The sequence below is a fragment of the Candidatus Poriferisodalis sp. genome, from assembly GCF_965208925.1.
Lineage (GTDB): Bacteria > Actinomycetota > Acidimicrobiia > Acidimicrobiales > Poriferisodalaceae > Poriferisodalis.
In genome coordinates this window covers 1,951,922-2,182,607 of record NZ_OZ242364.1, presented here as the reverse complement: position 1 = coordinate 2,182,607, position 230,686 = coordinate 1,951,922, and the positions used below count along the sequence as shown (strand labels likewise).

General features: G+C 67.2%; 208 protein-coding genes and 1 pseudogene (2 of these 209 cut by a window edge). 77 read left to right on the top strand and 132 right to left on the bottom strand.

What is annotated here, in order from left to right:
* The 4 genes from ACOGI5_RS09665 to ACOGI5_RS09650 form a co-directional block, all read right to left on the bottom strand.
* A protein-coding gene (locus ACOGI5_RS09665; protein WP_419864209.1) for a choice-of-anchor R domain-containing protein crosses the window boundary here: on the bottom strand, positions 1–10,881 show its 5' portion. The gene continues 8,826 nt to the left of window position 1, outside the view; 10,881 of the gene's 19,707 nt are visible here — the first part of the coding sequence; its start codon is at positions 10,879–10,881; its stop codon lies off the left edge, out of view.
* Positions 10,882–11,200: 319 nt separating this feature from the next.
* Positions 11,201–13,489: a Calx-beta domain-containing protein gene (locus ACOGI5_RS09660; RefSeq protein WP_419864208.1), complete on the bottom strand. Its 2,289-nt coding sequence runs from the start codon at positions 13,487–13,489 to the stop codon at positions 11,201–11,203.
* A 13-nt stretch (positions 13,490–13,502) separates the two neighbouring features.
* Positions 13,503–14,492 carry a hypothetical protein gene (locus tag ACOGI5_RS09655; protein ID WP_419864207.1) on the bottom strand — a complete coding sequence of 330 codons (990 nt, stop codon included), beginning with the start codon at positions 14,490–14,492 and terminating at the stop codon, positions 13,503–13,505.
* Positions 14,493–14,518: 26 nt separating this feature from the next.
* Positions 14,519–15,742, bottom strand: a complete 1,224-nt coding sequence (locus tag ACOGI5_RS09650) for a sugar ABC transporter substrate-binding protein (RefSeq protein WP_419864206.1) — start codon at positions 15,740–15,742, stop codon at positions 14,519–14,521.
* 13 nt (positions 15,743–15,755) lie between these two features.
* Here ACOGI5_RS09650 and ACOGI5_RS09645 point away from each other — a divergent pair, with 13 nt between their 5' ends.
* Complete coding sequence (locus tag ACOGI5_RS09645) at positions 15,756–16,385, top strand: hypothetical protein (RefSeq protein ID WP_419864205.1); 630 nt, start codon at positions 15,756–15,758, stop codon at positions 16,383–16,385.
* Positions 16,386–16,413: 28 nt separating this feature from the next.
* Here the strand turns inward: ACOGI5_RS09645 and ACOGI5_RS09640 are convergent, their stop codons facing one another.
* From ACOGI5_RS09640 to ACOGI5_RS09610, 7 genes are read right to left on the bottom strand one after another with little or no spacing between them, the layout of a single operon-like run.
* Complete coding sequence (locus tag ACOGI5_RS09640; RefSeq protein ID WP_419864204.1) at positions 16,414–16,911, bottom strand: hypothetical protein; 498 nt, start codon at positions 16,909–16,911, stop codon at positions 16,414–16,416.
* Between the two features lies 1 nt (position 16,912).
* Positions 16,913–17,731, bottom strand: coding sequence for a hypothetical protein (locus ACOGI5_RS09635; RefSeq protein ID WP_419864203.1), 819 nt, complete (start codon positions 17,729–17,731; stop codon positions 16,913–16,915).
* Entirely contained in the window at positions 17,728–18,684 is a 957-nt protein-coding gene (locus tag ACOGI5_RS09630) for a type II secretion system F family protein (protein ID WP_419864202.1), read from the bottom strand. Before ACOGI5_RS09630 ends, ACOGI5_RS09635 begins: the two co-directional genes overlap by 4 nt.
* 1 nt (position 18,685) lies before the next feature.
* Positions 18,686–19,981 (bottom strand): CpaF family protein, encoded by a 1,296-nt coding sequence (locus tag ACOGI5_RS09625; protein ID WP_419864201.1) that lies wholly within the window; start codon positions 19,979–19,981, stop codon positions 18,686–18,688.
* Positions 19,968–20,804, bottom strand: a complete 837-nt coding sequence (locus ACOGI5_RS09620; RefSeq protein ID WP_419864200.1) for a hypothetical protein — start codon at positions 20,802–20,804, stop codon at positions 19,968–19,970. The genes ACOGI5_RS09625 and ACOGI5_RS09620 overlap by 14 nt, the downstream gene beginning before the upstream one ends.
* A 1-nt stretch (position 20,805) precedes the next feature.
* Positions 20,806–22,215 carry an SAF domain-containing protein gene (locus ACOGI5_RS09615; protein WP_419864199.1) on the bottom strand — a complete coding sequence of 470 codons (1,410 nt, stop codon included), beginning with the start codon at positions 22,213–22,215 and terminating at the stop codon, positions 20,806–20,808.
* A gap of 45 nt (positions 22,216–22,260) precedes the next feature.
* Positions 22,261–22,728, bottom strand: a complete 468-nt coding sequence (locus tag ACOGI5_RS09610; protein WP_419864198.1) for a hypothetical protein — start codon at positions 22,726–22,728, stop codon at positions 22,261–22,263.
* A gap of 130 nt (positions 22,729–22,858) precedes the next feature.
* Here ACOGI5_RS09610 and ACOGI5_RS09605 point away from each other — a divergent pair, with 130 nt between their 5' ends.
* Entirely contained in the window at positions 22,859–23,344 is a 486-nt protein-coding gene (locus tag ACOGI5_RS09605) for a prepilin peptidase (RefSeq protein WP_419864197.1), read from the top strand.
* A gap of 25 nt (positions 23,345–23,369) precedes the next feature.
* On the opposite strand, the gene ACOGI5_RS09600 is transcribed toward ACOGI5_RS09605, so the two are convergent.
* Both ACOGI5_RS09600 and pgsA read right to left on the bottom strand, forming a co-directional pair.
* On the bottom strand, positions 23,370–24,863 hold the full coding sequence (locus tag ACOGI5_RS09600) for a molybdopterin-binding protein (RefSeq protein ID WP_419864196.1): 1,494 nt from the start codon (positions 24,861–24,863) through the stop codon (positions 23,370–23,372).
* A 110-nt stretch (positions 24,864–24,973) separates the two neighbouring features.
* Positions 24,974–25,573 (bottom strand): CDP-diacylglycerol--glycerol-3-phosphate 3-phosphatidyltransferase, encoded by a 600-nt coding sequence (gene pgsA, locus ACOGI5_RS09595; RefSeq protein ID WP_419864195.1) that lies wholly within the window; start codon positions 25,571–25,573, stop codon positions 24,974–24,976.
* A gap of 122 nt (positions 25,574–25,695) precedes the next feature.
* Between pgsA and ACOGI5_RS09590 the strand changes: the two genes are divergently transcribed.
* Complete coding sequence (locus tag ACOGI5_RS09590; RefSeq protein ID WP_419864194.1) at positions 25,696–26,793, top strand: aminotransferase class IV; 1,098 nt, start codon at positions 25,696–25,698, stop codon at positions 26,791–26,793.
* Between the two features lie 55 nt (positions 26,794–26,848).
* On the opposite strand, the gene ACOGI5_RS09585 is transcribed toward ACOGI5_RS09590, so the two are convergent.
* Positions 26,849–27,160, bottom strand: a complete 312-nt coding sequence (locus ACOGI5_RS09585) for a HigA family addiction module antitoxin (protein WP_419864193.1) — start codon at positions 27,158–27,160, stop codon at positions 26,849–26,851.
* Between the two features lie 10 nt (positions 27,161–27,170).
* Positions 27,171–27,449, bottom strand: coding sequence for a type II toxin-antitoxin system RelE/ParE family toxin (locus tag ACOGI5_RS09580; protein WP_419864192.1), 279 nt, complete (start codon positions 27,447–27,449; stop codon positions 27,171–27,173).
* A gap of 200 nt (positions 27,450–27,649) precedes the next feature.
* On the opposite strand from ACOGI5_RS09580, the gene ACOGI5_RS09575 reads away from it, so the two are divergent.
* A complete protein-coding gene (locus ACOGI5_RS09575) occupies positions 27,650–30,196 on the top strand; it encodes a DNA polymerase (RefSeq protein ID WP_419864191.1) in 2,547 nt (848 codons plus the stop codon).
* Positions 30,197–30,249: 53 nt separating this feature from the next.
* Here the strand turns inward: ACOGI5_RS09575 and ACOGI5_RS09570 are convergent, their stop codons facing one another.
* Complete coding sequence (locus tag ACOGI5_RS09570) at positions 30,250–31,602, bottom strand: MFS transporter (protein ID WP_419864190.1); 1,353 nt, start codon at positions 31,600–31,602, stop codon at positions 30,250–30,252.
* 191 nt (positions 31,603–31,793) lie between these two features.
* Here ACOGI5_RS09570 and ACOGI5_RS09565 point away from each other — a divergent pair, with 191 nt between their 5' ends.
* Entirely contained in the window at positions 31,794–32,573 is a 780-nt protein-coding gene (locus ACOGI5_RS09565; protein WP_419864189.1) for an SDR family NAD(P)-dependent oxidoreductase, read from the top strand.
* Positions 32,574–32,603: 30 nt separating this feature from the next.
* Here ACOGI5_RS09565 and ACOGI5_RS09560 read toward each other — a convergent pair whose 3' ends face one another.
* The 3 genes from ACOGI5_RS09560 to ACOGI5_RS09550 form a co-directional block, all read right to left on the bottom strand.
* On the bottom strand, positions 32,604–33,383 hold the full coding sequence (locus ACOGI5_RS09560) for an alpha/beta fold hydrolase (RefSeq protein WP_419864188.1): 780 nt from the start codon (positions 33,381–33,383) through the stop codon (positions 32,604–32,606).
* Positions 33,384–33,433: 50 nt separating this feature from the next.
* Positions 33,434–34,273 carry an SMP-30/gluconolactonase/LRE family protein gene (locus tag ACOGI5_RS09555; RefSeq protein ID WP_419864187.1) on the bottom strand — a complete coding sequence of 280 codons (840 nt, stop codon included), beginning with the start codon at positions 34,271–34,273 and terminating at the stop codon, positions 33,434–33,436.
* Positions 34,274–34,391: 118 nt separating this feature from the next.
* Entirely contained in the window at positions 34,392–34,988 is a 597-nt protein-coding gene (locus ACOGI5_RS09550) for an NUDIX hydrolase (protein WP_419864186.1), read from the bottom strand.
* A 113-nt stretch (positions 34,989–35,101) separates the two neighbouring features.
* On the opposite strand from ACOGI5_RS09550, the gene ACOGI5_RS09545 reads away from it, so the two are divergent.
* On the top strand, positions 35,102–36,310 hold the full coding sequence (locus ACOGI5_RS09545) for an acyl-CoA dehydrogenase family protein (RefSeq protein WP_419864185.1): 1,209 nt from the start codon (positions 35,102–35,104) through the stop codon (positions 36,308–36,310).
* A gap of 41 nt (positions 36,311–36,351) precedes the next feature.
* On the opposite strand, the gene ACOGI5_RS09540 is transcribed toward ACOGI5_RS09545, so the two are convergent.
* Positions 36,352–37,548, bottom strand: a complete 1,197-nt coding sequence (locus tag ACOGI5_RS09540) for a CaiB/BaiF CoA transferase family protein (RefSeq protein ID WP_419864184.1) — start codon at positions 37,546–37,548, stop codon at positions 36,352–36,354.
* Positions 37,549–37,636: 88 nt separating this feature from the next.
* Between ACOGI5_RS09540 and ACOGI5_RS09535 the strand changes: the two genes are divergently transcribed.
* From ACOGI5_RS09535 to ACOGI5_RS09520, 4 genes are all read left to right on the top strand, one after another.
* Positions 37,637–38,860 (top strand): aspartate aminotransferase family protein, encoded by a 1,224-nt coding sequence (locus ACOGI5_RS09535; protein WP_419864183.1) that lies wholly within the window; start codon positions 37,637–37,639, stop codon positions 38,858–38,860.
* A gap of 411 nt (positions 38,861–39,271) precedes the next feature.
* On the top strand, positions 39,272–40,252 hold the full coding sequence (locus tag ACOGI5_RS09530; protein WP_419864182.1) for a hypothetical protein: 981 nt from the start codon (positions 39,272–39,274) through the stop codon (positions 40,250–40,252).
* 37 nt (positions 40,253–40,289) lie between these two features.
* Positions 40,290–41,444 (top strand): DNA methyltransferase, encoded by a 1,155-nt coding sequence (locus tag ACOGI5_RS09525; protein ID WP_419864181.1) that lies wholly within the window; start codon positions 40,290–40,292, stop codon positions 41,442–41,444.
* Between the two features lie 52 nt (positions 41,445–41,496).
* Positions 41,497–42,333 carry an LLM class F420-dependent oxidoreductase gene (locus ACOGI5_RS09520; RefSeq protein ID WP_419864180.1) on the top strand — a complete coding sequence of 279 codons (837 nt, stop codon included), beginning with the start codon at positions 41,497–41,499 and terminating at the stop codon, positions 42,331–42,333.
* Between the two features lie 66 nt (positions 42,334–42,399).
* Here ACOGI5_RS09520 and ACOGI5_RS09515 read toward each other — a convergent pair whose 3' ends face one another.
* Together ACOGI5_RS09515 and ACOGI5_RS09510 are read right to left on the bottom strand one after the other, a co-directional pair.
* Entirely contained in the window at positions 42,400–43,230 is an 831-nt protein-coding gene (locus ACOGI5_RS09515) for a DUF6159 family protein (protein ID WP_419864179.1), read from the bottom strand.
* Positions 43,231–43,332: 102 nt separating this feature from the next.
* On the bottom strand, positions 43,333–44,436 hold the full coding sequence (locus tag ACOGI5_RS09510; protein WP_419864178.1) for a DMT family transporter: 1,104 nt from the start codon (positions 44,434–44,436) through the stop codon (positions 43,333–43,335).
* A gap of 78 nt (positions 44,437–44,514) precedes the next feature.
* Between ACOGI5_RS09510 and ACOGI5_RS09505 the strand changes: the two genes are divergently transcribed.
* The 5 genes from ACOGI5_RS09505 to ACOGI5_RS09485 all read left to right on the top strand — a co-directional run bounded on the left by ACOGI5_RS09505 (position 44,515) and on the right by ACOGI5_RS09485 (position 49,322).
* A complete protein-coding gene (locus tag ACOGI5_RS09505) occupies positions 44,515–45,312 on the top strand; it encodes an SDR family NAD(P)-dependent oxidoreductase (protein ID WP_419864177.1) in 798 nt (265 codons plus the stop codon).
* Between the two features lie 4 nt (positions 45,313–45,316).
* The gene (locus ACOGI5_RS09500) at positions 45,317–46,300 is read left to right on the top strand and encodes a hypothetical protein (protein ID WP_419864176.1); all 984 of its coding nucleotides are present in this window, start codon (positions 45,317–45,319) and stop codon (positions 46,298–46,300) included.
* Positions 46,301–46,614: 314 nt separating this feature from the next.
* Positions 46,615–47,190 carry a type IV toxin-antitoxin system AbiEi family antitoxin domain-containing protein gene (locus ACOGI5_RS09495; RefSeq protein ID WP_419864175.1) on the top strand — a complete coding sequence of 192 codons (576 nt, stop codon included), beginning with the start codon at positions 46,615–46,617 and terminating at the stop codon, positions 47,188–47,190.
* Positions 47,187–48,371 (top strand): nucleotidyl transferase AbiEii/AbiGii toxin family protein, encoded by a 1,185-nt coding sequence (locus tag ACOGI5_RS09490; RefSeq protein WP_419864174.1) that lies wholly within the window; start codon positions 47,187–47,189, stop codon positions 48,369–48,371. Before ACOGI5_RS09495 ends, ACOGI5_RS09490 begins: the two co-directional genes overlap by 4 nt.
* Positions 48,372–48,398: 27 nt before the next feature.
* Positions 48,399–49,322 (top strand): SMP-30/gluconolactonase/LRE family protein, encoded by a 924-nt coding sequence (locus tag ACOGI5_RS09485; protein ID WP_419864173.1) that lies wholly within the window; start codon positions 48,399–48,401, stop codon positions 49,320–49,322.
* Here ACOGI5_RS09485 and ACOGI5_RS09480 read toward each other — a convergent pair.
* A complete protein-coding gene (locus ACOGI5_RS09480) occupies positions 49,319–50,263 on the bottom strand; it encodes an MBL fold metallo-hydrolase (protein ID WP_419864172.1) in 945 nt (314 codons plus the stop codon). The two genes, ACOGI5_RS09485 and ACOGI5_RS09480, sit on opposite strands and share 4 nt — an antisense overlap.
* Positions 50,264–50,396: 133 nt before the next feature.
* Here ACOGI5_RS09480 and ACOGI5_RS09475 point away from each other — a divergent pair, with 133 nt between their 5' ends.
* Positions 50,397–51,635 (top strand): cytochrome P450, encoded by a 1,239-nt coding sequence (locus ACOGI5_RS09475; protein WP_419864171.1) that lies wholly within the window; start codon positions 50,397–50,399, stop codon positions 51,633–51,635.
* Positions 51,636–51,659: 24 nt separating this feature from the next.
* Here the strand turns inward: ACOGI5_RS09475 and ACOGI5_RS09470 are convergent, their stop codons facing one another.
* The gene (locus ACOGI5_RS09470) at positions 51,660–54,026 is read right to left on the bottom strand and encodes a DNA translocase FtsK 4TM domain-containing protein (protein WP_419864170.1); all 2,367 of its coding nucleotides are present in this window, start codon (positions 54,024–54,026) and stop codon (positions 51,660–51,662) included.
* 24 nt (positions 54,027–54,050) lie between these two features.
* Complete coding sequence (locus ACOGI5_RS09465; RefSeq protein ID WP_419864169.1) at positions 54,051–54,755, bottom strand: hypothetical protein; 705 nt, start codon at positions 54,753–54,755, stop codon at positions 54,051–54,053.
* Positions 54,756–54,855: 100 nt separating this feature from the next.
* Here ACOGI5_RS09465 and ACOGI5_RS09460 point away from each other — a divergent pair, with 100 nt between their 5' ends.
* From ACOGI5_RS09460 to ACOGI5_RS09445, 4 genes are all read left to right on the top strand, one after another.
* Complete coding sequence (locus ACOGI5_RS09460; RefSeq protein ID WP_419864168.1) at positions 54,856–56,481, top strand: long-chain fatty acid--CoA ligase; 1,626 nt, start codon at positions 54,856–54,858, stop codon at positions 56,479–56,481.
* Between the two features lie 7 nt (positions 56,482–56,488).
* The gene (locus ACOGI5_RS09455; protein ID WP_419864167.1) at positions 56,489–57,166 is read left to right on the top strand and encodes a transcriptional regulator; all 678 of its coding nucleotides are present in this window, start codon (positions 56,489–56,491) and stop codon (positions 57,164–57,166) included.
* A 71-nt stretch (positions 57,167–57,237) separates the two neighbouring features.
* Complete coding sequence (gene dapA / locus ACOGI5_RS09450) at positions 57,238–58,122, top strand: 4-hydroxy-tetrahydrodipicolinate synthase (RefSeq protein WP_419864166.1); 885 nt, start codon at positions 57,238–57,240, stop codon at positions 58,120–58,122.
* The gene (locus tag ACOGI5_RS09445) at positions 58,119–59,870 is read left to right on the top strand and encodes a ribonuclease J (protein WP_419864165.1); all 1,752 of its coding nucleotides are present in this window, start codon (positions 58,119–58,121) and stop codon (positions 59,868–59,870) included. The genes dapA and ACOGI5_RS09445 overlap by 4 nt, the downstream gene beginning before the upstream one ends.
* Positions 59,871–59,907: 37 nt before the next feature.
* On the opposite strand, the gene ACOGI5_RS09440 is transcribed toward ACOGI5_RS09445, so the two are convergent.
* The 8 genes from ACOGI5_RS09440 to infB all read right to left on the bottom strand — a co-directional run bounded on the left by ACOGI5_RS09440 (position 59,908) and on the right by infB (position 69,153).
* A complete protein-coding gene (locus ACOGI5_RS09440; protein WP_419864164.1) occupies positions 59,908–61,140 on the bottom strand; it encodes a sulfite oxidase in 1,233 nt (410 codons plus the stop codon).
* A gap of 3 nt (positions 61,141–61,143) precedes the next feature.
* Positions 61,144–61,911, bottom strand: coding sequence for a 4-hydroxy-tetrahydrodipicolinate reductase (dapB, locus tag ACOGI5_RS09435; protein WP_419864163.1), 768 nt, complete (start codon positions 61,909–61,911; stop codon positions 61,144–61,146).
* A 132-nt stretch (positions 61,912–62,043) separates the two neighbouring features.
* On the bottom strand, positions 62,044–64,572 hold the full coding sequence (locus ACOGI5_RS09430) for a polyribonucleotide nucleotidyltransferase (RefSeq protein WP_419864162.1): 2,529 nt from the start codon (positions 64,570–64,572) through the stop codon (positions 62,044–62,046).
* 33 nt (positions 64,573–64,605) lie between these two features.
* Entirely contained in the window at positions 64,606–64,878 is a 273-nt protein-coding gene (gene rpsO, locus ACOGI5_RS09425) for a 30S ribosomal protein S15 (protein WP_419864161.1), read from the bottom strand.
* A gap of 185 nt (positions 64,879–65,063) precedes the next feature.
* Positions 65,064–66,008: a bifunctional riboflavin kinase/FAD synthetase gene (locus ACOGI5_RS09420; protein WP_419864160.1), complete on the bottom strand. Its 945-nt coding sequence runs from the start codon at positions 66,006–66,008 to the stop codon at positions 65,064–65,066.
* A gap of 10 nt (positions 66,009–66,018) precedes the next feature.
* The gene (gene truB, locus ACOGI5_RS09415) at positions 66,019–66,909 is read right to left on the bottom strand and encodes a tRNA pseudouridine(55) synthase TruB (RefSeq protein WP_419864159.1); all 891 of its coding nucleotides are present in this window, start codon (positions 66,907–66,909) and stop codon (positions 66,019–66,021) included.
* Positions 66,910–66,914: 5 nt separating this feature from the next.
* Entirely contained in the window at positions 66,915–67,310 is a 396-nt protein-coding gene (locus ACOGI5_RS09410; RefSeq protein WP_419864158.1) for a ribosome-binding factor A, read from the bottom strand.
* Positions 67,311–67,323: 13 nt separating this feature from the next.
* Positions 67,324–69,153, bottom strand: coding sequence for a translation initiation factor IF-2 (gene infB, locus ACOGI5_RS09405; protein ID WP_419865467.1), 1,830 nt, complete (start codon positions 69,151–69,153; stop codon positions 67,324–67,326).
* 247 nt (positions 69,154–69,400) lie between these two features.
* Here infB and ACOGI5_RS09400 point away from each other — a divergent pair, with 247 nt between their 5' ends.
* On the top strand, positions 69,401–69,799 hold the full coding sequence (locus ACOGI5_RS09400; RefSeq protein ID WP_419865507.1) for a hypothetical protein: 399 nt from the start codon (positions 69,401–69,403) through the stop codon (positions 69,797–69,799).
* A gap of 281 nt (positions 69,800–70,080) precedes the next feature.
* Here ACOGI5_RS09400 and ACOGI5_RS09395 read toward each other — a convergent pair.
* The 15 genes and pseudogenes from ACOGI5_RS09395 to ACOGI5_RS09325 all read right to left on the bottom strand — a co-directional run.
* Positions 70,081–70,218, bottom strand: a pseudogene (locus ACOGI5_RS09395) (translation initiation factor IF-2 N-terminal domain-containing protein); the annotation flags it as partial.
* 99 nt (positions 70,219–70,317) lie between these two features.
* Positions 70,318–71,613 (bottom strand): transcription termination factor NusA, encoded by a 1,296-nt coding sequence (gene nusA / locus ACOGI5_RS09390; RefSeq protein ID WP_419864157.1) that lies wholly within the window; start codon positions 71,611–71,613, stop codon positions 70,318–70,320.
* The gene (gene rimP, locus ACOGI5_RS09385) at positions 71,610–72,353 is read right to left on the bottom strand and encodes a ribosome maturation factor RimP (protein ID WP_419864156.1); all 744 of its coding nucleotides are present in this window, start codon (positions 72,351–72,353) and stop codon (positions 71,610–71,612) included. The genes nusA and rimP overlap by 4 nt, the downstream gene beginning before the upstream one ends.
* A gap of 208 nt (positions 72,354–72,561) precedes the next feature.
* Positions 72,562–73,773: a flavodoxin-dependent (E)-4-hydroxy-3-methylbut-2-enyl-diphosphate synthase gene (gene ispG, locus ACOGI5_RS09380; RefSeq protein WP_419864155.1), complete on the bottom strand. Its 1,212-nt coding sequence runs from the start codon at positions 73,771–73,773 to the stop codon at positions 72,562–72,564.
* 13 nt (positions 73,774–73,786) lie between these two features.
* Complete coding sequence (locus ACOGI5_RS09375; RefSeq protein WP_419864154.1) at positions 73,787–75,028, bottom strand: M50 family metallopeptidase; 1,242 nt, start codon at positions 75,026–75,028, stop codon at positions 73,787–73,789.
* Positions 75,025–76,179 (bottom strand): 1-deoxy-D-xylulose-5-phosphate reductoisomerase, encoded by a 1,155-nt coding sequence (gene dxr / locus ACOGI5_RS09370; RefSeq protein WP_419864153.1) that lies wholly within the window; start codon positions 76,177–76,179, stop codon positions 75,025–75,027. The genes ACOGI5_RS09375 and dxr overlap by 4 nt, the downstream gene beginning before the upstream one ends.
* Positions 76,180–76,183: 4 nt before the next feature.
* Positions 76,184–77,623, bottom strand: a complete 1,440-nt coding sequence (locus ACOGI5_RS09365) for a phosphatidate cytidylyltransferase (RefSeq protein WP_419864152.1) — start codon at positions 77,621–77,623, stop codon at positions 76,184–76,186.
* 20 nt (positions 77,624–77,643) lie between these two features.
* Complete coding sequence (gene frr, locus ACOGI5_RS09360) at positions 77,644–78,210, bottom strand: ribosome recycling factor (protein WP_419864151.1); 567 nt, start codon at positions 78,208–78,210, stop codon at positions 77,644–77,646.
* A gap of 43 nt (positions 78,211–78,253) precedes the next feature.
* The gene (pyrH, locus tag ACOGI5_RS09355; RefSeq protein ID WP_419864150.1) at positions 78,254–79,024 is read right to left on the bottom strand and encodes a UMP kinase; all 771 of its coding nucleotides are present in this window, start codon (positions 79,022–79,024) and stop codon (positions 78,254–78,256) included.
* Between the two features lie 8 nt (positions 79,025–79,032).
* Positions 79,033–79,839: a translation elongation factor Ts gene (tsf, locus tag ACOGI5_RS09350; protein ID WP_419864149.1), complete on the bottom strand. Its 807-nt coding sequence runs from the start codon at positions 79,837–79,839 to the stop codon at positions 79,033–79,035.
* Between the two features lies 1 nt (position 79,840).
* Positions 79,841–80,884: a 30S ribosomal protein S2 gene (rpsB, locus tag ACOGI5_RS09345; protein ID WP_419864148.1), complete on the bottom strand. Its 1,044-nt coding sequence runs from the start codon at positions 80,882–80,884 to the stop codon at positions 79,841–79,843.
* Between the two features lie 190 nt (positions 80,885–81,074).
* On the bottom strand, positions 81,075–81,569 hold the full coding sequence (locus ACOGI5_RS09340) for a murein hydrolase activator EnvC family protein (RefSeq protein WP_419864147.1): 495 nt from the start codon (positions 81,567–81,569) through the stop codon (positions 81,075–81,077).
* Positions 81,570–81,667: 98 nt separating this feature from the next.
* Positions 81,668–82,585 (bottom strand): tyrosine recombinase XerC, encoded by a 918-nt coding sequence (locus ACOGI5_RS09335; protein WP_419864146.1) that lies wholly within the window; start codon positions 82,583–82,585, stop codon positions 81,668–81,670.
* A 63-nt stretch (positions 82,586–82,648) separates the two neighbouring features.
* Positions 82,649–83,836, bottom strand: a complete 1,188-nt coding sequence (gene dprA, locus ACOGI5_RS09330) for a DNA-processing protein DprA (protein ID WP_419864145.1) — start codon at positions 83,834–83,836, stop codon at positions 82,649–82,651.
* Positions 83,833–85,359 (bottom strand): YifB family Mg chelatase-like AAA ATPase, encoded by a 1,527-nt coding sequence (locus ACOGI5_RS09325; protein ID WP_419864144.1) that lies wholly within the window; start codon positions 85,357–85,359, stop codon positions 83,833–83,835. The genes dprA and ACOGI5_RS09325 overlap by 4 nt, the downstream gene beginning before the upstream one ends.
* Before the next feature lie 354 nt (positions 85,360–85,713).
* Here ACOGI5_RS09325 and ACOGI5_RS09320 point away from each other — a divergent pair, with 354 nt between their 5' ends.
* On the top strand, positions 85,714–85,932 hold the full coding sequence (locus tag ACOGI5_RS09320; protein ID WP_419864143.1) for a hypothetical protein: 219 nt from the start codon (positions 85,714–85,716) through the stop codon (positions 85,930–85,932).
* Between the two features lie 13 nt (positions 85,933–85,945).
* On the opposite strand, the gene ACOGI5_RS09315 is transcribed toward ACOGI5_RS09320, so the two are convergent.
* The 18 genes from ACOGI5_RS09315 to ACOGI5_RS09230 form a co-directional block, all read right to left on the bottom strand.
* Complete coding sequence (locus tag ACOGI5_RS09315; protein WP_419864142.1) at positions 85,946–86,290, bottom strand: YraN family protein; 345 nt, start codon at positions 86,288–86,290, stop codon at positions 85,946–85,948.
* 38 nt (positions 86,291–86,328) lie between these two features.
* Complete coding sequence (rplS, locus tag ACOGI5_RS09310; protein WP_419553838.1) at positions 86,329–86,673, bottom strand: 50S ribosomal protein L19; 345 nt, start codon at positions 86,671–86,673, stop codon at positions 86,329–86,331.
* Positions 86,674–86,724: 51 nt separating this feature from the next.
* Positions 86,725–87,468, bottom strand: a complete 744-nt coding sequence (trmD, locus tag ACOGI5_RS09305; protein WP_419865466.1) for a tRNA (guanosine(37)-N1)-methyltransferase TrmD — start codon at positions 87,466–87,468, stop codon at positions 86,725–86,727.
* A gap of 16 nt (positions 87,469–87,484) precedes the next feature.
* Positions 87,485–87,943, bottom strand: a complete 459-nt coding sequence (rimM, locus tag ACOGI5_RS09300; protein WP_419864141.1) for a ribosome maturation factor RimM — start codon at positions 87,941–87,943, stop codon at positions 87,485–87,487.
* A gap of 87 nt (positions 87,944–88,030) precedes the next feature.
* Entirely contained in the window at positions 88,031–88,303 is a 273-nt protein-coding gene (locus tag ACOGI5_RS09295) for a KH domain-containing protein (RefSeq protein ID WP_419864140.1), read from the bottom strand.
* Positions 88,300–88,770: a 30S ribosomal protein S16 gene (rpsP, locus tag ACOGI5_RS09290; protein WP_419864139.1), complete on the bottom strand. Its 471-nt coding sequence runs from the start codon at positions 88,768–88,770 to the stop codon at positions 88,300–88,302. Before rpsP ends, ACOGI5_RS09295 begins: the two co-directional genes overlap by 4 nt.
* A gap of 69 nt (positions 88,771–88,839) precedes the next feature.
* The gene (gene ffh, locus ACOGI5_RS09285) at positions 88,840–90,339 is read right to left on the bottom strand and encodes a signal recognition particle protein (protein ID WP_419864138.1); all 1,500 of its coding nucleotides are present in this window, start codon (positions 90,337–90,339) and stop codon (positions 88,840–88,842) included.
* A gap of 51 nt (positions 90,340–90,390) precedes the next feature.
* Positions 90,391–91,503, bottom strand: a complete 1,113-nt coding sequence (ftsY, locus tag ACOGI5_RS09280) for a signal recognition particle-docking protein FtsY (protein ID WP_419864137.1) — start codon at positions 91,501–91,503, stop codon at positions 90,391–90,393.
* 11 nt (positions 91,504–91,514) lie between these two features.
* Positions 91,515–94,670, bottom strand: a complete 3,156-nt coding sequence (locus ACOGI5_RS09275) for a chromosome segregation SMC family protein (RefSeq protein WP_419864136.1) — start codon at positions 94,668–94,670, stop codon at positions 91,515–91,517.
* Positions 94,671–94,697: 27 nt separating this feature from the next.
* Positions 94,698–95,531: a DNA-formamidopyrimidine glycosylase family protein gene (locus ACOGI5_RS09270; protein ID WP_419864135.1), complete on the bottom strand. Its 834-nt coding sequence runs from the start codon at positions 95,529–95,531 to the stop codon at positions 94,698–94,700.
* Positions 95,524–96,366, bottom strand: coding sequence for a ribonuclease III (gene rnc, locus ACOGI5_RS09265; protein WP_419864134.1), 843 nt, complete (start codon positions 96,364–96,366; stop codon positions 95,524–95,526). Before rnc ends, ACOGI5_RS09270 begins: the two co-directional genes overlap by 8 nt.
* A 1-nt stretch (position 96,367) precedes the next feature.
* Positions 96,368–96,658: an acyl carrier protein gene (locus tag ACOGI5_RS09260; RefSeq protein ID WP_419864133.1), complete on the bottom strand. Its 291-nt coding sequence runs from the start codon at positions 96,656–96,658 to the stop codon at positions 96,368–96,370.
* A 13-nt stretch (positions 96,659–96,671) separates the two neighbouring features.
* Positions 96,672–97,664 (bottom strand): phosphate acyltransferase PlsX, encoded by a 993-nt coding sequence (gene plsX / locus ACOGI5_RS09255; RefSeq protein WP_419864132.1) that lies wholly within the window; start codon positions 97,662–97,664, stop codon positions 96,672–96,674.
* Between the two features lie 49 nt (positions 97,665–97,713).
* Positions 97,714–97,893 carry a 50S ribosomal protein L32 gene (gene rpmF / locus ACOGI5_RS09250; protein ID WP_323672704.1) on the bottom strand — a complete coding sequence of 60 codons (180 nt, stop codon included), beginning with the start codon at positions 97,891–97,893 and terminating at the stop codon, positions 97,714–97,716.
* 103 nt (positions 97,894–97,996) lie between these two features.
* Positions 97,997–98,557 carry a YceD family protein gene (locus ACOGI5_RS09245; protein ID WP_419864131.1) on the bottom strand — a complete coding sequence of 187 codons (561 nt, stop codon included), beginning with the start codon at positions 98,555–98,557 and terminating at the stop codon, positions 97,997–97,999.
* Positions 98,554–99,324 (bottom strand): hypothetical protein, encoded by a 771-nt coding sequence (locus tag ACOGI5_RS09240; protein ID WP_419864130.1) that lies wholly within the window; start codon positions 99,322–99,324, stop codon positions 98,554–98,556. Before ACOGI5_RS09240 ends, ACOGI5_RS09245 begins: the two co-directional genes overlap by 4 nt.
* Positions 99,321–99,806, bottom strand: a complete 486-nt coding sequence (coaD, locus tag ACOGI5_RS09235; protein ID WP_419864129.1) for a pantetheine-phosphate adenylyltransferase — start codon at positions 99,804–99,806, stop codon at positions 99,321–99,323. The genes ACOGI5_RS09240 and coaD overlap by 4 nt, the downstream gene beginning before the upstream one ends.
* A 118-nt stretch (positions 99,807–99,924) precedes the next feature.
* On the bottom strand, positions 99,925–100,104 hold the full coding sequence (locus ACOGI5_RS09230) for a hypothetical protein (RefSeq protein ID WP_419864128.1): 180 nt from the start codon (positions 100,102–100,104) through the stop codon (positions 99,925–99,927).
* Positions 100,105–100,245: 141 nt separating this feature from the next.
* Here ACOGI5_RS09230 and rsmD point away from each other — a divergent pair, with 141 nt between their 5' ends.
* Positions 100,246–100,800 (top strand): 16S rRNA (guanine(966)-N(2))-methyltransferase RsmD, encoded by a 555-nt coding sequence (gene rsmD / locus ACOGI5_RS09225; RefSeq protein WP_419864127.1) that lies wholly within the window; start codon positions 100,246–100,248, stop codon positions 100,798–100,800.
* On the opposite strand, the gene recG is transcribed toward rsmD, so the two are convergent.
* Positions 100,797–103,001, bottom strand: a complete 2,205-nt coding sequence (gene recG / locus ACOGI5_RS09220; protein ID WP_419864126.1) for an ATP-dependent DNA helicase RecG — start codon at positions 102,999–103,001, stop codon at positions 100,797–100,799. The two genes, rsmD and recG, sit on opposite strands and share 4 nt — an antisense overlap.
* Positions 102,998–104,857 carry a DAK2 domain-containing protein gene (locus ACOGI5_RS09215; protein ID WP_419864125.1) on the bottom strand — a complete coding sequence of 620 codons (1,860 nt, stop codon included), beginning with the start codon at positions 104,855–104,857 and terminating at the stop codon, positions 102,998–103,000. The genes recG and ACOGI5_RS09215 overlap by 4 nt, the downstream gene beginning before the upstream one ends.
* 153 nt (positions 104,858–105,010) lie before the next feature.
* Between ACOGI5_RS09215 and ACOGI5_RS09210 the strand changes: the two genes are divergently transcribed.
* Both ACOGI5_RS09210 and ACOGI5_RS09205 read left to right on the top strand, forming a co-directional pair.
* Positions 105,011–105,208, top strand: a complete 198-nt coding sequence (locus ACOGI5_RS09210) for a hypothetical protein (RefSeq protein WP_419864124.1) — start codon at positions 105,011–105,013, stop codon at positions 105,206–105,208.
* Positions 105,209–105,277: 69 nt separating this feature from the next.
* Positions 105,278–107,110: a phosphoenolpyruvate carboxykinase (GTP) gene (locus ACOGI5_RS09205; protein ID WP_419865465.1), complete on the top strand. Its 1,833-nt coding sequence runs from the start codon at positions 105,278–105,280 to the stop codon at positions 107,108–107,110.
* Between the two features lie 45 nt (positions 107,111–107,155).
* Here ACOGI5_RS09205 and ACOGI5_RS09200 read toward each other — a convergent pair whose 3' ends face one another.
* From ACOGI5_RS09200 to ACOGI5_RS09185, 4 genes are all read right to left on the bottom strand, one after another.
* Positions 107,156–107,527 (bottom strand): hypothetical protein, encoded by a 372-nt coding sequence (locus ACOGI5_RS09200; RefSeq protein WP_419864123.1) that lies wholly within the window; start codon positions 107,525–107,527, stop codon positions 107,156–107,158.
* Entirely contained in the window at positions 107,524–107,946 is a 423-nt protein-coding gene (locus ACOGI5_RS09195) for a hypothetical protein (RefSeq protein ID WP_419864122.1), read from the bottom strand. The genes ACOGI5_RS09200 and ACOGI5_RS09195 overlap by 4 nt, the downstream gene beginning before the upstream one ends.
* Positions 107,933–109,084, bottom strand: a complete 1,152-nt coding sequence (locus ACOGI5_RS09190) for a CaiB/BaiF CoA transferase family protein (RefSeq protein WP_419864121.1) — start codon at positions 109,082–109,084, stop codon at positions 107,933–107,935. Before ACOGI5_RS09190 ends, ACOGI5_RS09195 begins: the two co-directional genes overlap by 14 nt.
* Positions 109,085–109,186: 102 nt before the next feature.
* Complete coding sequence (locus ACOGI5_RS09185; RefSeq protein WP_419864120.1) at positions 109,187–109,900, bottom strand: helical backbone metal receptor; 714 nt, start codon at positions 109,898–109,900, stop codon at positions 109,187–109,189.
* 54 nt (positions 109,901–109,954) lie between these two features.
* Between ACOGI5_RS09185 and ACOGI5_RS09180 the strand changes: the two genes are divergently transcribed.
* Complete coding sequence (locus ACOGI5_RS09180) at positions 109,955–111,913, top strand: ATP-dependent helicase (RefSeq protein ID WP_419864119.1); 1,959 nt, start codon at positions 109,955–109,957, stop codon at positions 111,911–111,913.
* Between the two features lie 5 nt (positions 111,914–111,918).
* Here ACOGI5_RS09180 and ACOGI5_RS09175 read toward each other — a convergent pair whose 3' ends face one another.
* The 3 genes from ACOGI5_RS09175 to ACOGI5_RS09165 form a co-directional block, all read right to left on the bottom strand.
* Positions 111,919–112,692, bottom strand: a complete 774-nt coding sequence (locus ACOGI5_RS09175) for an exodeoxyribonuclease III (RefSeq protein WP_323672717.1) — start codon at positions 112,690–112,692, stop codon at positions 111,919–111,921.
* Positions 112,693–112,786: 94 nt separating this feature from the next.
* Positions 112,787–114,511 carry an energy-dependent translational throttle protein EttA gene (gene ettA, locus ACOGI5_RS09170; protein ID WP_419864118.1) on the bottom strand — a complete coding sequence of 575 codons (1,725 nt, stop codon included), beginning with the start codon at positions 114,509–114,511 and terminating at the stop codon, positions 112,787–112,789.
* Positions 114,512–114,560: 49 nt separating this feature from the next.
* Complete coding sequence (locus ACOGI5_RS09165) at positions 114,561–115,199, bottom strand: HAD-IA family hydrolase (RefSeq protein ID WP_419865464.1); 639 nt, start codon at positions 115,197–115,199, stop codon at positions 114,561–114,563.
* Positions 115,200–115,426: 227 nt separating this feature from the next.
* Between ACOGI5_RS09165 and ACOGI5_RS09160 the strand changes: the two genes are divergently transcribed.
* A complete protein-coding gene (locus tag ACOGI5_RS09160) occupies positions 115,427–115,705 on the top strand; it encodes a hypothetical protein (RefSeq protein ID WP_419864117.1) in 279 nt (92 codons plus the stop codon).
* A gap of 38 nt (positions 115,706–115,743) precedes the next feature.
* Here the strand turns inward: ACOGI5_RS09160 and ACOGI5_RS09155 are convergent, their stop codons facing one another.
* From ACOGI5_RS09155 to ACOGI5_RS09140, 4 genes are all read right to left on the bottom strand, one after another.
* Entirely contained in the window at positions 115,744–116,466 is a 723-nt protein-coding gene (locus tag ACOGI5_RS09155) for an amino acid ABC transporter ATP-binding protein (protein WP_416246674.1), read from the bottom strand.
* A gap of 111 nt (positions 116,467–116,577) precedes the next feature.
* Positions 116,578–118,587, bottom strand: coding sequence for an ABC transporter permease subunit (locus ACOGI5_RS09150; RefSeq protein ID WP_419864116.1), 2,010 nt, complete (start codon positions 118,585–118,587; stop codon positions 116,578–116,580).
* A 1-nt stretch (position 118,588) separates the two neighbouring features.
* Positions 118,589–120,133 (bottom strand): amino acid ABC transporter permease, encoded by a 1,545-nt coding sequence (locus ACOGI5_RS09145; protein ID WP_419864115.1) that lies wholly within the window; start codon positions 120,131–120,133, stop codon positions 118,589–118,591.
* Between the two features lie 203 nt (positions 120,134–120,336).
* Positions 120,337–121,446, bottom strand: coding sequence for an amino acid ABC transporter substrate-binding protein (locus ACOGI5_RS09140; RefSeq protein WP_419864114.1), 1,110 nt, complete (start codon positions 121,444–121,446; stop codon positions 120,337–120,339).
* 279 nt (positions 121,447–121,725) lie between these two features.
* Here ACOGI5_RS09140 and ACOGI5_RS09135 point away from each other — a divergent pair, with 279 nt between their 5' ends.
* Together ACOGI5_RS09135 and ACOGI5_RS09130 are read left to right on the top strand one after the other, a co-directional pair.
* Entirely contained in the window at positions 121,726–122,493 is a 768-nt protein-coding gene (locus ACOGI5_RS09135; RefSeq protein ID WP_419864113.1) for a 3'(2'),5'-bisphosphate nucleotidase CysQ, read from the top strand.
* A gap of 95 nt (positions 122,494–122,588) precedes the next feature.
* Entirely contained in the window at positions 122,589–123,410 is an 822-nt protein-coding gene (locus ACOGI5_RS09130) for an enoyl-CoA hydratase-related protein (RefSeq protein WP_419864112.1), read from the top strand.
* Between the two features lie 33 nt (positions 123,411–123,443).
* Here the strand turns inward: ACOGI5_RS09130 and ACOGI5_RS09125 are convergent, their stop codons facing one another.
* On the bottom strand, positions 123,444–125,243 hold the full coding sequence (locus ACOGI5_RS09125) for a PEP-utilizing enzyme (protein ID WP_419864111.1): 1,800 nt from the start codon (positions 125,241–125,243) through the stop codon (positions 123,444–123,446).
* A 136-nt stretch (positions 125,244–125,379) separates the two neighbouring features.
* Between ACOGI5_RS09125 and ACOGI5_RS09120 the strand changes: the two genes are divergently transcribed.
* Positions 125,380–126,405: an MBL fold metallo-hydrolase gene (locus ACOGI5_RS09120; protein ID WP_419864110.1), complete on the top strand. Its 1,026-nt coding sequence runs from the start codon at positions 125,380–125,382 to the stop codon at positions 126,403–126,405.
* 4 nt (positions 126,406–126,409) lie between these two features.
* Positions 126,410–127,069 (top strand): endonuclease NucS, encoded by a 660-nt coding sequence (gene nucS / locus ACOGI5_RS09115; protein WP_419864109.1) that lies wholly within the window; start codon positions 126,410–126,412, stop codon positions 127,067–127,069.
* 31 nt (positions 127,070–127,100) lie between these two features.
* Here the strand turns inward: nucS and ACOGI5_RS09110 are convergent, their stop codons facing one another.
* Together ACOGI5_RS09110 and ACOGI5_RS09105 are read right to left on the bottom strand one after the other, a co-directional pair.
* Entirely contained in the window at positions 127,101–127,982 is an 882-nt protein-coding gene (locus ACOGI5_RS09110; RefSeq protein WP_419864108.1) for a MaoC/PaaZ C-terminal domain-containing protein, read from the bottom strand.
* 109 nt (positions 127,983–128,091) lie between these two features.
* Positions 128,092–129,009 (bottom strand): SDR family oxidoreductase, encoded by a 918-nt coding sequence (locus ACOGI5_RS09105; protein ID WP_419864107.1) that lies wholly within the window; start codon positions 129,007–129,009, stop codon positions 128,092–128,094.
* 110 nt (positions 129,010–129,119) lie between these two features.
* Between ACOGI5_RS09105 and ACOGI5_RS09100 the strand changes: the two genes are divergently transcribed.
* The 10 genes from ACOGI5_RS09100 to ACOGI5_RS09055 all read left to right on the top strand — a co-directional run bounded on the left by ACOGI5_RS09100 (position 129,120) and on the right by ACOGI5_RS09055 (position 138,678).
* Complete coding sequence (locus ACOGI5_RS09100) at positions 129,120–131,282, top strand: VanW family protein (RefSeq protein WP_419864106.1); 2,163 nt, start codon at positions 129,120–129,122, stop codon at positions 131,280–131,282.
* Positions 131,283–131,286: 4 nt separating this feature from the next.
* Positions 131,287–132,555 carry an NAD(P)/FAD-dependent oxidoreductase gene (locus ACOGI5_RS09095; protein WP_419864105.1) on the top strand — a complete coding sequence of 423 codons (1,269 nt, stop codon included), beginning with the start codon at positions 131,287–131,289 and terminating at the stop codon, positions 132,553–132,555.
* 19 nt (positions 132,556–132,574) lie between these two features.
* Positions 132,575–133,507 (top strand): type I pantothenate kinase, encoded by a 933-nt coding sequence (gene coaA, locus ACOGI5_RS09090; protein ID WP_419865463.1) that lies wholly within the window; start codon positions 132,575–132,577, stop codon positions 133,505–133,507.
* A 21-nt stretch (positions 133,508–133,528) separates the two neighbouring features.
* Positions 133,529–134,014 carry an HIT family protein gene (locus ACOGI5_RS09085; protein WP_419864104.1) on the top strand — a complete coding sequence of 162 codons (486 nt, stop codon included), beginning with the start codon at positions 133,529–133,531 and terminating at the stop codon, positions 134,012–134,014.
* A gap of 11 nt (positions 134,015–134,025) precedes the next feature.
* A complete protein-coding gene (locus tag ACOGI5_RS09080; RefSeq protein ID WP_419864103.1) occupies positions 134,026–134,823 on the top strand; it encodes an enoyl-CoA hydratase/isomerase family protein in 798 nt (265 codons plus the stop codon).
* A gap of 37 nt (positions 134,824–134,860) precedes the next feature.
* A complete protein-coding gene (locus ACOGI5_RS09075) occupies positions 134,861–136,135 on the top strand; it encodes a CaiB/BaiF CoA transferase family protein (protein WP_419864102.1) in 1,275 nt (424 codons plus the stop codon).
* 100 nt (positions 136,136–136,235) lie between these two features.
* On the top strand, positions 136,236–137,201 hold the full coding sequence (map, locus tag ACOGI5_RS09070; protein ID WP_419864101.1) for a type I methionyl aminopeptidase: 966 nt from the start codon (positions 136,236–136,238) through the stop codon (positions 137,199–137,201).
* 3 nt (positions 137,202–137,204) lie between these two features.
* Entirely contained in the window at positions 137,205–137,564 is a 360-nt protein-coding gene (locus ACOGI5_RS09065) for a LysM peptidoglycan-binding domain-containing protein (protein ID WP_419864100.1), read from the top strand.
* 47 nt (positions 137,565–137,611) lie between these two features.
* Positions 137,612–138,094, top strand: a complete 483-nt coding sequence (locus ACOGI5_RS09060) for a LysM peptidoglycan-binding domain-containing protein (protein ID WP_419864099.1) — start codon at positions 137,612–137,614, stop codon at positions 138,092–138,094.
* Positions 138,094–138,678: a phosphatase PAP2 family protein gene (locus ACOGI5_RS09055; RefSeq protein WP_419864098.1), complete on the top strand. Its 585-nt coding sequence runs from the start codon at positions 138,094–138,096 to the stop codon at positions 138,676–138,678. The genes ACOGI5_RS09060 and ACOGI5_RS09055 overlap by 1 nt, the downstream gene beginning before the upstream one ends.
* Before the next feature lie 32 nt (positions 138,679–138,710).
* Here the strand turns inward: ACOGI5_RS09055 and ACOGI5_RS09050 are convergent, their stop codons facing one another.
* On the bottom strand, positions 138,711–138,935 hold the full coding sequence (locus ACOGI5_RS09050) for a hypothetical protein (RefSeq protein ID WP_419864097.1): 225 nt from the start codon (positions 138,933–138,935) through the stop codon (positions 138,711–138,713).
* 188 nt (positions 138,936–139,123) lie between these two features.
* Here ACOGI5_RS09050 and ACOGI5_RS09045 point away from each other — a divergent pair, with 188 nt between their 5' ends.
* Positions 139,124–140,143 carry an LLM class F420-dependent oxidoreductase gene (locus tag ACOGI5_RS09045; protein ID WP_419864096.1) on the top strand — a complete coding sequence of 340 codons (1,020 nt, stop codon included), beginning with the start codon at positions 139,124–139,126 and terminating at the stop codon, positions 140,141–140,143.
* Between the two features lie 57 nt (positions 140,144–140,200).
* Here ACOGI5_RS09045 and msrA read toward each other — a convergent pair whose 3' ends face one another.
* Complete coding sequence (gene msrA / locus ACOGI5_RS09040) at positions 140,201–140,854, bottom strand: peptide-methionine (S)-S-oxide reductase MsrA (protein WP_419864095.1); 654 nt, start codon at positions 140,852–140,854, stop codon at positions 140,201–140,203.
* 109 nt (positions 140,855–140,963) lie between these two features.
* Between msrA and ACOGI5_RS09035 the strand changes: the two genes are divergently transcribed.
* The 5 genes from ACOGI5_RS09035 to ACOGI5_RS09015 all read left to right on the top strand — a co-directional run bounded on the left by ACOGI5_RS09035 (position 140,964) and on the right by ACOGI5_RS09015 (position 144,181).
* A complete protein-coding gene (locus tag ACOGI5_RS09035; protein ID WP_419864094.1) occupies positions 140,964–141,455 on the top strand; it encodes an FAS1-like dehydratase domain-containing protein in 492 nt (163 codons plus the stop codon).
* 10 nt (positions 141,456–141,465) lie between these two features.
* Entirely contained in the window at positions 141,466–141,909 is a 444-nt protein-coding gene (locus tag ACOGI5_RS09030) for a MaoC/PaaZ C-terminal domain-containing protein (RefSeq protein ID WP_419864093.1), read from the top strand.
* 19 nt (positions 141,910–141,928) lie between these two features.
* Positions 141,929–142,840 carry an LLM class F420-dependent oxidoreductase gene (locus tag ACOGI5_RS09025; protein ID WP_419864092.1) on the top strand — a complete coding sequence of 304 codons (912 nt, stop codon included), beginning with the start codon at positions 141,929–141,931 and terminating at the stop codon, positions 142,838–142,840.
* Positions 142,841–142,896: 56 nt separating this feature from the next.
* The gene (locus ACOGI5_RS09020; RefSeq protein WP_419864091.1) at positions 142,897–143,685 is read left to right on the top strand and encodes a maleylpyruvate isomerase family mycothiol-dependent enzyme; all 789 of its coding nucleotides are present in this window, start codon (positions 142,897–142,899) and stop codon (positions 143,683–143,685) included.
* Between the two features lie 73 nt (positions 143,686–143,758).
* On the top strand, positions 143,759–144,181 hold the full coding sequence (locus ACOGI5_RS09015; RefSeq protein ID WP_419864090.1) for a DUF3237 domain-containing protein: 423 nt from the start codon (positions 143,759–143,761) through the stop codon (positions 144,179–144,181).
* A gap of 37 nt (positions 144,182–144,218) precedes the next feature.
* Here the strand turns inward: ACOGI5_RS09015 and ACOGI5_RS09010 are convergent, their stop codons facing one another.
* Positions 144,219–145,766: an MFS transporter gene (locus tag ACOGI5_RS09010; RefSeq protein WP_419864089.1), complete on the bottom strand. Its 1,548-nt coding sequence runs from the start codon at positions 145,764–145,766 to the stop codon at positions 144,219–144,221.
* A complete protein-coding gene (locus ACOGI5_RS09005) occupies positions 145,759–147,009 on the bottom strand; it encodes a mandelate racemase/muconate lactonizing enzyme family protein (protein WP_419864088.1) in 1,251 nt (416 codons plus the stop codon). Before ACOGI5_RS09005 ends, ACOGI5_RS09010 begins: the two co-directional genes overlap by 8 nt.
* 79 nt (positions 147,010–147,088) lie before the next feature.
* On the opposite strand from ACOGI5_RS09005, the gene ACOGI5_RS09000 reads away from it, so the two are divergent.
* From ACOGI5_RS09000 to ACOGI5_RS08990, 3 genes are read left to right on the top strand one after another with little or no spacing between them, the layout of a single operon-like run.
* Positions 147,089–148,012 (top strand): TauD/TfdA dioxygenase family protein, encoded by a 924-nt coding sequence (locus tag ACOGI5_RS09000; protein ID WP_419864087.1) that lies wholly within the window; start codon positions 147,089–147,091, stop codon positions 148,010–148,012.
* A gap of 30 nt (positions 148,013–148,042) precedes the next feature.
* Positions 148,043–148,330 (top strand): DUF1330 domain-containing protein, encoded by a 288-nt coding sequence (locus tag ACOGI5_RS08995; protein WP_419864086.1) that lies wholly within the window; start codon positions 148,043–148,045, stop codon positions 148,328–148,330.
* 54 nt (positions 148,331–148,384) lie between these two features.
* Positions 148,385–148,771 carry a RidA family protein gene (locus tag ACOGI5_RS08990; protein WP_419864085.1) on the top strand — a complete coding sequence of 129 codons (387 nt, stop codon included), beginning with the start codon at positions 148,385–148,387 and terminating at the stop codon, positions 148,769–148,771.
* Positions 148,772–148,854: 83 nt separating this feature from the next.
* On the opposite strand, the gene ACOGI5_RS08985 is transcribed toward ACOGI5_RS08990, so the two are convergent.
* The 9 genes from ACOGI5_RS08985 to ACOGI5_RS08945 form a co-directional block, all read right to left on the bottom strand.
* On the bottom strand, positions 148,855–149,661 hold the full coding sequence (locus tag ACOGI5_RS08985) for a 2-keto-4-pentenoate hydratase (RefSeq protein WP_419864084.1): 807 nt from the start codon (positions 149,659–149,661) through the stop codon (positions 148,855–148,857).
* Between the two features lie 95 nt (positions 149,662–149,756).
* Positions 149,757–151,067, bottom strand: coding sequence for a hypothetical protein (locus tag ACOGI5_RS08980; protein WP_419864083.1), 1,311 nt, complete (start codon positions 151,065–151,067; stop codon positions 149,757–149,759).
* An 83-nt stretch (positions 151,068–151,150) separates the two neighbouring features.
* The gene (locus ACOGI5_RS08975) at positions 151,151–151,792 is read right to left on the bottom strand and encodes a nitroreductase family protein (RefSeq protein ID WP_419864082.1); all 642 of its coding nucleotides are present in this window, start codon (positions 151,790–151,792) and stop codon (positions 151,151–151,153) included.
* A gap of 96 nt (positions 151,793–151,888) precedes the next feature.
* Entirely contained in the window at positions 151,889–152,248 is a 360-nt protein-coding gene (locus ACOGI5_RS08970; protein WP_419864081.1) for a clan AA aspartic protease, read from the bottom strand.
* A gap of 242 nt (positions 152,249–152,490) precedes the next feature.
* Positions 152,491–154,755: a DUF262 domain-containing protein gene (locus tag ACOGI5_RS08965; RefSeq protein WP_419864080.1), complete on the bottom strand. Its 2,265-nt coding sequence runs from the start codon at positions 154,753–154,755 to the stop codon at positions 152,491–152,493.
* 90 nt (positions 154,756–154,845) lie between these two features.
* Positions 154,846–155,814 carry a hypothetical protein gene (locus tag ACOGI5_RS08960; protein ID WP_419864079.1) on the bottom strand — a complete coding sequence of 323 codons (969 nt, stop codon included), beginning with the start codon at positions 155,812–155,814 and terminating at the stop codon, positions 154,846–154,848.
* Complete coding sequence (locus tag ACOGI5_RS08955) at positions 155,811–156,365, bottom strand: hypothetical protein (protein WP_419864078.1); 555 nt, start codon at positions 156,363–156,365, stop codon at positions 155,811–155,813. Before ACOGI5_RS08955 ends, ACOGI5_RS08960 begins: the two co-directional genes overlap by 4 nt.
* Before the next feature lie 236 nt (positions 156,366–156,601).
* Complete coding sequence (locus tag ACOGI5_RS08950) at positions 156,602–158,650, bottom strand: hypothetical protein (RefSeq protein WP_419864077.1); 2,049 nt, start codon at positions 158,648–158,650, stop codon at positions 156,602–156,604.
* Between the two features lie 11 nt (positions 158,651–158,661).
* Positions 158,662–159,192: a hypothetical protein gene (locus ACOGI5_RS08945; protein ID WP_419864076.1), complete on the bottom strand. Its 531-nt coding sequence runs from the start codon at positions 159,190–159,192 to the stop codon at positions 158,662–158,664.
* Between the two features lie 1,290 nt (positions 159,193–160,482).
* Between ACOGI5_RS08945 and ACOGI5_RS08940 the strand changes: the two genes are divergently transcribed.
* Positions 160,483–161,400 carry a phosphorothioated DNA-binding restriction endonuclease gene (locus ACOGI5_RS08940; RefSeq protein WP_419864075.1) on the top strand — a complete coding sequence of 306 codons (918 nt, stop codon included), beginning with the start codon at positions 160,483–160,485 and terminating at the stop codon, positions 161,398–161,400.
* A 52-nt stretch (positions 161,401–161,452) separates the two neighbouring features.
* On the opposite strand, the gene ACOGI5_RS08935 is transcribed toward ACOGI5_RS08940, so the two are convergent.
* A complete protein-coding gene (locus ACOGI5_RS08935) occupies positions 161,453–162,397 on the bottom strand; it encodes a hypothetical protein (RefSeq protein WP_419864074.1) in 945 nt (314 codons plus the stop codon).
* 102 nt (positions 162,398–162,499) lie between these two features.
* Complete coding sequence (locus tag ACOGI5_RS08930; protein ID WP_419864073.1) at positions 162,500–162,937, bottom strand: nucleotidyltransferase domain-containing protein; 438 nt, start codon at positions 162,935–162,937, stop codon at positions 162,500–162,502.
* Between the two features lie 592 nt (positions 162,938–163,529).
* Here ACOGI5_RS08930 and ACOGI5_RS08925 point away from each other — a divergent pair.
* Together ACOGI5_RS08925 and ACOGI5_RS08920 are read left to right on the top strand one after the other, a co-directional pair.
* Positions 163,530–164,240, top strand: a complete 711-nt coding sequence (locus tag ACOGI5_RS08925; protein ID WP_419864072.1) for a DUF3800 domain-containing protein — start codon at positions 163,530–163,532, stop codon at positions 164,238–164,240.
* Between the two features lie 260 nt (positions 164,241–164,500).
* Positions 164,501–164,971, top strand: a complete 471-nt coding sequence (locus ACOGI5_RS08920; protein WP_419865462.1) for a phosphoribosyltransferase — start codon at positions 164,501–164,503, stop codon at positions 164,969–164,971.
* 156 nt (positions 164,972–165,127) lie between these two features.
* Here ACOGI5_RS08920 and ACOGI5_RS08915 read toward each other — a convergent pair whose 3' ends face one another.
* Both ACOGI5_RS08915 and ACOGI5_RS08910 read right to left on the bottom strand, forming a co-directional pair.
* Complete coding sequence (locus ACOGI5_RS08915; RefSeq protein WP_419864071.1) at positions 165,128–165,793, bottom strand: response regulator; 666 nt, start codon at positions 165,791–165,793, stop codon at positions 165,128–165,130.
* 58 nt (positions 165,794–165,851) lie between these two features.
* Positions 165,852–167,042 carry a PspC domain-containing protein gene (locus ACOGI5_RS08910; protein WP_419864070.1) on the bottom strand — a complete coding sequence of 397 codons (1,191 nt, stop codon included), beginning with the start codon at positions 167,040–167,042 and terminating at the stop codon, positions 165,852–165,854.
* Between the two features lie 128 nt (positions 167,043–167,170).
* On the opposite strand from ACOGI5_RS08910, the gene ACOGI5_RS08905 reads away from it, so the two are divergent.
* Both ACOGI5_RS08905 and ACOGI5_RS08900 read left to right on the top strand, forming a co-directional pair.
* A complete protein-coding gene (locus ACOGI5_RS08905) occupies positions 167,171–168,502 on the top strand; it encodes a PspC domain-containing protein (RefSeq protein ID WP_419864069.1) in 1,332 nt (443 codons plus the stop codon).
* Entirely contained in the window at positions 168,499–168,798 is a 300-nt protein-coding gene (locus tag ACOGI5_RS08900; protein ID WP_419864068.1) for a hypothetical protein, read from the top strand. Before ACOGI5_RS08905 ends, ACOGI5_RS08900 begins: the two co-directional genes overlap by 4 nt.
* Before the next feature lie 53 nt (positions 168,799–168,851).
* On the opposite strand, the gene ACOGI5_RS08895 is transcribed toward ACOGI5_RS08900, so the two are convergent.
* Positions 168,852–169,310 (bottom strand): Fur family transcriptional regulator, encoded by a 459-nt coding sequence (locus tag ACOGI5_RS08895; protein ID WP_419864067.1) that lies wholly within the window; start codon positions 169,308–169,310, stop codon positions 168,852–168,854.
* Positions 169,311–169,372: 62 nt separating this feature from the next.
* The gene (locus tag ACOGI5_RS08890; RefSeq protein ID WP_419864066.1) at positions 169,373–170,206 is read right to left on the bottom strand and encodes a metal ABC transporter ATP-binding protein; all 834 of its coding nucleotides are present in this window, start codon (positions 170,204–170,206) and stop codon (positions 169,373–169,375) included.
* A gap of 193 nt (positions 170,207–170,399) precedes the next feature.
* Between ACOGI5_RS08890 and ACOGI5_RS08885 the strand changes: the two genes are divergently transcribed.
* Positions 170,400–171,599: a metal ABC transporter substrate-binding protein gene (locus ACOGI5_RS08885; protein ID WP_419864065.1), complete on the top strand. Its 1,200-nt coding sequence runs from the start codon at positions 170,400–170,402 to the stop codon at positions 171,597–171,599.
* Between the two features lie 71 nt (positions 171,600–171,670).
* Positions 171,671–172,570: a metal ABC transporter permease gene (locus ACOGI5_RS08880; RefSeq protein ID WP_419864064.1), complete on the top strand. Its 900-nt coding sequence runs from the start codon at positions 171,671–171,673 to the stop codon at positions 172,568–172,570.
* A gap of 27 nt (positions 172,571–172,597) precedes the next feature.
* Here the strand turns inward: ACOGI5_RS08880 and ACOGI5_RS08875 are convergent, their stop codons facing one another.
* From ACOGI5_RS08875 to ACOGI5_RS08845, 7 genes are all read right to left on the bottom strand, one after another.
* Positions 172,598–173,482, bottom strand: coding sequence for an SDR family NAD(P)-dependent oxidoreductase (locus tag ACOGI5_RS08875; protein WP_419864063.1), 885 nt, complete (start codon positions 173,480–173,482; stop codon positions 172,598–172,600).
* Between the two features lie 40 nt (positions 173,483–173,522).
* Positions 173,523–174,659, bottom strand: coding sequence for a nitronate monooxygenase (locus tag ACOGI5_RS08870; protein WP_419864062.1), 1,137 nt, complete (start codon positions 174,657–174,659; stop codon positions 173,523–173,525).
* Between the two features lie 79 nt (positions 174,660–174,738).
* Entirely contained in the window at positions 174,739–175,065 is a 327-nt protein-coding gene (locus ACOGI5_RS08865) for a type II toxin-antitoxin system PemK/MazF family toxin (RefSeq protein ID WP_419864061.1), read from the bottom strand.
* The gene (locus ACOGI5_RS08860; RefSeq protein WP_419864060.1) at positions 175,062–175,283 is read right to left on the bottom strand and encodes an antitoxin MazE family protein; all 222 of its coding nucleotides are present in this window, start codon (positions 175,281–175,283) and stop codon (positions 175,062–175,064) included. The genes ACOGI5_RS08865 and ACOGI5_RS08860 overlap by 4 nt, the downstream gene beginning before the upstream one ends.
* Positions 175,284–175,339: 56 nt before the next feature.
* Complete coding sequence (locus ACOGI5_RS08855; RefSeq protein ID WP_419864059.1) at positions 175,340–177,007, bottom strand: hypothetical protein; 1,668 nt, start codon at positions 177,005–177,007, stop codon at positions 175,340–175,342.
* A gap of 276 nt (positions 177,008–177,283) precedes the next feature.
* Positions 177,284–177,496, bottom strand: a complete 213-nt coding sequence (locus ACOGI5_RS08850; protein ID WP_419864058.1) for a type II toxin-antitoxin system HicB family antitoxin — start codon at positions 177,494–177,496, stop codon at positions 177,284–177,286.
* Between the two features lie 163 nt (positions 177,497–177,659).
* Positions 177,660–179,354, bottom strand: a complete 1,695-nt coding sequence (locus tag ACOGI5_RS08845; RefSeq protein ID WP_419864057.1) for a hypothetical protein — start codon at positions 179,352–179,354, stop codon at positions 177,660–177,662.
* Positions 179,355–179,438: 84 nt separating this feature from the next.
* Between ACOGI5_RS08845 and ACOGI5_RS08840 the strand changes: the two genes are divergently transcribed.
* The 3 genes from ACOGI5_RS08840 to ACOGI5_RS08830 all read left to right on the top strand — a co-directional run bounded on the left by ACOGI5_RS08840 (position 179,439) and on the right by ACOGI5_RS08830 (position 182,041).
* Positions 179,439–180,356, top strand: a complete 918-nt coding sequence (locus ACOGI5_RS08840; RefSeq protein ID WP_419864056.1) for a DapH/DapD/GlmU-related protein — start codon at positions 179,439–179,441, stop codon at positions 180,354–180,356.
* A gap of 135 nt (positions 180,357–180,491) precedes the next feature.
* Positions 180,492–181,670, top strand: a complete 1,179-nt coding sequence (locus ACOGI5_RS08835; protein WP_419864055.1) for an amidohydrolase family protein — start codon at positions 180,492–180,494, stop codon at positions 181,668–181,670.
* A 35-nt stretch (positions 181,671–181,705) separates the two neighbouring features.
* Complete coding sequence (locus tag ACOGI5_RS08830) at positions 181,706–182,041, top strand: DUF7508 domain-containing protein (RefSeq protein WP_419864054.1); 336 nt, start codon at positions 181,706–181,708, stop codon at positions 182,039–182,041.
* 34 nt (positions 182,042–182,075) lie between these two features.
* Here ACOGI5_RS08830 and ACOGI5_RS08825 read toward each other — a convergent pair whose 3' ends face one another.
* From ACOGI5_RS08825 to ACOGI5_RS08800, 6 genes are all read right to left on the bottom strand, one after another.
* Positions 182,076–183,284, bottom strand: a complete 1,209-nt coding sequence (locus ACOGI5_RS08825) for a CaiB/BaiF CoA transferase family protein (protein ID WP_419864053.1) — start codon at positions 183,282–183,284, stop codon at positions 182,076–182,078.
* Complete coding sequence (locus ACOGI5_RS08820; RefSeq protein ID WP_419864052.1) at positions 183,281–184,447, bottom strand: acyl-CoA dehydrogenase family protein; 1,167 nt, start codon at positions 184,445–184,447, stop codon at positions 183,281–183,283. Before ACOGI5_RS08820 ends, ACOGI5_RS08825 begins: the two co-directional genes overlap by 4 nt.
* A 120-nt stretch (positions 184,448–184,567) precedes the next feature.
* Positions 184,568–185,593 (bottom strand): MaoC/PaaZ C-terminal domain-containing protein, encoded by a 1,026-nt coding sequence (locus tag ACOGI5_RS08815; RefSeq protein ID WP_419864051.1) that lies wholly within the window; start codon positions 185,591–185,593, stop codon positions 184,568–184,570.
* A gap of 80 nt (positions 185,594–185,673) precedes the next feature.
* Complete coding sequence (locus ACOGI5_RS08810) at positions 185,674–186,798, bottom strand: RidA family protein (protein WP_419864050.1); 1,125 nt, start codon at positions 186,796–186,798, stop codon at positions 185,674–185,676.
* Positions 186,799–186,959: 161 nt separating this feature from the next.
* Positions 186,960–187,748 (bottom strand): enoyl-CoA hydratase/isomerase family protein, encoded by a 789-nt coding sequence (locus tag ACOGI5_RS08805; protein ID WP_419864049.1) that lies wholly within the window; start codon positions 187,746–187,748, stop codon positions 186,960–186,962.
* A 75-nt stretch (positions 187,749–187,823) separates the two neighbouring features.
* Positions 187,824–188,810, bottom strand: a complete 987-nt coding sequence (locus ACOGI5_RS08800) for an LLM class F420-dependent oxidoreductase (RefSeq protein WP_419864048.1) — start codon at positions 188,808–188,810, stop codon at positions 187,824–187,826.
* A 95-nt stretch (positions 188,811–188,905) separates the two neighbouring features.
* Here ACOGI5_RS08800 and ACOGI5_RS08795 point away from each other — a divergent pair, with 95 nt between their 5' ends.
* The 4 genes from ACOGI5_RS08795 to ACOGI5_RS08780 all read left to right on the top strand — a co-directional run bounded on the left by ACOGI5_RS08795 (position 188,906) and on the right by ACOGI5_RS08780 (position 191,849).
* Positions 188,906–189,076 (top strand): hypothetical protein, encoded by a 171-nt coding sequence (locus ACOGI5_RS08795; protein WP_419864047.1) that lies wholly within the window; start codon positions 188,906–188,908, stop codon positions 189,074–189,076.
* A gap of 26 nt (positions 189,077–189,102) precedes the next feature.
* Positions 189,103–190,296 (top strand): steroid 3-ketoacyl-CoA thiolase, encoded by a 1,194-nt coding sequence (locus ACOGI5_RS08790; RefSeq protein WP_419864046.1) that lies wholly within the window; start codon positions 189,103–189,105, stop codon positions 190,294–190,296.
* Positions 190,297–190,565: 269 nt separating this feature from the next.
* The gene (locus tag ACOGI5_RS08785) at positions 190,566–190,994 is read left to right on the top strand and encodes a thermonuclease family protein (RefSeq protein ID WP_419864045.1); all 429 of its coding nucleotides are present in this window, start codon (positions 190,566–190,568) and stop codon (positions 190,992–190,994) included.
* A gap of 9 nt (positions 190,995–191,003) precedes the next feature.
* Positions 191,004–191,849 carry a ChbG/HpnK family deacetylase gene (locus tag ACOGI5_RS08780; protein WP_419864044.1) on the top strand — a complete coding sequence of 282 codons (846 nt, stop codon included), beginning with the start codon at positions 191,004–191,006 and terminating at the stop codon, positions 191,847–191,849.
* 46 nt (positions 191,850–191,895) lie between these two features.
* Here the strand turns inward: ACOGI5_RS08780 and ACOGI5_RS08775 are convergent, their stop codons facing one another.
* The 5 genes from ACOGI5_RS08775 to ACOGI5_RS08755 all read right to left on the bottom strand — a co-directional run bounded on the left by ACOGI5_RS08775 (position 191,896) and on the right by ACOGI5_RS08755 (position 196,447).
* Positions 191,896–192,249 (bottom strand): SCP2 sterol-binding domain-containing protein, encoded by a 354-nt coding sequence (locus tag ACOGI5_RS08775; protein WP_419864043.1) that lies wholly within the window; start codon positions 192,247–192,249, stop codon positions 191,896–191,898.
* Entirely contained in the window at positions 192,246–193,103 is an 858-nt protein-coding gene (locus ACOGI5_RS08770; protein WP_419864042.1) for a PIG-L family deacetylase, read from the bottom strand. Before ACOGI5_RS08770 ends, ACOGI5_RS08775 begins: the two co-directional genes overlap by 4 nt.
* Before the next feature lie 71 nt (positions 193,104–193,174).
* Positions 193,175–194,383 (bottom strand): potassium channel family protein, encoded by a 1,209-nt coding sequence (locus tag ACOGI5_RS08765; RefSeq protein WP_419864041.1) that lies wholly within the window; start codon positions 194,381–194,383, stop codon positions 193,175–193,177.
* A gap of 146 nt (positions 194,384–194,529) precedes the next feature.
* The gene (locus ACOGI5_RS08760; RefSeq protein ID WP_419864040.1) at positions 194,530–195,759 is read right to left on the bottom strand and encodes a magnesium transporter; all 1,230 of its coding nucleotides are present in this window, start codon (positions 195,757–195,759) and stop codon (positions 194,530–194,532) included.
* A 61-nt stretch (positions 195,760–195,820) separates the two neighbouring features.
* Positions 195,821–196,447 carry a TlpA family protein disulfide reductase gene (locus ACOGI5_RS08755; RefSeq protein ID WP_419864039.1) on the bottom strand — a complete coding sequence of 209 codons (627 nt, stop codon included), beginning with the start codon at positions 196,445–196,447 and terminating at the stop codon, positions 195,821–195,823.
* Between the two features lie 93 nt (positions 196,448–196,540).
* Between ACOGI5_RS08755 and ACOGI5_RS08750 the strand changes: the two genes are divergently transcribed.
* Entirely contained in the window at positions 196,541–197,578 is a 1,038-nt protein-coding gene (locus tag ACOGI5_RS08750) for a hypothetical protein (protein ID WP_419864038.1), read from the top strand.
* Positions 197,579–197,605: 27 nt separating this feature from the next.
* Here ACOGI5_RS08750 and ACOGI5_RS08745 read toward each other — a convergent pair whose 3' ends face one another.
* Positions 197,606–201,127: an error-prone DNA polymerase gene (locus ACOGI5_RS08745; protein ID WP_419864037.1), complete on the bottom strand. Its 3,522-nt coding sequence runs from the start codon at positions 201,125–201,127 to the stop codon at positions 197,606–197,608.
* Positions 201,128–201,265: 138 nt separating this feature from the next.
* On the opposite strand from ACOGI5_RS08745, the gene ACOGI5_RS08740 reads away from it, so the two are divergent.
* The 5 genes from ACOGI5_RS08740 (at position 201,266) to ACOGI5_RS08720 (ending at position 207,356) form a co-directional block, all read left to right on the top strand.
* Positions 201,266–202,750 carry an amidase gene (locus ACOGI5_RS08740; protein ID WP_419864036.1) on the top strand — a complete coding sequence of 495 codons (1,485 nt, stop codon included), beginning with the start codon at positions 201,266–201,268 and terminating at the stop codon, positions 202,748–202,750.
* A 40-nt stretch (positions 202,751–202,790) separates the two neighbouring features.
* Positions 202,791–204,317, top strand: a complete 1,527-nt coding sequence (locus ACOGI5_RS08735) for an amidase (RefSeq protein WP_419864035.1) — start codon at positions 202,791–202,793, stop codon at positions 204,315–204,317.
* 10 nt (positions 204,318–204,327) lie between these two features.
* The gene (locus ACOGI5_RS08730) at positions 204,328–204,837 is read left to right on the top strand and encodes a hypothetical protein (RefSeq protein ID WP_419864034.1); all 510 of its coding nucleotides are present in this window, start codon (positions 204,328–204,330) and stop codon (positions 204,835–204,837) included.
* 71 nt (positions 204,838–204,908) lie between these two features.
* Complete coding sequence (locus ACOGI5_RS08725) at positions 204,909–205,760, top strand: fumarylacetoacetate hydrolase family protein (RefSeq protein WP_419864033.1); 852 nt, start codon at positions 204,909–204,911, stop codon at positions 205,758–205,760.
* A 258-nt stretch (positions 205,761–206,018) separates the two neighbouring features.
* Entirely contained in the window at positions 206,019–207,356 is a 1,338-nt protein-coding gene (locus tag ACOGI5_RS08720; RefSeq protein ID WP_419864032.1) for a M15 family metallopeptidase, read from the top strand.
* 72 nt (positions 207,357–207,428) lie between these two features.
* On the opposite strand, the gene ACOGI5_RS08715 is transcribed toward ACOGI5_RS08720, so the two are convergent.
* The 4 genes from ACOGI5_RS08715 to ACOGI5_RS08700 form a co-directional block, all read right to left on the bottom strand.
* On the bottom strand, positions 207,429–209,045 hold the full coding sequence (locus ACOGI5_RS08715; protein ID WP_419864031.1) for a DNA polymerase Y family protein: 1,617 nt from the start codon (positions 209,043–209,045) through the stop codon (positions 207,429–207,431).
* Positions 209,005–209,829, bottom strand: a complete 825-nt coding sequence (locus tag ACOGI5_RS08710) for a hypothetical protein (RefSeq protein ID WP_419864030.1) — start codon at positions 209,827–209,829, stop codon at positions 209,005–209,007. Before ACOGI5_RS08710 ends, ACOGI5_RS08715 begins: the two co-directional genes overlap by 41 nt.
* 92 nt (positions 209,830–209,921) lie before the next feature.
* On the bottom strand, positions 209,922–210,197 hold the full coding sequence (locus ACOGI5_RS08705) for a cupin domain-containing protein (RefSeq protein ID WP_419864029.1): 276 nt from the start codon (positions 210,195–210,197) through the stop codon (positions 209,922–209,924).
* Positions 210,198–210,302: 105 nt separating this feature from the next.
* Positions 210,303–210,593: a hypothetical protein gene (locus tag ACOGI5_RS08700; RefSeq protein WP_323670980.1), complete on the bottom strand. Its 291-nt coding sequence runs from the start codon at positions 210,591–210,593 to the stop codon at positions 210,303–210,305.
* Between the two features lie 87 nt (positions 210,594–210,680).
* Between ACOGI5_RS08700 and ACOGI5_RS08695 the strand changes: the two genes are divergently transcribed.
* Entirely contained in the window at positions 210,681–211,964 is a 1,284-nt protein-coding gene (locus tag ACOGI5_RS08695; protein ID WP_419864028.1) for an acyl-CoA dehydrogenase family protein, read from the top strand.
* A 10-nt stretch (positions 211,965–211,974) separates the two neighbouring features.
* The gene (locus ACOGI5_RS08690) at positions 211,975–212,826 is read left to right on the top strand and encodes an LLM class F420-dependent oxidoreductase (protein ID WP_419864027.1); all 852 of its coding nucleotides are present in this window, start codon (positions 211,975–211,977) and stop codon (positions 212,824–212,826) included.
* A 21-nt stretch (positions 212,827–212,847) separates the two neighbouring features.
* On the opposite strand, the gene ACOGI5_RS08685 is transcribed toward ACOGI5_RS08690, so the two are convergent.
* From ACOGI5_RS08685 to ACOGI5_RS08670, 4 genes are all read right to left on the bottom strand, one after another.
* Complete coding sequence (locus ACOGI5_RS08685) at positions 212,848–213,972, bottom strand: DUF1214 domain-containing protein (protein WP_419864026.1); 1,125 nt, start codon at positions 213,970–213,972, stop codon at positions 212,848–212,850.
* 13 nt (positions 213,973–213,985) lie between these two features.
* Positions 213,986–215,209: a sulfotransferase family protein gene (locus tag ACOGI5_RS08680; protein ID WP_419864025.1), complete on the bottom strand. Its 1,224-nt coding sequence runs from the start codon at positions 215,207–215,209 to the stop codon at positions 213,986–213,988.
* A 281-nt stretch (positions 215,210–215,490) separates the two neighbouring features.
* On the bottom strand, positions 215,491–215,925 hold the full coding sequence (locus tag ACOGI5_RS08675; protein WP_419864024.1) for a type II toxin-antitoxin system VapC family toxin: 435 nt from the start codon (positions 215,923–215,925) through the stop codon (positions 215,491–215,493).
* Positions 215,922–216,158, bottom strand: a complete 237-nt coding sequence (locus ACOGI5_RS08670; RefSeq protein WP_419864023.1) for a type II toxin-antitoxin system Phd/YefM family antitoxin — start codon at positions 216,156–216,158, stop codon at positions 215,922–215,924. Before ACOGI5_RS08670 ends, ACOGI5_RS08675 begins: the two co-directional genes overlap by 4 nt.
* 75 nt (positions 216,159–216,233) lie before the next feature.
* On the opposite strand from ACOGI5_RS08670, the gene ACOGI5_RS08665 reads away from it, so the two are divergent.
* Together ACOGI5_RS08665 and ACOGI5_RS08660 are read left to right on the top strand one after the other, a co-directional pair.
* On the top strand, positions 216,234–216,479 hold the full coding sequence (locus ACOGI5_RS08665) for a ribbon-helix-helix protein, CopG family (protein WP_419864022.1): 246 nt from the start codon (positions 216,234–216,236) through the stop codon (positions 216,477–216,479).
* 226 nt (positions 216,480–216,705) lie between these two features.
* Positions 216,706–217,485: a DNA-processing protein DprA gene (locus tag ACOGI5_RS08660; protein WP_419864021.1), complete on the top strand. Its 780-nt coding sequence runs from the start codon at positions 216,706–216,708 to the stop codon at positions 217,483–217,485.
* A 72-nt stretch (positions 217,486–217,557) separates the two neighbouring features.
* Here the strand turns inward: ACOGI5_RS08660 and ACOGI5_RS08655 are convergent, their stop codons facing one another.
* Positions 217,558–218,997, bottom strand: coding sequence for a type I restriction-modification system subunit M (locus tag ACOGI5_RS08655; protein WP_419864020.1), 1,440 nt, complete (start codon positions 218,995–218,997; stop codon positions 217,558–217,560).
* A 181-nt stretch (positions 218,998–219,178) separates the two neighbouring features.
* On the opposite strand from ACOGI5_RS08655, the gene ACOGI5_RS08650 reads away from it, so the two are divergent.
* Entirely contained in the window at positions 219,179–221,221 is a 2,043-nt protein-coding gene (locus ACOGI5_RS08650) for an ATP-binding protein (RefSeq protein ID WP_419864019.1), read from the top strand.
* 1 nt (position 221,222) lies between these two features.
* Complete coding sequence (locus ACOGI5_RS08645) at positions 221,223–222,557, top strand: DNA cytosine methyltransferase (RefSeq protein ID WP_419864018.1); 1,335 nt, start codon at positions 221,223–221,225, stop codon at positions 222,555–222,557.
* A 63-nt stretch (positions 222,558–222,620) separates the two neighbouring features.
* Here ACOGI5_RS08645 and ACOGI5_RS08640 read toward each other — a convergent pair whose 3' ends face one another.
* Positions 222,621–226,211 (bottom strand): hypothetical protein, encoded by a 3,591-nt coding sequence (locus ACOGI5_RS08640; RefSeq protein WP_419864017.1) that lies wholly within the window; start codon positions 226,209–226,211, stop codon positions 222,621–222,623.
* A gap of 593 nt (positions 226,212–226,804) precedes the next feature.
* Here ACOGI5_RS08640 and ACOGI5_RS08635 point away from each other — a divergent pair.
* Positions 226,805–228,193 (top strand): hypothetical protein, encoded by a 1,389-nt coding sequence (locus ACOGI5_RS08635; RefSeq protein WP_419864016.1) that lies wholly within the window; start codon positions 226,805–226,807, stop codon positions 228,191–228,193.
* Positions 228,194–228,217: 24 nt separating this feature from the next.
* On the opposite strand, the gene ACOGI5_RS08630 is transcribed toward ACOGI5_RS08635, so the two are convergent.
* On the bottom strand, positions 228,218–229,648 hold the full coding sequence (locus ACOGI5_RS08630; RefSeq protein WP_419864015.1) for a restriction endonuclease subunit S: 1,431 nt from the start codon (positions 229,646–229,648) through the stop codon (positions 228,218–228,220).
* Positions 229,645–230,686, bottom strand: partial view of a DEAD/DEAH box helicase family protein gene (locus tag ACOGI5_RS08625; protein WP_419864014.1) — the 3' portion only. It continues 1,838 nt past the right edge of the window; the window shows 1,042 of its 2,880 coding nt (coding positions 1,839–2,880); its start codon lies off the right edge, out of view; its stop codon occupies positions 229,645–229,647. The genes ACOGI5_RS08630 and ACOGI5_RS08625 overlap by 4 nt, the downstream gene beginning before the upstream one ends.

The following is a 230,686-nucleotide window of genomic DNA, read 5'->3' as shown; positions in this document are numbered from 1 at the left end:
CGGGGTGATGGTGAAGGTGGTGGTCGCGCTGGCGCTGGCGCTCCCGGCGGGGATCGTGATCGACGTCGGCAGCGACCCGCCCAGCGTGTAGTCGTTGCCGGTGCCGGGCGTGGCGGTGCCGCCCAGCGCCGAGGCGAGGCTCACGGTGGTGGCCACGGTGCGGGTGGTGCCCACCAGCGCGGCGGTCACCGTCACCGTCACCGCGTCGGGGTCGGTGCCCGTGTCGTCGCCGTCGTTGTCCTCGTTGATGCTCGAAGGAGTGAAGCTGAGGTTGATCTTCGTGGGCGCGGCGTCGTCGTCGGTGATGGTGAGGTCCACCGGGTTCACCGTCAGCCCGCCCGAGTGGGTGCCGCCGAATTCGATGTCCTCGCCGTCGCCCTCGTCGATGACGTCCTGTTGGGGATCGATCGCGATGGTTGCGGTGCCCGAGGTCTGCCCCGCCGCGATGGTGATCACCGGCAGCGTCGCCGGCGCCGTGTAGTCGGTGCCGCTTGTCGCGCCCCCGCCCAGCAACACCGTCACGGTGGTGGCCGTTGCCAGCGCCGCCGCGTTGGTGGTCGCCGTCACCGTCACCGTCGTGCTGCCGGCCGATTCCGCCAGGCTGGCGGGCTCCACGCTCAGGTCGATCTCGGTCGACGGCGCGTCGTCGTCCGTCACCGTGATCGTCACCGGGGTCACGCCCCACCCCGCCGTCAGCGTCTTGGCCGATCCCGTGATGGCGAGACTCACCGAGAAGCCGGACGCGTTCCATGGGGTATCGCCGGAGGTCCTGATGCGGCGGCTGTCCCCGATCGTCCATCCCGGCGCGGCACCCGAATCCTCGGCGTCCGACGCCGTTGCGCGAACGAAACGCATGCTGTTCGTGGGGTTCGCGGTGCTGCCTGTGAACACCACGACGTAGGTCGTGCCGGCATCCAGATCGATGCCCGCTCCCGGCGCCGTGTACTCGTTGGAGCCACTCTCGAGCGAGGTCGGATTCGTCAGCGTGCCCAGGGTGGTGCCGGTCGGCTGGTTGCTCGAGTCCGCCGCAAAGATGGCCACGCTGTGGGTCGGAGTTGCCCCCGTTCCGAGGTAGTTAATGTTCAAGCTGACCCCGGTGAGCGTGTAGCCCGCGGCGTTGCTGCCTGTGGTGAACGGCTGGCTGAAATCGCTCTGGAAAGTAACGGCTCCGGAACTGTCGAGCGTCTGCCCAGTGTTCGAAACCTGCGTCGATGCGTCGGCCGCGGCCGCCGGCCCGAGCACGACGGTCTTGTCGCCGTCGTTCAGCGACTCCTCAGGATTGGTGATGGTGACATTGGCAGAAGCGCTGGCCTCGTTCTGGGCGATCGAGATGGTGGGCAGCGTCGCCGGGCTGATGGTGTAGTGGGTGCCGCTGGTGCCTGTGGACCCGCTCTGCACCGCGAGCTGCAAGCTCACCGCATCGGCGTTGTCCGACACCATCCGGGTGGCGGTGACCTCGAACGTGGCCGTCGCACCCTCCGCGACCTGGTTGTGCGGGGGACCCGCCGGATTCGTCCGCTGCACCGACAGCGTGATCACCGGCTGGTTGTTGGTCATGCCGGCCGCCGACGACGTCCACGCGCTGGTGCCCTCGCCGTTGCCGGCCCGCACCTGCACCCGGTAGGCGGAATTGGCATCGAGGCCGGTGATCGTCGTGGTGGTGCCCGCGCCCTGGTGGTCGTGGCCGCCGGTCTCGTCGGGCTCGATCCAGTCGTCGTCGTCGGTCGGGTCGGCGCTGCCCTTGAAGTAGCGCACGTCGTAGTCGTTCACCGCGGGACGGCTGGCGTCCGCGGCGGGCGCCGTCCAGCCCAGCGTCAAGGTGCTCGACGACTGCCCCGTGACCGACAACCCCGTCGGCGGCTCCGGCGGCTCGTTCTGATCGGCCACATTCACCGTCACCGCGACCGTGTCGTCGGCAAATATCTCGGTGGCGTCCACCCGCATCGATAGCGCAAGCGCGGCCGCACTCAAATCTGCCGGTGGGGACCATCCCGAGCTTGACGACTGTATGAAGTTGCGGATGCTCCAACCGCTCGCCGAGCCAGAATCCTCGGCATCGGAAAGCGTCCAATCAAGATATCCATTGTCGGCCGACACCACCACGAAGTACTGGGTGTCGGCGTGGAGGAGCACGCCTGCGGGTGCTGTGAAAACCGGGTCCCCATTATGGTCGTGGTTCACCCCGCTCGCGACCAACGCGACCCGGTTCGCGTTCGTCGGCGGCAGCTCCGAATGCACCGCCACGTTCCCATTCTGAAAGTTTCGTACGACACTGATCTGGACTGCTGTCAGCATCGTCGCCTTGGGGCCTGTGGTGAAGCCCTGCGCTACATCCTGACCCCCCAAGAAAACGCTAGAAGACTGCGGCCGGCCCAGGTTGGACACCGCCGGGGCCAGGGCTTTCTGCTCGTCGCCGAGGACGTCCTCTTTGTCGGTCACCTGGGCGGTGAAGGCGTAGCTGGACTTCGCCTCGTGGTTCAGCGTCACCCCCGGCTTCACCTTGATCTGGCCCGTGCTGCTGATCGTGAACGACCCCGCATCCGCGCCGGTCAGCGTGTACGTCAGCGTGTCGCCGTCGGGGTCGGTGGCCGCCACCGGCTCGCCCACCGACGCCCCGTCGGCGTTGTTTTCCGGGATCGTCAGCGTCTGGGAAGCTTCGCCGTCGAACGACGGCGCCCTCGCCAATGTCAGCGTCTTGGCGTCGTTGCCCGTGAAGGCCGCCGCGTTGTTCCCCGCGAGGTCGCGGATCGGGCGATGGGTGCTTTCGGTGCTGTCGTAGGAGTAGGTCAGCTTGGCCGTCCCGCTGGAGATTGGGCCGGCGACGACCTTCACCCACACCTGACGGCGGTTCCTGATCTCCACCGATATGTCTGCCTGTGCGGCACCGTCGATTGTGTATGCGAACTGGGCGACCACCGGCACCGAGCCCTCATCGAGGTCCTCGTCGAACAGCAGCACCGCGTACCACGAGCCGCCGTCGTTCACGATTCGCCCCTCCGCAGTGGGCGCCGTCGTGTCGATGCGATGGCCGCTGTCGTGGCCCACCCCGTCGTGGTCCAGCGCCGCGTCCACCGTCGCCGACCCCACCAGCTTGATCGTGCCGCCGTCTAGATCCAGCGTGTCCTCCAGCACGGCCACTCCGGCCGTCGAGGTGTTCGGGCTCGCCACCGGTCCGTAGCGGAACACCAGCGTCTTAGTGCCGCTGCCGCTGTGATACACAGCCGCCTGCTCCCCGAACATCGGGTCGAACTTGATATCCAACTGCGGCGTGCCCGACGCGGTGTCCACCGTCACCGCCGCGTCGAACGTCACCGACACGTCGATGAAGTCGCCCGGCCCGTACACGCCCGCCGGCCCCGGATCCGACGTGATCGCCACCCCCGTCACCTTCGGCTTCGTGATATTCGCCACTGTCAGTTCTGGCGCCGTCCGAACCCGGATCTTGAAGGGGTGGGAGCTGGTGGACCATGAGCCGGTCGAGGACGCGTTCCTATTGTGGCGGCCGTTCTGGATGCCCCAACCGGCCAAGTCGGCGGAGTCCTCATCAAAGTCCAGGGCAGTGACCACACGGCCCGTCGTGGCCTCCACCACCACGTAATACGTCGTATCGGCCGACAGCGTGGTGCCCGCAGGCGCGGCGAACGTATTGACCCCGCGGACCAGCGTCGCCGGGTTGGTCAATGTCGCAACAACGTTGGTGGCGCTCGGAAGACCGGTGGCCAGCTTGACGCTCACCCCCGTCGGGTCCACCGTACTTGCGAACTCGACGTCGACGCTGTCCAACGCATAGCCGTCGGAACGCGACCCTGTCGTGAACCCCACAGCGAAGTCCTGTGTGGCGAGATTCTGAAAGCTGCCCTCAGGCTTGCCAAGATTCGACACCGCCACGACAGGCCTGCCCAAAGTAAAGCTCTCCACCTCGTTGCCGCGCAGGTCCTGAAGCCTGCTGGGTTCGCCCGTCGGCTTGGCATAGGCGACGGTCACCCCATCGCCCGCCACTACAGCCGTCGCAAGAGTGATGCATGCCTGCCTGTCCTCGTCGTCGCCGACGCCAAGGATCGCAAAGAGCTGGAGTGCATGGAGAGCAACCTGTGAGCCGTTGACCTTCACCGTGAAGCCGGCGGCGTTGCCGAAATTTTTGTCGAGCTGTTCATCGAACACCACACACACGCTGGAGCCCAGCGCCGTAGCCGATGTCGGCTTGGGCGGCGACACATCGCGCGCAGCCCCGTTCACTCGCAGGCCGATGGCGCTTGATCCGACGCACGTCCACGTGGTGCCGGCGAGTGAGCAGGGGGTGTCGGCTACACTCCAGCCTGGCTTCGCTCCGGGGTCCTCGCTCCCGTCATTGGCCGCCGCGGTCTTCACCGACCCGCCGGTGCCGCTGACAATCACGATGTACGTGGTGCTGGGATCCAGCCGCTGGGCGGTGGGGGCGGTGAACTTGAGAACCCCCGTTCCCAGGCTTGGCGGATTGTCGAAGGTGACCAGCGTCGTTCCGCGGTCGGAGTCTTTTGCCAGCTTCACGACGGGATTCGCCGGTGCTGAGAGGAAGTCCAACTCCACCGAGCTCAGCACATAGCCGTCGGCATTGGGGCCTGTGCTGAACGGCACGCCTCTGGTGAAGGAGGAAATGTCCACGGGGTTTGCTGCGTTCACCTTGCCGATATTCGACACCTGCGCCTCGTCGCCGAACAGCAGGCCGAGGGTGAAGCTGTCGGCTTGGTTGCCCGACTGGTCGCGCAGCGAGTTCGCCAGCCGGGACGCGGCGGTGGGCTTGGTATAGGCGACCGTCACCCAGTCGCCTGTATCGATGCGGCTGGGCACCCTGATGTTCAGGCGGCGATTGGCCGCGGTCGCGGCCGTCGGGGCGTCGGCCGCGACCGCGGCGCCGTTGACTGTCACGGTCCAATCCGTCGCGGTGCCAAAGCCGGCAGCAAGCGGCTGGTCGAAGTCCAGCAGCAGGTTGAACCGGAAGACGCTGAATCTTGTTGCCGCAAGCGAGGTCGGCTTCGGCGGGGTCACATCGCGCTTGACGCCCTTGACGCGGATGCCCAGGGGGTGCGATCCCGAGCCCACGTCCGCGAATGTGCCTCCCGAGGCCGCCCGCTCCGCCCGCTGGTCGAACACCGCCCAGCGCGTCTCCGCGCCGGCGTCGTCGGCAGTGCCGGTGATCGTGCTCAGCTCGCCGCTGGTGCCCTCGACGACCACCCAGTACTGGGCGGCGTTGTTCAGCACCGTGCCGGGGGGTGCGGTGAACGTGAGAATGCCGCCTTGGGGCTCAGGGCTGACGGGGTTCACCAAGGTCACCCCGCCGGTGTCGGGGACGGCGCCCGCCGAGTACGCCTCGACCACCCTCACCGTCGCCCCCTCGAGGGCGCCGGCGGCGCGGATCTCGACGGTGCTCAGCGCGAAGCCGTCGGGGTTGTTGCCGGTGTTGAAGCTCTGCGCCACGTCCTTGCTGGCCAAGTCCACCTTGGTCGTGGCGTCGACGGCCTGGCCGATGTTGGACACCAGCATGGCGGCACCGGCCACCACACCGAGCGAGAAGCTGTCCACGCGGTTGCCGTGGGAGTCGCGCGGCGCGTTGGCCAGCTCCGACGCCGCCGTGGGCTTGGTGTAGGCGACGACCACGAGCTGGCCGGCCGTCACCGCTTCCGACAGGGTCAGGCTGAAGCGGCGCCGATTGCTCGCGCCGTCGTCGACCACGCTGGCCGCCGGCACGCTGGCCGCCGTTCCGTCCACCGTCACCGCAAAACTGCCGGTCAGCGACGAGATGTCACCCAGGAGATCGTCGTCGAAGTCCACCGTCACCGCGGTCCCCGACACTGCGATCGATGCAGGCCTGGGCGGCGTCGCGTCCCGCTCCAGGCCCGTGACGCGGATCCCGAACGGGTTGTCGTTCGGAGGAGCGGGCGTGACCCAATCGGCATTGGCGGCCTTCACATGCCGGTTGTCCCCCACCGACCAGCCGGGCTTTCCGCCACCATCCTCATCGGAACCATCCTTGACGTGCGCGATTCCGCTGTCGCCGGACACCCGCAAGCAATACGTAATGCCGGCGGTCAGCACCGTGTCGGGGGGCGCAGTGAAGAGCACACCGGTCCGCACAGTGAGATTCGCTGAGCTCACCAAGGCAATCTCGCCGCCGGCCGTGGTGATGTTCGGCGTCCGCAGCCATGCTCGTGCCCCTGTGGGCAGCCCGTCGAAATCCAAAGTCACCGAGCCGAGCTCGTAGCCGCCGGGGTTGTTCCCCGTCGTGAAGCACTGCCCGAGCTCCTGTTCACTGAGATTGGCGTTCGCTGTGAAACTGTTGTGCTGACCCTCGTTGGAGACCAGCACTTCGGCGCCGACCAGCAGCGCGAGAGCGAAGCTGTCCACGGGGTTGTCCGAGCCGTCGCGCGGCCCCGAGCTGAGAGGCAGCGACGTCGTGGGCTTGGTGTAGTTGACGCTCACGAGCTGGCCGGCCGTCGCCGCTTCCGACAGGGTCAGGCTGAAGCGCCGCCGCTTGCTCGCGCCGTCGTTGACCACGCTGGCCGCCGACACGCTGGCCGCCGTTCCGTCCACCGTCACCGCAAAACTGCCGGTCAGCGACGAGATGTCACCCACGAGATCGTCGTCGAAGTCCACCGTCACCGCGGTCCCCGACACCGCCATCGACGCGGGCCTGGGCGGCATGCGGTCAAGCTCGATCCCTTCCACGCCGATGCCAAATCGGGAGTTTGCGTGGCAAGTCCAGACGGCTAGCTCGCGACATCCCTGACTACCCACGCCCCAGAAATTCAGCCCGCCATCGTCAATTCCTGTGTCGCTGCTATTTACCCCACCCTCAGTGGCTGCGATGATCACGTGGTAAGTGGTATTGGCATCCAACACGGCGGCGGCGGTGGGCGTGAACGTGAGTATCCCTGCGGTCAGCGATGCCGGATTGTCGAACGTGACCACAGTCGCAGGATCGCTACTCTGGCCTGCGAGAGTGCCTTTGGCCAGCTTGACGCTGAGCCCCGCCGGTGCAGCGCTAAATCGGATCTTCACCGAGCCGAGTGTGTAACCGGAGTCAAGGGACCCGGTGGTGAATGACTGCGCCCGGCGGCTACCACCCAACGTCACGCCAGTGCTGATGGTCTTCCCGGTATTGGACACCGCGGTCGTGGCGGTGCCCTTCAGGCCGCCGATGGCGAAGCTGTCCGCTAGGTTGCCGGAGCCGTCTCTCAGCGCCGACGGCAGCGCCGCCTGGTCGGTCGGCTTGGTGTAGCTCACGCTGATCCAGTCGCCGGACCTCACCAGCGCCGACTCCAGCGTGAGCACGAGCCGCTGAGAGTCTGACTGAACTTCCGCTGACGCCAGGGTGACCGACTCGCCGTTCAGGGCCATGGTGTAGCCCGCGGCGGAGTCGCCATCCTTGACGATCACCTCGTCGAATTCGATTCGGACGGTACGGTTCGTCACGTCTTTCAGGCTCTGGGGCTTCGGACCGGTGACGTCGCGCACCACGCCTTTGATGCGGATGGCGAGGGGGTGCGTCTTGGCGGGCGTCCCCGCGGTCGGTTTGGCGAAGTTCCCCGTCCCACTCCGCTCCCATCGCTCGTTCCACACCGACCAGCGCTCGGTCGAGCCCGGGTCGTCTGTGCCGGAGGGCGTGTCGCTGGAGCCGATCGTGCTCAGGTTGCCGCTGGCGCCCTCGACGACCACCCAGTATTGGCTATCGGGGTTCAGCGTGGTGCCCGGCGGCGCAGTGAACGTCTCAGACCCCGCGCCGGAGCCGAAGCCGGCCGGGCCCACCAGGGTCACGACGTCGGCCGGGGGCGAATTCACGTCTCCCCCCTCGAACAGCTTCACCGCCATCCCGGCGACGGTGTCGGCGGTGTGCACCTCGATCGTGCTCAGCATGTAGCCGTCTGAGTGCTTGCCGGTGTTGAAGCTCTGCGCCGCCTCCAAGCTGGCCAGGTTGACGTGCACCGTGTCCGACTTGCCCTGGTCGATGTTGGACACCAGCGACACTGCGTTCGCCACCGGCGGCGTCACATTGTTCACGGCCACGTCATCAGACACGATCACCTGGACCTTCAGGGCCTGATTACTCTGGCTCCAATTGGTGTTTAGGCCCTTGAGATTGCCGTAGTGGATGTTGTCGATGCTCCACCCGGCCGCGGCACCTGAGTCCTCGTGATCGGAGTTGGTGTGGGCCAAGCTGACCGAGAAGGAGGACTCCACCACCACGTAGTAGGTCGTGTCGGCCGACAATATTGTGCCCGCGGGCGCGGTGAACGTATTGGACCCGGGGAACAGCCGATTCGGACTGGTCAAGGTCGCAACCTCGTTGGTGGCACTGGGGAGACCGGTGGCCAGTTTCACGCTCAACCCACTCGACCCCGTGGAACTGCTTAGGCCGAACACGAGATCAACGCCGCGCAGCGGGTAGCCGCCCGTTTTCGACCCGGTCGTGAACCCCTGACCGCGCTTGAAAACATTGAGCGAGGACGTCCCGTCTTGGGCTTGGAGCTTGTTCGACACCGCCGCGGATCGCCGCCCGCCACCGAAGCTCTCCACACGGTTCCCCGCCGCATCCCGCAATGCCACCGCCAGGCTTGCCCCGCTCGTCGGCTTGGTGTAGGCGATCGTCACCTTCTGGCCCGGCTGCACCTCGGGCCCGGTCAGCGACAGCACCTTGCCGGCGCTCGCAAGCGTCTGGCTCGTGAAGGCGCCGGTCAAAGCGGCGCCGTCGGCTTTGGCGGTGAACGCCCCCGCGGCGGCAAGCGCGTTGTAGTCGACGCCGGCCGCCAGATCCTCGCTGAACACCAGCGTGTAGGCCGTGCCGTTCACCCCCGCCGACACCAGCTTCGGCGAGGTCACGTCGCGCACCACGCCGTTGACGCGGATGGCCAGCGGATGCTCCGTCGACGTCGGTATGGCGAAGTTCCCCGTCCCCTTTGTGCGCGCCCGCCGCGAGTTCCCCACCGTCCAGCGCGTGGTCGAGCCCGCGTCCTCGGCGGTGATGGGCGTCGACATCGAGCCGAGAGTGCCGGTGGTGCTGAGGTTGCCGCTGGTGCCCTCCACCACCACCCAATAGCTGTCGTTCGCGTTCAGGAACGTGCCCTCCGGCGCGGTGAACGTCTCGGTGCCCGCGCCCGAGCCGAAGCTGGCCGGGCCCACCAGGGTCACCACCCTCGCCGACGACGAGTTCACATCGGTGCCCTCGACCAGCTTCACCGCCATCCCGGCGACGGTGTCGGCGGTGTGTACCTCGATGGTGCTCAGCGTGTAGCCATCGGCGTGGGTGCCGGTGTTGAAGCTCTGCGCCGCCTCCAAATTGGCCAGGTTGACATGCACCGTGTCCGATTTTTGCTGGCCGATGTTGGACACCAGCGACGCCGCACCCGCCACCGCCATCTGCGTGGCGGCCTGCACCGACGCTGTCCACACCGACACGTTGGTGCCGTCGGAGGCCCGCACAGCCACCCGGTAGCTCGTGTTCGCCGTGAGGCCGCGGATGACAACCGACGTGGCGGCGCCCGGGTCGGGCGCCGCGCCGGTCTCGCCTTCGGTGATCCAGTCGGCCTCGGCGGTCGGGTCGGCGGTGCCCTGGTAGTAGCGCACGTCGTAGTCGGTGATCGTGGCGCCGGCCGGCGCCGTCCACGACACGTTGAGGCTCACCGGCGAGGTGGGCGTCACCGTCAGCCCCGTCGGCGGCGCCTCGAGGGCGATATCGATCAGGTCGACATGCACGGTGATCGTGTCGTCGGTCGCCGGGGAGGCCTCGGGCTGGTCCGACGCGTCCTTGCCGTCGGTCACCTGCGCGGTGAACTCGTACGACGACTTCGTCTCGTAGTCGAGGGTGGCGCCAGAGGCCACCGTGATGTTGCCCGAGCTGTCGATCGCGAAGCTGGACGCGTCGGCGCCCGCCAGCGAGTAGGTGAGCGTGTCGCTGTCGGACTGCACCACCGCCAGCGTGCCCACCGACGTCCCGGCGGCACTGTTCTCCGCAACTCTGAAGCCCGTCTCGGGGCCCGCCGAGAACTGCGGCGCCGCCGTCGCCGCCGGCAGCGTGCGCACGTAGTACCAGCTCGTCACGTGGCCGTACCCCCTGGCCTGGAACCAGTGGTCGGTGTCGGCCGACAACCCCGTCACCGTGTTCGTTGCGCCAGCATCGCCGCTGAAGCTCCCCGCCGCTATCGCTTTCGTCGCGGCGTAGGTCGAGTCGCTGCCTTGCTTGCACCCCCAAACCTCGACATGTGAGTAGGGAGTGCTAAACACCGGCCAATTCGATGTCTGGGGGTTATTGTTCTTGAATACGACCGAATCTGCCGTCGGTGTCACAGACGCAAGGCCGCGGCCCAAATCGTTCGCTCGATTGTCTGTCCCGCAGCCGGCCGGCGCCGTCGGCGGGTACGGCCTGGTGCCCGCGTAGTGCCACACGTAGGCGGTTGCGGTGGAATAGCCGCCGATCCTGATCCAGTAGTCGGTTCCCGACTGCAGCAGTGGGCCACTGCTCTGGGCGCCGAACCTGCGGAGCGTGCCGGATGGGAAATCGGTATGAATTGCCTTGGAGGAACCAAGTGCGACGTTCTCTCCGGTGCCGTCGCTCTTGGTCCGGCACATCTCGAACCGGTTCCGCTCGCTTTCGCCAAAGAGGGACAGGTCGGTCACGTAGCTGATCGAGGTGGTAGTCGTCGTCACTTTCGAGAACGCGCTCTGCGTGACCCCCGTAGATGGGCTGCCGCAGCCGGCCGGCGCCGTCGGCGGGGTGCTCTGGGCGGCGGCGGGGGCGGAACCCAGCGGCGCCGGCAGGGCCAGCAGCGCCGCCGCCAGCGCCAACGCGACGCCGGCGGCCCCGAGACGCTTCACAGCCGGGGTGCGCCAGAGCGCGGGTGGCGCGTCCATGACCCCCCCCCCCCCCCCGAACGGTCGAAGGAGACCGCGCCGAGCACCGCGAACGGCCGTCATTGCCGCCGCCGCAGCGATGTCAAGGCGCCGTGCGCCGCGGTCGGAAGTTGTCATTGCCAGCCCCCAGTCACACTGTCGGGATCAAACGAGGCACCGTCGGACAGTGCAGATATGAGATATGACTGACGAATATATCTGGTTCTCTACATGCAATGAAAGCGTTTGCGCCCGCTGAGCCGGCCATTCCAGGCCATGATCCTCGCGGTGCCGCGGTGGTGTCTGTGCGAATACGCACATACACCCGGCTTGTGCGGGCTCAATCGTCGTCGACGATGACGCCCACCGCAGCGGCGTCGTCGAGGACGAGCCGGATCGGGCTGCTGAGCACCAGCAGGAACCCCTCATCGGCCTCGTCGCGGCCGTCGTCGCTGACGGCCACGGTCACGGTCGCTGTCACCTCGCCGGCGGCGATGTCGAGCGTGCCGGAGGCGGCGACGAAGTCCTCGCCTGCCGTCGCCGGCGCCACGCCGACCGGTGCCCAGGCGGCCGTCATCGGTGCCGTCGTGTAGCGAAGCCGGCCGTCGAAGGCGCCGGGCTCGTGCAGCTCGAGCGTGAACTCGATGCTGCGGCCGTCCTCGGAGACCCGGGCATCTGCGATCGACACGATGGGCACGCCGGCGGCCGGCCGGTCGACGGCGTCCGCCGCATCGTCCGGACCGCCGCCGGAGGCGTCGTCCGCCACGTCCTCGACCGCCTCGTCGACCTCGCGGACGTCGTCGTCGATGATGGTGCCGTCATCAACGTCGTCGTCGATGGCGTCCGTCGCATCGTCCAGACTGCCGCCGGAGGTGTCGCCCGGCACGTCCTCGACCGCCTCGTCGACCTCGCGGACGTCGTCGTCGATGATGGTGCCGGCTGCGCCGGCGCCGGGCGGCAGGTACACCTCGCCGCTGCGGCGGCTGACGCTCAGCCAGAACTGCTCGTCGGGCTCGGCCTGCGAGTCGGCGCAGGTGCCGACCGGCGGCAGCATCGCCGACCGGCTGCCCGCCGGGATGAGCAGCACGCCGCTGAGCGGCAGGTAGTCGTCACCGCCGGCGCACGCGGCCGTTGCAGCCCGCTGCGCCCGGTGGGCTGCCAGCAGGTAGTCGTGGAGCCGGTAGCCCAGCTCGATGTCAGAGGTCGGCGGCGGATCGAGATGCACCGCGAACGAGATCGGGCTGCCCTCGGCGGCCTGCGCCGGCCGGACCGTCACCACCGGCTCGTCGTCGATGATCTCGCACGACGCCTCCGCCGGACTGTGACCCAGCCTCGCACCACGAGCCCCCCACAGCCTCACCACGAACTGCTCGCTCTGCTCGCCCACCGGGTTCGACTCGTCGTCGCGGGTTTGCACCGTCACCGACTTGGAGTGCTCGCCGGGCTCGAAGGTCAGCGACTCATGCAGCGACGCGTAGTCGGACCCGGCGCTGGCGTTGCGGCTCGCGTCCGGCTGCCGGCCGTCGCCAGTGCTGACGTTCACCCTGACCGGTGCGGCGCTGGGGGCACCGCGGGCGTCACCCCGGTCTCTCAAGCGCACCGAGAACGTCGCCGAGCCGCCCTCGACGGTCTGGCACAGCCCGCCGACAGCGGAGACGAACAAGAACGGCTCGGGATCGTCGTCGACGATCTCGCCAGTGGCCTGGAGCAGGTCGCCGACGACGGGGCTGTCGGGATCGTCGGGCGGGAACCCGTCGCCCGTCTCGGGATCGACAAGAGCGACCAGGTACACCACGAGCGTCTCGGTGCCCTCGTGCACGCCGTCGTGGATCAGATCGATGCCGATCGCCGCCTTGCGCCGGCCGCGGCGAATGGTCACCGATCCCTCTTGGGAGACGGGGTCGTAGCCCCCGATCTCGGTGCTGTAGTCGTCGCCGGCGGTTGCTGTGCCGGCAGCCTCGTCGATGAAATAGCGCACCTCGACATCGCGGCTGACCGCCAGATCGGACGCCACGGTGAGCACAAGCCGGGCGGACCGCCCCGAAGAGCGCTCGGCGGCACGGAACCTGCTTGCCTCGAATCCGATGCCGGGCGGCCGGAGGTTGCGCAGCACCACCTCGGCGGCCTGGCCCTGGACGGCCACCGTGGACAGCAGCCCCCGCATCGGCGCCACCGCGCCGTCGGTCTCGCACTCGAAGCGCACGTCGAGCACCCCGACGCCCGCAGTGCGCCGGCCGGGCTCGAACTCGAGCCACTGCTCGTGCACGAACTGCCCCTCGCCGCCGGGGGCCGCAGCCGGTCGCACGCCGCCGATGCACAGGTGCTCGAGACCGGGGCGCGACTCGAGCACGTCGCGCACCACGGCCTCGCGGTCGAGAGCGCCCGCCTCTCCTTCCTCGCAGCACAGCGCAGCAGCGGTGGCGGCCTCGGAGGCGGCCAGGTCGGCAGTGAGCGCGACCCGTCCGCTGCGGCCCGCCCACAGCACGAACAGCGTCAGCAGCAACAGCACCGGCACCAGCAGCACCAGCTCGAGCGACACTGAGCCGGCCTCGTCGCCGGCCTCGTCGCCGAGCCCGTCTCCCGCCCCGTCCCGGCGTCTCGAGGCGGCAGCGTCAACAGCGGATTCCACGGACGGCTCCCCGTCACCCGGAGAACGGCGTGCGCCGCACGCTCTGGGACAGCTCGCGTGCGGTGGGTCGGGGAGGCGGCGGATCGCTGCGCGCCCACACCGGTCGGCCCACCTCGTCGAGCACCACCAGGCGATGCCCGCACGAAGCAGCAGGCGGGCTGGCGGGCGATCCCTCCGGCGGCGTCTCGACGCGCTGCGCGAGCCGGCCCACCGCCTCCGCGCCCATGGAGATGCCGTCGGGCCACACCTGCGTCGCGGCCCATCCGGCGTAGCGCCAGTCTGCCGCCAGCGCCACATGCACGGCGTCGCGCACGGCGACATCGGCCGCAGTCCGGCACGGCCGTGCCAGCCACTCCCCTCCTGCGGCCGTGCAGGAGGCGCGCGCCGTGTGGCCGGCGAGCAGCACGCCGTCGGCGCTGAAGCAGCCCTGCGAAGGCCAATCGCCCGACCCGGTGAGCGAGTCGCTGTAGAAGCCGCTCAGCGAGTCGAGGTCGATCCCGAGATTCCCGAGATCACGCACCAGCGCATCGGTCACGGCACGGCACGCAGCCTCCCAGCTCGCAACATGCCCTTCGGCGCCGTAGAGCCGGCCGAACTGGTACGCCAACTCGCGCTGGGAGTCGAGGGCGGCGGGCGGGGCGAGATTCAGGCGGCCCAGTGCCGCGCGGACGCCGCCGGCCAGACGGTCGAACTCCTCCTCGCCCGGGGCTGCTTCGTCGGGCAGCGCCCTGATGGCGTCGCCGAGCGCGTTGCGTTCGCTGCGCAGCTCATCGGTGAGCATCTCGCAGTCGCCGAAGAATGCCAGCAGCGGGCCGCCGGCAGTGCCCTGGCCGTCGCGCCAGGCCACCGCAAGCGCGGCGAGGTCGCCGGCCGCGTCCTGCACGCTGGACTCCGCGGCGAGGCGCTGGGGGCCGGCCATGGCCACCACCGCCGCGAAGGCCGACACCGGCACCATCAGCAGCACCCACAGGCTGACCGCCCCTCCCCGCTCGTCGCGCCGCACCGGCCGATCCTCCGAGCCCCGCAGCGCTACCGGTTCTCCGGCAGCGACCAGTCGATCGCGTCGACGCCGTCGCGGGTCACCGGCAGCGGCGTCACGGCTGGACGGCCCGTCTCCAGCACGCCGGCCAGCAGGAACTCGCTGCAGGCGGCGCCGGCCCGGCGGGCCTGCTCGGCGGAGCGCTCGGCCATCGAGATCGCCACCAGCAGGTCGCGGATGGCGCCCGCCATCGGGGGGCTCATGTGGAAGCCCACCGCGTACATGTCGCCGTACAGGGACTGCTCGGCCATCACCTGGGCCAGCGCCTCGACTCCCCCGTCGGTATGGAACACCATGTCCACGTCGAGGTTGTCGAGCACCCACGCCTCGGTGGCGGCGCGCACCTGCGGCGGCTCGAAGCCGAACGACGCGACGTCGGCGGGGCCGTTGACGAACTCTGCGCCCGGGTGGATGCCCGCCAGCCCGTCGACAAAGCCGCGCATCAGGTCGAAGCTGCGCTGGCTGCGGGCGTTGCCGGTGAGCACGGCGGCGCGGCGCACCAGGATCCCGCCCTCGGCGGCCCACTCGCCGGCGAGGCGTCCCGTCGAGCGGCCCGCGGCATACGCGTCGATGCCGAAGAAGGCGAAGCGCTGGGAGCCTGGGCTGTCGCCGGCCACTGCGAACACGGGGATGCCCGCGTCGACGGCCACCCCGATCGCGCGGTCGAGCAGGCGCGGGTTGGCGGCCTCGACGGCCAGGCAGTCGATGTCGCCGGAGGCGACGAGCGAGGTGATGGCGAGGGCCTGCGCGACGGCGTCGGCGCTGTGGGGGCCGATCACCTGGGCGTCGATGCCGATACCGTGCGCCTCGGCGGCCTCGGCGGCGGCCCCGCGCCACCCGTGCCCGAGCGATGCCGCGTGGTCGGCATCGCCGACAGCCGTGAGCGACATGACGAAGTTGAGGGCATCGCCTGCGGCGAGCTTGGCGGCGATGCGGTCGGCCAGCACGAAGTAGCCCCACGGCAGTCTCGCCCTGTGGGGAGCGGCAACCGGCACCATGGTGCCCGGCGTCCGCGCTCCGGCGCCTGAGCCGTCCGGCTCGGCCGCGTCGCCCGAGCCGGAGAGCCCGCTCGGAACGGCCGGGCCGGGTGCGGTCGTGCGGGCCGGGCCCGCGGCGGGCCTGCGGGGGTCGTCGCCAGCCGAGCACGCCACGGCTGCCAGGATCAGCGCCGCGGCCGTCAGGATCAGCGCTGCGCCCCGTGTGCATATCCTCATATGCCCCGCCGTCATGTCGTGTCCTGCCCGCTGCCTCGACCCTGCGCCCCTACGGCGCCGCGACGAGCGCGGCGAGACGCTGGCGCTGCTGGTGGTGTGGCCGGCGCTGATCACGGCGATCCTGCTGATGCTCGTCCACGCGTTCATCGTGACCAACGCCCAGGCTGAGGCCGAGCTGGCCGCCTCGGCGGGGCTGCGCTCGGCATGGCGCGCCGCGGCGGACGCCGACTTCAGGCACGTGCCGACCGAGGACCCGGCCAATCTCGCCATCCCCTACACCGACCCGGAACCGCACCCCGACGTGCTTGCCATGGCGTCGGCGGCCGAGGAAGCCGTGGCCGCCGCCGCCGCCGCCGGCAGCGGCTGGCGCTGGTGGACGCCGGACGCCGCCGAAGTCCACAGCGACTGGTGCTCGGACCAGCTCACCGACGCCGGCGCGCCGCAGGGTCGGCGGCGGCCCCAAGGCGGCGAGACCGGCTGGGTGCGCGTGGTGGTGTCGGGCGAGGTGTTCGGCCCGCTGGCGGCCCTGTGGCCGAACCGGTGGGACCGGGTGCATGCGATCGCACAGGGCCCGGCGATCCTGGCGCCCCCGGCGCGAGATGAGCGCAGCGGCGCCGTGCCGGCCGAGCTGCCGCTCTGCTGAGATCCTCCGGGTCGCGGCGGCCATCGGGTCAGCCGCCCAGACCCGGCCGCGGGACGACCGTGCACCGCGCCGGCGTGGCGAGCGTGGCCAGGCCCGGATCGCCAGGCTCCCCCGGCTGGTTCGGCGGCGCCGTCACGGGCGTGGTCCAGGCGGCTCCCGTCACGACATCGGCGAAGTCGGACGCGAGCCCGCGCTGGCAGCGCCGCCGGTACTCGCTGTCCTCGGTGCTGCCGTAGGAGGAGGCCAGCACCGCGGCATTGGCTTCGCCGGCGATGAACGCTGCCGCGATGTCGGCGTCAAGCACGCGCACCAGCGGGTCGCCCGGCGCATCGGCGGCAGTGTCCACCACCCGCTGCACGAGCAGTGCCGACGCCGCCGCCAGACCGGCAGCCGCGCCCACGATCAGCAGCCATTCCAGCGTGACCAGGCCGCGGTCGTCGCCGGGCCGGGGCGCGCCGGCACGCGGCCCGCCAGGCCCGGGCCGGGGATCCGCCGCCGGGGCGCTGGTGCCGGCCACGGTGCGCATGTCAGGGCAGGCTCGTGACGCCGCCGGTGAGCGCCGTGAACGGCGGGTAGGTCAGGATGCCGGCCAGCGCGAGGGCGACCCCGGTGGCAGGCAGCACGATGATCTGGGCGCGGCGGCCGGCTTTCTCGCGCTCGCGAGAGGTGGACTCGCGCCACAGCGAGTCTGCAGCAGCCAGCACGGCCTCGGCCAGGCGGGTGCCGCGCTCGGCGGCAAGGCCCAGCGCAGAGGTCACCGGCGCCAGCGAGCGGATGCCGTAGCGATCGACGATGTCGACGAGTCCCTCCCAGACAGGTCGGCGCTCCTGCTGAGCCGCCAGCAGGTACCGGTGCAGCAGATCCCAGCTCGTGCGCCGGCCCGCGCGGGACGCGGCGAGCATGGCCACCGGCGGATCGACGCCCGCCGCCACCTGCTGGGCCACCAGCGCGATCCACACCCGGATCACCTGATCGAGCTCGAGGCGGGCCTTGCGGGCGGTGTCGCGCACGCCCAGCATCGGCAGCAGCCATCCCGCCGCGCCCGCCGCGGCCAGCACCAGCACGGTGCCCCACAGGCCGCGGCCCCACACCACGCTGATCAGCCCGCCGACGGCCGACCCGCCCACGAGACCCCCGAAGCGCTGCAGCGCGTAAGACTCGGGCGTGAAGCCCGCCAGACGAAGGCTCTGCTCGTCTCCCTGGGAGACCGTGGGCAGCAGATCTCGCAGTGTCTCGCCGGGCGTCTGCGCTGCACGGCCTCTCGCCGGCGGCCCGACGATGCCGACGGCGACGAGCACGACCCCGACGAAGAACGCCGCGCCGGCAGCGAGCACCAGCGGGTTCACAGCGGATCCCTGGCCCGGTTGCGCCGGCGCGGCGGCACCAGCACCGAGTGCTCGTCGCGTACCACCGAGTGGTATACGAGGAACGACGTGGACAGCAGCAGCAGCGCCGCGATGGCAACGAACACGAGCTGGCCCGTGCCGGACTCGTAGGGGTCGAAGTAGGCGGGATTGTTGCGGTACATGAGCGCCACCACGCCGCCCTCCAGGCACAGCAGCGCGATCGTCTGGGTCCACAGCTGCACCACGGCCTCGGTCCTGGAGCGATGCAGGTCGACGACGTCCTCGATGCGGCTGCACAGGTCGAGCAGCGGGTCGGCCACCGAGCCGCCCGAGGTCGCCGCCATGCGCAGGCCGGCAGCCACCTCGGGCTCCCACACGGCTCCTGCTTCGGACAGCTCGTCCAGCGCGGCCTCGAGGCCATGCAGCTCGGCGGTGGCTGCGCACCTCGCCACGACGGCCGCTATCTCGGCGGGCGCGTGCTCGACGCTGCCGCGCAGCGCCTCGACCAGTCCCGAGCCGGCGCGGGCCAGCTCAGCGAGCTGGCGGCTCCACGTCGACCACGCCAGCGCCAGGCGGGTCTGCCGCCGCCGCCGGGCGGGCGCAGCCATGAACGGCGGCAGCAGCGCGCCCAGACCCCCCAGCAGCATCATCATGCCCAGCAGGCCCGTGGCCGCCCAACCTGCGAGCCCGCCGGCAGCCGCTGCCACGATCTGCACTGCCATGAGCGGGCTGATCCGCCTCAGCCCGCCACCGGCAGCCGCTGCGGCAGGTGCGGCCGGTGCGCCGGTGCGGGCCGTCCCGCCGGCCTGCTGGCGCCTGCGCTCGGCCGGCGGGACGGCTGCGCCGGAGGCACGGCCACGGCCGCGGCGCCGGAGACGGCTCAGCGGCCCCGAGAACAGCACCAGGCACAGACCGGCCGTGGCGAGGACGCCGAAGGCGATGGCCCGGGCCATCTCAGCCGCCCGCGTGCGAGTCTGCTGCGAGCCAGCCCGATACGTCGAGGCCGCCTTCGGCCACCCGCTCGACGACCTCGGGGTTGCGGGGCCGGCCGATCAGCTCGAGCGGCCCGCCGCGGCTGCGGCGGCCGAAGATCTCTCCCATCTCGAAGCGGTCGCCGTGGGATCCGAGCACCTCGGAGATCGAGCTCACGCCCCGGAAGCCGGTGCGGGGGTCGCCCCGCAGGTGCACCACCAGGTGGATGACCTCGGCGGCCTCCTGGATCAGCGCCGACTGGACCGGGGCGCCGACCGCGCCCAGGCAGTAGCGCACCAGCCTCGCGAGCGCCTGTCTGGGCGACGAAGCGTGGATGGTGGCCATCGACCCGTCCGAGCCGGTACCGCACGCGGACAGGAACGTGGCGGCTTCGGCACCGCGCAGCTCGCCCACGATCACCCGGTCGGCGCCCGAGCGCAGTGACCGCCGGGCCAGATCGTCCATGGTGATCTCGCCCGAACCGTCGCTGTTGGCCTCGCGGGTCTCCACGGCGAAGGTCAGCGGGTGGGACTGGTCCAAGAACAGCTCGAAGGTCTGCTCCAGGGTGCACACGATCTCGCTGGGGCCGATCTCGGCCAGCAGCGTGCGCAGCAGCGTGGTCTTGCCCGCGCCCAAGGCGCCGCACACGAGCAGGTTGGACGGTGCCGGCGGGCGCACCGCGGCCCGCAGGAAGTCCGCCGCCTGCTCGGAGAGGGACCCGCCCGCCACCAGGTCCTCCAGGCGGATGGCGCGGTGCCGGTGGCAGCGCACCGTCAGGAACGGCGTGCCGCACACCGCCATCGCGGCGAACACGCGCTCGCCGGTGCGCAGGCGCAGGTCCAGCAGCGGCGCCGACTGGTCGAAACGCCGACCGGTCTGGCCGTGCGTGGTGGCCAGATGGGCGATGTAGCGGATCATCTCGTCCTCGCCGGAGAAGACCGGCTCGCGTATGTGCTCCTGGCGACCGCCCGACAGGCCGAGCACCGCGAAATCGGGGCCGAAGACGTAGATGTTCTCGACATCGGGCCGGCGCAGGAACCGCTCCATGGGACCCGCGCCCAGCAGCGCTGCGAACTGTGCCCATATCCACTCCAGGTCGCCCTCGGACAGCGCCGTGCCGGTGTCGTCGAGCGCTTGGGCCTCGAGGCGGCGGATCGATGCCGACGCGATGTCGTGGCATGCCTGCTCGACTGCCTCGGCGGCACGGTCGGGGTTGGCGAGCCGGTAGTCCTGCACTTGGGGCTGCACCACGGTCCAGATCTCCTCACGCAGCGTCACCGCGGCTCCTCTCGGTGATCCCAGCCCTCACCAGCGGCTGCTGAGGGGGGCGGGCGGCGGGGACCGCCTGCTGCGCGGCGGCGACCTGGCGCGAGTACGACAGCAGGCGGGCCGCCATGTCGTCGATGCCTCTCAGGAACGCCCGCTCACGACGGCCGCCCCGCAGGCGCAACACCGTCTCGTCGTCGACGACCTGGAGCCGCCCCGCGACATGCAGGCCGGTCTCGGCGGCGAGCACCTCGTCGGTCAGGCCCGTGTGGCCCTCCACGATGAGCGCCCGGTGCGGGCAGCGCGGAGGCGTCAGGCCGAACTCTGCCAGCAACGCTCCCAGCGCATGTGCGTCGCGCAGCGCGGCGACCGGTGCCAGCACCACCAGCACGGCGTTCGACGGCACCAGCGGGGTCAGCCTCGCCGCCCCATGAGACAGCCACGACGACAGCACGATGCTGCGCTCGCGGTCAACCGCGGCCAAGTCGCCGGTGCGCTCGGCGAGCCACTGCGCGGCGAGGACGCCGCCGTCGGGGTGAGACGGCGCGAACAGCGCCCACAACGACCCCGCGGCCGTGTCGAGGCTGTAGCAGTGGTCGGCCAGCAGCCGCAGCGTCAGCGAGTCACGCGCTGCGATCAGCGACGGCAGCCCCCGGTCTGCCGGGGAGAAGTCGGCGAACGCGATGTCGCCGAACCGCTGCGCCAGCCGCGTGCCGGCGGTGTCGGCATCGACGAACAGCACGGGGGCGTCCGTGTCGGCCCACTTGCGGGCCAGCGCAAGGCCGACCGATCCCGCGTCGAGACGTGCGCTTGGCGCGGCGATCAGCACCAGCATCTCAGCCCCCGGTCGCCGATCCGGCCACCGACGCCCGCCAGGCGTCGTGCCACTGCGCGTTGAGCCGGGTCGAGACATCCTCGACATCGGTGCCCGCGGGCACGCCGAGCACCATGGGATCCGCGCCGAGCCGGTCGGGCAGCGCCCGCCAGTACAGCCATTCCTCGGGCGGGACGAACATCCGCATCCGGCCCTCGACCCAGTTCTCCAGCTCGAGGCTGCCGATGACTGTGCGCGGGCGGCCCGGGTCGTTGCCCAGCGGCTCGGCACCGGGGTCGACCACCAGCACCATGTCGCCGTCGGACAGGCCGCTGGGCGCCAGACTCGTGTCGAACGACACGATCACCTCCAGTTCGCCGGGCCCGCCCTGAAACGCCTCTCTCTCCTCTGCCTCAGCGGCGGCGATCTCGTCGACGGCGTCGGCCCACTGGGCCCGCCACACGGCGTCGAGGCGCGCCGCCAGCTCGACGGCATCGCCGCCGTCGCCCAGCGGCACCACCATCAGCGCGCCGCCCGCCTCCTCCAGCAGCGCCTCCCACTGCGCCCACTCCTCCGGCGGCACGTACAGTCTCATGCTCCCGCCGTCGAAGTTGGCGAGCGTGGAGGCGAGGGCCACCTGACGGGGCCTGCCGTCGTCTGCTTCAGCCGGCTCCTGGCCGGGGTCCACCAGCAGCACCATGTCGCCGTCGGCGACCTCCTGGGCCGCGAGGCTCAGGTCGAGCGGCACCACCACCTCCAGCTCGGAGCCCTCGGCGCCGCTGCCGGCGGCGCGGACCATCTCGAATCGCACCAGGCCGCCCGCGGGGATGGGCTGGGTCGCCACCATCCCTTCGTAGGAGAGCGGCGCGTCGTCGGTCCAGGGCTCATGGGGCACGGCGGTTCCGAGCACCAGGGAGGCCGAGGTGAGATCCGACACGCTGAGGGTGTCGCCGGCGGCGATGTCGCGGGCCGCCACCAGCACCGGAGCGCGCTCGTCGAATGCGTCGGCGGAGTACCAGAAGCCCGCCACGCTGGCCGCCGCGACCACCACGCCGCCGGCAACGAACAGGAGCCGCTTGAGATATCCGGGCAGCCTGCGGCGAGTGCCGGCGGCCCGTGTCGGCATTGCGCCGACGTCGATGCCGGCCGCTCCGACCCGCCCGGTCGGGTACCGGTCGCGCTTGGCCTGCTTGGCCTGCCTGCGAGCCTGCCGGCGGCTCGGCGCGACCCGGCGCGTGGCGCGCTTGGTCTGCTTGGCGTGCTTGCGAGCCTGCTTGCGAGCCTGCCGGCGGGACTTCGGGCCCGACGCCGGGCGCGCAGGGGCGCTGATCGGGCCGGCTGCTGCCGTGCCGAACGCATGGCCGGCAGCAGCGCCGCCGGCAGGAGCGCCGCCGGCAGGAGCGTCTCCGGCAGGAGCGTCTCCTGCCGACATCAATCGCTGCCGTTCCTGAGGGGGCAGACCAACGCCGGCTCCTGGCTAGTTCTTGTCGCCGATGGAGCATTCCGGCGCCTCGTTCGGACCGCTCAAGTCATTGTCGCTGTTGTTGTCCGCGCCGGGTTTCCAATTGGCCGACTGAGGCGGGTCGACGTCGGTGAAGGTGGAGGCATAGGTGATGTTCAGCCGCCGGCACCGGCTCCCGTACCGGTCGTTCATGGCCAAGATGTCGTCCGCTTTCGCAATGGTCGCGGCACGCGCGTCCTGCGTGATGGAGTCGGCCTGGATCTGCGCAGTCGTCAACCGGGCGGCGCTGCCCTCGATCTGCTCGGCTGTCTCGGTGACGACGTTCGTCACGATGACCACGGCGAGCGCGGCGAGACCGGCCACGGCGGCCACGATCAGCAGCCATTCGAGGGTGGTCAGCCCGCTGTCGTCACGGCGTACGCGCTGCAGCCGGCGGCGCGCCGGCGGCGCCGCGCCGGGGAGACTCACGGGAGCTTCAACCATGAGGAGAGGCAACCTTCCGTTCGCCGGGGCACGCAGCGCCACCGGGTCTGACTGCGAAAAACTATATCCATAGCTATTTCGTGAGGAACTTCACACGACAACACCGCCTTGCGGTGTCGAGGAGTCTGCGATGAGCACCCTGCTGGTGTGGGCCGCCGTGACGGCATGGGGCGCAATGGGCGTCTATGTGATGGTCGCCGACCTCCGCAGCGGCCGTATTCCGCGACGGGCCGTGTGGCCCGCCGGCGCAGCCGTTGCCGTGCTGCTGGGCGGCGCGGCAGCGCTGGCGGGCGATCCGGCCCGGTTCGGCTGGGCGGTGGGCGCCGCGACAGCCATCGCGCTCGCGCTGGAGCTCGCCTACCGGCGCTGGCCCGACCGGATGGGCTTCGGCGATGTCCGGCTCATCGTGGTGAACAGCCTGCTGGCGGGCTGGTGGGGCCCGGCGTGGGCGTTGTGGGCGCTCATGGCGGGAGCGCTCGCGCAGTGGCCCGCGGCGGTGGCGGCGCTGGTGCGGCACGGTCGCAGCGCGCGGGTGCGCTGGGCCCCCGGCCTTGTCACCGGCACCGCCGCAGTCGTGGCGTGGCGCCTGTGGGCCGACGGCGCGCTGCCGAGTTGACGGTGGCCCTTCACACGCAACGCTGCTAGCGACGGCCTTGGAGGATGAGGCGCAGCAGGTTGAGCGCCGAGATGGCGCTGTAGTCGGCGAGACGCTCGCGGTCGCCGGGCAGCCGGATCTCGTCGGCCTTGTCCCGGTGAGCGATTGCGGGGATGTGGCCGCGCGCTGGCTGCGCTGAGATCGACACGGCCAGGAACGCCGTGCCGAAGGGATGCTCAGGCGTGGCGGCGGCACGGTCTTCGATCGCTGTGACCGCAAGTCCCACGCTGGCACCCGTGCGCAAACGAGCTGCACGGGCGAGCGCTTCGGCGCCAGCCGCTGAGGCGAGCGCCGGTACAAGATCATCGCCCAGCGGCGAGACCTCTGAGGAGCCGGCATGCAGCAGGTAGCCGGCCAGGTGCTCGGAGCGAGCCACGATGCCGCCCGCGAACGTCCGTGGGCCGCCGCCCTCGGACGCTGTGCCGCCGGGTGCTGCGTCGTCGGGTGCAGCGTCGTCGGAACTGGAGGCAAGCCCGGGATCGCCCAGCTTGGCACCGCCCGGCGGTCTGCCGGCACGCATCGCGGCCTCCGCGGAGGACAGCCGGTTGGCCATGCGGCCGCCGGTGATGGTCTCCGCGACACCGAGCGTCAAGCCGAGCCGGCCCAGCTCGGCGAGCACGGCCGTCTCCATGTTGTCGTCGTCGTAGGCAAAGACCAGGTCGCCCAGCAGCGGTTCCAGCACCGCCTGCTCGGCATCGATGAGCTGCCATGCCTCGGCCGAGTCGGCACCCTTCGCAGTGATCCGCACCTTGATGCCCTCGATGCCGCTGGCCAGGAACGCCAGCGTCGGGTTGCCAGCCTCGTCCAGCTCGTCAATGCGGCCGGCCAGCATCTCGGCAAGCCCCGACTCGCTCTGCCCCCAGGTCCGCAGCACCCGGCTCTCGATGGTGGCCGTCACCCCGGCACGCCGCTGCAGGTCGACCAGCACCGTGCCGTTCATCATCTCGCGCATCTCATACGGCACACCGGGCACCACGTACACCACCCGATCGAGTACCTCTGCGCCTGCTGGCGGTTCAACGCCGAGGGCGATGGCGCCGACGCCCTGCACCCAGCGAATGGGCGCCACTAGGCCGGGCGCGGTGCCCGGCTGCTGCGGGATCGGCGACGCGCCGACGGGCACCATGGCCTGGCGCAGGTTGTTCTCAGGCATCGGGCGGCTGCGGCTGGCGAACATCGAACGGATCCGCTCGGCGATGCGCTCGTCGAGCACCAGCTCAACCCCCATCACCGACGCCAGCACCTCCCGGGTGATGTCGTCCTGCGTGGGCCCCAAGCCGCCGCACACGATCACCGCATCGCTGCGGTCGAGCGCCAGCCGGAAGGCATCCTCGATGCGATCCCAGTTGTCCCCCACCTTCGTCTGGTAGTGGCTGTCGATGCCTGCCAGAGCGAGCTGCTCGCCCATCCACGAGGAGTTCGTGTCGACGATCTGGCCCAGCAGCAACTCGGTGCCCACGGCGACGATCTCGGTCTTCACGAGGAGTGACCCTAGAGGCTGAGCCGAAGGCGAAACCGTGGCCCGAGCGGCCCGTGAGCCCAACCGCATGAGCATGGGGTACAAGAGCGGGAGACAACAGGCCCTGTAGATCAGCCGGACGCGTCGTCGTCGAGCTGCGCTGCCGCCACACCGCGTGCCGATCGCAGGTACGACCAGCCGGTCCAGACGGTCAGCACCACGGCCGTCCACAGCGTCAGCGTGGCGACCCAGTGCGCGTTCGTGGCCAGCGGCGGCATGACGGCGAATCCGATGGCCCAGAGCTGAACGAACGTCTTCCACTTGGCGAGCTTGGTGGCGGGCACCGTGATGCCTCGGCGACCGGCGCGCGACCGGTACGCGCTGATCAACAGCTCACGTGCCGCAATGACAATCACCGGGGCAGCGTGGAATTGGCCGTTCCACACGAGCGCAACCATCCCGCCGAGCACCAGCACCTTGTCGGCCAGCGGATCCAGGAAGGCGCCGGCGCGCGTCGTGCCGTGACGGCGAGCGAGCCAGCCGTCGAGGTAGTCGGTCATGGCGATGGCGAAGCCGACGGCGAACGTGGCCCATCGTGCCCCCCACGACACGATCATCACGATGAACACCGGAGAGGCTGCGATCCGGGCGACCGTGACCAGGTTGGCCGGCGTCGCCAGTGCCGTCGGCCCGAATACCGGGGGCGCGTCCTCCCCATCCGGATCGGCCATTGCCCTGCGAGGCTACGCGAGCGGAATGCTGGTCGGCCGCCGCTCTGCCATCTGCACGAGGCCGCCGTGAGATCAGCGGAGCCTCCCTGGGCCGACCGATGCCGTCCACGTAGTATCGGCACGTGGCGCTGCGGACGGTCCCTACCGCCGACGAGAACGCGGACGGCATCGCCGCACCGCTCAACCGGGCAGCCGATGGCCTGCGCCCCGCTCAGCAGGTCCTGAGTGCTGCCGAAGCCGTGGAGCGCATGGCCGCCCGACGCCACGGCAAGCGCGGCTGCCACGCCATGTTCAGCTCCTACCTCGGCGGCGTGGTCACCGATCCCACCGTCATGACCGTGCCCCTCGACGATCACATGGTGCACAGGGGCCACGGCATTTTCGATACCTGCTCGCTCGTGAACGGGCGCCTCTACCGGCTCGGCATCCACATCGACCGTCTGCTCGCCAGCGCAGAGGGCGCCCGCCTGGAGGTGCCGTGGTCCCGTGACGAGCTCATTCAGATGGTGGCGGACACGGCAGCCTCGTCGGGAGTCCGCGACGGCATCGTGCGGTACTGGCTGACGGCGGGCCCAGGCGGGTTCTCGTTCCAGCCCGCCGAGTGCGAGGAGCCGTGCTTCTACTGCGTCGTGCTCGACCCCATGGGCTTCGGCTCGGGCGGCTTCGATCCGATGGTGGACGGCTTCCGTGAGGCCACCGTGCGCAACACGCCGATGAAGCCGCCGCTGCTGGCGCAGATCAAGTCCAACAACTACCTGCTGAACGTGCTCACGCACCTCGAGGCCGCTGACGGCGGCGGCATGTTCGGCATCATTGTCGACGATGACGGCTTCATCGCCGAGGCCTGCGTGCTGAATGTGTGCAGCATCAGCCGCGACGGCGTCTTCGTCACTCCCCCGTTCCAAGGCATCCTGCACGGCACCACCATGCGACGCCTGCTGGATCTGGCGCGCGGACCGCTGCGCGACGAGGGCTTGCTGCGTGACGTGCAGCAGCGACCGCTGAGGGCCGACGAGGCTCGCGCCGGCGCCGAGCTCATCATGTCCGGCGGCGATACCCACGTCTTTCCCGTCGTGGAGTGGGACGGCGCTCCGATCGGCAACGGCACAGTGGGACCGGTGGCCAAGCGTCTGCACGAGCTCATCACCGCCGAGATCGAAGCCGGCGACGGCCCGCCCGAAGACTTCATCGACGTCCAGTACCCGGCGGCTGCGCCCTGAAGTGGCTCGGCCCTGTCTGAGTGGAGCCGCCCGGCCCCACCCGCCGGCCAAGCGATCACGCAGCGGGTGCTGCCAGCGCGGAAGCGTCCGAGAACCGCTCTACCTCGACTGACGCGAGCTGTTCACGTGCCTCCCAGAGGTCATAAGCCATCTGCACACGCAGCCATGTCTCTGGCGTCGAGCCGAATGCAGCAGACAGCCGGCAGGCCATTTCAGTGGACAGGCCACTGCGACCATTGACGAGACTCGACAGGGCCTGCCGTGTCACGCCCAGGCCTTGTGCAGCCCGCTTCACGGTGAGTCCCAACGGCTCCAAGCACTCCCACTTGACGATCTCGCCGGGATGAGGGGGGTTCTGCATCGGCATGACTGACTCCTCAGTGGTAGTCGACATAGTTCACATCGGTGGCATGACCGTCTTCGAAGCGGAACGTGACTCGCCAGTTGCCCGAAACGGTGACTGCGTAATGGCCCTTGAGATTGCCGGTCAGCGCGTGTACGCGGAATCCTGGGAGGTCCATGTCTCCTGCCCGAGTGCTGTGGTCAAGCACGGCGAGCACACGAGTCAGCTTCTGGATGTGATCGGGATTGACTCCTTTTGGGCTCCGCCCGTCATAGAGAGCCCGCAGTCCGCGGTGTCGGAACGAACGGATCACTGAGGAATCCTAGTTCGACAAGCGTCACTTGTCACGCGACAGATCGGGTGTGGGCCACTGCGAAGGGAACGTACCCCCAGGCACGCGCGCCCTCTGCCTCATTTTCTGGAACACGGCGGACCGTCGCTTGGCGCTTGAGAGCAACCGGCGCGGGCAGCCGCTGTCCGGTCGGCGTGACAGGGCAGTCCTAGGGTGCGCTCGTGGACGCCGCCACAGATGTTGCCCGCACCCCAGCGGACCTCCTGCGGCTCGACCCGCGTCCCGAGGCGTCGCGAGACCCAGCTCAGGTTCCCATCACGGTCGTGAGCCGCGACCAGCTCGGCGCCTTCGTCGACGCACTCTCTGCGTCCGCAGCCCGCGCGGTGGACACCGAGACGGATTTTGAGCCGCGTGACGCCGAGACGCGCGGCCTCGTGCCGAAGCTGCGGGTGATCTCCGCGGCAACACGCTCTCCCGATGGTGCCGAACGAGCGTGGGTCGTCGATGTCGGCAGGCACGACTTGGTAGAGCTGGCAACAGCGCTGCACGAGGGTCTCCGGGTGCCGGATCTGGCATCGGATGCCTGGAATGCGACGTTTGACGATCGGGTCATCGACACTCATCTGATGGAGCCGGCCGCAGCGACAGGCGCGGCCGTCGGGTCGTTGCGCTGGTGGGACGCGCAGCTGGCCGATGCTCTGCTGCATCAAGGCCTGACCGGGTTCAGCTTCTTTCACGGACTGGCTTGGGCCGCCGAGCGCTACCTCGGCCTGAGCGTCGAAGGCAAGGCCACGACGCAGTTCTCCTTCGGGGCCAATGGCCCGCTGAGTGATCGACAGATTGCCTACGCCGCAGCCGACGCCGTCGAGACCCTGTGGGTGTCGGGCGTGCTGCGTGAGGGGTTGCGAGATGCAGGGCTGGATGAGGTCTGCCGGCTGGAGCAGGCAGCCCGGCCCTTTCTCGACCGCATGGAGCGCGCCGGTCTGCCCTTCGACGTGCAGGGTTGGGAAGCCGAGCTGGCCGAGCTGGCGTCGCGGCGTGCCGAGGTGCTCACCCATTTGGCCGAGCTGACCGGCGGCGGTCAAGGCGATCTCTTCGGCGCCGGCCTCGAGCCCAGCTGGAACCCCGACAGCGAACAGCAGGCACGCGACGTGCTGAACCGTTTTGCGTCCGACGAGGTGGAGGCATGGACGGCCAAGACCGACGGCCGAGCTCGGCCGCTGGCGCCGACTGATTCGCTCGGAGCATCGGTGCTGGCAGGCATCGGCGGCGAACTCTGCCGCACGCTGCTGGCCTACCGCGATCTGTCCAAGACCTTGAGCACCTATGGGCACACGATGGCCGAGCACCTGTGGGATGACGGCCGCTTGCATCCGGAGTATCTGCAGGTGGTGGGCACCAATACCGGCCGGCTGGCCAGCCGCAACCCGAATGCGCAGAACTTCACACCGCGGCTCAAGCCCTACATGAAAGCGCCGCCGGGTCGTGTCTTCGTCTATTCAGACCTGAGCCAGGCCGAACTGCGCTTTGCCACCCAGCTCGCTGGCGATGAGGGTCTGCGGGCGGCGTTCGAACAGGGTCTCGACATCCACACCGCCACCGCCGAGCGGATGTTCGGTGTGCGCCTGGACGGACCGGCGGGGTTGGCAGCACTCGACCGGCCCCGCTACGAGGAGTTCCGCACGAAGGCCAAGCGCATCAACTTCGGGATCCTGTACGGGCAGCGAGGCGCCGGGCTGTCGCGCGGCCTCACCGACGCCGGCGTGCCGACCAGCCGAGGCGAGGCCGACGCCCTCATCGAGGCCTACCTGAGCGCGTATCCCGGCATCGCCCATTGGGTGGACGAGCGGGATCGCTTCATCGGGCACTTCGCCGCCACCTCGCTCGATGCCGATTGGCCGCTCACGCTGCGGCTGGGCGCGCTGTGGCCCCGCACCGACGATGCGCGCCGGACGCTGCGCAGCCAGCAGCGCCGGCATCACAGCGCCGAGGAGGTGCACGAGGCCCTGCTCGCATCCGAACGGGCGGGCGCAATCGACCCAGGCCGGTTTGCTGGCGGCCCGGCGATCGGCTTGAGCGAGATCGGGGTTGCAGAGGTGGCCTGGGCGCTGTCGTTCGCCGCACCGGTTGTGGTCCGTTCCGATGGCTCGCCGCTGTCGTTCAGCTCGCACACACCAGCGGGCCGCCGCCAGCAGTTCACGTTTTCCGTGGACTGGGTGCTGGGCGAAGCCGCTGCTGTGGTCGGCTGCTCGGCCAAGCCTCGCCCGGCCGAGGTGTGGCAACGGGTGCTGGCCCGCTTCGATCTTGCGCCGCCGTCAGGCGCGACGGGAGGTGCTCTGCGGCCGGCCGTGGACAAGGTGCTGGAACAACGGCATCTGCGGCGCGCCGTGATCGACGAGGTGGGTGTCGCAATGGGCGATGCCGACCAACAGTTCCTGCTGCGGCGCGCGTTGCACACCCGGGTCGGCCAGATGGCCAACGCCTATCGCAACGCTCCGATTCAGGGCGGCGTGGCCGACGTGATGCTGGACGCCTACGGCCGGCTCAGCGAGGTGTTGGCGCGCTACCCCACAGCCGACGCGGTGCAGACCGTCCACGACAGCGTGGTGATCGAGTGCGCCGAAGCCGATGCTCACGCCATCGCCGCTGATGTCAAAGCCGCGCTGGAATCTGCCATGTCGCGCTGGTGCCCTGATGTCCCCACCGTCGCCGATACCGACATCCGCACGAGCCTGTCGGAGACGTCGATCCTCGAACAGATCTGCTGACCGGCCGACGCAGGGCGCAGTGCCCGAATGCGTGCAGAGTCGGCCTGCTGCGCCTAGCGCGGGTTCGCCGGCTGGTGAGATCCGGCGCTGTTCGCGCTGGCCATCGAATAGACGATCATGCTGAGCGTCACGGCGATTCCCATGGTCAGGAACATGGTCCGGACGCCCGTCCACTCCGCCAGCACGCCGAGCGGTGCGGCGGCGATGGCGAATGCCGCGAACGGCAGCTGCACCAACGACTGGACACGGCCTTGGTACGCCTCATCGGTGGCACGCATGACAATCGCCTGGACAAGCGATATGAACCCGACCGATGCAGCGCCGATGACCGCTGTGACCACCATCGCTATCTCATAGTTCGGGGCCCAGGCGAGAGCGATGATCGAGGCACCGAACGCAAAGCCCATGCCGATCAGGATCGAGCCGGCGCTCGGCGAGTCGGCACGGGATGCGAGCATGATCGAGGCGATCACGGCCCCGATGGAGGACGCCCCGGCGATGAAGCCGACTTGCCGGTCGCCAAGACCGAAGACGCCCTCGACGAGCGCAGGCTGAAAGGCGACGTAGCTGAAGCCGAACATGATCACGATGATCGACGTCACGATCGGCCGGCGAAGCTCGGGCCGGCTCATGGCGTAGCGAATGCCCTCGCGGATCTCGACCAGCGGCCTGCTGCGAGCGTGGCGCACAGGCCGTGCGTCGGTGCTGGGACCGGCAGCCGAGTCTTTTGTCTCCGGCAACGGCAGCAACAGCACATAGCTCAGCGTCGCGATGGCCGCCGAGACGAAATATGCCCCGGCGAGGCCGAAGAGCGCCCAGCCTGCGAGCAGTCCGGCGCCGGTCGGTGCAATGACTCGGCTGCCGCTGAGCGACAGCGACGACAGCGTGATCGCATTGCCCAACCGCTCACGGCCGACCAGCTCGGTTGTCATCGAGATGCGAGCCGGTCCGATCAGGCCGAACATGAGGCCCTGCAGCGCGCTGGAGACCAGCAGCATCCAGAACGCGATGACACCGGTCGCCAGCGCCACGCCCATGCCGATCGAGCCGAGCAGCAGCACCATCTGTCCGAACAGCATCAGACGTCGCTTCGACAGTCGATCAGCCGCCACGCCGCCGAACAGCGTGGAGATCCCCAGGGCCGCACCGAAGGCGAACATCACGATGCCGAGCGCCTCTTCGCTCTCGGTGAGATCCCACGCGAGCAGCGAGCGCAGCAGGAACTGCATCTGGATGCTCATGAACGAGAACACGCCGCTGAGCCACAGCAGCCGGAACGCCGGCACCCCCAGCGCAGCGAATGTCGCGACCCGCTCATGGGACTCGGCTTGTGAGAACGTGCCGTTGCTGCCGTCGGCGGGCCGGGAATGCCCGTCGGGCGCCCTCGTCGCCCGTGATTCCCTCATACCCGTGTCCCCTTCGGACAAGCCGAATGCCGACGCTAGCGGCTTGCCTGCCCAGATGACCGGCGGATATATGGAAGTACGCACGGCCAGGCGCTCTCGCTGCTGGACCCGTGCAGGTAGCGTCATCGCTGGCCTGACCGGGAGCAGCACGTCGCTGATGACCGGTACCACCATTCGGGGAGGAGACCCAGATGCCGCGCCTTGATCTCAGTGGAGCATCAGCCATCGTCACGGGCGGAGCGTCGGGCATCGGCGAGGCCAGCGCCCGCCAGCTCGCCGACGCCGGCGCCCATGTGGTGATCGCCGACCTTCAGGAAGATCTCGGCAACAAGGTGGCGTCGTCGGTCGGCGGGCTGTTCGTGCGCTGCAACGTCACCGACATCGACGACGCCCGAGATGCGGTGGACGCGGCTTCCGAGATGGGTCCGCTGCGCGCGCTCGTCAACTCTGCCGGGCTCGGCCGTGCCGGTCGCACCATCGACCGCAACAACGTGCCGATGGATCTCGAGCAGTTCCGATTCGTGATCAACGTGAACCTGATCGGCTCGTTCAACATGCTCGCCCAGGCGGCGTCTGCGATGGCCAAGACCGAGCCCGTCGACGCGGACGGTTCCCGTGGGGCGGTAGTCAACATGGCCTCGGTCGCCGCCTTCGACGGCCAGATCGGTCAGGCGGCGTACTCGGCTTCCAAGGGCGGCGTCGTGGGCATGACGCTGCCGATTGCCCGGGATCTGTCCGCGACCGGCATCCGTGTCAACACGATCGCACCAGGCCTCATCGACACGCCGATCTACGGCGAGGGCGAGCAGTCAGATCAGTTCAAGGCGCATCTGGGCCAGAGCGTGCTGTTCCCGAAGCGGCTCGGCTCTGGCGAGGAGCTGGCGTTCATGGTGATGGAATGCATCACCAACCCGTACATGAACGGCGAGGTGATCCGGGTTGACGGCGGCATCCGGATGCCGCCCCGCTGATCGGCGCCAGAACAGGCGGCGAACGACGTTTCAGCTCGCCAGCGACTCCAGGAACTCGGCGACCACGTCATTGAAGGCCTCCGGCCGTTCCTGGTTGGCGAGGTGGCCGGCGCCGGCAATCTCCACGTAGCGAGCCCCAGAAATCCCCTCCACCAGCCGCTGCGAGGTGCGCGGCGGGGTGACCTCGTCATGCTCGCCTACTACGACCAACGTCGGCGCCGTGATGCGCTCCAATTGCGGGTAGTGGTTCGATTCGGCCATGGAGTCGCAGGCCCACTGGTAGCAGGGCATGCGAATGGACGGCACCATCATCTCGGCGACATGGGCACGCAACCCGTCGCTGGCCTCTGGACTGACGAGCCGTTGCGCGCGTGCAGCGGCGAAACCCTCGGGCCCCAGGTCGACGAAGTCGACTGCCCGGGCTCGCATGGCCGCAGCCTGTTCGGGCTTCGTGCCGGCTCCGGCGCTGGAATCGGCCAGTATCAGTGCCGACACCAAGTCGGGGCGGCGCAAGACCAACCGGGTTGCCGTCACGCCGCCCCACGAGACGCCCAGCACCGCCGCAGGCCCGTCCGACACCGACTCGATGAGCGCGGCCGCGGCGTCAGCCCAGCCGTCAATGCCTGGCGCCGCATCTGGGTCGGCCGAGTAGCGGTAGCCGGGGGCATCCCAGGCCACGAGCCGCATCCCCAGGCGCTCGGCCAGCGGGCGTTGATCCAAGAAGGCGTCGGCGCACGAACCGATGCCGTGCAGGCACGCCAGCACCGGCGCGTCAGGCGCGCCGTACGACCATCGAAACACGTTGCTCATCGGGTCGGGCTCACTGCTGGGCTCACTGGATCGGACTCCTCAGCTCGGATTCAGTTGCTCGGCCGCACCTGCGCCAAGGGGGTCGGCACGCCGGCGACCGGCGCACGAGTACGGAAGATGCAGCCGCCGTCGGAGGTGCCACCGCCCGTCACGATGTACAGGTCGCGCATATCGGCGCCGCCGAAGCAGACGCTCGTCACGAAGTGGTCCGGCACCGGCACGGCGACGTCCGACTCTCCGTCGGGTGTGTAGCGCTGCACCCGGCCGCCCTCGGCCAGCGCTACCCAAACGCCGCCGTCGACGTCCACAGCGAGACCGTCGGGCACCTTGCGTTCCTTCACAAACTCGCGACGATTCGACACCACGTCGCCGTCCACATCGGACACCCACACCCGGCCAGGGATGCTGTCGGAGTGGTACAGCCGGGTGCCGTCGGGCGAGAAACCGATGCCGTTGGTGAGCTGCACGTCGTCGTACACCTCCTCGGCCGAGCCGTCCAAGTTGATGCGGTACAGCTCGCCGGCTTCGTCGGGAGACGACTCGTCGAAGGGATTGCGTCGCAGCGAACCCACGTACACCCGCCCCAGCGAATCAGTGTGCATGTCGTTGAAACCCGCCACCTCGGGGGCGAACAGCACTGTGGAGCCGTCGGCGGTGACGTGCTGGATGTTGCGGCCGCTCACCACCACGCCGCCGTCGGCGTGCAGCACCATCCCGCCCACGCCCCGGCGCTTCGGGACAACCACTTCGATCTCGCCATCGGGTGTGCGGCGGCGCACGCCGCCGTTCGGCACATCGGAGAAATAGAAGTTGTCGTGCTCGTCGACTCGGGGACCCTCGATCAGCCCCCATCCCGAACTCAGCAGATCCAGCTCGAAGTCTGTGGTCATGTCTCTTCCCAGGAATCACGTGCTCGCACGCTGTCGTGCAGTGCGATGCGCGGACCCTAACGAACATGGCACGTGCGGGTGCAGCTAGGCGCCCGCTCCCAGCGCCTGCTGCCTGGGCTCAGCTCGAAGGACTGAACTGGATGGGCAGCGGGTGGCCGGCACGGGTGAACAGATCCTGCAGCATCCGCAGGGTCATGCCCCAGATCACACGTCCGTGTCCCACTTCGATGCCCGGGAAGCGCTCGTCGGGCCTCGGCGGGTAGTGGTAGTCGATGTGGCGCCCCGGATCAGCCAACTCCTGCACCGATACCCACAATGCGTCGGCAACCTCATAGTTGAGCGTCAAATCTGGGCGACTGCCCTCGAGCCAGCAGACGTGCGGTGTCACCCGCAGCGCTGCGCCGCGCCAGCGCGGGTTGCCTTCAAGGTCATTGAGCCGTCCGAGCCAGCGAACCCCCGAGTGCGCAGTGATGTCGAACCCGATCTCCTCGCGGCTCTCGCGCACTGCCGTGTCGAAGGTGTCGTCATCATCAGGTTCGGTCCGGCCGCCCGGAAACGCCATGTGGCCCGACCAGGGGTCCCCGTTGCGGATGGCGCGCTCGATGAACAGCATCTCGGGTCCACGTTCGCCCGGTCGCACCACGGCTGCTACGGCGGCAGTCGGACCCTGATGCGCCGTGTCCAAGTCCTGACTGAGCACCTCGGACAAGCGCATAGCTGTGAACGCTTTGGTGACAGCGTGCGGCCCGACCACAACGCCGCAGCGTAGGTGGCCGGACCATGCCGGCCCCCGGCTGGCTCCAAGTCACCGCTGCTACCGTCGCCGCGATGACTGCTGCAGGTGCTGATGCCTCGGGACGTGCCGACGATCCCGTCGCCGGTATGGAGGCTGCGGCGTTCGAAGCCTTCGTGGGCGAAGTTGCACAGTTCCGCGACACCGTCGTGGCTCCCAACGTGAACCGTTGGGAATCCGAGAAGCGCATGGCGCCCGAAGCCCTGCGTGAGGCATCCGAAATCGGCCTGCTGGCGATGGAGGTGCCCACTGCACTGGGCGGGTTGGGGATGAGCTTCGCCCAGAAGTGCCGAATCACCGAGGTGCTCAGCGCGGTCTCGATGCCGTTCGCGTTCAGCCTCGTCAATACCGGCAACGTTGCGGCGCGGGTGGCACAGCGCGGCACCGAGCGCCACCGTGAGCTCTTCCTGGCCGACTTGATGGCCGGTCGCCGTTTCGGCTCCACGGCGCTCACGGAGCCCGGCGCGGGCAGCGATTTCGCCAACATCGCCACTACGGCGACGCCCGTCGACGGCGGATGGCGGCTCGACGGCGCCAAAGCCTGGATCACCAACGCCGCGCACTCCGACGTCATCTTCTGCTACGCCCAGACCGAACCCGGCTCTCGGGGCCGTGGCATCGCGCTGTTCCTCATCGACGGCACCAGGCCCGGCTTCGAGCGGCTGCCGCCCTACGAATTGGCCGGCGGCCATCTCATCGGTACGGGCGGCTTCCGGCTGGACGGCTACGTCGCCGAGGCCGATGACCTCCTCAGTCCGCCCGGCGAGGCCTTCATCGCCGCCCTGTCCAGCGTGAACGGTGCCCGCACCTACGTCGCCGCCATGTGCTGCGCCATGGTGGAAGCCACCCTCGCGAGCGCAGTGCGCTACGGCGCTGCGCGTGAGGCATTCGGCAAGCCCGTCATCGCCCACCAGGGGCTTGCCTGGAAGCTGGCCGGCGTGCAGAACCGGCTCGAGGCCGCCCGACTGCTCACCGACCGGGCGATCGACGCCGTCACCGAATCGCTGCGCACCGGCGACGCGACCGGCGCCATCCTGCCCGCCGCGCACGCCAAGAAGTTCACGACCGAGACAGCCGAGGCCGACATCGCCACCTGCGTCCAGGCCATGGGCGCCGAGGGGCTGCGCACTGATCACCCCGGCGGCCACCACTTGGTCGGCGCTCGCATCGCCAACTACGTGGACGGCAGCACCGAGATCCAGACCGACCGGATAGCCCGGTCGTTGCAGCAGCTGTACGCCTGAGCCCGGTCGTTGCACAAGCTCTACGCGTAGAGGCTGAGCCGTCAGCCGAAGACGCCCTCGTCACGCAATGCGGTGATGTCGTCCCACGTGTAGCCGTGCTCCAGCAGGACCTCCTCGGTGTGCTGACCGAGCTCCGGCGCGACGGCACCGGGTTCGAGCGGCGTCTCTGACATGCGGATCGGGGTGCCGATCACCACGCGGTCGCCGTCGGGGTGCTCCACCCGCCGCAGGTAGCCGTTGTCGTACATCGCCTCGTCGGCGACGATCGCCTCGTAGTCACGCACCAGCCCATAACGGACGCCTGCCCCGGTGAGCACGGCCTCCCACTCGGCGAGCGTCCTGGTCGGGAACACCTCGTCGATGATGGCGACCAGCTCAGCCCTGTCCTCGGAGCTGAGCATGAGAGCCAGGAACCGTTCATCGCCGGCAAGATCGGGCCGATCGAGCAGCTCGGCGAAGATGGGCCACCCAGGCCCGGTACCGCTGAGCAGGTGGATCCAGCCGTCGGCCGCCTCGACGGTGTGCAGCAGGGTGGGAACGAACGCGTGGCCCGAGTCGACGCGCTCGGGATTTCGACCGGTCAGCAAGGTGTAGGTCATTTCCGACGCCTGGGCGTAGATCATGCCGCCCACGAGTGATACGTCGACTCGCTGCCCTCGCCCGGTCGTTTGGCGATGCAGCAACGCAGCCAGGATGCCGGTGACCATGTTCTGACAGCCGACATGGTCGGCAATGACGGCCCCGTTCATGACGGGAGGGCCGCCGTCGATCCGGGTGGCGAACATGAGCCCGCCCTCCGACTGGCCGGTCGAGTCAGCCCCCTCGCGGCCGGCTTTGTCGCCCACCGGCCCGAAGCTCGAACCGGTGGCGTACACGAGCCGTGGATTGATGGCCGACAGGTGCTCGTACGACAGGCCCCAGGCCTCCATGGTTCCCGGCACGAAGTTGTGGATCAGGACGTCGGTCTCCGCGACGAATCGCTCGACAGCGGTCTTGCCACCTGGGGTGCGCAGGTCGAGGGGTGACCATGTGACCGACCGCTTCCCCCGGTTGCACGCTTCGTAGTACGGGTTTCGCGGGTCGTCAGGCGACACGGGGATCACCCGTGCGAGGTCGCCCATGCCCGGCAGTTCGATCTTGATGACCGACGCTCCCATGTCGTGCAGCGTCGCAGCAGCCTGGGGGCCCTGCACCAGGATGGACAAGTCGAGGACGTTGTATCCGTCAAGCGCTCCCATCGCCGGATCGTAACCCCCGCAGATTCCTGCAGTCCCGTGGTGTGTCAGGATGCGAAACGCAAAGACCTTCTCGTCGGAGAGTGCCCCAATGAGCGAGCCGATGCCTACCCAGAAGTCCCAAGAGCTGTACGAACGAGCGAAGGCCGTCGTTCCCAAGGGGGTATACGGCCACTACGGCCCTGCCGTTGTCGAGGACGGCCCGGTCTTTTTCTCGTCGGCAGAAGGCGCCCGCTTCACCGATGTAGATGGCAACTCCTACATCGACTGGATGTGCGCCTATGGCCCGAACATCCTGGGCTACAACCATCCGGCAGTGGAAGAGGCGGCCGCCAAGCAGGCAGCCGACGGCAGCACGGTGAGCCTGGCCGCACCGGTCATGGTCGAGCTGGCCGAAGAGCTCGTCGACATGGTGGACGGGGCCGACTGGGCGCTGTTCGGCAAGAACGGTGCCGACGCGACCGGGTTGGCGGTGATGGTTGCCCGCGCCGCGACCGGCCGGCGATACATCCTGAAGATCGAGGGCGGCTACCACGGCTCGACGCCGTGGATGCAGGCACCGGGCAACAAAGGCACGATCGCCGAAGATCAGGCGTTCGTCATCGAGGTGCCCTGGAACGACGCCGATGCGGTGCAGTCGGCCATCGCTGCGCACCCGGGCGATATCGCCTGCTTCATCTCCTCGCCGTACCACCACCCGGTCTTCGCCGACAACGAGCTGCCGGCGGAGGGCTACTGGGCCGCAGTCGAGGCGGCCTGCCGCGACGCCGGAATCGTCGTGATCCTGGACGAAGTCCGCAGCGGGTTCCGGATCGACCTGGCGGGGGCGCATGTCGCATACGGCTTTACTCCCGATCTCATGTGCTTCGGCAAGGCGATCGGGAACGGGCATCCCCTCGCAGCGCTCGCCGGCAGTGACGCCCTGAAGGAAGCCGCCGCGGACACGTTCTTCACCGGCACCCAGTTCTTCAATGCTGCGCCGATGGCGGCCGGGCTCGCCACGCTGCGGGAACTGCGTGCGGCAGATGCCGCCAATGCGGCAACCGAGATCGGCATCCGTCTCGGTGACGCGTTGGGAGATGTCGCATCAGCTCACGGGCACGAGCTGCGGATGAGCGGCGTGCCGGCCATGCCGTACCTGCGTGTTGTCAGCGAGGGCGGCTCGAAGTTCCACGCCCGCTGGGTGGCCGAATGCATCCGGCGAGGCGCCTACCTGCTCAGTTACCACAACAACTTTGTTTGCGCGGCCCACACCGACGACGACATCAAGCGCACCTGCGACATCGCTGACGCCGCGTTCACCGCGCTGGCCTGAAGCCGAAATCGCGCTGTTCCTGGACAACCGGAACAGCGGCTGTAGCAGGCGGACGACACAGCTCACCGACCGCTCGCGGCCGGATGAGTGCTTTTGACCATTGCATGGTTGCGCGTATCTAATGGTTACGACTATCATGCGTATGCTGCAGCAAAATATGAGCCAATGTGACCATATGAGCAGCGTGAATCGGGGGGAGTTCCGATGTCGATACGCAGTTTGTTGGCGGTGGGTTTAGGGGTTGCCCGGCCCACCCGTTCGTTGGGGACAGGGGGGTCCCTGGCGGCATGGCCACGGCGGCTGGCCGCTTCGGCGGCTGTGGCGTCGGTGTTAGCCGCCGGCGTAGCACCAGTCGCGGCCAGCAGCGGCTCTGTTCCGGCAATCCCGCCGCGCCCGAGCGCGGTTGCGTCGGTGGTGGACGGAGCGTTCGAGGTGACCCTGTCGTGGTCTGATCCGGGCGATCCGTCGATCACCGGCTATCAGATCCTGCGCCGAGACCCGGGCGTGGATGCGGCCGGGCAGTTCCACGTCATCGAGGACGACACCGCCAGCGCCGACACCAGCTACGTCGACGACACCGTGGTGGCGGAGCGCACCTATGTGTACCGGATACAGGCACGCAACGACCACGGACTGAGCGTCCGGTCGCGTTACCGGCGCATCGATGTGCCCGCCCTGCCGCCTCAGGCCGAGCCCACCTCGACGACCTCCCCGGAGCTCAAAGCCACATTGCGACAGCTCCCGCCGAGCTCGTCGTCGGCGACCGATCAAGAGTGCCGAGACAAGATGGACACCGGCGTGGCCGTCAAGTGCATCAGTGGGTCGTACTCGGTCACCACCTACGGCCACGACGGCGTCGTGTGGGTGGACTTCGAGGAATGGGTCAACACCCAAACCGGCATCTTGAACTGGTCGGTGGTCATCAACACCTACACATTCCGCAACAACTGGCGAGACGCCGTCACCGGCATCGAAGTGCCGACCGAAGGCGAGCACGAGAACAGCCTCTCGATCAGGTACACGTACCCGGGGCAGGACAGCTGCGCCCCAGTCGTCGGTGCTGTGAACAATCAGGGAGAGGTCACGCGTTGGGATTGGCGGTGCGTCCAGCCATCGGGCGTGGTGCTCGACAGCACAGAATCCGTCAACGCCTATCCCTCGACTTCGGCGCCCGTCGGCCCGCCCCCGGCGCCCCGCGACATCCGAGCGACGCTGATGCAGGCGCCCACTGGATCGCCCAGCGGTCCAGGCGACACGCTCACCCAGGCGCAGCTCGACAACACCGTCGAGGCCACCGCCACCGAGCACACGATCAAGATCGTGTTCCTCCAGTACCTGCGCGACGACAACCCTTTCGGAGTCATCGGCCTCACCACCATCAGCCACTACTAACCCGCACAGGGGCCCCAGAGCCTGCTCAGATGACTCCATGACCCTCACCATCACGAGCGAGGCGGACACCTGGCGTCGAAACACCGCAGCGGGGCGCTGGTACGGGTTGGGTCGGTATTACGCGATGTTCCCGCGTGGCTTCCTCCACGACGTCATCAGCCACCTCACCAGCCCGAATGATCTGGTACTCGATCCCTTTTGCGGGCGAGGAAACGCTCCTTTTGTTGCGACTGTCCTGGGTCGTCGGGCTCTCGCTGTCGACATCAATCCCATCGCGTGGCTGTACACGGCTGCCAAACAAGACCCCGCGCCCGACGTCGACGACGTCATGGCGCGCCTCGACGAACTTGCCAGGAGCCAGCGCCCCACCGATCAGCGCTCGCGGCATCGCTTCGAGACGATGGCATGGGCGCCTCAGGTTCGCGGCCTCCTTCGGGCGGCCCGCCGCGACTTGCAATGGAGGACCTCCGTCGTCGACCGCACGCTCATGGCCTTCATCGCACTCCACATGCAGGACAAACTCGGCAGCGGATTGTCAAACTCCCTCTCGCCGACCATCGCGCTCTCGCCCGAATACTCCGTCGAATGGTGGACTGAAGCCGACATGGCACGGCCGCCCGACGTCGACCCTGTAGCGGTGCTCAAGGACAAGATCCGCCGCCGCTACAAGTACGGCATCCCTGCCCAAGCAACCAGCGAGGTACTCCTCGGCGACTCGCGCGCCGAACTCCCACGACAGCCTGCCGGCGAGGCCATGCTCCTGGTCACGTCACCTCCCTACTGCGGCGTCACCGACTACTGGAATGACCACTGGCTGCGTCTCTGGCTCCTCGGGCACCAATTTGGCCAGGATTGGAAGAGAACCTCGAAGTTCTCCCACCAGATGGCCTACAGGGAACTCATCACATCTGTCTTCCGGGAGTCCGACAGGATCCTCCGCGACGAAGCCACGATCTTGGTTCGCAGCGACCAGCGACGCAGGACTGCTGATCTCTGCATTGCCGCAATCAGAGACGTCTGGCCCGATCGGCAGCTGCTCCAGTTGCCGACAAGTGCCGCCCTCGCTGGCACCTCCAACGGCCACGGCCGGGGCGGCACCAAGTCCAGAGAGATTGACTTCCTTCTCCCTGGCGCAGGCGCAGACAGCTGGGCGCGCAGCAGAGGATTCCGTCGCGTGGAGGCATCAGGCTGATTGCTCTGCCCAATCTGCGATGCTGGTTCGCCGATGCTCGGCGAGGAGATTCATGAAGTTCGGTTTCACCGTGCCCAACAATTTTGGCGTCGACGATCCTGCTGACGTCGTCGGCCTGGCGGTCCGAGCCGAGGAGCTCGGCTTCGACTCGGTGTGGGTCAACCATCACGTCCTCAACGTGGGCTACGTGTGGGATCGCCTCGGCGAGCGTCCCTACCACGATGCGCTCGTGACGCTGACGTGGATGGCCGCCCGCACCTCCCGGGTGCGGCTGGGCACGAGCGTGCTGGTGATGCCGTACCTGCACCCGATGGTGCTGGCCAAAGAACTGGCGACGCTCGATCGCCTGAGCGGAGGTCGTCTGGTGGTCGGCCTAGGTGTCGGCAGCCTGCCCGAGGAGAACGAGCTGCTGGGGGTGGGTTACGACGACCGGGGTGCGCTCAGCAACGAGTTCATCGAGGTGCTGAACCTGCTCTGGACGCAATCCAGTGCCGACTTCGACGGCACGCACTACTCCTTCAAGGGCGCTGTCAGCTCGCCGAAACCGCTGCAGCAGCCCCGTCCGCCGATCCTCATCGGCGGCAACCGCCCGCCGGCGCTGCGACGCGTCGGCCGATTGGCCGACGGGTGGCATCCGATGATGCTGTCGCCTGACAGTGTCGCGAAGCGCCTGCCGGTCATCCGCGAGACTGCCGAGTCGGCGGGTCGCCCCGGCATCCCCGCCGAGGTCTCGGTGCGTTTGGCCGCCGACAAGCTCACGCCGGCTCTGGCAGCCGAGTACGCGTCAGTCGGCGTCGACGAGTTGGTCATCTCGTGGAACACCGGCGATGTCGCCGAGATCAGCGACGGGCTCGCCGCTTTCGCCGCAGAGCACGGCATCGGTCGCTGACAGCGAGCACGCCGTCAGCTGTCGAGTTCGACGTGGACTCCTGCGCAGCGGCGCCGGTCGATTTGGCTACTTGGTGCGGAACGAGTCACGCATCTGGTTCACGTCATAGCCGCCGTGCGCCACACCGTCGGTGGCGTACTCGTAGAGCGCTGTCTTGAAGTAGAGCCCCAAGGCACTGACGACCACGGTGACGGCGAGCACTCCCGCCACGCCCACCACGATGCCGATGACGGTGCCCACGCCAGGCACCAGGGCGGCGATCAGGACGGCAACAATGACGATCGGCAGCGACAACACAAAGCTGAGCAACCCGAACCCGGCTTGAGAGATCAGATTCTCGCCCCATGTGCGCCGCACCAAGGACATGGACTGCTTGACACCGGCGAATGACCGGTAGTCGTCGATGATGATGGCTGGCACCACGAGGTAGGTGGCGACGCCCCACGCGGCTTCTGCGAGGAACGTGAGCATCTGGCCCAGCCAGCCCATGCGCTCCCGCAGGAAGCGCAGCAGCAGGCCGACCGTCATGGTGATCAGCGCCCAGCCGAGCAGGCTGGGCAGCCGCGTCGCAGCCTTGCCCATAGCGCTGCGCACGGTGGGATCGCCGCCGGTCATGCGCTCGTGTGCTCCGGCTACCAGCGCCCCCTCGAAGAAGATCACCGATGCTGTTACCACGAACGCGAACACAAGCCCGAGCACCGCTGCGCTGCCGCCGAGGCCCTCGGTACCCCCATCGGCGTCGAAGCTGCCGGTCACGAAGCCGACCACGGCCGCCGCAGCCACGATGGCGAGGATCGTCAGCATGCTGAGGACCGGCAGCCACAGCAGCTCGCGGTCCTGCTTCAGCAGCGACCACGAGGTCTTCGTCAGCCGCCAAGTGTTGGCGAATCGACCCATCTCGATACTCCTCGCTCGTCAGTTCCCAGTGTGCGCTGAGCGTACCGAAGCGCTGTGACAGCGACGGCCGGCCTCGGGCGCCCGCAGGGCGGATAGACGACTTCAGCGAGCCCCACTCGCCGGCTCTGGTGCGCGCCCGGCACCGGCCGGCGTGCGAATCACCATCGCCACCGAGAACAGCACGACGGCACCGCCCAGGAACTGCATGGGCGTGACCGGCTCAGCATGGATAAGCCACGCAGTTCCCACCGCCACGATGTGCATTGCGAGGACGTACAGCGAGGATCGGGCCACCTCGATGTGACCGTGGCACCAAGTCATCAGCACATGGCCGAACACCCCGGTGACGAAGGCCACGATCACAATCCACAGCCAATCCAGCCCGCCGAACTCGAAGAACTGCCTCGGCGTCACCATCAGCAGCGTCGGCGGGATGGCCGCCACGAACGACCAGAAGTTGATTCCTGCCATCCACTCGATCGGATCCACATCGGTCGCCGCTCTGGCCATCCGGGTCAGGACGAAATAGACGGTAAAGGTGAGCACCGACATTGCGGTGAGGAACAGCCCGAACCCGCTTGCACGGAACTCGCCGCCAGCACCCATGATCACGCCTACAGCGCCCGCCACTCCGATCAGCGTGAAGACGATCTGGCGAACGCTCACCCGGTCGCCGAAGATCGGACCCACGAGCGCCAGCAGCATGGCCGGCTGCAAGGCCATCATCACCGACATCACCGAGATCGTGACTTCCTGCACCGCAGCGAAGACAAAGACCATGTTGATGCCGAAGGACAGGCCCGGCAGCGCCGTCTGGGTGAACACCCGCCGCGACAGCCAGCGACCTCGCAGCGCCAGCACCAAGAGCAGGAACGGCGTGGACATGCCGAATCGGATGAAGGCGCTCACCATTGCCGGCGCAGTGAGCAGCTTGGAGATCGGCGGCCCGAGACCCCACGAGACGACCACGAGGCCCATGACCAGCAGCGGCAGGGCACCGCCGGCGGTCCGCACCGTTGTGGCGCCCGTTGCGGAGCTCGCCGTCGAGCCTTTGGCCGGTGCGCGCCCCACAACCCCCGCAGCGCCGTTGAGCGGCGCTTCGACGCCGCCCGCCCGGTCGATGGCCGGGGCGACATGAAAGACGGCGCCGGACGGCACGGCCGGTCCGCTGTCGCTCGCCGCAGCCGGCTGGCCCGCACCCCTCACTAGAGCGAGGCTACGACGATCGGGCGGGGCAATACCCTGCCAGCCTGAGAACGCCCCGCTCGGGCGGAGGGAGAAACCATGAACGACGACAGCAGCGCCGGAGCCGAGGTCAGCCTGCCGCCCCAGTGGTCATCGGACCTCAGTGGGCAGACGGCATTCGTGACCGGCACCACATCGGGCTTGGGCCGCCGTTTCGCCACCGTGCTGGCTGCGTGCGGGGCCAGCGTGGCCATCTGCGGGCGGCGCGTGGAGCGGCTGAATGCGCTGGCCGCCGAGCTCGAATCTGACGGCGCCACCGTGCTGCCCATCCCACTCGACGTGACCGACACCGAAGCGCTGTTCGAGGCCGTCGCCACCGCCGAATCCCAACTCGGGACCGTGCAGATCCTGGTGAACAACGCCGGCAAGCCCGACGCCCGCCTGGCACTCAAGATGGACCCGGCCTTCGTCGACGAGATGATCGCCACCAATCTCACGTCGCTGTTCCACCTGTCATGCGAGGTCGCACGCCGCCTGATCGCCGCCGAGCTGCCCGGCCGGATCGTCAACATCTCCTCCGGAGCCGCGTTCAGGGCACCGCTGGGCACCTCGATGTATGCCATCACCAAGAGCTCTGTCGTGCGGATGAGCGAGGTGCTAGCCCAGGAGTTCGCCCGCTACCACATCAACGTCAACACCATCGCCCCGGGGGCTTTCGAGAGCGAGATGATGGACGGAATGCTCGAGCGCATGGGTGACTTCACCCAGATGTTCCCCCGCCGCCGCCTCGGCAAGCCCTCACAGCTCGACTCGACGCTGCTGTACCTCGTGTCGCCGCTGTCGGACTTCGTGTCGGGCACCTGCATCACCGTGGACGACGCACAGGGAGCCGACTGACGTTGTGAACGCCTCCGGCGGCGCCACGAGCGCCAGCGACTGCACCGACGCCGACGCCACGAGCGCCGGCGTTGCCGACCTCGATGCGGCGGTCGAGCACTGGCAGGAGCACGGCTGGGTGCTGGTGGACGGGCTGGTTCCGACCGCCGACATCGACCATGCGGTCGAAGAGCTCTGGGATCTCTACCCGCGTCCCGAGGAGTTCCACGGCGGCGACCCGGCTCATCGCGAGCGGTTTGTCGGCACCAGCTTCAATCAAGGACACAGATTCCCCAAGGCCGACGACGAGGGTCCCGCGTTCCGCTCGAAGCAGTTCCTGGGGCACATTCTGTTCCCGTACAAGTCGCCGCGGCTGAACCGGCTCCAGGTTCACCCCAGCGTCATCGGCTTCGCCCGCCGGGCGATGGGAACGGCCGACATACGCATCTACCAGGCCCGCATCTGGGGCAAGTACACCGGCGTCACCAACTACGAGCAGCCCTTCCACCAGGACCGCAACCACAACGTGGTGCCCGACCGCCTCGAGCCCGGCTGGTGGAACCTGGAGGGATTCCTGTATCTCAGCGACGTCGAGGACGATGTGGCGCCGACCGAGATCGCCGGCGGCCCAGGCGATCCCACGCTGCCCTATGAGGGGCCGCCCGACGGCGAGCGGATCTCGGCTGCCGGAAGGCGCGGCAGCTACCTGGCGTACCGGCCCGACGTGTGGCACCGCGGTGTCAACCTGACCCGGCCGGGCGGCAGCCGGTTCCTCATGAGCGCCTCGTTCAAGCCCGGCGGCGCCGACTGGATCGGCTACGACAACGTGCAGCCAGTCTCGACGGCCCGGCCGTGGTCGTCATTCGCTGCGACCTGCACACCCGACGAGCTGGCGCTGTTCGGTGCCCCACTCCCCGGTCACCCCTACTGGACCGCTGAGCTGGTGGACGCCCTCGAGCGCCGCTACCCCGGCATCGACGCCGCCCCCTGGCGCAACGCGCTCTCGTAGCCGCATTGGTTCGACAGTGCGATGCGACAGCGCTGACATTCTGGATCCAATAATTCCTTTCCAATGTGAAATATTGGACTTATATTGTCGACATGGGTCCCACACAGGATGCCGGCGGACTATCGGCGGCGAGCAGACGGGAACTAGCGACCCTTTTCGGCGCCGGCAGACGGACCGTCAGCGTCGATGAAGCTGCGGTGGCACTCGACGTGAGTCGAGTGAGAGCCGCAAAGCGCCTGGCAGCGCTGGCAGCGCGCGGTTGGTTGCGGCGAATTCGGAGAGGGCTCTACCTCGCAGTGCCAGCGGACGCCGCCATGCCCTCCGCCTGGACTGAGGATGCGTGGTATCTCGCCGACTCAGTGTGGAAGCCCTGCTACATCGGCGGATGGTCCGCCGCGAACCATTGGTCGCTCACCGACCAGGTCTTTCGTTCAACCATCGTCATGACGACGAACCGGGTCAGGCGAGTGAGCCAGGAACTCGCCGGCGTCACCTATCTCGTTCACCATGTCCCGCCGGCAGCTCTCGAGTGGGGACTCGTTACCGAATGGCGCCACGAACGTCGCATCGCTCTCTCCAACCCGGAGCGAACTGTCGCTGACGTGCTCGCAAGACCTGAGCTGGGTGGCGGAATCCGGCACACCATGGAAATCCTGGACACATTGATGCTGGACGCGAGCGTCGTCGACATTGCCGATGCGGTGAAGCGGCTGAAGAACGGCGCAGCTCTCAAGAGGCTCGGCTTCCTCCTGGAGGCACTCGGCCACAACACCGACGCAATCGATGTGCCCTTGTCCTCAGGCGTGGTCCTGCTTGACCCAGCGGTGCCTGCCGGCGGCCCCAGATCATCGAAGTGGGGGCTGCGAGTGAACGTGGACGTGTCGGCGTGATCTCCTCTCGTGAGATCGCCAACACGGCCACGGAGTGGGGACTGGCCCACAACGTCGTCGAGAAGGACTACGCCCTCGGCTGGATGCTCGCCGGCATCGCACAGCACCCAGTCACACGGTCATGGGCATTCAAGGGCGGAACATGCCTGCGCAAATGCTGGTTTGAGACGTATCGGTTCTCCGAAGATCTCGACTTCACCGTGCCGGAGGCAGATATCGACGCGTTCCGGCTCCAGAGCACCTTCAGTGAAATCAGCGAGTGGGTGAATTCCGAGTGCGGCTTACGGCTCGTGACAGATGATGGGTCGTTTCGACTGCGCCGGAACAAGCGGGGCATGCCCACTATCGAGGGCCGAATTGCCTACATCGGTCCGCTCGGGATGCCGACGCCTCCCAAGGTCAAGCTCGACCTCACGGCCGACGAAGCAGTCGTTCGAGACTTGGAACTCCGACCAGTGGCACATCCATTTGGGGACCGGCGCACCAATGGAGCCGCACAACAAGTCGCTGAGGTCCTTTGCTACTCGCTGCCTGAGCTTCTGGCGGAAAAGCTCCGTGCGCTGGCAGAGCGGTGCCGTCCTCGCGACCTGTACGACGTTGTCCATATCCATCGGCACCCGAGCCTGCTGGGGCGAGACGCCGATGTCGCCTCAATACTCGCAGCCAAGTGCGCACACGCCGGAATCGAGGTGCCGACGTTGCATTCGATGCTCGAAACGCCATTCAGGAACGAGATCGAAGCCGAGTGGTCGAACATGCTCGGCCACCAATTGCCGTTCCTGCCGCCCTTCGACGACTTCTGGTCGCAGCTCGACGAGGTGTTCGGGTGGCTGAGCGGAAGCACACCTGTTCCGATTCTCGAGCCCTACCCCGTCGGAGATGCGACTCCGGATTGGCGCCCGTCGCGCCATATGACCACCTGGCAGAGCGGATCGCCCATCGAGCTCATCCGATTCGCCGGTGCGAACCGGCTCAGGGTCACTCTTGACTACGTCGCCAGCGAAGGTCGGATCGGCCCTCGAACAGTTGAGCCTTACTCGTTTCGCCGCTCTCGGGATGGCCATCTCCTGCTCTTCGTCGTCAATGATCTTGGCGAGCTGCGCTCGTATCGAGTTGACCGGATTCGCGGGATCAGCGTCGAGCCGGAGACATTCGTCCCCCGCTACCTCGTGGAGTTCTAAGCCGGCCGCGCAGTAGCGTCGGCGGCCATGAGCTTTTTCGGACCTGATCACTTCGAGACCATCACCGACGGTCTGATTTTCCCCGAGGGACCGGTGGTGCTTCCCGACGGCTCGGTGGCCGTTGTCGAGATCGGGCGGGGCACGATCACCCGCGTCGATGTTTCCGACGGCCGCAAGGACATCCTGGCCACGCCAGGCGGCGGGCCCAATGGCGCCGCGCTGGGGCCCGACGGGGCGCTGTACGTGTGCAACAACGGCGGCTTCGAGTGGATCACCGTGCGGGGTCGCACCGTGCCCGGCGAGGTCGCATCCGACTACACCACCGGCCGGATCGAACGCATCGACCTCGAGACCGGCGAGGTGGACATCTTGTATGCCGACGTGAACGGCGTGTCGCTCAAGGGACCGAACGACATCATGTTCGACTCCACTGGTGGCTTCTGGTTCACCGATCACGGCAAGACCCGCACCCGGGACCGGGACCGCGGCGGCCTCTACTACGCCAAGGCCGACGGCAGCCACATCGAAGAGATCGCCTTCCCGATGGACGGCCCAAATGGCGTGGGCATCTCCCCAACCGAAGACCGGGTGTACGTGGCCGAGACGTTCCAAGGCGCCATGTTCGCCTTCGACCTCGAAGCGCCGGGGAAGGTGGCCGCCGGGGTACCGGCCCGGGGCTGGTTCCTGGCCCGTCCGGCCGGCCGCAAGTACTTCGACTCGCTGGCGATGGACGCCGAGGGCAACGTGAGCGTGGCCACCATTCTCACGGGGGGCATCAGCACGTTCACCCGCGACGGCGAGGAGCTGGAGTTCGCTCCCACCGACGACTCGGCCACCACCAACATCTGCTTCGGCGGCGACGACATGCGCACGGCGTATGTCACCCTGTCGGGCACCGGCCGCCTCGCCGTCGGCGAGTGGCCCCGCCCCGGCCTGAAGCTGCCGTTCTAAGCCAGACAGCGCGGCAACGCACCGCCGTTGTAGGCGACCATGTCCATGATCGCTTGGGGGACGCCAGGAAACTCATAGCCGTTGGTCGCCGCCTCGCGGTAGGCGACGTGGAGGTTGCCAGCGAGTCGCTCCGGGTCGGTGTAGTTCCCGTGCGGGCCGAGTTCGGTGGCCTGGGCCTGCTCGAGCGGTGGTCGGCCAGCGGCGAGTCCCTCGGCGGCGGTCTCCTGCACGAAGCGCAGGTACGAGCGTTGTTCGTCGAGCACCCGCGCGATGTCGTCGCCGCCGAAGTGCGGGCCGTGGCCGGGCACGATCACGTCCGCGCCATAGCTCTCGAGGACGTCCATGGCCCCGATCGTGCCCTCCACCGATCCGAACAGTGCGAACGGCGTGCCGCCGTGAAAGACCAGGTCACCGCAGAACAGCACCCGGCAATCCGGCAGCCACGCCACGATGTCGCCGTCGGTGTGGGCCACGAATCCCAGGTCCGACAGCTCGATGCGACGGTCATCGAGGTGCAGCACCATCGAGCCCTCGAACGTCACATCAGGCGCACGGAACTGCAGGTTCCCCCACTCGACCCCGGGGAACACGGCGCTGTAGTCGGGAATGCCCGCCGCGACCATCACGTCACGGCATTTGGCGTGCGAGATCACCGTGGCGTCGCTGAAGAAGCAGTTGCCGTGGGTGTGGTCGGCGTGATGGTGGGTGTTGACCAGGACTCTCACCGGGCTGGACGTCACTGACGCAATGGCGTCCATGTAGGCCCGGTTGCGGCGCTCGGTCGAGGTGGAGTCGATCGACACCACGCCGCTGGAGCCAGCGATGAATCCCATGTTGTTGATAAACCAGGTGCCGTCGGGCTGCACGTAGCTGTACACCCCCGGCGCCACCTCGCTGAGCTGTGCAGCCTCGACTGCCGCGTGTGATGCGTGCCCCGACATGTGCCCCCTCCAGCCCGGCGAAGTGGCCCTCGTGCCAGGTCGTCTCGCCGTCTTGCTACGGCGAAGCGTAGAACCCGTCGCCTACGCTGGGAAGCGCCTCGGACCGCGCCCGCGGGGACTCAAAGGAGCCGCCATGAGCACGACTGCTGACACCGACAGCGCTGCTGCAGAGCGGGACTTCGACGTCTACAGCGACGAGTACATCCAGGGCGCCGCAGACGTGTGGGACGAGCTGCGTGCCGAATGCCCCGTCGCCCACAGCCCCTACAATGACGGGCACTGGATGCCCACTACTTGGGACGACATCGCAGCGGTTGCCTACGACACCGAGAACTTCAGCTCCCGCGACATCGCCGTGGCGCCCACGCCTGAGGGCGTCGGGCTGCTCACCGCCCCGCCGATCACCTCGGACCCGCCGTTCCACACCGACGCGCGCCGCTTGCTGCTGCCGTTCTTCGGTCCTACTGCCGTGGAGGAAATGGTCGAGGTCACTCGCAGCATCGCCCGCGAGCGCATCGACGCCATCGCAGCTGAAACCGGGGCGGACGAAGGCCGCAGCGGCGTGACGGATGCCGCCGACACCTATTCCAAGCACATTCCCGTGCGGGTCATTGCCCGCATCTTGGGACTGCCCGAGTCAGATGAGCCCAGTTTCACCCGCTGGGCGGTCGACGTGCTGCAGTCCAAAGGCGACGAGTTCGACCGGCGGGCAAATGCGACCCGTGAGGTACTCCACTACTTCGGCGAGCTCACCGACCAGCGACGCCAAGAACGGGCAGACGACCTGCCATCAAAGCTGCTCGACATGACACTGCCCAACGGCGACCCGCTGGCCAACCACCACATCACTGGCGCCAGTTTCCTGTTGCTGCTGGCGGGCATCGACACCACGTGGAGCTCGATCTCGGCCAGCTTGATGCACCTGGCCATGAACCCTGCCGACCGCGAGCGGCTCGTGGCCGAACCCGAACTCATCCCCACCGCCATCGAGGAGTTCCTGCGTGCCTACTCACCGGTCACCATGGCGCGCGTCACCGCCACTGACGACGCTGAGATCGGCGGCTGCCCCGTCGCCAAGGGCGACAAGGTGCTGCTCCCGTTCGGCGCCGGCAACCGCGATCCGTCCAAGTTCGACCGTCCTGACGAAGTCGTCATCGACCGTGCCGAGAACCGCCACTTCGCGTTCGGACTGGGGATCCACCGCTGCTTGGGCTCGAACCTGGCCCGCATGGAGCTGAAGGTCGCCATCGAGGAGTGGCTGGCGCGGTTCCCGAACTTCGAGCTCGCCACCGATGTCGGCCGCGGCGGCGTGGAATGGGGCGGCGTGCAGGTGCGCGGCCCGCGCAACCTGCAAATCCGCGTTGGCCTCTAGGTCCCGGCCGACAGGCCGGACGCCCTAGTCCCCCAGCGCGTCCGACAGCTCCTCAGCGGTCATCAGCACGTCGCGGGCCTTGGAGCCCTGCGACGGGCCCACGACACCCCGCTGCTCCAGCAGGTCCATCAACCGCCCGGCGCGGGCAAAGCCCACCTTCAGCTTGCGCTGCAGCATGGACGTGGAGCCGAGCTGGGTTTCCACCACGATCACCATGGCCTGGCGCAGCAACTCATCATCGTCGGCATCGCCGGTCGTGCCGCCGGGCAGGATGCTGGCACCGTCGGAATCGGCACTGCCCTCGACGCCCTCGACGTAGTCGACCTCGGGTGCCTGGCGACGCCAGTGAGCGACCACATGGGCGATCTCGGACTCGCTCACCCAAGCACCTTGAATGCGGCGAGGCGTGCTGGAGTTGGCCGACAGCAACAGCATGTCGCCCTGGCCCACCAGCCGCTCGGCGCCGGGCTGGTCGAGGATGACCCGGCTGTCGGCCAGGCTGGACACGGCGAACGCGAGCCGGCTGGGAATGTTGGCCTTGATCACGCCGGTGATGACGTTCACGCTCGGGCGCTGCGTGGCGACGACGAGATGAACGCCGACAGCGCGGGCCATCTGGGCCAGCCGGGTGATGGAGTCTTCGACGTCGCGAGCCGCCACCATCATGAGGTCGTTCAGCTCGTCGACCACGACAACGATGAACGGCATCGACTCGTGCGGCTGGTCATTTCCGAGCAGCTCGCTCTCGGTGCTGTGCAGTGCCCCGTCGAGCACCGCCGCGTTGTAGCCGGTGATGTCTCGAAAGCCCGCCTCTGACAGAACGTCGTAGCGGCGCTCCATCTCCTTCACCACCCACGCGAGGGCATTCGCCGCCTTGCGGGGCTCGGTCACCACAGCCGTCAGCAAGTGCGGCAGGCCGTCGTACTGGCCGAGCTCGACCCGTTTGGGGTCGACGAGAATCATCCGCACTTCGTCCGGGGTTGATCGCATCAGCAGCGACGAGATGATCGAGTTGATGCACGACGACTTGCCCGAGCCGGTCGCGCCGGCAATGAGCACGTGGGGCATCGTGGCCAGGTTGAGCATGACCTCACGGCCCGAGATGTCCTTGCCCATCGCCACTTCGAGCGGGTGCATGGCCTCGGCTGCGGCCTTGGCGGACAGGATGTCGCCTAGCGCGACCAGATGACGGTCGGAGTTGGGAACCTCGATGCCGATCGCCGACCGGCCGGGGATCGGCGCCAGGATCCGGACATCGGCGGCAGCCATGGCGTAGGCGATGTCCTTGTGGAGCGCAGTGACGCGCGACACCTTCACACCCGGGCCGAGCTTGAGCTCGTAGCGCGTGACCGTAGGTCCGGGCTCCCAGCCGGTGACCTGGGTTTCCACTCCGTGACTGGCCAGTGCCGCCACCAGTGCAGCGGCGCCCGCCGACAGCTGCGCCCGGTCGAATTGCTGGGTGCCACTGCGCTTCAGCATCGACTTCTTCGGCAGCCTCCAGCGCGGACGCCGGCTGCCAGTCCCCGTGCCCTTGCTGGCCGCGCCTGGCACCGGCACAGTGGTGGGTGCGGGTTCCTCGCCGGGTGGTTCCACGAACTGAGGCGGCGGCGGCTCGAAGACGGCTTCGTCAGAAGCAGCCTCGTCGGTGTCCGGGCCCGACGGGTCCAGACCCGGTATCTGGCCGGCCGGTTCAGCCTCCAGGTCGTACTGCTCTTCCCCGAACGACGGCGGCTCGGGATCCTCGCCGACGCGCTGCAGGCTCCGGGCACCTCTCGACAGCGAGCCGCTCAGCGTCCGGCCCAGCGCCGACAGACCGGTCCATATCCATCGCAGGACCTGACCGAGACCGATGTTGGCAACGATCATGACCGCGAACAGCATCACCAGCAGCAGCAGAACCCAGGTCGCGGGATCGTCGATGAGACGTCGCAGCGGCTCGGCAACGACGGCACCCAGCACTCCCCCGCTGCCTCGCAGGTCTTCCAGCGATCCGAAGCCGTCAGCGGGTCCGGACAGGTGTGCGGCAGCGGCGAATGCGACCGTCAGCATGCTCAGCCCGAAGGCGGCACGGCCGCTCCGCTCCGAGGAGGCCATGCGGGCGAGCGCGATGCCGATCCAGACCAGCAGGATCGGCACGACATACCGGAACACACCCAGCAGAACGGCGAGCGCGCTCTCCAGGACTCGGCCCACGACGCCCGCTCGGTCGCCCAGCAGCCCCAACGCGCAGATCACGGCGAGCGCGAACAGCGACAGCGCCACAATCTCACGGGATCGGCCGCTCAGGGCATTGCGAACCACCCGCGAGAGTCCGCTGCGGCTGTCATCCGCGGCTGACGAAGCGGAAGCGTCCTTTGAGCCGTTGGCCCCGGCGGTGCCGCGCGCACTCACCTCAGCGAGAGTACCGAGGTCGGACTACTCCTTCGGAGACCCAGCAACTCTGCGCTGGTTGCGGGCGGTCTGGACCGCAACCAGCACGAACATCGCCACGGTGAAGGGGATCGAGTAGCGATTGATGAACCTGATGACCGCTCCGAGCGGGCCCGCGAACAGATCGGCAACCCACCACACCAGCGCGAGACGCGTGAAGGTGCCAGCGAGGTTCACCACCACGAATGGCAATTGACGCATCCGCGCAATGCCCGACAGCAGGCACATCGGGTAGCCCGGAATGGCAAACAGAAGCAGCCAGCCTGCCCGCGGGAACCAGCGCTCCAGCCAGTCCATGCTGCGGATGACACGGCTTCGAGATCCGAACTCCGCGGCGAGGTATGCCTTGGCATTGGGGCCGTAGTCATAGCCGAGCCGGTACAGGAACGGATCGGTGATGAACAGGCGGGTCAGACCGATGGCCATGAACGCCCACAGCGGGGCCTGATGGGCCACGCCGAGCAGGATGGGGTCGGTGGCATTGAGCGACAGCAGCAGCAGCGGCGCCCGCGCAATGAGAGCGGCGAAGAAAATCTGACCGGCGTAAGCCGCCAAGGCGAAGCCCACAGGCACCGCTGCCAGCAGCTGCATTCGCCGCCGGTCTGCATCGCTGATCACCAGGCCCGCCGATGCCTGCGCGGAATGGGCGGCTTCATCCGCCGTTGATTCGTCCCCGCCGCCGTCAGCCACCGCGCCCGAGGCTACGCATCTGTGCACCGGTAGCGCCGGTGCACGAGTGCACCGCACACCCCTTCGAGGCCGCGCCCCATGCCCTCTAGCCTGCGGCGTCATGGACTCGACGATGATGGACGTGCCCCTCACCTTGGACCCGCTGTTCGAACGCGCTGAGACGCTGTTCGCGGACAAGGAGCTGGTGACTGCCACCGCCAGCGGCATCGAGCGGACGAGCTACGGGCGCTGGGCCGAACGGACCCGGTTGCTCGGCGGTGCGCTCGACGATCTCGGCGTCTCCTCGCAGGGGCGTGTGGCCACCTTCGCGTGGAACACCGACCGCCACCTCGAGCTGTACTTCGCTGCGCCGTGCTCCGGTCGGGTGCTCCACACGCTGAACATCCGGCTGTTCGCCGAGCAGGTCACCTACATCGCGAACCACGCCGAAGACGAGGTGATCTTCGCCGACCGATCACTGCTGCCAGCGCTCTGGCCGCTGGTCGACACCATGGACACCGTGCGCCACGTGGTGGTCATGGACGACTCCGGCGGCGGCGCCGGACCGGACGTTCCGGATGATCCGCGCATCGTCGACTACGAGGACCTGATCTCGGCGGCGTCGCCGGCGGGCTTCCGTGTCGCCAGCGAGACCCAGGCGGCATCGATGTGCTACACGAGCGGCACCACCGGTGAGCCCAAGGGCGTCGTTTACAGCCACCGCTCCACCTACCTCCACACGCTGGCGGCGATGCTGGTCGACTCCGCGGGAGTCTGCGAGAGCGACGTGATCCTGCCGGTCGTGCCGATGTTCCACGCGAACGCCTGGGGCCTCGCGCATGCCGCCGTCGCAGCGGGCGCCAAGCTCGTCAATCCCGGTCCGAACCTGGCTCCCAAGCCGTTGGCCGAACTCATCGAGACCGAGCGTGTCACCGTGGCTGCCGGGGTTCCGACAATCTGGATGGGCGTGCTCGGCGAGCTGGAAGGGCGTGACGTGTCCAGCCTGCGGGCCATTCCGTGCGGCGGTTCGGCGGTGCCCAAGGCGCTGTCGGAGGGCTACCGGCAAGCGGTTGGGCTGCCGATCCTGCAGGCCTGGGGCATGACCGAGACGAGTCCGCTGTGCTCGATCGCCCACATCCGCTCCGGCCAGCAAGACCTCGACGATGACGCCAAGGCCGACCTGCGCACCACGGTCGGCACGATCCTGCCCACCGTCGAGTTCCGCATCTGCGAGCCCGACACCACCGACGAGCTGCCACGCGACGGCGAGTCGTCCGGGGAGCTGCACGTGCGCGGCCCGTATGTGACCGGCTCGTACTACAACCGCCCCGATGCAGCCGACTCGTTCACCGCCGACGGCTGGCTGCGGACCGGCGATGTGGCCACCTGCGATCCCGATGGCTACATCCGGCTGGTGGACCGCACGAAGGACCTCATCAAGTCCGGCGGCGAGTGGATCAGCTCGGCCGAAGTGGAGAACGAGATCATGAGCCATCCCAAAGTCGCCGAGGCTGCCGTGGTCGCGGTGGCGTCGGAGCGCTGGATGGAGCGACCGATGGCCTGCGTGGTGCCCGTCGAGGGCGAGACCGTCACCCACGATGAGCTGATCGAGTACCTGACGCCCCGGATGGCGAAGTGGTGGCTGCCGAGCGCTACCCGGATCATCGACGAGGTGCCGAAAACGTCGACAGGCAAGTTCTCCAAGAAAACGCTGCGGGACCGCTTCGCAGATCTCGTCGTTGAGTGACGGGGCCGTGAACAGCACCCCTCACCGCTCCGAGCCGCGCCTGTTGGTGTGGCTAGCCCTGCGCCTCAAGGGCCTGGGCGAAATCGACGACGTCGCGGCGATCCACGATCTCGACCCCGACGACACCGAGTGGCTGCTGGCTGAGCTGGACGCAGCCGGCCACTGCATGTTCCGCGAGGTCGGCGGAGTGCCGAAGTTCATCCTGACGCCGACCGGTCGCGACGACGGCGAGGCCGCTCTGGCGGCCGAGCTGGATGCCGCGGGCACCCGCGACGCCGTGACGGCGGCCTATCGAGAATTCTTGGCGCTGAACCCCAAGATGCTGCAGCTGTGCACCGACTGGCAGGTGCTGCCCGCCAATCACCCGGCAGCCGATACCGACGGGCCCGGAGACGGCGGGCGGCTCAACGACCACAACGACGCTGACTACGACGCAGCCATCATCAGCCGGTTGGAGACGCTGCACGGCGAGCTCGGCGGGGTGCTCGACCAACTCTGCGGCGCAATGGCTCGCTACGACAACTACGCGCCCAGATTCGCTGCGGCGCTCGCCAGATTGCAGGCCGGCGATCTGGACTACCTGACGAAACCGATGATCCCCAGCTACCACACGGTGTGGTTCGAACTGCACGAGGACCTGCTGGCCACGCTCGGCATCAACCGGGCCGACGAAGGCAGCGTCTGAGGCCCGAAGGGCCGCTACCACCCGCCAAATCAGTTGCAGGCAGTCGCGGGCGCAGCAGTAGTCTCAAACGCATGAGCGCGCGATTCGGACGAGTGGTTCCGGCGATGGTGACGCCCTTTGCGGCAGACGGTTCGCTGGATGTGGACGCTGGAGTGACACTGGCCCGCTGGCTCGTAGGCGAGGGCGCCGAAGGCTTGGTCATCACCGGCACGACCGGTGAGGCGCCCACCATCACCGATGAGGAAGACTGGGAGCTCTGGCGCGCCGTTGCCGAGGCCGTCACGGTCCCCGTCGTGGCAGGCACTACGACCAACGACACGGCGCATTCGGTGAGCCAGACCCGCAAGGCCGCCGAGCTCGGCGTGGACGGCATCCTGGCAGTCACGCCGTACTACAACCGCCCCTCGCAGGCCGGCATCAAGGCCCACTTCGCCGCTGTCGCCGAATGCACCGACCTGCCGATCATCATGTATGACATCCCCATCCGCACGGGACGCAAGATCAACACGCCCACGCTGCTCGAGCTGGCGCAGATTCCCAACATCGTGGGGGTGAAGGACGCATCGGCGAATCCCGGCGAGACGGCAAAGGTCATCGCCGAGGCACCCGATGGATTCGAGGTGTACAGCGGCGACGACACGTTCACGCTGCCGCTGCTGGCCGTTGGCGCGGTAGGTGTGATCAGCGTGGCCGCCCACTGGTCCATACCCGAGCACGTGGCGATGTTCGATGCCTGGGAGGCCGGGGACGCCACCAAGGCCCGCGAGATCAACGCCGCCCTGTTGGAGAGCTACGACTTCGAGACCGGCGACGAGGCACCCAACCCCGTGCCCACGAAGGCCATGCTGCGCACGCTGGGACTGCCGGTGGGCGAGCCCCGCTTGCCCATGGGTCCGACACCCGACGGTCTGGAGGACCGCGCCCGAGAGGTCTACGCCCGGCTGAAGCAGACTTGAGCGCGTCCGGGACCGCACCGGACGGCGGCCGAGGCAGCAACCGGTCGCGTCGGCGGGGCAGCGGCCGCAACAAGCAACGGAGCGGCACGTCGCCGGTCACCGTCACCTTCCTGGGTGGGCTCGGCGACGTCGGGCGCAACTGCACCGTCGTCGAGCAGGGCGCCAAGCTGCTCGTCATCGACTTCGGGGTCATGTTTCCCGACCCCGCGATCATGCCGGGGGTGCAGCACGTGCTGCCCGATATGGGCTGGCTCAACTCGCGTGCCGCCGACATCGTCGGGCTGGTGGTCACCCACGGCCACGAGGACCACCTCGGCGGCGTCCCCCACTTCCTGCGCAATATCGAAGTGCCCTTGTACGGCTCGGCCCTGTCCATGGCGCTCGCCGAGCACAAGGTGACCGAGGCACGCCTGGCCGACCGCACCTCGTTTCATGTCATCGGCGACGGCGAGCGCCGCAAGATCGGCCCGTTCGACATCGAAGCACTGCCCATCACCCACTCGGTGCCCCAGAGCCTGTGCATCGTGCTGCACACCCCAGTCGGCGCGCTCGTGCACACGGGCGACTTCAAGATCGACCCCTCGCCGGTGGACGGCCGGCTGACCGATCTGGGGCGCCTGCGGGCACTGGGCGATGAGGGCATCGCCCTGCTGATGGCCGACTCCACCAACGCTGACCGCCCGGGACGCAGCGCGTCAGAGACCGAGATCGGCACCACGCTGCGACGCCTGTTCAGCGAACACTCGGATCGGCGCTTGATGGTGAGCTGCTTCGCCAGCCACCTGCACCGGGTACAGCAAGTCTGCGACGCCGCCATCTCCGAGGGCCGCGTCGTAGTCCCGTTGGGTCGCTCGATGGTGAACAACGTCCGCATCGCGCGCCAGCTCGGGGTCCTGGACATTCCAGAGCGTGCGCTGTTCGGCGTCGAGCAGCTCGACCGCTTCAATCCCGACGAGGTCTGCATCGTCTGTACAGGCAGCCAGGGCGAACCTGGCGCTGCACTGTCGCAGATCGCCGGCGGAGCGCACTCCGACGTAACGACCGGGCCCGACGACACGGTGATCCTGTCGAGCCATCCGATCCCGGGCAACGAGCGCTCCGTGTTCCGCATGGTGTCGCGACTGGCGCGGCAAGGCGCCGAGGTGATCCACGACGGACACGAGCTGGTGCACACATCTGGGCACGCCCAGCGCGACGAGCTGCGCGAGCTGCACCAGGCGTGCCGCCCGCGCTGGTTCGTACCGATCGAGGGCGAGTTCCACATGCTGGCTCGCCATGCCGGACTCGCTCGCGAAGTCGGGATGAAGGCAAAGCGGGTGCTCACGCTGACCGACGGGGCCCAGATCACGCTCAAGGGCAACGAGCTCCAAGTCCGCGCCGGGGTTCCGGCGCCGTACCACTACGTCGACGGCGCGCTCGACGACCCCGACACCGAAGTCATCGGCGAGCGCTTGGCTCTCACTGCAGGTTTCGTGCATGTGACCGTGGTGCTGGACCGCAAGGGTCGTCTGGCGGCTGCACCGGATATCGCCTCGCGAGGCTGGCTCGACGTGACCAAGCACGCAGACGTCGTCGAAGCCCTCTCGGGCGAGATCGCTCAAGCCGTCGAACAAGCCATCAAAGGGTCACCAGCCAGACCTGATGCCGACGAGATCGAGCGTGTCACCCGCCGCGCCGCCGGTCGGTTCGTCGGCACACGCACCCGCCGTCGTCCCGCCATCTCCGCCGCCGTGATCTCACTCAACTGACCCTGCGCTCATCGCCGTCGTGCCACCCGGCGGTACCTCACACAGCTCGGACGGGGTGTGGGAGGGGCTGGTTGAAGAGGTAGCCCTTCTCATTGAAAGGCACTTGGCCGGGCTGGGTGTTGCCGGCGACATCGGTGGCCCTGGTCATCACTGTGTGCATCCCAGCGTGCGCTTCCCAGTCGAACTCGAAGCGCACCCATCCGAGCCGCGCCTGCGGGCCGATCAGCTCCGCTCGCTGCCACGATCGCCCCGAATCGTCGCTCCATTCGACCTCGGCGATGCGGCCCGCATGCGAGTGCGCGTAGCCACCGATGCGGTGGGTGCCGGTGTCGATCTCGGCGGGCCAGGGCAGTGCGAGGGCGCTCTTGACGCTCTGCGTCGTCACCACCTGTCCCAGGGCTTCGCCCTCGGGTGCATAGTCGTCGCCGATCAGGACGTAGGACGTGGTGTTGTTGCGGGTCCACTGCTGTTCGGACGAGACCACGATGCGGCTCAGCCACTTGATGCTCGTGCTGCCCACCCAGCCCGGTACCAGCGCACGCAGCGGGAAACCGTGGTCACCCGGCAGCGTCTCGCCATTCATCCCGTGCACGAGCAGCGTGTCGGGATCCATGGCCACCTCAGCCGGGATCACACGGCGGAAGCCCGCCTCGGGAGAGTCGATGTCCATGCCGACAAGCAACACGCTGACGGCGTCCTCATGTATGCCAGCGGCCCGCAGGACATCACCGAGCGGCACGCCGGTCCATTCGGCATTGCCCACTGCCCCGGTCTTCCACTGGTCGCCTCTTGCGGCCCTCCCGTTCACCAAGTCGAACATGGCCCGGTGATTGCCGGCGCACTCGAGGTACGCCTCGAGCGTGCGGCTCTCCATCGCCGTCACCTCGTCGTAGGACAGCTCCATGGGCCTCGTCACGGCCTCGCCTTCGATGCTCAACGACCAATTCTCCGGGTCCAGCTCGATGCTGACCGAGTTGTTTCGGACGAAGAAGAACCGGTGGGGCGTGATGACGCCGTCCATGTTCTGCAGGCGGGACTCGAGGCCCTTGGTGCCGTGGACAATGAACGGCGCCGGGTCCTTGAACCACGGCGATGTCGGAGTCGAAGAGGCGACGGACGGCAGGTCGCCAGCCGGGACCCGTGTGCCGGTGCAGGCCGCCAGCACCGCGGAGGCGCCACCCGCCGAGAGCAGCCACAAGAAGCGGCGGCGCGTCATGCCGCGCTCCTGGGCCAGCTCCCAGAGTCCCTGCCGCTGGCCGGCTGTGCTCACCGCCTAGAGCTGCAAATAGTTATCGAGACCGATCGTGACACCGGGATGATCGGCGATCGCCCTGCAGGCGAGTAGCACCCCTGGCATGAACGACACCCGGTCCAGGCTGTCGTGGCGGATGGTGAGCGTCTCCCCTGCCGTGCCCAGCAGCACCTGCTGGTGCGCAACCAGACCACGCAGCCGGACGGAGTGAACGGGAATGCCGCCGGGACCCTTGCCGCCCCGAGCGCCCGGCACCACCTCGTCGCGGGTGGGATCGGGCCCCCAGTCATCGGAGGCCTCTGCCATCGCACGCACCGTCTGCATGGCGGTGCCGGAAGGCGCATCCACCTTGTTGTCGTGGTGGAGCTCGATGACCTCAGCAGTCGGGAAGAACGGAGCGGCAAGCTCGGCGAAGCGCATCATGAGCACCGCACCGATGGCGAAGTTCGGGGCGATGAGGCAGTTGCTGGAGGTGAACGCTGCCCGGCACCGCTCGTAGTCGTCGGGGTCGAGGCCGCTGGTGCCGACAACGGCGTGCACGCCGTTCGCCGCGCACCATGCCAAGTTCTCGCGGGCTGCAGCAGCAACCGTGAAATCGACAGCCACGTCGACGGCAGCCGGGTCGACGTCGGCGACCGACGCCACGATGTCGATGCCTCCGGTGGCGTCACGCTGGCCGCCTGCGCCCGGGTCGACACCAGCCGCCAATTGCAGACCGTCGTCACCGGCCACGGCCTCGCACACCGTGGCACCCATCCGTCCGCCCGCGCCGAACACCAGAACTCTCACGATGGTCACGCTAGTGGCGCGCAGCGGCAGCGCCCGGAGGGCCCGAGCGGCCCGTATCGAATCGAAGTCGGGAACCCGTCCGGGGAGAGCTGGATGTGCAGCCGAGCGGGTCGGCCTGCTGGGCCGCTTCGCTCAGCGGCGGCCGCGACGTCGGCCTGAGCCCCGCCCGGACTGCTCGAGCTCGGGCCCGAGGTCGCCATAGACGTCCTTGGCGATCTGCTCGAAATGCTCGCCGAACGACACGTCCTCACGGGCGGTACCGCTCGGTGCCGATACGGCGCCGCCCTCGTCATCGCCATCGGCATCGGCAGCCGATGCATCGGCTCCGCTGCCCGCCGGCACTGCGGCGGCGACCGGCGTGCGAGAACGGCGTGTTCCGTTGCCGCTGCTGCCCCGGTCCCGGTCACGGCCGCGGTCACGCCTCGGGGGCCCATCGTCTTCTGCCCCGTCGGCGTCGCCTTCGGAGCCGCCGACCTGTGTCGGATCGGCGGGCGAGAGGCTGATCTTGCCGTTCGGATCGATCTCCTCGACGATCACGCTGACGACATCGCCCAGCTCGAGCACTTCCTCGACCGAGTTCAGCCGCCGCCTGCCGCCAAGCTTGGAGATGTGCAGCAGCCCGTCGGTGCCGGGCAGCACATTCACGAATGCACCGAACTTGGTGATGTTGACCACGCGGCCCTCGTAGGTGGCACCCACGTCGGGCGTCGGCGGGTTGACGATCAACCGGATCTGACGCTCCGCCTCCGCCACGACTTCACGGTCGGTAGCGCCGATGCTGACGGTGCCCACGGTGCCGTCGTCGTCCACGTTGATGTCGGCGCCGGTCTCCTCCTGAATGGAGTTGATGACCTTGCCCCGCGGCCCGATGACCTCGGCGATCTTGTCGATCGGGATCTCGAAGCTGGTGATCTTCGGCGCCGTCTCGCCCACGTCGGGCCTCGGCTCGGCAATTGCCGCACGCATGACCTCGAGGATCTGCAGGCGAGCCTGCCGGGCCTGCTGCAGCGCTTGGGCCAGCACCTCGGCAGGAATGCCTTCGATCTTGGTGTCGAGCTGGAGCGCCGTGATCGCATCTTCTGTGCCGGCGACCTTGAAGTCCATGTCGCCGAAGGCGTCTTCTGCGCCGAGGATGTCGGTGAGCGTCACGTACTTGCCGTCGGCGTACACCAAGCCCATCGCCACTCCGGCGACGTGATCCACGATCGGCACGCCGGCGTCCATGAGCGACAGGGACGATGCGCACACCGACCCCATCGAGGTGGAACCGTTCGAGCTGAGCACATCGGAAACCAGCCGGATCGCGTACGGGAAGTCTTCCTTGGACGGGATGACCGGGAAGATCGCTCGCTCAGCGAGCGCGCCATGCCCGATCTCGCGCCGCTTGGGGCCTCGCATGAAGCCGGCCTCGCCAGTGGAGAACGGCGGGAAGTTGTAGTGGTGCATGAACCGGCGCCGGTCCTGAGGATTCAGGGTGTCGACGATCTGCTCCATCCGCGACATCGCCAAGGTGGTGACGTTCAGCACCTGGGTCTCGCCGCGCTGGAACAGGCCCGAGCCGTGAGCGGTGCGGCCGAGATAGCCCGCAACTGACGACAGCGGCCGGACCTCATCTGTGGCGCGTCCATCGATACGGAAGCCGTCGGCCACGATGCGCTCGCGCACGATCTCTTTCGACAGCGACCTGACGGCCTCACGAATCTGATCTTTGGCGCCGTCGAGATCGGCAAACTCTGCGGCGACCTCGTCGACCACGGCGCTGCTGGTCTCAGACTGTGCCGCCTCGCGGTCAGCCTTGTCGGCGATCGCCATGACCTCACGCATGCGATCGGCGGCGACCTCGCGCACGCGGTCGAGCACCTCGTCGGAGTAGTCCTTGCTGGACGTGTACTCCATCACCGAGATCGGGCCGGATTGCTCCTCGACCATCCGGCGCAGCGATTTCTGCAGTTCGATGATGTCGTCGATCCACTGCTTGGAGGCCTCGAGACCGCTCGCGAGCACGTCTTCGGTGACCTTCGGCGCGCCCTCGGCGTAGTACTCGAACGCCTTCTCGGTGCCGCCGGCTTCCACCATCATCACGGCGATGTCGCCGCTGTCGAGCTGGCGACCGGCCACCACCATCTCGAAGGTGGCCGCTTCGGACTCTTCGTGGGTAGCGAACGGGATCCACTCGCCGTCGGTGGACCAGGCGATGCGCACCCCGGCAATGGGGCACTCGAACGGGATGCCGCTCAGCCACAGGGCCGCCGACGCACCGTTCAGCGCCACTAGGTCGTACGGGTTGACGTGGTCCGCGCCCAGAATCGTGCCCACGATGTGGGTGTCGTGGCGGTAGTCGCTGGGGAAGTTGGGCCGCAGCGGACGGTCGATCAGCCGGCACACCAAGATCGCATCGTCGGATGCACGCCCCTCTCGCCGGAAGAATGAGCCGGGAATGCGGCCCACGGCGTACATGCGCTCCTCGATGTCGACGGTGAGCGGGAAGAACGACGCTCCGTCGCGTGGACGGTTCGACGCCGTGGCGGTGACGAGCACTTGCGTGTCGCCGATGCGGGACGTGACCGCCCCGTTGGCGAGGCCGGCGAGCACGCCGGTCTCGAAAGTGATGGTCTTGTCGGTGCCCGCGATGGGACCGGTGACCGAAATGGCTTCAGCCATGTCTGCTCCTGTTGTGGGGGTGGGGATCGGTGGTCAGCGCCGAAGGCCGAGCTTTGCGATCAAAGCCCGGTACCGCTCGACGTCGTTGGCGTTCAGGTAGTCGAGCAACCTGCGCCTGCGTCCGACGAGCTTCAGCAGCCCTCGGCGGCTGTGATGATCCTTGTGGTGGGTCTGGAGGTGTTCAGTGAGGTGCTCGATGCGGGCGCTCAACTGAGCGACCTGCACCTCTGGCGATCCGGTGTCGGCCTCTGAATGACGATGTTCGTCGATCACCGAAGCCGCTGGACTTGATCTCTTGGCACTCATGCCGTTGCTGTATTCCCTCTGTGTTGCCGCCGCAGGGCCGAAGGGAGGCCTGCTGCGACGAGCCGACCGGACAACCCGGCCGTGGTCTTCTGTCTCTTGTCAGCCGTGCAGGCTACCAGCAGAACTGTGGTGCGCCCGCTGGGGAGGCGGCAGGACCCTCAGCTATGGCAGCTGTGCCAGGCGAATCAGGTGTGCAGGCACTTTGCGGCGTCTTCGATGTCCCGGCGAAGCTGAGCTTTCAGCTCGTCGATGCCGTCGAAGCGGCGCTCGGCCCGCAGCCTGCGGACGAAGCGGACCTTGGCGGTCTCGTCGTAGAGATCCCCGCGGAAGCCGATCAGGTGGGCTTCGATGAGCGAGCGCTCGGCGAACTCGTAGAACGTCGGGCGGCGGCCGATGTTGACAGCCGCCGGATATTGGGCACCATCGGGGCGCACGTACCATGCCGCGTACACGCCATCAGCCGGTATCTGCAGGTCGGGAGTGGTGGGCAGGTTGGCCGTGGGCACACCGATCTGGCGGCCGCGGCGGTCGCCGAGCGTGACGACACCACGGACTTCGAACGGTCGCCCGAGCAGCCGGTGAGCCCGCTCCACATCGCCCGCGGCAAGTGCTTCACGGATCGATGTTGACGAGATCACGTCGCCGTCGCCGGTCATCTGCTTCACCAACGGGAGCCCGACCACTTGGTAGCCGTACTCGGCGCCGACCTGGCGAAGCGTCTCGATATTGCCCCGGCGTCCCTTGCCGAAATGAAAATCGGCGCCCACCACGATTGCCCGTGCGGTCAGGCATCTCACGAGTATCTCGTGCGCGAACTGCTCGGCAGGCACCGCCGCCTGGGCCTCGTCGAAGGTGACCACCAGCGTGAAGTCAACGCCGGTCTCGGCCAGCAGCTCGAGCTTGTGGTCGAGGTCGCACAGCAGCAGCGGGGCCGATTCGGGCCGCACCACGGTGGCGGGATGACGGTCGAAGGTCACGACGGCGGTCGCACATCCCCGCTCGGCTGCGAGGCGATGCATCTCCGAGATCACGGTCCGGTGCCCGCGGTGGACGCCGTCGTACTCCCCCACGGTCACGACGCTGCCGTGCTCGAGCACCGGGCACCAGTCCAAGTCGCGGATGACCTCCACGCGCGCAACGCTACTCAGCGGCCGGTCCGCGCACGCTCTGCGGGGGCAGGACCGTCGCCCGCAGGCGATCGTCGACGCGCTCATGCACCGCTACGAGCCGGCCGTCGGGATCGATGAGCGTCCACGGGCCGGGGCCGTCGTAGCGATGAGCGGCCAGGTGAACGCCTTGGCGGGCGTCGGCGGCGTCATCGTCGGACAGACGGATCTGGCGCAGGTCACGTACCAGCTCCCCGGGCGGTCGCAGCGCTGCCCGTTCAGGGGATTCGGCCTCAGCCAGCGAGAACCCGCCGCTGCGCGTCCGCCGGAGCGCTCGGATGTGAGCACCGCCGCCCAGCGCACTCCCCAGGTCGGCGCCGAGCGTCCGGACGTAGGTGCCGGCGGAACAGTCGACCGAGGCCCGGTACACCCGCGGATCACCGGTGGACTCCACCTCGAATCGGTACACCTCGACCTCGCGCGGCACGCGTTCCGCAGCCTCGCCGGACCGGGCGATCTCGTGCAGGCGGCGACCGCCGACGCGAACGGCGGACACCATCGGCGGCAGCTGGAAGATCGAGCCGACGAAGCCTGCAGCCGCGTCGGCGACCTCCGTCGGATCGAGGTCCATGCGCCAGGTCGCGACCGTCTCGCCAGCAGCATCGAGCGTGCTGGTCTCGGCCCCGAACACGATCTCGCACTCATAGCTCTTGCGGCCTGCAGTGGCGAATCGCAGCAGGCGCGTCGCGCTGCCGATGCCGACCACCAGGACACCCGTTGCGGACGGATCGAGCGTGCCAGCGTGGCCGATGCGCCGCTCGCCGAATCGGCGACGCAGCAGGGCTACCACGTCGTGCGAGGTGGGCCCGTGCGGCTTGTCGACGATGACGCTGCCATGAACGGTGGCCGGACGGCGTCGCGCCATGCCGTTCAGGACTCCTCGTGCTGCGGGTCGGAGAGGCCCGCCAGCAGGTCTTCGATCCGATCGGCAGCGACGGCGCCCCGATCGCGGCGAAAGCGAAGCGTGGGGGTGCGTCTCAGGCTGGTGCTCGCACCCACGGCCCGCTGGAGACGGTGATGATGCTCTTCGAACGCCGCAGACGCCCTGTCCGCGGCGTCGTCGTCGCGCACGTCGTAGTGCACCACAGCGACGCTCAGTTCGCGATCGACATCGACGCCCGCAATCACGATGCCCTCGAACGACTCGTCGAGCCGTTCCATCTCTGCGGCCACAATGCCGCGCACGACCTGGGCAACCCGATCAGTCCGCTCGTATCCGTGCGCGGTCGGCATCGTGCGCCGCCGACCGCGAGGACGACGCGCCATTCGGCTCAGCCTCTCAGGCGACGCGGGCGATCTCGCGCTCGGTGTACGTCTCGATCACGTCGCCCTCTTTCAGATCAGAGAAGTCAGAGAGACCGATACCGCACTCCATGCCCGCGGACACCTCAGCGACGTCGTCCTGGAAATGCCGCAGCGAGGAGATCGAGCCCTTCCAGATGATCGTGCCGTCACGCAGGAACCTGACTTTGGCACCGCTGCGCACGTTGCCGTGTTCCACGACGCAGCCGGCCACGGGTCCCACGCCCGAGATGCGAAAGACCTGACGCACCTGCGCCTCGCCCACCACGATCTCCTCGAATTCCGGCTCGAGCAAGCCGACCATGGCGTTCTGCACATCGGAGATGAGGTCGTAGATGATCTCGTAGAGGCGCACTTCGACATCTTCGGTCTCGGCCGTCTGGCGCGCATTGCGGTCAGGACGCACGTTGAAGCCGATAATTGTGGCTTCCGATGCGGCTGCGAGCTGCACGTCATTCTCGTTGATGCCGCCGACGCCGCGGCTCACAAAGGAAAGCTTGACGTCGGGGCGCTCGAGCTTGCGCAGGCTGTCCGTGACGGCCTCGAGCGATCCGTGGACATCTGCCTTGAGCACCAGGTTGAGGGTGGCCGTCTCGCCGGCCTGCACCTGTTTGAAGATGTCCTCCAGCCGCGCTCCGCCACCGCTTCCGCCGGCGGTGCCAGCCAGGCTCGCCTGACGCTGCCAGTGCTCGCGGGTCTCCGCCACCTTGCCTGCAGTCTTCTCGTCTGGTGCCACGACGAACAGGTCGCCTGAGCGCGCCACCTCGCCGAGACCGAGCACCTCCACGGGCATGGACGGACCCGCCTCGCTGAGCGGGGCACCGCGATCGTCTGTCATGGCGCGCACGCGGCCCCACGCCGCGCCCGCGACCATCGGCTCGCCGATGCGCAGCGTGCCGCGCTGCACCAGCACCGTCGCAACCGGGCCACGGCCACGGTCGAGATGGGCCTCGAGCACGATGCCGACCGCACGACCCGATGCCGGGGCGGTGAGCTCCTCGAGCTCGGCGACGAGCAGGATCTGATCCAGCAGCTCGTCGATGCCCTCACCTGTCATGGCCGACATCGGCACGGTGATCACCTCGCCGCCGTACGACTCGGGCACCAGGCCCCGCTCGGCCAGCTGGGCGCGCACCCGATCAGCATCGGCGCCGGGCCGGTCCATCTTGTTGATGGCCACGATGATCGGCACGTCGGCTGCCTGTGCGTGGTCAATGGCTTCGGCCGTCTGCGGCATGACGCCGTCGTCGGCGGCTACCACGAGCACGACGACATCGGTGGCCTGCGCTCCCCTGGCCCGCATCGCCGTGAAGGCCTCGTGACCGGGAGTGTCGATGAACGTGATCCGGTGATCGCTGCGCATGGTCTGGTATGCGCCGATGTGCTGCGTGATGCCGCCCGCCTCGCCCTCGACGACGTTCGAGGAGCGGATGCGGTCCAGCAGCAGCGTCTTGCCATGGTCGACGTGGCCCATGACCGTGACCACCGGCGGCCGGATCTGGGCGCCAATGTCTGCGAGGTCGACTTCGAGCGCCCGCAAGAGCTCTTCTTCCTGCTCCGCGCCGGGCTCGGTGATGCGCACTTCGGCGCCGAGCTCGGCAGCGAAGAGCTCGATCATGTCATCGCTGAGCGACTGGGTGGCCGTCACCATCTCGCCCTGCTGCAGCAGGAACCGCACGATGTCGGCAGCCGAGCGATTGAGCCGAGCGGCCACTTCTTGAGCCGTCGATCCTCGCTCGATGACAATCTCGCCCTCGGGAACGGGCGCATCGACCGGCGTATAGGCAGTGAGCTGCTGAGGCTGCAATTCCTCGCGCTGGCGGCGACGGCGGCGGCGAGGTCGGCCCCGTGGACCGCCTCGCGGTGCTCCCCGCGGTCCTCCTGGACGAGCACCGCCGGGGGGTCCGCCCGGACGGCCCCCAGGGGGTGGCGGCGCTCCCGCGTGAGCGCGCCCGCCGCCCGGCCCGCCTCCGTGCGGACGGTCACCGCCGCCCGCGGGACGCCGGAACCCGCCGGGAGGACCCGAGCGGTACGGGCCCCCGCTGCGAGCTGATGTGCGGGGAGGACCCGGCGGTGGCGGGATCGGCTTGCCGGAACCCGAACGAGGTGCCGCCGGCGGGGGCGGAATCGGCCGGCCGTCGGCAGATTTCGGCGGCACCGGCAGACGGGAAGGAGGGGGCGGCGGCAGTGCAGATCCGGCAGACTCGTCCGGCGCCGGCCTCGACGGCGCGGCCGGTTCCTCCGCTCGCGCTGCCGGACGCCCGGACGGCGGCAGAATCGGCCGCGCGGACTCCTGGCCGCTCGAGGTGACCAGCCGCCGTGGCGGCGGCACCGGCGGCGGGGCACCTGCCGAAGGCAGCGTGCCCGGCGGCGGTGGCGTGCCCGGCGGCGGCAGATCCGGCGGAGCGCTCGGCGCCGTCGGCGGAGCCGACTCGGCTGCCACAGCAGGTTGAGATGGCGTCTCGGGGGGTGGGTCTGCGGCTGGTGCGGCTGCAGGAGCCTGTGGCGCAGCTTCGGAGGCCGGTGCCGTCTCCGCAGCCGGGCTCGACTCAGCCGGTGCCTTGCGAGCCGGGGCCTTGCGGGCCGGGCGCGTCACGGGCGGCGACTGTCGTGCCTCTGCCGAGTCGTCGCGCGAGGCCGCAGCGGCTGCCTTCGCCGGCGACTTGCGAGCCTTGCGCGCCTCGGGCGGCGGCTCGTCACGAATCAGTCCCTCACGCGCGGCCTTCCGCCGGACGCGGTCAGCCTGAGCGTCCTCCATGCTGGACGAGTGCGTCTTCACACCGATGCCCAGCGACTCGCATACGTCGAGCACCTCGGTGAGCGTCATGCCCAGCTCTTTGGAGAGCTCGTGAACGCGGACTTTCTTCGGCAAGCGGTCGGTCTTTCTGTCGGAGGTTCTGTCGAGAGTTGACGGGGCGCCCGGCGGGGCTCAGGGAACGAAACGGGGACGCGACGAGACGGGCCATCGGCCTCAAGGCGCCGTCGAGTCCGATCGAAGCGTACTGGGGTCGGTGTGAGCCTCTGCAGGGGGCCCGGCCATCGCATCATCGGTTGGCACGGCTTCGTCGCCTGGCACGGGCTCGCTGGTCTGCACAGCCTCGCTGGCCTGCACAGCCTCGCTGGTCTGCACAGCCTCGCCGGCTTCGTCGCCATCCTGCTGCTCGGTGACGGCTTCGGACCACTGGCCCGCCGTGATCGCTTCACTGCCGTCGGCAGGAACCCAAGTCTGCTCGCCGGTGTCGGGGTTCGTGACCCACTCCCCCTCGGCCCACTCCTCTCCCGAGTAGCCGGCTTCCTCCTCGGCGATCTGGGTTTCGCTCTTGATGTCAATGCGCCAGCCGGTCAGCCTGGCTGCCAAGCGCGCATTCTGGCCCTCGCGGCCGATTGCCAGCGACAGCTGGTGGTCGGGCACGACAACCTCGGCAACACCCTCTTCGGAATGAAAGCGAACTTCCCGGACCCGAGCCGGGGACAGTGCTTTCGCCACGAAGTCATGGAGGTCGTCGGAGAACGGGACGATGTCGATCTTCTCGCCTCGCAGCTCGTTCACCACCTGGCGTACCCGGCTGCCCCGCGCACCCACGCACGCACCGACCGGATCGATGTTGGGGTCATTCGACCAGACAGCGATCTTGGTGCGGTGGCCCGGTTCGCGCGCGCACGCCTTCAATTCGACGACGCCATCGGAGATCTCGGGGACTTCCAGCTTGAACAGCTCGCGGATCAGTCCCGGATGCGTGCGAGACACGACGATCTGCGGGCCCTTGGCGGTCTTGCGCACCTCCACGATGTACGCCTTGAGGCGACTGTTGGGCTCGGGCCGCTCGTAGGGAACCTGCTCGGACTGGGGCAGCAACGCTTCCACCCGCCCCAAGTCGAGCAGCGTGTAACGGGCATCGTTCTGCTGGATGATGCCTGTGACGATGTCGCCCTCGCGCCCGGCGTACTCGTCGTACTTCATGTCGCGCTCGACTTCGCGGATGCGCTGGTTCAGGACCTGCCGAACGGTCTGGGCCACGATCCTGCCCAAGTCGTGCGGCGTGTCGTCCCATTCGCGCACGACGTTGCCCAGCTCATCCACTTCTTGGGCGTACACCGTGATGTTGAACGACTCGTCGATGATGACGTACGCCTGCTCGGCGGCACCCTCACGGCGTTTGTAGGCCGATTCGAGGCCGTTGGCCACCGCCTCGAGCAGGACCTCGGTAGTCATGCCCTTCTCCGCAGCGAGTGCTTGGAGCGCTTCCATGATCTCCGGGCTGTTCATCGTCTCTGCCTTCCCGAGGAGCTACGCGGCGTGCGTCGCGGCGGTGAGCCCCATTCGAATGTGGTACGGGCCTTGGCGATGTCGCCGAACGGCACCGACAGCGTCTCGCCGACTCCCGGCTGGATCTCCTGCTCCGCGGCTGCACTGGCGGAAATCTCCTCGATGCGGACGGAAACCGCAGATCCGTCGGCGTCCAGGATCTCGCCGACGATGCGCCGCCGCAGCAGTCCGCTCGTGCGAATCACTGCTCGTTCACCGACAGCGCCTGCAAAGTGCTCTGGACGGCGCAAACTGCGCTCGAGCCCGGGGCTGGACACCTCGAGCACGTATCGGCCGTTGATCAGGTCGGCGGCATCGAGTGCGGCGGACAGCCCGCGGCTGAGCTTGCTCAGCGCTTCGACGCCGATGGCGCCGCCCCCCGACGCCGAGGCCAGCACCACGAGCGTGCCGCCTCGCCACTGCACGTCGTACAGCGCACAGCCGGACTCGGCGGCAACCGGCTCGACGAGTGCGGCAACCTGCGAAGGATCGACAGCAGACGGGAGTCCCGTGCTCTTGGGGGCGCGCGAGCTGGCACATTCGGCCTCGCGCGCGGCGTGATTGTCGCCGCCGGCACGGGACCCTGTGCTCTTGGGGGCGCGCGAGCTGGCACATTCGGCCTCGCGCGCGGCGTGATTGTCGCCGCCGGCACGGGACCCTGTGCTCTTGGGGGCGCGCGAGGCCGCAGCGGTGTCAGTCATCGCAACCTCCCTGTCCGCGTCGCCCCAGCCGCCCTCGGGGTTGTGCCTGCGGTGCCAGCCCTTGCGGCCGAGCCACAAGGACACGACCCACAAGAACACGGCGCAGAGCCCAGGTCCGACTGAAACTGTCCTGAAAGCACGACGCTACCAAGGCGCTCAGATAACCCGCGCGAGTGGCTGCGCCCGCTGCGCCTGGTGGCCAGAGTCCTCAGCGGCGGCGTATGAGGGCGACGCGTTCGGCAGCCTGATTGACGTCGTCGCCCTGCTCGCTGACGAGAGCAGCGCGGTCGGCTTCGGCGGCTGCCGCTGCGCCGGCCTCGGCCCGAGACAGCGCCGCCTCGACACCGTCAGCCGCCACGATCTCGGCCCAGCTCACCAACGCCGCGACCATCTCGTCCTCAGGCACCACGGAGACGACCTGGCCCTTCACGAACAGATGACCGCGGGATCGGCCCGCGGCAATCCCCAGGTCGGCACTGCGCGCCTCGCCCGGCCCGTTCACCACGCAGCCCATCACGGCAACTTGCACGGGCAGGTCGAGGTCACGGAACGCTGCCTGGGCCTCCTGGGCAACCGAGATCACGTCGACTTCGGCGCGGCCGCACGACGGGCACGCAATGAGATCGGTACCCGAACGTTCCCGCAGGCCCAGCGCCTGGAGCAACTGCTGCCCGGCAGTGGCCTCCTGGACGGGGTCGGCAGTGAGGCTGTATCGGATGGTGTCGCCGATGCCCTCGTTGAGCAACGTCGCGATGCCCGCAGTCGCCTTCACCAAGCCGGCGGGCGGGGGGCCGGCTTCGGTGACACCGAGATGCAGCGGGAAGTCGACCTCATCGGCGAGCATCCGGTACGACTCCACCATCAGGGTCACATCGCTGGCCTTCACCGAGATCTTGACGTCGTCGAACCCCACCTGATCGAAGTAGCCGAGCTCCCGCTTGGCCGACTCGACCAGGGCAGCCGGCGTCATGCCGAAGCGCGATTCGATGTCGGGGTCGAGGGAACCGCCATTGACGCCGATGCGGATCGGCACGCCGCGATCGCGAGCCTCCGTCGCGACAGCGCGGATCTGGTCGGGCTTGCGGATATTGCCCGGATTCAGCCGCAGGCACGCCACTCCAGCGTCGAGCGCCGCGAGCGCGAGACGGTATTGGAAGTGAACGTCGGCCACGACCGGCACTGGCGAGCGTGGAACGATCTGCGCCAGCGCCTCAACGGCCGCTATGTCGTTGGCCGTGCAGCGCACGATGTCGGCTCCCGCGCCCGCCAGCGCGTAGATCTGCGCGAGCGTGCCGTCGACATCGGACGTCTTGGTGGTGGTCATCGACTGCACCGATATGGGTGCCCCGCCTCCCACTGCAACCGAGCCGACGTGCACCTGACGGGTCTGCCGACGGGCGTAGGTGCTGGACGTGCTCATGCGGCTCAGGCTCCTACAGATCGATCGGGTTGGCGATGTCGAGGTAGAGCAACCCGACCGCCAGCAGGGCGAGCGCAGTCACCACCACGGCGACTACGGGGGCCAGCGCCCGCGGATCGCTGAAGTACCGGTCGCGTCCTCCGCGTTCCCGCCATCGCTCATAGGTAGCTATCGCCACATGACCCCCGTCGAACGGCGGCACCGGCAACATGTTGAACACGCCGAGGAAGACGTTGACCATGGCGAACATCAGCGCCCGCTCAGACCACCCCCAGGAGGTGTCCGAAGCCAGATCCACGATGCCGATCACCCCCAACGGCCGCGTGCCCAAGTCGTCGTTCGCCGAGGGATCACCAGGCGGCGACACAATCCGGTCGATCACGGCACCGAAATTCACGAACAACGACCAGATGCCTCGCACAGAATCGACCATCGCCTGCCCGAGGTCGGCGAACGCGCGGCCCGTCGCTGTGGGCAGACCGGCCGTCTCGTAGGTGACCGCCTGGGTAGCGCGAACGCCCAGCAGGCCCCGCCCGGTCTCCGGGTCCGCCGCCAATGTCGCCTCGGTGGCAAGGAGCCTGCCGTCCCGCTCGATCTCCAGGAGCACAGGCTCGCCTGGCCGAGCCTGCACCAGTGACACGAAGGCAGTCCAGTCCTCGGTGACGACACCGTTCACGCCCACGATGCGATCGCCCACCTCGATGCCTGCGGTGCCGGCCGGAAGCGTCACGCCGTCTCGCTGGCTCATCACCTCGGCGACCTGCCAGCGGTTCTCGTCGAGGGCGGGTGCGCCGAGCGCTGCATGCAACACCACGTAAGCGACCAGCGCCATTGCCAGGTGCATGAGCGAACCGGCACACACCACCAGCAACCGGCGGGGATAGCTCTTGACGCGGTAGGCCCGCTGCTCATCACCGGCCTCGACCACATCGCTGCTCGACATGCCGATGACGCGTACATAGGCCCCCAGCGGCAGGGCGCGCAGACCATAGGTGGTATCGCCGCGGCGGAAGCTCCACAGTCGCGGACCGAAGCCCAGGAAGAAGTCGGTGACCTTCATGCCCACTGCACGCGCAGCCGCGTAGTGGCCGAACTCGTGCATGAACAACACACCGGCGAGCACCGCCGCAGCGGCGACGGCGAACGGGTAACCCCATGCCAGCAGCGCCAACACCACGAGCGCAGCGATGCCGCCCACAGTGCGTGCGACCGAGCTCGGCGTCGGCGCCTGCGGTTCGTCGGTGTGGCCCCTCATGCGCGGATGCCCATCACTGCAGCAGCCGCAGCGCGGCGGCCCCCAGCATCCGCAGCGATGACCGCGTCCACGCTGTCGGCAGCAGCGCCGTCGTGATGCTGCATCGCATTCGAGATCACACGCTCGATCTCATGCCAGCGCAGCTGCCCGGCCAGGAATGCACCGACGGCATGCTCGTTGGCGCCATTCAGCCATGCGGGCGCGGTGCCGCCTGCTCGGCCTGCGTCGTACGCCAGGCGCAGGCAGCCGAAGGTCTCGGTGTCCGGCACGTCGAAGTCGAGGCGACCGACCGTCGCCCAGTCGACGGCGCCGAACGGCGTCCCGATGCGCTCGGGATAGGCCAAGGCGTAGCCGATCGGCAGGCGCATATCCGGCAGAGAGAGCTGCGCGACGGTGCTTCCGTCGGCGAAGGTCACCATCGAGTGCACCACCGACTGCGGCTGGATGACGACCTCGATCCGGTCGTAGTCGATCCCGAACAGCTCGTGTGCCTCGATGACCTCGAGGCCTTTGTTCATGAGGGTCGAGGAGTCGACCGTGATCTTCGGCCCCATCGACCACGTGGGGTGCGCCAAGGCGTCTTCGACGGTCACCTCGCGCAGTTCGGCGGTTGTGCGACCGCGGAACGGTCCACCGCTGCCAGTGAGAATCAGCCGCTCCGGCGGCGCCGACTGGCCGGCGAGGCACTGATGCAGGGCACTGTGCTCACTGTCGACAGGAATGAGCTCGGCGCCGGGCACTGCTCGCAAGGGCCGCACCAGCGGTCCCGCGGCGATGAGGCTTTCCTTGTTCGCCAGCGCGAGGCGACGCCCGGCCCGAAGCGTCGCCAGGGTGACGCCTAGGCCCGCGAAGCCCACCACGCCATTCACCGCGACATCTGCCGTGCCCGCGAGATCGGCGAACGCGTCAGTGCCGGCCAGGACCTCGACTCCGGCGGGCAGCGCGGCCCGCAGCTGCGGCGCCAACCCCGCATCGCCGATGGCGACTGCTGCGGGCGCGAACTCGCTGGCCTGGGCCGCGAGTTCGCTCACTGAGCTGTTCGCGGCTAGGGCGACAGCCCGGAACCGGTCCGGCTCAGCGCGCATGACCTCCAGCGTCTGGGTGCCGATCGAACCCGTCGAGCCGAGCACCGCGACGGTCGTCGCGCCCACGGGCCTAGCCGACGACGAATGTGCCGACGAAGTACGCCGCCGGCAAGGAAAAGAGCAGCGCGTCGAAGCGATCGAAGACGCCGCCGTGACCGGGCAGCAGGCTGCCCATGTCCTTGATCGCCACATCGCGCTTGACCATCGACTGCGTCAGGTCGCCCAATGGTGCCGCAAGAGCGACGGCGAGGCTCAGCCACAGGGCGTCGAGCAGGCTTTCCGTCCACGGGAACACGCCAGGGAAGCGATTCAGCACAAGCGTGGTGATCACCACCGACAGCACGATGCCGCCGATGAGGCCCTCGTGCGTCTTGCTCGGACTGATCCTCGCCGCGAGTCGGCTCTGGCCGGTCGTTCGGCCGACCACATAGCCACCGACGTCGTACGCCACCGTCCCGATCACGGCACCGATCAGCATCGAGTCGCCGTTCGGCTCGCGCAGGATCAGCGCAGCGAATGATCCCAAGCCGCCCACCCACAGCAGACCGAGTGCAGTGATGGCCATGTTCGCCGTGGGATGGTCTCGCTCGACGCCGAACAGGAACCAGCACAGGATGGTCACCGCTGAAACGGCCAGCACGATCGGATATGCCTCGACGCCACGCAGGTGCACAGCCACGGTCAAGCCAGCGACACCCGCAAGACCTGCCAGCGTCGCCGGGCGGTAGCCCAGCGGCCGGGCGGCCCGGTAGAACTCTGCGGCGGCCAGCACCAGCACGATCGCGACGAGCGCGACGGTGGCTGCTTCGCCGAGCCGCAGCGCGCCGAAGAACAACGCGGCCAGCACGGCGCCCACCGCAATGGCGGCCGGCAGGTTGCGACCGGTGCCGCCGGAGTCTGCAGGGGCATTGTGCAAGACAGTCCGGGCCTCGTCGCTCACGACTCCACGCTCCTCATAGTCCTGATTCCCCTCACGCCAGTGCGATGCAGACGCATCGAGCTGGGCCCACTGAGCGAACCGGTCAGTCTCGGATGGTGCGGCACCAGGCTCCGAAGGTACTTCGGCAGCGGTCGGGACCGCAGCGACAGGTGCCGGATCGTCGGCGGACGTGGTGGCAGCCTCAGCGGGGGGCGGCAGCGGCATCTCTGCCGGCGTCGATGGGGCGTCAGCAGCCGGGCTCGACGGCGGTGTCGCCTCATGGGGCGAATCGAACAGCGGTTCAAGGTTCCCTGCAGCGGGCGCCTCGGGGTCGGGGGCCGCCGGCGTCTCGCCGGCCAGACGCGGGTCATCGGGAAGTTGGGGGAACAGGCGCGAACCGCCGCGGCGCTCCGGTTCCGTCGCCGCCGCATCGGGTTCCGCGGGCGGCACGGCTGGCTCATCCGATGCAGGAGCGTCGTCGGAATCGAAGTTCACCAGCGGCCGGGTCGAGCCCAGAGGATCTTCGGCACCCGCCGGATCGCTGGGATCGGAACCGGAGTGGGCCGGCGGATGCGCGCTGCTTTCGGACATCTACCTTTACACCTGCTCGGTCAGACCTCGAGGAGTTCTTGCTCCTTGGCATCCAACGCCCGATCAATGTCTCCGACGAATTTGGCGGTGTCAGCGTCGAGCTCCTGTTCGAAGCTGCGCTTCTGGTCGGCGGAGATCTCCTTCTCCTTTTCGAGCGTATCGAGATCGTGACGAGCGCTGCGACGCAGATTGCGCACCGCGACGCGCCCGTCCTCGGCCATCTGCTTCACCACGCGTACCAGATCCCTGCGCCGATCCTCGGTCAAGGGAGGAAAGAGCAGACGCAGGACATGGCCATCGCTCGACGGATTGATGCCAAGGTCAGACTCCATCACCGCCTTGGAGATGGCGTCGAGCGCAGCACGGTCGAACGGCTGGATGACCAGCATGCGTGCCTCGGGCACCGAGAATCCCGCTAGCTGCTGCAACGGAACGGCTGCGCCGTAGTAGTCGACTTGAAGCTTCTCGACCAGCGCTGGTGTTGCGCGGCCCGTCCGGACGGTGGCGAAGTTGCCGCGGGCGTGTTCGACAGCGCCGCGCATCCGTTCGCGAGCGTCCGCACAGATCTCAGCGGCGAATTCGCTCACCTGACCAGCGTAGCGATGACCTGTCGGGGGTGGCCGTCATCCCTCAGCGCACCAGCGTGCCAAGCGCTTCGCCTTCGACGACGCGGCGGAAATTGCCCTGCGTCATGAGATCGAAGACCACGATGGGAGTGGCGTTGTCCTTGCATACGGCGATCGCTGCGGAGTCCATCACCGCCAGCTCCCGGGACAGCACTTCGAGAAACGTGACTTCGCTGAGGAGCTGAGCATCTGGATCCGTCTGCGGATCGGCCGTATAGACGCCGTTGACACCGGAATGTGTGCCCTTCAGCACGACATCGGCGTCGACTTCCGCGGCGCGCAACGCTGCCGCTGTGTCGGTTGTGAAGAACGGGTTGCCGGTGCCCGCCGCAAAGATCACGACCCGGCCTTTTTCGAGGTGGCGCACGGCGCGGCGCCGGATATAGGGCTCCGCGATCTGTGCCATGCCGATGGCGGTCATCACGCGGGTGGGCACTTCGGAGCGTTCGAGCGCATCTTGCAACGCAAGCGCATTGATGACGGTGGCGAGCATGCCCATGTGGTCGGACTGTGCGCGATCCATGCCGCCGATCGAGCCCGCCATGCCGCGCCAGATGTTGCCGCCCCCGACGACGACGGCGATATCGACCTTGAGCGACGTCCAGACGTCAGCAATCTCCGAAGCCAGCGCGTCCACCACGGCCGCGCTGACGTTGTTCCCTCCGGCGTCGGCCAACGCCTCGCCGGACAGCTTGAGCACCACCCGCTTCCACTCACGGGCTGCGTGCTGGCGCGGATCTTCCTCCTGCGGCTCCGGGGTCCCCGCCGCAGCCACAGCGATGCTCAGCGGCCGATCTCGACTTGGGCGAAACGCGTCACGTTCGCTGATCCGACGAGATCGGCGATGGTTCGCTTCTCGTCCTTGACGAACTTCTGCTCCATGAGCGTGTGCTCGCGCAGGTAACCCGTCAGGCGGCCCTCGACAATCTTCGGCAGCGCGGCCTCGGGCTTGCCCTCATTCCGGCTGATTGCCTCGAAGGTGGCTCGCTCACGGTCGAGGACCTCCGTTGGCACGTCTGAGCGCCGGATGTAGGTGGGGCGGCTGCTTGCGATGTGCAGCGCTACATCGTGAGCCACGTCCGGCGTGGCCCCCTCGATCTCCACGAGTACAGCATTGACGCCACGGCCGTTCTGCTGGTGGACGTATGCGTCGATGCAGGAGCCGGCGGGAGCCTCGAAACGCTCCACCGCGCCGACTGCGATGTTCTCTTTGAGCGTGATCTTCAGATCGTCGATGGCGGCGGCCGCGTCGGCAACCGCCGACGGGCCGCTCGCGATCACATCGGCCAGCAGTTTGTCTGCCATGGACCCGAACTGGTCGGACTTGGCGACGAAGTCGGTCTCGCAGCGCAACTCCACCACGGCACCCACGGCGCCGTCTCCGCTGTCGACCACGCGCGCCACAACCACACCGTCGCTGTTGTCACGATCTGCCCGTGCCGCCGACTTGGCGATGCCGTTCTCGCGCAGCCACTGGGCCGCGGCGTCGGCATCCCCGTCGCATCGTGTCAGCGCATTCTTCGCATCCATCATCCCGGCGCCGGTGGCGTGGCGCAGAGCCTGAACGTCCTTTGCTGTGAACGCCGCCATGTCAGGACGCTCCTTGGGATGCAGACGAGGGGGCGAGGGTCTCGGCCTCGGCGGATTCGGGGGCAGGCTCGGCGGACGCAGACGTGTCGCTGGCGGGTTCGTCGGGCGCAGATGCCTCGGCAGCGGGGTCTGCGTCACCGCCGGCATCAGCCGCTGCGGCAGGAGCCTCTGCGGATCGCATGTCGGGAACGGCGGCCGCCGCGGCGGCCTTCTTGGCCTGATCGGCGGCAATGCGGGCCTCCCGAGCCGCGGCCTCGGCCATGGCGGCCCGCTGTGCCTCGGCTTGCTGTGCAGCGATGCGTGCCTCTTCGGTAGGCGAGCGCTCGCCTGCTGGTGCCACCGCCACGCCGCTGCGCTCGGCCATGTATCGGCCTTCCAACGCGGCGTCGGCAATGACCCGACACAGCAGTTCGGTCGAGCGGATGGCGTCGTCGTTGCCGGGGATGACGTAGGTGATCGGATCGGGATCGGAATTGGAGTCGGCGACGGCGACCACCGGAAGCTTCAGCCGGACGGCTTCGGCCACGGCGATGTGCTCCTTCGGGGTGTCGAGCACGAAGACGGCGTCCGGCAGCTTGTCCATGTTCCGTATGCCGTTCAGGTTGCGCTGCAGCTTGGTGAGCTCACGGGTGTGCAGCAGAGCTTCCTTCTTCGGCATGTTGTCGAAGTCGCCGGCGGCCCGCATCCGCTCGTACTCGAGCATCTTGGTGACCCGGCCGCGGATTGTGCGGAAGTTGGTCAGCATCCCGCCCAGCCAACGCTGGTTCACATAGGGCATGCCGCACGCATTGGCATGGCGCTGGATCGGATACTGGGCTTGTCGCTTGGTGCCGACGAACAGGATCGTGCCGCCACGGGCCACTGTGTCGCGCACGTAGGCATAGGCGTCTTCGAGGAGTTGGAGCGTCTGCCGGAGGTCGATGATGTAGATGCCGTTGCGTTCGCCCCACAGGAACCGTTCCATCTTCGGATTCCAGCGTCGGGTTTGGTGGCCGAAATGCACGCCGGCGGCGAGCAGGTCGGACATGGTCACAACAGCGGACATGAATGCTCCTCCCCACGGTTGGTGTCTCTGCACCGGGGACGACGCCGCTTGGGCAGCGGCGACCGTGGGGTCGCCCCGGCTGGTCAGTGAATGGTCGGTGGCATCGTGAACTCGGCGAGACGCGCCGACTCAGACTCGGGCTTCCGGGAGACTTGGCCTCCTGAATGCCAGGTCTCCGTCGGCGTGAACCTCAGAGCACCGCATTGCCGACGCCGGAGTGTAACCAGCGCAGTTGCAGGCGATACACGGAGGGCGACGTGGGGATGAGATGAGCGCGGCCAAGCGACGACTGTCCGCCTGGGCTGCGACGGCTGCCGAAGACCTGAGCCGGGTCGAGGTAGGTCTCGCCCCGGCGCACGCCGACGTGCAGCCGATCACCCGTGGTGCCGAGTTGCTGTCGCTGCTGCACTCGTTCGCCCCTGCGCACACCAAGCGACGCGACCCCGGAGTACGACACCCGCAGACCGTCAGGATGGCTCACCGTGACGTGCAGTCGCCCTCCCACGGGCCCGGCGAAGCTGACGACTCCATCGGCAGCAGCCCAGAACGCCGAGCCGGGCTGCGTCACGAACTCGAGGCCGCGATTACCGGGTCCGTACGGATCGTCCGGCGGCCGGAACGGGTCCACGACGGTGCCGTGCACCGGCCAGATGTAACCAAGCGCCGGCACCGTCTGTGCAGGCACAGTCTGCGTCGGTGCGGTCGGCGCAGGCACAGCCTGCGCCCATGCCGGGCTGCTTGCGACAGCCAGAACTGCCGCTCCCGCAACAGCGAATGCAGCTGTCAGGCGCGCGGGTGCGCCGACTCGTACACCTCCCTGAGGCGCTCCCTGCTGACCCGCGTGTAGATCTGAGTGGTCGCGAGTCGCCCGTGACCGAGCAGTTCCTGCACCACGCGCAGGTCGGCGCCGCCGTCCAGCAGATGCGTGGCGTAGGTGTGTCGCAGGGCATGCGGATGGGTCGGCGTGGCGGCGTGGCGATCCAGGATCCGCTGCACGTCCCGGGTGCCGAGCCGGTTGCCGCGCAGGTTCACCAGCAGCGCAGCAGGGTCGCGCTCGGCCGGCTGGCGCAGTCGCTGCCCGTCGAACTCGTCGCTGCCGCCGTCGCGCCAAGCAGCGAGCAGGGCCATGGCCGGCTCGCTGAGCGGCACCCGGCGATGCTTGGCACCCTTTCCGATCACCTCGATGTGAGCGCTGCCGGGCCGGAAGGCGCCGCGATCGAGCTGGCAGAGCTCGGCGACGCGCAAGCCGCTGCCGTAGAGCAGCTCGAGCACGAGTCGGTCGCGCAGCGCGGTCGGATCGTCCGGCACCGTGCCGTCGCCCAGCATGTCGGACACCTCGGCCGCACCGAGCACGCGCGGCAAGCGTCCCGAGCCGGCCGGTGCGGCAAGCCCGAGCGCCGGGTCGACCTCGATGGCGCCTTGGCGCACCAACCACCCGAAGTAACGCCTCAACGCGGACGCCTTGCGGGCCACCGAGCGTCGCGACAGCCCGCGCACCGACAGGAATGCGATGTATCGGCGCAACCAGCGCCGACCGACGTCGCCTGGTGCGTCGAGCCCGGCTCGGGCCGCCCACTCGGCGAATTGGCGCAGATCGGAGCGGTAGGCACGCTTGGTGGACTCCGACGCCGCAGTCAGCGACAGCACGAATTCGGGGACTCGCCACTCCGGCGGCGCCGCAGCCGCACGACTCGCAGTCACCAGAACCACAGTACCGAGGGGTCCCCACCGGTTCGCAAGCCCCGCCATGGCGACGCCAGGCCCTCATCGGGCTGTCTCCCACCAGCCGCCGGTCTCGCTGGCCCAGCCCGACAGCTGCAGGCGGCCGAGCGATGACGCCAGTTCGCCGAGTCCGGCGCCGGTCTGCAACGCCAGTTCATCCAGTGTGCGCGGCCCGGCTCTGAGCTCGTCCAGAATCCGTCGGTCGAGCTCTTCCGCAAGCGCCGCCGTCGGGAGTCCGGGGCTGCCGGACGCAGCGTCGGTGCGACCAGGCTCGCCCAGCGCAGCCAACACGTCGTCCACGTCGCAGACCGGGGCGCATCCTTCGGCGAGGAGCCGGTTGGTGCCAGCCGAGGCAGTGCTGGTGATCGGCCCCGGCACTGCCATGACGGGCCGGCTGCGCTCGGCTGCGGCATCCACGGTGTACATCGAGCCGCCTGCGGAAGCCGATTCGACCACCACCAGCACTTCGCACAGGGCGGCCACGATCCGATTGCGCGCCGGGAACTGCCACGGTGCAGCGCGCCGGCCGAGCGGGTACTCGCTGAGCAGAGTCCCGTGCCGTGCCACATCGGCCCACAACGTCCGGTTCGCGGTCGGGTACACCTGATCCAACCCGCTGCCGACGATGCCGATGACCGGCCCGCCCGCGTCGAGCGCTGATCGCTGGGCGATGCCGTCGATGCCGGTCGCCAGCCCCGACACCACTGCCACCCCCGCTACTGCGAGACCCGACCCGAGTTGCTGTGCCACTGTGCGCCCGTAGGCAGTGCATCGTCGTGTGCCCACAACACCGACGCGCCGGACCTCGGGATCGATCGCAGCACCCTGGCCGAACAGCAACGCAGGCGGCTCAGGGTCTGATTCCCAGATCTCAGATGCATCGCTGCGAGCGGGCACCCACAGCCAGATGCCCTCGCGTGCATGCGCGGCGAGCAAGTCGGCGCCGACCGGATGCCCGTCGATTGCCGCACGCTCGAACGCCGATGCGACCTGTCGCCGCCATGTCTCAATCAGCGGCTCATCGACGCCGCGGCACGACCGCAGCCCGGCCAGCGCCGCGGCCCGCCCGGCACGCAGATGTTCGACAGCTTCGAGCGCGTCACGGCCGCTCAGCAGGCCGCGCAGCCGCGCAGGACCCATGTGGGGCAGCGAACACAGCGCCGCCAGTGCGCCCAGCTCGGCCCGCTTCTCTGCGGTGCTGGCTTCAACGCTGATCGCGCCGGCGGTCACGGCGCGGCCCCTGCGCCTGCAGGCGCGTGCAGCTTGCCGACGCTGGCGCGCAGCGTGAGCGCTTCGTCGAGGCGCTCAGCATCGATGAGCGGTTCGTCCCCGGCGAGATCACACAGCGTGAGCGCCACACAGCGCACCCGATGCAAGCCGCGACCGCTGAGCAACCCGCCACGCAGACGCTCGCGCAGCGCGTCGTAGGCAGCAGGCGTGAGCGGGGCGACGTGCTCGAGCTGCGGGCCAGTCAGCTCGACATTGGCCTCGACTCCCCGAGACGCGGCCCGCTCGCGAGCCGCCGCCACCCGGCTGGCCACTGCGGCGGTCGGCTCGCCGCGGATGCCGTCGAGCAAATGGTCGGGGTCGGGCGGCCGCACTTGGATGCGGAGATCGAAGCGGTCGAGCAGCGGTCCCGAGAGGCGCCGGAGGTAGCGCCGACGGGCAAGATCCGAACAGCGGCATGAACCCGGCCGCCCGGCCTGGCCGCACGGGCACGGATTCATGGCCGCCACCAGCAAGAAGCGCGTCGGGAACGAGCACGTTCCTGACGCTCGACTCACTCGAACGACGCCCTCCTCGAGCGGCTGGCGCATGGCATCGAGCACGCTGGGCGCGAATTCCCCGAGCTCGTCGAGGAACAGCACGCCGCGGTGTGCGAGCGAGATCTCTCCAGGGCGAATCGCATTCGTACCGCCGCCGATCAGCGCGCTCACCGTGGCGGTGTGATGAGGGCTGCGGAGAAGCGGTCGAGTGGCCAAGCCGGTGGGCAGCGGCAATCCTGCTGCCGATTGGACCCGCGTGGCCTCCATAGCGCACTGCCGGTTGAGCTCCGGCAGCAGGCCCACCAACCGCCGGGCCAGCATCGTCTTGCCTGCGCCCGGCGGACCCAGCATCAGCAAGTGGTGGCCGCCTGCCGCGGCAACCTCGACCGCTCGTCGAGCGGAGGGCTGCCCGATCACGTCGCCGAGATCGGGCACCGGTACGGGGGACGGCTGCGGCGGAACCGGCGGCGGATCGGGCCAGGGTGCGCGGCCGGCGAGCACCGACGCGAGCTGGCCCAGCGTGCGAACCGGGTGAACTTCTCGCGGACTTGCTGCGAGCGCAACGTGATAGGCCTCGGAGGCAACGACGACGTCGTGGTCTCGAAGCGCGTCGGTGAGGGGCAGCACGCCGGCAGTGCCCCTGACGGCACCATCGAGGCCGAGTTCGCCCAGGAACGCCTTCCCACGCAGCGACTCGGCTGGTACCTGCTCGGTGACAGCGAGCACGGCCACTGCCATGGCCACGTCGAGGACCGCGCCCCCCTTGCGCAGGCCGGACGGTGCCAGGTTGACGGTGACGCGGCTGTCGGGCCAGTCGAGTCCCGACGAGAGCACCGCCGCCCGAACGCGGTCGCGCGCTTCGCGACAGGCGGCATCTGGCAGTCCGACAATGGTGAATGACGGCAGTCCGTTCGAGGTGTGCACCTCAACGGTGACGACGTGACCGTCGACGCCAACCAGCGTCGCGGTCGTTGCAGTGGCCAGCATGGGCCTCCTCCGGCAGCTCGGACCGGACGCGGCACCTAGGCGGCGCAGTCCGGATTCGACGAAGAAGCCCGCTGGGGGCAACGATCAGTACAGCAGCGCTCGTGACGACTGGCCTGCTGAGCCTGCATCACGGCACGCGGGCCATGACTGCAGCCTCGACGGGGACCGTACACCGGGGCCGTCCACAGCAGGCCGGCAATTTCCGACGCCACGCGGCCGAGCCGCGCCGGGCGATACTGCATCAGTGGGGTACGACCCGTATCGCAAGCACAGCACCACCCGGCTCGACTACGTGCTCGTTGCTGTCGCGTCGCTGGTCGCACTGGGCCTGGTGCTGTGGGCGGTGCTGGCCTGATGGCGCCGATGCGCCAGCTGGAGCCGGTGCCCGGCTTCGAGGTGCGCCGAATGCAACCCTTCGAAGCGGTCAAGCGCTACGTGTGCGGCGGCTGCGCGCACTCCATCGAAGCCGGTACCGGCCATGTGGTCGCAGTGCCCATCGATGCTCCCGATCTGCGGCGTCACTGGCACTGGGGTTGCTGGCAGGCGCGCGAACGACGACGGCCGGTCGGGTGAATGGCGCCGCTCCTCAGAAGGCTCCGGCGAGCACTTCTACCTTGCGGCCCATCACGGACGCTGCGTCACAGCGAATCGGACCGCTCCAGCCGCCCCGCTGGCGCGCGTAGTGCGCTGCGAGACGCCGGACCTGCTGCTGCTTGCGCGCTGTGATCGCCTCGAAGCCCGTGCCGAAGCGATCAGTGGAGCGCGTCTTCACTTCGCAGATCACCAAGTGGATTCCGTCGGTCACCACCAGGTCCAGCTCCCCGAGCGGGCATCGCCAATTGCGCTCGAGCACGCGGTAACCGCGCTCGGCATACCAGCGCTCGACGAGACCTTCGCCGTACCTGCCGAGTGCTTGACGCCGGGCGGTCACGCACGCCCCGCGTCTGGCCTGCGACCGATCGCGTGCCGCTAGAAGCGCTTCTCGGGAATACGTGCTGCCTTGCCGACGCGGTCGCGCAGGTAGTACAGCTTCGCTCGGCGCACATCGCCCACCGCGACACGCTCGATCTTCGCAATGGTGGGAGCATGCAGCGGGAAGGTCCGCTCGACCCCGACGCCGAAGCTGAGCTTGCGAACAGTGAAGGTCTCGCTGATGCCCGACGAGTGCCGTGCGATCACGTAGCCCTCGAACACCTGGGTGCGCTGCCGGTTGCCCTCGACAACGCGCACATGGACGCGCACCGTGTCACCGGGGCCGAAGTCGGGATGATCGTCTCGGAGACGAGCCTGGTCGACAAGATCGGTGCTGCCCATGGCGATCCGACTCCCGTGATCGGCGTGACGACGAACACCGCAGGCTAGTGGTCAGTCTGCGAATTGCCGCAACGAGAGTTCGAGGCCGAATTCTGCGAGGAGCTCCCGGTCCGCTCCGCTCACGCCTCGTGCTGCAAGCAGATCGGGTCGCTCTTCAGCAGTGCGGACCAGCGCCATCGCCTGACGCCATCGACTGACACGGGCGTGGTCGCCGCTGCGCAGCACGTCGGGCGCGTCGAGTCCGCGGAACGATGCAGGGCGCGTCCACTGCGGATGCTCCAGCAGCCCGGTCGCAAAGCTCTCATCCGCGCTGGAAGCCTCGTTGCCCAGTACACCGGGCACGAGCCTCCCGACGGCCTCCACGACGACCATGGCGGCAAACTCGCCGCCGGCCAGCACAACGTCGCCAACCGACACCGAACCGTCGACCAGATCGGTGCGGATGCGCTCGTCCACGCCTTCATAGCGGCCGCACAGCAGGCTGAAGCCGCTTGAGGCCGCCAGCTCAGCCGCCATCGCCTGATCGAACCGCCGGCCTCCGGCGTCGAGCAGCAGCAGCGGGCGTGGCGGCACCACCGTCTCGACAGCAGCGAAGACTGGCTCGGGCATCAGGATCATGCCCGGCCCGCCTCCGAACGGGGCGTCGTCGACCGTGCGATGGGCATCGGTGGTCGCCAGCCGCAGATCCCAGCAGCGGATGTCGAGCGCGCCACGCTCACGGGCCCGCCCGAGAATGCTCAGATCGCACATGGCATCGAGCTCGGCAGGAAAGATGGAGAACAGGTCGATGCGCAGTCCCGCCCCTGCGTCGCTACCCGAGCTCGAAGAGCCCATCGGGCACCTCCACGTGGACGGCGCCGGGTTCGATGCGCACCACGAATGTCAGCGGCACCAGATGCCCTGTGTCGAGTTCGAGCAGGTCCGCCGCCGGATTCGCCACGACAGTCGTGATCACGCCAGCGTCGCATCCGTGCTGATCGATGAGCGAGCTGCCGCACAACTCATGCACCCACAGCTCGTCGGGGTCGTCCAACGGCTCAGCGAACACCTTCGTTCCGGTCAGCGCTGCCGCAGCGTCACGATCATCGATGCCCTCAAAGCTGACGAGCCATCGATTGCCGTCGAAGCGGGCGCGGGACACCGCTCGCTCTCCGGCCGCGATGACGAGTCTCGAGCCGACGTCGAATCGCTCCAGCCGGTTGGTGACGGGGTGCATCACGACATCGCCGCGCACACCGTGCGCGCGCCCGACAGTTGCGATCTCCAGCAAGCCTGCCGGTTTCCGCTCTTGTTCCCGGTTTCGATGAGATACGGGCTCACGGGCCGCTCGGGCCACGGCTTCGCCTCTGGACGGGACTCAGTCCCGGAAGTCGACTTCGACCTGGACGCCATCGCGATGGGCTGCGGCGCGCACCAGCGTTCGGATGGCATTCGCGACGCGACCTCGCTTGCCGATGACCCGGCCGATGTCATCCGAGCTCACCGTCGCCGTCAGGCTCAGCTTCGAGCCTGACTCAGCGATCTCCACTTCCACCTGGTCGGGATGCTCGACAAGCTGGGCGATCAGGTACAGCAAGACCTCTTCCGCAGCGGTGGTCTCGGTGTCCGCGCCGGCGTGACCGTCGCTCACTGGGCCTCCCCAGGTTCAGGTGATTTCGGCTCAGATGCCCCGTTCTGGGGCGCCGGCTCGCCGGCAGGCAGTTCAGCGGAAGCCGCTGTTGCATCGTCTCCGCTGGGCTCAGCGGTGTCGAGCACCAGATCGGGCGTGGGTGCGGGAGCGGGCTCGGACGGTGCAGCTTGCGCAGCCTCAGCATCGCCGTCTGCGGGTCCCGAAGAGCCCTGCGAGCGGAATTCGTCCCAAGCGCCGGAGATCGTCAGCAGCTTGGAGACGGTGTCGCTGGGCTGAGCCCCGTGGCTGAGCCAATGGACTGCACGCTCGTTGACGATCGAGATCGCAGAGGGCTCCTGTCGGGGGTCGTAGGTGCCGATGATCTCCAGCACGCGGCCATCGCGTGGCTTGCGACTGTCGACAGCCACAACGCGATAGCTGGGCTGCTTCTTCTTGCCGGTGCGCTTGAGGCGCAGACGAACGGCCATGTTGCTCCCGGTGAGGTGAATGCCGACAGCTGAGCCTAACGGGGTGCCAGTTCGTAACCCCCGCAGCGCTCAGCGGCCGGGCAGCTTCAGGTCGAGCGCATCCCAGTCGATGTCGGCAACCGACGGTTTGCCTGCCGGCTTGCCCGTCCGGGACGCTCCCTTGGGCGTGGCCCTGCCTCCCCCGCCGGTACGTGAGCCGCCCGCCGCGCGGCCGGAGCCCTTCGAGCGCTTGCGGGCGGCCTTGCGGGCAGCCGGACGGCGTTTCGAACCCAGACCCATCATGCCGCCCATCATCTTGCGCATCTGCGCGAACTGCTTGAGCAGGTTGCTGACCTGGGCCGATGACGTACCGCTGCCGACGGCAATGCGGGCCCGTCGGGAGGCGTCGATGATCTCCGGCGACACACGCTCCGCCGGCGTCATCGACAGCACGATGGCCTCGGCAGTGGCAATGCGGTCGTCGTCGATCTCAGTATTGCGAACCTGATCAGAGATGCCCGGCATCATCGAGACGATGCTCTGCAGGTTGCCCATCTTGCGGAGCTGGCGAAGCTGGTCGACGAAGTCGTCAAGCGTGAACGTGCCTTCGACGAGGCGCTGAGCGGCTGCTTCTGCCTCTTCGGCTTCGTATACGCGCTCCGCCTTCTCGATGAGCGTCATCACGTCGCCCATGCCGAGAATCCGGCCCGCCATGCGGTCCGGATGGAACTGCTCGAAGTCGTCGATCTTCTCCCCGACCGACGCGAACGCCACCGGGCGGCCGACGACCTCGGCAACCGACAGGGCTGCGCCGCCGCGAGCGTCACCGTCGAGCTTGGTCAGGATGATCCCGTCCACTTCGAGCGTTGCGTGGAAGGCCTCAGCGGTCGCGACGGCGTCTTGGCCCACCATGGCGTCGACGACGAGGAAGGTGTAGTGGGGCTCGACGGCGTCGGAGATGCGGGCCACCTCGGTCATCAGCTCAGCATCGACCGCCAGCCGGCCGGCCGTGTCCACGATGAGCACATCGCGTCCGGCTTGCCGTGCATGGGCGAGTCCGCCTGCTGCGCAGGCAACTGGGTCGCCTGCGTCGCCCGCCTCGCCCGCTGCGCTCCATACCTCCACATCGATGCTGCGGGCAAGCGTCCGCAGCTGCTCGACAGCCGCAGGGCGCTGCAGGTCGGCGCCCACCAGCAAGGGATTGCGACCTTGAGACTTGCACCACTGGGCCAACTTGGCTGCAGCAGTCGTCTTGCCGGAGCCTTGGAGTCCGGCCAGCAGCACCACCGTGGGAGGCTTCGACGCGAACTGGACGTTCAGCGGGCTGGTGCCCAGGATGTCGATGAGCTCGTCATTGACGATCTTGGTGACCTGCTGGCCGGGTGTGAGGCTGCCGGTGACCTCGCCGCCGACGCTGCGCTCGCGGACCCGCTCCACGAAGCGGCGCACGACCGCAACATTGACGTCAGCTTCGAGCAATGCCAACCGGATCTCGGCCAGTGCCTCGTCGACGTCGGCGGGGCGCATGCGTCCGCGATCCCGCAAGCCCCGCAGGGTTCCGGACAGGCGGTCAGTCAGCGTGTCGAACATCACTCATCCCCGCTCATTCCGCTCTTGTTCCTCATGCTCATGCGATCGGGCTCACGGGCCGCTCAGGCCTGGGTCGTCGGCATCGACGCCGAGCAGCGCATTGACGTAGCTGTCGGCATCGAAGTCGACGAGATCGTCGGGGCCCTCACCCAGTCCCACGAGCTTCACCGGCAGGCCCAGTTCGGCCTCGATGGCGAAGACAATGCCGCCTTTGGCCGAGCCGTCCAGCTTGGTGAGCACCACGCCCGTGACATCGGTGGCCTCGGCGAAGGCCCGAGCTTGGCTCAAGCCGTTCTGGCCAGTCGTGGCGTCGATGACGAGCAGCGTCTCGGCAACCGCGCCCGGTTCACGATCAGCGACCCGTCGGACTTTCGCGAGCTCGTCCATCAGATTCTTGCGGTTCTGCAGCCTGCCGGCAGTGTCAGCAAGGACCACGTCGGCACCGCGGGCCGCCGCCGCACTGACAGCATCATGCACGACCGAGCTGGGATCTGCCCCGGAGCTGCCCGAGATCAGCTCGGCCCCGCATCGATCAGCCCATGTCTGCAGCTGCGAGGCAGCGGCTGCGCGGAAGGTATCGGCGGCTGCCATCACCACAAGCTGACCGTCCGCCGAGAGCCGGGCGCCGACCTTGCCGATCGTGGTGGTCTTGCCCACACCGTTGACTCCCACGAACAGCCATACAGGCGTGGCGCCCTCCCGGCCTGGAGCAGTCGCGTGCAGCGCGCGATCCGCATCAAGCGCTGCGCGCATCTGGTCGGCCAGCGCATGCACCAGTTCGTCCGCATCGACGATGCCCTGATCGGCGGCGGTGCCCCGCAGGCGTTCCAGGGCGGTCATCGTGGTCGCCACGCCGACATCGGCGCCGAGCAGGGCCTCTTCCAGGCTCTCCCACGTGGCCTCGTCGGGTCGCCTTCGGTTGATGGACGCCAACCGATCACGCAGCGTGCGGCGCGATGAGGCCAGCCCAGAGCTGAAGGTGGCCCCGGACGGCACCTGCGCCGCGACCGGCCCATCAGTCGCCGGCGCTACGGCAACAGGCGCATGCGGTGATGCCGGTTTCGAGCGCCGCTGGCTTGCGCGATGAACGAACGGAAGGGAGCAGAGGAGCACCGTCGCCACGACAAAGATGACAATGACGATGAGAACTGTCGTGGTGCTCACTGGTCGGCAGGCTACCGAGGCGCCGTCGCGGGCTCCCTGCTGTGTTCGGAGGGGGGCTGTTCCGCCAAGGGCTCTTCGGGACCGGGTGAGCCGCCAGCGGCGATGAGTGCCGCAGCTTGGGAAGGCCGCTCCGAAACGACCACGCTCGAGCCGCCGGGCGGCATGGACACGCCGTACAGGACGTCAGCCGACTCCATCGTGCGACGTTGGTGGCTCACGATGATCAACTGCGATTCCCGCCGGAACTCTGCCACGAGATCCAGGAAGCGCTGCAGATTGACGTCGTCGAGCGCTGCTTCGACTTCATCGAGGACGTAGAACGGCGACGGCCGGCTGCGGAAGACAGCGAAGAGGTAGGCCAGCGCCACCAGCGAGCGCTCGCCGCCTGACAACAGCGACAAGCGTCCGATGCGCTTGCCGGCCGGCCGAACATCGAGTTCCACGCCGCACGTGAGGAGCTCTTCTGGATCGGTCAGCGAGAGCCGGCCCGTGCCGCCTGGGAACAGCGTGCTGAACAGCTCGGCAAAGTTCCGGGCGACGTCTTCGAATGCGTCCGCGAACGTGGCGACGATCTCTGCGTCGATGGCACGGATGACCTTGTGCAGCTCCCTGCGGCTGTTGCGCACATCCGCAAGCTGGGTGGCCACGAATTCGAAGCGCTCCGAAGCTTCCTCGTACTCCGACAGCGCCAGCGGGTTCACCGGGCCGAGGCGGTTCAGATCCGCACGCAGCGCCCGTTCGTGCGCCGCGGCGGTGACGCCATCGGGCAGCGCAGGCGGCGATGCGGCGAGCGCCGTCGCGGGGTCTGCGTGGAAGTCCGCTCGCAGCGCCGAGATCAGGGCGTCCCGCTTGGTGCGCCGTTCTGCATCTGCCACGTCGAGCGCCGCGAGCTCAGTGCGCAACTGCTCCTGGCGGGCGGCCGCAGCGTCACGCTCGTGACGGAGTGCATCGAGGCGTTCCGTGAGCTGCCGCACCAGCTCGGTGCGGGCCTCGTGGCGAGAACCCAGGTGCCGCGCCTCGGCATCGAGGCGCTGACGGTGCTGCGAGAGCAGCAGCGCCAGACGATCCAATCCCGCCACGATGACGTCGGCCCTGTCCAGCCGAACGGACGCGTCTGCATGAGAGCTCTCGTGACCTGCGAGACGCTGCGAAATGGCCTGGAGTCGCTCGGCTAGCGCCGACCGGCGCTGCTGCTGCGCGGTGGCCCGGTCGTGGGCGGCCTGAGCCTGCGCGGCCTGCCGGGCAGCGGCAGTGGCGACACTGCGTCGCAGCGTCTCCGCTGTGCTCTGGGCCTGCTGGAACGCATCGAGTGCAGCTCCGTGCGCCTGCTGTGCTGAGGCCCAAGCGGCGGCCGCCTGACGATGATCGCGGGTCAGCGTGTCAATCCGTCCGCGTGCGTGATCGAGCGCCGCGGTGGCCGCGGCCGGCCCCGAGCTGCCGATTCGCCAGCGTCGAGGCCCGAACCGGTCGCCGCTCGCCGTCACGAAGACTGCGTCGCGCTCGGCCAGCGCGCGGTCGTACGCGCTGGACCAATCACCTGGAACACAGATCGCTGCACCGACAACTGCGTCCAGCAACCTCGCGAGCTCGTTGCGGCACCAGTCCGGAGCATCGGCGGCCGCTCGAACATGTGGCCGCACGAACTCGCCGTCTGCTGCCTGGCGATTCGGTTCGTGAGCGGATGGCAGCTGGTCGAGCGAGATCACCGAGCCGTTCATATCGCCGTCTGCAAGCGCTGCAAGCGCCGCGGCAGCTGCGCTGTCATCGCGAACGACCAGCGCCGACAGTGCTCCGTCCGCCGCAGCCTCAGCAGCGGCCTCCCAACCGTCATCGATCGTCACCAGATCGCCGAGCACGCCGACAACTCCGGCCACGCCGTCCAGCGCAGCGATGCCGGAATCGGTGCGTGCAGCGGCGACAGCAGACGCCAATGCTTCGAACCGCCCGATCCAGTGCTGCAGCTCCTCCGCCGCGCTTCGCTGATGCTCATCGGCCTGTGACAGCACCGCGGCGGCGGCGACCAGACGCGCCTCGGCCTCGTCACGGGCCTCCTCGGCTGCATCGGCGGCTGCATCGTCATAGGACTCCGAGTCCGCCTCATCCGGCGGTTCCCCCGAAAGCGCGGCCTGCGCGGGGGCTGCGTCGATCTCGGCCAGCTCGGCCGAGACACGTGCGTGTTCGTCGGTGAGCGTCACCACTACGTCGGAATCGAGCAAGGCGTTGCGCTCTCGCTCGACTGAGCGCATTCGCTCATACGTCTGGCCGATCAAGCCGCGGGCTCGCTCCGACAGCGATACCACCCGCGGCAGTCGGTCAGCTGGCTCGGCAGTCAGTTGTGCGAGCTGTGATTGCGCCCCATCGATCGCCCCGTCGATGTCGGAGATCGATGCCGCCGCCGCTTCCTGCTGGGCTGCCAACTCGGCCCGCCGAGCGTCGGACGCGCTCTGTGCTCCCTGATGCGCGGCCAGCTCACGACCCGCGTTGTAGAGCTGAAGCTCAGCCAGTTCTGCGCTGATCTCCTGGTGTCGGCGGGCAGCGGTGGCCTGCCGCTCCAGCGGCCGCAGCTGGCGGCGCAGCTCACGCTGCAGATCGACCAAGCGGGTCACATTTGCCTCGGTGCCCTCCAGCCGCCGCTCAGCGCGTTCCTTGCGGCGACGGAACTTCAGCACACCGGCCGCTTCCTCGATCAGCGCCCGCCGTTCTTCGGGGCGGGCTGCCAGGACCTGGGTGATCTGGCCTTGGGCCACGATGATGTGCTGCTGGCGGCCGACGCCGGCATCGTTGAGCAGTTCCTGCAGATCGAGCAGCCGGCAGGGTGTCCCGTTGAGTGCGTATTCGGATTCGCCCGATCTGAACAGCGTGCGAGTGATGGCTACTTCTGCAGTCTGCGTGGGCAGCATCCGCGACTCGTTGTCGACGACCAGGGTGACCTGTGCTCGGCCCAGCGCCGTGCGGCTCTCAGTGCCCGCGAAGACAACGTCGTCCATCCGCTGACCTCGCAATGCGCGCGGTCCCTGCGCACCGAGCACCCACGCGATTGCGTCGACGACGTTCGACTTGCCGCTGCCGTTGGGGCCCACCACCACGGTGACGCCGGGTTCGAAGGTGAGCGTGGCCCTGTCCGCGAACGACTTGAAACCGGACAGTGTCAGGGAGCGAAGGAACACGGCAGCTCAAATTGTGAAGGTTGGCGTCTACACCTGATAATCGCAGTAGTGGTGCGTCACACCCCGGATGACCGTCGTGAGGACATCGCCCCGGCCGTTGCGACATCGCTCGCCCGCCCGCCCGAATACCTCGAGGTAGGGATCGAACCCCCCTGACTTGCCGAAGATGTCGAGATGGCCGCTGGTGCCCGAACCCCGGTACTTGATGGAGTTGTGAATGGTTTCGACGATGGCGCGGTAGAGCCGCCGCACTTCTTGGGTGTTCAGCTCGCTGGCAACGCGCGCATGGGAGAGCCGTGCCGCATGCAGTACCTCATCGGAGTACATCGGTCCGAGCCCCACCACGAAAGTCTGGTCCAGCAGCAGATCGCGGATGGAGTCAGAACGGCCGCGCAGCATGAGCGCGAAGTCAGTCCAGGGCATCGGCATGTCAACCGGGTCGAAGCCGAGATCGACCTGCTCCGGGTAGATCTTGTCGTAGCGGGACCACGACAGCACGCGCAGCGTCGCCTCATCACCTGAGTCGAGCAGGCGCAGCTGCCCGCCCTTCGTGAACGTCATCACGACCTTCGTATCGGGATCCTGCGGCATGCGTGAGGTTGCCCGCCTGAACGAACCCGTCGCGCCGAGGTTCGCGACCATGATCTCCTCTGTGTCGAGATGAAAGAGCATCAGCGTGCCCTGGCGGGACACTGACGTGATCCTCTTGTCAACCAGCAAGTCGGCGAACTGCTGCTTAGAGCGCATGGCTGGCAGCGCCTTCTTGGTGCCGGGCACATCGACCGACTTGATCTTGCGCGGGGTCGCGACTTCTTTGTCCAGATCGCGCTTGGCGATCTCGATCTCTGGCAGCTCAGCCATGAGCAGGTTCCTCCGCATCAGTAGATAGTTCGTCAGTTTCCCGCTCTTGCTCCCAATCTTCATTGGAATCGGGCTCACGGGCCGCTCGGGCCACGGCTTCGCCCTTCGGCTCAGCCTCCGCGAGCCGCGTGCATGCAGCTTGAGCCGCGCGCCGTTCGGCAGCGCGCTTGGTGGAGCCCTCACCGCGCCCCCAGACCTCATCGGAAATACGCGCCGCGGCAACGAATCGAGGGCGGTGGGCAGGTCCTGAGCTCGACACGTCGTAGATGGGCTCGGTACCGAATTGCCGCGCCACGAGTTCTTGCAGACGGTTTTTTGCTTCGCGGGTGCCCGGCTCGCTCGCTACTTCGGCGAGACGCTCGCCCAGCAGCCGCTCGACGACATCTCGAGCGGCAGCGAGGCCGCCGTCGAGGAACACCGCGCCCAGCACCGCTTCGAGCCCATCGGCCAGGATCGACTCCTTGTCAGCACCGCCGGTCGCAGCCTCGCCCTTGCCGAGCAGCAGCGCCGGCCCCAGCTCGCAGCGTCGAGCGGCCTCGGCCAACGCGCCGGCGTTCACTACAGCGGATCGCACCGCGCTCAGGTCGCCTGGTCCGAGATCGGGCCAGCGCGTCACTGCGAGCTGGCAGACACAGAGACCGAGCACAGCATCTCCGAGGAACTCCAAGCGTTCGTTGGAGGCCACCTGCGAGCCCATCGGCTGTTCAGCGTTGCGCTCATGGCACCAGCTCCGGTGCGACAGCGCCTCGGTCAGCAGATGGGCGTCGGCGAAGTGATATCCGACACGCCTCTCAAAGCTGTCGTGCTCGGCCAGTTCGGCGACAGCGGTCTCCACGTCAGCCGACGCGCTCCATCACGTAATCGATGGCATCGCGCACGGTCTTGAGGTCTTCGAGGTCCTCGTCTTCGATACGAAAGCCCACCGTGCGGTCCGACAACTCCTCTTCCAGCGCCTCGACCAATTCGATCAGTGCCAGCGAATCGGCACCGAGGTCGTCCACAAACGAGGACGACTCGGCGACCTGAGACGGTTCCAGCTCCAAGATGTCGGCGAGCTGGTCGCGGATGAGATCGAAGACCTCCTCACGCTCCGGGGGACTCTGGCGCACATGGGTTTCGGCGGGCATGGCGGCCACGAGCCTACCGGTGGTCCGCAGGGGGCGACGGGAGGCTGACGGCCGCCAGCTCGCCCAGCAAGTCAGCCTCCACCATGCGATGAGCGACCCTGATGGCGCTGGTCATGGCCCGAGGGCTCGACGAGCCGTGCGCGATCACACAGACCCCTCGCACGCCCAGCAGCATCGCGCCCCCGACATTGTCGGCACTCATTTCGTCTGCCAGCGGCGCCAGCAAGCGAAGCGCTTCGGCACCCGCCGGCCCTCCTTCGGACAGGCGCTCGAGAATCAGACGGACAAAGAACGACGCCGTGCCTTCGAGCGACTTCAGAAGCACGTTGCCGGTGAAGCCGTCGGTGACGACCACATCGACGGGGCCATCGAGCACGTCACCCCCCTCGATGTTGCCGAAGAAGTCGATTTCGTCGTCAGCCGCAAGCAGCTTGTGGGTTTCCTTGACGAGCAGGTTGCCCTTCTCCGGCTCTTCGCCGATCGACAGCAGCCCTACCTTCGGTGCCGCCACGCCGAAACGTATGCGGCTGTAGGCCGAGCCGAGACGGGCGAATTGGTGCAGCCACTGGGCGCTGCAGTCGGCCATGGCGCCCGAGTCGAGCAGGACGCGTGCCGTGCGGCTGCCGGGGACGGGAAACGCCGTCGCTATGGCCGGCCGGGCAACTCCGGGCAGTCGCCTCAGCCTCAGCAGGGCTGCCGCGGCCACGGCACCGGTATTCCCAGCGCTCACGATCGCAGAGGCTTCGCCGTCGCGCACTGCGCTCACCGCACGGCTGATCGACGAGTCTCTCTTGGTCCGCACTGCGCGGCTCGGCTCCTCGGACATCTCGATGACGTCTGCGGCCTCGATGATGGGGAGCGACTCGCCACCGGCAGCGGCAATAGCATCACGACGCCCCACGAGGATGACGTCGAGACCCTCGCGCACTGCCGCCAATGCCCCCTCCACGACCGCACCGGGGGCGTCATCGCCGCCCATTGCGTCCACGGCGACCGGCAGTGTCATCAGCCCGGCCCCGTGATTGCCATCGGGCACGATCTCTCGCGCTTGCGGGTCAGGCGATGTCGAGGGCTTGGCGACCGCCGTACCAACCGCACTGCCCGCAGACTCGGTGGGGCAGCTTGGCCGCGCCGCAGCGAGGACACAGGCTCCGTGGTGCCTCGGCCAGACGCCATGCCGCAGCTCGGCGCGAACGCGTCTTGCTCTTGGATGTCTTCTTCTTGGGGACTGCCACCGTTCGGGCTCCTCGATCGGATCGACTCCTCGAGCGGACTGGGCAGCCTATCCATCGGGCAGCCTATCCATTGGCGCTCCTGACCCGATACGCGAACTGGACTTCAAGACGGCTCATCCATTTGGCCCCGCAGCGCCTCTAGCGCCTCCCAGCGCGGATCTGCAAGCGCCGCCGGACCGCCCTCGGCCGCATCTTCGCGGGCCTCGGCGAGTTCTGCTGGAAGATTCGGGCACGGCTCGGGATGCGGGCACCGGATGGCCTCAATGGGCAGCTCCAGCAGCACTGCCTCCCGCACCATCGGAGTGAGATCTGCATATTCGGGGCCGAGTCTGTATTGCTCGCCCTCACGGGGTTGGGCGGTGAATACCTCGCGGACCGTCGTCCGCACCTCACCCTCGAGCGACAGCCAGCAACGAGCGCACGGACCGGTCCAGGCAGCCGTGACCTCACCAGCGACGCTGAGGCCGCCGCCGATCATTTCCAGCGTCAATGCCACGTCGAGATTGCTGTCGAGCGGCACTTCGACATCGGCGATGCGCAGGGCGTCGCGTGAATCAGGGTCGAGCAGCGCTGACGCCGGCACCGTCGCGGACCATGCGAGCTGGCCGGCCGAAATCAGTCGCAGGGGCACAGACAGGGACCGCTGGCGGTCCCTCTTGCTCACATCTGATCCTGGTCGAACACCACCGGATGAGTGTCGGGCGGACGGGTGTCGGGACCGCGGCCAGCCGGTCCGGGTGCTCCACTGGCTGCGGCGTCTCCCCCGGCGTGCGGAAGCGGAGCGCTCGATGACGCAGGCGCCACGGGCGTCGCGGCACGCTTGCCCAGCTTTCGCCGAGCAGCCTGTACCGCGATCTGGACTTGGTCGACCGCGCTCGCGAATTGGGCGAGCTGCCGCTCGCAGTACTCATCGACCTCGTGGCGGCGGCGGCGGGTTTGGATCCGGGCATCGTCGAGCAGCTGGCGCGCACGCCGCTCCGCTGTACGCACGACCTCGGTTCGCTGCACCATCTGGGCGACGCGGCTGCGGGCCTCATCGATGACCAGATTGGCGTCGACACGTGCCTGGGCGAGCACCTCATCGCGCTCACGCAACAGCCAGCGGGCCTGGCGTGTCTCGTCGGGCACGGCCGCCAGCGCGGACTCGAGCAGGGTCATCACCTCGTCCCGGTTGATCATGACCGAGGTGGACAGCGGCATCGGGCGTGCGGCGTCGATGATCTCCATGGCCTCGCGGATGAACTGCTCGGCCGTCACCGAGGCAGGGCGCGGGGCGAGCGTCGCCGGGCCTCGAGCGTGCGGTGACGTCGGCGTCTCCTCAGTGGGCGCAGCAGTCTCGAACGACGGCTGCCCGAACGGCGCCTGCGGCCGCAGCATCCCATGGTGAACAGCCGGCTGCGGCGCCTCGACGTCACTCTCGGACATGCTCATGTGCCCGCCTCCTGCGTGATGTGCTGCCGCAGTCGAGTGGCCACTGCAGACGGGACGAGATGCGAGCAGTCGCCCCCGAACTTGGTGATCTCCCGGATGTAGTTGGAAGCGATGAAGAGATGCTCGGTCCGGGGAGGGACGAAGACGGTCTCGACACCGGTGACCGAGTGATTCATGTGCGCCATGCGCAACTCGGACTCGAAGTCGCTCTGGCTGCGGAGCCCCTTCACGATGACATCGGCACCGAGGCGCTGAGCGAGGTCCACGACCAGTTCTCCGAACTGCACCACCGAGACGTTGCCGAGATGGCTCGTCGACTCGACGATCATCGCGACGCGCTCGTCATCTGAGAACAGGGGCGTGGCCTTGGCAGGATTCCGCATCGCGGCCACCGTGACCGAATCGAACAGCCGGGACGCCGCCGATATCACGTCGAGATGCCCGTTGTGCACAGGATCGAACGAGCCTGGATACATCGCCATGACCACCGAAAACGGCCCCTCCGGATCGATCCGTGTCCAGTGGGGCGACCGTACCGCGCCACGATCGCGAATCGAGGGACCCTCCCTGCTGGGCCGCCGAGCGAATCCGTTGCCTGGATCAGTTCTCGGTTTCGATGTCGGGGACGATGACGTCCCAGCGGTCACCGCAGTCAGCGCAGCGGTAGGCGACGACATCGCCGGGCTGGAAGCCCCAGTCCGGCTCCGGCACGCTCAGCAGGCCGCAACGCCCGCCACAGTCGACGCAGGCGATCTCGGCGGGCACCGCGACGTCGTCCATGGTCGCAGTGTGGCATCCACCTGCTGTCATCGCCGTAGGCATCCCGCCTGCTGTCACAGCCGTAGGCATCCCGCCTGCTGTCACAGCCGTAGGCATCCCGCCTGCTGTGGCCGCCGTAGGCATCCCGCCTACGGTGGCGCCATGCGCGTCGTCGGCGGGGCGTTGCGCGGCCGCCCCCTGGAAATGGCCGGCAATGATGCGATTCGGCCGACGTCGGACCGCGCCCGCGAGGCCATCTTCAACATGCTCGTAAGCTTGGAACTGCCTGAAGACGCCACGGTGCTGGACCTGTTTGCCGGTTCCGGAGCGCTCGGTATCGAGGCGCTCTCGCGCGGTGCCGCGCACACCACGCTCGTGGACTCCGACATTGCTGCCTGCCGCACCATCGCAACGAACCTGACAGCACTTGGCATCAGCGATCGCGCCACGGTGGTCCGGTCCGACGTCGGCCGATACTTGGCGGCCCACGGCGATCCGATCGCCCTTGCGTTCGCCGATCCGCCCTATCGGTTCGACGGTTGGAGCGATCTCCTCAGCACCGTGAACGCCAACGTGCTGGTGTGCGAGTCGAACCGCGAGATCGAGCCCAGTTCGAACGATGCGTGGCAGACGCACCGCGTGCGCCGCTACGGCACCCCCGTCATCACCGTGCTGGTGCGGCCCGACGGCAGCGGGCCGCGATCAGCCGGGCGCTAGCTGCGCTGCAGGTAGTCGGGATCGCGACGGCTGGCGAACCAGTCGACCTCGTCTGCGAGCGCCGGATGAGCATCCAGATCCCCATCGGCCGCGATGAGATCGATTGCCGCGTCACGGGCGGCCTGCACCCAGGCGAGATCGCGGGCCAACGATGCCAGCTTCAGATCGCTGCGCCCTGATTGCCGCTCGTCGAACAGCGTGCCCTCGCCGCGGAGCTCCAGGTCGCGCTCGGCCAGCTCGAACCCATCGTTCGACTCCGAGAGTGCGGTCAGTCGTTGGACGGCAGTGGGGGTCGGATCGTCGTCGCTGACCAGGTAGCACGACGATGCGTGGCTGCCCCGACCCACCCGGCCACGCAGCTGGTGCAGCTGCGCGATGCCGAAGCGGTCAGCGGACAGCACGACCATCACCGTGGCATTCGGAATGTCGATCCCGACTTCGATGACCGTCGTCGCGACCAGCGCGTCCAGCTTCCCTGCCCGGAACCGGGCCATCGCACGTTCCTTGTCGGCCGGCGGCATACGGCCGTGCAGCAACCCGACCCGAAGGCCAGCGAGCGCGCCGGCCACGAGCTCGGCGTGCATGCGTTCCGCCGAGCGTGCATCCAGGCTCTCGCTCTCGGTGATCAGCGGGCACACCACATACGCCTGGCGACCGGACTCGACCTCGTCGCGCACCTCGGACCACATCGATTCGGTGGCCAAGGGACCGTGCACCCACTGCGTCGCTACCCGTTTGCGGCCCGGCGGGAGTTCGTCGAGCACCGAGACATCGAGGTCGCCGTATACCGTCATCGCCGCCGTGCGAGGAATAGGTGTCGCGGTCATCACCAGCAGGTGGGGAATGCGGCGGTCGTCACGGCCGCCCTCGCGCAGCTGGGCACGCTGCGATACGCCGAATCGGTGCTGCTCATCTACGACGACGACACTGAGCGAGCCGAACTTCACCGACTCCTCCAGCAGGGCGTGTGTGCCTACGACGATGTCGGCAGCGCCCGTCGCGATCTCCACCAGCACCTCTCGTCGCTGGGCCGCCGAACTCGAACCGCTGAGCAGGCGCAGGCGCAATGGCCGCGTGCCGCCGAGCCGCGCCTCATCAGGGACTTCGAAGCCGTCGAGCAGTGCGCGCAGGGCGATGAAGTGCTGTTCCGCGAGTACCTCCGTCGGCGCCATGAGCGCGCCTTGGTGGCGGTTCTGCACCGCGATAAGCAATGCGTGCAGGGCCACGAGCGTCTTGCCGGACCCGACATCGCCCTGCAGCAGACGGTGCATCGGGCGCACGGTGCTCACGTCGGCATCGATGTCGGCCATCGCACGCCGCTGCGCCCCCGTCAGCTCGTAGGGAAGGAGACGGTGAAATCCCTCGATGAGCGCGCCGGCCGGCTCGTGCGCGATGCCGAGTTCGTTGGCCTCGCGCGCCAAGCGCTGGCTGCGCAGCACCAGCTGCACCCGCAAGAGCTCGTCGAACACCAGTCGATCTCGCGCGGCAGCCTGCTCGGCGGCGGAGGACGGCCCATGGATGTCGGCCAAGGCACTGGGCCGGTCGATGACGTCGAACCGGCTCCGCAGCCAGTCCGGCAACGGATCGGCAATGCCTCGGGCTGAACAGCGTCGTTGCGCTTCCGCAACCCAGTTCGCGACATCCCACGTCACGATGCCGGCGGCTTCCGACTGCGCGTAGATCGCCACGATCTTTCCCGTGCGGTCCGAAGTGGAGCCGTCACCCAGCACATCGACTACGGGATTGGTCATCTGCTTGCGGCCCCGATAGTTCTCCACCTTGCCGAACAGCGCCACCGTTCGCCCTTCGGTGAGCTGACGCTCACGCCACGCCTGGTTGAAGAACACAGCGCTGAGCGCGCCGGTGGCATCGGTCACCTCGACGCTCACCAGTCGCCGGCCTCCTCGCAGGCGGCGGCTCGACACGGCATGCACATCGGCCACGACCGTCATCTCCGCTCCGACAGCGGCCTCGCTGATCGGCGCCTGGGACGTGCGGTCGACGTAGCGCCGGGGATAGTACGTGAGCAGATCGAATACGGACTCGACGCCCACTTCGGCCAGGGCCTTGCGGCGCTGCGGACCGACACCGTTGAGCCGGTCAACGCTGATCGCGTCGAGCTCCCGCAGCGTCAGCGGGCCCTTCGCAGCCGCCCCCGGGGACCGGCCCGCAGCGAGCTGGCTGGGTTGGGGTGGGCTCATTCGATGCCGAAGAGGTACGGGTAGTGGTCTTGACCGCCGACGTGCCGCTCAACCTCGACGTCGGGCCAGCGCTCGGCGAGCCACGCCGTCACCTCGGCGGTCTCGGCGGCCCGGGCGGCTGCTCCCTCGATCAGCGTGAGGATCTCGTGGGTCGGCTGCAGCATGTGCGCGAGCAACCCGATGGCAGCTGCACCGGCCGTGGGTCCCGTGGCGACGATGCCCGACTCGTCAAGACCGATCCATTGACCGGCGGCGACCTGGCCGACAGAAGCCGTCGTATCGCGCACGGCCTGCGTCACCTCGCCTGCGGCGACCGCGGTGGCTGATTCGCCCATGGACGCTGCGTTGCGGGCCGCATCGGCGCCTGGGTCGTACCCGATGAGGGCTGCGAGGCCCGCGGGAACCGACGTGGTGGCTACGACTTCCACCTGCTTGACCGTCTGTGCATCGACCTGGCGGGCAACCGGGACGATGTTGGAATTGTTGGGCAGCACCACGACCTGCTGTGACGGTGCGGCGCTGACTGCCGCGAGCAGTTCCGCGGTCGAGGGATTCATCGTCTGTCCCCCGGTGACGATTTCCTGGACACCCAGCGCCGTGAAGAGCTCGTCCAGCCCCGGTGCAGGCGAGACGGCGACGACTGCGCATGCGACCTGCGGCTGATCCCTGATCGCCGTGCCGCCATTTGCGTGCGCACCGTGCTGGCCTGCGTGCGCACCGTGCTGGCCTGCGTGCGCACCATGCGCACTGTGGCCGCCGAGGCCAGCGACTTGCTCATGAAGATCGGTGATCTGGATGCGATGGGGCCGTCCCACGTCAATGCCCGCTTCGATGACGGGGCCGATGTCATCGGTGTGGATATGACAGTTCCACAGCCCGTCGCCGCCCACCATCACGATCGAGTCGCCCAGGGCATCCCAGGCAACCTTGAACTGATCGATGTTCTCGTCGGGCGCCGCGAGCAGGAACATGACCTCGTAACGGGTGCCAGACGGATCGTGCACGTCGTGACCCCCGCCGTCGCCCGGGTCGAGGTGGCTGTGCAGTTCGGCGCGTTGTTCCGCGACAGGATCCACAGGATCGCTGGGCAGGTTGGTGCCAGCGTTCCCGTGTGCGATGACAGCTGCCACCTCAGCCGGCAAGTCGACCTCATCCGGCAGCGGGCGGCCGTCGACGACGCTCAGCAGTGCATCGAGCAACAGCAGGTAACCCGCGGCGCCGGCGTCGACCACCCCAGCGTCGGCCAGCACCGGAAGCTGCTGCGGGGTGGCTTCCAGTGCTGCCTGTCCGGCCAGCCGTGCGCTCTCGAGCACAGCTGCCAGCGCCGTCGCGCCGGTGCCCCGCTCGTCAGGCGTCAGGGATTCGAGTGCTCGCTGTGCCGCCTGGGCTGAGGCGCGCGCAACACTCAGGATCGTGCCCTCGACGGGCCGCATGACCGCACTGTCGGCAGCCGTGCTCGCGGCGAGCAAGCCCTCGGCGAGCAACGCGGCGTCGATCGGCGGATCGCTGTCGGGAGCGTCGTCGCGGGGGGCGAGCGTGGCAGCCAGGCCGCGCAGCAACTGGCTGACGATGACACCGCTATTGCCGCGCGCGCCCATGAGTGCACCGTGCGAGATCGCGCGGCAGATGTCCCCCCTGCCGGCACCGGACCTCAGCAGTTCCTCCGTGACTGCTGCGAGCGTCAAGGCCATGTTGGTGCCGGTGTCGCCATCGGGCACGGGATAGACGTTGAGGCGATCGATCGTGACCCGGTGCTGGTTCAGCGCGGACTGATACCGGCGCATGACCTCGGCCAGCGCTCCGCTGTCGAGAGAGGGCATGGTGCCCACCGATGTATGAGCGTTGCTGTCGCCCATGGATGCCGAAGCTACAACGCGCCCGCGGCGACCGGTTGGTAGCGTTCCGGAGACTGCGCGGGCCGCCACGGCGGCCCCTCAGCATCCCTGCCACTGGAGGCGCATGTGCAAGGCGTCATCAAGTCGTACGACCCGGCATCCAGAGTCGGGATCGTGACTGACGACGTCACGCGCTCCGAGCACGAACTGGCCCCGAATGCCCTGGAGGGATCCATCTTTCGGATGGTGCGGCAAGGCCAGCGAGTGATCTACGACCTGGACGAGCGGGGGCTCGCCACACGGCTGCGTCTCGGCTCGGAAGTGGATCTGGGAACACCTGATTGGATCACCGCCGGGGGGGAGACAGCGTGATCTGAGGCCGGCGCAGGCGCGCTGGCCGAAGAACGAGTTACCAGTCACGTCGTGCGGGAGCACGAGCATCTGACACGTCGTGCGCAAGCGCGAGACTCGGACCCGGAGGACAATTTGCCTGCGACCACTCACCGTCAGCTGATCGATTGGGTCGATCATTGGGCCGGCGTGCTGCGCCCCGATGCAGTCCACTGGTGCGACGGCTCACAGGCGGAGTACGAGCGGCTCTGCGGCCAGATGGTGGAATCGGGGACGCTGATCCCGCTCGATTCCGACGCGCGCCCCAACAGCTACCTCGCCCGTTCCGATCCGGGCGACGTCGCCCGCGTCGAAGATCGCACCTTCATCTGCACCGAGCGCGCCATTGACGCCGGTCCGAACAACAACTGGCGGGAACCTGCCGAAATGCGCGAGGAGCTGCTGAAGCTCTTCGAGGGATCGATGCGCGGCAGGACCATGTACGTGGTGCCGTTCTCGATGGGACCGCTCGGCAGCCACATCGCCCACATCGGGGTCCAGCTCACCGACTCGCCCTACGTCGCCGCCTCCATGCGGATCATGACTCGCATGGGCCAGGCAGCGCTCGATGTGCTCGGCGACGGCGACTTCGTGCCCTGCGTCCACTCGCTCGGCGCACCGTTGGAACCGGGTCAAGCTGACGTCCCGTGGCCGTGCGACGCGGACCGCAAGTACATCGTCCACTACCCCGAGACACGCGAAATCTGGTCCTACGGTTCTGGCTACGGCGGCAATGCCCTGCTCGGCAAGAAGTGCTTCGCGCTGCGAATCGCCTCGACCATGGCCCGCGACGAAGGCTGGCTGGCCGAGCACATGCTCATCGTGGGCGTGACTCCACCGCAAGGCGAGACCGTCTACGTGGCGGCAGCCTTCCCCTCCGCCTGCGGCAAGACGAACATGGCGATGATGATCCCCACGCTTCCCGGCTGGAAGATCCGCACCATCGGCGACGACATCGCCTGGATGAAGTTCGGCGACGACGGCCGCCTGCACGCCATCAATCCCGAGGCCGGCATCTTCGGCGTCGCGCCCAACACCGGCGCCGACACCAACCCGAGCGCGCTCGGGACAATGTGGGGCAACTGCGTATTCACCAATGTGGCGCAGACCCCTGCCGGCGATGTGTGGTGGGAGGGCCTCACGCCGAAACCGCCGGAGGGCCTCATCGACTGGCGCGGCAACGAGTGGTCGCCGTCCGACGGCACGCCCGCAGCCCATCCCAACGCCCGCTTCACGGCCCCTGCCTCTCAATGCCCCACCATTGCGCCCGAGTGGGAGGACCCCGCCGGCGTGCCCATCTCGGCCATCCTCTTCGGCGGCCGGCGCGCTACCACGGTGCCGCTCGTGGTCGAGGCCTTCGACTGGGAGCACGGCGTGTTCCTGGGCTCGCAGATGTCCTCGGAGAAGACAGCTGCCGCAGCAGGGACGGTGGGCGAGGTGCGGCGCGATCCCTTCGCGATGCTGCCGTTCTGCGGATACAACTTCGGCGACTACTTCCAGCACTGGTTGGACATCGGTGCGAAGCCGGGCACCCAGCTGCCGAAGCTGTACTACGTGAACTGGTTCCGCAAGGACGCCGACGGCAAGTTCATCTGGCCCGGCTTCGGTGACAACGCTCGAGTGCTCAAGTGGATACTGGAGCGGGTCGCCGGCCACGGTGAAGCAGTGCCGACCGCGATCGGTCTGGCGCCGCCGCCCGAAGCGCTCGACACCAGCGGCCTGGACCTGACCCCGGCAGAGATCGAAACGCTCCTCGGCGTCGACGAGGACGATTGGCGAGCCGAGATCGACATGATCGAGGCCCACTACCGGAACCTGGGCGAGCGCCTGCCCTCGCAGATGCGTCACCAGCTCGACCTGCTCGAGGAGCGACTCGGTCTCTGAGCGCATGCAGTGAATGGCGCACCCGTTGTGGGTGCGCCAGGCTCGTCAGCTGCCCAAGAACATGGCTCGGATGGCGAGCCCCATGATGAACAGCGCGCCGAGTCCGAACAACTCGTAGCGACGGTGTTCCAGCTGCTGGCGGTAGGCGTAGACGAACAGGACCGCAACCGCGCAACAGACCCCGTAGAAGACGTGGAATGCCGGGGCATCGACCGCTGCAGCTCGCATCAGGATGACACCCGAAGTGAGCTGCACGAACACCAACACCCATGCGCCGCCCAAGAACCACCACAGGCTGCGATGACGCAGTGCTTCCCAGCGTCTCGCGCCAAGCGCCCAGAGCCCCGCGGCGCCGTTCGACAGCACCATCGCCCAGCCAATCGCCGTGTGGACTGTCGAGGCGACCTCGGCGCTCACTGAGACGACGATGGCGCGACGTGCTGCGTGAACAGGTGAATGAACATCAGCAGGTTCTGGGCATCTCCGTGGCCATTGGCAAGGTTCAGCTCGCCGGGACGGCGTGCCTCGGTGTCGCTGAGCTTCATGACGTCGAGCGCGCGCAGCAGCCCCACCGGGGCCCCAGCCGAAACCAACTCGCCGATGTCTCGCACGATGTGACGGCCCCGAAGCCCCTGAGACTGGATGAGGCTGCGCAGCAATAGGCGGGCCAGTGCGCAGGCGCTCGCCGGAGACACGTCGGCGACAGCGACAGCTTCGGCATACAGCGGTACGAGCTTGCGGTCGAGCCCCGGCGGTGCGTCGCTCGGCTCTCGGCCTTCCTGCTCGCCGGCACTCGCCGGTCCCGCAGCATCGCTTCCTGTGTCAGGCGACGGCACCGGTGTCGCGCAGCTTTGCGATGTCGTCGGGGTCGTAGCCGGCGATGGCCAGCACGTCGTCGGTGTGCTGGCCGGGGTGCGCAGGCGGCCCCTGAACGGCCTGGACCGTGCGGCTGAAGCGAGGCGATGGGCTCGGCTGGATCACGCCGGCCACCTCGCAGAACACGTCACGGTGAACGTTGTGAGGATGCTGCGGGGCCTCCTCCAGCGTCAGCACCGGGGCGAAGCACACATCGGTGGCATCCATGATCTCGCACCACTCGTCGCGCGTCTTCGACTTGAAGACCTCGGCGATCCGATCCTTGAGCTCCGGCCACCGGCTGCGCGAGTGCTGCTTGGCGAACTCCGGATCGCTCTCGAGACCGGTGAGCCGCAGCAGCTCGGCGTAGAACTGCGGCTCGATCGACCCGACCGAGATGTAGTTGCCGTCGGCGCACTCATACACGTCGTAGAAGTGGCTGCCAGTGTCGAGCAAGTTGGTACCCCGCTCGTCGTTCCACACGCCTAGTGCCCGCATCGAGTGGAACATGGCCATGAGCGTTGCCGCGCCGTCGACCATGGCTGCGTCGATCACCTGGCCTTGGCCCGACCGCTGCGACTCGAACAGCGCGCAGGCCACGCCGAACGCCAGCAGCATGCCCCCGCCGCCGAAGTCACCCACCAGATTGAGCGGCGCGATCGGCGGCTCGCCCTTGCGGCCGATGGGATCGAGCGCACCGGCCAATGCGATGTAGTTGATGTCGTGCCCGGCACCCATGTGGTAGGGGCCCTCCTGGCCCCAGCCGGTCATGCGGCCGTAGACGAGCCGCGGGTTGCGTGCCAGACACTCGTCGGGCCCGATGCCGAGCCGTTCCATCACGCCGGGCCGGAATCCCTCGATGAGCGCGTCGGAATGCTCCACCAGGCGCAGCAGGGCCTCGACGCCGTCGGGGTTCTTGAGATCAAGCCCGATGGAGGCACGTCCGCGGGCGAGCACGTCGATCGGCGGCCTCGCAGGGTCACGGTCTCGCACGTTGGCCGAGCGGTCGACGCGGATGACCTCCGCACCCATGTCGGAGAGCATCATCCCGCAGAATGGCCCCGGGCCGATGCCCTGCAGCTCGATCACTCGCACGCCTGCCAGCGGTCCTGTGCCCATCGTCACTCCTGTCCTTGTCGTGCGGTAGCCGGTTGACCTGCGGGTCACGCTACTGCGCGCCGTTGTGGACTTCCCCGAGTCACCAACGGGGCCGGGTCGCATTCAGGCCAACGCCCGCGCGATCGTCTGTGCCACGCGAGTCACGGCTGCAGGCGTGCGTGTCCCCCACCAGAAGAGATCCTGGCCGTCGATGAGATGGGCGGGCCCGATTGCGGTGAGTTCGTCGAAGTGCCGGCGGTGCCACTCGTATGGCTCGGTGGGAGCGAGGACCAGATCGATTGGCTCGCTGCGGAGGTCCTCCTCGCTCAGGGTGGGGTATGTCTCGGGCCGGTCGGCGAAGGCCACCTGCACGCCGCAGTACTCCAGCAGCGAGACGCCGTACGTGGCGGCGCCGACGGTCATGTACGGCCGCCGCCAGATCGGCACGAACACACGAACCGTCCGGGCACTGCCCGACGGGTGAGGCAGCGGCGGCAGTGCGGCGCGGTCAGGCAGCGGCTCGGGCTGCCAGTCGACGCCGATGCGACCTGCCAGCCGGGCCAGTTCTGGCGCGACATCGTCGAGAGTCGCAATGTGCAGCACCTCGACTTCGAGACCGGCCGCCAGCAGCGCGTCGTAATCGTCACGCCGATTCTCTTCGCAGTCCACGACGACAAGATCGGGTTGCAACGCGGTGATGGCGGCGATGTCTGGATTCTTCGTGCCGCCGACGTGCTCCAAGTCGGGCCGCTCGCAGAAGCGGGTGCAGGCCACCGGATCGGCCCCCCAAGTCGCCAGCGTCTCCGTAGCGCTCGGGACAAGGCTGACAACTCGCACCTTCAGCAGCGTATGGCTGCCAACCCCAGGGTCAGAGGGGTCTAGGTTCGCCTCGTGAGCGATGCGGCGCCCGCGACGGATCCCGGTGAGGCTCTCCCGCCCGACGACAGACTCGATTCTGCCCAGCGCGCCGCAGTTCGTTCCCCAGCGGCAGCGTTGCTCGTGGTGGCCGGTCCGGGAAGCGGCAAGACCCGCGTGCTCACGCAGCGAATCGCGTGGCGAGCTGCCACCGAGTCGATGCAGCCACAGCGGGCGATGGCCGTGACGTTCACTCGCCGGGCTGCCAGGGAGCTCCGGTCGCGGCTGCGGCTAGCCGATGTCGACGACATGGGGCCGGTCGGCACGTTCCACTCCATTGCGCTTGCACAGGTCCGGCAGTACGACACAGACCACGGCCGGGCCGAACGGAAGATCCTGCCGAGCCGGGCTGCGCTCAGCGGCGAGCTGTCGGAGCAACTCCAGCGTTCGTTCGGCCCGCGGCCGCCGATCACCGTCGCCACCGCGCTGCGCGAGATCGACTGGGCCAAGGCGAGCGACCTGTCGGTCGCCGAATATCGCGACGGGCCCGCGTCGCGCCGGCTCGGGCCAGCCGCAGCCGAAGCAGCCGCAGCGCTCTTCGGACACTTCGAGCGCACCAAGTCGCGCCGCCGGCTGCTCGACTTTGATGACTTGCTCTCCGAATGCACGCGCCTGATGCGCTCCGACGAGGACTTCGCGGCGGCTCGGCGCTGGCTCCACCGGCACTTCTTCGTCGACGAGTTCCAGGATCTCAACCGGCTGCAGTGGAACCTGCTGCAGGAGTGGATCGGCGGCGCCACAGCAGTGCACAACGGGACCGCCGACATCTGCGCCGTCGGCGACGCCGACCAGGCGATCTACGGATGGAACGGCGCTGACAGTCGCTACATCACCGGATTCGAGCGCCATTTCGAAGGGGCGCAGATCGTCAGGCTCGAGCTCAACTATCGCAGCCACCCATCGCTGGTCACCGCCGCTCAGGCGGTGATGGAAGGAGACGGCGACCGAGAGGCTGAGCCCTGGGCCCGAGCGGCCGGCGAGCCCGCGTCGGTCGAAGGCGGGAAGCAAGAGCAGGAAGCAACAGGATCCGGCGGAAGGGCGCAAGCATCGGCGCGACCGCACGAGACGGGTCCCGCGCCGACGGTGACAGCGTTCGACGATGCCGCAGCCGAGGCCGCCGGCATCGCTCGGTGGGTCGCTGATCGCCACGTCGGCCGGGTGCGCTGGGACTCGTTCGGTGTGCTCGCTCGTACGAACGCCCAGCTCGGTGACATCGCGACCGCTCTGGATGCCCGCGGCATCCCCTGCCGACTCAGCGGGCAGCGAAGCCCATTCCTGCAACTGCCCGCCACCCAGCAGCTGCTGGAGCGCCTTCGCGTCACCGGCGACCAGTTCTCGACTGCAGTCGCCGACATGCGGGCCGACGCGCTGGATGCCGAGCCGGACAACCGGCCCGAGCCGGCGCTGGAACGAGTGCTCGACCTCGCCGACGCCTATCTCAGCGAGATGTCTCGCATGTCCGGCCGCAGGTCACCTCGCAGCGGCCCCACCGGAGAGGGCTTCGCAACCTGGGTCAGCCTGCTGTCGTCCAGCGACCGTGAGCTCACTGCGGACCTATTCGACAGCGACCGCTCAGGCGCCCGCTTCGATCTGCGGGACGGGGCCGTGACACTGGCGACCTTTCATGCAGCGAAGGGCTTGCAGTGGCATCACGTCGTGATCGCCGGCGTCGAGGACGGCCTTGTGCCCCTGCGCCGCAACGATCCCGAGGAACGGCGGCTGTTCTATGTCGCCGTCTCGCGAGCGGCACGCACGCTGCACTTCACGTGGGCACGACATCGATCCGGGCACGCGGCGGATCAGCCTCGCAGCCCCTCACCCTGGTTGGCACAGATCGCAGCCGCCACCGCCGAGCCACCGCCGCTGTCACCAGACGACGCCGCCGCCCGGCTGGCCGCCGCCCGAGCTGTTCTCGACAGTTCGCGCGAGCGCTGAACAACTCAGAGCGTGAGATCGGCAAAGACGGGGGTGTGGTCCGAGGGCTTGGTTCCCTTGCGAGCGTTGCGGTCGATGAGGCAGAACTGCGTGGCCGCGACCACCGGCACGGTGCCCAGCAGCAGGTCGATGCGCAGGCCGTGGCGCTTGTAGAACGCGCCGTCTCGATAGTCCCACCAGCTGTACAGGCCGTCCGCGTCGTAGTGCTCGCGGAAGATGTCGGTCAGCCCCCAATCGCACACCTCCGCGATGGCATCTCGCTCAGGATCGGTGACGTGGGTGCGCGGCTCAGGGTTGTCGGGATCCCACACGTCTCGGTCGTCGGGGCACACGTTGAAATCGCCGCCGACCAGCACCGGCTCGGCCGGATCGCACGTGGCCTCGAGGTGAGCGCGCAGGCGTCCCAGCCAGTCCAGCTTGTAGTGGTAGTGTTCGTGTTCGACGGCGCGGCCGTTGGGCACATACACCGAACTCACCGTGACGCCACCGCAGCGGGCCGAGATGATGCGTGCATCGGGGTCGGGCTCACGGCCGTCGGCAAAGCCAGCGACCGGATCCTCTATCCCGACGCTCGACAGGATGGCCACACCGTTCCATCGGCCTTCGCCATGATGCACCGAGGCATAGCCCTGCGCGTCGAAGTGCTGGTGCGGGAACTGCTCGTCGGACATCTTGGTCTCTTGCAGCAGCAGCACGTCCGGCTCGGCGTAGTCGAGCCATTCATCGACCCGTTCCAGCCTGGCGTTCAGGCTGTTGACATTCCACGTGGCAATCCGCACCGGTTCGACGCTAACGGCTCAGCCTCTCGCTCTCCGCTCTTGTTCGCTGCGCTCACGGGCCGCTCGGGCCACGGCTTCGCCTGACGGCTCAGCCTCAGCGGGCGAGCGGCTTGTAGGTGAGCCGAGTCGGATGCGCCGCGGCAGAGCCGCGGCCCGTGGGTCCCGCGTCGGCGCCCAGCTCGCGCTTGCGGAAGGCTTCGTAGTCGGTGAAGTTGCCTTCGAACCAGCGCACCACGCTGTCGCCTTCGAAGGCCAGCACATGGGTGGCGATCCGGTCCAGGAACCAGCGGTCATGGCTGATGACCACGGCGCAGCCTCCAAATGACTCCAAGGCAGCCTCGAGCGCACGCAGCGTGTCCACGTCGAGGTCATTGGTGGGCTCGTCGAGCAACAGCACGTTGCACCCGCTGGTCAGCGTCCGGGCCAAGTGCACCCGGTTGCGCTCGCCGCCTGCAAGATCTCCCACACGCTTCTGCTGATCCGAGCCGGTGAAGTTGAACGATGCAACGAACGCCCGGCCGTTGACCTCGCGGGCGCCGTCCAAGCCAGTGATGCGCAGCGTGTCGTGCCCATCGGTGATCTCCTCGTACACCGTGCGCTCGGGATCCAGCACTGCGCGTGACTGGTCCACATACGCAATGTCGACGGTCTCGCCGACGGTGATGCTGCCTGCATCGGGCTGCTCGTCGCCGACCAGCAGCCGGAACAGCGTCGTCTTGCCGGCACCGTTCGCGCCGACCACGCCGACGATGCCGCCCGGCGGCAGCCGGAACGCGAGATCGTCGAACAGCAGCTTGTCGCCGTAGGCCTTGACGAGACCCTCGGCCTCGATGACCTGCGAGCCCAGACGACGTGACATCGGGATCGTGATCTGCAGCGCATCTGCCCGGCGCTGCTCGTCAGCAGCCTTGCGGTGCGTCGCCAGCAGTTCCTCGTACGCGCTGACGCGTGCCCTGCTCTTGGCTTGTCGCGCCCGCGGCGACATGCGCACCCACTCGAGTTCCTGTGCCAGCGTGCGGGCTCGAGCGTCGGACTGCCGCTGCTGGGAGGCGAGCCGAGCATTGCGGTGCTCGAGCCACGCGCTGTAGTTCCCTTCGAAGGGATGCGTGCGGCCGTGATCGATCTCGAGGATCCAGCCGGCGACGTTGTCCAAGAAGTAGCGGTCGTGGGTGATGGCGACGACGGTTCCTGAATAGTCGGCCAGGAACCGCTCCAGCCATGCCACCGATTCCGCATCGAGGTGATTGGTCGGCTCGTCGAGCAGCAGCAGGTCAGGGTGGGACAGCAGCAGGCGGCACAGCGCCACACGCCGTCGCTCGCCGCCCGACAGCGTGGTCACATCGGCATCGCCAGGCGGCAGGCGCAGCGCGTCCATGGCGATAGCGACCTGGCGGTCCAGGTCCCAAGCATTGGCGGCGGCGATCCGATCCTCCAGCTCTGCTTGACGGGTGCCGAGCGCATCGAAGTCGGCATCCGGTGCTGCCCAGCCCGCCATGACTTCCTCATACGCCGACAGCAGGGCGGCGGTCGCTGCAACACCGCTCATCACGTTGCCCTCGACATCGAGTGCGGCATCGAGTTCTGGCTCTTGGGGCAGCAGTCCCACCGAGGCTCCCGGCGAGAGCCGCGCTTCGCCGACGTAGCCGTCGTCGATGCCAGCCATGATCCGCAGCAGGGTGGACTTGCCCGAGCCGTTATGGCCGATGACGCCGATCTTGGCGCCCGGCAGGAATGCCAACGTGACGTCGCGCAGGACTTCCCGGTCTGGGGGGTAAAAGCGTCCGAGTTTGTGCAGTGTGTAGATGAATCCCGACTCCATCAGTGCACCGCCATCAGCGAATCGCCGTCACGAGGTCATGGTCTGACGGTCATCGCAGCTCGAAGCCGACGAGTGACTCCAGTTCGAGCAGGGCCTGGTCCGGATCGGTCACCTTGATGGCCGCCATGCCCATCGCCGCAGCCGGCTTGCAGTTGATGCCGAGGTCGTCGAGGTACGCCGTGCGCGCCGGGTCGATGCCGAGCCGGTCACAGGCCAGCTCATAGATGCGGGGGTCGGGCTTGCGCAGACCCACAACGGACGACTCGATCACCACGCCGAAGAGCTGCATCACCTCCGCCACCGCCGCAGCAGCGCTGGCATCGCGTGCCATGCCGGCGCCGTGACCCGTTCTCACGTTGTTGGTGATGCAGCCCACGGGCAGACGCGCCGCGAGGATCTCCAGCGCACGCACCATCTGCGGGCGCAGCCCGCCGCTGAGGCACGCCAGCACCTGCGCGCCCGACATCTCGTGTCCCCGGTCGGCAGCTTCTGCCTCGAACAGCTCAGAGAACTCGTCGACGCTCACCTCGCTGCGTTCCAGTCGCGCCCACGCGTTGGTGTCGGGGTTGGTGGCGTTGATCTGCCGGATCGTGTCGCGTGGCACTCCGATGCGATCTTCGTAGCGATTGAACGCTTCGAATGGGCTCTCGGTGATGACGCCGCCGAAGTCGAACAGCACGGCGTCCACGACGGCCGAAGCAGATCGGCTGTGGTTCCCGGCGCGAGGTGAAGGATCGGCGGTGCTGGGTGGGCCCTCAGACACGGACCGGCACGCTATCCACGAGGCGGCCGGTCGTCACCACAGCGCGCGCATCGCGCGATTATCGTCGACTAATTCGCGCGTAACGCGGAAGAAATCGCGCATGTCGCGCGAACATCCACCGTAAGCGCGCGAGCGTTCGCTAGGGTCCCGCCATGGCTACGGACACCTCGGCGTCGTCATCGCAGACCGCAACGGAGACCACTGCACCGAAACGCAAGCGATGGAAGAGCAGGGCTGTGTCGCGCACGGTGGACGCTGGCAATTCGGCCTACTGTGCCGTCTGCGATGAGCTCATCAAGTTCCGGGCACGCATCCGTGCGGAGCAGATCATCTGCAACGTGTACGTGAAGAACCGTTGGGATCGCGTGGAGCACTACCACCCGGAGTGCTACGAGGAAGCTGACTCCCCCTACGGCGAACCCAAGGGCTGAGCCGATTGGCGCTGATGCCGCAGCTGTGCAGGCGGCAGCTAGAGCACTTGGCTCAAGAACAGCTTGGTGCGCTCTTCTGCGGGCTCGGTGAAGAAGTGGTGAGGCGTGCCGACCTCCACGATCTCGCCTTCCTCCATGAAGATGATCCGATCGGCCACCTCACGTGCGAAGCCCATCTCGTGCGTCACGACCATCATGGTCATGCCCGAACGCGCCAGCTCCTCCATCACGTCCAGCACTTCTTTGATCATCTCGGGGTCGAGCGCCGAGGTGGGTTCGTCGAACAGCATCACGCGCGGTTCCATCGCCAGTGCGCGCGCGATCGCGACGCGCTGCTGCTGGCCGCCTGAGAGCTGGCCGGGGAACTTCTGCGCCTGCTCGGGAATGCCGACGCGCTCCAGCAGCGACTCGGCCAGTTCCTCGGCCTCAGGCCGCGACTTGCGGCGCACCCAGATCGGAGCCAGCGTGATGTTGTCCATCACTGTCAGGTGCGGGAACAGGTTGAACTGCTGGAAGACCATTCCCACCTCGGAGCGAATCTTCTCGATGTTGCGCAGATCGTTGGTCAGCTCGATGCCATCCACGATGATCTGACCGCTCTGGTGAGCCTCCAGCCGGTTGATGCACCTGATCCAGGTGCTTTTGCCCGATCCAGACGGCCCCAGCACGACAACGATCTCCTGCTCCTTGATCGTTGCGGTGATGCCGCTCAGCGCCTGGAAATCGCCGAACCACTTGTCGACGTCGCGGCACACGATCATGTCGTCGCGTGCGGCGAGCTCGTCGGACACCGCGATGGTGGCGTCACCGTGGGCCGGTTGCATGCTCATGATCAGTTCCCCCTTGTCTGAGCCGACATCGCTAGTTCCCGCTCATCGCTGGCCCAATCCCACACGTCGCTCGAGCCGCTGGCTGTACTTCGACATCGCGAAGGCCACTACCCAATAGACGACCGAGACAAACAGCAACCCCTCGCGCCGGACCCCCAAGAACTGCGACTGGTTCGGTATCACCGAGTTGGCCATGCGCAGGAAGTCGAACAGCCCGATGATGGCGAGCAGCGAGGTCTCCTTGAACGTGGCGATGACCTGGCCCACCAGCGGCGGGATGGACACCCGCAAGGACTGGGGCAGCACGATGAAGCCAGTGCGCTGCGTAGTGGTGAGTCCGACGGCGTCAGCCGCCTCGTACTGCCCGCGGCGGATCGACTGCAGCCCCCCGCGTACGTTCTCAGCGAGGTAGGCAGCCGAGAACAGCGTGTACCCGAGGATCGCCGCGGCCAGCTCCGCTAGCTCCATGCCGTCGGGCAGGAACAGCGGCAGCACGCCGGAGAAGAACAGCAGCAGCGTGATGAGCGGGACGCCGCGGATCACCTCGATGTAGATCGTCGAGAGCACCCGGAAGATCGGCTGGCGGGAGGTGCGGGCCAGCGCCAGCAGCACCCCGATCGGGAACGACAGCATGATCGTCAGCACCGAGACGAGCAGCGTGACGCTGAACCCGCCGATGAACATGTCGGTCGGCGTCTCGACAGTGGACGGCGAATTGATGACCGTTGCGCCGTAGAAGACGACCAGCACCGCGAACAGCCACGCCCCCACCAGTCTCCGACGCTGGGCGGCAACGCCGGCGAAGTTGGGAGCGAACAGCCCGGCGATGGCCAGGAGCAGGAAGGCGATGCGTGCAACCTGCAGCATCGAGTACCAGCCGAAGTACGCCGCGACCCAGTGGAATGCCGCCAGCAGCAGCAAGCCGATTGCCGCCAAGCGCCCGACCTCGCCGGCGTCGCTGCGTGTCAGCCACCACAGCACCGCCCCGCCCGCCGCTCCGAAGGCCAGCCCCATCGGCAGCATGGTCGAGAACACATGGGCATAGTCGATCTCGGGATCGCGCATGACGACCCAGTAGAGGAAGAACGGGCTCAGCACCCATGCCAGATTGACGATCGCTCGGGTTTTCGTCAGGGCGTCCCGGGGCAGTTCCTGTGCTCCCTCGTCAGGTGCTCCCTCGATGTCGCCACCCGCGTCAGGAGCCGCTTGCGCCGAGGCGATGGCGCGATCGCGTGCAAGCCGACCGATCCCGTAGCAGCCGATCAACAGCAGCCACATGACCGTCCACGGCACCCTCGTGCTCATCGCCACGAGCTGCGCGGGTTCAGCGATGAACTCGCCGTCGACAAATCCGTAGTGCCCGTAGCGGATCACCCAGGTGGACGCCACCAGCAGCGCTGGCACACCGAAGACCAGCCAAGCCACCCCGATCTCGATAGTGCGCCGGCTCAGATCATCGAAGAGCGACCACAGCACCAGTCCGAGACCGAACAGCACGATCGCGATGGCCCACCACACCCAGCGGTCGGCCATCGCGGCAGCGAAGGACTCGCGCACCAGCTCGCCGGCGTCGTCGCGCACCGATTCGCCTGCTGCGTCGGTGAGCACGCTCGGCTCCCGTATCAGCACGCCGACGGCGATCAGGGCGCCCCCCGACACCAGCCAGCCCATCAAGCGCTTCAGCGTCACGCCGCCCCAGCGGGCCCAGATGCCGGCGCTCAGCCCCGCGAGCACCATGACGATCCCGACGGTCACCCACACCCGGATGTACTGGTGCTCGGGATAGGCCTGAGTGAACAGGAGCCGCAGATTGGTGCGCACCGCAATCCACGAGCGCTCCTCGCTGAACACGAAGTTCAGCAAGCCGCGGTACGCGAACAGGGCGACGAGGATCGCGAAGATCGTGAGAATCGAGTTGCGAACGTTGGGAAAGAGGTTCTCGCGGATCCAGCGGCCGGGCGGCAGGCTCGGCCGGTCAGGCGGGCTCGCCGTCGGGCCGACCGGCTCGGCACCGAGAGCGGTCGACGCAGCGGGCACCATCGGATCGGTCACGTCAGCGCTCCACGATCCGCAGCCGGATATTGAAGAAGTTGACGACTGCCGAGATGGTCAGCGAGCACGCGAGGTAGAACAGCATCCACACCGCCATGACCTGCAGCGTCTTGCCGGTCTGGTTGTAGACGGTCTGGCCGATCTGCACGAGATCGCTGTAGCCCACCGCGATCGCCAGCGAGGTGTTCTTGGTGAGGTTCAGGTACTGGTTGCCTACCGGAGGCAGGATCACCCGCAGTGCCTGGGGCAGGATCACCCGCCGCAGCGCCGTCGAACGCCGCAGGCCCACCGCCTGAGCCGCCTCGCTCTGGCCCTTCGGCACTGCCAGAATGCCGCCGCGCACGATCTCGGCGATGAACGCAGCCGTGTAGAACACCACGCCGAAGTAGACCGCCGCAAAACCGATGGGCAGGTTCAATCCGGCGGGTCCGTAGTTGGGGAAATTGCCCGGCTGCACGATGTCGGGCCGCATCGCGTCGATAGGCGGACCAGTACGGCCGTTTCCGAACTTGTCTGCGAGCACGCCGAGGCCGTCGCTCGATGAGTTGACGACCCAACTCGACAATCCGGGCCACAGCACGGCCACAAAGAGCACGACGATCACCGCTGCCACGACAGCGAAGATCATGCGGAACCAATCGTCGTCGGTGAGACGAGTGAGACCCGCTGGAGTGCGGTGCTGAGCGAGGAAGCGGCGTATCCACCACACCGCCACCGCTGCGGCCGCCAGCGCAGCGACGAGCTGCACCGCGCCCTGCGGGATCGAGCCCACGGCGTCCGACAGGCCGCCGAAGACGCTCCCCAACCAGCCGAAGATGGGGTGCACCCACCACCCCACGATGGCGAAGGCTGCGACGATGCCGGTTGCCCACGCGCCGGCGTTGGTCTGCATTCCCGTCTGCTCGCGTCTCGCCGCCAGCCGCTGGAAAACGACGCGCGCGATGACGCCGCCGATCAGCATGACGACGGCCCATTGGTAGAAGCCGTCGGCGACGAAGACGCGCGGGATCGACAGGCCCTTGTTGGACAGGTGAATCCAACCCGAGATCGGCCCCATGTCGAACGAGACATTCGGCAGCGACGCCAGCACTGCGGCGTACACCAGGATCTGCACCAGCAGCGGGATGTTCCGCAGCGCTTCCACGTACACACCGGCGAGGCGTCGGAGCGGCCAGTTGGAGGACAGCCGCGCCAGGCCCACCAGGACGCCGATGACCGAGGCAAGCGCGATGCCCGCGGCTGCCATCCGGATGGTGTTCACCATGCCGACCCAGAGCGCCCGGCCGCCCGAGTCGGGATTGGTGTCGATCCCCCAACCGACCTTGATGCCGATGTGGTCGGAGATGAAATCGAAGTCGATGTTCGCCCCGCGGGCTCGCAGGCTGTCCCCCGCCTCGGTGGCGAGGAACCACAATGCCGCCAGAACGAGAACGAGCGTGCCGACCTGCGCGATCCAGCGCACGACCGTCGCGTCCCGGTAGAACGGCGGACGGGTTCCCAGCGTGCTCAGCGAGGCGTCACGGTCCGGTGCTCGGGGGTCGCTCACCGCAGGTCACCCTACGCGACGAGGTCGTATGCATGGGGCTATTGCATCGAATTATGCAGTCGCCAATGCATCCATACGTGGAGTGCTTGGTTTTCTGCGCCAAGACGCGCAGCGGCCCCCGACCCAGTCGGGCCGGGGGCCGTCGCAGTTGCTGTGATCACTCGCCTGCCGGACCGGGCGGCGCCCAGCCGGCAAGCACGCGATCAGCGAGCAGGCGGTGCGTAGATGAGGCCGCCCGCAGTCCAGCGCGCGTTCGCCGAGCCGTCACGGCTCAGGCCGACGGGGCCGAGGTTGCGGGTATAGATCTCGTCGTAGTTCCCGACCTGGCTGATCACGTTGTAGAACGCGTCAGCCGACAGGCCCATCTTGGTCTGCAGCTCGCCCTCGCCGCCGAGCATGCGGACTGCCTCGGCATCGAGGTCGCCGCTGCCCATCATCGAGTCGATGTTGGCCGAGGTGATGCCCTTCTCATCAGCGATGATCGTGGCGTACACGGTCCAGTTCACGACGTCGCCGAAGGTCGACTGGTTCTGCGGGTAGACCGGCCCCAGCGGCTCCTTCGAGATCGGCGTCGGCGGGAAGATCACCCAGTTCTGATCGCCTTCCTGCTTCACCTTGCGGCCGACGAGCGCAGAGCCGTCGGTGGTCACCGCATCGCACGCACCGGAGATGAAGTTCTCGGTGACGATGTCGAAGTCCTCGAAGGTGGACAGCGTGATCTCGATGCCGGCTGCATCGGCAGCATCGGCGATGTTCTTCTCGGTGGTCGTGCCGGCGTTGGTGCACACCGTCGCGCCATCGAGATCCGACACGGTTGACGTGCCTGAGAAGCCGTCGTCAGCGCGGGCCATGATCTGCTGGCCGTCGTAGTAGGTGGTCGGCCCGAAGTCGAGCACCAGGTCGGTGTCGCGGCTCTGGGTCCAGGTGGTGTTGCGCACGAGCAGGTCGATGTCACCGGCCTCCAGCGCTGTGAAGCGCTCGGCCGCCGTCAGCGGAACGAAGTTGACCGCATCGGCATCGCCCAGGATCGCTGCGGCTACTGCACGGCAGTAATCGGCATCGAAGCCGGTCGTGCTGCCATCAGGCTGCGTCTCCGAGAAGGCCACTGCCGAACCGCTGACGCCGCAGTTGAGGGTGCCGCGATCTTGGACAACCGCGAGCAGGTCGCCGGTGTCCTGCGCCATCTCGACTTCGGTTTCCGGTTCTTCGACCGCTGCCTCTGCTTCGGTTGTCGCCGCCGGCTCGTCGCCGTCGACGTCCTGATCGTCGCCATCGTCAGAGCCGCATGCCGCGGCCACCAACGCGATTGCCATCAGCACGCCGCCGAGTCGCAACGCAGACCGCCGAGAAATCGGCGCGAATCGTCTATTCATAGAGAACATTCCCTCCATCGGTAGTCCATGACGCAGGCGCGCGACGCGCGGTGTTGCACTCCGCCGCACCTGATGGACCGCGAGGCTACCCGTACTGATTTGCGGCCCCGACACGTTCCTGGGAGGAATGACGGAGATCCATTGAAGGCATGTCGCCGTGACCCACATCGGAGTTGCTGCCGGCGTGTTGACAGCGCGTCCAGAGGGCACACTTGGCCGATGGCCCAACCCGACGACCACGCTCTTGCCGCAAGCGTGGCCACCGAGACCGGGGCCCTGCTGGTGGAAGTCCGCGATCGACTCTTCAGCTCAGGGGCCGGCACCTGGGAGGTCCGTGACACGGGCGACTCCGAGGCCCACCAGCACATCGTGAATCGACTGGCCGAAGCGCGACCCGATGACGCCATCCTCTCTGAGGAAGGGCGCGACGATCTCGCTCGCCTGTCTGCGGACCGAGTCTGGATTGTGGACCCGCTGGATGGAACGCGCGAGTATTCCGAACCCGGCCGCTCGGACTGGGCAGTGCATGTGGCTCTGGTCGAGAACGGCGTGCCCACCGCCGGTGCCGTGGCGCTGCCGGCAGTCGGGCAGACACTGTGCACCGATCCCGAGCCGCTGCTGCCGGCACCTCACAACGGGCAGCCCCGCCTCGTCGTCAGCAGGTCGCGCCCGCCGGCTGCAGCGGTCATCATCGCCCAAGCCCTCGATGCTGAGCTGATGACGCTCGGCTCCGCAGGTGCCAAGGCCATGGCCGTGGTGCTCGGCATGGCTGACATCTACGCCCACTCGGGAGGACAATTCGAGTGGGACAACTGCGCGCCGGTGGCGGTGGCGCGAGCGGCCGGCCTGCACGCCAGCCGCTGCGACGGGTCGGAACTCGAATACAACTTCGCCGACCCGTGGCTGCCAGACCTGTTGATCTGCCGCCCCGAACTCGCCGAGGACGCACTCGAGGCGCTGCGACAGGTCATCGAAGGCGAAGCCTGAGATGACCCATCGGACACAGAATCGAAGGCGAAGCCTGAGATGACCCATCGGACACAGAATCGAAGGCGAAGCCTGAGAATCGCCGAGAGGGACACATGGAGCTGAAGGCAACGAAGTACTCGGTCGAGGGTCCGGTCGCGACGCTGACGCTGTCACGCCCGCATCGCCGCAACGCTTGGACCGGTCGGATGCACACAGAGCTGCGCTGGGTGCTGGAGCAAGCCGAGCAGGACGCGGGGGTCCGGGTGGTGGTGATCACCGGCGAGGGAAGCGACTTCTGTGTGGGCGCCGACACTCAGGCCCTGGAGGGCCATGGCGACAAGGGCGGCTATGACCCCGGCACTTCCGCCGATCTGGCGATGCCGGGCTATGGAGTAGCACCCGAGTTCGACCAGAACTTCGCGTTCATGATGGCGCTGGAAACCGTGACGATCGCGGCGGTGAACGGCGCCGCGGCAGGCGCCGGGCTGGTGCTGGCCTGCTATTGCGACCTGCGGTTCGCTGCACCCGATGCCAGGCTCACCGCCGCCCACGGGCCGCTGGGACTGCCCGCGGAGTTCGGACTCTCTTGGGTGCTCCCCCGTCTCGTAGGCATCACGCGGTCCAACGACCTGCTGCTGTCGAGCCGCAAGTTCCTGGCTGCCGAGACCGAGGGCTGGGGCCTGTTCAACGAGATCGTCGAGGCGTCAGAGCTCATGGATCACGTGTACGAGTACGCGTACGACATGGTCGCCCGGGTTGCGCCCAGCTCGCTCACCACGACGAAACGGCAGATCTATCTGGACCAGCACCGGGACGTGGGCACCGCCGTCTCCGAATCGGATCGGCTGCTCAACGAGATGATCCCCAGCCCGGACTACCTCGAAGGCGTCCGGGCACTGACCGAGCGGCGGCTTCCCGACTGGCCTGAACGCTGAGCGACTGCTGCTACGACACTGTGACGCCGAGCGTCACAGCTCCAGCACGGTGATCACGCCGGTGTCGCCATTCACCTCGATGAGGGCGCCATCCGGGATGCGTCCGGTCGCCCCCGTTGCCGAGATGACACAAGGCAGTCCGAGCTCGCGGCTCACGATCACCGAATGGCTGAGCGCAGCGCCCACGTCCACCACGACCGCGCTCGCGCTCACGAACAGCGGCGTCCACGACGGATCGGTGAGCGGCGCTACGAGCACATCCCCGGGGGACAGCGCGGTCGGGTCGCTGCTGTCGAGCACCACTCGCGCCCGCCCGCGGGCGATGCCAGGGCAGCCCGGCAAGCCAGCGAGCGTCTCGCCCGCTGAGAGCTGCGCCAGTTCGGACGCGCCCCGACGAGGCCACTCTGACAGCGGCGGCGGGTCACCGACGATGACGAACGGCTCCTGGCGCGATGCAGCGTCGTCCCACCGGGCCTGACGCTCCGCAATGACCTCAGCCCAGCCGGTCGGGTCATCGAGCATCTCGTGGATCTCCGACAGCCGCAGCATGCCGAACTCGGTCGCGCCGCTGAACTGCCCACGCTCGACGAGCCGCTCGCCCAGCACCCGTGAGGCGATGCGGCACTCGTTCACGTAGCGCACGCAGTTGGTCTTGGTGCGCTCGCGTCCGGGCAGGTACACGGCTGCCGCGCCGAGGGCCAGGTTGAACTGCATCTGGGTGTCGGGGTCGGCCTCGAGCAATGCAGAGATCTCTGCCGCCAGGGCCTCTCGCTGGGCGGCCAGTTCTGCGCGCCGCCGTGCCGGCTCGGCATCGGCGGGAGCCAGGCGCATGCGGTCGATGGCCGCCAGCGCGATGTCGGGGTCGGTCTCCCAGGTAGGGCAGCTCATCTCCCACTCGTTCGGACCCCGCGAGCCGAACTCATACGCGAACGAGTCGAAGGCCTCGTTGAACGCCGCGACGTCGCCTGACGGGTCCTCAGCGCCTGCCGCAGCGAGGCGATCAGCCAATCCCGACGGTCCAGCGTCGAACAACGCCCCCAGCGCGCTGGATTCGGCGACCTGCCGTCCGAGTTGCCACATCGCATCCGAGGGCGCAGCGGAGGCCACGTCCCCGAAGCCGGCCACCAGCTTGAGCGTGTCCTCAGGCCGCCCCAGCGCCGCGCACACCTGCTCGATCGCGCCCAGCGGCACCGCCGCCAGGAAGGACACCTTCAGATGCCGCGCGAACAGCAGCCGGAAGCCGGTGCCGTCGATGTAGCCCGACTCGAGGAAGTTGCTCATCCAATCGATGATCTCGTGATCGCCCATCTGGGCGAAGTCGGGGCGCTGCGCGCGCAGCTCGGCGATGTTCTGCTCGTCTTCGAGCACTTCCGGCAACGCCGGCGCCGCGAACAGCATCAGGAAGGTCTCGCCGATGCGCTGCTCGGCCTCGGGGCTGGCATCGTCGGGATGCGGTTCGTAGGGCGGGATGCCCGGCTGCTCGCCGAAGAAGGTCCGATCAACGGTGTCGACATCGATGCCAGGGGCGCGGGCGCCGAAGACACGCCCGATCGCGGCGTTGAGATAGGTGTAGCCGCCGAAGACGCCCAGGAACACGCAGTTGTCGGGATCGAACTCGTCGTAGTCGAACGCGCCCATGTCCACGTACGCATCGCGGAACCCCAGCTCGGACATGCGAATGCCGTCGTCGTTCTGGAACGCGAAGTCGAAGGTGCTCATCCGCACCGGATCGGGGAACACCTCGCCCACGTTGGCGCGGGTCCAGATGGGATAACGCTCCGAAGGTTTCGTGCCGACGAAATAGCCGCCGCTCCGGTCTGTCAGATCCGCCATGTTGCCTCCCGACGGTGCTGAACGTGAAAGCACAGCGGGCCGGGCAGCCGCCTCCCCCTCATGGCGGCTGCCCGGCCAGGCCGTGATGTGATGCTAGACCGTCACGCACGCGTTCCGACCCGACATGGAGCAGCCGATGCCGGTGACCATCGAGCACTACCGAGATCTCGGCGAGTTCGACTATGGCGCCTGCGACCAAGTGTCGCCGATGATCCGTCGCGTCATCTGCAAGAACCCGACGCCGTTCACCTATCGCGGCACCGGCACCTACATCGTCGGGCGCGGCGAGGTAGCGGTGATCGACGCCGGTCCGCCGCTTGCGAGCCATCTCGACGATGTCCTGGCGGCACTCGAGCCTGGCGAGACGGTCAGCGCCGCGCTGGTGACGCACACCCACAGCGATCACTCGCCCCTCACCGGAGATCTGGTCGCAGCCACCGGCGCCCTCAGCTACGGCTACGGCCCGCACGCCAGCGTGTGGAAGCTCGATCCTGATGATCGGGTGGACTTCTCCGACTACATCAGCGCCGAGGAACAGGAGAAGTACCAAGCCGAGTTCGACGAGCTGCCCGAGGAGCTGAAGCGGGAAGGCGCCGACACCGAGTTCGTCCCCGATGTCGCGCTGGTCGATGGCGACATCGTCGCCGGTGACGGCTGGACGCTACGCGCGGTGCACACGCCGGGTCACTGCTCGAACCACCTGTGCTACGAGCTGCTCGAGGAGAACTCGCTCTTCTCAGGCGACCACGTCATGGGCTGGGCTACAAGCGTCGTGGGGCCTCCAGACGGCTCGATGCAGGACTACCTCGACTCGCTGGCGAAGCTGCTCGAATTTGACCACGAGCGCTACTGGCCGACCCACGGGCCCCCGATTCCCGAACCCACGGCATACGTGCGCTCGTTCATCGCGCACCGCAGCGACCGAGAGCAGCAGATCATCGAGCACCTCCGACCGGGACCGTGCCGCATCGCGGATTTCGTGCCGAAGATGTACGAGGCCTACGACAAGCGGCTGTGGTATCCCGCGGCAAGCTCGGTCTACGCGCACATGCTCCACCTCGTGGAGAGCGGCCGCGCCCGGGTGCTCGATGCAGATGGGCGCGATGGCGATGGGGGCGAGCCCAGGCTCACGTCGGTCTACGAGCTGACCGCAGCCGCCTAGACCATTGCGGCTGGTCATCGCTCGCTGCACGGTCGACTACTCGGGACGGCTCGACGCGCACCTGCCCGAGGCCGTCAGACTGATCATGGTGAAGGCCGACGGCTGTGTGGCCATTCATGCCGACGGCGGTGCCTACAAGCCGCTGAACTGGATGAACGCGCCCAACCGGCTCGTCTGCGAGCCCGATCTGTGGCGCGTCACGAACGACAAGGGCGAGCGTCTCGAGATCCGCCTCGCCGAGGTGATCAGCGACACCGCCCATGACATGGGCATCGATCCCGGTCTCGAGCGGGACGGCGTCGAGGCACACCTGCAGGAGCTGGTAGCCGCACATCCCGAGACGCTGGCCGGCGGCACCGTGCTGGTGCGGCGCGAGTACCCGACCGACATCGGTCCCGTAGACCTGCTGTGCCGGGACTGCGACGGCGCGACGCTGGCCGTGGAGATCAAGCGGCGGGGCGAGATCGACGGGGTCGAGCAGCTGTGCCGCTATCTCGAGTACCTGAACCGGGATGCCCGCTTGGCGCCCGTGAGCGGCGTCTTCGCCGCGCAGGAGATCAAGCCCCAAGCGCGTGTGCTTGCGGCCGACCGGGGCATCCGCTGTGTCGTGCTCGATTACGACGAGCTACGCGGCATCTCCAGCGACGCCCTCAAGCTGTTCTGAGCTGCCGCTTCCGCAGCTCAGGCGTCGGCTTCTAGGCGTAGATGCACAATCCGTTGTCGATGACCACGCGCTGCTCGTCGGTGCCCTGCTGAGCGACCGTGCGGTAGATCGCTCGGCCTTCGCCGTCGTCCCACACCTGGATGGTCAGCTCGTCGCCGGGGAACACCGGAGCAGAGAACCGGGAGTCCATCGACCGGAAACGGGCGGGATCGCCCTCGCACAGGGTGTGCAGCAGTGCCCGGCCGGTGAAGCCATAGGTGCACAGGCCGTGCAGGATCGGCTTGGGAAAGCCTGCGAGCTCGGTTGCGAACCACGGATCGCTGTGCAGCGGGTTGTAGTCGCCGCTCAGCCGGTAGGTGAGGGCCTGATCGGGACGTGTCCGGTACGAGATCTCGTAGTCAGCGTCGCGGTCGGGCGCGCTGACCAGCGGAGCGGTGCTGCCCGGCTCGCCCCCGAAACCGCCCGAACCGCGGATCACCACCGAACTCCGAAGCTCGAAGATGACGTCGCCGGAATCGGGGTCGACCGCGCTGGCCTCGGTGTCGATGATGGCGTTGCGGCCCTCACCCTTGTCCCACATGCCGGCGATGCGATCGGTGATCTCGACGGTTCCTTCGGTCGGGATCGGCTGGTGCACGGTGATCCCCTGACTGCCGTGCAGCAGCTTGCCCCAGTCCAGATCGCCGGCATTCGCCATGGCACCGCCGGCGCCGAATCCGATGACGACGCCTTGGGTCGGGAACGCCTGGTGGGCGATGTTCTTGGAATTGTGGGTGGTGAACTCCAGTTCGGAACCGAACGGATCCTCCGCCCCGGCGCCGATGCCGACGGCGTACAGCAGCGAGTCGCGGAACGTCCACGACCGCTTGGTCGGAGTGCCGGTGGCGCCGACTGCTTCCGGATTGAGTCCCATGATTGATGCCCTCCTTGAGCGAAGCGAACGGGGTAGTGAAGCGAATGGGTGGTTGGGTGGAGTCTGCCCGTCCGTGACCCTGGTCAGCGGCTTGGGCGTCTGTCGTAGCTCAGTCGGCCACGCCGCCGTCGGCCGGCTCGCCGCTCATGCCGCTGTTGAGGCGGGCATCGCGCACGAGCTGACGGGCTGCATCGCCGATCTTCGTCGGGTCGTCGACGGCGTCGACGGTCGGGCCGCGCTCCCAGCCCTCTGCAACCGCCAGCATCCGGCCGGAGGCCTCGAAAACACGGCCGGACACGCCGGCTGCTTCTTCCGAGCACAGCCAGGTGACAATCGGCGCGATGTAGCGGGGGTGCATCATGGCCTGGTCTTCCTCGGAGGCTTCGCCCATGCCCAGGTCCTCGGTCATGCGCGTGAGCGCGCCCGGCGCTACTGCGTTCACCCGCACGCCGTAGCGCGCCAACTCACGCGCTGCGATGATCGTGAACGCCGCGATGCCCATCTTGGCGGCGCCGTAGTTGGTCTGGCCCGGATTGCCGTAGATGCCCGACACCGACGTCGTGTTCACGATCGACGCATTGACCGGCTCACCGGCTTTCGACTTCTCTCGCCAGTACGAACTGGCCCATCGCGCCGGTGCAAACGTGCCCTTGAGGTGCACCTTGATCACCGCATCCCATTCGGCCTCGGTCATGTTCACGAGCATCCGGTCACGCAGGATGCCGGCGTTGTTCACGACACCATGCAGGTCGCCAAAGGTTCCGATGGCCTGATTCACGAGACGCTGGGCGCCTTCCCAGTCGGAGACATCGTCGCCGTTGGCCACCGCCTCGCCGCCCATCGCCGTGATCTCGTTGACGACGTCGTCGGCGGGGCCGGTGTCGGCGCCGGTGCCGTCGCGCGCTCCGCCCAAGTCGTTGCACACCACCTTCGCACCATGTTCGGCGAGCATCAGGCAGTGCTCACGCCCGATGCCTCGGGCACCTCCGGTCACGATGACGACCCGACCCTCGCACAGCTTGCTCATGATGTTCCAAGTCCCTTCCCTGTGTGCCGCCACCTGCGTGCGACGGCTCGGAGTATCGCACGCTCGACGCGCCGCCTGCAGCCCGCAAGTGACCCGTACGATCAACCCTCGTGCACTGGCCGACGTGGGCCCCTCGCTGGTCGATCATCACGGCGGCCGCCGTCCTGGTCGCGTCCATCGGGGGGACGGCTGTGCTGGCGCTCCGGAACCCGGATGATGCTCCGCCGCCGACTGCTCCAACGACGCCTGACGCGCCAGCGACAACGAGTGCACCGATCGTCATTCCCACGACAGCTCCGGGCGCGCCGACTCAGGTGAGCCCCGACACCGTGCACTTGCGGATTGCCGCACTCGCAGCGGAGCTGGCGGCCACGCCTGTCGTGGTGCGCACCGACGCCGGTGAGCTGACGCTCACGGTGGCCGATCTCGGTATCGCGCTGGAGCGAGACGCCACGTTCCAAGCCGTCCGGGAACTGAGAGCGGGCAGCGCCGAAGAATCCGACGGGGACGCTGAGTCGTGGGTTGGGTGGTCTTCTGACCCCCGGTTCACCGAGCGCCGGTACCGCGTCGATCGATCGATGGCCCGAGCTGTGCTGGCTGGCGCCGCCGACCTCGGTGTGACGGCGACTCCCCCATCGGTGGTCGTCGTCAACGACACGCTGGCAGTCGACCTCGGCCTACCCGGCCAGGTCGTCGACGCAGACGCCGTCGTCGACCAGGTGCTCGAAGGCATCGCACGCTCGTTCACCCGCATCGAGATCGCCGCAGATCTGACGCAGAGCGAGCCGATCGCCTACACGCCCGAATTGCAGCAGGCTGTCAACACGGCACACCAGAACTACGGGCGCAGTCTTCTCGTTGCGTACGGAGACGCAACCCACGACCTCACCGTCGAGACGATCGCCGGCTGGCTCCGGCTCGACCCCGGGGCCACACCGCCGGAGATCGCGTTCGATCATGCACAGGTCGGGCCGTACCTCGAGGAAGCGTTCGCCGCAGCATCGGCACCCTTCACCACCGGCGCGATGACCGTCGTCGGCGGCGTGCCGACGGTCGTAGCGAGCGATGGCAGCGTCGCCTGCTGTGCCGATGATGTCGGCGCCCTGATCGAAGAGGCGCTGCTGGCGCGCATCGAAGGACCGCTGGCTCTGCCGTCGCGTCCGGCGGTGAGCCGAGAGGAGCAGGCGCATCTTGACGGGCTGGGCATCATCGAACTCGTCGGCGCATTCACCACGAAGCACGCGTGCTGCCAGGGGCGCGTCGAGAACATCCACCGCTTCGCAGAACTGATGCGCGGCGCGACTGTCGAACCTGGCCAGAGCCTCTCGCTGAACGGACATGTCGGTCGGCGGACCGAAGAAAAGGGATTCGTGGAGGGCGGCTTCATCGAGAAGGGCGTGCTGGTCGACGACATCGGCGGCGGGGTCTCGCAGTTCGCGACCACCATCTTCAACGCGTTGATCCGGGCCGGGATGACCATCGACGAGTACCAGACGCACTCGCTGTACCTCAGCCGTTACCCGTTCGGATTGGATCCCACGATCTCCTACCCGAAGCCCGATCTGAAGTTCACCAATCCCACGCCGTACGGCCTGCTCATCTGGCCGACGTACACCGACACGTCCATCACCGTCGAGCTGTATTCCACGCGCAATGTCCAGGTGACCATCGGCGAGCCCGAAGAGGAAATGCAGGAGTTCTGCCGGCGGGTCCGCACCGAGCGAACACGGGTGTTCGCCGACGGCACCGTCGAGGTGGACACGTTCCATGCCCGCTACCGACCCGAGGAAGGGCGCGACTGCGACGGCTCGCGTTCGGTGCCGCGGCAGTGCGTGGATCCGCTGCTCGCACCCCCGGGCTCGCCAGACGACGAGCCGGCGGCCGACGGCGAGACGCCCGAGGATGCTTCCGGCACCAGTGATGCCGACGCAATCGAACCGGAGTTGGTCGAAGACGGCAGCGAGCGTGCCGACGGTTCGATCGTGGAGTGCCCGCCGCTCGAATGCATCGAACAGCCCGGCGAGCGCGACTCCGAACTGCCGCGCTATCCCGACGATCCCTGTCTCGGCGTCGATCTGAGCCAGTTGAGGGCCGACGATGAGACGGAATCCGGCCAAGGCGACACAACCGACGGCGAAGGCGACTCGACCGAGCCTGACGACACCGGCGAGACAGGCAGCAACGGCGAAGAAGGCGACACTGACGACGCAGACAGCGGGCAGTCCACGGCCGCCGATGGGATTGCCGAAACCAGCGAGCCGGAAAGATCATGAGCGAGTGACCATCGTCGATGTCCTGATCGTCGGTGCCGGTCCGGCAGGCGCATCCGCCGCCGTGTGGGCCCGGCGCGCGGGACTCGGGGTCATGCTCGTCGATCGCGCGGCGCCGGGACGTGACAAGTGCTGCGGCGATGGCCTCACTGCGCTCGCGCTGCGCGAGCTCGAGTCGCTCGGCCTGCAGCCGGAGCGGATGAAGTCGTGGATGCCAGTGGAGGCTGCCTGCGTGCGCACGCCGCGCGGACGCGTCATGAGGCTGCCCCTCCCCGAAGGTCGCGGGCAGTTCGCGAGCGTGTGCCGGCGCACCGAGCTGGATGCAGGGCTCGTCGACCTCGCTGCGGCAGCACAGGCTGACGTCCGGCTCGGCATCGCATTCGACGGCTTTGAGGACTTCGGTGAGCGGGCGAGCACGGCGTCCGTCCGGCTCAGCGACAACAGCGTCGTGCACGCCCGCTTCGTGGTGGCTGCCGACGGCGTGTATTCGGCTGTGCGCAAAGCGCTCGGCATCGGCCCGCACCGCTACCGCGGCGATTGGCATGCGTTTCGCGGCTACCTGCGTGCGAGCGGCGCCGCTGCCCGCGACATGTGGGTCTGGTTCGAGCCCGACCTGCTGCCGGGTTACGCCTGGTCGTTCCCCTTGGGCGACGGGCGCGTCAACGTCGGATTCGGGGTGCCCCGAGCCCACCGCGGCCACGACTCGGCGGGCGGCGCAGGAACGCTCGACGGCAAAGAGATCGCTGCAGTCTGGGCGAGCCTCACCCAGCGCGGCCACATCGCGACGGTGCTCGGCGCTCACCAACCCGACGGCCCGACGCGAGCGTGGCCGATACCCGCGCGGCTAGGGGAACTGGAGCTGGCCCGGGGGCGCGCCTTGCTGTGCGGCGATGCCGCTGCGGCCGCCGACCCGCTCACTGGCGAGGGAATCGGCCAAGCCCTGCAGATGGGGCGGATGGCGGCGGCGGCGATTGCGCGCGGCGGTCCCCCCCACAGCGTGACGGCTCGCTACGTGCGCGACGCGCGAGCCGAGTTCACGCTCGACCACCGGCTGGCGCGCGGCCTCAGCCGCGTCCTGACTCACGAACGCCTGGCCGAACTGTCGCTGCGCGCAGTCGACTGGTCCGGTTGGACCCGCCGGCAATTCGCCCGCTGGATGTTTGAGGACTACCCGCGAGCCGCCGTCGCGACGCCGCGGCGCTGGCATCGGGGACTGGCGACAGCACAAGGCGCATACGACCCGGTTGCGGTCGGTGCCATGAGTTCGCCAAGCTAGGCGGGTGACAGACGGCGCAATGCTTGAGCCGGGCATCGATGACCGGCATTGCAGGTTCACCCGCGAGCAGTGGGCCAAGCTGCGAGACGCCACGCCGCTGTCATTGACAGAAGCCGAGCTGGAGGCGCTCGCGGGCCTCGTCGAACCGGTGACGCTCGACATGGTGCGAGACATCTACCTGCCCTTGTCGCGGCTGCTGAACCTGCGTGTCGCAGCCAAACGCCAGCTGCGCGCCGCCACTGAGGGCTTCTTCGGCAGGGTGCTGCCGCCGCGGCCCTACCTGATCGGCATCGGCGGCAGCGTCTCGGCCGGCAAGAGCACCACGGCACGCATCCTGCGAGCAGTCTTGGCCTCGTGGCCGGATCACCCCGAAGTGGATCTGGTCACGACGGACGGATTCCTGCTGCCGAACGCCGAGCTCACCGCGCGCGGCATCCTCGGGCGCAAGGGTTTCCCCGAGTCCTACCGCCGCGGCGAGCTGCGCGATTTCCTCCAGCGGATCTCGAGCGGCGAACCCGACGTCGCAGCGCCCGTGTACTCGCACAGCCTGTACGACGTGACCGACGAGATCCAGCTCATCAACCAGCCCGACATCCTCATCGTCGAGGGCTTGAACGTGCTGCAGACCGGACCGCCGTCGAGCACGCCGTTCGTGTCGGACTTCTTTGACTTCACGATCTACGTCGATGCCGAGGCCGAAGACCTCGAGGAGTGGTATGTCGAGCGCTTCCAGCAGCTGCGCAAGACGGTATTCCGCGAGCAGTCCGCCTATTTCGCCCAGTTCGCCGATCTGCCGCCCTCTGCGGCCGACGCAGTCGCGCGCACGATCTGGCGCTCGATCAACCTCGTCAACCTGCAGGAGAACATCCTGCCGACACGGGCCCGAGCCGACCTGGTGCTCGCGAAGGGCCACGATCACGTCGTTGACCACGTCGAGCTCCGGTACCACTGATCCGCAGCGGATGCTCGACTGGTGACGAATTCCTCAGCAGACGCTGGGCCGGCCGCGGACCGGATGCCGGGCTGCACGTTCTGCGCGATCGCGGCAGGCGACGTCCCGGCACTGCGCTTCTACGAGGATGAGCACGCCGTGGCGTTCATGGATCGCCTGCCCATGACCGTCGGTCACTGCCTCGTCATTCCCCGGCGGCATGTCACCGATATCTGGGAACTCACCGATGACGACGCTGCACACGTGATGCAGGCGGCGCGCCGGGTGGCGGGCCTGGTGCGCGAGCGACTGCAGCCAGCGGGCGTGAACTTGCTCAACAACAACGGCGCCGCTGCAGACCAGACGCAGTTTCACTTCCACATCCACGTGATCCCCCGCTACGGGCGGGACCGGCTGCTGCACCCGTGGGAGCGGATCTTCGCGCCGGCAGGCGAGATCGAATCGGCGTACCGGTTGCTCAGCGCGCCCACCTCGCAGGCCCCGGCGGCTGCTACCCCGAACAACTAGCTTCGGGCGCCATGAACGACCGCTACGCCCCCTTCTCCGCGCTCCAGGTCACCGGTCCCGACGACGACGGCGTGCTCGAGATCGTGATCGACACGCCAGGTCGGCTGAATGCCGTGGATGCGCCGAAGCACTTGGCGCTGGCCGACATCTGGCGGGCGGTCGACGACGATCCCGACACCCGGGTGGCGGTCATCCGAGGCGCCAACGGCACCTTCTCCGCCGGTGGCGACTTGGACATGATCCAGGAGATCATGGACGACTTCGAGATGCGCCAGCGGGCACTGCGCGAAGCGCGAGACATCGTCTACAACATGATCAACTGCTCCAAGATCATCGTCTCGGCGATCGAAGGCGTTGCCGTCGGAGCCGGCCTCGCGGCGGCGCTGATGGCCGACATCTCCATCGCGGGGCGCAGCGCCCGGATCGTGGACGGGCACACCAGGCTCGGCGTGGCCGCCGGCGATCATGCGGCGATCGTGTGGCCGATCCTGTGCGGGATGGCCAAGTCGAAGTACTACCTGCTCACCTGCGACACGATCACGGGCGAAGAGGCCGACGACATGGGCATCGTGAGCAAGGCGGTCGATGACGATGACGTGCTCGACGAGGCATTTGCCGTCGCCCGCAGGCTGGCGGCGGGCAGCCAGAGCGCTATCCGCTGGACGAAGTACAGCCTCAACAACTGGATGCGGCTGGCAGGGCCCATCTTCGACACCTCTGCCGCCCTGGAGATGCTGGGCTTCACGGGCGATGATGCGCGCGAGGGTCACGCCGCCATCGTCGAGAAACGCCGCCCGAACTTCGCCTGATCGCGGCATCACCTCAGAACCTCAGGAGGGCGACGACATGGCACTGCTGGACCCGCCGGATGAAGAGCACCTGACTGCCCACGAGCGGGCTGCGCCAATGGCTGCGCAGAACTCGGGCCCGCTCCAAGGTGTCCGCATCATCGACTGCACCCATGCGCTGGCCGGGCCGTGGTCGACGATGATGCTGGCCGACTTGGGCGCCGATGTCATCAAGGTGGAACCACCGCGGGGCGAGCTCGCCCGCAAGATGGCGCCGTTCACCCGCGAGGACACCGAGCGGAACTTCGGCGCCGGGTTCGCCAACTACAACCGCAACAAGCGAGGCATAGCGCTCGACCTCACCGACGAGGATCAGCGGGAGCAGTTCCTGCAGCTCGTCGACACCGCGGATGCGCTCGTCGAGAACATGCGCGCTGGCGTGATGGATGCGCTCGGAGTGGGATGGGAGGTGCTCCACGAGCGCAATCCGAAGCTCGTGTACGGAGCCATCCGCGGCTTCGGCGACCCGCGCTCGGGCGAGAGCCCGTATGTGGACTGGCCGGCGTACGACGTGGTGGCCCAGGCCATGTCGGGCATGGTCTCGGCCAATGGCAGCGGTCCTGCTGACCGTCACGTCGTCGGCCCCTACATCGGCGACACGTACCCGGGCACGATCGGCGCCATGGGCGTGCTGGCAGCGCTGTTCCATGCACAGCGCACGGGCGAGGGCCAGTTCGTGGACGTGTCGATGGTCGATGCTGTGATGGCCCTGGGCGAAGTCGGGGTCACCCGCTACAGCGTGATGGGCCAGCCCGACACGCCGCCCAGCGGCAACAAGAACCAGTACATCGTGCCGTTCGACATCTTTGAGACCTCCGATGGGTCCGTTGCCATCGGCGCGCCCACCGACAATCACTGGCGGGAGCTGGCGGTGGCCATCGGCCGCCCGGAGTGGGCCACCGCGGACGAAACCCGCACCCTTCGCGCCAGGTTCCATCACCGCGACATGATCGTCAGCGCACTCACCGAATGGACCGCTTCGCACACCAACGCCGAAGTGCTCGAGGCCATCGGCGGCAAGGTGCCATGCGGCCCGGTCAACCATCCCGGCGACCTGTTCACCGATCCCCATGTCGCAGCCCGCGACATGCTGGTGTCGGTCGAGCAGCCGGTGGGACGGCCGATCGTGCAGATCGCGCCGCCGATCCGCATGAGCGCTACGCCGCCGGGCATCTACCGCCGCGCTCCCAAGCTCGGCGAGCACAATGACGAGGTGCTCGGCGAGCTCGGCGAGCACAATGACGAGGTGCTCGGCGAGCTCGGCGACGACTGATCGCGCCCGCCGGCAGAGCGGCGCGATCACGGGGCACCCCTGACCCACGGGTAGCGTGACCACAATGGGCAGGCGCAAGCGTCGAGTGCCAGCAGCGCGCATGAGGCCTTCTGGCTTCGAGCCCGTGGTCGCTGGCTTGATCTCGCCCCGCCGGGCGGTGCCCGGGCACATCGAGTTGCCGCCCTACGCGCTCAGCGGCACGTCATCGCCGGCACCGAGCGGTGTGGAACCCTCCGACAGCGCCACGATCGACGCCATGCGGTCGGCAGGCTCGGCAGCCCGACGCGTGCTGAGGGCCGTGGCCGCAGAGATCGCACCGGGCGTCACCAGCGATCATCTCGACGAGGTCTGCCACGAGACATGCATTGCCGAGGGTGGCTACCCGAGCCCGCTCAACTACAACGGCTTCCCGAAATCGCTGTGCACCTCGGCCAACGAGATCATCTGCCACGGCATTCCCGACGACCGGCAGCTGCGCGACGGCGACATCCTGAACTGCGATGTGACGATTTACGTCGGCGGCGTGCACGGCGACCACTCCGAGACGTTCCTGGTGGGCGACGTCGACGAGGCCTCGCAGCGGCTCGTCGAGGTCACCCGCGAGTCCATGTACCACGGCATTGCGGCGGTGCGGCCGGGAGCCCAGGTGTGCGACATCGGCCGCGCCGTCCAAGCCCGGGCAGAAGCCGAGGGGTACGGCGTCGTGCGCGAGTTCGTCGGCCATGGCATCGGACAGATCTTTCACCGGCTGCCCAACATCCCGCACTACTACGACCCTTCTGCACGCACTGAGCTGGTCGAGGGCATGACCTTCACTGTGGAGCCGATGATCACGGCGGGCACACCACGCGCCCAGCTGTGGCCTGACGGTTGGACAGCGATGACCGCCGACCGCAGCCGCACCGCGCAGTTCGAGCACACGGTGCTGGTCACCGCCGACGGCGCCGAATTGCTGACCGTGACCGACGACGAGCCGCAGCCGTTCCTGTCCGCCAGCACCGCGAGCCGGCTCCACGCCCACAACTGGCCCCGGCAGCTGAGCACGGCGGCCGTTCGAACCGGCTGAGCCATGGCTCGAACACGTGGGGCAGGTGCCGCTCGCGCTGGCCAGCTCGCAGCAGCACTTGTAGCGCTGGCAGCAATTGGCGGCGCCTGTGCCTCCGAGCCGGAGGCGGAGCCGATCCCGACGACCCTTCCCGTGCTCACCACGCTGCGCCCGCAGCTCACCACCACGACCATCGCCGCGCCGCCGCCGCAGCGTCGCATCTATGTGGTTCAGCCGGGAGACACCCTCAGCAAGATCGCCAACGGATTCGGCGTCTCCGTCCGGGCGCTCATGGAAGAGAACGGCAAGGAAGACACGCTGCTCCGCATCGGGGAACAGCTCGTCATCCCGCCGACCGTGGTCGGCGCCAACAGCTCGCAGTGACGAAGGCCCGTGACGTCTCCTGCTCACCGCGCCGGGGGGTGATGTCCGTGGCGATCGCTGTCGCGGCTTCCGGCATGGCGCTCGGATGCACCCTGCTGCCGGGCGAGTCTCGCACCGAGGCCTCCGCCACGACGGCTCCTGCGCACACGGCGGCACCGGCCACCACGACCGAGCCGCCGCTGCTGACCCCGTACACGGTGGTGCGAGGCGACACGCTGATCCAGATCGCAGACCGGTACGGCATTCACCTGAACGATCTGGTGCGGGTGAACAACATTGCCGACCCCACCAAGATCTTCGTCGGCCAGATTCTCATGATCCCGCCGCCGCCCGACCCCGATGCCGGACCTGCGCTCACCATCGCTCCCGCCACCGACCCCGTCCTCCCGCCGCTGCTGCCCACCACGACCGCGCCGCCGATCACGCTCGGCAGCAGTGGCAAGGGGCGGAACCTGCCGCTTGCTGCGCCATTGCCTTCCGCTCTCGTTCGCTCCGCTCACGGGCCGCTCGGGCCCCAGGGATCCGGATGATGCCGGCATCGTCATCGCCCGACACTGAACCGGCCGAAGCGCAGGACCCGCTGTCGGCGGCAGCGCGGCAGATCGCCCGTTTCGACGGTGCTGTCGACAGGTGGTGGGAAGTCCTGCGAGGCCGCAAGCTGATGGACCGGGTGATGTACGGGGCCTCGGATGTGGGCGAGTTCAGCCAGATCTGGCACGTGATGGGTGCGATACGAGCACTGGGACCGCGCCGGGAAGCGGCCGACGCACTGCGCTTCAGCGCACTCATGGCACTCGAATCGCTGGTCGTGAATCAGGGTGTCAAGCGGCTCTTCGCGCGGCGCAGACCCGGCACGGCCGCGGAGAACCCGACCCAGCACCGGCTCCGCCAGCCGATCACGTCCAGCTTTCCCTCCGGCCACGCCTCGGCGGCCTTCTGTGCCGCGGTCGTGCTGTCGCGCGGGTCGCGACTGGGACCCGTCTACCGGCTCGCAGCGGCCATCGTGGCCGTCTCACGCATCCATGTGCGCCTGCATCACGCGAGCGATGTCATCGCAGGCGCCGCCGTCGGCGAGGCAATAGGACGTCTGGCGGCCCGGCTGATGCGGCGCTGAACCGACCGCAGGGGCGGTGGAGCGTCGCTGACTCAGGCGCGGGCGACGTCCTGATCGGCCTTGGTGGCCGTGGGCAGCTCCGCTGCTTCGTCGCCCCGGCGCAGCAGTGTCCGCACGTCGAGCAGCACATCGGTGACCTCGACCGACGAGACCAGCTCGCGGCTGAAGAAGTCGCCCAGCGCACTGTCGATGACCTCGAGTGCGTCGGAAATGATCCGGGGCTCATCTGTCCGAGTCGGTTCCGTTGTCTCGGTCATCTCTGTTCCCTCCCGGCTCCCGACGCCTCTACTCATGTACTGGTACCGGCGGCGTTGCTGGCTGTGAGCCTCACCCTATCTCGCACCCGACGCCAGTCACCGTCAGTTCTCCGAGACTCACACAGCCGCCGACAATCGCCTGCAGCCGTACCGGCGAACCGCGCGACCGGCAGGTACGGTGCGCCGCCATGAACGCGAACGGACCGGCCGGTGCCAACTCGACGGGGACAGGGCCCTATGGCGTGACCGTCGGCAGCCTGGGAGTGCTGGGGCCCGCAGCGGTCACCGACATCGCCCGCTCCGCGAAGGCGCAGGGCTACTCGTCAATCTGGACCGTCGAGGCGACAGGGACCGATGCGTTCTCGTTGCTCGGCGCCGTTGCCCACGCTGCCCCCGGCCTCGATCTGGCAACCGGCATCATTCCAGTCCAGCTGCGCGCGCCCACCCTGGTGGCCATGACGGCCGCCACCCTGCAATCGCTCAACGACGATGCCGACGTGCTGGTGGGACTCGGCGTCTCGGCGCCGGGCATCCTCCGCCAGCACGGTCAGCCGCCGCCTGATCGCCCCATCGCGATGATGCGCGAGTACGTGGCGCTGCTGCGCGAGTGCCTAAGCGGCGAACAGGTGACCTTCGAAGGCGACTTCTGGCAGGTGCGCAGGTTCCGACTCGCCATGCGGCTGGGCGAGCGGCGCCCGCAGATCGTGCTCGCAGCGCTCAACCCCCAGATGCTGCGTCTGGCAGGCGAGGTGGCCGACGGTGTCCTGCTCAACTACCTGCCCGCTTCGCACGTCGGGAGCGTCGTGGCCGAGGTGCGCAAGGGCGGCGACGCGCAGATCATCTGCTACGTCCACGCCGCCGCCGGCGAGCTCGAGCGCTCGGCCCGCTCGGCGCAGCGGGACCTGCTTAACTACGCGATGGCCGACGGCTACGCCAGTGCCTTCCGGGCAGCGGGCTTCGGAGACGAGGTGGACGAAGCCCGCGCCCGCCAGTCCGAGCGAGATCGAGACGGCGCCCTCGCTGCGATCTCGAACGAGATGATCCAGGCGATCGACTTCATCGGCACCCCGGCAGAGATCGCCGCCTTTGCCCGGGAATATGTCGATGCAGGGGTAGAGCACCCCGTGCTGATGCCGCTGCCGTGGGGCGAAGACCGGCGCGCCGTGACAGACGAGACCATGGCGGCTTTTGCCGCCGCGTTCGCTTAGTCCCCCGCTCTCGAGCGAGACGCCGCTGGCTTCGTTGCTGGGCTCAGCCTGGACAGGTCAATCGGCGGCGGCAACTCCCACGGGACATGACTGGCCGGTGCTGCCCAAGCCGCAGTAGCCCCACGGGATCTTGTGCAGGTACTGCTGGTGGTAGTCCTCGGCGTAGTAGAAGGGCCCGGCCAGGCAGATCTCGGTGGTGATGGAACCCAAGCCGGCATCGTCGAGCACGGCCTGGAACATGTCCCTGGATGATTCGGCAATCGCCAAATCGTCCTCGTCGGACACATAGATGCCCGACCGGTACTGCGTCCCGATGTCGTTGCCTTGGCGCATGCCTTGGGTGGGATCGTGTCCTTCCCAGAATGCCTTCAGCAGGGCTTCGAAGCTCGTGACCGACGGATCGAACACGATCAGGGCGACTTCGTTGTGCCCGGTCATCCCCGAGCAGACCTCTTCGTAGCTGGGGTTCGGCGTGATGCCGCCCGCGTAGCCCACTGCCGTGGTGTACACGCCGGGCAGCTGCCAGAAGATGCGTTCCACTCCCCAGAAGCAGCCCATGCCGACCACCAAGTGCTTGAAGCCATGAGGAAACGGCGGCGTCATCGGTGTTCCGAGCACGACGTGCGCCGGAGCCACCGGCATCGTCTGGCTGCGCCCGGGCAGCGCAGCGTCGGCATTCGGCAGCTCCAGCTTCTGCGACCACAACGCCACGGTTCTTCCTCCTGCTCTGCCACAAACGCTACTGGCGACCGGGCGACCACCCAGCGCGGACGACCGCTGCCCGCAGCACTCGATGGCGCTGCCTCGTAGTGTCAGGCACATGAGCGAATCGCTGATTCCGGCCGAAACGCTGGAGCGCGTCGGCGAGGTGCTGTCGGGACCGGTCACCGTGGTCATCGACCGTCGGGAGGCGCAGCGCTACGCATATGCCGTCGGCGATGAGAACCCCATCTACTTCGATGAGGTCGCGGCCCAGGCGGCCGGGTACCGGACGCTGGTGGCGCCGCCCACCTACGTCACCCATGCGGTTGTGCAGCCGAGAACTGCATCAGACCTGCGCACGGACGGCCTGTACCGCGAGGGCACCCGGATCCGCCTGCAGGTCGACCGGGTGATGTTCGGCGGCGAGGAATGGGACTTTCTCGCGCCGGTCTGCGTCGGTGACGAGATCACCGCCACCGTCCGGCTCGCCGCGGTCGACCAGAAGGAGGGCCGCAAGGGGCCCTTCGTGCGACAGGTGCGCGAGACCACGTTCGTCAATCAATTCGGCGACGAAGTCGCCCGTTCCCGCATGATCGGCATCGCACGATGAGCCCAGCACCATGAACCCAGCTAGCGGCACGGCCACGGCAGTCCCGGACCTCGCAACGCTCGAGGCCGGACAGGAGCTGCCCACCATGCACAAGTTCCCCGATGAGGCGCAGCTGTTTCTGTACAGCGCGGCGAGCCACAATCCGCACCGGATCCACTACGACCGTGAGTACGCCCGGTTCGAAGGACATGACGACATCATCGTGCACGGTCCGCTGCAGGGCGCATGGCTGACACAGTTCGTGACTGACTGGGCGGGCCCCGCCGCCCGGCTGCTGGGCGTCACGTGGCAGAACCGCGCCAGCGGTCTGCCAGGCGAGGAGCTGGTGTTCTCGGGCACGGTGACGTCCGTCGATCCCGAGACTGGGATCGTCGAATTGGAGATCGCCGAGCACACCTCCGACGGAAGACTGCTCATGCCGGCGACAGCTAGGGTCCGCCTGCCCACCGCGTAGCCCCAGGAGACCACCGCGCATGAAGATCGCCGTCGACTTCCCGTCCATTGCGTTCCGGGAAGGTCCCCAGCGTGTGCTCGATCTAGCCAAGGCCATCGAGGACCTGGGATACGACGAGATCGCCGCATTCGACCATGTGGTGATGGGCCACCCAGGCGAAGGCCGGTTCACCATCTACCCCGCGAACATGCCGATTCTCGAAGCGCTCATGCTGCTCGCGAACGTGGCGGCGGTGACCGAGCGGGTGACGCTGTCGACTGAGGTGCTGGTATTGCCGCAGCGCCAGCCGGTGCTGGTGGCGAAGCAGATCTCGACGCTGGACACGCTGTCGAATGGGCGGGTGCGCCTTGGCATCGGCGTGGGCTGGCAGGACTCGGAGTACGACGCGCTCGAAGAGGATTTCGGTACTCGCGGCAAGCGCATGGACGAGGCCATCGACCTCATGCGGACCTACTGGGCCGGCGGGCGCATCGAGTTCTCGGGCGAGCACTACAACAGCCACGACATGGGCATGGAGCCCGTCTCGCCGCAAGGTGCCGCTATCCCGCTGTGGATCGGCGGCGACAGCCGCGCCGCGCTGCGACGCACTGCCCAGAAGGGCGACGGCTGGATGGCGTCGGGCGTCAGCGACGAGCGGGCGCTCGAGTGCATGACGGAGATCCGCCGCCGAGCCGAGGAGGACTTCGGCCGCGATCCCGACTCCATCGGCATGCAGCTGATGCTGGCCCCGCCGCCTCGCAGCGACGCCGACAAGGGCTTCTACAAGGACTTGGACGCCATCGGCGAGCGGGCCGCCGTCGTCAGGGCACTGGGATTCGACTGGGCCTCGGTGAACGTGACTGCCATCTTTCAAGCCGGCGCCCGCTCGGTCGAGGCGATGATCGACCGGCTGGGCGAGATCATCGAACGCATCCGGGCCGAGACGGGTTGAGCCCTGCTGAATCACCCGCTGACACAAAGACCACAGGACAGAACAGGACAAGCACCATGAGCCAGCCGCAACTCATCATCGACAACCTCAAGGCCTGCTGGGCGAGCTGCAAGGAGTTCTACGGCTCGCTGGAGGGCGACCAGTGGGACGTGCAGTCACATTGCCCTGACTGGACGGTCCACGGCGTGCTGGTGCACCAGGTGTCGGTGGAACAGGCCCTGTCGGGCTGGCTGCCTGAATCGGTGGAGACACCTCCCCCGTTCGGCGATATCGCCGGCTACGTCTCCGCAGCCACGGCCATGAGTGGCCCGGAGCTGACGGCGTTGGCCGCCGAGGTGTGGGACGGTCGTGCCGCGCAGCTCGAGGCGCTGGACGAGGAGGTCTTCGAGCGGGGTTCGATGACCCCGGTGGGGCCCGGCACCTACGGACGGTTCATGGCCATCCGCGAATTCGACCACTGGATGCACGAGCGCGACTGCCGCACCCCGCTGGGGATGCCGACTGACAATGGTGGCCCGGCCGCAGAGATGGCGCTGAACGAGGTGCATCTGTCCATCGGTTACATCGCGGGCAAGCGCGTGGGCCTGCCCGACGGCGCCACGATGCGCTTCGACGTCACCGGTGCCGTCGAGCGCGACATCTATGTGCAGGTCGATGGCCGGGCCCGCGAGGTCGACCACGTCGAGCATCCCGACGTGACGCTGCACTGCGACTCGATGGCGTTCATGGATCTCACCTGCGGGCGCATCGACCCCGAAGTGCCGATTGCCGCTGGCCTGGTCACGTGGTCGGGCGACGCGAAGATCGGCGCTCACGCCGCCCGCAACCTGCGCTTCACGATGTAGCAGGCGATCCTTGCCGCTTGGGGCGCGGGCCCCGCATCCCACAACTTTCGATCAGACAACCAAGGAGCACTTCATGTCCGACACATCCCTGCCCGTGCGGCACCTGTTCAGAATGGACATCGACGCCGACCTGTCGAATGCCACCCGGATCCGCGGCGGACCCGCCGGCACCCGGATGGTCGCCTCGGTCGACAGCGGCACCGTCACCGGCGAACGCATCAACGGCACCATCCTGGGCCCGTCAGGCGACTGGCTCTACCGGTCCGCCGACGGCACCATGCATCTCGACGTGCGCATCTCGATCCGCACAAACGACGATGTCGACATCCTGATGGAGTACCAGGGGAAGATCTACCCGGACGGTTCGCCGCGTTCCGCGCCCACCTTCCAGACGTCGATGGAAGGCCCATACAACTGGCTCAACAAGATCCAGGCCATCGGCATCGGCTCGATTGACGACGGCAAGCTCGCCTACGAGGTCTACGAGCTGCTGTAGGCGCGTCGTGCTGTCGCAGGCGGTGCGGCGGGCCGGCTCATCTCGCGGCTGAGGGGCCGCGCGGGTAGCCGAACCACATCAGCGGGATGCACAGCGCCTGCAAGATCCCGAGCAGCAGCCACATCCAGTTGTAGAGATGCACGTCGTGGGTGCCGCCGAGCACGGCGATCGCCGCGGCCACGCCGACGGCCGCCAGCCCATAGCGCAATGACTGGTGGACGCCGTTGGCGGTCGCGATCGAAGCGGTCGGAATGTCGGCGAGCGCCGCCGAGTTGAGGTGGCTGGCCAGCACGCCCAAGCCGAGCCCGAACAGCATCGTCGAGGGGAACATCGCGACCCAGTAGCGCACGCTGGCATCCAGGAAGAACAGCAGCCAGAGCATCCCGCCTGTGGCGAACACTGATGCCAGGGTCATCAGTCCCCGGAAGCCGTGCTTGTCGGCCCAGCGCCCGCTCAGGATCGCCACCGCACCCGAGACGACCGGCGCCGGCGTAAACGCCAAGCCGACCCCCAGCAGGCTGTAGCCCCAGACGCTGGTGAGAAAGAGCGGCCACAGGAACCAGCTGGTGAAGGCGCCGATCATCGACAACGCAACGGCGACGTTGGCGACGGCGAAACTCCGAATCCGGAACAGGCGCGGATCGAACAGCGGCTCAGGGTGCCGGGCCGATCGCAGCAAGAAGAGCGGCAGCAGGATCGCTCCCCCACCGAAGCACGCCAGTGTCCAGGTGGACGACCAACCCCAATGACGGCCCTGCAGTGTTCCCAGCACGATCAGGAACACCGCTGCGGTGCCCATGAACACGCCGAGCAGATCCAAGGGTGTGCTCAGGTCCCGTTTGGCCGTCTCGTACAGGAATCTCAGCGAGCCCAAGAACGCAAGGGCCGCGATGGGGACGATCGCCAGATAGACGCCCCTCCAGCTTGAGATCTCCAAGATGACCGCCGCCAATCCCGGCGCGATGCCGGAGGCGACCATGCCCGCCGCTGCCCAGATACCGATGACGCTGGCTTGACGGCCTGCGGGGAACTGCGGCAGGACGAGGGCCAGCGACGAGGGAACGGTCAGCGCTCCGCACAGGCCTTGGATGGCGCGGGCAGCGAGCAGGATGCCGACGTCGGGTGCGAACCCCGCAATGATCGACGAGACCACCAGCCCGAGCACGCCTGCACGGAAGACCAGCAGGCGGCCGTAACGGTCGGCCAGCCGTCCCCCGACGATGATCGTCGAGGCGAACGCGAGCGCATATCCGCTGACGATCCAGCCAGTGATGGCATCGGAGACCCCGGGGAAGGAGCGGACGATGTCGGGGAACGCCACGTTGGTGACCGTGACGTTGACGGTGCCGAGCACGAACGCCAGCGATCCCGTCGCCAGTGCGAGGCCGGCCCGGCGGCGAGGCAGCTCGGCATCGCCGGCGGACCGCCGCTCGATCGGGAGCGGCTCGGCTTGGTGTGGCGTGGCGCGATCGATGCGCGGCGGTGCTGCGCCGGCCGCGCTCGATGCCAGGCGCGATGCACCGTCGGCGAGCCGGAGCTGGACGACCTGCGGTGTGGGGTTCGACGCTGAAGGGAGGTCAGTCATCGCCCGCCGGGGGACGACGATCGCGCAGGCCGCTGAGCCGAGTCGGATGTGCAGCGAGGGCTTCTTCGATGGGCTCGGTCCCCCACCCGGGTGCATCGCCCAGCACCAGGTGGCCGTCGACGTAGTTCGGTGCGATCGTGACGATCTCGTCGTCCCAAGCGATCCGGTCGATGTCGGTCTCCATGATGATGATGTTCGGCGTCGCCGCTGCCCAGTGGGCATTCATCATCGTGGCGAGGTGACCGTAGAAGTTGTGGGGCGCGACGCTGTGACCCATGCCGTCGGCCATCGCGGCCATCTTGGACGACTGCCAGAAGCCGTTCCAGATGCCGTCGATGATGGGTACATCAAGTGAACCGGCCTGCAGGTACGGGTACAGCTCGCGCACGCCGAACAGCGACTCTCCCCCGCTGATCGTGCAGCCGGCCTTGGAGCGGATGTGCGCCATGGCAGCGGGATGGTCCGAGTCGATCTCGATCCAGAACATGCCGAAGTCGGCCAGCTCGCGCACGATGCGGGCGTAGCCCTCGGTGCGGGCGTTGAAGTTCAGATCAAGCAGCAGGTCCATGCTGTCGCCGGCGCCGTCCCGGAATGCCTGCAGGGTCGCCCGGATCTCGTCGATGAGCTGGCGGGACACGTTGAGCTCGGGAGCGAACGGTGTGCCGAAGCCCGGCAGCCAGCCGCGCAGGCCATCGGAGGTCTGGCGGAAGATGTTGGTCTTGAGGGCGGTGAAGCCCTTCTCGGCAACCTCGGCGCCGAGCGCACGCACACCATCGAGATCGGTGATGCGGTTGCCGTAGATGTGCCCGAGGTTGATGCGCCAGGTGCCGCAGTGCGACCAGTACACACGGATGCGGTCACGCACCTTGCCGCCGAGCAGGTCGTAGCAGGGCACGCCGAGCGTGCGCGCCTTGGCATCGAGCAGCGCGTTCTCGACAGCGCCGATGGCCTCGCCGATAATGCCGCTCGCGGCTTGACGGGTACGGGCGAACAGGTGCTGGTACGTGGGCTCGTGGTCGAAGACCGAGCGCCCGATCACCAGCGGCGCCAGGGCCTCGATGGCCGTGGTGAGGCCGGGCGAGGCGAACCCCTCGTCGTACTCGGCCCAGCCGACCACGCCATCAGCGGTAGTGATCTTCAAGAAGTAGTAGTTGCGCCACGCCGCGTCGCACGACAGTGTCTCGACGCGCTCCACCACCGTTCCGCTATCCGAAGAGCCACTGCGCCTCGCCGCGTCACTCATTGCTGCCCTCCCGGTTCAGGTGTGCCGAGCCACTCACCGGCCCCTGAAGCTAATTCGGGGCCGGTGGTACGATCCGGCTATGACGGCTGTCACGCTGAACATCGAACCGCTCGATGCCACGTTCGGGGCGTGGGTGCACGACATCGAGCTCCGCTCCATCGACGACGCCACCTTTGAGGCCCTGCACGAGACGTGGCTGGAGTACGCGCTGCTGATCTTCTCTGATCAGTTCCTGACCAACGACGAGCAGGACGCGTTCGCCCTGCGCTTCGGCAATCTGGAGTTCAACGCGGCACCCATCTCGAACGTCGGCAAGGACGGCAAGGTCCACTACGAGCCCAGCGACGACCTCGTGAAGTCGCTGCAGGGCAACTGGGGCTGGCACCACGACAGCACCTACATGCCGCTGCAAGCCAAGGGCGCGGTGTTCACCGCCGAGCTGGTGCCCGAAGACGGCGCCGACACCGGCTGGGCGGACATGCGCGCGGCGTACGACGTGCTGTCCGACGAAGACCGCGAGCTCGTGCACACGCTGGAGGCGCACCACTCGCTTTACTACAGCCAGGGCCGGGCGGGGCTGCTGCCGAAGAAGAAGGACGACGGCACCTACGGCATGTACGGCTACCACGACATGGACATCTCGGTCCGGCCGATGGTGAAGTACCACCCCGACACCGGTCGGCCCAATCTGCTGATCGGTCGGCATGCGCACGACATCATCGGCATGGACCCAGATGAGTCTGTGGCGCTGTTGGACCGGCTCAATCAGGAGGCCTGCCAGCCGCCGCGCACCTACCAGCACGCATGGACCGCCGGCGAAGCCGTGATCTGGGACAACCGCCGACTCATGCACCAGGGCGTGCCGTTCGACATGTCCCAGCCCCGCAAGATGTGGCATTCGCGCATCGCCGGCGAGATCGAGTCGGAACTGGCGCTGAACCACACCGCAGAGACGGCGGGCTTCAAGCACGGCCGCGACGCCATCATGAACTCGGTCTCGTAGCCAAACCGCTGCTGGGCCGAAAGGAGCAACGTGGCTGCATATGTCATCACGCGGGTCAACGTCACCGATCCGGACCAGTACGAGAAGTACAAGGCGCTGTCGCCGGCGGCTGTCGCCGAGAGCGGCGGGAAGTTCATCGTGCGCGGCGGTGATTCGGTGACCCTTGAAGGTCCTGAGGAGAACCGGCGCCTCGTCGTGCTGGAGTTCCCCGACACGGAATCGGCGAAGAACTTCTACGACTCCGAGAAGTACCGTCACGCCCGCGACGTCAGGGCTGGTGCTGCCGAATTCCAGATGGTGGTCGTCGAGGGCGTCTAGCCCGGCCGCCGCATGCGTCTACGGTCCGGTACTGAGCACACAGGAGCAGGCAACATGGCGCGCAAGTCGATTGAGATCGAGAGCTTCCAGCACGCGAACCCGATTCCGGCTGCGACGCGGATCGGGCCGTTCATCACGAGCAGCATCACGCCGCCGACCAATCCCGGCGGCCGCGACGTCCCCGACAGCCTGGAGGAACAGATCGACAACCTGTTCACCCATGTCGGCCAGATGCTCGAAGGGGCTGGCGCCACCTGGGACGACATGGCCAAGATGACGTTCTATGTCACCGATCCGGCCGCGTCACGCCCGGCACTCAACGGGCCGTGGATGGAGCGCTTCCCCGATCCCGAGTCGCGGCCCGCTCGTCACAACATGAAGGTGGAAGGCGGCGGGCCGGTGCAGATCTCCTGCACCTTCGAGGCCTACGTCGAAGACTGAGCCGCCGAACTTCAGTCGTCGACCTCAGGCAGTCCGACCCCGCTGTATCACTCTTCGGCGTCGGGCAAGCCGACCCCGCTGTATCACTCTTCGGGGTTTCCGACCCCGAAGCTGATCTGCCCAAGGGGGCCGAAGTCGGCGACGACGGCGTCGCCCGGGCGGATGGTGCGGGCGCGGATGAACGAGCCCGACAGGATCGTGTGACCGGCCGACATCGTGACGCCGAACTCGTGGAGCTTTCGGGCCAGCCAAGCCACCGAGTTGAGCGGGTTGCCCATCACGGCGGCGGCGGTGCCGGACTCTTCGAGATCGCCGTTCAGGTACAGCGCACCGCCGATGTGGCGGATGTCGACATCGGTGAGCTTGGTGGGCCGGCCGCCCACGATGATGAACCCGCATGAGGCGGCGTCGGCGATGCTGTCGGCAACGCCGGCCTGGGTGCTGCGCCGGTTGTAGCGCCGGTCCACCACCTCAACGGCGGGCAGTATGAAGTCGGTTGCCCGCATCACGTCGATGGCGTTGATGTCGGGCCCGCCCAGATCGGACTTGAGCACGAAGACGATCTCGATCTCCACCAGCGGGACGTTCAGGATCGAGGCGGGCACGATGGAGCCCTCGTCGAGGAACCAGTTGTCGAACAGCGTGCCGTAGTCGGGCTCGGTGGCGCCCGATGTCGAACGCATGGCCTTGGACGTGAGGCCGACCTTGTAGCCCTTGATGACGCGGCCAGCCGCCACCTTGGCGTCGGTCACGTACTGGCCGATGGCGTAGGCGTCTTCGTTGTCGGCGCCCGGGTAGGTGTCGGTGATCGGGTCGATCCACTCGCGGGTGTTCTCGGCGTGCAGCAGCGCCGCGGCCGCTTCACGCCGCTGCTCGTCGGTCATCGCCATGTCGTGCTCCCCGTCTCCGGTGCTCCAGCGCGCCTCATCGCCAGTCAGCCGAGAACGCTAGAGCTTTCGTCGCCCTGCCCATCCGTCGGCTCGGGTCACGCGAATCCGAAGATCGGCGGGAAGGCCACGACGACGAACGCAGCCCAGGCGGCGTAGATGCCGAAGTGAGCGGTCTGCCAGCGCACGATGTCGCCGAAGGGGCGTCGGTGGCGCCACAGCTCCAGATAGAGCCACACGCTCCCGGCCAAGTTCACCAGAAAGATGACGTTGATGCCCATGATCGCCGTCCGGTTCGGGCTCCACCCGAAGTCGGCGATGCGGCCGATGACAGCCACCAGCGTCAGGACACTGGTGAGCAGTCCCGCAGCGGCGAGCACAGCAGCTGCGCCATCGAAGAACCCCGGCCGATCGCTCGGGCGTCGCGCGGCGCTGCAGAACAGCAGCAGGCCCACAACGAAGCCCAGCAGCACGTTGAACAGGATGAGCGCCTCTCGATCGGCTTCGATGCTGCGGCCGGTCGCCGGCACTGCCATGAGGAACACCACCAGCATCGCCGCGAACAGCGGGGTGAAGATGTACGCCAGCAGTGAGGCGAATCTCGAGACGGCACCAGCCCAGAACTCGACGAGCCAGGCGGTGACAACAACGGCACCGGCCGACCCGGCGACCATCACCCACTCGGTCATCCATCTCGTGTCGATGTCGAGGGCCACGAAGGCGCCGACGGTCAGGGCGCTGAATACCGCGCCCGCCAGCGCTATCAGCACGCCATACACAAACCACTCGCCCGTGAAACGCACATAGTCCATGCGCGGGCTTGGCAGCCTCCAACGTTCTCCGGTTCGGGCCAGGCCGGTGACCAGCCACAGCAGCACCGGCAGGTGCAGCACGGCGAGCACGAACGTGGAGCTGTCGTCGTCGAACGGATACGCGTTGACGACCGCCGCCGAAGCAGCGACGACAGCGCCGATGACGGCAATCACCCAGTACGGCGGCTGCTTCAGCCACACGAACCAGCCCGCCAGCGCCGGCAACACGAGCAAGCTGAAGTTGCGCGCATAGAAGCTGGCGTCGTCGGAGTCGGTCAGACTGAATCCGAAGGCCTCAGGCAGTCGCACCGCAATCGCTGCTGTCACCGCGAACGCCGCCATGACCCAGAAGCCGCGCCGCTCGGAGCCCCGCTCGTCCGTCTCCGTCGGCGCAGGCTCGGGTTCGTCCCACAGTCCGGCAAAGCGCTCCCGAGCGAAGGCCCTCACCTCGGGGTCGCTCCCGGCCAGCCGCCGCGCAGCAACCAGCAGCGCCTCGTCTGCGGCGAGGCCCGCTGACTGCAACGCCTCAGTCTCGACCCTCAGGCCAGCGTGAGTGACCGGCGGATCCGCAGCCACGCGGTCCTCGGACTCAGTCATTGCGCGACTCTGAGTCAGGGCCCGGCTGGGCTTCAGTCATCGTCGGTCTCGCTCCGACGCAGCCGGGAGCGCTCCCGAGCTGGCTAGTAGGTCGAGTTGCCCCAGGTCTCGTCGAAGACGATCTCCGACAGCGGCAGGCGGTCCAGCTTGCGCGGGAACGGCGTCGCCCGGTAACCGACGGCGATGTGAGCCGCGGTGGCCACGCCTTCGGGAATGTCCAGCATCTCGGCGACCTGCGGTTCGTACATGCACAGCAGCGTGGTGAGCGCAGTGCCCAGGCCGGCCTCGCGGCAGCCGAGCAGGAAGTTCTGCACGGCGGGGTAGATCGAGCCGCCGCCCACGACGCTGAGGCGCCCCAGCTCGGTGTCGGTGGGATGGACGCCGTCGATGTAGCCGCAGGCCACCACGATCACCGGCACTTCGGCGAAGTGCTCGGCGAAGTGGTCAGCGCTGTCGAGCAGGCGGTTGGCCTTCTCGCCGACGATCTCGATGTCGCCCGACCGGGCCATGCCCAGGTAGGCCTTCCACGGCTCCAGGTACCACTCCTGCAGCTGCCGCTTCTTGGCCTCGTCGCGGACCACGATGAACCGCACGGGCTGGCGGTTGCCGCCTTGCGGCGCGTGCCGTGCGTAGTCGAACGCCTGCTCCAGCGTCTCGTCCGACACCGGATCGGTCGTGAAGTACCTCGTCGTCATCGACGTCAGTGCTGCTTCGCCAAGTTCCATGACTTCCTCGTTTTCTTGGATTGCGCCGTTGCCGGCCCGACGCCGATCCACGCCGACGACGGCGCCACAGTACCCACCAGACGCGAGCAGGATCGCTCAGAGACGAAGGCGTTTGGCGCGTCTGATCTCTTGGCTGACCGGATCCACCTCGAACCTGGCCGACTCAAGTGCCAGCACGCCCAGCAGCGGCTCGCAGCCCGGCGGTCCGTATACCACCCTGACGAAGGCGTCTGAGTCCATGAACTCGAGCCGCGCCCCGGTGAAGTCGGCGGTCTGGCTGCTGCCGTCGGCCAACTCGTAGGAATCGCTCCCGTAGGGCCGCAAGCCCAACTCCTCCAGACGGTCTCGCGGCACCAGCGTGTCGGTCGACCCGGTGTCCACTAGGAAGCGCCCCTCCCAGGAGCGCTCGGGCTCAGCAGGGCTGCGGACCGTGACGTTGGTGAAGGTGAATCCCATGATGTCTCCGCCTTCACAATCAGGCTGCCGCCACTGCCTGGTACTTCGATTTCTGACGAGAGTGCGTTCGGCGAGTTCAACTCACCGTTCCGCTCGTAGTCGGAGGTGAGCGGCAGTCAGATTAACGCAGGCCACGCCGCTTACCAGTCGTGCCAGATCACTCGGCAAGCTATACCAACAGGCTAGAACGCGCGTGAATGTAACTTTGCCTCCGAGGCGTGCGTCAGCGGTTCTGGTACAGCCTATGGCGCAATATTGAGCCATGGCGACAAACGATCCCAGGCCAGTCCGCAAAGCAAGGCTGAGCGCTGAGAGATAATGTCCGCATTCCATTCTTCGTTATACGCTGCAACGCCAGCAACTATCGGCAAGTAATCGTTATCCACCAATACCTCCATGGCGATATCGAGTCCAGCGTCCTTCATCTCCTGTCGTGCAGTCTCAATTTCTTCTCTATTCCTCGCTGCCAGTATCCGGTACATCATACGCTTCTCTTGCCAGGGCCTGTTCGAAATCAGCGAATTGGCCCGTGTTGGCAGCAACAAGAGATTGCCAAGACAGTCCTTCATTCCAGTATCTCTATAGATCGAGGTAGACCAAGTTGAGCCATCACCTGGATTCTGGGGGGCGACATGTTCTACAGTGACGCTTCCACTATCCATCCACTTCTCGTAATTCAGTAGCGGCAGCACGCCTGGCCGAGCACGCTTGATCAAACCCGGTTGAGTAGGATCAACCGTCGTATCGTGTGTAGCTGCTAGCAACAGCAGACGGGCGAGGTCCTTGTTGTGATGGTAGATTGCGACATTCGAAGCGGCCGCGACCCAAGCGTCACGTGAGTCTAAACCCTCGTCCCGTAGCGCAAGACGGAAGTACGAACACAGAGTCTCGACATCCAAGGCGTCCTCGTCGGCAATCAATCGTGCCAGGGCTGGAATGCCGGTCTCCGGCCTACCTTTTGCAAGTAGGTCTCGGTGTGCGGCGTCGATACCCGAGGTTCCGCCCTTTGCCCCTCTCCAAATGGCCAGAAATGCCGTCACTGCTCGCAAAACCGTCCCGATGTTGACATCTTGATCATGGCGTTGAGCAGAGTAGAATCTCGTCAATACACCGATCGCAATGCGGTGATTTGTCGACTGCAACACATCGAAACACAGCTTCTCTTCCGTATCCAACGGCTCAAGGCCGATAAGCGATGGGCCAGATGGACTCCATGTACTCTTGTCCCAGGCTCCTTCGAGTAGTTGTGCAGTGTGCGACATGTTCTGTAGGAAGACATCACGTTCTTCGGTTCCGCTGTTGTCGTATGTACTTCTAAGGTAACGCCGTTGGTCGCTCAGTCGCTTTGACAGTTTGTAGCCGGACTCCGCGAGCGCAAATGGGATGAGGAGATTGCTCGTAGCAGAGAGTCGATTCTGTGCGTTCTCAAACTGCTCAAGATAGGTCTCAACCTTCGACAGATGACCATGTGCGGGCGACCCCTGGTATTCGGAATGTCCTTCTTCACGTATTACACGCGGTCGGAATGTCTCAAATGCCGTAAGTGGTTCTCCAGTCGTGTTTAGCGACTCGAACATGTCGAATGCGTAGTCTTCCGATCGCGTAGTGACGACGGTAACTGCGACTCGATGCAATGCAAATCGGGCGAAGCCGAGCAACCTGAATAATTCTGCATACCTGCCGTTCGCTGAATCATTCAGCGCATCAACAACCGCCGGCGGTAGCTCATCGTTAAACAAGGTAAGGGCGAGGTAGCCAGCATCTCCGAATAGCGCCACCTCGGGGAAATCAATGTCTGAATGTGTTCCTAAAGCAATCGCCCGACGAATAGTACGGCGTACAAGCTCGTAGCTCCGTCCCAGCGGTCGCTCGCCTGTGGGTCGGAATGTTCCCGAGCTATCGGAGCGACAGTGCCTACCATATTGATGCAGCAAATCTGCAATGTCTGATTCGTACTGGGCTTCATTGTCGAGTCGAGACCACTTATCCAGATAAGCGCGCGTCATGCGTGGATACCATCGATAGTCGCCATCGCCGTGGCTCATATCCTCTTCAAGAGTATCTCGGAGCTCAGATAGTGTCTGGAGGCACTGCTGAAAAAGCCACTTTGACGCATCATCATTGGGCTTATCGAATCTCAAGTGACGATTCGTTAACTCATCGTGCAAGACCATGTTAAGCAATAGCAACGTGGTCAGCCGTTGCTGACCATCAATCACGGTCATCACTTTGCTAGGGACCTGTGCCCTGACGAGCGGATCGATGGTCGTGTAGTCGGTATCGTGGATGGTGATTAGCGTGCCAATGAATGCAGTTGCATCGTTGCGCTGCAGCAGTTGATCGAGACCATGTACAATGTCATCCACCAAACGCTCAATATTCTCACGTCCCCACGAAAACGGACGTTGATAGGCTGGGATATAGAAGCACTGGCCGCGCTCACGCATGAAATCAGCAGTGCTTTTGGGGTAGGCCTCGAATACGTCCGAAAGTTTCTTGATCGTCACGGTGCGTCTCCTAGGATTAGCGTTCGAGAAGCTTTGTTGCAGTAATTTGTCGAGGCCTGATTTGTATGCGCGTGAAGCGAATGTCTAAGTCTATTGTCTCGGACTTGCATGAGAGTTTCCGTCAAGCTCACCATTGGAAGCCACAGCCCCGGGCCGCATAGAGTCGTCGATGCCTTGTTCGGCAGCGGCCAAGAGTCGCGGCCACGGGACATCGAAGTAGCTATGGGTATGTCCGACACGCGCCACTTCTCGCATCATGCTTTGTATCTGGTGAGTTGCCTTCGACCCACTTGGAACCTGTTCTTGGCGTGCTAGAACAGCGACAACTGCTGCGCGTGCGGGCGGTGCAGACAGAGATGTTACTCGTCTGATGGACCATAGAGCCAAGTTCTCCCACACGGTCGGCTGCCGAAGTGCTTCGTGCGCTTCAGCCGTCGTGAGTTGGTCGCCGTGGCGTGCGGTTTCCTCGCTCACCTCTAGTGCCACCCGCCAACGCCACCATGCCATCGCAATCGGACAATCCGTGAGTGGCGATACGTTTCCGCGCACACGACGCAGGCCGCCCACGCGTCGCAGAAAGTTGCGCGTGCGTGCTTCGCCGTTATCGGCCTTAGGTCCGTCGAAGAAGACTGCTCCAAGATCACTGCCGAACAGAAAAGATCGCATCCAGAAGGCGTGGCACAAGGTCCAAAAGGCCGGATCGGCGGCCTGAGCCGGGACGATGCTCTGGTGGAGCCGAATGGCAATCTGCCCTTCTGCGAAAGCTGGCAAGCTGCGCATTTCCGCGACCGTGAGTGGCTTCGGAAGCACAGGGATCGCATCCGCGCCAATGTCCGCCTCGCTGACGCCGAGTCTCCCGAGCAGGTAGGCGAATGCGGCCGAGGGCCCGGCTTCAACCGCCTCCGCGAGAGTCTTCTGTTCTTGCGCTACGCGCTGCTGAGCCTGTTGTGCCTCGTCGCTGCCTTGGTTGCGATACAGCTTTGGCTCATAGATCAATTGCCGCTGCCAATCCTCGAAGCGGCCAAGATCGATGATTCTCGCCAGATCCGCCGCACTCATTCTTCGTCATCCTCATCAAGATCAACGTGGAGGCGCTCCAGCAGTGTTGCCATTCGTGCTGGGTCGAAACTCTCCGGGTTGTCCCACGTCTCAATGTCTGCGTCTGTAAGGCGCTCGCGCAATTCTTGCGCCATTGGGTGATCCCAGTTTTCTTGTTCAGGACCCATCGTGCTGCCCGGCAGCCGTGCGCAGGCTGCGATTAGCCCAGCGATCCAGACATCACGGTCACGGTAACGGTGGTCGTATACGTCGGCAGCCAGCCGCACGACAAAGCACGGCGTGGACCCGTCGCTGTCTTCTGAAACCGACATCTGGCCAGGCTCGAGACGGCCCTCGTTATCGCGCCGGAACTTCACGAGTGAGGCCACGAGCGGCGTCACTCGGTAGGCCTCTCCGCGGGCCAGCCACCATCCTGCGGGAACGGTCAACGTACCCGCCGCAGGCCATGCGAAAGGATTGAGGCCGGTGGAATCCAGACGCAACTCGCGCGCCGCTACCAAACCGGTCACGAGGAACGTATCGCCAACAGCCTCGTCCTGAGTCCACGTCATCCTCTGCTGAGGCAAGTGGGCCCGAGTCTGACGACTCAGCAACGTTCGCGGACACCTGAACTCCGTGACCCACTCCGCCTCACCTGCCTCAATCAGAGCCTCAAGAATCGGCGCGTCCTTCAGGACATGCTCAACGTCAGCCTGGCCATCCCGAAGCGTGATCTTCGTGGCGTACCTCGCGCTGATCCAGTCGAGGCGAGAGCCGTCAGCGGCCAAGACGGGTAACGGCGCCCCCGTCACCGACTTGTGCCTGTCGTAGAGGTGTGCGTGACCACAGAATCGGCTTGTGACGCGACCGGATGAGCCAAACCACTCGCATCTGCGACCAGCCCGTCAGCCGTAGAGGCCGTGCCGTCGGAATCACCGGGATCGGCCTCGCCATCCGCTTGAGGCCGTTCTTTGGGCGGTATTCGCTTTACGATGTCGACTTCTAGCAGTCCAGGCTGTGAGGCCGCGTCCGCCAAACGAATCGTTAGCAGCCTCTCCCCCGAGACAGCCGGCAATGTCAGCTCGAAGTCACCTGCACTACTCGAAGCCCTCGAGCTGTTTCCTGACTCGTCGACGATCCGCCGGAGCCGGAGCCAACTGTCTGGCAGCGGATTGTCGCATGTTCCATCGGATCCCGAGGCGACCCGAATTCGAACTCCAATGGTGCTGCCTACGGTGACTTCCTCGTCGTACGCAATCAGGGCTTCGAGGACATCGGCTTGGCCGCCATCCCTTAGAGACGACCGGTAGCGCGGGGTCGTCCCCCGCTGGGGCTGTCCAGCGCGCCTCGGTGACGCCTTACTGCCTCCAGTCTTCTTCTCACCCCGCGAAACGTCGCTCTCGCCGCTCCCACCTCCCGCAGGGAGCCGCGGGCGCTTGACTGTTTCAGCTGCTCTGACTTGGTGTCCTTCGATGGTTGCAAACCCAGGGGGCGTGAACTCGGTCAGATCGCGACGCTTGCCCACTGCTTGGCGAAGCCTGTCCGCAACCCCTGACACAAGCTCACGTAGCTTCGCCTTCTCGGCGTTGCTCAAACGGCGTCGATCGATGCCCCGATGCTCAGGGCCCTCGGCGCTACGCACGAGATCCTCTAGCGGACCAGTGTCCAATGAGAGCACAGCATCAAATGCGTATACGTTGGAAAAGTCCGAGGCATTGAGACCGGGTGCGTTCGAGGTAATCCACATGCCTTTGCGGAACACGTGAACTTGGGTTGACGAGCGCTCTTCGTCCTCAATCGATCGCCAGCGCACCAAGGTGCCGTCCGCCACGTTGATGCGAGATCCGGCATCGACCGTTTGCCATGCAGCATGAGCGCGCGAGCCGTTGATCTGTCCTTGCTTCGGCGCTCGACGCTGGCCTGCCGTCGGACCCAAGATCGCGCCGAGCGTCTCTGCTGTCACCTCAGCTACGGACCCCAGCTGCTCATCCTCCACGATTACGTGGAGCCGACCCGCGTGAACGGCATCGGAGAAGTTGGCCGCAGCAACACGACAGATCGACTCGGCAGCGGTGGGGTCGTCGTCATCTCTATAGAAATCGTTGAAGCCAACGATGCACACCACAGTGCCGGTGTCAACCACCTCATCCAGGTGCTGAGCGAGCAGATCTGGCGGATTCCGCGGGTAGCTGGTGTGGCTACCGTCGAATGCCATTTCACCTTGGCCGAGACGAAACCAGTACCCGTCGGCCGCTAGTTCGTGACCGGATTCGTCCGAGTCTCGATGGCTGGCGAGAATGGTGTGGCCCGATGAAATCGTCCTCAAGCGTTCGTCGGAATCGCCTCGATACTTGGCTGCATAGAGCACATACCGCAAGTTCGACGCGCCGAACGCCGCGTGATGTCCGAGACCAAATGAACCGGCACCTTGCTCGCCCTTGCTGGTGTTGCCTGGCGTGAGCAACGCGTCCATACGGTGCCCGTCAAGGCCTACGCCGTTGTCCACGCACAACAGCAGGGGGATCTCCACTTCGCTGCGAGCGCTCTCAATCCGCTCGATGACCATCTTCTCGTCGTGCGAAGGTGAGCCTCCGTGCCACTGGTAGCGGGCTTCGAGAGCCCTCTCGAAGGCGTGCTCGTACGCCTCCCAGCCCGGGATCATGCGCCGGGGAACATCGGTGATGCGAAATCGCACCTGTGCTGCGCGACCAGCCTGATGCGCAGCATCAAGGCTGTTCTGCAACAACTCGCGCACCACTGGCTCAGCGGAGCCGTCAAACTGTGCGACAACTCCACTGGTGAAACCACATGGCGCATGGGTGCGCCCGAAATACAGGTCAGCGCGCTCTTGTTCCATAGTGCGATCCCTTAGTCGGTGCAATCGCACGCTGGCGTGCCGTTGGCGTAGCGATCATCCTCCGGCGGACGGCCGAGCGCCACTGCTTGGAAGGACGTCTTGTTGACGCCGAAGAATCCGAACCGCGACGTACCGCCACCTCCGCGGCGAGGGATAACTCGTGCGTGGCGCCGCTCAAAGTCTGCCCACCAGTCAACATCCGTTGGCGTGTCGAGGAGTCGCCGCGAGTCCCCAGCCGTCGCCAGCTCAGCCAGTTGTCGTGTCCCCTTCATGAAGCAGAAGACGCAATTCCCGGCACCCAACGGAATGTCCAAGTCAAAGTCGCGCTGCGCCCAAAAGGCAGCGATGTCGTCTGCTTCAAATCCGCTGTCGTGCAGCGGGAAGTACGGCCGCTCACCGGGCGGTTGTGTCTTGACGGTGCAGGCCGCGGAAGTGGCACCTTCGGCATAGAGCGTCCTCGACAGCACCCGGGCGACACGACCCGGCTCGTCGGCGCGTAGACCCAGCAGCCGCACATGCTGGGCTGCACCTGGCCCTCGCATCGGCGCCGGCTTCGCCCCGTCCGGCGGAATGGGAACTGGGACCGAGGTGAAGTCTTCCCAACGCTGATGAGGCCGGGAGGGCGCGTGAGTGGCAAGATACGCGGCGCGTCGACGAACTGACTCAAGTGATGCCGTGCCACCGTTGCGCACGTAGCGCTGCGCGACCCTCTCAGGATCGACCAATCCCGAACTGGCGTTAGTGCGGGCAACGTCGGGCAACGTTTCACACCCGGGTGATTCGCATCGGTGGTCCGACCAATGGTGGCCAGCATGTCCCGGACCAGCAGTACCGCCCAGCCACTCTCCGAGCAACTCATGAGATGGGTACAACTTCAGCTTCGCTGTGCAGGTCCGAGAGTGCGGGTTCGGCAACATGCCCTGCAACGACACCATCTCTTCAAAGAGCTCACCGCGCGAGCGATACCCGTCAGGGTCGTCTTCGAGGGGTACCGGTTTGACGAGTCGGTACGAGGCCTTGCGGTGGTAGTCACCACGCCAGGCATCTTCGACAGTGCAGAATTCGAACCAGAAGCACGGTAGGCCGAACTCATGTTCAAGCCTCGAAGTGCACTCCGCCGCGAACTCATAGGTACCTGGATGCTCTGCCGAGGTGTTTGCGAAGAGCACGACGTCACGCCGATCAGGCCGCAGCAAGCCTTCCTCAGCTGCCATGAACGCCAAGGCGGCGGACGAGCGTCCGCCCGAGAAACTCACAACGTGTGGGAGTAGTGCGTGCGAAGGATCGCGGTACCGAAGCGCGCCAAGCAACGTTTTCCCTGGAATCGGTACGTGTACTGCGGTGAGTGCCACCGAGGTCATTTGTCGCTCCTCGTCCATGCTGCCCGGCGAGGCCGGAACAGCGTTCGCCGCTACGCCAATGACGATGACAGCGGGGTGTCACAAGGATGGCACCTTGTCTCTTCGGCTGCGCCGATTGCGGGCTCGCGAATTGCCGTCGGCACCCGCAGCGGGGATTGTCGATCAGTTCGGGATAGCGCACTCCGCGCACCCTTGACTCGCGATCGTCGCCACTCGCCAAGAGATGTCAGCGAGCTAGCGCTACTCGTAGCCCGACCAATCATGCGGAGGTTCGTGGCGTCCCTGTCGTCCTGCGTCGATCACATCCCGAAGCTGCGCAGGGCTCCCACGAACCCTGTCCAGCGACGGAAAGGCGGGCAAATGGCGACCTGCGCTCGGGTCCATGATCTCTCACAGGAACGACAGTCCTCGAGACACAACCTTCCTCCCGCATCTGCAAGGTCGCACTTTGGCATGTGATAAGCCCAGCTTGTGACGGCAGCGCACAAGCACGGGGCGGAAGCCTGGGTTCAGCGCGTTCGTGAGACGACCCGCTTCCAGGCCACGTCCGGCACGAGAGCGCCCTACAAACCGCTGCTTCTGCTGTGGCTTGTAGGCCGCCTAGCGAACGGTCACGGAACCGCGGCGACGTTCCTAGAGGCGGAAGACGAGGTCGGGCGACTCTTGAGCTCGCACCGCGTGGCGGTCACGCCACCATCGGCAGCGAATCCGTTCGTCTACCTGGCAAGTGACGCCGAACTCTGGTCAGTTTGCACGGCCGAGGGCGACGACATCAGAGCGATGCCGCAACGCGTTAGGGAGAACTCAAAGCATCTACGCGAGCATGCGATCGGCAGATTGGCTCCGCGCTTTGCAGCTGCGCTCGCTGATCATGAGCTCCGAGATCGTCTGGTAGGTGAGCTCTTGCGCAGCGAGTTTCCTGAGACTCTCCATGAGAGCATCTTGGCCGAGGTTGGCCTCGCTCAGCATGTCCGGCTCGCCTCTGCTCCCCGGGACCCACAGTTCCAGAGAGTCGTCCCCATGGCGTACGAGTTTCGCTGCTCTTTCTGCGACTTCAGCGCAATCATGCTCGGCGAGCACGTAGGCCTGGATGCAGCACACGTGCGGATGCACAGCAAGGCTGGGCCCAGCACCATCGACAACGGCATCCTGTTGTGTGCCCTGCATCATCGGCTCTTCGACCGAGGCGCCCTCAGTCTCGACGAGGATCGCCGCATCCTCGTGAGTCAGCAGCTCTCGATTACGGATGGCAGGTCGAATCGCAGCCTGCTGGACCTTGCGGGCCGCCGTATGCGCTTGCCACAAAGTGCGTATGTTCCGCCGGCGATCGAACACATCGAGTGGCATCACGAGAATCTGTTCAAGAAGCCGGCGCGAGCGCTGGCCTAGACCGAACATGCCACGCCGAGAAGGTGTGGGCCCTATCAGGGGCGGGGCGGGACTACGGCGACAGGAGTCCCGCAGCCATGCGTCGGAACTCATTGCGCGCCGTGGGCCACGACTCGACCGCGCCACCTGAGCAGTCGCGCGCAAGCTCAGCGAGCGGCCATTCGACGAACCGTCCCTGCCGGGCGAAGTAGAACCCCGCAGCATCTAGGCCATACACGTCGGAGTAGTCGAGCAAGGCGTAGCCGAGAATCTGCCACAGGCCGTCGCGGGTGACCTTGGGGTCAACTGTCGTTTTCACGTCAATCAGGGATGTGCCCACGATCATGTCGGCGTCAGCACCGCCTAAGTCCCGGCTGCCTTCGAATGTCGGGCCGATACGACACGGCTGGTGAAGCCGATCGCCTGCGGCTTCGAGGAACATCCGGGAGAGCACCCTGAGGTCTTCAACCCACGCAATCGGGACTACTTCGAGCAGGTCGTCCACCGATGGGCGATCACATTGCATCAACGGGGAGTTGTCGAGGACCTTCGGCCCGACCCTGAATGACTGATCAAACCACGCGAGATTCACAGCGAACCGGCACAGAGTGTCCTCATCGGCGTCAACGAGTCGTGCACCGGGCTCGATGCGCGACCCGAACTGCTCAAGCGCCTCGAAGAACCCGGACAGCGACCCGAACTCCCAGCCCTGCATTTCCCACAGCAAGTACGCGCCCTGAACGGTGACCCGACGCTCATCGGCTTCCTCCGCTGCCGCGCCCGGAAAGTACAGACGGATACGACGGTCAATCGCAGTGCCGATGGTGCTGTAGGCCGTGTGCCCGGGGTCTTTGGTCTCGAACTGTCGCACCGCGTTGTTGCTCGGGCCAGTGACCCTGCGTGTCGCTCCGAACGTGCTCTCCATGAACTGCCGGACGGGACTGTCCTTGCACTTCAAGTGAGCCGTGAGCGAATTCGGCTGCATCCGGCCCTCGTTGGTACCGGTCAGTAGCTGCATCGTTGTCTCCCTTCAGCGGCCATCCGCTGCAGACTGCGTCAACGGACGACATGCTCACAGAACGGTGTGACACGAGAAGAGATGACGAGAGACCGACGCCAATCAGAGTGCGATTGCCTCGGCGTCCACTGCCTCGCGCTTCTCGTCAGTCAAGCCCCCATCAGTGGAAACGTGCACCGGTGCGTCGAGCAGTTGCTCCAGTTCCATCTGCAAGTCCGCGACATCGAAGAGGCTCGTCCCGGGAACTGCGGTGATCAGAACGTCGATGTCGCTGTCGTTGCGTGCTTCCCCACGAGCGACTGACCCGAAAACGCGCACGTTGCTGGCGCCCTTGGCGTGTGCGATCTCAACGATCCGGCGACGCCTACGCAGCACTCGGTTCATTAAGTCCGCACTCTCGGCGCTTGCGCTTGGCTCCAGGAAGTGCTTCAGACTGGTCTGCAGTACCGCGGTCACCGACGGCGCGACAGGCTGCGCCTCAATGAATCTGTCCAAAGCAGCCTCGAGATCATCGGGGATCGTCACCGTCACGCGCCGCACGGCGCCAACATAGCGACGCCATTGGCGGAGCATCAGTTGATGCAAGTGATGAACGCCGGCCTGACGCCCTGTTGTTGGCTTCGCTTGTGGGAGGCAGGCGACAGCTCGCTGTTGTTATCGGCGGGGTCGTCTGGCTGGTGGCTAGCCCGTCATGCCGTCAGTTGCCTCGGACTGCCGGAGACGTGCGACGATCATCTCGATACCTCACAAGACACCGATACCTCACCCTGGTACTGAGGAATAACTAGCTGCTGAGCATTGATGATCGCCGCGCCTCAAGACATCAGGGCACTGGGGCAGATCATCCCGGGCCGCCCGTTCAGCTCAGCTGGGGTGCGAGCGCACTAGTGACCGCATCCCAAGACCGCACCACTCCGAGGGACATAGCCTTCGTGGGCTGTAGCGCACCGCGAGCTCGGATCTCTCGTCTGTACGATCGCTGGATGAGCCGTTCTGGCGGGTGACCGCCAGGAGTGAGATGTGCCCTCCATTTCGTTGGAGGGCACTTCTGCATTTCAGAGGTGCTCCGACTGCCACCGCCGGCGAGAAAATCCCGGTCGACCGCGTACGAGGGACTCCTAATGTGCCGTCGATGGCCACTCGGCTGCTGTTCCTGGACGATTCGGGCAAGCCTGCTGCCAACGACGGCACCATGGCGATCGTCATCGGTGGCTTCTCGATTGCATCCGAGGACGTCCCCATTCTCAGTCGGAGAATTGTCGGCGCCAAGGCTCGCTTCTATCCGAGTCGCGGTAGCCCGACGGCCTGGGAGGTCAAGTCTGCAGACGCCATCTCGCGGAATGCGTGGAGGCGCCGGAAGAACCGCGACTTCGTCGACGAGCTGACACGCATTCTCGAGCGACTGGCATGTACTTCGTACACCGCGGGTATTCGCAAGGCGAACATGCTGCACCCAATGACGCTCAAGACAACCGTCCCGTTGCAGCTTCAGGCACTCGTCGAGCACTTCGCCGTGGAATGCAAGACTCAGCAGGCGACCGGCATCGTGGTTTCGGACTGGTCCAACCATCAGCTCGACGAGCACGCCAGCAGGTGCGTTGCGAGCTACGCCGCGTCGTATCGGCTCGACATTCATCCCGGCGTCTACTACGCCAGCTCCCACACGACCCAAGCAATCCAAGCCGCTGACCTCATCGCAGGCATCCAGCGCAAGGTGCTCGAGGGCGATCAGCGGTTGGCAGCAGTCGGGCGCCGATTCGCGTCGCTGAGCTCCATTCCCAATCAGGGCTCCTATCGCACCCACGCGTGGCGCAGGTACACCAATCAGATCCTCCTGATTTGAGAGGTGCAATCTGCTTGTGTCTCCCGGTGCCTGCGCCTACAGTGGGATCTGTCGAATGGTCCGGTTAGTAGGCGTCAGCCGAATGCAACCGACATACCGCGGCAACGGGACCCCGGATCGCACGGGGTCCCTTTTCTTTTCTCTGCGATCGCGAATAGCAAGAGCGCGCAGCGACGCGCGCCTAGGTTCGGGGCTGGACGGTGCGCGACAGCCTGGGAGGGCGGGTGAGCGAGGCAACTGACGCTGAAGAACGCGAAGTGATGGACTGGCAGCGCTACGGCGTGGCCGTACGGGAGCTGGCGCAGATGATCGCCGACGACGGCTACCGGCCCCAGATGATCCTGGCCATCGCCCGGGGCGGGCTGTTCTGTGCGGGCTCGCTGGGCTACGCCCTGTCGGTCAAGAACATCTACGTCATGAACTGCGAGTACTACACCGGCGTCGACGAGCGCCTCGAAGTGCCCATCATGCTGCCGCCCACGCCCGACCTGGTCGACCACCGCGACTCGGACATCCTCATCGCCGACGACGTGGCCGACACCGGCCACACGCTCAAGCTGGTGTACGACTTCTGCCTGCCGCGGGTGCGCAGCGTCCGCACTGCCGTGCTGTACGAGAAGCCGTGGTCGACGGTCAACTGCGACTGGGTGTGGCGCCGCACAGACCTGTGGATCAACTTCCCCTGGTCAACCGAACCGCCCATCGTCACCGACGAGCAGGCCCGCGCCTGACGCCGCCTTCAAGCTTCCAGACACACCCGTGGCCGCGGGACGGTGGCGGACCCGCCGGCACGTGACAGATCGCGAATTCATAGCGCTGATGAGCGCCGCCCCAGCAATCGCCGTCGACTCGGTGCTGCGAGCGTCCGAGCAGCTCGGCGCATGGGGCTACCAGATGCGGCGAGCCGCGGCCCAACGGCCGAGTTCGTGGCGGTTTGACAGCTGGAGCTTGCGCAGCACGGCCGAGGCGTGAGTCTCCACCGTCTTGGTGGAGATCGAAAGCTGCCGGGCGATCTCCTTGTACGTGTAGCCCCGAGCCAAGTGACGCATCACTTCGCGCTCACGCTTCGTCAATCGATCGAAGTCTTCGTCGGTTTCCGAGCCAGCATGCACTGCCGCCCCATCTACGAACGCGTCGAGCACGAACCCGGCGAGGCGCGGCGAGAACACGGCATCGCCGTCGCGCACCCGGAAGATGGCATCCACAAGGTCGTCGCCGCCGATCGACTTGGTGACATAGCCACGCGCCCCGGCGCGCACCACCCCGATCACGTCTTCGGGAGCATCCGAAACCGACAGAGCCAAGAACTGGGTCTCGATTCCGGCCGCGGCCACTGCGGTGATCACCTCGCTGCCCGATCCTGACGGAAGGTGCACATCGAGCAGCACCACGTCTGGGCGCCACCGCTCGATCTCGGCCACTGCCGAGCCCACGTCGTCGGCTTCGGCCACGACGGTCGTCCGATCTCCGATTTCAGCCCGCACGCCGCTGCGGAACAGTCTGTGATCATCGACGATCACCACCCGTGGACTCGGCGCTGCCACAGGCGTCAACGTATCCGCAGCCTCGCGAGCGCAGCACACAGCTCCCGCAACGACCGCATCGGCGCCCTCACTGCCGGTTCAGCCGCAATCGCACTTCCGCACCGTGGCCGGGCGAGCTGAGAATCTCGCTGTCTCCCCCGACTCGCTCGAGACGGCCATGTATCGAATCGCGAATGCCATGACGGCCATCGTCCACCCGCTCCGGATCAAAGCCCACCCCGCGGTCTCGGACGAATACCTCGACTGCAGTCGCCGTCGCCTCGACATACACCGACACCGTCGGGCATCGCGACCACCGGGCGGCGTTGGTCATCGCCTCGCCAGCCGCGGCGACCAGAGATTCCGTTGTCGAGTCCAGCACGGCGTCGCCGACGGCCACCACATCGATGGCAACACTGTGGCGGTCCTCTATTCGCCCAGCCAGATGTTCCACGGCCGCCACCACCGTGGATGGGTCCGAATCACCCGACTCACCCGACTCACCCGTCTCGCCGAAGAGCCAGTTGCGTAGCTCGCGTTCTTGACGACGGGCGAGGGCCGACACGCGAGCAAGATCGTCGGTGCGCTGTACGAGAGCGAGCGTCTGCAGCACCGAATCGTGCAGGTGGGCGGCCATGTCGGCACGCGCATCGGCCCGAATGCGTCGCTGGCGCTCATCGCGACGGTCGCGAATCAGCACCGCAACCCAAGGCCCGAAAATCATCGCCAACCCACCCAGCACCAGACCTGTCGAGAGCAACTCGTCGCGAACTGCCGACAGCGAGAGATTCGAAGCGACAATGACGCCGATTCCCATGGCCAGCAGGATCGTTCCGGCCGTGATCCGCGCCGCCCCTGCTCGGTTGAGGCCCGCCACCGGCGAGGACCGCCAGACCACCGCCGCGAATCCGAGCGCGAGACACAGCGCGGGCCAAGTCACGGCGTCGGGCAGGGTTGCGCCCAGATGCCGGGCCAACAATAGGGTCCCGATGACGATCAAGGCCAATCCCGCCGCCCGCCTGGTCACGGTGCGAGGCGGAGGCGCGGGCGCAGCGAACTGAGCCCGAAGCGCCGAGGGCTGTGGCAGCAGCACCCAGCCCAGCAGATAGAGGGGCACGCCGATCCAGGCCAAGGCAAGCGCCGCGAAGGCGATCCTCACGATGGTGGCGTCGATGCCAAGCCGATTGCCGATGCCGCTGCACACGCCTGCGATCAGCCGGTCAGAGCGGGACCTGACTGGCCAGCGGGCACGATGCCGCGCCATGAGCCGCCACGCCATGAGCCGATCATGGCACGACTGCGCCGTTCCGACAGCCAGGACTCACCCTGATATCAGCCGATTCATGAGGGACCGCTCAGGGACATCCCCTATTGGACGCTGCGAGTCCGAACGCCACTCTGGGACCCATGACCGACCGGAAGCCGACCGACGACGATTCAGACGACGAATTGACCGGCGAACCGGCTGGCGCACGCGAACCGGTGTCCGAGGAAGATCGAGGCGCCGACAGCGGCGAGACGACTGAACGCCGCCCTCTTCGCCGCAGTTCCGCAGATCGTGTGATCGCCGGTGTGGCCGGAGGGGTGGGCAACTACTTCGGTACCGATCCCGTGATCGTTCGAGTCGTCTTCATCGGGCTCACGTTCTTGGGCGGTTCCGGCGCGTTCCTCTACCTTCTCGGCTGGCTCGCGTTGCCCGGCGACAACTCGCCAAGCATCATCGCCAAGGCACTGGGTAGCAGTTCCGACCATCGCTTCCGCAACCTCGCGGCGGTAGCGCTGATCGGTGTCGGCCTGCTCACGACGGCCACCCTCAGCGACGATTTCTTCCGCCTCTTCGGCAAGCTGTGGACTGCTGCGCCCTATCTCGCCGTGATGCTCATCGCCGTCGGCTTGGCCTTGGTGCTGTGGCCGGGCCCTGCCCGCCGACCGCGATCAGGTCGTGCCCGGCCGCCGACGCCGCTTCCTGCGGCGCCTCACGCCCCAGACGCCGAGCGTGTGCAGACTGCATTCTCAGAGGCGCCGCAATCCGCGACTGCAGCGCCGTCTCACGCCTCGCCAGCCAAGCGGCGGCGCAGACGCTCTGCAGCAGGAGCGCTCACCATCGGCGTCCTGTTCATCTACGCGGGCGCGGCGGCGATCCTTGGTCGGCTCAGCGTGATCGAACTCGAGATTGGCGACTTCTTTGCCGTCGCACTGGGCATCATCGGCATCGGATTGGTCATCGCTGCACTTGTCGGGCCTGCGCGTGGCCTGATCCTGCTCGGACTGGCGACCTTGGCCCCGGTTGTGGTGTTCTCGGGCACCGACGCCGTGTGGGCATCTGACGTCGGCGAAGTACGAGTCACAGCCAGCGAACCCGACGAGCTGACGAGCGACTACCGCCATGGCATCGGCCGGCTCATCGTCGACTTGCGTGATTTCGACGCTGACGGCTCGATCAGTTCGCTGGCCATCAGCGTCGGAATAGGTGAGGCGTTGATCTACTTGCCCGACAACCTCAAGACCATCACCGATGTCGACGTGGGAGCCGGGGACATCCGTATTTCGGCGAGATCAGCCGCTGTGGCCACTCGGCCCCGCGGGCTCGCACAAGAAGACGGAATCGGCCTCACCCGCCGCATCGAGACGTCTGCCGACGGCGAGCTGGCCGGCGTGCTCCGACTCGACGTCGATATCGGCATCGGCCGCGCAGAACTCGTGACGAGCACAGCTCCCAACGCGGAGGACAATCGATGAAGGCCGATGACCCAGCAGATGCAGCGACGCCCGATGACGCTCCTCAGACTCGGCTTGCGAGGATTCGGCTGAGGCAATTCGATGTCGTCTCGTTCACGGCAGGCCTGCTGTTCATCGCCATCGGGCTCCTCGCAGTGGCCGACCTCATTTGGGCCGACATCGACCCGATGCTGATCCTCGGCGGTTCTGCGGCTGTCGTCGGCGTGGCCGTGATTGTCCGCGTGGCCATTCGCCAGAGACATCGGCGACATGAACGGCAGGCGCAGACGACTACGCCTCGCAAAGAACAGGGTTAGAGCGCTGACAGCGAGGACGTGAGCAGCCCCAGCATCAACACTGACTCGTCGGGCTAGGTCTCGTCCCCGCAGTCGGAGCACTCGCCGTACAGATCGAGGCTGTGACGCAGGGGCGTGAAACCCGCCTCGCCCGCAGCGCCGACAAGCGCTCGGTCGACCTCGTCCTCGAGCTTGCCGTCGAGGCGCATGTCCTCGATGGTCCCGCACGACACGCAGATCAGATGATGGTGATGGCCGAGCAGCGACTCGGCCAGCTCGAAGTGGGCCCGATCGCCGCCGGCGCTGATGCGGTAGACGATGCCCCCCTCCCGGAGAGCGTCGAGATTCCGGTACGCCGAGCTCTGGGGCAGCTCGGGAACCAGCAGCACGATGTCGCGCAGCGTCAACGGGCGCTGTGCCGAGGCGAGCACGTCGACGAGAGCACGCCGCCCGCCGGTGTAGCGCTGACCGGAAACGGCCAGGCGCCGCCCAACTTCTTCGTGGAGTTGATCGAGATCCTTCGGAGGCTCCATCTGGCTTTCCCGGTCAGGCTGGCAAACAGATCAGCGGGGCGACGGCAGGCCGCCCCGGGCGGTCAGAGACGTCGAGCGTGCTGGTGCTCTGCTTCGTGGTCATGGTCGTGGTGGTGGCCGTGGTGGCTGCCTGGCGGCGCAAGCTGGCCGTGACGGGCGTGCGAGACGACGCCGACATACGGGCTGTGACCGGGATCGCCTGCCTCGTGGGCGTGGGCACTCTCCATGATGAACTCGTGCTCGGTGCCGTCGTGAGCCACCACTGCGCCGCCGAATGCGGCCGTCAGGTGCGCATCGGTCAGCACCTCGTCGGGAGGCCCGTCGGCAAGCACCATCCCCTTCAGCAACAGCACACGATCACAGCGTCGTGCCTCCTGCAGGTGGTGCGTTGACATCACCACGAGGTGGCCGGCCGCACGCTCAGCCTCGATCACCTCGAGAATGGTCGTCTGGCTTGGCAGGTCCAGACCGGTGATCGGCTCGTCCAAGAGCAAGCAGTCATAGTCGGACGCGAGCACCATCGCCACCATCACTCGCTGACGCTGACCCCCGGAAAGCTCGCCAAACGATTTGTGACGCAGGTGCGCAACGTCGAGCCGCTCAGCAGCAACGCGAACCGCTTCCTTGTCGCTGCGACGAAACCGCCTCAAGAGTCCGCTGCTGCGGTATCGCCCAATGGTCAAGACCTCTTGCACGGTCATCGGCATGAAGGGGTGCGGTTGGTGATGCTGGCACACAAACCCCACCCTGACGTCGCCGGCCGATTCCAATCGGCCCGACGTCGGGCGTTGCAACCCGCTGAGCACCCGCAGCAAGGTGGTCTTGCCGCTCCCGTTCGGACCCATGAGTGCGACCGACGACGGGCCGTCGAGCTTCAGATCGCCTGTCTCGAGCACATGGCAGGGCCCGAACGAGACACGGATGTCGTGGAGATGAAACAGGGCCTGCCTCGCTTCGAACTCGAAGGTGCTTGGGTTACCAAGCCTCGATAGGGTAGCTGAAACTGATTCTCATTCTCACAATCTGAGGTGAGGCGAGAGCGCCAGCGGGGCTCTTCCGCACTTGCATCGGAGCATACGGGAGGCACACATGACGGTCGAAGCGGTCGCGAATCGACAAAGGCCTCGGCGGATCCGCCGAAGCGGATTGGTGGTAACGGTTGCCGCGGTGCTGTTCGCAGCAGCTTGCACCGGCACCGACAGCGACACCGAGGCGGTTGACGCGACGGACGCATCGTCGACGGTGCCATCGGTGGTCGCTACCACGGGCATCTGGGCCGACGTGGTCAGCAACGTGGGCTGCGACGACAGCGTCTCGGTGACCACCCTCATCCCGCAGGGCGGCGACCCGCACACATACGAGCCGTCGTTGCGAGACCGCGAGACGATGGACGCGGCCGATCTGGTGGTGGCGAACGGCCTGGGTCTCGAGGAGCGACTTGAGGACACCCTGGAAGCTGTCGCGGCCGAGGGCGTGCATGTGTTCGAGGTGGCTGAGCACATCGACACCATCGAATTCGAGTTCAGCGGTGGGCACGACGACCATGGCCACGGCGAAGAGGACGGGCACGACGACCACGACGAGGAAGACGGGCACGACGACGACCACGACGAGGAAGACGGGCACGACGACCACGACGAGGAAGACGGGCACGACGACGACCACGACGAGGAAGACGGGCACGACGACGACCACGAAGGCCACGACCACGACGAAGAGGACGGGCACGACGACCACGGACACGAGGGCCACGACCACAGTGGTGGCGACCCTCACGTTTGGTTCGATTTGCAGCGCGTCGCCGGTGTCCTCGGCGAACTGGCCGACGAACTGATCCATGCGGGCGCCGACGCCGACACGGTCAACGGCTGCCTGGATGCCTACCGTGAGGCGCTGGCCGAAGCCGATGCCGAGGTCGCCGAGATTCTCGATGCGGTGCCAGCGGACCGCCGCATCATGATCACCAACCACGATGCGTTCGGGTACTTCGCCGACCGCTACGACTTCGAGGTCGTGGGCACGGTCATTCCGTCACTCTCCACTGCAGCGGAGACCAACCCTGCGCTGCTGGAGGAACTCGCCGAGATCATCGAGCACGAGGGCGTGCCTGCAGTGTTCTCAGAGACGACACACTCCGACGTCGACATCCAAGCCCTGGCAACCGCCGCAGGGGACATTGCCGTTGTGCAGTTGCTCACGGGCAGCCTCGCGCCGGCAGGCGATGACGGCGACACGCTGATCGGCATGCTGAGGTTCAACGCGCAGGCAATTGCCGACGCATTGGGCTGAGAGCCGTAGCGTTGCAACGACACCACCCCTAACCAGGGGCGAGCCGACCACCAGCCCATCAGGGGGATGACATGACGTTCCTCACCGATCCGGTGGGCTGGTGGATCGAGCCGTTCACCTCCAACCCCTTCATGACCAAGGCGCTGGTCGCGGGCCTGCTTGCTGTGCTGACCACCTCGATGGTGGGCACCTGGGTGGTGCTGCGGAGCTTGAACTTCCTCGGCGACGCCTTGGCGCACGGCGTGCTTCCCGGCATTGCGATTGCCTTCATCGTGGGCTTCGACACGGGCCTCGGCGCGCTGGCCGCAGCCATCGTGATGGTGAGTGCCATCTCGTTCATCCCGCGCATTTCGCCGCTGTCGGAGGACACGTCCATCGGCGTGCTGTTCGTGGGACTGCTGGCGCTCGCGGTGGTGATCATGTCGTCAGGGGCTGCCGCCGGCAGCGGCGACATCGACCGTTTTCTCTTCGGCTCGATCACCGGAGTACAGAACTCCGATCTGGTGCGCCAAGCGGTGGTCGCTCTCGTGGCCGTCGGCGGCGCAATCGTCTTCTACCGGGCGTTCTTCGTGATGACCTTCTGCGAGGTGCAGGCAGAGATGGCCCGGCTTCGGCCGCGCCTCACCCACGGCGTGCTCATGGGTTTGCTGGCCATCACCATCGTGGGTTCGTTTCAGGTGGTGGGAAGCCTGCTCGTCATGGCTTTCTTGATCGCTCCCCCGGCGACTGCCGCGATGTTCGTGCGGCGTGTGCCGCTCATCATGGTCGCGGCGGTGCTGATCGGAGCTGTGTCGGTCTATGTCGGATTGCTGCTGAGCTACCACCACCGGCTTGCCGGCGGAGGATCGATGGCCTTGACGGCGGTGGCCATCCTGTTCGCGACCATGCTGATCAGGGCCCTCGTGCATGCGCTGCGGCCAGGGCCGCCAGACGACGCGCTGCCGGTGCAGATGCTCGCCGACAGCCGCTGAGCTGCTGTTCCGAACAGCGGCGGCCGGCTACTGCTCGCCGTCGGTGAAGCTCGTGTAGATGGTGGGGTTCTCAAGGTCGGCGAGCTGCTGGTTGCGGTGATTGACATCGGCCAGCAGCTCAGGATGTGAGAGCACCCAGAAACGCCGTTCGTACATGGCCTCGATGACCTTGGCGGCCACCTGTGCGGGGTCCATCCCCCGCTCCAGCGCGGCGGCGATGTTGGCGTTGCGGCGGCGGGCGTCGGCGGTCTCCGTCGGCGCCTCGCCTTCGGGCCGCGGGCGGCGCTGCCGCCGCAGCTCTTCGGGCCGGTTGCGCTGGGCGGTGGCGATATTGGTGCGCACCACGCCCGGGCACAGCACCGATACGCCCACATCGGCGTTGCGGTCGCGCTGCATCTCGAGGTACAGCGTTTCCATGATGGCCACCACGCCGTACTTGGCGGCGTTGTAAGGGCCGAGCCCTGGCACCGACATCAGCCCTGCCACCGAGGCGGTGCTCATGATGTGAGATTCCTCTGCCTCGATGAGGTGTGGCAGGAAGTGATGGACGCCGTGGATCACGCCCCACAGGCACACGTCCACCACCCACTTCCAGTCGACGAGCTGCTGGTTGCGGATGAGCCCTCCCCCGCCGACGCCGGCGTTATTGCACACCATGTGCACTGCGCCGAAGCGGTCGATGGTGGCCTGCGCCAGCGCACCCACCGAGTCGGCATCGGTGACGTCGGTGATGACGCCGAGCGCCTCGACGCCGTGGCCGGCTACCTCGGCCTCGGCGGCACGCAGCGGCTCCTCTTCGATGTCGGCGAGCACCACGTTGGCGCCCTCGCCGGCAAAGCCCAATGCCAAGGCCTTGCCGATGCCCGATGCCGCCCCGGTCACCACCGCGACGCGTCCGGTCATGGTTTCCATGTCTGTCCCCCTACCTCGGTTGGCTCGAACTCGGCAGCGCTCACGCGTTGAGATGCTCGAAGCGCTCCATGACGTCGAGATACTCGCTGATCATCTCCTCGACGACCCGCGTGGCCGAGATCGACTCGTTGAGCTGCCCGACCACCTGGCCGACGAAGTAGTTGGCCAGCTCCACTGCGCCCTTGTTGGAGGGGTTCATGGCCGCTCGGTCGATGCGGCGGCTGGCGGCACCGATCAGCATCGGCTGCAGCGGCATCGGGAGCGTCCCCGGCGAGTTCTCGCCCTCCCACTCGTCGGTCCAGGCCGAACGAAGCTGGCGGGCAGGCTTGCCGGTGCGAGAGCGCGACCGCAGCGTGTCTGATGAGCCGGCCGCCAGGAACTTCTCCTTCACGACGGGGTGCGTCTCGGCCTCCTGGGTGGTGAGCCAGACCGACCCGCACCACACACCCTGGGCGCCGAGCGCCAGCGAGGCGGCCACCTGGCGGCCGTTGCCGATGCCCCCAGCGGCCAGCACCGGCACCGGTGCGATGGCGTCCACCACTTCGGGCACCAGCACCATGGTGGCGATGTCGCCGGTGTGGCCGCCGGCCTCGTGGCCCTGCGCGATCACGATGTCGACGCCTGCGGCGACATGGCGCTCGGCGTGCACCTTCTTGCCGGCCAGCGCCCCCACGAGCACGTCGTTGTCGTGCGCGCGCTCGATCATGTCAGGAGGCGGCGGGCCCAGCGCATTCACCGCCAGCCGGATCGGGTACGAGAACGCCACGTCCATCAGCGGCACCGCCTGGGCGTAGGTCATGGGCGGCTCGGCGTCGCCGGCGATCGCGCCGGGCTTGTCGTCGGCCGGCAGCGGCGGAACGTCGTAGCGCTCCATCATGTCGTCGAGGAACTCGCGGTGCGCCGGCGGGATCATCGCCTTGAGGTCCTTGACCGACAGCTCGCCCTCGGACTTGCCCTCGTACTTGGCCGGCACGATGATGTCCACGCCGAAGGGACGGCCGCCCACCTCGTCCTGGATCCAGCCCATGTCGATGTCGAGCTGCTCGGGCGTGTGCCCCGCAGCCCCGAGCACGCCGAAGCCGCCCGCCTTGGTCACCGCCGCCACCACGTCCCGGCAATGGGTGAACGCCACGATCGGGACGTCGCAGCCCAGCATCTCGCACACAGGTGTCTTCATGCCCCGAAACTACCGGCGCAGCGCAACTCCTCGCAGCGGACGCATTTCCTGTCGGACTGGTGCGGATCGCCTCGCTTGGTCAGGCCAATCCCAAGAAGACGACCAGAGCGCGGCCCAGCCGTGTCATGTCCTCATCACCGAGCCGACCGATGTGTTGGCCGAGCCGGGACCTCGGAACTGCGGCGACCTTGTCGACCATCAGGCTGGAGGGCTGATCGAGGCCGTTGGCGCCGTCAGGCTCGACAGGCAGCCGGATGAGTGGTGCCGCCGTCGAGTCCGTCGTAAACGAGCACACCGTCACCGAGTCGGTCGCCGCGAATCGGTCGTCTTGAACAATCACTACCGGTCTGGGTTCGCCTGCATATCCGCCGCCGCCCGCGGCGGTCCAGATATCGCCGCGTTTCATACGTCGAGAGCAGAAATCGCGTCGATAAAGGCTTGATCGTCAGCAGCGTGTTCGCTTGCCGCTACCGCTGCGGATTGTCGTCGGGCTTCCTCGGCGAAGTCGGGGTGCCGCGTGTCAATGACCCACATCTGGATCGGTCGAAGACCCTGCTCGCGCAGCTTCTTGCGATGCCTGCTGACTCTGGTCGCCACCCCTGAAGCGTCCTGCTGCTTCGCCACGTCTCCGTCCTAGGCATCGGTGGTTACATGTAACAGCCAGATTTTTCTGAAGCGGCTCATGGAACGCGTGCGACAAACCAGCGCGTCTCGGGAATTCGGCCGGCCTCATCGGCGCCGCTGGAGAGTTCAGGTGGTGGGATGAGCCACACCATTGCGATCGCGAAATCCTCTCCTACGGCGAATCTGGCCACGGCGTCCATGTCGCCAAGGCCGAACGCTTCCTGGGCTGACTCCCAGCCCCACTGAACGCCGTCGCGAGACCAACCGACCCACTGCTCCGGAACGCCTGCAGCCATCGGCGGCGGAGGACCCATGACTTCGAACAGTTCGACCATCGAGAACGAGACGAGGTCCTCGCCGGTGTCAGGATCCTCGAACGTCAGCATGGCGAAGTCGCCGGACCCCTCAGTGCGAACACCAGGCGGTTCCGTGGTGCCTTGGACTGCCTCAGCACTGAAGACGTATACCGTCTCACCGGCAGTCAGGTCCCACAGAGTGATTCCACCCTCGGGTTCGTTGAAGCGAAGCTCGTAGCCGTCCTTGTTCAAGCGCCCGTCGGGCATGGACTGGCCGGTTGCGGAATCTGAGCCGTCGAGCGCTGTGAAGCCCCCGACCACCAGGCCTGCGTCCCCGACGGCGAGACCGCCCAACGCCTCGATAACTGGGAAGTGTGCAGTCTGTGTACCCGACTCGCCGACCTGCTGGCGGTGAATCGAGCTGCCGAACCCTCCGCCGAGAGTGGTCGAGAATCGGGCAGTCCACAGGGTGCCGTCGGGGGCGAACGCGTCGAGGTGAAGCACGTCGGCGGACGAGTCGCGGTCGAGTGGATGGACGCTCCACGACTCGCCGTCGGGCGATATCAGCAGACTGTCGCCCTCTTCTGTGAACAGGATCAGGCGAAAGCCGTCGTCAACTGCGCTGCCCGTGCTCGCCCATCCGCGATAGGACGCGCGGAATGAGAGTTCTGCCCCTTCGCCGCTGAACAGGAATACCCGCCCGCCGTGGAGGGGATCGTCTCGCTCGTCTCGAAGCAGCGCCTTCTGCGAGTCCGTGAGTGCCAGGTCATCGTGGGAGTAGCGCAGCTCAGTCTCGCTGCCGTCGCGGTTGTCCAGCCAGACGCGCACCGAGCCGCCTTCCGATGCCCAGCCAGCGACGCGCGCGTCGGCCTCCAAGCGTCCGGCATCGACAAGCAATGACGCGACGTCCAGCCGAGTGTGTCCCTGAACCGCAGCCACAACGTCGTCGCCGGACACATAGACCGAAGTGAGGCTGAACTCCACTGTCTCGTCAACGCCGAGGTCTCGCCGGGCGGCCTCGATGTCCAGCGCCGCCTGGCTCCATGTCGCGCCCTGATTGCCGGAAACGAAGACCCGCGCGCCGATATCGGCAACGTCTCCTCCGGCGGGAGGCTCTGCATAGGGCACCCCGCTGATCGCAACGAGGTCATCAGACATGTCGATGCTCGACGCGAGCAAGAGCATCTCGTCTGGCAGCGGCATCTGCGTCCAGGTTGTGCCGTCTCCGGTGACGAGCAGATGCGAGGTCGTCGGGAACGAGTCGCTCGCGGCCGAGCTCCCTGCCGCCACGATCCTGCCGTCGCTCGTGGCATAAGGCGCGATGCCGTTTGGAAGGTCGAGCTCGACCTCGGCCCACTCGAGCACCGGATCGGTCGACAACTCCTCGGGCGACGTGTCCGCCACGGCGTCAGCGGTCGTCGAGCCCATGATGTCGGAAGAAGCGGGCTCCCCGTCGACGGCAACAACCCGTTGTGGTTCACGAACAGGCTCAGTTCCGACGGCGTCGGATTCCTCAGGCTGATCGCCACCCGTCGAGACACGATCAGTCTCGATGCCACCGCAACCTGCTAGAGCGCCGATCGCGAAAGCGGCACCGCCGAGCGCCAACCATCGGATCACCCCACCCAGCCGTCTCTGACTGACCACATAAGCGACACTAGGTGACGGCGGTCTCCCGCCAGCTTCGCCCAGTCGGCGGCGGCTCTAGGCGAGCATCAGCCGCTCGCCCTTGGGCTCCGGCACCGGGTCTCCGAACTCGCGGGCAGTCTCGATCCACAGGTCGATCGCAGATTCGGCGTTGTGCAAGGCATCCATCTTCGTGTCGCCATGCGCTACACAGCCGGAAAGCTCGGGAACCTCGGCGACGAATGCCTCGTCCAGATTGCTCCAGTAGATGATGACTTCGTACTTGTGCACGCTGTCCCTCACAATCCGTGCCGAAGAACAGTCTGACGAACCTGTCTGACGCTCGCGTCGGCTCGCCCGCTCAAGATCCGCCGACGCACCTTGCGACTCGTAGCCACTGGCGGAATGTAGGCCTCGCCTCGTCCGCGCACGAAGCGGATTTCGGCGACGGGACTCACGGCACTCGGGCGATGAACCAGCGCTGTCTCAGGTCGACCCATTCGAAGATGTTCTCGCTTGCGGTTGCCTCCGAAGGAACCGGTGCCGGAGCCGCGACTGGGCCGAAGTCATGAACTCGGGCCAGCACGAAGTCGCTCCCAACCGCCAAGTCAACGACGGCCTCCGCCTCAGCATCAAAGCCGAATGCGGTTGCAGCAAGCTGCCAGTCCCACTCGACACCGTCGGGCGACCAGCCGATCTGGATGTCTCGCGGGCCATTGTTGTCTGACTCGCCGAGGTGGTGCAGCCGACGATGCTCCTCATAGACGTGGCCGACATCGGCACGTGTGAAGACAACCAAGTCCTGACCCGAATGGATGTCACTGAACACCAACCCGTAGGTTCCGTCGACGACGCCCCAGCGGACACCGTCGGGCGGCTCATCAAGCGCAGCTTGGCCTGCATCAGACACATGAATCGGCATGTCGTTCGCAACGTCCCACAGCGTTAGGCCTCCGGAGGGCTCGTTGAATCGGAGTTCGTAGTCGCCCTTCGTAACGCGCCCAGCGGGCACGTCACTGTCGGAATCGGCGGCGTCACGGCCCGGTGAGACCGCCACGGCGACTCCGGGAGCGGCAGCAGAGAGGCTGCTGATCTCGCCCATCCCGCGGATCAGACACGACGTCTGGCGACCATCACGGGGACTCAGGCAGTCGATTCGAACGCCCTCATCGACGCTCGTCGCCGTCCAGATCGACCCGTCGCCTCGAACGGTCCGCCGACTACGCCGGTAACCGCCCCTGCGTACCCGCGCCGCGCCGTCGTCCACGACCGTGTCGGACCACGACCGGCCGTCCCTCGACCGCAGCAGCGTCGTGGCGCCGCCCTCACAAACCAGCACTATTCCCTCATGGTCGGCCACGCCAGTGATGTCGTGCGCCGTTACTTCGAATTCAGCATGCGGTTCAGTGATGACGCCATCTCCGACGAAGACCATCTGGACCTTCTGCTTCCGTTCCCGCAGGCACTGCTGTTGCTCGTCTGACAGGCCGAGATCCCGGTATGACGGCGTGAGCTCGACCCAGGTGCCTTCATGTTCTCGCTCGAGATCGCTTGCGGGCGGTCGATCTTCCGTGAACTGAAGGGTGATGTGCTCGTCTGAGGGTTTCACCCACACGAGATGCATTCCGGCGGGGTACATACCTCGGTCGGCGAGCAGCGCATCGATGTCGAACTCTGCAGTGCACTGCACCACCGCCACGACTTGCTCGTCCCACGACATCGCCTCGAGCAATTGCCAGGTCTGCGTGACATACGGAACTGAGGGGTCGATGAGTTGCGCCACATTCACGGTGGTCTCAGTCCAACTCAAGCCCCGGTCGTCGGAATGCCATACCCGTTCGACGAGACCTTCGACTGCGCGCGGGTCCGACTCGCCGTCCGAAACGTCCTGGCCGAACGCAATCCACCGCTTACCGGACAGATCAACACCAACGTCGGCATCTGAGGCAATGTCGGCGACGCGGAAGCCATCAGGCAGGCGCAGCGGCTGCCACTCGGTGCCGTCCGAACTCACGATTGCGAGGGTTGGCGCCTCGGGTCCCTGATACAGGCGACGGAGTACCCAGCCGCCGCCGACGGACTCAGGCGGACCGTACGAGACATGGTCGTCCGACGAGGATCGCAGCTCGGTCCAGTTCAACGGCGGCACGCGCCGCAGCGTAGGTAGTCGGTCAACCGGTGCTGCGATGAATTGCGGCGACGGGTTGGCGGGTTGTGGTGGCAGGATGCGCAGATGAGCAACTCGGGCAGCATCAGTGCAGTCGGGCACAGCTATGTCGACGCCGCTACAGGAACGCAGCTGGACGCCTGGTTTCCGGAAGGAGCGACAGAGGACTCGCCGCCGGCCCGCTCGTGCCTGGCGGTCGAGCTCGGCGTCAATGTCGGCGAGACACTCACCGTCACGATCGACGATCTCGATGCGCCTCCGGCGGACCTGGCAGATGCGTACCTGCGGCTGCACCTGCTGAGCCGCCGGGAAATCAAGCCTCACGACGCCAACCTCGACGGCATGTTCGGCCTGATGACCAATTGCGCGTGGACCAGCGCGGGGCCGGTGCTGCCCGAACGAGTCGACGATCTGCGGACTGCGGCAGCCGCGCGCAGCCAGCCCGTCACGGTCACGGCGGTCGACAAGATTCCGCGCATGGTCGACTACGTGATCCCGGCAGGCGTGCGCATCGGCGACGCCGATCGGGTGCGGCTCGGCGCCCACCTGGCCGACGGCACCACGGTCATGCACGAGGGATTCGTCAACTTCAACGCCGGCACGCTCGGGCCTGCCATGGTCGAAGGCCGTATCTCTGCCGGCGTGGTCATCGGCGCGCATTCGGACCTCGGCGGCAGCGCGTCGACCATGGGCATGCTGTCGGGCGGCGGCCGGGAGCGAGTTTCCATCGGCGAGCACTGCCTGCTGGGCGCCAACTCCGGCATCGGAATCGCGCTCGGCGACAATTGCACGGTCGAAGCCGGGCTGTACGTGACTGCGGGCAGCCGGATCACACTGCCCGACGGCTCCGTCGTGAAGGGCCGGGACATCTCGGGTCACTCGGGCATGCTCCTCATCCGCAACAGCGTCACCGGCGCCATCGAGATGCGGGTCGCCGACCCGGGCCGCTGGGAAGGCATCAACCCCGAGCTCCACAAGAACTGACAGCGCACCTCCCCACGGGCGGCAGCAACAGTCGAGCCGCCGGCCATCGCACGATCGGCACGGATTTGCGCCCGGAAGCGCCAGCGATGGGAGCGGTATCGTCGAATGCGCCGCAGGGACATCAAGGGGACCGCCATGGCCTACGTCGAGGACAGGATCATTCACGACGCCGACGCGCACACGATGGAGCCGCCCGAATGGCTGGACGAGTTCGCATCGCCCGAAGTGATCCGGTACGCGCTCGACCACTTCTCCATCGGCGACAACGACACGGTGTTTGCTGACATCGAGAAGGCTCGGGCTCGCCAGGCCGACCTTGAGTTCCGCGCCGGCGCCGCAGACGAGGTGATGCTGCGCAAGAACTACATCGCGCCCGGCGCTTGGGATCCCGCTGATCGTTCCCAAGCACTCGATGACCTGGGGTTTGCCAGCCAGCTCGTCTTCCCCTCCATGCCCAACACGCTCATCGAGGCAATGGAGCACGAAGCCGAGCCTGCGCTCACCTACGCGGCTTCAACCGCAGCGAACCGTGCCCAAATCGCGTTCTGCTCCGGAGATCCGCGCTTGCTGCCGGTGTGCTCGGTACCGCAGCAGGACATCGAACGAGCCGGACCCCACGCCCGTCAGGCCATCGACGACGGAGCGGCGGCGCTGCTCATCCCCAACCGCATGCCGAAGTACCACGCCCAGAGCCACATCGGCTTCGATCCCGTGTGGGCAGCCGCCCAAGAGGCCGGCATCCCCATCGTCATGCACGTGGCCACGCCGGACTTGGTGATGCCGCCGCAGCATCGCAATAACGGCCTGCCGCCCGAGCCCGATTTTCACGGCGGCGGCGAGAATTTCCGCTCGGTCTCGTACATGGCGATCTCTGCCGCGCCGCTGCAGGCGCTGTCGATGCTGATCTTCGACGGCGTGCTCGAGCGATTCCCCGAACTGAAGATCGGCGTGATCGAGCTGGGCGCCGTGTGGGTGCCCGGATTTCTGCGCCAGCTCGAGGCAGCCTTCGACGCCTTCGAGCGCCACGAGCGGCGGCTGGGCAAGCTCAGCCTGCGCCCCTCGGAGTACGTGCGCCGCCAAGTCCGGGTCACCCCCTACCCCACCGAGCCGACCGGCTGGATCATCGAGAACACGGCACCGGAGATCTGCATGTTCAGCTCCGATTATCCCCACGTCGAAGGCGGCCGCAACCCGCTGCGCCGCTTCGACCGTGAGGTCGAGCACCTGCCTGCCGACGTGCAGGAGCGGTTCTTCCGGCTGAACTTCGAAGACCTGATGGGAACCGCCGCGTACGTGCCGGCGGCTGCGGCCTAGCGACCCCTCAGCGGGCCATCACACGAGCCGCAGGCATGGGAATCCGTCTCGACAAGCCGTGGCGACGGCTGGACGACACCGCGATCGACGCATTGCCGTCACAACTCGGCGTCTACCACGTCGCCGATTCGGGCGGCACCGTACTGTCGGTCGGTTACGCCGGCGCCCGTGAGCCGTTCGGCATGCAGTCCGCGCTGCGGCGAGAAATCGAGCAACTGGGTGCCGCGGCCACACAGTTCCGCTGCGAGTTCACATCGAACTACCGCAGCCGCTGGGATGAGCTGCTGATGCTGCACCTCGCCGACCACGGCGAGCTTCCCGAACCGCAGCGCGACCAAGCAGCACGCGTGGGGCGACTCTCCCCCGCCTGACAGCTCCAGATCGAGGCACCGAAGCCTCGACAGTTCAGATGATTCGCTCGGCGGCCAACGCAGCCAAGTCGTCGCCGTCGAGGCCGCAGAACTCACCGTAGATCGCTTCGTTGTCGGCGCCGACGGGTCGGTACGGCTCGAGCTCGCGCAGGTCCGAGCCATGCCAGTGCAGCGGGCTGTGCGCCAGTGGTATCTCGCCGAGCCCGTCCAACTCGGTCCATTGCAGGAAGCCGCGTTCGATCATGTGCTCGTCATGCACCACGTCGGTGACCTCGCGCACCTCGGCCACCGGCACGCCCGCCGCCCCGAACGCCGCCGCCGCTTCTGCCCGGGTCTGCTGTGACGTCCAGCCTGAGACCAGATCGTCCACTTCGTCCATGTGCTCGCAGCGGCCCGCATTGCTGCGCAGGCGCTCGTCACTCAGCACGTCGGCGCGGCCGATCACCTCCAGCACCGCCCGCCAGTGCGAGTTCATGGCCGCGATCAACGCAATATGCCCGTCGCTGCACGGGTACACATTGGACGGCGAGACGCTCATGGCCGCGTTGCGATTGCCCATGCGTCCAGTCACGCCGTGCAGCTGCCATGCCTGCAGCGACGTGGTGAGCGTGTAGTAGGTGGCCTCCGCCATCGACGTCGACACCAGGCGACCGCCGCCGGTCCGCTGCGCTTCGAACAGCGCTGTCACCACGGCGCCGTACAGGTGGGTGCCGCCGAGGAAGTCGATGAAGGTCGCCCCGGACTTCACCGGCGGGCGGTCGGCGAAGCCGTTGATGCTCATGACGCCCATGTGTGCCTGCACGGTGACGTCCATGGCGGTCCGCTGAGCGTCCGGACCGTCGAGGCCATAACCGCTGGCCTGCGCGAATACCAGCTTGGGATTCGTCTGCCACAGCGTCTCGGCGTCGATGCCCAGCCGCTCGGGCACGCCGGGAGCGAAGTTGCACAGCACCGCATCGGCACCGTTGGCCAGCTCGATGAACAGCTCCCGGCCGCGGGGCGATTTGAGGTCCAACGACACCGTCTCTTTCGACGAGTTGAGCATGGCGTACGGCAGCCCATGGCTGTGCCCCCGCAGCGCCTCGCCGCGGGGATGCTCCACCTTGATGACGCGGGCTCCCGAGTACGCCAGCAGCAGCCCGGCATAGGGCCCCTGGTAGATCTGGCCGAGGTCGAGTACCACCACACCGTCGAGCGGCAGCGGCCGGGATGCCGCGCCCTGCCCCGTGTGGGATTCGTTCATTTGAAGCTCCCGCCGAGGATGTCGCGGGCCATGATCAGCCGCTGCACCTCGCTGGGACCCTCGCCGATCCGGCGTATCCGCAGCTCCCGGTACCAGCGCTCGAGCGGCAGGTCTTTGGTGACGCCGATGCCGCCATGGATCTGGATGCAGCGGTCCACCACCCGCCCGGCCGCCTCCGACGCCACCAGCTTGGCCATCGCGGCCTCGGTGCGGAACCGCTCGCCGCGGTCGGCCTTCTGAGCTGCCTCCAGCACGCACCAGCGGCCGTGGCGGATGTCGATCTCGTTGTCGACGATCATCCACTGCACTGCCTGCTTCTCAGCCAGCACCGAGCCGAACGTCTCGCGGCTGCGAGCCCACTCGATCGCCATCTCCTGCGCCATGATCGCCGGCCCCAGGCAGCCTGCCGCGTACGGGATGCGCTGGCGGCTCAGCCGGTCGTTGGCGATGCCGAATCCCCCGTTGACCTCGCCGAGCACGTGGCTCTCGGGCACCCGCATGTCGGTGAACTCCAGCTCGGTGGCATAGCGGGTGGCGCGAAGCGTGTGCACCACGCGGCGCACGTTGAACCCGGGCGTGTCGGTGTCGACGATGAAGGCCGTGACGCCGTTTCGACTGGGGTCGTCGGACGTGCGGGCGAACAGCAAGGCATAGTCGGCTTTGTCGGCACCGGAGATGAACAGCTTCGAGCCGTTCAGCACCCACTCGTCGCCGTCCTTGTAGCCGCGGGTGCGGATGGCCCGCCCCGGGTCCGAACCGCCCGATGGCTCCGTCAAGGCGAAACAGCCCGTCTTCTCGCCCCGCAATGTCGGGTAGAGCCAGCGCTCCTTCTGCTCGTCGGTGGCCTCGTAGAGCTGTGCCAGCCCGGCCCCGCCGAACACGCCGTAGCACGGGTTGTAGAGCCCGGCGCGGTGCTTGGACATCTCGATGGCCATGAGCGCCCGGGTAGTGGTGTCGAGGCCTGGTCCCCCGTACTCCGCCGGGATGTCGAGACCGTAGAAGCCCATGTCGCGAGTCATCTGCGTGAGCCGGGCAGCGTCGGTGGGTTCCAGCTCGCCGGCATCAGGGTCGAGGTCGGCCTCCAGGGGGATGATCTCGCTCTCGACGAAGCGTCGAACCGTCTCGACGATCAGCGCCTGCTCGTCGCTCATGGAGAAATCCACGCTGCATCTCCTTGATTCGGCGCCCGATGCTAGGAGGCCGGCGGCAGCAGGGCCTATTGGGTGCCGGGCGCATGCCGCGGCGGAGGCGGCTTCGGGATCTGTGCCTATGGGCTCGCGCGGCTAGCCGGCGGTCCAGTCGAGCTGGGCGAACGCCGGGGCGACGACGAGCCGGTCGCCGACCGAGACTGACAGGTCGACGCTGAACCCGGCATCGTCGGATGTCGCGATCGTGCCGGAGCAGGTCACGGTCTCACCAGCGTGCACCGGCGAGCGATTCCGGTACGCGAGCCGGACCAGCCGGGCGCTAGGGCCGGCGGCGCGCAAGACGCATTCCGCCAGCAAGGCGCCGAGCATCTGGCCGTCGACCAGCGGTGCCGGAGCGCCCAGCCGGCGGGCGTGAGCCTCGTCGTAGTGCAGGCGATGCCAGTCCCAAGTGGCGGCTCCGTACGCGACCATGTCTGCCAAGGCGATCCGCCGGTGCAGCGGCCGGAGCGAACGGCCCGGGCTCAGCCGAGCCCGCGGCAGCGGTTCAGGGCCAGCAGGGGCACCGAGATACTCGGCAGCACCGACGGTCGCTGGGTCGTCCGCCTCGGGGGTTGGCGTCGTCGGCACGGCCCCTGCCGTGGAGCCTTGGGCCGCGTCCGCCTCTGCTTCCTCATCAGGCGGATCGCTCTCGGGCTGAGCGGCCTCGAGCGGGCGGAAGATCATCGTCTCGGCATTCGTCGCGAGCGGATCGCCGTCGGCGGAATACGCCGCCTCGGCAGTGACGAACAGGAGCGGATGGCCCTCCCGATCGAGCCGCTCGGTTGCATCGGTCAGGGTCCACGTCGTGGAGATGACGTGGTCGAACCGGGCAGGCTGATCGAACCGGTAGTCGTTGCCTCCCCGGAACATGGCGCATCGCACCGGCAGCGGAAGTTCCCAAGCGTGCCCGAGGTACGCATTCCCATCTGGCACTGCGCGGCCGGTGAGCTGCGCTGTCTCGCAGATAAGCGTCGGCGGCGCCTCGTCCCGCCAACGCCCCGGATCGGCACCGATGGCCAGGGCGAAATAGCGAATGGACGCCCGGCCGAGCGGTTCGGGCGCCACGTACATCACCGTCGTGCCGAGCGCGGCGCGCACTTCAGGGGTCAGCAGCTGCGTCATGTTCCCGGCTCTTGTTCCCAGTCTCGATGAGATACGGGCTCACGGGCCGCTCGGGCCCCGGCAACGCCCGGCTCTGCCTCTCAGGGCATCAAGGCGACGGCTTCCACCTCGATCAGCCAGCGGCGACTGAGCAGCCCCGACACCACGACACCAGTGGAGGCGGGGAACGGTCGGCCCATCACCCGCTGGCGCACCTCTCCGACGGCCCGGTAGTCGCCGACGCCGTCGGGCGTCACGTACTCGACGGTCTTGACGAGGTTGTCGATGGAGGTGCCGGCCATCTCGCAGATGGCGGCGATCTCGCCGTAGACGAATTCGGCCTGCCCGCCGATGTCGCCCTCGGCGACGGTCTCGCCAGTGCCGAGATTGAACGCTGTCGTGCCGGAAATGAACAGCAGCCCGCCGGCCTCTACCGCTGGGCTGAAGGTGAGCGACGAGTAGGCCTCAGCCAGGTACGGCACGACTGTCTTGGGATGCGCCGACGCCCACACATCGAGCGCCACGAGGGCTTCGGGATGAGGCAGCTCGGGCATCAGCAACCCCGTCGACGAAGGGAACTGCGGTGCGAGCAGCCGCCGGCGTGCCTCCGCAGTCTCGTTGTACTGGCGGCGGGTGGCCGCGGTGGTCTGCTGCACGATCCGCACGACGTTGGACAGATCCATGCCGTGAGCTTCGAGGCGGCGGCCGGCTTCTTCGAGCGCCCACTCGCACTGGCCGACGAAGTCGCCCGGCAGCACCGCGTTGCCATCGTCGTCGACGGGCAGCACCTGAGGCACGTGCACCAGTCCGTCGACCTGGCCGGCCACGACCTCTACTTCCACCAGCGCCTCGGGCCGCACGAGCGATTCGACGACGAACGTCGAGGGCCGGACCCCACCGACAGCGGAGCCCAAGCCATGCGGACGTTCGCCCGCGATGGCGTCTCGCTCAGGTGCGCCTGCGACGGTGACGTATTCGGTTACTTCGGAGCATTCGCTGATGTCGCGCCCGGCGGCGTCGAGCACTGCCTCGACCTTGGCCCAGCACACGCTGGCCTGCTCGGCACCGTCGCCGCGCACCGTGACTCGGCCCGATTCGGCGTCGTACGCGCCTGCGGTCTGGCCCGCCAGCCACGCCGCCCCGCCGGCCTCGATGCCCTGGGAGAAGGAATACCGGCTGGTGTCCAGCCACGGAAAGGGCTCCGGGGTGATCTCCTGGGGAGGCATGGTTCGTGCTCCTCATGCACAAACGGCGACACGGTCGGTGCCGCTCACACCTTGTCTAGTGCGCGCAAGCGTTCGACGCTAGGACGCTCGCAACGGCGCCGAGCGCCTCGGCGAAGTTCCCCGTGAGGACTGGGCTGCAGCCCCTCGCACCGAGCGGCGCGTCAGTTTCCGGTGAAGTTCGGCGCGCGGCGCTCCACGAATGCGGCGATGCCCTCGCGGCCGTCGTGGGTCAGCATGGCGTCGGTGATCGTCTTGCCTTCGAACTCGCCCGCCTGCTCGAGCGGGGAGTCGATGCCGTTGTAGATCACCCGCTTGGCGTGGCCCAGCGCCCACGCCGGGCCGTCGGCCAGCGCCTGGGCCAACTCGGCGGTGGCCGAATCGACCTCGTCGTCGGGAACCACCCGGTTGACCAAGCCCCACTGCTCGGCCTCCTCCGCCGACAGCACGCGGTTGGTGAGGGTCAGGTCGAGCATCCGCCGAAGCCCGATGTGGCGGGCCAGGAAGTAGGACGATGTGCCATCGGGCGTCACGCCGGCGCGGGTATAGGCCATGGTGAACTTCGCCGACTCGCCCGCGACCACGAGATCGAATGAAGCTGCCAGCGACATGCCGGCCCCGCCCACGCTGCCGCCCACGCCGGCAACGAACGGCTTCGGTGTGCGGTTCATCTTGTTGATTGCTGCATGGAGGTCGATGACCATGTCCGATGCGAGCTGCGGCAGGCCGTCGCCTGCGGCGTGGAATTCCTTGAGGTCGCCGCCTGCCGAGAACACCCGGCCTTCGGCGGTGACCGACGCCGCCTTGACCGCATCATCGAACTCGATCTCCAGCATCACTGCCCGCAGCTCGCGTGAGAACTGCGGATTGACGGCGTTGGCGCCCTCCGGTCGGTTGAACCGTACGTGCGCCACCCCGTCGCGCACTTCGTAGATGATCGTCTCGAGGTCCATGTTCGCTCCTGTAGATGCTGGCGCTAGCCGGTCCACGGGAGGTTACGCGCCCCGCCTGCTGGTCGTTCCAGCCGGCTAGGCGCGAGCGGCCGGTGACAGGTCGCGGGCCGCCTGGACGGGATCGATGCCGCCGAACGGCATGATCGAGATGGCCGACACGTCGACACCGTTTGCGTGGTAGCGGTCGATGTGCTCCCGGCACGCCTCCGGCGGGCCGTGCACCAGCAGTTCGTCGACCAGATCGTCGTCGATGACCTCGAGCGCTCCGCGGCGATCGCCGTCGGCCCAGCGTTCCCACATGGCGGCGAGCAATTCGCCGCGTCCGAGCCAGCGGTGGAATTCGGCGTACACCGGGACGTTGAGATAGGCGGCGACGGCCCGCTTGAAGCCGGCTCGGACCGTGTCGGCGTCGGGATTGGGGCACACGAAGATGCGGGCCACCACTTCCTTGCCGGCGCCGCCCTCGTCGACGTAGGGACGCACAGTCGACACGTCGTCGGCCGAGAGCCAATTGATGATGGCACCGTCGCCCTCGCTGCCGGCGAGCCGCAGCATGCCGGGCCGCAGGGCCGCCAGCAGGATCGGAGGCTGGATTTCGGGCGGGCGGCCCAGGCGAAAGCCCTGAATGTCGAACGTGTCGTAGGTCTCGCTGATGCGCTCGCCGGTGAGGGCTTGGCGCAGGAATCGGGCAGTGTCGCGTGTCCGCTTGAAGGGCTCGTCGAAGCCGATGCCGTTCCAGCGCTCGACGATGACGTTGGACGAGGCCCCGATGCCCATGGCGAAGCGTCCGGGCGCAGCCTCGCAGATGGCGGCCGTTTGCTGGGCCAGAAGTGCGGGGCCCCTGGTGAAGACCGGGATGATGGCGATGCCCAGTCGCACATCAGGCACCCATTGGCTCGCCAGCACGAGCGGGGTGAATCCGTCGGTCCCGTCCGCCTCGGAGCTCCAGAACTCCGTGTAGCCGAGGTCGGCGAATTCGCGGTAGAGGTCGGCCTGGGCATGCAGGGGATCATCAAAGGGAACAGTGATGCCGTAGCGCCAGTTGTTTCGTTGGGAGGTCACGGCGCGCAGGCTAGTGAGGCGGCACAGCCGGGTTTGGGTGCCGCCACAGCGACCTTGCCGTCTTTCGTGTCACACCCCCTCATCACACTGTGCACATGGCAGAACAGCTTGATCTCCCACCTCAGCTCCGGCTGGTGTCGACCAGCCGGATGCCCCACCGGCTGAACCGGGCCACCCGCCAGGAGGGCCTGCGGGGCGTCGCTCGGGCACGGGCTGCGCTGGCCGCCACGGCGCGCCCGCCCGAGATCGGTCTCCACGCCGCCTGATGCCGGCCGCAAGTACAGTGCCGGCCATGAGCAGCGCATCCGTGAACCACCACCCCGACGACATTGTCATTGTCGACGCCGTCCGATCTCCTGTCGGCCGGCGCGGCGGCGACCTGAGCGGTATCCATCCGTCCGACTTGCTGAGCGATGTGCTCACCTCGCTGATGGAGCGCACGCAGGTCGACCCGGCCAGCATCGGCCAGATCGTGGGCGGCTGCGTCAGCCAAGCAGGCGAGCAGACGGCCAATATCGCTCGCACCGCATGGCTCGGCGCGGGCTATCCCCTGTCGGTCGCAGCCACCACCGTCGACGCGCAGTGCGGCTCGAGCCAGCAGGCCACCACGCTGGCATACGGCCTGGTGCGCAGCGGGGTGGTCGATTCGGCCATCGGATGCGGCGTCGAGTCCATGACGCGCAACCCGATGGGCTCCAGCTACAAGAAGGGCCAGCGCACAGCGACGTCGCGCTACAAGGAGCACTACGAGTACACGACGCAGTTCCAAGGCGCCGAGCTGATGGCCAAGCAGTGGGGCATCAGCCGCGAAGAGTGCGACGCCTACGGCCTGCGCAGCCAGAACAATGCCGCCCGGGCGTGGGAAGAAGACCGCTTCGCGACCCAGATCGTCGAGATCGACGCCCCGATTCTGGACGACGACGGCAAGCCCACCGACGAGTTCCGCCATGTCGTGCGCGACGGCGGCATCCGACCCACGACGGCCGAAGGGCTCGCCGGGCTGTCGCCGGTGATGGACGGCGGCGTGCACACCGCTGGCAGCTCGTCGCAGATCAGCGACGGCTCGGGCGCGGTGCTGCTCATGCGTGCCGGTCGTGCCGCCGAGCTGGGTCTGAGCCCGCTGGCCCGCATCGTCGACACCTGCCTGGTCGGCAGCGACCCGGTGCTGATGCTGACCGGTCCCATCGAGGCCACGAACTACCTGCTCGAGCGCAACGGCATGGCGATGTCCGACATCGACATCGTCGAGATCAACGAGGCGTTCGCGTCGGTGGTGCTGGCCTGGCAGCGTGAGGTGAACCCTGACATGGACGGGGTGAACCCCAATGGCGGCGCCATCGCGCTGGGCCACCCGCTGGGCGGAACCGGCGCGATCCTGCTGACCAAGGCGGTGCACGAGCTGCACCGGGCCGACAAGAACACGGCGCTCGTCACGATGTGCTGTGGCGGCGGGCTGGGCACCGGCACCGTCATCGAGCGGCTCTGACCGACGGCAGGCCGTTCTCGGGATCCGGCCCGGTCGGACGAGCACCCGTCGAGGCTGGCCGCCGCCCGAGTGCCGGTCGCTCGGCCGGCGGTCGCAGAGCGATCCAAATCGCCGCGATAGCGGCCACATGCGTAGGTGCGTTCGCCGGTTGGCAGTACCTGAGCGGCGGCGAGACGGCCCCGGCTGCCCAGAGCGCTCCGTCGGCATCCTCTGAGACTGAGGGCGGCCCCGGTACCACTGCCCCCCATGGAGCGCTGGAGCCGAACGCCGTGGTGCTGGCCGTCATCGACGGCGACACGATGGACGTGGACCTCGACGGGCGACGAGCCACCGTGAGATTTCTCGGCATCGACACGCCCGAGAAGACCGGCGGTTACCTGCCGGCCGAATGCGGGGGCGATGCAGCCACCCGGCGAACGGCGGAACTGCTGCCGCCCGGCACCGAGGTGTTCCTCCAGCGAGACGACGAGCTGTACGACCGCTACGACCGGGTGCTGGCCTACGTGTACCGCGCCTCCGACGGCCTGTTCGTGAATCGCTACCTCGTGCTCGACGGCTACGCCGGCACCATGCACTTCGAGCCGAACACGGAGCACCGGGCCGTGCTCGACGAGGCCCAAGCCGATGCCCGCGCCGCCGGCAGGGGGATCTGGGCCGACTGCGGCGGCCCGAACCGGCTACTCGAAGACGGCAGTTAGCGTGTCGGTGTGGCACCGCTGTGCCAGCGGCTCGGATACGGCCCCGACGACAGACTGCTGATCATCAGCGCGGCCGGACTCGGCGGGTGCCACGCGATGAACGAAGGCGTCTACGCCGCCCTGCGAGACGGCTTGGCGACCACCGGAACGCTGCTCGTGCCGTGCCCGTGGTCGCGCGAGGCAGCAGCGAGGTTCCGGGGCGAGGACATCGGAGTCGCGCTCACGCTGAACGCCGAGTTCGAGCTGTACCGGTGGGGGCCGATCACCTACGGCCCGTCGCTGCTCGACGGCAACGGCGGGATGCCCAGCACGGTGAGCGATGTGTGGGACCACGCCGATCTCGACGAGGTCCGGCGGGAATGCCGGGCACAGATCGAGCGGGCGATCCTGTGGGGCTTCGACGTCACGCACCTCGACAGTCACCTCGACGTGCTCAGCGTGCGCCCCGAGTTCTTCGACGTGTACCTGGAGCTGGCGGTGGAGTTCCAGCTGCCCATGCGTCTGATCTCCAGCGAGGCCCGGCGCCAGCTGGGCTTCCCCGCTGAGGACCTGGTCGCCTCCGAGAGCGTCGTGACCCCGGATCGGGTGTTGCGCATCGCACCCGGGATGATGGGTCGGTACCGGCGCATCGAAGCGCTGCTGGACTCGCTCGAACCGGGACTGACCGAGCTGCAGCTCCAGCCCGCTGCCGATCTGCCCGAGCTCAGATCGCTGACCGCCGAATGGGGATCACGAGTCGAGGACCTGCTGCACCTGCGTGACAATGCCGAGCTGCGCACCCACATCCAGCGCAGCGGCATCAAGCTGATCGGCTATCGGGCGCTGCGTCAGCTGCAGCGATCCGGCACGGGTTGATCCAGCCCGACAGTGTTCCGTCGAGCGCTGTTCAGCCCATCACCGATCAGCTCGGCGAGCCCAGCGAGCCCGCGGCGCGCCAGGCCGGCAGCAGCTCCAGCCAGAGCGCCATGTCGCCGGAGACCTTGAGATCGCCGGCCATGTAGTGCCGGGCAGGATCGGCATTGCCGCGGACCACGTCGGCAGCGAGCTGCCACGGCGCCTCCAGGGTCAGATCAGCACCTCGGGTCGTGCCTGCAGACGCAGCCGTCAGCACGCCGGACTCGAAGATCAGGCTGACGGCGACCTTGCCGTCGGGACCGCCGGCAGTCTTCATCACGACGGTGCCCGACACGCTTCCCAGCGGCTCATGGCCGGTGTCTGCCCACTCCGCCAGGAACTCGTCGTCGAGGAAGCTCATGGACGCAACCCAGCGAAGAGGTCGTGCTCCATCGGTTCGGTCGTGATGCGCGATTCCAGCAGCATGTACTCCTCGAACGGATGGATCGAGTCGGCGACGTCGTCGGGCAGTCCGAACCAGAAGGGCGAATCGGGATCGACCTGGGTGGCGTGGGCCAGCAGCGCCTTGCGTCGCACTGCGTTGTTCACCTCGATGACCGCAGTGATGCGGTCGTCCCGGCTGGGTCGCCCCAGCCACTTCTCGTCGAACGGCGACTCAAGGCCGAGATCCAAGAAGGCCTGGTGAATCAGCCTCATTCGCTTGTGCGACCACACAGGTGCGTACATCTTCATCGGCGTGAACGCGGGGCCGCACTCCGGGCGCCAGGCCGGTTCACCGGCGTGGGCGAAAGCGGGAATGCAGATGGCCGTGACCTGCAGGTGATCGGGGTGCGGGTAGCGCGACTGCACCAGCGGGTAGGTCAGGATGACCTGCGGGCGCACCCGGCGGATCACAGTCACCAGTCGGGCGACTGCTTCGTCGAGGTCGGCGTTGGCGAAGGCGTCAGGGTGGGCGTTGGCTTCGGTGTCGGGCATGCCTGAGTCGCGATAGCCCAGCATGATGACTTCGTCGTAGCCGATCTCGACGGCAGACGCGTCCAGCTCGGCACGCCGGACTTCGGGGAGGTTCTCCTTCACCTCGGGCCGGTCCATTGCCGGGTTCAGGATGTCGCCCTCCTCGCCGCCGGTGCAGCACACGAGCGTGGTGCGGATTCCTTCATCGGCATACCGGCGGACGGTGCCCGCCCCCTTTGATGCTTCGTCGTCGGGGTGAGCGTGCACCGCGAGAATCGACAGTCCCGTGTCCAGCGACATCGGCGGTCAAGCTACCGGGGTCAACACTGTGCTGGCCGACCGTCCGGTGACTCCGATCACAGTCTCGGTGGTCAAGCGACCGGTGTCAGCTCGACGTGTCCGGTTTCCTCGTCGATCTCCATCGAGTAGCCGCAGATCGCCGCGAGCCGGTCGCGGCCTTCTTCGGGACCCGAAGCGAGCAGCTCGTCGCCGACCCACAGTCGCACCGTGCGCGGGGGGTTGTAGATGTAGCTGGCGGCCCGGCGGATCGCCAGCACGTGATAGCCGGGGTCCACTGCCAGCCCCAGCGACCCGAGGGTTGAGTCGTCGGCCTCCGAACCCGGTGCCACCGGCACCTGCACGACGATGTCGTCGGTGTCGCCGAGTGCGAGCGCCAGCACCGGGTGGATGTCCTCATCCTCGAGGACGAGCGAAGTGATGTTGCGGGCCTGGTCGCCGATGTCCTCCGCGGCCTCGGCGACGTGCAGCAGACCGCGAAGCGCCGCAGGATCAGCCTCTGCGCCATCGGCCCCCTCCGCGGCAGCGCGCAGCACCCACGTCTGCATGGACACCTTCATGCCGTCGAGTCGCTCCTGCATCGACCGCACTTCTCGGGCCAGCGACAGGTCATGCAGCACGAGCGCCGAATAGGCCAGCCCGATGGCTGCCTCCGACAGGTTCTTCATCTCGACCAGCGTGTCCACCGCTCGGTCGAGGTCGCTCGGCGCCTGCGCCTCGTCGGGCTCGGGCGGGTTCCAGCGCTCCATGGCCGCCAGTTCCCGCAGCCGCACGATGCCTGCGGGATCGCCGCGCATGAACAGCACGTCGCCCGGCTCCACGATGCTGTCGCCGCCGACGTCGGTCAGCCAGTGGCGGCCCCGCTGGATGGCGACCACGCGCATGCCGACCGCCACGGGCAGCTCCATGTCACGCAGCGGCCGGTTTGCAAGGTGACTGCCTTCCGCGACGACCAGCCGGTGCGAGACCTCGGCCGCCTGTGCCAAGTCCACGATGAGCGCTCGGGGAATGCCCAAGTGGTGCAGCACGATCTTGCAGATGTCCACCGCAGCATTGGCGATCTGCTCGATAGACGACACCACCTGCAGCACCGAGCTCATGCCGTCGACCTCGCGAGGATGCCGCACGGCCAGCATGGCGAGCGATCGCATCTCGTGCACCAGGGCCGACATGTCCTCCTCGAGACCCAGGACGGCATCGGCCATGCCCTCGTCGTCGAAATAGAGCGCGGCGTAGGCCAGATCGACCATGAGCTCAGAGGCGTCCTTGGCCTCGGAGAGCATGGATTTCAGATTTCGAGGCTTGTCTTCAGGATCTGATCGCATTGCAAATCGTCAGCGAGCGACGCGACGGGCTCCAATCGGCTCGGGGACCTGGATGCGTCGCCGTGCCAAGCGTAGGCACAGCGGCGCGGGGGCGAGGAAGGAATTCACGACAAACCCACCCAGCTGACGGCCAGCACGAGCGCCGCGGCACCGGCAAGGTCGACGGTGCTGTTCACGAGCGGGATGCCGTAGGTATCGGGGTCGACGCCGACGCGGGTCGCGACCACGGTGCCGTAGTAGGCGATGAAGCCGGCAAGCGCCGTCGCGATCATGCCTCCGATCAGCGAGATGGCCACAAGGCGGACGGTTCCCGGCGTGGACAGTGAGAACAATGTGCCGAAGGCGCTTGCGAGCAGCCCGTTCAGCACGAACACGGGCACGGTCAAGCTGAAGGCGAACAGGATGTCGAGGCGTGCGCCTCGCTGCGGCAGAGCACGCGGCTCGATGACGCCCAGATGCAGCTTGGTCGACAGCCGGCTCGACAAGATGCCGCCGATGGCGCCCGCGGCCGCGAGACATGCCGGCACCAATATGAGCACGGCACGCTTGTCGGCCAGGTCCTCGAGACGGTGCTCGATCACGACGCCGGCCACGATGAGCACGAAGCCGCCCACGCACAGCACAGGCATCGACTCACGCAGGATCTGCCAGAGCTGATCGAGCCCTGACCGCCATGCCCAGAACATGGCCGCGGCAGCTGCGGCGACGCTGGCGGCTGCGAGGATCGGCGTGAGGGCGGTGATCCCCACGAGATAGGTGGCCAGGAACAACGCCGGCAGCGTGACCACATCGCCGACCGCGGAGATGAGCGGCGCGCTGACGTTGTCGAGGTCCCAGCCCCGGCGGGTGGAGCTGGCCGCGAGACCGAGTGTGACCACGAGCACCACGATCGAGGCCAACTGAGCGCCGACGACCGACACCACGATGAGATCGGTGATGCCGATGATGTCGGACAGGCCGAAGACCGGCGCCATCACCTTGGCCATGACGCCGAGCGCCACGGCGGTCACCAGCGTGAGCACGGCTGCGGCGATCACGTTCTGGCCCACGATCGTGTCGCTGCGGGCTGTGGCTCTGAAGGTCCCCGCGTGAATGGTGGTGGCGAGGCGGCTGCCCAGCGCGCCGAAGATGTCGCCGCGCATGCCGATCGCAGCGGGAACGAGCACGAGCAGGCCCGGCAAGCGCTCGAGCGTGCCGGTGACCGCCGCAAGCAGGACGCCTGCAGCGGTGGCGGTCAGGCTGCTGACCGCAAGCGCAGTGAGACTCTGACGGGCACCGGTGACATCAGGGCCCAGCAGGCCACGCAGAAAACCCAGCGGGTGCAGCCTGACCACCGGGCGAAGCAGCCGGTCGCGGCCGAATCGAGCTGTTTCGCGTCGCAGTGCGAACTCCCTATCAGGGTGGTCCGAGCAGCGACTCGAAGAATGCCGCGAGGTCGGCGGGCCCAACACTGCCGGCGTACCGCAAGACCACCTCGTTCTCGGCATTGACGGCGACGATGTAGGGCACCGACTGCAGGCCGAATGCATCGACGACGGACAGCGCCGGAGTGTCGGCGATGACGGGGTGCTGCCAGCCTTCGTCGCGCAGCCACTTCTCGGGTGGATGGTTGCCGCGGGTGGGGTCTTCGAGCACCGAGACCGCGTAGAAGTCCACGCCCGCGGGCAGCTCGTTGGATTCCAGCCACTCCGTGAGATCGGCCACCTCGGCCTGGCAGTGCGGGCACCAGTGGGCGTAGAACGCGATGACGATCGGACGTCCTTGGGGGGTGATGCGCACCACTTCGCCCGTGAGCAGGTCTGTGCCGACGACGACCGGTGGTGTGCGACCGACGGCCGGGTCGTCTTCTAGCTGCTCGAACCGCGGCAGCGCAGTACCGGAAACTTGCGTCCGGTTGGGAGAACCATCGCTCAGTGCCGTCGTTGCAGAACCAGCAGTGGTCGCAACGGTTTCTGATGGATCGTCTCCGCCACAGGCTGCAGCCAGCAGCACTGCACACAGACCGATTGCCACTCGTCGCACCGCCGTCAAGGCTAGGCACGGCGCCGACCTCACCGGACGTGGGCCTGCCGCCATGCCCGGGGCGTGCCGGGCGGCCGATGGCAGACTTGGTCCGTGGAGACCCGCCAGCTCGAATCGACACCCGGCTTCGTCATCTTCGACCTGCCAGGCGCCCAGCACTACGTCGGGGAGGCCCGCCTCGGCAGCCGCCTCATCCCCGGCAACGCGACGATGCTGGTGCGGCATCTGACCTACGTCTTCGCCACGCTGGAGCAGCAGCGCAGCGGCGCCAGCATCGGCCTGAAGTCCGACCCCTCCGATGCCGCCGGGGCTGTCGAAGCGCTGGCGGGCGAACTGGCCGACGACTTGCGCAGCGGCCGGCTATCGACCAGTCCGGGCCTGCGGCTCGACGCCGAGTTGCTTGCACCCGTGCTGGCCCACGACCAGCGCAACCTCATCGGCAATGACGATCGCGACGGCATCTCGTTCAACCACGAGCTCATCGGGGTCGGGGCTGCTGCGGCAGCAGCCAGCCTGCTCGGCGGTCTCGACGGCAAGCGCATCGCGATCGAGGGATTCGGCCCGGCAGGGTTGGGCATCGCACGAGAAGCCGCCGCGGCAGGGGCCAGCATCGTGCGGGTAGCCACAGCGAAAGGCTGTGCCAATGGCCAGCTCGATCCGACGGCACTGGCCGAGGCTTGGCTGGCGGACGGCGAGATGTGCGTGGCAACGCTTTCGGGCGACGGCGAGCCGGCCAAGCCGTGGACCGTCTGGAAAGACGACGTCGACGTGCTGTTCTGCGGCTCGAAGCCCGGTGCCATGTCCGGCGATGGGGCCTCGATGGCCGGTTCCACACCGGTGGTCGCCTTCTCGTCAGCCGCGGTGTCGTCGAAGGCGCTGGCAGTGCTGCGCGCGGCCGGCACGCCGGTTGCGGCCGACTTCGTGGCTGCCACCGGTCCGGCATTGGGCTGGTGGGCCGATCCTGTGCTCACGCACGACGATCTGCGTTCGGCCACCGCAGACACCGTGGAAGCCGTCATGTCCGAAACCGTCGACCATGACGACGGCCCGTTCATGGCCGCCTGCTACCGGGCCGAGTCGTTTCTGCAGACCTGGCAGGACGAGCTGCCGTTCGGCCGACCGCTGGGCTGACGCAGCACTCGCTGCGTGAGACCGCTCTCAGCGGAAGTCGCGGCTCCCCACCGAAGCAGGCACATCGAGAGCTTCGAGTCTCTCGGCGATCACATTCGCCACGTTCTCATGGCGCTCGAGGCGGCCTGACACCATCAGCGCGGGCATGTCGCGTGCAACCGAGCGGTACCGCTGCCAGCATCCCCGCGATATCACCACGTTCACCAGGCCCGTCTCGTCCTCAAGATTCAGGAACGTCGTGCCGCCGGCCGTCATGGGTCGCTGGCGGTGCGTCACCAAGCCGGCAACGCGGATCTTGCCCGGTGGGCATGTGAGCAATTCGGCCGCAGTGCGAACCCCCGCAGCGGCCAGCTCGGTTCGCAGGAACCTCGTTGGATGTCCGTTGGGGGCTACGCCGGTGGCCCACAAGTCCGCGGCGGCGGTCTCGGTTGCTGACATGCGCCGCAGCGGCGGTGACTCAGCACCGGTCACGACCCCCGCGAGCCGGTCCGAGCCTCCCTGGTGCACCGCCCCGGCCGCCCACAGTGCTTCGCGCCGCGACAGCCCGAAGCAGTCGAACGCTCCCGCGGCGGCCAACGCCTCCAGCGCCTGCAGGCTCAGTTCGGCTCGGCGCTGAAGGTCTTCCATGCTGCTGTAGGGGCCACCGACGGCGATCCGCTCGGCAAGCTCATCGCCCACCTCCCGCACCGATGACAGCCCCAGCCGCACAGCCATCCCGCCGGTGGAGGCATCGCACGGTTCCAGCGTGGCTGTCTCGGAGGACAGGTTGATACAGGGCGAATGCACCACCACCCCGTGACGGCGAGCGTCCTGGCACAGCGAGTGCGGTGAGTAGAACCCCATCGGCTGCGCGTTCAGCAGCGCCGCGCAGAACGCCGCCGGGTAATGCAGCTTGATCCACGACGAGGCATACACCAGGTGAGCGAACGACACCGAGTGGCTCTCGGGGAAGCCGTAGTCGGCGAAGGCGACCATCTTCTCCCAGACCCGCTCGGCCACATCGCCGACCAGCCCCCGGGAGGCCATGCCGCTGAACAGGCGCTCGCGCAGGCGGCCCATCCGCTCGCGGGACCGCTTGGAGCCCATGGCCTGACGCAGCTCGTCGGCCTCGGCGGGTGTGAACCCAGCGACGTCGATGGCTATCTGCATGAGCTGCTCCTGGAACAGCGGGATGCCCAGCGTCTTTTTCAGCGAGTTCTCCAGCAGGGGGTGCAGGTAGGTGACCGGCTCTTCCCCGTTGCGCCGCCGGATGTAGGGGTGCACCGAGCCGCCCTGGATGGGCCCGGGGCGGATGAGCGCCACCTCCACCACCAGGTCGTAGAAGCAGCGAGGGCGCAGCCGCGGCAGGGTGGCCATCTGGGCACGTGACTCCACCTGGAACACGCCGATGCTGTCGGCGCGGCAGAGCATGTCGTAGACCTCGTCTTCCTGCGGCAGCATGCCGATGTCGATGTTCGTGTGATGCGCGTCAGCGATCAGGTCGACGGCGTAGTGCAGGGCCGACAGCATTCCCAACCCGAGCAGATCGAACTTCACCAGCCCGACTGCTGCGCAGTCGTCCTTGTCCCACTGCAGCACCGAGCGATCCGCCTTGGTGGCCCATTCGGTGGGGCAGACATGAGTCACCGGCCGGTCGCAGATGACCATGCCGCCCGAGTGGATGCCGAGGTGGCGCGGCGCCCCCTCGAGCGCAGCAGCCAGCTCTGCCACGTCGGCGGGAATGCCGGCCTCGTCGTGCTGTGACTGGCCGGGGCCCGACGGGCTGGAGCCGTTGCCTGTCGGCTCAGGCCCTGCATCGCGCCAGTCGCGTGCACGGGGCCGGCCTGCCCGATGGGGCTGGGCCGCGGACCCGTTCGAGGCACCGTTCGAGGTGGGCAGCGGGCTGTACCTGTCGAGCGACTTCGACCAGGCATCGGCTTGGCCGGGCTCCCAACCCAGGGCCCGGGCCATGTCACGCACCGACGAGCGCGCTCGGTAGGTGATGACGTTCGCCACCTGCGCTGTGTGGGTGCGGCCGTAGCGCTCGTACACGTACTGGATGGCTTCCTCGCGGCGGCCGCTCTCGATGTCGATGTCGATGTCGGGCGGCCCGTCGCGCTCAGGTGACAGGAAGCGCTCGAACAGCAGCCCCAGATCGACCGAGTCGACATTGGTGATGCCGAGCGCGTAGCAGACCGCCGAGTTCGAGGCCGAGCCGCGGCCCTGGCAGTAGATGTCACGGCTGCGGCAGAACGACACGATGTCGTACACCACCAGGAAATAGCCGGCGAAGCCGAGCTGTTCGATGAGGTCGAGCTCGTGATTGAGCTGCGCCCACGCCCCCGGCACCCGCTCGCTCTCAGGGGTGCCGTACCGCCACTGTGCCCGCCGAGCCACGAGGTGCCGCAGGTACGACATCTCGTCGTGACCGTCTGGGCAGGGGTACGGCGGCAGGTTGGGCGCAACCAGCGACAGATCGAATGCGCAGTCGCGACCGAGCTGCGCGGCAGCACGCACCACGCCCGGCCAGCGGGCGAACCGGCGGGCCTGCTCGGCCCCGGATCGCACGTGCGCTGTCGCTGCTGGCGGCAACCAGCCGTCCAGCTCGTCGAGGCTGCGCTGGGCTCGCACCGCAGCCAGAGCGGTGGCCAGCCGTCGCCCGGCGGGAGTGGCGTAGTGGACGCCGTTGGTGCAGATCGGCTCGACGCCGGCTCGCACAGCCAGTTCGGCCAGCGCGTCGTTGCGGTCGCTGTCGAGCGGGTGGCCGTGGTCCCACAGCTCGACGAAGACGTTGTGGCGGCCGGCTGCGGAGATGAGACGGTCGAGCTGGGCGGCTGCAGCGCGTGGCCCGCCGCTGGGTCCTTCGGCCATGAGTGCTGCGGGGACGGCGCCCTTGCGGTGCCCGGTGAGGATCGCCCAATCGTCGCGATGTGCCGCCGCGGCTGCGAGGAACTCGCCGGTGCTCAAGCGCGGGGCGTGCTTGCGGCCCGCCATCTGCGCTGCCGAGATCAACTCGCCCAGCGCGGCGTACCCCGCCGGCGAGCGAGCCAGCACCACCACGTGAGAGCCCACGGGATCGGCACAACCGGTGCGCTCAGGTCGTGTGGCGCCATACGCGTCGAGCGTCAGCTCGTCGACGCCATACGCGTCGAGCGTCAGCTCAGTGCCGAACACCGTCGGCAGCCCGGCCTCGGCGGCAGCCTCGGCGAAACGGACCACCCCGTAGAACCCGTTGTGGTCGGTCAGCGCCAGCGCTTCGAGCCCCAGCCGTACTGCTTCGTCCACCAGTTCGCCCGGGCTCGACGCCCCGTCCAGGAAGCTGAAGTTGGAATGAGCGTGCAGCTCCGCGTACGGCACCGTGAGCCCCGCCGGCCGCGGTCGGGCGACAGGCTCGATCCGCTCGCCGTCGGCAGCAAGGCTCTTGCCATAGCTGTGTTTGATGCGCCGGCCCTCACCGGACCGGCCGGGAAACGGCGGCCGGCTGGGTTCGATGGACCGGCCCCGAGGGGGCCGGTCGGACAATCGCCGCTCCAGCTCGCGCCAGGGAATTCCCGGATTCGTGAAACCCACGGCCCGACAATAACGAACGAGAGTTCTGAGAACAACAGTTTTTGAGAACGCAAGTTCTCTCCGACGGCATCGCCTCTGGTCTCAGCCGCTGAGCGCGGCCTCTCTGATCCCGACCGGCAACCGAACTACGTTGCGCCCATGGTTGAGACGTCACCCACCAGCGCATCGGCCGGCGCACCGAGCGAAAATCTGCCTGACGGCGTGGCCACCGCCGAGCTGTTCGCTTCAGGCGAAGCGTCGGCGGTCGAACTGCTGGCCGAGGCCACCTCCCGGGCAGACCGGGTGAACCCGGAGATCAACGCCATCGTCGGACGGCTCGACGACGGCGCCCGCCGTGCGGCCGAGCAGCTCGACACCGCACGCAGCGCCGGCGAGACAGGCGGTTCGCTGGCAGGCGTCCCGTTCCTCACCAAGGACCTGACCTGCACCACGCAAGGACAGCCGTACCACGCCGGCAACGCCGCACTCAAAGCGGCGGGGTACGCGGCGCCGAGCACCGCTCACCTGGCCACGATGTTCGCTGAGCTGGGATTGGTGAACTTCGGCCGCACGAACACCCCAGAATTCGGCCTCACCATCACCACCGAGCCGCTGGCGTACGGACCGGCAGCCAATCCCTGGAACACCGGTCATTCGACCGGCGGATCCAGCGGCGGCTCCGCAGCAGCAGTGGCCGCGGGCATCGTGCCCATCGCCCACGCCAACGATGGGGGCGGCTCGATCCGTGTGCCCGCCGCCAACTGCGGGCTCTTCGGGCTGAAGCCGAACCGGGGCCGGGTGTCGCTGGGACCCGATTCCGGAGACGGCTGGGCCGGTTGGAGCGTCGACGGTGTCGTCAGCCGCAGCGTGCGCGACAGCGCCCGGGTGCTCGACGGCATCAGCCGGCCGTGGCCGGGCGACCCCTACTGGGCGCCGCCGCCGTCGGGCACGTTCGAGTCCGCGGCGGAGCGCGAGCCGCAGACGCTCCGGGTCGGGTTGTGCGCGCACTCCGATTGGGGCCCGGTGGACGCCGAGTGCAGCCAGGCTGTCGAGAACGCCGGGAAGCTGTTGGAGAGCCTCGGACACCGCGTCGACTATTCGGCACCCGACGACATGTTCCACGCAGAGTTCTTCGAGCACTTCCGCACGATCGTGTCCGTGCAGAACGTCGTCATGCTGTCTGGTCTTGAGGAGGCCTTGGGCCGGCACATGAGCCGTGCCGATGTGGAAGGCGACACGTGGGCACTCATGAACATCGGGCGCGAGGTCAGCGGGGCGCAGTACGTGTCGGCACTCGAGTGGTGCCATGCCTGGACCCGGCGGCTCGCCGCATGGTGGGCTGACCGCGACGTGCTGGTGTCGCCGATCATGGCCGAGCCGCCGCCTCGCCTCGGCGAATTGCGCAATCCCGAGACCGGCCGCGGCCGGCTGAACGACCTGCTGCAGTTCACCCCGCAGTTCAACGTGACCGGCCAGCCGGCGATGTCGGTGCCTCTGCATTGGGCTGCCGGCGATCTGCCCGTAGGCGTGCAGTTCGTGGGCGCGCACGCTCGCGAGGAGATGCTGCTCGCGCTGGCAGGTCAGCTCGAGCGGGCAGCCCCGTGGGCGGGTCGCACGCCGAGCCTGTGGGCCGGCACCGGCTGAGGTCGGCTGCGGAGAGGTCGAGAGGCTGGGAAGCGGGGACATGTCTGCTGACCGCCGCTTCGAGGACGCCACGGCGCTGGCGCAGGCATTTGCCGCGGGCGAGACCGAACCCGCCGAGGCGATGCAGGCTGCGCTCGCACGGATGGAGCGGCTGAATCCGGCTCTGAACGCGGTCATCCATCCCCGCCCGGAGCGGGCGCTGGCAGAGGCTGAAGCGTCGGCGCAACGCTGGTCGCGGCGATGGGCCGGTGGCGAAACGCTCGACGACGCTTCCGGCGTTGGCGTGCCGTTCGACGGCGTGCCCATGGCAGTCAAGGATCTCGGCTGCGAGCAGGCCGGCGAGTTTCACCACGCCGGTGCCCGTTTCCTGGTCGAGCTGGGCTGGCAAGGTTCGCTGGACAGCCACCTCTACCGCCTGCTGAGCGGCTCCGGGCTGGTCTCGGTGGGGCGTACGAACACACCCGAGTTCGGCACCACCATCACCACCGAGCCGGATGCCTACGGCCCGACGGCCAACCCGTGGTCGCTCGACCGCTCGCCCGGCGGCTCCAGCGGCGGATCGGCGGCCGCTGTTGCGGCCGGCATCGTGCCGGTCGCGCACGGCAACGACGGGGGCGGCTCGATCCGCGTCCCCGCTGCAGCGTGCGGCCTGGTTGGGTTGAAGCCGACCCGGGGCCGGGTCTCGACTGCGCCACGCCTCGGCGAGCACCGCGGCGGCTTCGCGGTGGACGGCATGCTCACGCGGACCGTGCGCGACGCCGCACGGTGCCTCGACATCATCAGCCGCCCGGCGCCCGGCGATCCCTACATCGCTCCCCCGCTCGGACCCGGCGAGTCGTTCGCCGGCTCGCTGGCCGCCTCGCTTCCGCCGCTGCGCATCGCGGTGTCGACGGGCGGCCGCGGCCGAGCGAGCCCACCGGTGTGCCGGGCTGTCGAGCAGGCTGCCGATCTGCTCGCCCGACTCGGTCACCGCATCGAGCCGGATACAGCGCCCGACGGTTGGTTCAGCGCAGAACTCGCCGACCACACGATCGTGGTGCGCATGGTCGGCATGGCAACCGAACTCGCCGGATGGGCCGAACGTCTGGAACGCCCGATGACGTCCGACGACGTCGAGCCCGCCAACTGGTGGTCGGCAGAGCTGGGCGCATCGCTGCCTGCGTCGGCGTATGTGCAAGCACTCGAAGCGCTCGCTCGCTGGCGCCGGCGCGTCATGAGCTTCTGGAATGCCGATCCCGCCCCGGGTCCGAGCACGCCGGACCGCAACGGCTTCGACCTGCTGATGACCCCCGTGCTCGCCGACGTGACGCCTCACCTCGGATACCTGGCCGATCCGATCGACGGTGCCCGACGGATCGCCGAGCTGGCCGCCTTCGTCAACCAGGCCAACCTCAGCGGGCAGCCGGCCATCTCGCTGCCGACGGCGCGTGACGCCGACGGATTGCCGCTGGGTGTGCAACTGCACGCGGCGCACGGAGGCGAGGGCCTCCTGCTCGCCGTGGCCCAGCAGATCTCCGAGGCCGATGGGTTCATCGCACTGGGAGATCTGCCACAGGAATCGTCATGACGCGCACGCCATGAATCCGGCAGATCGGGCCCTCGAGCGGGCGGTGGAGCTGCTCAGCGAACTGGGCGTCAGCGTGCGCACCGCCGTGGTCGTGACCGACACCGAGACTGCCCGAGCACACCGGCGCATCATGATCGTGCGGGTCGCCGCATTCGCCCTCGGAGCGGGCTTGGCGATTGCGTGGGGCATCGGCTGGCTGCTGATTGTGGCGGCAGTGGTCGCTCACCAGCTCCTGTTCAACGTGCACCGACTGCTGGCGGCCGCCGACGGCGGTCTCGTGCTGGCCGACATCAGCTTCCGTCGGGCCGTCATCGTCGCCCGATGGAGTTCGGGCAGTGATGCCACGCTGGTGCTGCGCACCGACAGCCCCCGGGTGGAGGTGTCCGTCGAGCCGCCTCTGGACGAAAGCGGCGTAGGCGAGCCCTGGACGGGCCATGTCAACGGCACCGACCTCGACAGGTTCGAGGACACGATTCGCGCTGCCGGCGGCGAGCCGTTGCGCCGAACGGCGAACGAATGAGCATCCGGCGCGCAGCGGTCACATTCGCTGGCCCAGAGGCTGCGGGCGCGCAACCAGTACGGTGACGCGCCGTGAGACTGCTGCGCTTCGCCCTTGCCGGTGACGGTTCGGCTCACGTCGGCGTGGCATCCGACGACGGCGTGGCCCAGCTCGACGGCCTCCAAGCCGAGAGCGGGCCGATCGCCGCCATCGGTCAAGCCGTGGCCGCCGCGCTGGCTGATCCGGCAGAGCTCGAGGGGGCGCCTGTCTCGGTTGGGTGGGACGAGGTCGCGTTCGCCGTGCCGTTCGATCCCGGTGCCCGCATGCTGTGCGCAGGGGCCAACTACCACAAGAAGTACCCGCTGGGCGGCAACGTGCAGGCCCCCGCGCAGCCCGTGTACTTCAACAAGCCGCCCGGCACGCTGGTGGCCCACGGCGAGGAACTCGTCCGGCCCTCGGTGTCGATCCAGTTCGACTACGAGGTGGAGCTCGCGGTGATGATCGGCAGAGCCGGGCGTCACATCGATGTAGCCGACGCCCTCGACTACGTCGGCGGGTACTCGGTGCTGAACGACGGCTCGGTGCGCGACTGGCAGCGCCACAGCGTGGCCGCCGGCAAGAACTTCTACCGCTCCGGTTCGATGGGCCCGTGGATCACGACCGTCGACGAGATCGCCGACCCGGCCGCGCTGGAGGTGATCTGCCGTGTGAACGGTGAGGAGCGCCAGCGGGCCAGTGTCAGCGAGATGATCTTCTCGGTCGCCGAGATCGTCTCCTACCTGTCAAAGGTGATGCCGCTCGAACCCGGCGATGTCATTGCCACCGGCTCGCCTGAGGGCACCGGCGGTTCGCACGACCCGCCGCGCTGGCTGGTTGCGGGTGACGAGATCGAGTTCGAAGTTCCCGGCATCGGGGTCCTCCAGAACCGGGTGATCGACGAGTAGCGGCGTCAACCGACGCAATCACGCTGAGAGCCGGTTGCGAATTGCTGCGGGCGACACCCACGAGCGACCGCCCATCGGTACCGTGGGCCGAAGGTCCCGGTCGTCGCTCGCGGCGACCACTGGCGACCGCAGGCTGACGACGGCGCCGGCCCGAGGCCGGCCGCAGCAAGGACGCGCCCGGTGCGAGGTTCACAGCGGCAATCGCGCCCCACCACCGCACAGCACACCGCGGCACGTCCTGGCACTGGGCGTCGCAGCATGGCGCGCCGTGGAGCTGCTGCGATCGCGTTCGCTCTCGTCGTCAGTGTGGTGCCGATCGCCGGCACTGGTGCGCAGCCGTCCGATGCCGAGCTGCGCAAACGCCAGGAACAGCTCGAGCAGCAGCAGAAGGAGCTGGAGGCCCAGCTTGCCGAGGAGAAGCGCATCCGCGACGAGGCCCAAGCCGAACTGCTCGCGAAAGTCATGGAAGTCGATCTGCAGCAGGCCGATGTCAACGTGGTGCTGGCAGCCTTCGACCAGCTGAAGCTGCTGACGAACGAGCAACGAGCCGATCTCGATCAAGCAGAGCTGGCATTGGCCGCAGCCGAGGCATCGGTAGAGGCCGCTATTCAGCGCGTTCTGTCGCTCGATGCCCAGCATGGCGAGCTGGGGCAGCGAGTCATCGATCTCATCGTGCAGACCTACATCGGCCACGACGCCCTGGTGGAGGGCTCCTATGGCCTCGTGCGCACCGGCGACATCTACGACGCCGCTCGCATCCGGGTGCTGATCGGCGCTGCGCTCGGCGATCTGAATGCGACCGCGGACCAGCTGCGGGCTCTCACGATCGACGCGGAGCTGGCGGTGCGGGAGTTCCAGCGTGCCGAGGAGCTGCGAGACGCCCGCCGCATCGAGTCGGAGCGAGCCTTGGACGACCTGCTCGACGCGGTGGAGCAGGAGGCCATCGTTCTCACTGAGCTCGAGTATGTGCTCGACGTATTGCTCTATGAGCAGGCAGCGATGGAGGAATGGAACGCTGCTGCGGCAGCCGATGTCGCCGAGACTGCCAACCGCGTCAATAGTGCCATCACTGAGCAGAGGCGCATCGAGACGGAACTGAAGCGTCGCAAGGCAGAAGAGGAACGAAAACGACGCGAGGCCGAGGAGCGGGCCCGCCGGCTGCGAGAAGGCACCGCCGGTCAGCCCACCGACAACAACGTCGACCTCAGCGAGCTCACCTGGGTGGGCGGCATCCTGGTGCACGAGTCGATCGCCAACAGTGTGCAGGATCTGCTCGAGCACGCTGCTCGCGACGGACTCAGGCTGACCGGCTGGGGCTACCGCACGGCCGCCTCGCAGATCGCGCTGCGGCGGCAGAACTGCGGCACGAGCGAATGGGCAATCTGGCAGAAGCCCTCTTACCAGTGTCGCCCGCCCACGGCCCGACCCGGGCGTTCCATGCACGAGCGCGGTCTCGCCATCGATTTCATGTACAACGGTCGCTCAATCTCGTCCCGCAATACGGCGGGGTATCGCTGGCTGGCCGCCAACGCCGCTACCTACGGCCTGAAGAACCTGCCCAGCGAGCCCTGGCACTGGTCCACGAACGGCAGATGACGGGTCGAGCCGAGAGAGAATCCGGGCCAAGATAGGAGCAGGGTCGAGAGAGGCTGCGCCACGCTGGCGAACTCAGTCGTAGGTGGCCTCGCGCTGCCAGCGACCGCTCTCGACAGCGCAGAGATGGGCGGTGCCGTCATCGAGCACCAGTTGGAATCGTGCCTGACGGCGCGACCGTGTGCTCCACCAGCGCTCCTCCAGCGGCCAGGGCCCTGCCCACGCTGCAATGCGGCTGGTGCGCCCATCGGCCCGGCGCAGCATGACCGGGGGCGCGCTGACCTGTGCCCTGCCGCTGACGCCTACCGGATCGCTGTTCGCATCGAGCACCATGAGCGGCTCGGGCTCGGTCAGCACCTCGGCAGGGGCCGGCGCGCCCAGCCGGCCCGGCCAGGGGGGTGTTGGGCCCAATGCGCCGGCCCCACGAGGACCGGCTGTGCCCGATGCGCCGGTCCCACGAGGACCGGCTGTGCCCGATGCGCCGGCCCCACGAGGACCGGCTGTGCCGAACGGGAAGCGCTGCTCGAGATCGGCAAAGCGGCGGCCGGAGCCCAGGCGGCCCACGGTGACCCCGTCGAAGCCGACCAAGGTCTGAACTCGCTGCAGCGCCCGCTCGGCCCGCTCGTCCGTCTCGGACTGGCCGCCCCAGAAGCCGAGCTGGCGCCCCTCGTCGGGAAGCGTCTCGACGGCCCGCAGCCGGATGAACGAGATACCGCCGGTGGGGCTGTTCTTGCCCTTGGCGCTGCGCCAGCCGTCGAGCTGCCAGCGCACACGGTCGACCAGATCGGGCGGGCTGAAGCGGAATCCGTGGCGCCACCGCCCGTTGCTGGTCTCACCGTGTTCGGTTTCGGCACTGATCTCCACGCACACCAGTGCCTGACCCTCCCGGGCCAACTGGGCGTCGAGCTGATCTGCCAGAGACTTCGCGGCAAAGGCCACCGTGTCGAGCCGATCCGCGGGCGGGTCGATCTCGGTTTCGACACTGAGATCAGGCTGAGCGGCGGCAGGCTGGCTCAAGCGAGGATCACGCCCGCTGGCCAGTGCGTGCATCCACTCCCCTTGCGTGCCGAACCTGCCGACGAGGTCTCCCACAGGCAGTGCCGCAAGGTCGCCCAGCGTGCGCAAGCCCAGCTGCCACAGCATGCTGATCAGATCATCAGTCGTCCCATCGGCGGCACAGCCCGTCAGCAGGGAGCATTCCTCGGCCAGCGTTCCCAGCGGCAGCTCGCCCAGGAACTCTGCGCTGCTGCCAGGGGCCACCACCAGCACCGGCGTTGACGGAGTTCGGACCAACGCCGCTCTTCCAGCAAGGCCAGCGGCAAACAAGCCGTCGGCAATGCCGACGCTGACAGATGATGCTGGGTCGTACGCTCCGGCGGCCAGCACTTCAGTGATGGTGCGATGCGCCAGCTCCGCCAGCGCCTCATCTCCGCCGTAGTAGCGCGACGGACCCCGGGTGGCGACAACGCAGCAACCGGGTGCCAGCACTTCGACTCTCGGCGTCAGGTCTTCCAGCGCTGTCGCCACAGGGGCGAAACGGCGAGCGTCGAGATCAGGATCGGGCTCGGCGTGCTCGACTTCCGCTACCAGCATCCGCGGCGGGACATCGGCAGGTTCGTCCTGGCTGGCCAAGCCGGTCCGGCTGTCTTGGTTATCCCGCACGGCGCTGCAGAGGAACGACGGCGTCGTCATCGCTTCCCGAGGCACCGGCTATCGAGATGCCGTCCTGGGCGGAGACGACCTGAGCAGGCCAGGAAACGGTGTCGATCGCACCGCGGACGGCAGTGATGTGCCCGTTGGCATCGGGCAGCCACAGGACGGCTCGTCGCGGCAACGACGCCGCACCGCGGCCCGCAGCAACCACCTCGGCCCGGCGTTCCCGCAGCCGGCCGTGCCCGTGCCCGAGACCGGTCCACGCAGCACGTTCCACCGTCATGGTCACGTCTGGACTGAATGCGCCGGCCCCACGAGCGCCGGCTGTGCCCAATGCGCCAACCTCGATCACCACGGTGCCGCGCTCCCGCAAGCGGGTGCGCAGGCGCCGGCTGTGGGCAGCCGCCAACAGCACGCCTCCAGCCAGCAAGATCACGTCGACATTGCCGATCAGGGCGTTCAGCACCTCGGCTGCGGCGTTGCCGGGTTCGTCCACGAAGACCCACCGGTCCAGCGCTGCCCCCCGTTCCGCCACCGCCGAGACTCCCATGCGTCCCAGCCCTACCGCGGTCACCCATCCGCCCGAACGCGAGACCTCCGCCGCAAAAGCGGTTGCCAAGGTCAGCGCTCCTGGGCCGCGGGCAGCCAGCACCGTCCCGGGGACAAGCCCCGGCTGGGTCAGCAGCGGTGCCAATTCGTCAGCGACGGGCAGCAGCCGTTTGTCGTGCCCGATGTCCGCAGCATGCGTTATGTCCAATGCGCCGACCCCACGAGGGCCGGCTATGTCCAATGCGCCGGCGGTATGACGCAGCTGCACTGCCATCGCGACAGACTAGACGAACAATCGTGTCCACGAACGGTTGTTTATGAACCGTTGCTTGCAGCTGCGCTTCCCCTGAAGCCTCTGGACAGGGACTAGGCCGGCTGCTTCGTCCCGACAAGCAAGGTCGCGCCGACTGGACCCGCCATCTCGCTATGCAGCGTGCCGGCGGAAACCTCGCACCAGTCCCCCACTCCCATGACCCGGGTCTCGTCCTCCAGTCCCAGCCGGAACTCGCCCCTGGTCACCATCGCCATGGCGGAGAACTCGTGGCTGTGAAGCTCGCCATCGGCGTGAGGCTCGAACTCGGCGTCGCGCGGTTCGCCATAGCCCTGCGCTGCCAGCTCGGAACGGAACTCGTCTTCGGTCATAGAGCCACAGTAGCCAGCGCCGTGCCAATCGCTCACGCGGGCGAGCTCGCGACGGTGCCTGTCGCTAGCGAGCGAGCGACTGTGCTTGTCGCTATCGGCAGCAAGCTAGCGGTAGTGGGCGAAGAGCTCTTCAATGAGCTCGGCGATGCCGTCGGAGGTGTGGCCCCGGGAGAGGTCGATGGTGGCCACATTGCCGTACACGTGAATGTGGTCGACGCCGCCCCGTTGGAACAGGCGCCACGCCAGCAGGTCGGCCGGGTCCTCGGCACTGGCGGCATCTTCGGCACTGTTGTAGTAGCGGTGGCCCGCCCCGGTCAGCGGACGGTTGGTCTCGAACTGCACCGTGCCCACACGGACCGACGACGGTCGTTCTGCTACTCGAACGGGCTGACCCATGGCCGATGAGCGTAGCGAGATATGTCGCTAGCTTGGGGCTGCTCGCATTCCGGATTTGCCACTTCTTGCACGAAACAGGAGCCCGACATGGCCGCTGCCGACACCGCTGAGATCACCGAGGAACAGTTTGCTGCTGAGGCGCTGGATTTCTTGGAGGCCAACGCCAAGCGCAAGGCCGAGCGGCGCGAATTCGTCTGGGGCGAGGGTCCCGACAACGCAGCGCTCTTCGAGGAGATCGACCGCGAGCGCGAGCGGCGGGAGCTGGACGCGTCAAAGGAGTGGCGAGCCGCGAAGTACGACGCCGGCTTCGGCTGGATCAGCGGGCCGGCCGAGCTGGGCGGCGGCGGCATGCCCCGCAAGTTCGAGCGCGTCTGGGGCCAGCTCGAGAGCCAGTTCGACACGCCCGACGGCGGCTTCTTCGGCATCGGCTTGGGGATGGTCGCGCCGACCATCCTGGCGCACGCCCGCCCTGAGGTGTCCGCCGAGGTGCTGCCCCAGATGTACCGGGCCGACATCGTGGGCTGCCAGCTGTTCTCTGAACCGGGCGCCGGCTCGGACCTCGCCAGCTTGCAGATGCGGGCCGAGCGCGACGGCGAGGAGTGGATCCTCAACGGCCAGAAGGTGTGGACCTCGGGCGCGCACTACTCCGACATCGGCGAGGTGATCGCCCGGTCCGATTTCGATCTGCCCAAACACCAGGGCCTCACCGGCTTCCTCGTAGACATGAAGGCCCCCGGCGTGGATGTCCGGCCGTTGCGGCAGATGACCGGCGGTGCGAACTTCAACGAGGTGTACTTCACCGACGTCCGCGTGCCCGACTCGAACCGGCTGGGCGATGTGAACCAAGGCTGGGGCGTGGCGCTGACCACGCTGATGAACGAGCGGGCGGCGATCGGCGGCGGCTCGGGCGGCGGCACCGGGGGCGGCAGCTTCACCAAGCTGGCTGCGATGGCCAACCACTACGGCATGGCTGACGACGCGCTGGCTCGTCAGAAGCTCGCCGAGATCTACACCCACGGCAAGGTGCTGGGCTGGTCGAACCAGCGCACCATGGATGCATTGCGGGCCGGAAAGACACCAGGCCCCGAGATGTCGCTGTCCAAGATGGGCCTGATTCGCCAGATGAACGCCACCTGCGAGTTCGTGGCCGACACGATCGGACCCAAGCTGGTCGTCGACTCCGGCGAGTGGGGAACCTTCTCGTGGGCCGGCTACGTGCTGGGCTTCCCGGCGATGCGCATCGCCGGCGGCTCGGACGAGGTGATGCGCAACATCGTCGGCGAGCGAGTGCTGGGGCTGCCCAAAGAGCCCGGCATCGACACCACCAGCCCCTTCCGCGAGCTGAAGGTCGGCACCCAGCGTTCCGAGTGAGTTCGCCAGCATGAAGATCGGTTTGGCGCCCACGAACAGCGATTACGGCCCGTCGACGGCCGAGATGGCGGTCGAGGCCGAGCAGCGGGGCTATGACTCGCTGTGGGTGGGCGAGCACAGCCACATCCCGGCCAGCCGGGAGACGGTTCACCCCGACGGGGGCGATCTGCCGCAGCTCTACTGGCACATGCGCGACCCGTTCGTCTCGCTGGCAACGGCCGCCGCGGCAACGTCGAAGATCAAGCTGGCGATGGGCGTCTGCCTCGTGCTCGAACACGAGATCCTGGACCTGGCCAAGAGCGTGGCGACGCTGGACGAGGTGTCCGACGGCCGGCTGCTCTTCGGCGTGGGCGTGGGCTGGAACCGCGAAGAACTGGCCAACGTGTCGAACGTGCCGTGGGCGCAGCGCTACAACGCCATGCGGGAGACGGTTGCCGCACTGCGGCTGCTGTGGACCGAGCACGAAGTGTCCTACTCAGGCGAGTTCGTGAACTTCGCGCCCTCGTGGGTTTACCCGAAGCCGACGCAACAGCCCGGCCCCCCAGTGCTCGTGGGCTGCCGGGGCCGGATCGGGATGCGCCACGTTGCCGAGTATGCGGACGGCTGGTGCCCGCTCGATGTGGGCTTCCGCGATGTCAGGGTCGGCATGGAGCGGTTCCGGACCGCCGCAGAGGCAGCGGGCCGCGATCCCGACGGCATCCCGATCTCCATGTACTGCTACGCGAAGCCCGACGCACAGAAGCTGGAGCTGTACCGCGAGCTCGGCGTCGAGCGGATCGTCCTCGCCGCCCCGGACGGCGCAGATCGCTTGGCGCGCTTCGTCGACCGCAACCAGCATCTCGTCGACACGTTTGCCGACTGATCTTGCGGTCGGCGGGGCCGGCTAGAGCCGGTCGCGCAGATCGGCGAGGGACACCAGCTCGGCTTGGGGGGTCTCGATGTCGCCTTCGGGCAGCATGAAGCGCCAGAACGCGATGCCGAAGGGGCGACCCTCAGTGTCGAGCCAGTTGGGAACGCCGGGGTCGGTGTGGGCGATGGCGGCGGTGAAGCGGCCGTCGTCGTCGGCGACCATCTGGGCGCGGTTGAGCGAGATGGAGCGGTTCGCGTAGTCGAGCGATTGCAGGTGGCGGTTCCACAGGCTGATGTTGGCGTAGCGGCACTCGGGCCAGCGGCCGCGGATCACCAGTGCCTCGTCGGGCCCGACCACGAACGGTGCCAGGGCGTAGGCGGCGTCGGTGGCCGACAGGCCGAGGTCGCCGGGCAGGCCGGGCGGCGGGAACTCGTTGGGCACCAGCGACACCCACGACCGGGGCTCGCCTTGGGCCATCGGCACGCGATCGGTCGTGAGCTCGCGGATGAACGCAGCGGCTCGCCGGATGCCGGCGCTGACCGTGGAATCCGACGGCCGAGGCGGAGGCGTGCCGTCGATCACCTCGATCTGCATCGCGGGCCACCGATCCGGGTCGGTGCCCGCGTGGGTGGTGTCCTCGAAGTAGTGACGGCTGATGATCTGCCCTTCGTCGGGCGGCGGCGCCAGCCAGTTCCCCTCCTGCGGCTCGCCGCCGATGACGATCTCGAAGCGGCCGTCGGCATCAACCTCCAGCGTTGTGTCGTTGAGCACACCGAGCACCTGGTTGTCCATCGAGCCCCAGCCGACGCTCGACTCGACGGTGATCGACAGGTAGTCGGCGCCTTTGGTCTCCCCCCGCACCCGGTAGGCGTAGTCGGCCGAGATCGGAGCCTCGAAATAGACCGTGTCGGGGTTGTCGCCGAGCAGCTTGCGATTCGGTGTCACCAGACGCTCGAAGCGGGGAGCGGACGGGTCACGCTCGAACAGCCCCACCAGCCCCCACTGCAGGTAGTGCATAAGCGCCCGGTGCGCCTCGACGGCGTCGTCGGCGGTGTACAGGTTCCACTCGGGCGACACCCAGCGCTCGTCGACGTCACGCAGCACCTCGAGCAGCTCGGCGAGGGCCCGGCGGGACTCGGTCTCGGGAAGCGGGTCCATGATCGTGGCCGGCTCAGCCCTCTGGGGGCAGGTCGAAACGCTCGATGTACTGGGCCGTGGCGTCGCGGATGCCCTCGGCGGTGAAGCCCCAGTCCTCGGGCTGGTAGCGGTGCACTCCGTATTTGCCCTTGGGCTTGTGATCCAAGTAGTCCCGCACGGCGGTGGCGTAGGCATCGGTCATCGACAGGCCCATCTGCTCGAGGGCCGCACCCAGCGTGGCCACCGGGTCGGTCACGAGCTGCACGTAGTTGACGTCCACGAATTGCTCGTCCGGCACCACGCCGGTTGCTCGCAGATTCACCGAGTCGTTGAGGGCGAACGCGAAGGCATCGTGCACGAAGTGCGCATTCCCGACGGCGTCGACGTCGCTGAAGCGCATCCAGTGGACCATGGCCGTGATGTTGGCCGTGGAGGCCATCGTGCGGGCCGGGTCGCGGTGGGTCTGGATCACCCAGGCGTCGCCGAATGCCGCGAACAGCTGCGGCAGCACGAACAGGTGACCGGGCGTCTTGAGCACCCATTGCGTGGAACCCCCGCCGTGCTGGAGCACCTGGAGGATCTGCCGCTCGTAGCTGTAGTTCACGTCCAGGTCAGGAATCCACTCAGTCAGCGGGGCGATCATGCTCCAGTGGAACCCGGCGAAGCTGCCGGTGGTCAGGGTGATGCACTCGACGGGCAGGTCGGCCCGGAACTCGTGCATAGCCAGGAACTCGGGCTGGATGTCGGCCCAGAACTCCTGCTCGCACTGCCCCATCTCCATCCGATCCGCAAGCCCCCCCTCGGGCAGCGGCACCGGGTGGAGCGCCTCGGCGCCCAGCGGGGCTCGCAGGTCGGGATGCAACCCCAGCAGCTCGAACAAAATCGAGGTGCCCGAACGGGCCGGGCCGGCGATCATCACGGGCGAGGCCACGGGCTGAGCGGTGATCTGCGGTGTCGCGTCGATGGCGGCGGTGAGCAGCAGCCGGGTGCGTAGCGAGCGCAGCAGCTCCTGCTTGGTCATCAGCCGGCCCAGCAGGTGCATGGGCGAGGCGTCCAGCTCGGCAGACAGGGCCTCGAAGCGCTTCTGCCAGTCGGGATCGCCCAGATCGCCGGTCGGCATGCCGCCAACTGCTGCGGTGGCCAGCTTCAGCAGCTCACCGGTGTCGATGGGCACCAGGTCCCCGGGGCGCCCCCCGATCGAGTCGCCCATGAGGTTGATGCGCCGCACCCAGTCAGGCCGGGTGTAGCGCTCCCCCATGGACGGAAGTGCATTGCTTTCATGAGACATACGGGCGGCAAGGTATCAGCGACAGCCACCACGAACGGCCGAACCCGTTTCGCGAATGCGGGTACCAGGTGGAACACTGTCCTTGTGCATGCGGACGCGGCGGCACTGATCGAGCGGCTGACAGCGCAGGGCGTGATCTCCGCTCCGGTAAGCAGCGATCTGCCGCGAGCAACCGGCCAGCAGCTTCCGCGACCTCATTCGCCCCTGTCGGAATTGGTGAGCGGACAGCGGCGCTGAAGGCTGGTCGTCGCCTATTCCGAGGCGGCAACCGGCGCGGGCAATGCAACGATCTCAAGATCAGCGATGCCCTCAAAGTCGGCAGGGTTCGCGGTGTACAGCGGCAGTCCATTCGAGATTGCCGTGGCAGCAATGAGCGCGTCGTAGGCCCGCGCTGCACGCTTGCGTCCAGAAGCCCGCAGGTCTGAGGCAACCTGACCGAAGGCCCTGGCGGCTGCATCATCGAATGGCAGTGGATCGAAGTCAGCTTCGGCTTGCTGCAAGTGGGCTTGGCGCTTGGCTCGCTCGGCCGCGTCGGAAGCCACCAGCGGCCCGACGGACAGCTCAGCGAGTGTGATGGCCGTGATGGTCGGTTCGGCGGGCAGCATCCCGGCGTCGGCCATCCGTGGCAGGCCGATGACCGCGTTGGTGTCCAGCACGCCGCGGTCGTGCCGGTACTCGACACTCACAGCGCGGGGTCCATCAGGTCATCGATATCGGACCGGAGTCGGACGGGGTCGACGACTGGAAGCCGACGCCAGCGTTCGAGCAATGTCGAGGCATCGAGCGCCCGGCGAGGCAGGGGACGCAGCTCTGCCACCGGCCGGCCAGACCGTGTCACGGTGAGCCGCTCACCCCCCTGCACGCGGTCGACGACCTCGCCTCCATGATTGCGAAGCTGCCGGATCGTCACCTCGTCCATGACCTCACTGTATCACCCGTGATACGTCCTTCGGAGACCGACCGAGGTTCTGTCCATATGCCATACCGTAAGGACATGGCTCAACGAGAGGTGCTTGTCCAACTCGATGACGAACTCATCGAGCGTCTCGCCGAGATTGCAGACGCCGAAGGAACGAGCATGTCAGAGCTGCTGCAAAGAGGCGCACGAGCGGTGATCGAGGCCGCGGATCTCATGGCTGCCGATGCTGAACTCATAGCTGATTATCAGCAAGAGCCGCAAGATGAGGCATTCGTCGAAGCTGCGGCGCGGCTCGCGGCTCGAACCGCGACCCCGTGGTAGAGCGCGACGAGATCCATTCGTGAGGCGCAGTGACGACGCGCTCGCGACACTGGCCCTCGTTAGTCGGTTGTCTCGTGGCGACGTACGGCCGTTGAAGGCATCGGAGTACTGGAGACTGTCTGCGATCCTCGAATCTGGTCCTAGCAGCTTGCTGGGAAAGAGCGCCGCTGATCTGGCGGTTGACTCTGGAATCTCGAACTCCCTTGCAGATCGCGTGGTTGCTCTGATGGATCGGACAACAGCTCTCGCCTTCGAGCTCGAACGCCTGGAGCACTCCGGTGTGCAGACGCTCACTCCGTTCGACGAGCACTATCCCAGCAACTGGACGCAAAGACTGGGATCCAAGGCCCTTCCGCTGCTGTACGCAGCGGGGTCGGTCAAGCTGTTGGACACCGCTGGGCTCGGGGTCGCGGGCAGCCGAGACGTGAGCCCCTCGGGGGCTGAGGTCGCAGTCGAAGCGGCCAAGTGCGCTTCTCGCCGCCGCATGCCATTGGTGTCGGGCGGAGCCAGGGGTGTAGATCAGCTCGCCATGAATTCAGCGTTCAACTCGGGGGGCGCCGTGGTCGGACTGCTGGCGGATTCTCTGTCTCGCAAGCTCGCCAAGAACGATGTCAGAGCAGCGATCCACAATGAACAAGCCCTCATGTGCACGCCCTACAACCCCGATGCCGGCTTCAGTGCCGGCAACGCCATGGGCCGCAACAAGCTCATCTACGCGCAATCAACGCTCACGCTCGTGATTGCGAGCGACGAGGGCAAGGGCGGCACCTGGTCTGGCGCGACCGAGGCACTCGACCACAGGTTCGGTCGAGTCGCCGTGTGGCGAGGACCGGGCGAGGGACCGGGCAACGAAGCACTTGAACGGCGCGGCGCGGTGCCCATCTCGGACCTCAACGACCTAGGGCAACTCCTTGATGATGGCGATGCCGATACGACCCGTGACACATCTCCGCTCGTTTCCGAGTCTGAACAGGGTGTCCTCTTCGACGTCGCAGCTGCTAGCTGAGTCGTTCACGGCAGCCAGCTTCCGGCACTGATTCGCGAATTGGATGTGATCGCTTAACCGAGGCCGAACTCCTCAATCAGCTCCGGCAGATGGGGAGAGGCTGTCGGCGAGGGCTTGGATCTCGGCGAGGGCGGCTTCGAGGTCTTCGGCGATCTCGGCTGCGAGTACGTCCGGGGGTGGCAGGTTGTCTGCGTTCTCGAGGCTCTCGTCGCGGAGCCAGAACAGGTCGAGGCTGACCTTGTCGCGGGCGATCAGCTCGTCGTAGGCGTAGCGCTTGAACCGCTCGGATTCGGTGCGCTTGTGGCGGGCGTCGGCCCGGTAGCTGGCAACGAAGTCGTCGAGGTCGGCTCTGGCGAGCGGATTCTGCTTGAGCGTGAAGTGCTTGTTGGTGCGCAGGTCGTACACCCACAGCTCTCGGGTCCACGGGTCCTCGGCACCCTCGCGACGGCGGAAGAACAGCACGTTGGCCTTGACGCCCTGGGCGTAGAAGATCCCCGTCGGCAGCCGCAGCAAGGTGTGGACCTCGCAGTCGTGCAGCAGACGGCGGCGGATCGTCTCGCCGGCGCCCGCCTCGAACAGCACGTTGTCGGGCACCACCACGGCCGCGTCCCCGCCGATGCGCAGCAGGCTCACGACGTGCTGGACGAAGTTGAGCTGTTTGTTGCGGGTGGTCGCCCAGAAGTCCTCCCGCTCGTAGCTGTCCGATGACGACCGGCCGAACGGCGGGTTGGTCAGCACCATGTCGAAGGGCTTGCCGGGAGCGTCCCGCAGGGCGTCGTCCACGACGATCGGCGAGTCGGACTCGGGGCTCTCGATGCCGTGCAGCAGCATGTTCATCGCGCACAGGCGGGCAGGCAGGTCGGCGATCTCCCAACCGGTGAACGCACCCGAGCGCAGATGCTCAACTTGGTCGGGCTCCAAGTGCGGGAAGCGCTCCACGATCGACCGGTATGCGCCCAGGAAGAACCCGCCGGTGCCGCACGCCGGGTCGCAGATGCGGTGGCCGGGCTCGGGCGCCATCACATCCACGATGGCGTTGATGAGCGCCCGGGGCGTGAAGTACTGACCCGCTCCCCGAGCGCCCTCCTGGGCAGTCTTCTCGATCAAGCCCTCATATGCATCGCCCTTGAGATCGGCGTCGTAGCTCATCCACTCGTGCTGGTCGATGAACTCCTTGATGAGCCGCTCCAGCTTGGCGGGCGTCTGGATGCGGTTGCGAGCCTTGCCGAAGATCACGCCGAGCATGTCGTCGCTGCTGCCCAGCGCCGACAGGCACTCGCTGTAGTGGTCTTCAAGCTCCGACCCCGACCTGCTCAGCAACGACTGCCAGTCGTGCTCCACGGGAACGATTCGCTCGCCGCCGAGCATCACGTACTGCTCATCGGCCATCTTCAAGAACAGCAGGTACGTGAGCTGCTCCAGATAGTCGCCATAGGACAAGCCGTCATCGCGCAGCACATCGCAGAAGTCCCACAGCCTCTGCACCAACGCCTTCGGATCCTGCGCAAGCACCGGCTCACGCTACGCCGTGAACGAGTACCAGAAGCTGATGACCGACCGACGACACCGGTGAGCGGCATTCCGATAATCGGAGGAAGGTCGAGAACGCGCAGCGCTAGCTTGACGCGATGCTCGACGCAGAACCTCGACTGCAATCACAGCGCGCTTGGCCCTACGTCTGCGAGCGCGACCGATGAGCGCAGATGGGGGCGACGAGGGCTACAAGCTCAACATCTCCCGACTGACGATCGACAAGCTCGGTGTCAGGCTCTACGACCGAGCCTCGGCTGTCGTTGCTGAATTGATCGCCAACAGCTACGACGCAGATGCGACTCAGGTGACCGTGAGCCTGCCCATGGGCACTCAACTCGACAACCCGGACGGGGACGGTCAGCCGTGGGACATCGTGGTCGAAGACAACGGCCACGGAATGGACCCCACTGAAGCGCAACTCTTGTTCCTCGATGTCGGCAGCGACCGCCGGACGCGTTCGGCTAACGGACCGAAGTCGCCGCGATTCAAGAGGCCGGTGATGGGCCGCAAGGGAATCGGCAAGCTCGCACCATTCGGTATCTGCCGTCAGATCGAGATCCTCTCGGCGGGCGGAGAACCCGTCGACGGCAAGTATCAAGTGAGCCACTTCGTCATGGACTATGGCGAGATCATCAAGGACGAGCCCGGTGCCGCCCCGCTGACCTCCGGCGAACACGACCGCACATGGCGAGAAGCGAGCGGCACCAAAGTAACGCTGCGGCAGTTCCTCCCGAAGCGGGTCCCCCCGGCAGACGTGTTCCTCCGCCAGCTTGCGCGCGTATTTCGGGGCACGACCGACTTTGCGATCTCAGTCCTGAACCTCAGGGAGCCGCTCTTCGGGGCGCAGCCCTTGCCACCATTCGAGATCGAGGTTGACGAGCAGACCCGAATCCGCCTGGATGATCGCCCCGTGCCGTGCGGAGACAGGGAATTGCCGGTCACCGGGTGGGTCGCGAAAGCCAAGAGTGCCTACAAGAACGATGAAGACGCCGGCGTCCGCATCTACGCGAGGAACAAGATCGTCGCCACGACCCGGGACTTCGAACAGAGTTCCGGTTACAGCGGCGAATTCGTGGTCCGCTCGTACCTCGTCGGTGAGGTGGTGGCCGAATGGCTCGATGTCGACGACCACGACGACCTCATCCGGACGGACCGGCAAGACATTCTCTGGAATTCTGAAGAGGGCGAAGCCCTCAAGCTGTACGGCCAACAGTTGGTGAAGGAAGTCGCGAAGTCGGCCATTCCCGTGCACGAGCAGTCGATGGCGACGCGCGTCGTCGAGAGGTCACGAGTCGAGTCGAGGGCGCGAAGCACCTTCAACGACGACGAGCTCGTCGAGTCAGCCGTCGAACTCACCACGATGCTTGGCAGGTCCGTCTCCGAGGAGAAGCTCAACGACTCGGACTACCTGGAGCGTCTCGTCCAATTCGTGCTGTCGGTCGCTCCGCATCACCTACTCGTCGAGAGCTTCGCCGACCTCGCGCAGCTGGCGAGCGGCAATTCTGACGCACTCGATCGCCTTGTAGCGCTGTTCCGACGCACGGAGGTCGCGGCGCTCGCCTCGTACGCGCAGGTAGCACGAGGTCGGATCGAAGCCATCTCGAGTCTCGAAGCCGCCCTTGAGCGTGATCGCTCAGAACCGGTGGACGAGTCGAGGCTGCAGGCGATCCTGCGCAGCGCGCCATGGCTGATCAATCCGGAGTGGGAAGTCATTTCCGAGAATCAGACGCTGCGAACCTTCGCCGACCGCTACGCAGCGCTGATTCAAGAACGCTGGCCGAGCGCATTGAAGCTGCCTGCGGAGGACTTCCGTCGACGCCCCGACTTCATCATGATGGAGACCTCGGGCCAGCTCCACTGCATCGAGATCAAGCGCCCTCATGCAGGACTCAAGAAGGAAGACTTCACCCGCTTCTACCACTACATCACGGTCTTCGCTTCCATGCAGGAGCAGGAGGCAGCCCTGACCGGCCACTGGGCCCGCGGCTGCGTGTTTCACTTGATCGTCGACCGGATTGACCTTGCCGACAACATGCAGGCCGACTTGCTCCGTCGCTATATCGACGAAGGCACTGTGGTTCACTCGACGTGGAACGACTTGTTGGCGAAGACGAGACGGTCCAATGCCGACTTCCTCGCGGCGCGCGAAGCTTCGCTGCAAGCTGTCGGCGAACCTGGGCCACCCGACGGTGAAGGTGCATGAGGTGAGGTCCGAGAAGCTGAGCGCAGTGAGCCTCTTCTCCAACTGCGGCGCCGGAGATCTCGGTTACGCGAAGGCAGGCTTCTCCTTCGAGGTCATGGCGGAGATCGAGCAACGCCGCCTCACGGTGGCGCTGGCCAACCACGCGGACGCAAGCGGGGTGCCGGGCGATCTTCGATTCACCTGGCGCGAGGCGGTCGCATCATTCCGCAACGAAGCAGGGGCAGAACCGCCCGCACTGCTCTCGGCGTGCCCACCTTGCCAGGGTATGAGCACGGCTCGAGGAGGCCGTGGACGCGAGGAAGATGCCGCTGCAGGCAGTCGTGACGGCCGTAACTTGCTCGTCGAGGTGATCGCCCAAGTGGCCAACGGGCTTCGACCACGACTTATCGTCGTGGAGAACGTCGCCGCCTTCTTCTCGCGCTTGGTGCTCGATCCTCGAAACGACGAACCGATCTCCGCTGCTGTACTGCTGCAGGACTTACTCGACCCGCACTACGAGTGCTACCCGTTCTTGACCGACCTGGCCGACTACGGCGTACCGCAACGACGGGTGCGGGCCTTCATGACGTTCATCCGACGTGATGAAGCGGCAGTCGAGACACTGGCGCTGGCCGAGTGTGTCCCCTACCCGATGCCGACCGCCTCTGCTGAGGACGGCAACTGGACATCGCTCAAGGAGGCCCTAGAGCAACTCGACGCTGCAGAACTCGATGCAGCGAGTGCCGAGGCAGCGCACGATTCGTCGACCCCGATGCACTCAGTGCCGATCTGGGGTTTGGACCACCGATACCGCATGGTGGCAGCAATCCCGCCTAACTCCGGTGGGCGCGCTTGGGACACCGCGCACTGCGAGGCCAAGTGCGACGTTCAGGTGGATGCTGACGACGCCGTGTGCCCGGCTTGCAATGAACCTCTCCTGCGACCCGTGGTGCAGGAAGCTGACGGCAGCTACCGGTTGGTGCGTGGCTTTCGGCGATCGAGCTACTCCCGCATGCGACCCGAGGCGCCAGCGCCGACCATCACAACGGCGAGCGGACATGTCGGCTCAGACAACACGATTCATCCGTTCGAGAACCGACTTCTGAGCCCCTTGGAGTGTGCCTATCTCCAGACGATTCCCGATGACTTCAACTGGGGAACCTCGCTGGACGAATGGGGCCCAACGGCTGTGCGGGCGATGATCGGCGAAGCTGTACCGCCTCGCTTCACCGAGATGCACGGACGCGTCCTCGCGGAGCTATTGGACGGACGCACCAAAGGGCTCACATCCACGAATGATCGCCGTGTGGCGAAGGCCATCGAGCGCATGCAACGCGGCCTTCCGGCTAACGCCTGACTGCACACCATCATCTTCGGCAGTCGCCGAGAACCGTTCAGATCCGTCCAGCATCCCGATCGGTCAGCTCCGAAGTAGCTCGTCGGCTGCCTGCGGATCGATATCCCACTCGTGGGCGAAGAGTCGGGCGATCTGCAAGTCCGCCAACTCCTGAGAGACGCCGCCGATGACGAGTCCATCTGTGAGCCGCTCGGCAAGACTCGGGCCAACTGCCGTGCCATTCTGTTCGGCCTCCACTTGGCCGACTAGATTGTCAAGCGCCTCCAGCAGCGCATCAGGCACCGGACTGGGGGCGTACCCAGCGATCTCGCTCCGTGCCGAATTGAAGCGATCAACCGCACCGTCGACTGTCATGCGAACGACCTCGTGACCTCGCTGTTGCTCCGGGAGATACCCGACACCGGAGATCGTCTGGAGAGCGATGTGTGCTGAAGTGAACGCGTCGAAGAGGTGGCTCGAATGGGGCTCACCGAGTTCGCTGGCCCATGCGCCAACGTCCGGTGACGGCCAGCATTCCGTGATCATGCGTATGGCAAAGCCCGTAGCCGGGTGACGAGACCGCGTCGGCACCAATAAGTACGTCTCATCGGAAGGCTCATTGCCATCGAGTACCCCCACGAGCATTTCCGCCGCCTCAGGCCACTGCAGCAATGACGGCAGCTCCACGGTGATCGCAAATTCGCGCAGGGGACCATCCTCATGCCAGTTCGGAAGGACGGTCACGTCGAGCCCAGTTGCTTGGCATACCGTCTGGATCTCGGAACGGCGCCGCTTGGCCTCCTTTGCATGCTGTCGACGGCACCATTCAGCGGCTCGCCGCAGTGTTTCGTCCTGGTTTCCCGACAGTGCGGAACTACGAATCGCTGTCGGTTCCGATTCGCTGAGAGCGAGTACTTCAAGGACTGCCGCAATGCCAAGCAGGGATTCGCGCATCTCGTCAAGGCAGTCGGGGTATCTGTCGATGCCCACCAAGGGCCAAGGCTCGTTCTTGGAACCCTCAAGATGCCTATCGACCACCGACTCTCGGATATAGACGACGAGGCCGCGGTACTGACCCGGCTGCGTAATCCGCGGAACGATGTTGCCGGTTAGATCGGTGATCAGCGCTACTGGATTGTCGTTCTCCAGCGCTGCTGGTCGGTCGAGAATTCCCGGCTCTGGGACACCTGCGCCTCGTATCGGAGGCTTGATCTGCGTACCCGCAGAGTGCAGCGCTGCGATTCTGGGACGAAGATCCGACAGGTCAGGCAGACCCGGCAAGTGCTTGACGAGCCGGACGCCGACCTGATGCACAAGACGGTTGGCCTCTTCCAGCAGCGGCAGCAGCGCCCGTAGGCGATGCGAGTCGCTGACCCCGAGCAAGGTCCGGATCACTTGAACACGCGCCCGGTTCCACGCGGTCGCATGTTCGCTCAAGACGGCTTCACGCACAAGTTGGCTGACACCGCGCTCATGGCCACCGATGCGCAGGGGTCCTCCCCCTGGCAGGACCGCATGAACGTTGACGGCATCGATGCCAGGCACCAGGCTCCACAGACGACGTGCAATCGCATGAGCGGCATCGTCAGGGTCATCCTGCTCGGCATCAGAGATGTGGAGGAAACGGCCCTCAGCAATTGTCGCCTCGGGGGTTTCGTCAAGCTGAAGCGCGACCGTCCATGGATCCGATGCGCGCATCTGCTGCAGCATCGCCTCCCGGCCGCCGAGCAATTCGATCACCTTGACAGCGAAGCCCGATGCGGCCTCGTGGGCTGTCGTCAGGAACGCTGAGAGAGCCTCAATCGATGACGTCCGGAGTGCGTCGACGATGGGACTCGATACGTCAAGGGAAAGGCCCAGTGCTTCATCTACGGACTCGACAGTCTCACCGCAGACAGCCAACAGGCCGGCGGCCGACCGCAGGTCCTGAGTGGAGACGACGAGTTGCGCAATCCGATCGACGCCCACGGCCGAGATGAGTGCGTTGCGTCGCTTGGGCCCCGGCACCGCTTCCATCGCTCGCTGTGCTGAACGCAGTTGGACCGGAAAGAAATCCGGCAGTCTCAACCCGGCAGTCGTGAACGAGAAGAGGACCATCCATGTCGAAGGAAGTACGCCTCGCTGCTCGACCAACTCCCTCCACTCAGCGGCACGAGCGCGATAGTCAGCGAGTCGCACCCCGTGGAGGAAGGCAGCCATGCGATCGGCCGACAGCTCCTCACGCTGGGCCGCCTCAATCAAGACTTGGATCAGCTCGGGCTCGTCCCGCAGCAAGTTGGAAACGAAGCCGTGAAGCTGCGCGGTCGGCACGGATGGAAGCACACGCTCTACCGTCTGCCGCAATTCCGGAGGCGGATAGGCGTGCGTGGCCTCACAAATCGCTGCTGACCGCAGTTGGTGCATGCCGTTGATGACGCCGTCCCGCTCAATGACGAGGTGTTCTTCCTTGAGCCGCGCCAGTGCTGCACTCAGGTCGGCCTCCGACAGGTCAGACGTCTCGACGAGCTCGGGCAGCGCAAGAGCAATCGACCAGCGATCAGCCACGGATACCAATCGCAGCACGACTAGCTCGTCGCCCCGACGCTCTTGGAGCCGTCGATCGACTTGGTCGCCAATGACCGCCGCAAGGCGCTCTCCTCGGGTCAGCATGTGGGTGAATTCCAACGTCAGACCGTCGCTTTGCTCGTAGGCATCACGCCAATCGCTGAACTCAGTTGTTCCTCGATGCAACAGTCCCTCAAATATCGCCGCGGCCGTCGTTTCGTTGAGTCTCACGTCCACTTGCGCGCAGTCGGCTAGCGCCGGGATGGTGATGAGATCTTCGTTGCGAGCCGTAGCAACCATCAGGACTCCTGACATCGCGGCCGTCTGCGCACGCAGTTGAGACCATCCGTCGAAGCTCTCAGTCCCGGCCGCATCGACCAAGAATCCCACCGGTGATGCCGCTGACGCTCCGTATGCGCGAGCGAGTGTGACGAGGTCGGGCACGTCCGACACGGCGAGTCGCCGCACGCGGAACCAGAGCACATGTGGCAGCTCCATGGGCAGTGTCCACAGAACGGCGCTCTTTCCGACGCCGGACGGGCCGTGGATCACTACAACCGAGTAGGAGTCGAGACCGGCGGCCACCTCGTCCACGGCGTCTGGGCGTGGAGTCACCAGACCCGCTGCGACGTGGAACGGCTGAACGGACACTCCCTCGAAGAACCTGTTGTCGGCAGGTGCCGATACGTCGTAGGCGAATGCCTCACAGCTGCCGCTCGCCAACGCAGCTTCGAGCGCTCCAACATCGATGAGTTGCGCAGCGCTCTGAATCTCGGCAAGGAGTTCCGACCGCTCGAGGGTCCGACGTTGGGCGAAGTCGGGGGTGGCGTTGTGGTCTGCAGCGTCGGCTACCAGATTGCGAAGTCGACACATCACCATCCCGAGCGCCGCAACTGGCAGGTCCACGCACTCACTCAGGCGCGTAAGCGCCTCCGCGGTGATTTCCCCAAGGGTGAGTCCAACCACGAAGGTGGATTGCAGGAATGAATCAATGTCTGTGGCGGTCAATCCCGAACCCGATGCCCTGGTCCGTATTGCGTTCAGGAATTCGGAGTCAGCGTCCAGGGTCATGTCGAGCGAACGATCCATGTCGTCCAGCTCGTCTCCGACCTGAACACCGGTCTCGAACACGACCACGAGTCTCGAGCCACTACGGAGACGCTCCGTCTGACTATTCCAGGCGCCAACGACATGCTTTGCCGCCAGCCCAACTGGGAATTCCCCGAGGTCCGGTCTCCGGGACTTGACCTGCACGAGCTGCGGAGCCAGCCCATCGAGCCACACATCTTCGCGACCCTCGGGCACGAGTGAAGTGTCGGTGATTGCACCCGACGCGATTCGTGCCGCTAGCAGCGCGCTCACAACATCTTGAAAGTGGAAGCCGCGGCCAGCCGTGGCTCCCTGGCGCGTGCTCGCCCATTCAGTGGCGTCTTGATCGTCAGCAGAGTCGGACAGCACGGCCGTGACGGTTTGGCCTGGCCCGCTTCTTTCCAGTCGCCGAGGCCCAGACCGCTTCGCAGGCGCTCGTCTTCTTCGCCCCTTCCCTGACACGTACGAAGTATCTCCGTTGCAGCTCCGGGTTGCATCGGCTTTTTCGACACTCGCGAGCCGTTGCCGAACCCGCAGCCGTCGTTAACCTCGCCACGCCCTCGTTCGCCGGTGAAGGAGTCCTCTTGCTCGGAGAATGGTGGATTGCAGATTCGTTCACGGATAGGGACGACTCTGTGCCGCCCCAATCGGCAGACCGCGTTCCAGGAACGCTGCATGAGCTTGAGCACGGCGAGTTTGCCCTAGAGACAATTGGCTTTGTCAGGACGCCATCGAAAAAGGGCGAGAACTGGCTGCAACGACTTTTCCGACATGTATGCGCGGCCGTTGGATTCATCCGCAAGCCGCGGAGTCCGGTCAAGGATCTCAGACCCGACGAAGAGCCCGCTGCACATATTCACATCTGGGGATCCGGCCGCGATGGGAAATGCGTCAGTTTGATCGACTGTATCCGCACGAGTGAGACCGAGAGGATGGTGGGCGTCGCCGGAGGGCATGAGGATTGGGCTGTTGACTGGCTCGCGGACGGCGATGCGTGGGTAACTCCTGAAGATCAGTGCACACGCAGCTGGTTGCGTACGAGCGACCTCCGCGCGTGGGCGCTGCACGGGCAGTCAGATTCCGTGGTCTCCGTTGACTTCGGCGCATCAGCAACGGTTGATCTTCGGGAAGAAACGCTAGGCACGACAGGCATCGGTGACATCAGCGTTTCGCTGGTGCGACGTCCTAGCCCATCCCGTCATCGCACATGGGACGCTCAGGATCCGATCTTCAGAGTCGACGAGGTCGTGTCATGGAAGCTAGTGGGTTCTCTCACGCTGCAGGCCGTGGCAAAGGACTGGGCGAACTACATCGAAGGCTTCGTTCGATTCATGACGATGACGCCCTCGGTCATCACCGGAGTCGAGTGTCGGCTGCCTAACTCCGACGAGACGCCTCTTGCCGTAGCTCTGACTTTGCGTCGGCTGCCGCGCGATGCCGCGCCCATTGTCGGCGCCAGCCAAGCCGGCACCAGACCCCACGAGTTTCTAACTACCTGGGGCTCCCTGTCCAGACGCAGCGTCGACCCGATGCAGGTATTCGCAAGATACGTATCCGAGGTCGGGCTCGGCGACGCCTACGTCGCCATGGTCTCGCACCTTGAATCTCAAGACCGTCTCTTAAGTCGGGGCGCCGATGGCGCTCTGCTCAACGGCGTCCGTTCCGTCGAGGCCCAGTTCGTGCTCGAGAACCCTGGCATCGACGACCGCAGCAAGGGCGTTCAGGCCAAGATCAACGATGCTGCAAACCAATCTGGCGATGTCGGGAAACACATTCGAGGCGCATGGAAGGCATTCGACGACATCAACAGCCTTCGAATACAGGTTGCGCACGGGAAGTCACGCCCGGGTGCTGATTTCGGGCTTCGATGCCTCGGCGGGGCCAAATCGCTGCAATGGATACAGCGGTTCCACTTGCTCCGCGTGCTCGGAGTCAACGAAACCACTGCCGAGACCATGATCTGCTCGAACCCACGCTTCCAACGAGACCTCGGCTCACTCAAGATGTGGAGTGGGCAGGTTTAGCCAACAACTGGCCAAACTGGCCAGTCAGCTCAGCCTGACGAGGTTCGGCTGCGGAACGGCTGATTCGCCTTCAGGTTGCTGAGAGACGAGCCGACCAGTGAAGGCCCTAGCCAGCACGGCACGGCGCATGACTTCGATCTTCGACATGACTGCCCAGACCGCACTGCCGACGGCATCAAGACGAACAAACTGCTCCTCGATCGCATCCACGATGCGATCCTGCTCGGCCCTCGGAGCCAGCGGCACAGTGAGCTGCCGTATTCCTCGCAATCCGAGTCGCGGCCGTCCCACTCCCTTGATGTCAGCGGCCGTCTCCCGCCTGAGGCGCGGGTCTTGTAGCGCGAGGTTGACATAGGACCGGTTCACTTCGGGATGGAGGCGAACACGAATGCAGTCAGCCTTCACGATGGCCGGAGGTACCCATGGAGGCACCAAGCACGCCCGAGGAAGCTGCTCTCCAAGAGACGCGACGATCAAGTCACCGGGCTGAACAGAATGCGCGGCGAGCGACTGGAAGTGCTCGGGCGATACATGGGCATCTTCACGCTTGAACTCACCATCGCCGATGTTCTGTAGGCGGATGACTCTCGGTCCTGTCGTCGTGTAATGCGCTGTCTTAAGATTCGATCCAAATGGCCCGTCAGTGATCGCACGTGGCTCTGGAGCAGTGAGATCCTGGAGCTGCGCCCAAGCCCAGCCAGGGGGAAGCTCCCACCGCGAGGTGGATACACGCTCCTCAGTTGAGAGCGAACCCTCGGGATGTGAACTCGAGCCCGTGATGCGGTCCAGCAGCATTGTCGCAGGCTCCTCCTCCTTGTTCTGCGTAGAGAGCCTGCCCGAGAGTGCTGCCACGAGAATCGACTGCCGCGATGCCGCAGCCTTCACTCCGGCTGCGCGAGCGGCATTGGCAGCAGCGTCGAGGTGGGAGAAGTGCTCTTCGATAGCAGCAACGATTCGATCCTGTTCCGCGAGCGGAAGGACGGGGACGCTGGTTGACAGGAGATCGTTCTTCTTGAGATTGTTGATGTTCGTCCCAGCCGCCGCGCCACGCCACAGCCTTCTGACGTAATCGCTCTGCAGCCAGTACGAAAGGTACGCCGGTTGAATGTCGGGATGAGGACGCAGGATGGCCATGAACGCGCCGTGTGCACCGGTCCAATCGCTCGTGACTAAGGCCGACTTTCCTACGACGGAGAGGCTCCCACTCGATGTCGCGATGAGTGTGTCGCCCGAACGCAGATACTGCTCAGGGGCGACCCGCTCGGCAGGGACGTAGATCAGGTCCTTGTCGACTCGGATTCGACCGTCTTGCACATTGCCCGCCCGAAGTATCGGCACGAGGCCGATGTCGGGTTGCCTTGAGGTTTCATGCTTCTTGAACGTGACTCCGCGAACGAGCGTGGCTACTTCTCCGACCGTTGATGACGACCACCGAGACGGAATCCCTGTGGTCATGCGGCGAGGGCGTGAGTGAGTTCGTCAAGTAGGGCATCGAGTTCGTCACCGAAGAGCTGCTTGGCTTTGCCGAGGCCGCCCTGGGTGCTGAATGGTGGTGCCGTCAACTCAGTGGACTCGATGCCGAGGGTGGCGGCGATGCGATCCTTGATCAGCTTCAGGAATTGCGCCTGGTCGCGCGCGAATGTTCGGCCTGCGTTGGCCTGCTGTAGCAACCACGCCTCGAATCGGTCATTCACTAGCTCAGGGAAAGAGACCAGCTCGTCCGCTTCGCCGAGGGCGTACCTCACGAGGCTCACCAAATCGGTGCTGACGCGGTGCCCGGAGCCGCGCACCTTGGACTTGTCGAGCGTCTCGTAGGCCTTCCACAACGACTCCGGAGTCCAGCGGTACGGCGGCTTCTCGATGGCGTTGGCAAGCTCCTTGATCTGGGCGAACGTCAGGCCGCTGCCGTAGGGCTGGCTGTACAGGACCTCCAGCGCCGTGATCTCGTCCTTGTTGTCGTCGATGAACTCCTGCCACGATTCGATCTGCGACATCGCGTGATCGCGTGCCTCGAGCGAGAATTCGCCCGAGATCACTCGGTCCTTCGACGCGGTGTCGATCACCTGCTCATAGCTGCGCCTGACATCGATCAGCTTCTGGCGCAGCGCGGGATTGCTGGCGAGCGGCAGCACGGCCTCCTGAATCAGCTTTGTGCCAGCCGCAGCGACCTGCTCAGTCGTCGGCTCGTCGGTCGCCGCGTCCTCTGCCGCCACTGCGTGCTGACGGTCGGGGTCGAGCGCGTCGATCATTTGACGCACAAGATCGGCCAGCGGGATGCTGGCGGTTTCTTCGACCTCGGCCCGGTCTTGCTCTGTCATGCGGCGGTCGAGACGGGCAAGACGTGACGCTGCAGAAGACACGACATCCGGATCAACCGAGCCAACACCGATCAGGTTCAGCAGCCGATCGAAGCTCATCCCGCGCTTGCGTTCGAGCGGCACAGTGTCGTGCAGATCGAGCTCGGTGACACCCACGGCATCCACGATCACGAAT

Excerpts from the sequence above, each read along its gene's own strand:
- ACOGI5_RS09650 (WP_419864206.1), bottom strand. The coding sequence starts at position 15,742 with ATGAGGATATGCACACGGGGCGCAGCGCTGATCCTGACGGCCGCGGCG.
- ACOGI5_RS09645 (WP_419864205.1), top strand. The coding sequence starts at position 15,756 with ATGTCGTGTCCTGCCCGCTGCCTCGACCCTGCGCCCCTACGGCGCCGC.
- ACOGI5_RS09640 (WP_419864204.1), bottom strand. The coding sequence starts at position 16,911 with ATGCGCACCGTGGCCGGCACCAGCGCCCCGGCGGCGGATCCCCGGCCC.
- ACOGI5_RS09630 (WP_419864202.1), bottom strand. The coding sequence starts at position 18,684 with ATGGCCCGGGCCATCGCCTTCGGCGTCCTCGCCACGGCCGGTCTGTGC.
- ACOGI5_RS09620 (WP_419864200.1), bottom strand. The coding sequence starts at position 20,804 with ATGCTGGTGCTGATCGCCGCGCCAAGCGCACGTCTCGACGCGGGATCG.
- ACOGI5_RS09615 (WP_419864199.1), bottom strand. The coding sequence starts at position 22,215 with ATGTCGGCAGGAGACGCTCCTGCCGGAGACGCTCCTGCCGGCGGCGCT.
- ACOGI5_RS09610 (WP_419864198.1), bottom strand. The coding sequence starts at position 22,728 with ATGGTTGAAGCTCCCGTGAGTCTCCCCGGCGCGGCGCCGCCGGCGCGC.
- ACOGI5_RS09605 (WP_419864197.1), top strand. The coding sequence starts at position 22,859 with ATGAGCACCCTGCTGGTGTGGGCCGCCGTGACGGCATGGGGCGCAATG.
- pgsA (WP_419864195.1), bottom strand. The coding sequence starts at position 25,573 with ATGGCCGATCCGGATGGGGAGGACGCGCCCCCGGTATTCGGGCCGACG.
- ACOGI5_RS09585 (WP_419864193.1), bottom strand. The coding sequence starts at position 27,160 with ATGCCGATGCAGAACCCCCCTCATCCCGGCGAGATCGTCAAGTGGGAG.
- ACOGI5_RS09570 (WP_419864190.1), bottom strand. The coding sequence starts at position 31,602 with ATGAGGGAATCACGGGCGACGAGGGCGCCCGACGGGCATTCCCGGCCC.
- ACOGI5_RS09565 (WP_419864189.1), top strand. The coding sequence starts at position 31,794 with ATGCCGCGCCTTGATCTCAGTGGAGCATCAGCCATCGTCACGGGCGGA.
- ACOGI5_RS09560 (WP_419864188.1), bottom strand. The coding sequence starts at position 33,383 with ATGAGCAACGTGTTTCGATGGTCGTACGGCGCGCCTGACGCGCCGGTG.
- ACOGI5_RS09555 (WP_419864187.1), bottom strand. The coding sequence starts at position 34,273 with ATGACCACAGACTTCGAGCTGGATCTGCTGAGTTCGGGATGGGGGCTG.
- ACOGI5_RS09550 (WP_419864186.1), bottom strand. The coding sequence starts at position 34,988 with ATGCGCTTGTCCGAGGTGCTCAGTCAGGACTTGGACACGGCGCATCAG.
- ACOGI5_RS09545 (WP_419864185.1), top strand. The coding sequence starts at position 35,102 with ATGACTGCTGCAGGTGCTGATGCCTCGGGACGTGCCGACGATCCCGTC.
- ACOGI5_RS09540 (WP_419864184.1), bottom strand. The coding sequence starts at position 37,548 with ATGGGAGCGCTTGACGGATACAACGTCCTCGACTTGTCCATCCTGGTG.
- ACOGI5_RS09535 (WP_419864183.1), top strand. The coding sequence starts at position 37,637 with ATGAGCGAGCCGATGCCTACCCAGAAGTCCCAAGAGCTGTACGAACGA.
- ACOGI5_RS09525 (WP_419864181.1), top strand. The coding sequence starts at position 40,290 with ATGACCCTCACCATCACGAGCGAGGCGGACACCTGGCGTCGAAACACC.
- ACOGI5_RS09520 (WP_419864180.1), top strand. The coding sequence starts at position 41,497 with ATGAAGTTCGGTTTCACCGTGCCCAACAATTTTGGCGTCGACGATCCT.
- ACOGI5_RS09515 (WP_419864179.1), bottom strand. The coding sequence starts at position 43,230 with ATGGGTCGATTCGCCAACACTTGGCGGCTGACGAAGACCTCGTGGTCG.
- ACOGI5_RS09505 (WP_419864177.1), top strand. The coding sequence starts at position 44,515 with ATGAACGACGACAGCAGCGCCGGAGCCGAGGTCAGCCTGCCGCCCCAG.
- ACOGI5_RS09495 (WP_419864175.1), top strand. The coding sequence starts at position 46,615 with ATGCCCTCCGCCTGGACTGAGGATGCGTGGTATCTCGCCGACTCAGTG.
- ACOGI5_RS09485 (WP_419864173.1), top strand. The coding sequence starts at position 48,399 with ATGAGCTTTTTCGGACCTGATCACTTCGAGACCATCACCGACGGTCTG.
- ACOGI5_RS09480 (WP_419864172.1), bottom strand. The coding sequence starts at position 50,263 with ATGTCGGGGCACGCATCACACGCGGCAGTCGAGGCTGCACAGCTCAGC.
- ACOGI5_RS09475 (WP_419864171.1), top strand. The coding sequence starts at position 50,397 with ATGAGCACGACTGCTGACACCGACAGCGCTGCTGCAGAGCGGGACTTC.
- ACOGI5_RS09460 (WP_419864168.1), top strand. The coding sequence starts at position 54,856 with ATGGACTCGACGATGATGGACGTGCCCCTCACCTTGGACCCGCTGTTC.
- dapA (WP_419864166.1), top strand. The coding sequence starts at position 57,238 with ATGAGCGCGCGATTCGGACGAGTGGTTCCGGCGATGGTGACGCCCTTT.
- ACOGI5_RS09430 (WP_419864162.1), bottom strand. The coding sequence starts at position 64,572 with ATGGCTGAAGCCATTTCGGTCACCGGTCCCATCGCGGGCACCGACAAG.
- rpsO (WP_419864161.1), bottom strand. The coding sequence starts at position 64,878 with ATGAGTGCCAAGAGATCAAGTCCAGCGGCTTCGGTGATCGACGAACAT.
- truB (WP_419864159.1), bottom strand. The coding sequence starts at position 66,909 with ATGGCGCGACGCCGTCCGGCCACCGTTCATGGCAGCGTCATCGTCGAC.
- ACOGI5_RS09410 (WP_419864158.1), bottom strand. The coding sequence starts at position 67,310 with ATGGCGCGTCGTCCTCGCGGTCGGCGGCGCACGATGCCGACCGCGCAC.
- nusA (WP_419864157.1), bottom strand. The coding sequence starts at position 71,613 with ATGAACAGCCCGGAGATCATGGAAGCGCTCCAAGCACTCGCTGCGGAG.
- rimP (WP_419864156.1), bottom strand. The coding sequence starts at position 72,353 with ATGACTGACACCGCTGCGGCCTCGCGCGCCCCCAAGAGCACAGGGTCC.
- ispG (WP_419864155.1), bottom strand. The coding sequence starts at position 73,773 with ATGAGCACGTCCAGCACCTACGCCCGTCGGCAGACCCGTCAGGTGCAC.
- ACOGI5_RS09375 (WP_419864154.1), bottom strand. The coding sequence starts at position 75,028 with ATGAGGGGCCACACCGACGAACCGCAGGCGCCGACGCCGAGCTCGGTC.
- ACOGI5_RS09365 (WP_419864152.1), bottom strand. The coding sequence starts at position 77,623 with ATGTCCGAAAGCAGCGCGCATCCGCCGGCCCACTCCGGTTCCGATCCC.
- tsf (WP_419864149.1), bottom strand. The coding sequence starts at position 79,839 with ATGGCGGCGTTCACAGCAAAGGACGTTCAGGCTCTGCGCCACGCCACC.
- rpsB (WP_419864148.1), bottom strand. The coding sequence starts at position 80,884 with ATGTCCGCTGTTGTGACCATGTCCGACCTGCTCGCCGCCGGCGTGCAT.
- ACOGI5_RS09325 (WP_419864144.1), bottom strand. The coding sequence starts at position 85,359 with ATGCTGGCCACTGCAACGACCGCGACGCTGGTTGGCGTCGACGGTCAC.
- ACOGI5_RS09320 (WP_419864143.1), top strand. The coding sequence starts at position 85,714 with ATGGCGCCGATGCGCCAGCTGGAGCCGGTGCCCGGCTTCGAGGTGCGC.
- rplS (WP_419553838.1), bottom strand. The coding sequence starts at position 86,673 with ATGGGCAGCACCGATCTTGTCGACCAGGCTCGTCTCCGAGACGATCAT.
- rpsP (WP_419864139.1), bottom strand. The coding sequence starts at position 88,770 with ATGGCCGTTCGTCTGCGCCTCAAGCGCACCGGCAAGAAGAAGCAGCCC.
- ffh (WP_419864138.1), bottom strand. The coding sequence starts at position 90,339 with ATGTTCGACACGCTGACTGACCGCCTGTCCGGAACCCTGCGGGGCTTG.
- ACOGI5_RS09270 (WP_419864135.1), bottom strand. The coding sequence starts at position 95,531 with ATGGCTGAGCTGCCAGAGATCGAGATCGCCAAGCGCGATCTGGACAAA.
- ACOGI5_RS09260 (WP_419864133.1), bottom strand. The coding sequence starts at position 96,658 with ATGCCCGCCGAAACCCATGTGCGCCAGAGTCCCCCGGAGCGTGAGGAG.
- plsX (WP_419864132.1), bottom strand. The coding sequence starts at position 97,664 with ATGACACTGCCGGTCGCCGTGGACGCAATGGGCGGCGATGACGCCCCC.
- ACOGI5_RS09240 (WP_419864130.1), bottom strand. The coding sequence starts at position 99,324 with ATGAGCATGTCCGAGAGTGACGTCGAGGCGCCGCAGCCGGCTGTTCAC.
- coaD (WP_419864129.1), bottom strand. The coding sequence starts at position 99,806 with ATGGCGATGTATCCAGGCTCGTTCGATCCTGTGCACAACGGGCATCTC.
- ACOGI5_RS09230 (WP_419864128.1), bottom strand. The coding sequence starts at position 100,104 with ATGGACGACGTCGCGGTGCCCGCCGAGATCGCCTGCGTCGACTGTGGC.
- rsmD (WP_419864127.1), top strand. The coding sequence starts at position 100,246 with ATGCGCGTCGTCGGCGGGGCGTTGCGCGGCCGCCCCCTGGAAATGGCC.
- recG (WP_419864126.1), bottom strand. The coding sequence starts at position 103,001 with ATGAGCCCACCCCAACCCAGCCAGCTCGCTGCGGGCCGGTCCCCGGGG.
- ACOGI5_RS09215 (WP_419864125.1), bottom strand. The coding sequence starts at position 104,857 with ATGGGCGACAGCAACGCTCATACATCGGTGGGCACCATGCCCTCTCTC.
- ACOGI5_RS09190 (WP_419864121.1), bottom strand. The coding sequence starts at position 109,084 with ATGGGCACAGGACCGCTGGCAGGCGTGCGAGTGATCGAGCTGCAGGGC.
- ettA (WP_419864118.1), bottom strand. The coding sequence starts at position 114,511 with ATGGAGTCGGGATTCATCTACACACTGCACAAACTCGGACGCTTTTAC.
- ACOGI5_RS09160 (WP_419864117.1), top strand. The coding sequence starts at position 115,427 with ATGGCTACGGACACCTCGGCGTCGTCATCGCAGACCGCAACGGAGACC.
- ACOGI5_RS09155 (WP_416246674.1), bottom strand. The coding sequence starts at position 116,466 with ATGATCGTGTGCCGCGACGTCGACAAGTGGTTCGGCGATTTCCAGGCG.
- ACOGI5_RS09140 (WP_419864114.1), bottom strand. The coding sequence starts at position 121,446 with ATGGCAATCGCGTTGGTGGCCGCGGCATGCGGCTCTGACGATGGCGAC.
- ACOGI5_RS09135 (WP_419864113.1), top strand. The coding sequence starts at position 121,726 with ATGGCCCAACCCGACGACCACGCTCTTGCCGCAAGCGTGGCCACCGAG.
- ACOGI5_RS09130 (WP_419864112.1), top strand. The coding sequence starts at position 122,589 with ATGGAGCTGAAGGCAACGAAGTACTCGGTCGAGGGTCCGGTCGCGACG.
- ACOGI5_RS09125 (WP_419864111.1), bottom strand. The coding sequence starts at position 125,243 with ATGGCGGATCTGACAGACCGGAGCGGCGGCTATTTCGTCGGCACGAAA.
- ACOGI5_RS09120 (WP_419864110.1), top strand. The coding sequence starts at position 125,380 with ATGCCGGTGACCATCGAGCACTACCGAGATCTCGGCGAGTTCGACTAT.
- ACOGI5_RS09110 (WP_419864108.1), bottom strand. The coding sequence starts at position 127,982 with ATGGGACTCAATCCGGAAGCAGTCGGCGCCACCGGCACTCCGACCAAG.
- ACOGI5_RS09105 (WP_419864107.1), bottom strand. The coding sequence starts at position 129,009 with ATGAGCAAGCTGTGCGAGGGTCGGGTCGTCATCGTGACCGGAGGTGCC.
- coaA (WP_419865463.1), top strand. The coding sequence starts at position 132,575 with ATGCTTGAGCCGGGCATCGATGACCGGCATTGCAGGTTCACCCGCGAG.
- ACOGI5_RS09080 (WP_419864103.1), top strand. The coding sequence starts at position 134,026 with ATGAACGACCGCTACGCCCCCTTCTCCGCGCTCCAGGTCACCGGTCCC.
- ACOGI5_RS09075 (WP_419864102.1), top strand. The coding sequence starts at position 134,861 with ATGGCACTGCTGGACCCGCCGGATGAAGAGCACCTGACTGCCCACGAG.
- map (WP_419864101.1), top strand. The coding sequence starts at position 136,236 with ATGAGGCCTTCTGGCTTCGAGCCCGTGGTCGCTGGCTTGATCTCGCCC.
- ACOGI5_RS09065 (WP_419864100.1), top strand. The coding sequence starts at position 137,205 with ATGGCTCGAACACGTGGGGCAGGTGCCGCTCGCGCTGGCCAGCTCGCA.
- ACOGI5_RS09055 (WP_419864098.1), top strand. The coding sequence starts at position 138,094 with ATGCCGGCATCGTCATCGCCCGACACTGAACCGGCCGAAGCGCAGGAC.
- ACOGI5_RS09050 (WP_419864097.1), bottom strand. The coding sequence starts at position 138,935 with ATGACCGAGACAACGGAACCGACTCGGACAGATGAGCCCCGGATCATT.
- ACOGI5_RS09045 (WP_419864096.1), top strand. The coding sequence starts at position 139,124 with ATGAACGCGAACGGACCGGCCGGTGCCAACTCGACGGGGACAGGGCCC.
- ACOGI5_RS09035 (WP_419864094.1), top strand. The coding sequence starts at position 140,964 with ATGAGCGAATCGCTGATTCCGGCCGAAACGCTGGAGCGCGTCGGCGAG.
- ACOGI5_RS09030 (WP_419864093.1), top strand. The coding sequence starts at position 141,466 with ATGAACCCAGCTAGCGGCACGGCCACGGCAGTCCCGGACCTCGCAACG.
- ACOGI5_RS09025 (WP_419864092.1), top strand. The coding sequence starts at position 141,929 with ATGAAGATCGCCGTCGACTTCCCGTCCATTGCGTTCCGGGAAGGTCCC.
- ACOGI5_RS09020 (WP_419864091.1), top strand. The coding sequence starts at position 142,897 with ATGAGCCAGCCGCAACTCATCATCGACAACCTCAAGGCCTGCTGGGCG.
- ACOGI5_RS09015 (WP_419864090.1), top strand. The coding sequence starts at position 143,759 with ATGTCCGACACATCCCTGCCCGTGCGGCACCTGTTCAGAATGGACATC.
- ACOGI5_RS09010 (WP_419864089.1), bottom strand. The coding sequence starts at position 145,766 with ATGACTGACCTCCCTTCAGCGTCGAACCCCACACCGCAGGTCGTCCAG.
- ACOGI5_RS09005 (WP_419864088.1), bottom strand. The coding sequence starts at position 147,009 with ATGAGTGACGCGGCGAGGCGCAGTGGCTCTTCGGATAGCGGAACGGTG.
- ACOGI5_RS09000 (WP_419864087.1), top strand. The coding sequence starts at position 147,089 with ATGACGGCTGTCACGCTGAACATCGAACCGCTCGATGCCACGTTCGGG.
- ACOGI5_RS08990 (WP_419864085.1), top strand. The coding sequence starts at position 148,385 with ATGGCGCGCAAGTCGATTGAGATCGAGAGCTTCCAGCACGCGAACCCG.
- ACOGI5_RS08985 (WP_419864084.1), bottom strand. The coding sequence starts at position 149,661 with ATGGCGATGACCGACGAGCAGCGGCGTGAAGCGGCCGCGGCGCTGCTG.
- ACOGI5_RS08980 (WP_419864083.1), bottom strand. The coding sequence starts at position 151,067 with ATGACTGAGTCCGAGGACCGCGTGGCTGCGGATCCGCCGGTCACTCAC.
- ACOGI5_RS08975 (WP_419864082.1), bottom strand. The coding sequence starts at position 151,792 with ATGGAACTTGGCGAAGCAGCACTGACGTCGATGACGACGAGGTACTTC.
- ACOGI5_RS08970 (WP_419864081.1), bottom strand. The coding sequence starts at position 152,248 with ATGGGATTCACCTTCACCAACGTCACGGTCCGCAGCCCTGCTGAGCCC.
- ACOGI5_RS08960 (WP_419864079.1), bottom strand. The coding sequence starts at position 155,814 with ATGAGTGCGGCGGATCTGGCGAGAATCATCGATCTTGGCCGCTTCGAG.
- ACOGI5_RS08955 (WP_419864078.1), bottom strand. The coding sequence starts at position 156,365 with ATGACGTGGACTCAGGACGAGGCTGTTGGCGATACGTTCCTCGTGACC.
- ACOGI5_RS08950 (WP_419864077.1), bottom strand. The coding sequence starts at position 158,650 with ATGGAACAAGAGCGCGCTGACCTGTATTTCGGGCGCACCCATGCGCCA.
- ACOGI5_RS08945 (WP_419864076.1), bottom strand. The coding sequence starts at position 159,192 with ATGCGAGGGCCAGGTGCAGCCCAGCATGTGCGGCTGCTGGGTCTACGC.
- ACOGI5_RS08935 (WP_419864074.1), bottom strand. The coding sequence starts at position 162,397 with ATGCAGCTACTGACCGGTACCAACGAGGGCCGGATGCAGCCGAATTCG.
- ACOGI5_RS08925 (WP_419864072.1), top strand. The coding sequence starts at position 163,530 with ATGGCCACTCGGCTGCTGTTCCTGGACGATTCGGGCAAGCCTGCTGCC.
- ACOGI5_RS08920 (WP_419865462.1), top strand. The coding sequence starts at position 164,501 with ATGGACTGGCAGCGCTACGGCGTGGCCGTACGGGAGCTGGCGCAGATG.
- ACOGI5_RS08910 (WP_419864070.1), bottom strand. The coding sequence starts at position 167,042 with ATGGCGTGGCGGCTCATGGCGCGGCATCGTGCCCGCTGGCCAGTCAGG.
- ACOGI5_RS08905 (WP_419864069.1), top strand. The coding sequence starts at position 167,171 with ATGACCGACCGGAAGCCGACCGACGACGATTCAGACGACGAATTGACC.
- ACOGI5_RS08900 (WP_419864068.1), top strand. The coding sequence starts at position 168,499 with ATGAAGGCCGATGACCCAGCAGATGCAGCGACGCCCGATGACGCTCCT.
- ACOGI5_RS08895 (WP_419864067.1), bottom strand. The coding sequence starts at position 169,310 with ATGGAGCCTCCGAAGGATCTCGATCAACTCCACGAAGAAGTTGGGCGG.
- ACOGI5_RS08885 (WP_419864065.1), top strand. The coding sequence starts at position 170,400 with ATGACGGTCGAAGCGGTCGCGAATCGACAAAGGCCTCGGCGGATCCGC.
- ACOGI5_RS08880 (WP_419864064.1), top strand. The coding sequence starts at position 171,671 with ATGACGTTCCTCACCGATCCGGTGGGCTGGTGGATCGAGCCGTTCACC.
- ACOGI5_RS08875 (WP_419864063.1), bottom strand. The coding sequence starts at position 173,482 with ATGGAAACCATGACCGGACGCGTCGCGGTGGTGACCGGGGCGGCATCG.
- ACOGI5_RS08870 (WP_419864062.1), bottom strand. The coding sequence starts at position 174,659 with ATGAAGACACCTGTGTGCGAGATGCTGGGCTGCGACGTCCCGATCGTG.
- ACOGI5_RS08865 (WP_419864061.1), bottom strand. The coding sequence starts at position 175,065 with ATGAAACGCGGCGATATCTGGACCGCCGCGGGCGGCGGCGGATATGCA.
- ACOGI5_RS08855 (WP_419864059.1), bottom strand. The coding sequence starts at position 177,007 with ATGGGCTCGACGACCGCTGACGCCGTGGCGGACACGTCGCCCGAGGAG.
- ACOGI5_RS08840 (WP_419864056.1), top strand. The coding sequence starts at position 179,439 with ATGAGCAACTCGGGCAGCATCAGTGCAGTCGGGCACAGCTATGTCGAC.
- ACOGI5_RS08835 (WP_419864055.1), top strand. The coding sequence starts at position 180,492 with ATGGCCTACGTCGAGGACAGGATCATTCACGACGCCGACGCGCACACG.
- ACOGI5_RS08830 (WP_419864054.1), top strand. The coding sequence starts at position 181,706 with ATGGGAATCCGTCTCGACAAGCCGTGGCGACGGCTGGACGACACCGCG.
- ACOGI5_RS08825 (WP_419864053.1), bottom strand. The coding sequence starts at position 183,284 with ATGAACGAATCCCACACGGGGCAGGGCGCGGCATCCCGGCCGCTGCCG.
- ACOGI5_RS08815 (WP_419864051.1), bottom strand. The coding sequence starts at position 185,593 with ATGACGCAGCTGCTGACCCCTGAAGTGCGCGCCGCGCTCGGCACGACG.
- ACOGI5_RS08810 (WP_419864050.1), bottom strand. The coding sequence starts at position 186,798 with ATGCCTCCCCAGGAGATCACCCCGGAGCCCTTTCCGTGGCTGGACACC.
- ACOGI5_RS08805 (WP_419864049.1), bottom strand. The coding sequence starts at position 187,748 with ATGGACCTCGAGACGATCATCTACGAAGTGCGCGACGGGGTGGCGCAC.
- ACOGI5_RS08795 (WP_419864047.1), top strand. The coding sequence starts at position 188,906 with ATGGCAGAACAGCTTGATCTCCCACCTCAGCTCCGGCTGGTGTCGACC.
- ACOGI5_RS08790 (WP_419864046.1), top strand. The coding sequence starts at position 189,103 with ATGAGCAGCGCATCCGTGAACCACCACCCCGACGACATTGTCATTGTC.
- ACOGI5_RS08775 (WP_419864043.1), bottom strand. The coding sequence starts at position 192,249 with ATGAGCTTCCTCGACGACGAGTTCCTGGCGGAGTGGGCAGACACCGGC.
- ACOGI5_RS08770 (WP_419864042.1), bottom strand. The coding sequence starts at position 193,103 with ATGTCGCTGGACACGGGACTGTCGATTCTCGCGGTGCACGCTCACCCC.
- ACOGI5_RS08765 (WP_419864041.1), bottom strand. The coding sequence starts at position 194,383 with ATGCTCTCCGAGGCCAAGGACGCCTCTGAGCTCATGGTCGATCTGGCC.
- ACOGI5_RS08740 (WP_419864036.1), top strand. The coding sequence starts at position 201,266 with ATGGTTGAGACGTCACCCACCAGCGCATCGGCCGGCGCACCGAGCGAA.
- ACOGI5_RS08735 (WP_419864035.1), top strand. The coding sequence starts at position 202,791 with ATGTCTGCTGACCGCCGCTTCGAGGACGCCACGGCGCTGGCGCAGGCA.
- ACOGI5_RS08730 (WP_419864034.1), top strand. The coding sequence starts at position 204,328 with ATGAATCCGGCAGATCGGGCCCTCGAGCGGGCGGTGGAGCTGCTCAGC.
- ACOGI5_RS08720 (WP_419864032.1), top strand. The coding sequence starts at position 206,019 with ATGGCGCGCCGTGGAGCTGCTGCGATCGCGTTCGCTCTCGTCGTCAGT.
- ACOGI5_RS08715 (WP_419864031.1), bottom strand. The coding sequence starts at position 209,045 with ATGACGACGCCGTCGTTCCTCTGCAGCGCCGTGCGGGATAACCAAGAC.
- ACOGI5_RS08710 (WP_419864030.1), bottom strand. The coding sequence starts at position 209,829 with ATGGCAGTGCAGCTGCGTCATACCGCCGGCGCATTGGACATAGCCGGC.
- ACOGI5_RS08705 (WP_419864029.1), bottom strand. The coding sequence starts at position 210,197 with ATGACCGAAGACGAGTTCCGTTCCGAGCTGGCAGCGCAGGGCTATGGC.
- ACOGI5_RS08700 (WP_323670980.1), bottom strand. The coding sequence starts at position 210,593 with ATGGGTCAGCCCGTTCGAGTAGCAGAACGACCGTCGTCGGTCCGTGTG.
- ACOGI5_RS08695 (WP_419864028.1), top strand. The coding sequence starts at position 210,681 with ATGGCCGCTGCCGACACCGCTGAGATCACCGAGGAACAGTTTGCTGCT.
- ACOGI5_RS08690 (WP_419864027.1), top strand. The coding sequence starts at position 211,975 with ATGAAGATCGGTTTGGCGCCCACGAACAGCGATTACGGCCCGTCGACG.
- ACOGI5_RS08685 (WP_419864026.1), bottom strand. The coding sequence starts at position 213,972 with ATGGACCCGCTTCCCGAGACCGAGTCCCGCCGGGCCCTCGCCGAGCTG.
- ACOGI5_RS08680 (WP_419864025.1), bottom strand. The coding sequence starts at position 215,209 with ATGGGGGAGCGCTACACCCGGCCTGACTGGGTGCGGCGCATCAACCTC.
- ACOGI5_RS08670 (WP_419864023.1), bottom strand. The coding sequence starts at position 216,158 with ATGGACGAGGTGACGATCCGGCAGCTTCGCAATCATGGAGGCGAGGTC.
- ACOGI5_RS08665 (WP_419864022.1), top strand. The coding sequence starts at position 216,234 with ATGGCTCAACGAGAGGTGCTTGTCCAACTCGATGACGAACTCATCGAG.
- ACOGI5_RS08660 (WP_419864021.1), top strand. The coding sequence starts at position 216,706 with ATGGATCGGACAACAGCTCTCGCCTTCGAGCTCGAACGCCTGGAGCAC.
- ACOGI5_RS08650 (WP_419864019.1), top strand. The coding sequence starts at position 219,179 with ATGAGCGCAGATGGGGGCGACGAGGGCTACAAGCTCAACATCTCCCGA.
- ACOGI5_RS08630 (WP_419864015.1), bottom strand. The coding sequence starts at position 229,648 with ATGACCACAGGGATTCCGTCTCGGTGGTCGTCATCAACGGTCGGAGAA.